Raw genomic sequence first — 230,686 nt, 5'->3', positions numbered from 1 at the left:
TACGACACTGACCGCCTATATCCGCGGCGTCGGCCAGGCTGACCCCACCTGGGGCTTCGACCCGGCCGTGGGCATCTATCTCGACGACGTCTACATGGCGCGCCCGCAGGGCACGGTGCTCGACGTGTTCGACACCAACCGCATCGAAGTACTGCGTGGTCCGCAGGGCAGTCTGTACGGCAAGAACACCATCGGCGGCGCCATCAAGTACGTATCCAACCCGCTGCCCACCAAGACGGAGGGCTCGGTCGAGGGCACCGTGGGCACGCACGGCGAGAAGGACATCAAGGGCAGTGTGGGCAGCGCCACGTCCGACGGCGTGTGGCGTGGCCGCATCGCCTATGCCAGTGAGCACAACGATGGCTTCGGCAAGGACCTGCTCAGCGACAGCCGCAATGGGAACAAGAACAGCAATGCGGCGCGCGCGTCGCTGGGCTTCTTTCCCACCTCCGACTTCAATGCCCAGCTGTCGGTGGATGGCCTGCGCGACAACTCCAATCCGCGCGGCGCAAAGATGCTTACCGTCAACAAGTTCGATCCCACTTATGCGCCGCTGGCTAGCGACTTCAATACGCGCAGTGGCATGGAACAGCTCAACCACACCACGCTGTGGGGCACGGCGCTGACGCTGAACTGGATCGTCAGCCAGGAGTGGACGCTGAAATCCATCACCGCGTATCGCGGCTCGTCCACCGACAGCAATATCGATTTCGACACGCTCCCGGAGAAGATCGCCGACGTCAACGCGGTCTACAAGGACCATCAGTTCACCCAGGAACTGCAGGCCAACTACGACAACGGCGGCGCCATCCACGGCGTGTTCGGCTTGTTCTACTTCGATGGCACGGCCAAGGGCGAGATCCACAACATCTTCCTTGGCTCGCCGCCGTTCTACCCGCGCTTCTCCCAGTACGGCAGCACGGGCGGCAACATCGGCACCAAGAGCTACGCCGGCTACGGCGACTTCACCTGGGACATCAGCCCGCAATGGAGCCTGGATGTCGGCCTGCGCTATACCAGCGAGAAGAAGTCGGCCGTCATCCAGAACTACAGCTACTCGGACCAGACCTTCACCACGCCGATCGCGACGCTGGCCGACTTCAGCGGGTCGCATACCTCGCACAACGTGTCACCCAAGGTGTCGCTGGACTATGCCGTCACCGATCAGGTGAAGCTGTACGCCAGCTACAGCCAGGGCTTCCACTCGGGCGGCTACAACATCCGCGCGAACTGCTCGGCGATTCCGCAGTCGTGCCGGCCGATCGCGGACGAGAAGGTGTCGTCTTACGAGATTGGCAGCAAGATGTCGTTCTTCGACGACACGCTGATGATGAACACCGCGCTGTTCCACAACATCTACTCGGACATCCAGCTGTCCGTGTTCAGCTCGTACACCTTGCCCAACGGCGCGCAGGGCTTCTTCGGTGACTTCACCAATGCGGGCAAGGGGCATATCGACGGTTGGGAAGAGGAGTTCGCCTGGACGCCGGTGGAGAACTGGACCTTCAGCGGCAACTGGGCCTACCTGCATACCAAGTACACCGACTACGAAAGCGGCGGCGTCAACATTGCCGACAAGCAGCGCTTCACCAACGCCCCGAAGTGGTCGGGCGGCCTGAACCTGGAGCACACCATTCCGCTGGACAACGGCGGCAGCGTCAGCGGTCGCATCAACTACACCTACCAGACCAGCGTATACCCGGAGACGACGCTGTCGCCGCTGATCATGCAGCCGTCGTACGGGCTGTGGAATGCGGGCATCGTGTGGCGCATCGACCAGCCGTGGACACTCAGTCTGCAAGGCACCAACCTGGCCAACAAGTCCTATCGCACCACCGGCTATAACATCGCCGCACTCGGTATCGTCACGGGTTTCTATGGTGCGCCGCGCATGGTCACGCTCACCGCCAAGTACACGTTCTGATCCACTGCCAAGGAGACGCGCATGCGACGCCTGACCGGCCTGATGTGTAGTTTGTTTCTGCTGTCCGGCGTCGCCTGCGCGGATGATGCGCCGCCATTGCCCAAGCTGAAGCTCGATCCGACGAGGGTGGCGGTCGCTGGTCTGTCGTCCGGTGCGTACATGGCCACGCAGGTGCAGATGGCGTACCCGGAACTCTTCCCGTCGGCGGCACTGGTGGCCGGCGGACCGTTCGGTTGCGCGGCGGGGCGGCTGGATCAGGCGCTCAGTACCTGCATGAAGGGCGTGCCTGCGCCCGATGCGGTGGCGCTCGCGGCAAAGGCAAAGCAGCGGGCGGCCTCCGGCGAGATCGGCGCGTTGAAGGACCTCGCGCACGGGCAGGTCTACCTGCTGCATGGCAAGGACGACGCCGTGGTGGCGCCCCCGGTGGCCGAGTCGGCTGCACGCTTCTATGAGCAACTGCGCGACACGGCGCCCGCGTTGAAGGGCTTGAAGGTTACCGACGATGGTGGACGCGTGTTTGCGCACAACCTGCCGATCGTCGCGACTGGCGATGACTGCGACAAGTCAGTCTCGCCGTACCTCGGGCATTGCGGGTTCGATGCAGCGGGGGAGATCTTCCACCAGATGTTCGGCAAGCCCCCGCGCGATGCCTCCGCACCGAAGGGCGAGCTGCGCCGCTTCAGCCAAGATGCGTATCGCCCCGATGGTGCGGACGCCTTCCTCGCTTCCGCGGGCTATGTCTATCTTCCGCCGGACTGCGTCGCCGGCAAGCGCTGCGGCCTGCTGGTCGCGTTCCACGGCTGCAAGCAGAACGCCGATGCGGTGGGCGATGCCTTCGTCACCGATGGCGGGTTCAACCGCTGGGCCGACGCCTACGACGTGGTCGTCCTGTATCCTCAGACCCGCGCGAGCACCGCGCCCATGAATCCGCAGGCATGCTGGGACTGGTGGGGGTATTCGGGGAACGACTACGACAGCCGCCAGGGCGTGCAGGTGCGCTGGGTGGTGGGGGCTGTGCGGGCGTTGGGGTTGCCGCACTGACGGCTGCTCGCTTGCGGCGAGTTAAAAAGGGTGGTGAGTTGTTTCAACCGGTCGCCTGCATGCGTCCTCTCCGTCATCCCGGCGAAAGCCGGGATCCATTGCCTTTGGGGCGTAGCGGAGCAACGTCGCTGGATCCCGGCCTTCGCCGGGATGACGAGCGTGGAGCGTGCGGCGGTGATGGGGCGCAGCCGCGATCAGCGGGAAAGCAGCCATGCTGACCGCCGGCACCATCACCGCCGCCGCACTCGTCTGGCTGGGCCTGCTGTTCGGCGTGGCCGTGCTCGGCGAACGCCGGCCACGTTTGTTCGAGCGCCGCTGGGCTATCGTCTATGCATTGTCGCTAGCCATCCACTGCACCTCGTGGACGTTCTACGGCACGGTCACGCAGGCCAGTCGTTCGGGCTGGTGGCTGCCACCCACCTTCGTGGGTGCGATCCTCATGTACGTCTTCGCCATTGCTGTGTTGCGACGGCTGGTGGAGCTGGCGCGTGACTACAACGCAGGCTCGATCGCCGACCTGATCGCCGTGCGGTTGGGGCGCCATGCCGGGCTGGCGGCACTGGTGACGGTCGTGGTGCTGATTGGCATCGTTCCCTATATCGCGCTGCAGCTGAAGGCCGTGGCGATGAGCTACGGCATGCTCAGTCGCGGCCAACTCGACGAGGCTGATCCATGGCAGGACAGTGCCCTCTACGTGGCCTTGTTGATGGCCTTGTTCGCGATGCTGTTCGGCACGCGGCGGGCGTCGGCCATGGCGCACAATCGCGGGCTCGTGCTCGCCATGGCTTTTGAATCGCTGTTCAAGCTCGGCGCCATGCTGGCGCTGGGTACACTGCTGCTGTCGCCGACCAGTCGCCAGTTGATGGCCAGCGCCACCACGCAGCACGACAGCCATGGCTTTCCTGCGCTGATCCTTCTGGGCGCGCTGGCCATGTTCACCTTGCCGCACCAGTTCCACGCGGGCGTGGTGGAGTGCCGCGACAGTTCGCATCTGCGTACGGCACGCTGGCTGTTTCCGCTGTACATGCTGCTGATCGCACTGCCGCTGTTGCCGTTGGCGCGGTTGGGCGATGCGTGGCTGGGGCCGGGGGGCGTACCGTCGGATCTCTACGTGCTGGCGCTGCCGCTGGCACGCGGCCAGCATGGGCTTGCGTTGCTGGCCTTTCTTGGTGGCCTCAGCGCGGCGACCAGCATGGTGGTGGTCGCGACGCTGGCGCTGAGCCTGATGATCGTCAATCACTTCATTGCCCCGCTGCGCGTGCGCGCAGGGTGGGGACGCGATGAGCGGGGCGACCTGCGTGGCGAAGTGATCAACCAGCGGCGCGCCGCCATCCTGGCGGTGATCCTGCTCGCCTGGGGTTACAGCCGCATCCTGGCGCGCAACGACGCACTGGCGGATATCGGTGCCATCTCCTTCTCCGCGCTGGCCGGACTCGCGCCGGCCCTGCTTGCGGCGGTGTACCGGCCGCAGCTGGGGCCGCGTGCGGTGACAGCGGGGCTTGGGGTGGGCACGCTGGTGTGGCTCTACGCTTTGTTGCCGACCATGCAGCCGCATGGGCCGGCGTGGTGGCACACGGGGCCGCTCGGCATCGCCTGGCTCGCACCCGACGGGTTGCTCGGGCTAGACGACTGGAGCCGTCTGGCGCGTGCCGTGGTGGTTGGGTTGATCGCCAACGTGGTCGTGATGTCCCTCGTGGCCGGGTCGCGCTTTGGCCATGCGCCGCGTAGCGCTCATGTTGGCGACATCGGCCTGGCGGAACTCCGCGCGCTGGCTTCGCGCTTTCTGCCAGCCGAGCGCGTCGGGCATCTGTTCGGCGATGCGTTGCCACAGGGCATTGCGGGCCATGCGCGTGTCGCGGCCGTGGAGCACGAATTGGCGGCGGTGATCGGTGCGGCATCCGCGCGCCTGCTGCTCGAAGTCGTACGGCAACAGCGCCGGGAGGAACTGGATACCGTTGCCGCCATCGTCGGCGAAGCAGCCCAGGACTTGCGTTTCAACCAGCGCGTGCTCGAAGCGGCGTTGGAAAACATGAGCCAGGGCATCTGCGTGGTGGATGCGGAGCTACGCCTGGTCGCATGGAACCGGCGATACGCCAGTCTGTTCGGTTATCCCCCAGAGCTTCTGCGGGTCGGGCGGCCGGTCGCGGATCTGACGCGTTACAACATCGAACGAGGGATGATCGGCGTCATGGCGACGGAAGACGACGTGCAGCGTCGCCTGACGCACATGCGCGCAGGCACGCGCCATCTTTCCGAGCGTCGCTTCCCGGACGGCACCATCGTGGAGATCCGTGGCAACCCGATGCCGGGTGGCGGTTTCGTCGCGACCTTCACCGACGTCACGGCCTTCCGCCAGGCGGAGCGCGCGCTCAAGGCATCGAATGAAACGCTGGAGCAGCGTGTCGACGAACGCACGCGCGCGCTGGCCGATGCCACGGACGAAGCGCAGCGCGCCAACGAGGCGAAGAGCCGATTCCTCGCGGCGGTCAGCCATGACCTGATGCAGCCACTGCACGCCGCGCAACTGTTTGCGCATGCTTTGGCGGAGCGCGGCACCGACATGGCGACGGTGCGTCATCTGCACGGCGCGTTGTCGTCCACCGAGGGTTTGCTTGCCGGCCTGCTGGACATGGCGCGACTGGAGGCAGGGCGGTTGCAGCCCCAGATGCGCGACTTCGCGCTGGCCGACGTGTTCGACCCGCTGGCGGCGGAGTTTCGCGCCATGGCCGGCGACAAGGGCGTGCGCTTCGACGTGGTGCCCACCCGTTGCTGGGTTCATTCCGATCCGCAGCTGCTGCGTCGCGTGCTCCAGAACTTCCTCTCGAACGCGTTGCGTTACGCGGAACGCGGACGCGTCGTGCTTGGTGTGCGCCGTCACGGCGAACGCCTGTTGTTGCAGGTGTGGGACAACGGGCCGGGCGTCGAACCCGGCGAGCAACAGTGGATCTTCGAGGAGTTCCGGCGTGGCAGCACCGTCGGCGGGCAAGGCCTGGGATTGGGCTTATCGATCGCGCAACGCATGGCGCTGCTGCTCGATCACCCCATCAGCCTCAGGTCATGGCCAGGGCAAGGCAGTGTGTTCGCCCTGTCGGTGCCGGCGGCACACCCTTCGCCGCAGCCCGCGTCGTCGGCGGTCGTGCCCCCATCGTTGCTGGCGGGGCGGGCACTCGTGCTCGACAACGAGCCGGCTGCGCTCTCGGCGCTGAGCGTGTTGCTGGGCAGTTGGGGATGGCAGGTGCACGCCGCGCGCACACTGGAACAGGCACGCGCGGCACCGTGGGCGCCGGACTTGCATATCTTCGACTATCACCTGGATGGCGGCCGCACGGGACTCGATGTCCTGCGTGAATTGGGGCGCGAGGCGAGCGACGTGCCTACCGTCATCCTGACGGCCGATCGCGATGGCGAGTTGCGGCAACGCCTGCTCGATCGAGGAATTGGCGTGCTTTACAAGCCGCTCAAGCCGCTGGCATTGCGGCAGGTGTTGCAGCGTGTTGCCGTGGCGCGGCGATAGCCCAACGTTGGCCGCTCTTTTGTAGGAGCGCACTTGTGCGCGACCGCAGCGCCATATTGTTTCCGCTTCGTCAGTTTGTCGCGCACAGGGTGCGCTCCCACCGTGTGCGCTCTGCCTCCATTGGGCTTCGCAGTCTCTTGTGGGAGCCCACCCTGTGGGCGACATGGGGGTTACGGCGCTCCTGTTGCGCCGCGGTCGCGCACAAGTGCGCTCCTACAGGGGAGCGGTGCGGCAGTGCATGTTCAGACCCGCGCCGAATCGGCGAGGTCCAGCGAACGCAGCAGCACGCCCGCCTGCGTGCGGTTGCGCACGCCCAGCTTCTCGAAGATGGCGGTGACATGCGCTTTCACCGTCCGCTCCTGAATCGTCAGCCGGTCGGCAATCTGCTTGTTGAGCAGTCCTTCGCCCAGCAAGGCGAGCACGCGATATTGCTGTTCGGTGAGGCGGGCGAGGCGCGAGGCGAGGTCGACGTCGGCTGGATCGGCCGGTAGCGCCGCCACGGCCTGGGCGAGTGCCGGCGGCAGCCAGCGCCCGCAGTCCAGCACGCTGCGAATGGCTTCGGCAATCTCGGTGGGGCTGGCGCTTTTGGGAATGAAACCCGATGCGCCGTGATCCAGCACGCGGCGCACGGTGCGTGCCTCGTCGTGCGCCGACACCACGAGCACCGCGACGCTGGGAAATTGGCCGCGCAGCGTGGCCAGGCCAGAGAGCCCCTGACTTCCGGGCATATGCAGGTCCAGTAGCACGAGGTCGATATCCGGATCGCCGGCGAGGGCATCGAGCACCCCATGCAGATCGGCAGCTTCGATCACGTGGCAACCATCCACACTTTCTCGCGCGGCTTGCCGCAATGCAGCGCGGAACAGCGGGTGGTCGTCGGCGATCAGCAGGGTGGTCATGTCGCTGACGTTAGCCAAGGCGGGCGCCTACGTCGAGATCAGAAAGTCATGTCGTCACAGCAAGGCGACTGGTGGCGTGCTGGACTTTCGTACGATGGCAGACGCGCACCTGCTTGTTATGGTGGTGGTTATGACCAAACGCCTTTCCCGATGGACCTTGCTGATCGTGCCGCTGCTGGCGTCGTGCGTGGCCCCGGGGGCAACCAAGGAGTCCCGCATGCAGACCCCTGACTTTGTGCGCGGCGAGGTGCGTGTCACCGAGCACCAGCAGGGTGATGACCTGCTCAGCGCAGGGCTGGGGCTGGCGGGCCTGGCGGGCGCGCCGTCGCCGATCGCGCATCCACAGCAACCGACGCCCGCTGAATTGCGGCGGCGGGCGATTCAGGCGAGCTGGAAAGGTATCGCCGACCTTGGGCCGCTGGGTGGTTACGGGAGCGTGTATGGCGCCGTGCCGGATGTTCCGGGACGCGAGTACCAGGCATTTGCCTGGATTCCCGGCGCGCATGCGCCGCACCGCGTGCTGCTGCAGGCGCCGGACCACTTCGATCGTTCGCGCCGCTGCCTGGTAGTGACGGCATCGTCGGGTTCGCGCGGCATCTATGGCGCCATCTCACTGGCGGGTGCGTGGGGTTTGCCACGCGGTTGCGCCGTGGCCTATACGGACAAGGGCACGGGCGGCGGTTACTTCGACCCGGCAGACGATACCGGCGTCGCGCTCGATGGCACGCGCGCCCGGCGCGGCAGTGCAACGCTGGAGTTCGAACCGCCCAAGGCATCCGCCCAGGGCGGCATCGGCATCAAACACCTGCATTCCGGGGACAACCCCGAGGCCGACTGGGGCCGGCACGTGCTGCAGGCGGCGCAGTTCGGGCTGGCCATGCTCGACCGCGCGTTTCCCGACCAGGCACCTTTCACTGCACAGAACACGCGCATCATCGCCACGGGCCTGTCCAACGGCGGTGGGGCGGTGCTGCAGGCGGCAGGGCTGGATGACGGGCATCTGCTCGCCGGCGTGGTGGCGCTGGAGCCCAGCGTGCGGGTGCCGGGAGAAGGGCGTGCGTTGTTCGATTACGCCAGCGACGCATCGATCTGGCTGCCGTGCGCGCTCGCCGATGCGCGGTTCGACGGCACGCCGATGGCGCGCACGCCAAAGGGCGAGGTGCCACCCGCATGGGCGCAGCGGTGTCATCAATTGCACGAGCACCGTCTGGTAAGTGCCGCGCATGTGGCCGGGCAGGCGGCGCAGGCCTATGAGCACTTGCGGGCTGGCGGCTGGACGGACGACGCCATGGCCACGGCGGCCTCCACCACGGCACTGGATGTGTGGCGCGTGGTCACGGCGGGGTATGCCTCTGCCTATATGCGCCGTGGCCCGGACGATATGCCTTGCGGCTTCCACTACGGTGGGCTAGGCGCCCATGGCGCGCCGGGGCCGGTGGATGCCGCCACCCGGGCGAGCTGGTGGGCCGATGCGTCCGGCATTCCGCCAGGTAATGGCGTGGGCTTGTTCGGTGGTAGCGATCACACGGCCGATCCGACGCTGCCGGGCGCGCTTTGCCTGCGTGCGCTGTGGGAGGACACCGACGCCAGCACTCAGCCCCTGCGCGACGGCGTGGCGGCAACCACGGTGAAGATGCCGCGCCCCAGCCTTCCGCTGTGGGTGGTGCATGGCGCCAGCGACGGTTTGCTGCCCACCTCGTTCACGTCCGAGCCGTACGTGGCCTGGCTGCGGGCCGGCGGCGGCCACCCGCTGTACTGGAAGGTGCCGTATGCCCAGCATTTCGACGCCTTCCTGGCCATCCCCGGCTTCGGTGACCGGCACGTACCGTTGCTGCCCTATGGTTATGCGGCGCTGGATCGGCTGTGGGCACATATATATGAGGGCGCCCCGTGGCCAGCCCTGGTGCCGACACCTTCACCGAAGCCACGGGGGGCGGAAGCCCTGACGCGGGATGCACTGGACCTGCCGGCCGCCTGGACACCAGGCCCGGGCTGAGCCGATACCCGCAAGGGGGATCGGACTGTCACGCCGGCTGGAGTATCCTTGCCGGCCCGCAGGGCGCGTGTGGTTGCGCGCTGCTTTTGAGAACCAAGGATTCCCGATGACCATCAACGTCACCCTGAACACCAACCGCGGCCCCATCCATCTGCGCCTGCACGACGACAAGACCCCGGTGACGGTGGCCAGCTTCGTCAACCTGGCCCGTCGCGGTTACTACGATGGCCTTTCGTTCCATCGCGTCATCGCCGACTTCATGATCCAGGGCGGCTGCCCGGAAGGCAGCGGTCGTGGCGGCCCGGGCTACCGCTTCGAGGATGAGTTCAACCCCTCGCTGCGCCATGACAAGCCGGGCGTGCTCTCCATGGCCAATGCCGGCCCGCGCACCAACGGCAGCCAGTTCTTCATCACCCATGGCGCCACGCCGTGGCTCGACGGCAAGCACAGCGTGTTCGGCGAAGTGCTGGGCGCGGAAGACCAGGCCGTGGTCGACGCCATCCGCCAGGGCGACGTGATCGAGAAGGTCGTTGTGGAAGGCGATGTCGATGCGCTGCTGGCCGCCCAGGCCGACCGCGTCAAGGAATGGAACACCGTTCTGGACGAGCGCGGCTGAGGCCATTCGTGTCCATCGCGTGAAGAAGCCGCCGTCAGCGATGACGGCGGTTTTTTTTTCGGGCTTCTCTGTCATGGCTAAGTGACTATGGGAGGCCTAGAATCGGGCGGCTCCACACGGCGCGTGGTGCGCATCGCGCGATGCGCGCTTTTTCCCTTTCCATGGAGGTACGGCCATGTCTTTCCTCAACGATCTACTCGGCGCCGCGCAGGGCAATCAGGGCGGCGGTTCCAATCTGGTGGCCATTGCCGGCCAGCTCATCGACAAGGCAGGTGGTGTGCAGGGGCTGGTGTCCATGCTGCAGCAGCATGGGCTGGGCGATGCGGTGCAGTCGTGGGTCGGCACGGGCGCCAACCAGCAGATTTCCGGCGAACAGCTGGGGCAGGCGCTGCAGAACGGCGGCCTCGGCTCGGTGCTGCAGGAAGCCGCTGGCAAGATGGGCGTCGACCAGGGCCAGTTGCTCGGCCAGCTTTCGCAGATGCTGCCGCATGCGGTGGACCACCTGACTCCCGACGGCCAGGTGCCGGCGCAGGGGCAGGGCGGGTTCGACCTGGGTTCGCTCGCCTCGCTGGCGGGCAAGCTGCTCGGCGGCAACAACGCCGCCTGAGGGCGGCAAAAGCCCGGCGGTGCGCAAGGCACCGCCGGGATGTGGGCGTCAGGATGCGGCGTCGCGCCGGAACAGTGCGTGATAGATCACCAGCAGCACGACCGCGCCGATGATCGAGCCGATGAAGTGCATGAAACCGGCTTCCGGCCACCATCCCAGCTTTTCGCCGACGAAGGTGGAAATGAACGAACCGGCAATGCCGAGGATGGCGGTGATGATCCACCCCATGGCTTCTTTGCCCGGGGTGACCGCCTTGGCGATGATGCCTACGACCAGACCGACAATGATTACCCATAACCAATGCATACGCGTATGTCCTTGGTGAGCGTTGGAAAGGCCTCCTGTTCAAAACGGCTGGCCTGCATCCCGCGGGCCGCTGCCATCCGCCGGCCCCCTCCGGGGGCGGGGTAGTCTGGCACGCCCATGATGCCCCCAGCCGGGTGTCAGCGCACGCCCAGGATGCTGTGTTCGACCATCCGATAGTCCCCGCGGCGGCGGATGACGCGCCGCCACATGCTAAAATCGCCGGGTTTGCTGTCTTTCCCCACCCAAGAGGAAGTCATGCCCCAGCTCGCCCAGCGTGTCGGTCGCGCCAAGCCCAGCGCGATCATGGTCATTGCCGAAAAGGCCAAGCAGCTCAAGGCTGCCGGTCGCGACATCATCAGCTTCTCCATCGGCGTCCCCAATTTCTTTCCTGGCGAGCATGTGTATGCCGCCGCACGCGAAGCGCTCCAGCACGATTCCGGCCAGTACGGCAGCAACCGCGGTGCTGACGCGCTGCTCGATGCCTTCCTGGTGCATATCGAAAAGCTGGGCTTCAAGGGTTATGGCCGCACCAACCTTTCCATTGGCATCGGCGCCAAGCAGGTGCTGTACAACCTGGGCGAAGCGCTGCTGAACGAGGGCGACGAAATCGCCTTTGCCGCGCCGTTCTGGACCACCTACCGCGATATCGCGGACATCCTCGGCGCCAAGGCCAACATCCTGCATTGCGGCCCCGAGCAGAACTACAAGCTCACACCGGCGCAGTTGGATGCGGCGCTGGCGCGCAAGCCCAAGGTGTTTCTGTTCAACAACCCATCCAACCCCACGGGCATGGTCTATACGCGCGATGAAATCGCCGCGTTGGCCGACGTGCTGGCGAAGTATCCGGACACCTGGATCATCACCGACGACATCTACAACTCGATGGTGTTCGACGGGCTGGGCTATCACAACTTCGTGCACGTGAAGCCGGAGCTGAAGGATCGCCTGATCTTCGTCGACTCGGTGTCCAAGACCTATGGCATGCCGGGTTGGCGCGTGGGCCTCATCGCGGGCCCCGAGAACGTGGCCAAGGCCATCACCACGCTCAACTCCAACCACATCACCAGCGTGCCGGAAGTGGTGACGGCCGCCGCCGTGGCCGCGTTCTCCGGTCCGCAGGACGTGCCGCAGGCCAAGTGCAAGGAATTTGCCGGCAAGCGTGACGTGGTCGTCAACGCGCTGCGTGCGATTCCCGGCGTGGTCTGCCCGACCCCGCAGGGCGCGTTCTATGCGTTCCCCGATATCTCCGTGGCCTTCGGCAAGAGCCACAACGGCACGCGCATCGAGAACGACGTGGATTTCTGTGCCGCGCTGCTGGAAGCCAAGGGCGTGGCCTGCGTGCCGGGCTCGGCCTTCGGCGAGCCGCGCGCCATGCGCATTTCCTATACCTGCCCGACCGCACAATTGCAGCCCGGGCTGGAACGTATCCAGGCGTTCTTTGCTGAACTGACCTGATGGTTCTCTCCCATGCCGCGCGACAACTTCCAAACGTTTGTCATTCCCGCGAAAGCGGGAATCCAGTGCCTTTGCTTTCAGCGTTTTAAAGTCGCTGGAATCCCGCTTTCGCGGGAATGACGAGCAAAAGCTGGACGCTTTGGTTTTGACGTCAGGCATGGGGTTTGTTTTGTACGACTAGCCAAGTTGAAGGAGTTTCTCCGATGAAAGCACCCGTTCGTGTTGCCGTTACCGGCGCTGCCGGCCAGATCGGTTACGCCCTGCTGTTCCGCATCGCCGCAGGCGACATGCTGGGTCCGGACCAGCCGGTGATCCTGCACCTGCTGGAAATCACCCCGGCGCTGCCCGCGCTGCAGGGCGTGGTGATGGAACTCAACGACTGCGCGTTCCCGACGCTGGCTGGTGTGGTCGCCACCGACGACCTCAACGTCGCCTTCAAGGACGTGGATTACGCGCTGCTCGTCGGTGCGCGTCCGCGCGGCCCGGGCATGGAGCGCAAGGACCTGCTGGAAGCCAACGGCGCCATCTTCGGCCCGCAGGGCAAGGCCCTGAACGATCACGCCAAGCGTGACGTGCGCGTGCTGGTGGTCGGCAACCCGGCCAACACCAATGCCCTGATCGCCCAGCAGAACGCCCCGGACCTGGACCCGAAGTGCTTCACCGCGATGGTGCGTCTGGACCACAACCGCGCGCTGTCGCAGCTGGCCGAGAAGACCGGCAAGCACAGCACCGACATCAAGAAGATGACCATCTGGGGCAACCACAGCTCCACCCAGTACCCGGACCTGTACCACGCCACCGTGGACGGCAAGCCGGCGCTGTCGCTGGTCGACCAGGCCTGGTACGAGAGCGATTTCATCCCGACCGTGCAGCAGCGCGGCGCCGCCATCATCAAGGCGCGTGGCGCTTCGTCCGCCGCATCGGCGGCCTCGGCAGCCGTCGACCACATGCGCACCTGGGCGCAGGGCACCGCGGAAGGTGACTGGGCCTCGATGGGCATCCCGTCCGATGGTTCGTACGGCATCGAGCCGGGCGTGATCTACGGCTACCCGGTGACCGTGAAGGATGGCAAGTACGCCATCGTGCAGGGCCTGGACATCAATGATTTCTCGCGTGCCCGCATGGACGCCACCAACAAGGAACTGCGCGAAGAGCGCGCCGGCGTCGAGCACCTGTTCGCCAAGAAGTAAGCGAACGGCGTTCGTTGCCACGACAAGGGCGGCCATGGGCCGCCCTTGTCGCGTGTGGCGCCCTCAATGCGTGCGCGGCGTGGCCTGCAACGCGGCGAGGATGCTCCTGACGTAAGCGATCAGGGCCTCATCCGCCCATGAGCTGTCGGTGAGGTCGGGCTCTTTCGCATGCGCCTCGCGGATACGTTCGTGCGTGCCTGGGTCGTCGCCCGCGTAGCTGCGGAACAGCATGCCCCAGCGTTCGCCGAGTGCGCGGGCCTGCGGTTGGTCCGGTCGCACGCCATCGGCCATGGCCTTGCGCAAGGCCACCAGCAGGGGCGGCCATGCGTTGAACGTCGCGCCGTAGTGCTGGCGCATGAAAGCGAATTCATCGGGCTTCAGGTAACGCTGGTAAATCGCCAGCCGGCCCTCCACGAAGGCCTGTTCGACGAAACCCCGCACGGCTTGGGTGACACCCATGGCATCCCAGGAACCCGGCTCGTTGTCATGCATGTTGTTGAGGCGCACCAGAAAATCCGGGTTGCCTCCGGTGTCGCGGTACAGCGTGCGCATCCAGCGCAGCGCCAGGATCTGCGCCTCGGGTGCCTCCGGCGAAACGCCACGATCCAGCGCGGCTTGCACGGCGCTGACCATGGCACCCCATTCGGCGCGGGTGTCGGCGTCATGCAGCAGCGGCAGTTGCTTGATTTCTTCGGCGGAAAAGTAGTTCTCGTACATGGTCATCAGCTCCAGGGTGTCCAGCCATTCGGCCAGATCAGGGGGCTGTCCGGTCGCCAGCTGCGCACGCAGCTGGATGAGCTTGCCGCGTAGCCGCTCGGCGCGCGCCATTTCGCGATCGAGCTGCACCAGCTGGCGGTCGATCAGTTCGGCCAGCGGCAACTCCGGCCCGGACAGGGCTTCTCCGATGTCGGCCAGCGACAGGCCCAGCTGGCGCAGGGCCTGGATACGATGCAGGCGCTCGATATTGGCCCGGTCGTACAGCCGGTAGCCGGCAGCGGAGCGCAACGAAGGCACCAGCAGGCCGATGGCGTCGTAGTGGTGGAGCGTGCGGACGGTGAGTCCGCTGCGCCGGGCAAGTTCGCCAACCGTCAGTTCCATTTGGGTGTCCTCGTTGCGTGCAGGGACTCTGGGGGCTCACGTTACGTGAGGGTCAAGCCTCTCCGTCAGACGGTGCTTCATGGTTAAATCAGCCGATCCTCGACTGGAATCCGGACATGAAGCAACTCCTTGCGATCACCACCTCCTGCGTCCTGCTCGCCGCCTGCGGAAGCTACGGCCTGCGCGACACCACGCCCAAGATGAGCAGCCGCACCAACAAGGACATTCCGACCTATCTGGAATGCGTGCGCGCGAAGTGGGCGGAGACCGGCGAGGCGAGCGCCTCGCACAAGGATCAGTCGGGCACGGTGTCCGGCAGCGACAAGGCCGGCGCGCATGAGCTGATCGAGGTGACGGCTGACGGCACCGGCGCACAGGCCGTGATGTACGAAACGCAGAACATCAAGAAGGATTACAACCCCGCCTACCGCGACGCGGCGGTATCCTGCCTGTGATGTAACGGCGAGCGGCATCGCCGCACTGGTGATGCCGCTCGCAGGCGACTCGACCAAGGTCGCAAAGCCCGTTTGGCGTGGCTGATCTAGGCTAGCTGGATCAGCCGTTGAAACGAGGGTGATCGCGATGCGCTACGAGGAGTTCTATCAACGCTCGATAGAGCAGCCGGAAGCCTTCTGGGCCGAGCAGGCGCAACGCATCCACTGGCATACGCCGCCCGAACGCATCCTCGACGTATCCAACCCGCCGTTCCGCCGCTGGTTCGTCGGTGGTACCACCAACCTCTGCTACAACGCCATCGACCGGCACCTGGATGCGCGTGGCGGCCAGCTGGCGCTAGTGGCGATTTCCAGCGAGACCGGCATTACGCGTGAACTGACCTACCGCGATCTTTATCGCGAGGTGAATACGTTCGCGGCGGTGCTTGCTTCGCTGGGCGTGGGCAAGGGTGACCGTGTGGTGATCTACCTGCCCAACATCGCCGAGGCCGTGTTCGCGATGCTTGCCTGCGCGCGCATCGGGGCCATTCATTCGGTGGTGTTCGGCGGTTTCGCGGCGCACAACCTGGCATTGCGCATCGACGACGCGCAACCGAAGCTGTTGATCGCGGCCGATGCCGGCATGCGCGGTGGCAAAGTCATTCCCTACAAGCCGCTGGTGGACGCGGCACTGGAAGAGGCGAAGCACCCGCCATCGCAGGTGCTCATGGTCGACCGCGGGCTCGATCCCCAGATGACGCGCGTTGCGGGCCGCGACCTCGACTACAACAGTTTGCGCGCCTCCTACGAAGGTGCCGAAGTGCCGGTGGTGTGGCTGGAGTCGAATGAACCCAGCTACCTGCTCTACACCTCGGGCACCACAGGCAAGCCCAAGGGCATCCAGCGCGACGTCGGTGGCTACGCCGTTGCCATGGCGATGTCGATCGCGACGATCTTCGACGTCGCGCCGGGGCAGGTGATGTTCTCCACTTCCGATGTCGGCTGGGCCGTGGGTCATTCGTACAATGTGTACGGCCCATTGATCGGTGGCGCCACGTCGCTGCTGTACGAAGGCCTGCCGACCCATCCCGGCCCCGGCATCTGGTGGCAGCTGTGCGAACGCTACGGGGTACGCACGATGTTTTCGTCGCCCACCGGCATCCGCGTGCTGAAGAAGCAGGACGCAGGCTGGCTGAAGAAATACGACCTGTCCCGGCTCAAATGGCTGTTCCTTGCCGGCGAACCCTTGGACGAACCTACCGCGCACTGGATCACCGACGGGCTCGGGGTTCCCGTGATCGACAACTACTGGCAAACCGAAACCGGCTGGCCGGCGATTACGCTGATGCCGGGGCTGGACCTGAAGCCGGTGAAGTTCGGTTCGCCCGGGCTGCCTGCGCCGGGCTATCGCATGAAGGTGATCGACGAGGTCACGGGAGAAGAACTGCCGCCGCATGAGAAGGGCGTGCTGGTGTTCGTGCCGCCACTGCCGCCGGGCTGCCTCACCACGGTGTGGGGCGACGACGAGCGCTACGTCACGAGCTACTTCAGCCACTTCAACGAACTGCTTTACAGCTCGCTGGATTGGGCGATCCGCGACGAGAACGGCTACACCAACATCCTCGGACGCACCGACGATGTGATCAATGTGGCAGGGCATCGACTGGGCACGCGCGAGATCGAGGAATCCGTGGCAACGCATCCGGCCTGTGCAGAAGCCGCCGTCGTCGGCATGCAGGACGAACTGAAAGGGCAGGTGCCGGTGGTGTTCGCCACGTTGAGGCAGGGCGTGACCGAGGATCCCGCGAATGTGGCGAAGGCCATGCAGCAGCGCGTATCCGACCAGTTGGGCAAGGTGGCGAAGCCGGCGCGGGTTTATGTGGTCAATGCGTTGCCCAAGACACGCTCGGGCAAGTTGCTGCGGCGGTCGTTGCAGGCCTTGGTGCAGCACGCTGATCCGGGTGATCTTTCGACTTTGGATGATCCGGGGGCGCTGGATGAGGTGCGCAGGGCGTTGGAGAGGGGGCCGGAGCAGGGTGAGTAGGTCTGGGCGCCGTCTATCTGCCGCTCTCGTGCGGAATTAGCCGCTCCCCGCGGGGATAGGTTGGGGGCGCGCAATCTAGCCTCATGACTTCCTAAGCACCATCATCCCGGCGTAGGCCGGAGGCGCTTCACAACAGCCGAAGGCTGGTCATCCAGTTTCGGCCACGTTGGGTCTTCGCCTCAGACTTTCCCGGGATCTGGCCGCTTGCGCAGCGGGCGTTTCGACCTTCTGCCGAAGGCCGAGTCACTTTTCTTTTGCTGGCCCAAAAGAAAAGTAACCCAAAGAAAATGGCCTGAAGAGCCAGAGCTGGCAGCATTTCGTGGGGATAAGCCCGAACGCGTGAGGCAGGTTGTTGCTTGGCAACCTCCGCCTCTACACAGCGGGTACTTCCAAGCGCTTCGCAACGCGCCCTGGCGATGAGGACTTAAAGCGGGGCCTCGCTTCGCTTCGGCGCCGATGGAATACGCACGGTCGCCCCGCTTTTCTGTGGGAGCGCACCCTGTGCGCGACAACCTAACGGAGCGGTGACTACGAGACGCCGCTGTCGCGCACAGGGTGCGCTCCCACAAGGGTCCCGCCACCTTGAGATGCTCCGCTGACGGCTCGGGTTCTCGCTTTGGCTTTTGGCTCTTGATCTCCCGGGTCCCCTGATGACGCGGCGAGCGGGTGGAGATCAGGCCCCGTAGGGGTGCCAGGGAGGGATCGTCGGCACTTTTCGTCGGGGCAGGAGCCCCGTCGAAAAGCCCGGAACCCGCCTGCGAACCTTCCGGGCTGAAGGCCCGGAAGGCGCGTCATCCGGGGGCCCTTCTCTTTGGTTACTTTCTGACGTGAAGCTAATCCCTGTGGGACTTGGGCAAGCAAGGGAAAGTGACCGGCCTCCGGCAGGAGGTCGGAAGCCCGCGGCAGGCGAGCCAGGTCGTCATCACGCACCGATCGAGCGAAAGGTCACTGGACGACCAGCCTTCGTCCTTTGAAAAGCACCTTGCATGAGTAGGCCCCTGCAGCCAGCACCACCTACTTTCATCACATGCTCCGTTCGAAACCATTCATGCTGCCGCGCAACAGGCCTTGAACGCGTACTGCGGTAAAATCCCGCCTTTATAAGCGGAGGTTTCATGGCCCAGATCGAATCCCCCGGCGCACGGTTCCGCGCCGCCGTCGCCGCCGAAAGTCCCCTCCAGGTGATGGGCGCCATCACCGCCTATGCTGGCCTGATGGCCAAGCGCGTGGGTTACAAGGCGCTGTACCTGTCCGGTGGCGGTGTTGCGGCCAACTCCCTGGGTATCCCGGACCTGGGCATTTCGACCATGGAGGACGTGCTCACCGACGCACGCCGCATCGTCGATGCCACGCAGATGCCGCTGCTGGTGGACATTGATACGGGTTGGGGCGGCGCGTTCAACATCGCGCGCACGATCCGTTCGTTCATCAACGTCGGCGTCGCCGCCGTGCACATTGAGGACCAGGTCGGCCAGAAGCGTTGCGGCCACCGCCCGGGCAAGGAAGTGGTGCCCAAGGAGGAGATGGTCGACCGCGTGAAGGCTGCCGTGGATGCGCGTACCGATGCCGGTTTCGTGATCATGGCGCGCACCGACGCCGCCGCCGCGGAAGGCATTGATGCCGCCATCGATCGCGCCTGCGCCTATGTCGAGGCGGGTGCGGACATGATCTTCCCCGAGGCGATGAAGTCGCTGGACGACTACCGCCGCTTCAAGGCCGCTGTGAAGGTGCCGATCCTGGCCAACCTCACCGAGTTCGGTTCCACGCCGTTCTTCACCACCGACGAGCTGCGTGAAGCCAACGTGGACATCGCGCTGTACTGCTGCGGCGCCTACCGCGCCATGAACAAGGCCGCGCTGAACTTCTACGAGACGGTGCGACGCGAAGGTACGCAGAAGAACATCATCGACACGCTGCAGACCCGCGCCGACCTGTACGACTTCCTTGGCTACAACGCCTACGAAGACAAGCTCGACGCGCTGTTCGCCAGCCAGAAGAAGGCCTGACCAGCCACCCCATTCGTCGGCCACGGCACGCCTGCCGTGGCCGGCAGAGTCGCATGCATTGAGGAGACGTATCCGATGAGCGAGCAAACCCTTCCCAAGCCCAAGAAATCCGTCGCGCTGTCCGGCGTGGCCGCAGGCAACACCGCGCTTTGCACGGTGGGGCGCAGCGGCAACGACCTGCATTACCGCGGTTATGACATCCACGACCTGGCCGCCAAGGGTTGCTTCGAGGAAGTGGCTTACCTGCTGGTGCACGGCGTACTGCCGAACTGGGCGGAACTGAACGCCTACCGCGCCAAGCTCAAGCGCCTGCGCGGCCTGCCGGCGCCGGTGAAGAGCGCGCTGGAACTGCTGCCGGCCGCCACGCACCCGATGGACGTGATGCGCACGGGTTGTTCGGTGCTGGGCACCGTGCTGCCGGAGAAGGATGACCACAACGTCACCGGCGCCCGCGATATCGCCGACCGCCTGATGGCCAGCTTCGGCTCCATGCTGCTGTACTGGTTCCACTACAGCCACAACGGCAAGCGCATCGAAACGGAGACGGACGATGAGTCCATCGCCGGGCACTTCCTGCACCTGCTCCACGGCAAGAAGCCGAGCGAACTGCACGCGCACTCGCTGGACAAGTCGCTGATCCTTTACGCCGAGCACGAGTTCAACGCGTCCACCTTCACGGCCCGTGTCATCGCCGGTACCGGTTCGGACATGTACTCGGCCATCACCGGCGCCATTGGCGCACTGCGTGGTCCCAAGCACGGCGGTGCGAACGAAGTGGCGATGGAAATCATCGCGCGCTATCGCAACGCGGCTGAGGCGGAGGCGGACATCCGCGCCCGCGTCGAGCGCAAGGAAATCATCATCGGCTTCGGTCACCCGGTCTACACCGTGTCCGATCCGCGCAACGAGATCATCAAGGAAGTCTCGCGCAAGCTCTGCACGGAGGGCGGCAATCCGACCCTGTTCGACGTGTCGGAGAAGATCGAGAAGCTGATGTGGGAGCAGAAGAAGATGTTCCCCAACCTCGACTGGTTCTCGGCCAGCGCCTACCACATGATGGGCGTGCCGACGGCCATGTTCACCCCGCTGTTCGTGATCGCCCGTACCTCTGGCTGGAGCGCGCATGTGATCGAACAGCGCGAGGACGGCAAGATCATCCGCCCTAGCGCCAACTACACGGGCCCGGAAGACCAGGCCTACGTGCCGATCGAGAAGCGCTGATCGCCACGCGCCGCGTCAAAAAAAGGGAGCCGAAAGGCTCCCTTTTCTTTCAGGTTTCGTTGAGGTTCATGTGTCTGTACGGGATTGCTATCGTTTCGTATGCACCGGTGTATCAGCTTTGATACATCGCCGCGAAAACGAAGCCCGGGTGCATCAATGTCCCGCAACGCATTGAACTTCCGTCGCTAGTTGCACAGCTTCCAGGCCGGCATGCGCGGACGCCACCAGCCGTGGTGTAACGGCGATGCATCACTTCTTACATTACTTCGCCCTTACAGGGCCCCATCCGCGTGTCATGAATCCTTGAAAACGCCGATATGACGCCGGTCGCGTGAGCGGGCGAGACGCGGTCCCCGATGGCATGCAAGTTGCGAATAAGCCGTGCTGGACTCGCAACACCAGCCTCACAGGGGGTCACCGCATCGTTCCAGGAGTAATGACTATGCGTAAGACTCTAATTGCGACCGCAATCGTGCTGGGCATGGGATTGGCTCTCCCCGCACTTGCGGATAATGACCATAACCACGGAAGCAGTGATTCCAACAACAGTTACAGCACGTATGCGACTGGTCAGTACGGCTCCGCAGCGAGTAGCGGTGGCAATGCTGATTCCTTCAACTCAAGTTCGGCGGTAGCCAACAGCGTCCTCACCGGCACTGTTTCCAACCTTAGTGTTTCTGGCATCGGCAACTGGAGCACGAACAACGGCGACGCCAATGGCGGACGCGGCGGCAGTGGCGGCGATGGCCGCGGCGGCAAGGCTATCGGCGGCAACGGCGGTGACGGCGGCTCCGGTGGCGACGCCCATTCGCGTAGCGGTCACGCCGGTGGTTCCGGCAGTTCATCGGGTGATTCGGGCGCTTTCGGTGCTTCGCTGGCCGGTGGCGGCAGTGGCGGCGGCGGCAATGATGGCGGCGACGCCAATGCCAGCAACCACAGTCACTCGCATGCCGGCGGTGGCAGTGGCACGGCCGGCGGTGGCAGCTCGACCGGCGGCACTGGCGGTGCCGGAGGTGCAGGCGGCGCAGGTGGTGCAGGCACTTCGGGTGCCTCGTCACCGAGCAGCTATAGCGGTGCATCGACCTCAACCGGCGGCACCAGCGGTTCGTCGGATGCAACGGCGGGCATGGGTGGTGCAGGCGGTGCGGGCAGCGGCGGCACGGGTGGCGCAGGTGCTGGCGGTGCCGGCGGCAACGGCGGCAACGGCGGTACGGCGTACTCAACCACGGGTGCCTTCGACATGTCGAACCAGATGAACGGTTCGGCAGCAGCGGCGGCTGGTGTCTCGATCCTCGCGCAGAACAGTGGCGCGGCATCGTTGATCCAGCAGAGCGTCAATGTCCAGGCCAACCTGAACTTTGCGCATTGAGTGAGACGGTATCCGGCATGGTGGAGCCAACGCTCCGCCATGTCCGGCTGCACCTGCAAAGGCCTTGAGGACGGGGCGCGCAAAAAGCGCGTCCGCGTCCGATACGCAGGCCGAGGGAGATAGTGCCGTGCGGATTCTCAATGGGATGACCGGCGCAATCGCGCTATGTGTGATGGTGGTGCCTACGGTGCTGAGCGCTCAAAACGCGCAGACACCGGCGACCTATCTGCTCAATGGTGCGCAATCGCCCATCGCGGTCTACGCCGCGGCCGTCGACGTGACGAAGGGCGAGGCCGTCAGTGCGCCCGGCCTGGGTTCGGGCGTCGACAACGCCACACTCGCGGGCATGAGTGGCGGAACGCTAATTGCCCAGAACACCAGCCTCAATGGCACGGTGACCAACGACAGCGCCGACCATGTCATTTCCGGCGCTAACGTCATCAATGGCGGGGCCTTCAACGGCGAGGTGGGTATTCCGGTAGTGATCCAGAACTCCGGCAGCAACGTGCTCATCCAGAACGCGACCGTCATCAGTGTCGAGTTCAAACCGTGAAAATTCCCGCAGCGCTACTGATGATGTTGGTGGCGCTGCCATCCGGGAGCCCTGCCTCCACGGTGGGTGTCATCAGCGGCAGCGGCAACTACAGCATTCATCTGACGAGCCTCAAGGAGGCTCGTTACAAGACCACGATCCATCAGAAGTACGACTTCAGCTGCGGCTCCGCGGCGGTCGCCACGCTGCTTACCTACCAGTACGGCTACCCGGTGGACGAACAGGTGGCTTTCGAGCAGATGTATACCCACGGCGACCGGGCCAAGATCAACAAAGAAGGCTTCTCGCTGCTCGACATCAAGCGTTTCCTGGATGCCAACGGTTTTGATGCCGATGGGTTCCGCGTGCCGCTCGACAAGCTCGCGCAGGAAAAGCTCCCGGCGATCGTGCTGATCGACGAGAAGGGCTATCACCACTTCGTGGTCATCAAGGGCATTCGCAACGATCGCGTGCTGGTGGGCGATCCGGCGCGGGGTACGAGGGTGATCGCGCAAAGCCGGTTCATGGCCATGTGGACGAGCGGGCTCGTGTTCGTCATCCACAACCGCCGCAACCTGGCGGTGTTCAACAGCCCCAATGACTGGAAGGTCGCACCGTCGGCGCCGATCGACACAGCCGTCGATCGCAACAGTCTCTTCAACATGGTGATGCCCAAGAAAGGGCCGGACGATCTTTGAGGATATGGCGATGAGAGCCGCGCTCCGCATCATTTGCATCGGTTCGATGTTCTGCCTTGGCGCCACCTATGCCATGGGCGCAAGGGCGGAGGACGGCGCACCCCAGGCCGGCGGCTGGGTTCCTGTCAGTCAGGACGTGCTGGACGGCATACGCGGTGGATTCGAGGTGGGCAATGGGTTGCTGGCGTCGTTCGGCATCAACCGCGCTGTCTATGTCAACGGCAATCTCGTCACCCAGACCAGTTTCAACGTGCCGGACATCGGGCGCATGACGGCCGCACAGGCCTCGGCCATGCAGACGGCGCTCAACTCCATGTCGCTCACGCAGATCGGGCCCAACAATACGTTCGACCCATCGTCGCTCGGGCAGGTCAGCGCCGGCACGCTGATCCAGAACACGCTGGACAATCAGAAGATCCAGACCATTACCACGCTGAACACGTCGGTCAATTCGCTCAACGTCTTCCGCTCGGCGAATTTCCAGGACGCGCTGCAGCAGGCACAACTTCAGTCATTGGTGCACTGAGATGGAACGCGCACCGCCACGAAATATCCGGGATGGCGAAGGCGCCGCGGGCGACCCCGCGGCGCCTTCGTCTGTGTGACACCAAGCCAGGAGTACTTTGGAGGGGGAGCACGATGCGACAGACAACGTGGCGGTATCTCTTGACGTCAGGGTGTGCTGGACTGGCGATGCTTGGCGCGCCCGTATCGGCGCAACAATCCTCAACGCCGCCGGTGCCTTTGCCTGCGGCAGCGCCGTCGCCAGCGAACGCAACGGCGAACGACGTTCCAGCCAGCGACCTGCGCAAGCAGGTGGCGGAGCAGGGTGAGCGCATCGATGCCATGCGCAGCCAGATCAGTGCGCAGATCGAAGAACTCGATGCCATGAAGCGCGCGCTGGCGCAGCAGGAGGCCGACTACCAGGCCCTGCGTCATGCCGTGGGCATGGACGTGCTCGACAAGCAGCGCGCCGGCAACATCGCCGCAGGCGGCGCCATGGCATCGGCCTTGCCGATGCCAGCGGCGGATGCCGTCGCGGCGAGTGCCCCTTCGACCGATCAGGCGCAGCAGCCGGTGGGGCAGGCGCCCAGGCAGGACACGCGCCCGCCCGAGGTGGCGCCCATCTTCCAGCAACCCGGTGTGCTTACCCCCAGGGGCAAGGTGATCATCGAGCCGGCCTACCAGTTCGGCTATTCCTCGCTCGATCGTGTCGCACTGGTCGGCTACACGGTGATCCCGGCCATTCTGATCGGCCTGATCGATGCCCGTCAGGTGAAGAACACCACGCAGATCGGCTGGCTGACGACGCGCTACGGCATTACCAACCGCATGGAGGTGGAGGTACGCGTGCCCTACGTGTATGCGCATCAGGACACCATCAGCCGCGAGATCTTCACCGGCACCGCCACCGACAACGCCTTCGGCTCCAGTGGCCATGGCTTGGGCGATATCGAAGCGACCCTTCGTTACCAGCTCAACGTTGGCGGTCCGGACAAGGCTTTCTATGTCGGCTGGTTGCGCGTCAAATCGCGCACCGGCAAGGATCCGTTCGAGGTCACCACTGATTGCGTCCATCGCTGCGTGGAAAACGTGATCAACGAAGTGGATCTTTCCGCCACCGGCACCGGACTGCCGCTGCAGCAGCCGACGGGAACGGGCTTCTGGTCCATCCAGCCCGGCGTGACGTGGCTGTATCCCACCGATCCGGTGGTGTTCTTCGGCAACCTGAGTTACCTGTACAACGTGCCGCGCAACAACGTGAGCCGCAACATCCTGTTGGGCGGCACGGAATATCTGGGCAAGGTGAAGGTGGGCAATATTGCCGACGTCAGCATCGGCATGGGCCTGTCGCTCAACGAGAAAGCGTCGATGAGCATCGGCTACGACCAGAGCTTCGTCGGCCTGACCAAGCAGAACGGTCAGACCGTGCCGGGTTCGGTGAAAACCGTGCTCGGCACGCTGCTGATCGGTGGCTCATGGCGCTTCAGCGACAAGCGGACGCTCAACTTCACGCTGGGTGTGGGCGTCACGCGCGACACGCCTGATGTCACGGTGACTGTGCGCATGCCGATGATGTTCTAGGGCGTCGGGCACGTGCGCGTGCCCGGCGTGCTCAGAGCCCTTCCTGTTGCATCGCCGCCTTCACGCCGGCGTCGTCGCTCATCCGCTGGTGGAAGCGGGCCAGACGGTCCAGGCCGGACAGGTCCACGCCCTTGCCCATGGCCCAGCGCAGCACGACGAACAGGTACGGGTCGGCAAACGAGCGCGTGCCGGTCAGCCAGTCGCGGCCTTCCAGTTGCGCGTCGAGGCGCTCGTAGTAGCCCCGCAGGCGGGCAATGGCCTTGGCGCGAAGCTGTTCCTGGGCGCCTTCGCCGTCGATGTAGCGCTCGGGGCGAAACACGAGCCTGAACAGCGGGTGCAGGTCCGAATTGAGGAAGGCCAGCCAGCGGTTCACTTCGGCACGGCCTCGTGCGCCGTCGCCGCCAAGGCCCGCCAGCGGAAATTTGTCGGCGAGGTAGTTGAGGATCGCCACGTTCTCCGTCAGCACCCAGCCATCAGGCTCCTGCAGGGCAGGGACCACGCCCGACGGGTTGATGTGCAGGTAGTCTGGCGAGCCCAGCTCCTCGCGTGCGACGCGATGGGCTTCGTAGGGCTGGCCAATCCATTCAAGGACGATATGGTCGGCGAGCGAGCAGGCGCCCGGCAGGTAGTACAGCTTCATGCGGAGTTTCCCCGGTTGGCGTTATCCCTAAAGTGTCGCGCGCCGGCCGCGTCGCCCTCAAGCGGATGCCTGGGCGCGAAGGCGGCGACGCTGCATCAGCCATCCCCCCAGGCACACGCCGACGACCAGCAGGACATCGAGTACATAGGCCGTCCACGCATGCGTTTCGAACCAGGGGGCCAGCCAGCGGTCGTGCGCGATCATGCGCGCGGCGGTCCAGGCGATGGCGCCCGCGCCGATGGTGACGATCACCGGGAAGCGTTCGATCAGGCGCAGGATCAGCGACGAGCCCCACACCACCAGCGGGACGCTGATCGCCAGGCCGATGATCACCAGCGCCATATGGCCCTTGGCGGCGCCCGCGATGGCCAGCACGTTGTCCAGGCCCATCAGTGCGTCGGCGACGATGATCGTGCGCATCGCCGTCCAGAAGCTGCCGGCCGCGCCGATGGCGTGCGTGGGCTTGTCATCGGGTTGCAGCAGCTTCCAGGCGATCGGCACCAGCAGCAGGCCGCCCACCAGCATCAGGCCCGGCAGCTCGAGCAGGAACACGACCATGCCGGTGAGCACCAGGCGCACCGCGACGGCGCCCACGGTGCCCCAGAGCACGGCCTTCTTCTGGATCTGGCGGGGCAGGTTGCGTGCCGCCAGTGCAATCACGATGGCGTTGTCGCCCGCGAGCACGAGATCGAGCAGCACGATGGCCATCAGGCCGGAGAGGAATTCGGTAACGGCAAGTTCCATGAGCGTGTCTCTGCGCGTAAGACAAATGCAGCAACGACGGACACGCGCGGCCCGTTGTTACTGCAAAAGTCTCGTTCGCGGCAGAGCCGCTGCAGTGACCGGGGTGCGGTTGCACCCGTGATGACGACCACCGCAAGAGCACGGATGAAGCCTGTGCCCGGAACTACTCCCTTTTGGGATCAGTATCCCACTATTGTCGATGCCGCCGTGCATACCAGTCAAGCCAAACCCCTTAAGGAAAAGGTTTTCTCCCGCTAAAATAGGCAGACCACGTCAGCCCGGCGTTCGTCCCCAGGGTTCTTGATATCTATGAATACCGCTTACCGCCAATCCCTCCCCGGCACGTCGCTGGATTATTTCGATGTGCGCGCCGCCGTGGAGGCGATCCAGCCGGGCGCCTATGACGCGCTGCCCTATACCTCGCGCGTGCTCGCCGAGAACCTGGTGCGCCGTTGCGATCCGGCGATCCTCTCCGAGTCGCTGAAGCAGATCATCGAGCGCAAGCGCGAGCGCGACTTCCCGTGGTTCCCGGCGCGCGTGGTGTGCCATGACATCCTCGGCCAGACAGCGCTGGTGGACCTTGCCGGCCTGCGCGACGCCATCGCCGAGCGCGGCGGCGACCCGGCGAAAGTGAACCCGGTGGTGCCGGTGCAGCTGATCGTCGATCACTCGCTGGCCGTGGAGTGCGGCGGTTTCGATCCGAATGCGTTCGCGAAGAACCGCGCCATCGAGGATCGCCGCAACGAAGACCGTTTCCACTTCATCAACTGGACCAAGAAGGCGTTCGAGAACGTCGACGTGATCCCGCCGGGCAACGGCATCATGCACCAGATCAACCTGGAGAAGATGTCGCCGGTGATCCAGGTCCAGGACGGTGTCGCCTATCCGGACACCTGCGTGGGCACCGACAGCCATACGCCGCACGTCGATGCGCTCGGCGTCATCGCCATTGGCGTGGGCGGCCTGGAAGCAGAGAACGTGATGCTCGGCCGCGCGTCGTGGATGCGCCTGCCCGACATCGTGGGCGTGGAGCTCACCGGCAAGCGCCAGCCCGGCATCACCGCCACCGACATCGTGCTCGCACTCACCGAATTCCTGCGCAAGGAGAAGGTGGTCGGCGCGTATCTGGAATTCCGCGGTGAAGGCGCGGCCAGCCTCACGCTGGGCGATCGCGCGACCATCTCCAACATGGCGCCCGAATATGGCGCCACTGCCGCGATGTTCTTCATCGACGGCCAGACCATCGATTACCTGCGCCTCACCGGCCGCAGCGACGAGCAGGTCAAGCTGGTGGAAACCTATGCCAAGGCTGCGGGCCTGTGGGCCGACACGCTTGCCGCAGCCCAGTACGAACGCACGCTGACGTTCGACCTGTCCTCCGTGGTGCGGAACATGGCCGGACCTTCCAACCCGCACAAGCGCCTGCCGACGTCTGATCTGGCTGCACGCGGCATTGCCGGTGAGTGGACGGAGCAACCGGGCCAGATGCCCGATGGCGCGGTGATCATCGCTGCCATCACCAGCTGCACCAACACCAGCAACCCGCGCAACGTCATCGCCGCCGCCTTGCTTGCACGCAATGCCAATGCGCGCGGCCTCACGCGCAAACCGTGGGTGAAGAGCTCGCTCGCGCCCGGGTCCAAGGCGGTGGAGTTGTACCTGAAGGAAGCGAACCTGCTGCCGGATCTGGAGAAGCTCGGCTTTGGCATCGTCGCGTTTGCCTGCACCACCTGCAACGGTATGTCCGGCGCGCTTGATCCGGCGATCCAGCAGGAGATCATCGATCGCGACCTGTACGCCACCGCCGTGCTGTCGGGCAACCGCAACTTCGACGGCCGCATCCATCCGTATGCCAAGCAGGCCTTCCTGGCCTCGCCGCCTCTGGTTGTCGCCTATGCCATTGCAGGCACCATTCGCTTCGATATCGAGAAGGATGTGCTCGGCATCGATGCCAACGGCCAGCCGGTGACGCTCAAGGACATCTGGCCGAGCGACGAAGAGATCGACGCCATTGTTTCCTCCAGCGTGAAGCCTGAGCAGTTCCGCAAGGTCTACGAGCCGATGTTCGCGCGCACGGGTCACACCGGCACAAGTGCTGCGCCGCTGTACGACTGGCGTCCGCAGAGCACCTATATCCGCCGACCGCCGTACTGGGAAGGCGCGCTTGCCGGTGAGCGCACGCTCAAGGGCATGCGCCCGCTGGCGGTGCTCGGCGACAACATCACCACGGATCACCTGTCGCCGTCGAACGCGATCCTGCTCGACAGCGCCGCTGGCGAGTACCTCGCCAAGATGGGCTTGCCGGAAGAGGACTTCAATTCGTATGCGACCCACCGCGGCGATCACCTGACCGCGCAGCGCGCCACCTTCGCCAACCCCACGCTGATCAACGAAATGGCGGTGGTCGATGGTGAGGTGAAGAAGGGCTCGCTGGCCCGCGTAGAGCCGGAAGGCAAGGTCATGCGCATGTGGGAAGCGATCGAGACCTACATGGATCGCAAGCAGCCCTTGATCGTGATCGCCGGCGCCGACTACGGCCAGGGCTCGTCGCGTGACTGGGCAGCCAAGGGTGTGCGTCTTGCCGGCGTGGAAGCGATCGCGGCCGAAGGCTTCGAGCGCATCCACCGCACCAACCTGATCGGCATGGGCGTGCTGCCGCTGGAGTTCAAGCCCGGCACCAACCGCAAGACGCTAGGCATCGACGGCACCGAGACCTTCGACGTGATCGGTGCGCGCACGCCGCGCGCGGATCTCACGCTGGTCATCCACCGCAAGAATGGCGAGCGCGTCGAGGTACCGGTGACGTGCCGCCTGGATACGGCGGAGGAAGTGTCGATCTACGAGGCGGGTGGTGTGCTGCAGCGTTTTGCGCAGGACTTCATCGAGGCTTCGCAGGCAGCTTGATCTCTGTTGACCTCAGTCTTTCTCGTCATTCCCGCGAAGGCGGGAATCCAGCGACTTTCAAAGCGCTCGAAAGCAAAGTCACTGGATTCCCGCCTTCGCGGGAATGACGGGCAAAAGCCTGACTTCTTGACGTTTTCTACAGGACCAACACCACCATGGCACACGCCCCCCAGATCCGCATCCCCGCCACCTACCTGCGCGGCGGCACCAGCAAGGGTGTGTTCTTCCGCCTGCAGGATCTGCCCGAGACAGCGCAGGTGCCGGGTGCGGCGCGCGATGCGTTGCTCCTGCGCGTGATCGGCAGCCCCGATCCCTACGCCAAGCAGATCGATGGCATGGGTGGCGCCACCTCCAGCACCAGCAAGACGGTGATCGTGTCCAAGAGCAGCCGGCCAGATCACGACGTGGATTACCTGTTCGGCCAGGTGGCCATCGACAAGGCCTTCGTGGACTGGAGCGGCAACTGCGGCAACCTGTCGGCGGCGGTCGGTCCGTTCGCCATCACCGGCGGTCTGGTTGATTCTGCGCGCGTGCCGCACGACGGCATGGCCACCGTGCGCATCTGGCAGGCCAATATCGGCAAGACCATCATTGCCCACGTGCCGATGACTGACGGCGCGGTGCAGGAAACCGGCGATTTCGAGCTGGATGGCGTGACGTTCCCCGCGGCCGAAGTGCAACTGGAGTTCCTGGACCCAGCCGCTGAGGAAGACGGCGCGGGCGGCGCCATGTTCCCCACCGGCAACCTGGTCGACGATCTGGACGTGCCGGGCGTCGGCACGCTGACGGCGACCATGATCAACGCCGGCATTCCGACGATCTTCGTCGAGGCCGCGGCGATCGGCTACACCGGCACGGAGCTGCAGGACGCCATCAACAGTGACGCCAAGGCACTGGCCATGTTCGAGACCATCCGCGCGCACGGCGCACTGCGCATGGGCCTGATCAACTCGCTCGACGAGATCGCCACGCGCCAGCACACGCCCAAGGTGGCCTTCGTCGCCAGGCCGGCCGATTACGTCGCATCCAGCGGCAAGCCCGTGAAGGCGGCTGACGTCGACCTGCTCGTGCGCGCCATGTCCATGGGCAAGCTGCATCACGCCATGATGGGTACGGCAGCCGTGGCCATCGGTACCGCGGCGGCGATCCCGGGCACCCTGGTGAATCTTGCGGCCGGTGGCGGCGAGCGCCAGGCAGTGCGCTTTGGCCATCCGTCGGGGACGCTGCGGGTGGGCGCCGAGGCGACGCTGGTTGACGGCACGTGGACCGTCACCAAGGCCATCATGAGCCGAAGCGCACGCGTGCTGATGGAAGGCTGGGTGCGTATCCCTGCGGCGTGAGCCCGGGGAAGGGCGCTGACGGCCATCGGCAGGGTTGGCTGGCGTCCACAAGGTTTTGCGTCAAACGACGGGGTTGAACCATCCCGACACCACGGCGGCTCCCCCGTGCCGCCCGGAGACGAGCCTTATGAGTGCGCATGACATCCGCTCTGCCAGGCGTCCGGACCCCGATCAGCCCATGGTGGACGTGGCCGATTACGTCCTCGACTACGCGATCAACTCCAGCGAGGCCTACGACACCGCGCGCTACGTGCTGCTGGACTCCCTGGCCACGGCGATGATGGCCATGAAATTCCCCGAATGCGTCAAGCACCTCGGGCCGGTCGTGCCGGGCGCCAGCCTGCCAGGCGGCGCCCGGGTACCGGGCACCAGCCACGAGCTGGACCCCGTGCAGGCCGCGTTCGCCATCGGCACGCAGATCCGCTGGCTGGACTTCAACGACACCTGGCTGGCCGCCGAGTGGGGGCACCCGTCGGACAACCTGGGCGCCATCCTGGCCGTGGCCGACTACCTGGGCCGCAAGTCAGAGCGCGAGGGCGGCAAGCCCATGACGGTACGCGACGTGCTGACCTGGGCCATCAAGGCTTATGAGATCCAGGGTTGCTACGCCCTGAAGAACAGCTTCAACCGGGTGGGGCAGGATCACGTGATCCTGGTCCGGCTGGCCTCCACGGCCGTGGCCACGGCCATGCTGGGCGGCACCAGGGAGCAGATCATCACCGCCGTCTCCCATAGCTGGATCGACAACGGCGCCCTGCGCGCCTACCGCCACGCCCCGAACACCGGGCCACGCAAGAGCTGGGCCGCCGGCGACGCCTGCCGCCGCGCCGTGATCCACGCCATCAATGCGGTCTACCGGGGCGTTGTCGGCTACCCATCGGCCCTGAGCGCCACGACCTGGGGTTATTACGATGTCGCCTTCAAGGGCGAGACATTCCAGTTCGAGCGCCCGTTTGGCAGCTACGTGATGGAGAACGTGCTGTTCAAGATCAGTTACCCGGCCGAATTCCATGCCCAGACGGCGGTGGAGTGCGCCATGAAGTTGCACGGGGCCGTGGCCGGCGAGCTCGACCAGATCGAGAAGGTGGTGATCGAGACCCAGGAAGCGGGCATGCGCATCATCGACAAGACGGGCCCACTGGCCAACTACGCCGACCGGGACCACTGCATCCAGTACATGGTGGCCGTGCCCCTGATCTTCGGCCGTCTCACCGCCGATGATTACAACGACAACATCGCCGCCGACCCGCGCATCGACGCCCTGCGGGAAAAAACGGCGGTCAGCGAGAACCCACGGTTCACCCGGGACTACTTCGACCCCGGCAAGCGCTACATCGGCAACTCGGTCCAGGTGTTCTTCAAGGACGGCAGCCACACTGATAAGGTGTCCATCGACTACCCGATCGGCCACCGCAGGCGCCGGGCCGAGGGTATCCCAGTCCTGCTTAGCAAGTTCGAGGGCGCGCTGAGGGGACATTTGCCGGCCCATCAGGTCAAGGCGATCCTGAACGTCACGGCGGCCCCGGCCCGCCTGGACGCCATGCCGATCTCGGAATTCCTTGCCTTCTTCACGCTGTAAAGACGGCGTGAGCAGAAAATGAACGGGCGTTTGGGGTCGATTTGCAATTGTTTAACTTTTGCTAAACTACTCCGCGCCCGTTTCGGGTAAAACCTGCATCACTTAGGTTCGAAGTCAGGTTCGAGATTCAGAGGATTGAGAATCGAGGCCTGATGCTTTTCCCGTCTGGGGTGAACGGACGCGTACACCAATAAACGAGGAGACACCTGATGAAACGTAAGGGCTTGTACATCCTGATTGCCCTCGCCCTGGGCGGCGTAGGCGCCGTTCACGCGCAGGACAATACCGCCGCTGGCAGCTCCGCTCCGACCACAACGCCGACCTACGACGATCGCTGGTACATCGCACCGACCGTCGGTGGCTACTACAACGATACCGACCGCAACACCAACAGCCGCCAGTTCTATTACGGCATCGGCTTCGGTCGTTTCTTCTCGCCCAACTTTTCGCTGGACTTCTTCGGTGACCGCACCAAGCGCACCGTTGACAATGCGGCCGGTGGCGGTCGCTGGTCCAACAACGTGTACGGTGTAGCCGCGCGCTACTACTTCCTCGACTGGACTGCATGGCGCCCGTACCTGTTGGGCGGCGTGATGGGCAGCCAGCACCTCAACAACTTCGATCACGGCTTCGATCCGGCCGCCGAAGTGGGCGTGGGTGTGTCCAAGACCATCACCGACAGCTCCGACGTCCGCGTCGAAGGTGGCTACCGTTACGACTGGGACGACAAGAGCCAGCCCAACAAGAGCGGTTACGGCGACTGGTTCCTGGGCTTCAGCATCGTGTCGCGCATCGGTGCGCCGCCGGCCGCGCCGGCCGCGCCAGTTGCACCGCCGCCGCCGGACTGCTCCAAGCAGTTCCGCAATGGCGTGAACCTGTGCGACAACAAGTGCCCGGATCTGCCGGAAGGCACGATCGTCGGTCCGGATGGCTGCCCGCAGAAGGTCGTGATCGACCTGCGTGGCGTCAACTTCAAGTTCGACCGTCCGAAGAAGGGCGAGAAGGACATCTCGAAGGCGCTGGCCGAACCGACGAAGGATTCGCTGGCCGTGCTCGACCAGGCCATCGATACCCTGCAGCGTTATCCGAACGTGCGCGCGACTGTCGCCGGTTACACCGACTCGGTCGGCAAGGACGCGTACAACCAGAGCCTGTCGGAGCGTCGCGCGAAGATCGTCTACGACTATCTGACCGCACACGGCATTGCCGCCACGCGCCTGGATGGTCCGATCGGTCATGGCAAGAACGATCCGATCGACAGCAACGACACGGATGCAGGTCGCGCCCGCAACCGTCGTACGGAGTTGCAGGTTCAGCAGTAATCCGACAACTCTCGGAAAGTCAGAAAAGCCCGGTGAAAACCGGGCTTTTCTTTTTTTGCAACACCACGTCTTGGAGTAACGCATTGTTTGGTGGTGACAGATTGTCGCAGTTGATGACGCTGTCGATGCGAGCTCAATGATTGTCTGAACCGGTGTTCACCAACTGCGTCTATTTACGCGTGCGATGCACTTAACGGTTTTGCTACACTTCGCGCCGCTTGTGATCTTGTGACACTTATCTTTGATCGGGACGCAAAGCACGGGACAGGAGAAAGTCCCGTAGTGGAAGTCAGTTTTGACGCGCGTTTTCCGTCTGGGGTGGAACGGACGCGAATACCAATAAAACGAGGAGACACCAGATGAATCGTAAGGGCTTGTATTTCGTGATCGCCCTGGCCCTGGGCGGCGTGGGTGCCGCTCACGCGCAGGACAGTGCCACGCAGAGCTACGACGGCCGTTGGTACATCGCGCCGACCGTTGGCGGCTACTACAACGACACCGACCGCAACACCAACAGCCGTCAGGTCTACTACGGCCTGGGCTTCGGTCGCTTCATTAACTCGTACACCTCGCTCGATCTGTTCTTCGATCGCACCAAGCGCACGGTCGACAACGCCGTTGGCGGTGGTCGCTGGTCGAACAACAACGTCGGCGTTGCCGCTCGCTTCTACTACGGTGACTGGAACGCATGGCGTCCGTACGCCCTCGTCGGCGTGATGGGCAGCTACCACTCCAACCCGGCCGACAAGGCCTGGTCGCCGGCCGCCGAGCTCGGCGCTGGTATCTCCAAGACCATCACCGACAGCACCGACTTCCGTGCGGAAGCCGGCTACCGTTACGACTGGGACGACAAGAGCCAGACCTCGAAGAACGGTTACGGCGACTGGTTCCTGGGCTTCAGCATCGTGTCGCGCTTCGGCACCCCGGCTGCTGCCCCGGCCCCGGCTCCGGTGGCTCCGGTCGCTCCGGACTGCTCCAAGCAGTTCCGCAACGGCGTGAACCTGTGCGACAACAAGTGCCCGGATCTGCCGGAAGGCACGATCGTCGGTCCGGACGGCTGCCCGCAGAAGGTCGTGATCGACCTGCGCGGCGTCAACTTCAAGTTCGACCGCCCGAAGAAGGGCGAGACGGACATCAAGAAGGCGCTGGCTGAGCCGACCGCTGACTCGGTCGCCATCCTCGACCAGGCTGTGGACACCCTGCAGCGTTACCCGCAGGTCAAGGTCACGGTTGCCGGCTACACCGACTCGGTCGGTAAGGACGCCTACAACCAGGATCTGTCCGAGCGTCGCGCTGCGATCGTCTACAAGTACCTGACCGCGCACGGCGTCACCGCCGACCGTCTGGTTGGTCCGTTCGGTCACGGCAAGAACGACCCGATCGGTTCCAACGACACGGACGCTGGCCGCGCCCAGAACCGTCGCACGGAACTGCAGGTCCAGCAGTAATCGGATCTGTCTAGGTAGTACTGAAAAGCCCGGCGCAAGCCGGGCTTTTCTTTTGCGAGTAAGCACCGGCCGGATCGCCTACCATGCGCGGTGCCGTTCTCCGTTGTTCGAGTCTTTCCATGCGTCCATCCCGCCCCTCATCGCGAACCTCCACGCCATCGGCGCCGCGCCACGGTTTGGCACGCGTGCTCAGCAAGCTTGGCGTGTGCTCGCGCAGCCAGGCGGAGAAGGCGATACGCGAGGGAAGGGTGCAGGTAGATGGCAGGGTGGTGCTCGATCCGGAACGGCCTGCCGATTCGGAGCGACAGCGCATTCTGCTCGACGGCGAACCGGTAGCGGCGAGCAAGCGCGTCTATATCGCGCTCAACAAGCCCCGCGGCATTGTGGTCAGCGCAGCCGATGAGCGCGGCCGCGATACGGTCTACGACTTGTTGAAGGACGCGGGTCTGCCGTGGCTCGGCCCGGTGGGGAGGCTCGACAAGGCGAGCGAGGGGCTGTTGCTGCTGAGCAATGACAGCGTGTGGGCCGCGCGCCTTACCGAGCCGAAGCATCACGTGGACAAGACGTATCACGTGCAGGTCGACGACATTCCCGATCAGGCGCTGCTTGATCGGTTGGTGGAAGGCGTCGTGGAAGAAGGTGAGCGCTTGGCCGCGCGTCGCGCCACCTTGCTCAGGCATGGCGAGAAGAACGCGTGGCTGGAGATCGTGCTCGACGAGGGGCGCAACCGGCATATACGGCGGCTACTGGCCGCGCATGGCATCGAGGTGTTGCGCCTGCTGCGGGTGGCCATCGGGTCGTTGGTGCTGGGGGAGTTGCCCAAGGGGCAATGGCGGCACCTGTCGCCGGATGAGGTCCGGTTGCTGGGTGGCGACGAAACGCGCTGACGTTTCTTTTGACCTCAACCTGCGGGTGATCGCTTTTCTGTGGGAGCGCACTTGTGCGCGACCGCCTTGCGGAGCGTGGACCCCATGGCGTTGCGGTCGCGCACAAGTGCGCTCCTACAAGAGGCGCATGGACCTGCCGCGTGGGCAGGTCCATGCGGTTTCGATCAGATCACGCCGAGCTTCTTGCCGACCTTGGTGAAGGCGGTAATCGCCTGGTCGAGATGCTCGCGCGTATGCGCGGCGCTCATCTGCGTGCGGATGCGCGCCTGGCCCTGCGGCACCACGGGGTAGAAGAAGCCGGTGACGTAGATGCCTTCGTCGAGCAGCTCGGACGCCATGGCCTGCGCCTTCTTGGCGTCGTAGATCATGACCGGCACGATGGGGTGCACGCCCGGCTTGATGTCGAAGCCAGCCTTGGTCATCTGCTCGCGGAAGTAGCGTGTGTTTTCCTTCACCTGGTCACGCAGCTCACCCGCGGCGGACAGCATGTCGAACACCTTGATGCCCGCGGCGACCACGTGCGGCGGCAGCGAGTTGGAGAACAGGTAAGGGCGCGAGCGCTGGCGCAGCATCTCGATCACTTCCTTGTGGCCGGTGGTGAAGCCACCCAGCGCGCCGCCCAGCGCCTTGCCCAGCGTGCCGGTGATGATGTCGATCTTGTTGAGCACGCCGTTGACTTCAGCGGAGCCACGGCCGGTGTCGCCAAGGAAGCCGGTGCAATGGCATTCGTCGATGTGCACCAGCGCGTTGTACTTCTCGGCCAGCGCGGTGATCTTGTCCAGCGGCGCGATGAAGCCGTCCATCGAGAACGCGCCGTCGGTGGTGATCAGCTTGGTGCGTGCGCCGGCGGCGTCAGCGGCCTGCAGCTGCTTTTCCAGGTCGGCCATGTCGCAGTTGGCGTAGCGGAAGCGCTTGGCCTTGCACAGGCGGATGCCGTCGATGATGGACGCGTGGTTGAGCGCGTCGGAGATGATCGCATCCTCTTCGCCCAGCAGCGGCTCGAACAAACCGCCGTTGGCATCGAAGCAGGCAGCGTAGAGGATGGTGTCCTCGGTGCCGAAGAAGTCGGCGATCTTCTTCTCCAGTTCCTTGTGCAGGTCCTGGGTGCCGCAGATAAAGCGTACCGAGGCCATGCCGAAGCCGTGGGTATCCAGCGCGTCTTTCGCAGCCTGGATCACGTCCGGATGATCGGCCAGTCCAAGGTAGTTGTTGGCGCAGAAGTTCAGCACTTCCTTGCCGCTGTCGAGGCGGATCTTCGCCGACTGCGGTGAGGTGATGATGCGCTCGGCCTTGAACAGGCCCTGCTCGCGGATCGATTCGAGTTCGCTGGCGTAGCGCGACTGGCCGGGGTAGCTCATGGGGGTGTCCCGTGGGGTCAAAAGGCTATTTTGACCCCTTGGGGGCTGGGTGGGAAGGAATGGGCGGCCCCATTCCCCCAGGCTTAGGCCAAGCCCCACGGCCGTCATTCCGGCGCAGGCCGGAATGACGGCTTTGGTGGTGTTTCGCCGGGTTGATGTTTCGGCTTTGCTTTGGTTTCACCTCAGCCTCGCCTCGGCATCACCCCTGATGCAACCCAAACTCCACCCGCGTCGTCTTGCCCTTGTCGTCGATGTCCTTGGTATCCAGCTTCGGATCCTTGATGGAGACACGCTTGTCGTCCAGCTTGCCCTTCAGCCAGGCCTGCACGGCGGCAGCGCGTCGCTGTGCCAGGTCGCGCATGGCGGCCTCGTCGACGGTACACGTTGGTTTCCATCAGGCTGCGCATATCGTCCGGTTCGAGCGACTTCTTGAGGCCGATGAAATTCTTCGGCTTGCCCTTGAAGTCATCGTCCTTGTACGCGCGCTTTAGGTACTTCTCGTACTCGTCGGGCGTGATGTTGACCGCCGCCAGCGCGGCATCGGACGTGTCGGCGTTCTTGCCACCCTGGTCCAGTACCTTCTGCTTGCGCACCATGTTCTCCACGGTGACCTTGCGCAGTCCATCCTGATCCTTCGACGGATCGACGCGACCGATGATGTCGAGGTTCAGCGAGGTCTTCTGGTTGAGCATGGCGACGATCTTGCCCAGTCGCTCCTGCGCACTCTTGTCGAGCACGGCCGAGCCCGGATCGAACTCCACGTAGCCCAGATCCTCATGGTTGCCGCCACCGAAGGCCGCGCCCAGCAGGCGGAAGGGCGCCGTGGCGGCCTTGGCGATGAGATTGCCGAGCGCGTGCCAGATCAGGCTGCCCATGCTGAACTGCGGATCGTCCAGCGAACCCGACACCGGCACGTTCACGTCGATATTGCCCTGCGTGTCCTTGAGCAGGGCTACGGCCAGCTTCACCGGCAAGTGCTTGACGCCCGGGCTTTCGTCGCGTTCGCCGAAGGTCAGCTGCGTGATGAAGATGTGGTTGTCGGCATTGAGCTTGCGCTGGTCCAGCATGTAATGGACGTCCACCGTCAGCTTGCCCGCAGTGATGGGGTAGCCCGTGTACTTGGTGGAGTACGCGCTCATGCCGGTCAGCTCCACCTCGTTCGCCTTGCCCTTGATGTCGAGGAAGGCCACGGGCTGGAGCGGATTGATGGTGCCGTCGATATCGATCGGCGAGTCGTCGTTCAGTGCCGCCTGCACCGCGAGATCGGCCGGCGGGTCACCGGGCTTGGTGCCAAAGGCCCCGATCTTGCCGGTGACCTTGGTCATGTTGGCGGTGTAGTTGGGCTTGATGAAATTGTCGGTGTAGTTGAGCTGGCCGTTGACCAGGGTGATGCCACCGATGCGGATATCGGCGGGCGGCGTCTCCGGCGCGGAACTGGCGGGCGCAGGGGCCGCGGCGACTTGCGCCTTGGCCGGCGAAGGTGCCGCCGGTGGCGGGGTGGGAGCGGAGGCGGCTTGCGCCGGCTTTGCCGCTCCTACCGGCTGCTCGTTCTCGGCACGCGTCACCGACACGGGGGCCGCCTCGGGATTGGCCACCACCTCGGAGAGGTTCAGCGTGCCGTTCGAGTTGACGATCATGCGCGCATAGAACGCGCTGAGCACCAGGCTGCCGACGTGCATGCGCGGCGCGCCGTACCCGTAGGCGACATCCAGGCTGGATCCGCTCAGCGTGCGCCAACGCAGGAAGTCGTCACCCGTGAGCTTGTCCTGGATGCGCACCTGCTCCAGCGCGGCATTGCCCTTGTAGGTCATCTTGGGCTCGGCACTGCGCCCGTCGTAATGCAGCTTGCCGCTGCTGCTCACGCGCGCGCTGGAAATGGTCACGTTCAGCGGCACGCTGATGTACGGCTGGAAGGTCGAGACGTCCAGGCGCTTGGTGTCGAGCTGGATGTCGGCCAGCGTCGGCAGCGGCTGCACCTTGCCGTTGGCGGTGAAAAGACCCTTGTCGATGCTGCCCGAGAGCTTCATCTCGCGCGGCTCGTTGAGCTTGTCGCTCAGGTTGTCCATGCCGCCACTGAGCGAATCGATCTTGATCTTCACCGGCTTGTCGCCGGCCGCCAGGTCGGTGAACACGACGGCGGCGTTGTCGAACGCCAGGTGCTCGATGCTCCAGTGCCACGGCGGGCTGTTGTCCGCCGCCTTTTTCTTGGGCGCGTTCTTGGCGGCGAACAGGTCCACCAGGCTGATGTACTTATTGCTGTTGCGCTGCACGTCCAGCGCCAGGCCGGTGGCTTTGACGGTGCCGAGCTGTGCCTGCTGCGTGGCCAGGTCGATCTGCTTGATCTCCGACTCCAGCGTCTTCCACGCCACCGGCGAACCGTGACCCTTGAACTGCGGCTCCATCGCAAAATCGGTAACGGTGGTGTGCGCATCGGACAGGTGCACATTGAACGGCTTGCCCCAATCCACCTGGAGCTGGCCTGTGGCATCCAGCTTGCCGCTGGTCAGGCGGGCCGCCAGCCCCTGGTAGGTAGCCGCCTGCAGCGGCGCCATGTCGACCTGCTTGGTGCCCAGCGCGGCAACGAGCTTGTCCTTGGCGAGGTCCACCGTGCCCTTCATCGACAGCTCGCCGCCGAAGAACTGCGCTGCCACATCCAGCTTGGCTGGCGGGGCAGGCAGCATGCTCAGTCCCTGGATGCCGCCATGCAGCTTGTCCAGGTCGATCTTGCCGGTGGCATTGCCGTAGTGGATGGCGCTGTTGGCCAGCGTGATCGAGGCGATGCGCAGGTCGGTCGGCTGGGCCTTGGTGTCGGCGGCGGGGGGCTGGGCCGGAGGCGCCGTCAGCGTGTCGAAATTGCTGTGGCCATCCGCCGTCGAGGTGACATAGAGCTGCGCCTGGTCGAGCGTCAGTGCGCCCAGCGCATAACGTGATTGCAGCGGCTGCACGTCGGCGAGATCGGCATTGCCCTTGCCAAGGCTCAGGATGGCCTGGCCATCGCTGCTGTTGAGGGCAAAGTCGTCCAGCTCCACCTTGCCGGTGAGTTGCAGCTGCGGCGTCGGCTTGGCCTGGACGAAGTGCAGGGTGAGGTCGCCACTGACGAAGCCCTTGGGTATGGCCACCGGCAGCTTCGTGGGCACGTAGCTCATGTAGCGCGCAAGATCGAGCCGGTCGAGCCTGAAGTCGACGGTCGATTCACGACTGTCCGCGAACGGCTTGGTGTGGCCGTCGATGCGCAGCGGGCTGCCGTCCACCTTCATCGACAGCAACGGCTGCACGAACACGTCGGTGTCGCTGGGCAGGTTGGCGATGAAGGGGATGCCCAGCTCCAGGTTTTCCACCCGGTGCTGGGATCTCAGCGCTTCGTCATCGAACTGGATGTCGCCGTTGTGCACGCTGATGTTGGAAAGCGAGAAGCGCGTGGGCGGCGCATTCGGATCCGAGGGCGTCGCGTTGATGCGGTCGATGATGTCGCTGAAGTTGAAGCGCTGGTCACCCGTGCGCACGATGCGGATGCGCGGGTGTTGCACGGTCAGTTCATCGAGCACGGGCTTCAGGCGAAACACCGAACCCCACGAAGCGTTGATCACCGTCTGGTCGATGTCTACGAAAGGTGATTTGCCGTCATGGTCGGCGATGTGCAACTGGTCCAGCTGCAGCCGCAGCGTGTACGGATTGAGGTGCACGGCGCCCAGGGTGACGGGGCGTTGCAGCGCGGCGCTGGCGTGCTTCTCGATCTGGCTACGGATGATGCCCGGCGCGGCGAAGAAGCCCAGCAGGCCGAACACGGCCACCACGATGGCAAAGATCAAGGCGATCTTGCGCGTGCGGTGTGACTTGTAAATGGTGAGGGCGCGGTCGCGTCCCGCGGCCAGACGTGGATTGCTGAAAAGGCCTGCCATCACGATGCTCCCATGACATCGCGCCGACCGTGCATGGCCATCGGGCCACACACCTTCACAATCCCAGCGATTCTGTCGGCCGCCCTGAGCCGGAGTGTACTAGGGCGGCCGAGATTTCAGGATGGATTTCCTAAGCAGACATCCCAGGTGTGACAGGATCCGCTCAGGTCCAGGAGCAGACCACCTTGCCGCACTTGCCGGCATCCATCAGGTCGAAACCCTTCTGGAAGTCGTCAATGTGGATCTGGTGGGTCAGCACCTTCTGCAGCGGGAAGCCCGTGAGCACCATCTGGGTCATCTTGTACCAGGTCTCGTACATGCGACGGCCGTAGATGCCCTGCAGGGTGAGGCCCTTGAAGATCACCTTGTCCCAGTCGATGCCCGCGCCCTTGGGCAGGATGCCGAGTAGGGCGATCTTGCCGCCGTGGTACATGCAGTCGAGCATATCGTTGAAGGCGCGCGGGTTGCCGCTCATCTCCAGGCCCACGTCGAAGCCTTCCATGTGAAGGTCCTTCATCACGTCCTTCAGCGACTGGTTGGCCACGTTCACCACGCGGGTGGCGCCCATGTCCGCCGCCAGCTTCAGGCGGTAGTCGTTGATGTCGGTGACCACCACGTTGCGGGCGCCCACGTGCTTGGCGATGCCGGCTGCGATGATGCCGATGGGGCCGGCGCCGGTGATCAGCACGTCTTCACCGATCAGGTCGAACTCCAGCGCGCAGTGCGCGGCGTTGCCGTAGGGGTCGAAGAAGGCGGCCAGCTCGGAGGGGATCTGGTCCGGGATCGGCCACAGGTTCGAGGCCGGCATGGTCATGTATTCAGCGAATGCGCCGTTGCGGTTCACGCCGATGCCGATGGTGTTCGGGCACAGGTGCTGGCGGCCGGCACGGCAGTTGCGGCAATGGCCGCACACGATGTGGCCTTCGGCCGAGACGCGGTCACCGACCTTGTAGCCGGTCACGCCGGGGCCGATCTCCATGATGCGGCCGACGAATTCGTGGCCGATGGTCAGGCCGGGCTTGATGGTGCGCTGGGACCAGTCGTCCCACTTATAGATGTGCAGATCGGTACCGCAGATCGCGGTTTTTTCCATCTTGATCAGCACCTCGTTGGGGCCGACCTCGGGAACAGGTACTTCTTCCATCCAGATGCCCTGTTCGGGATTGCGCTTGACCAGGGCTTTCATCATCTGAGGCATGGGATTTCCGTGGGGCAGGGCGGGGAAAAGCGACATTATAGAAGGCGGGTGGGGCGGCGGCTTCGTGCAGTGCAGCGTTGCCGATCCGGGCCCTTGCTTTTACTGTCGTAATTTTGTGCGGCACTGAACGGAGCGGGCGAATGCGTTTGAACACGATGGGCCGGGCGGTCGGGACGGCGGGGCGAGCACAGTGGTGGCGTTGCGCGGCTTCTTCATGGGTGTTGATGGCGGGCCTTGGGGTTTTGCCGTTGGCCTGGGCAGGTCCGGGGACGGACCCGGGCGCCAAGGCGCCGCTCCAGTTCCGCATGACCGAGGGCAGCATCGAGAATGCATTTTTCCAGCAGGGCGATGTCGCCGCCCATCTGCTGCTGAGTTCCGGCGACAAGCCGCGCATCCTGGTGGCCTTTCCGGCCGGGGACAGCGGCGCTGGCATCTGGTTTGAACCCACCGTGGCGCGCGTACGCTGGACCCTTGGGCCGGTCACGGGCCAGACCCGCACGGTGGATGGCCACCCCTTGAACGGTATCGTTGCCCAGGCCACGGTCACCGGCGACACCCTGGTGATCAAGGATGCCGTGCTGGGCAGCATTCGCGTGCTGCGCGACTACCAGCTTGGCCAGGGTTACGCGGCGCAGGTGGCCGCCACCCCGGGCATCGTCGCCGCGCCCGAGCTGACGGAGCGTTCCGTGCGCTGGCAACGGCAGCGGCTGGATGGCGCGCCGGGCTACGCCATCGCACTGAGCACGAACGATGGGCGCTTCGTGCGCGAGGACGGGCACATCGTGCTGCACCCGGATCATGCGGGCGAGGCCGTGCACCTGCGCATCGAGGCCGGCACCGGCGAGACGCCGCTGACCCCGTTCACCGACCTGCTCAACGACCAAGCACTGCCTGACGAGCGCAGCCACGACGCGCTGCAGTTCCTCAGCTACCGCGAGAAATTCCTTGCCGGCTCGTGGCGCTTCGATACCTATTTCGGGCGCGACACGCTGATGTCGCTGCGCCTGTTGATGCCGGTACTGCAGCCGGCGGCCGTCGACGCCGGCATCGGCTCGGTGCTGGCGCGTCTTTCGTCCGATGGGCAGGTCGCGCACGAGGAAGGCATCGGCGAATTCGCCGTGCTGCAACACCTGAAGGAACAGGGCAAGCCCTCGGTCGATCCCATCTACGACTATGTGATGGTGGACGACGACTACATGCTGCCCGCCGTCGCCGCAGCGTGGCTGCTGGACGACCCGCGCGGCCGGGCGAATGCCGGCGCTTTCCTGGCGAGCAAGCGGGGCGATCAACGGCAGGGCGACGCACTGGTGCGCAACCTATTGTTCGTTGCCCATAGCAGTGAAGCCTTCGCGAAGCAGCCGGTGTATTCGAACCTCGTCTCGCTCAAGCCTGACGCCAAGGTGGGGCAGTGGCGCGACAGCAATGAAGGCATCGGGCGCGGCCGTTATCCCTATGACGTCAACGCGGTGTGGATGCCCGCCGCACTGCGCGCGATCGGCCAATTCCTCGATGCGGGCCTGCTCGACGACTACACCACGCCGGCGCAGCGTGAGCAATTGCGCACCGCTGCGCGCAGCGCGGGTGATTGGGAACAGCACGCCAGCGCCTTGTTCACCGTGCACCTGCCCAAGGATCGCGCCGCCCAGCAGGTGCGTGATTACGCTAAAGAAATCGGCGTGGCCGACGCCCCGGCGTTGAAAGCCTTGGGCGATTCCGCGCTGGAGTTTCCCGCCATCTCGCTGGATGCGCAGGGCCAGCCGGTTCCCGTGCTGCATTCGGACGAAGGGTTCCGCCTGCTGTTCGGCAAGCCGGACGCGGCTGTGCTGGATCGCAATGTCGGCAACCTGATGCGGCCGTTCCCGGCGGGCCTGATGACCGACGTCGGCATGGTGGTCGCCAATCCGGCTTATGCCGGTCACGATGTGTGGTCGCGCTTCGGCAACAACGCCTACCACGGCACCGTGGTGTGGGCATGGCAACAAGCCATCCTGGCTGCCGGCCTGAAGCGACAGCTGGCGCGCGACGATTTGCCAGCGAGCACCCGCACGCATCTGGAAACGGCCCAGGCCGAACTGTGGCGGGGCATCTGTGCCGCCGGCTCGATGCGCACGTCGGAACTGTGGTCCTGGTCGTACGCCAACGGTCACTACCGCATCGAACCGTTCGGCGCGGAAGGCGCCCACGAGGACGAATCCAACGCGGCGCAACTGTGGAGCACCGTGTTCCTGGCGTTGCCGCCGCCGGCCGGGCAGTCCTGCCGATGAGCATGGCCGATGCCCGTCGCGCGGGCGCCGCTTCCGCCGATGCCGCCCGGTGCACTGCAGCGTTACGGACCAGGTCGTTTCGTTCTACAGTCGCAAGTTATTGCGATTTTGCGGGTGTCACGAATGCGCTTGAAGACGATGGGACTGGCGATGGCCATGCTGCTGGCTCCGGCCGTGCAGGCTGACGAAGGCATGTGGATGCCCTCGCAGCTGCCGGCCATCGGCAAGCAGCTGCGAGCGGCCGGCTTCCAGGGCAACCCCGCGGATCTCGCCGACCTGACCCGCGCCCCGCTCAATGCGGTGGTGAAGGTGGGCGGTGCCACGGGTTCCTTCGTGAGCGACGAGGGCCTGGTGCTGACCAATCACCACGTGGCATTCGGCGTCATCCAGTACAACAGCAACGCGCAGCGCGACCTGATCCAGAACGGGTTCGTCTCGCACGAGCGCAGCGAAGAACTACCGGCGAACCCGGATTTCCGCCTGCGCGTCACCACCGGCTTCGACAAGATCACCGAGCAGGTGCTGGCGGCGGCCAGGGGCAAAACGGGGCGCGCTTACTTCGATGCCGTGGACGCCATCAGTAAGACGCTGGTGGCCGAATGCGAGCGCGAGCCCGGCATGCGTTGCAGCGTGGTCAACATGTTCTATGGCCGCGACTTCTACCTGGTAAAGCAGCTGGAGCTGCGCGATGTGCGCCTGGTCTACGCACCGCCGCGCGCCATCGGCAACTACGGGGACGAGGTGGACAACTTCGTGTGGCCGCGCCATGCGGGCGACTTCACCCTGCTGCGTGCCTACGTGGGGCCGGACGGCAAACCTGCCGACTACGCCAAAGACAACGTGCCCTACCACCCGCCCGCGCATCTGCAGCTCGCACGCGAGGGAGTGCGCGAAGGGGATTTCGTGATGCTGGCCGGTTACCCGGGCATCACCTACCGGCACCGCACGGCGGCCGAGTTCGCCGATCAGGTGCAGTGGCGCCTGCCAGCCACGGTGCAGGTGATGCAGCAGTTGCAGCACATCATCGAAGACACCGGGCGCGACGACCGGCAGGCGGCGATCCGCTACGCCTCCCAGCTGCAGTCGTTGAAGAACAACATCAAGCGTTTCCAGGGCGAGCTGGATGGCCTCAAGCGCAGCGACGCCGTCGCCGTGCGACGCAGTGACGAGGACGCCATGATGGCGTGGCTGGCCGCGCAGCCGCAGGCCGGCACGCTGCGTCCGCAGATCGACCAGGTCAACCAGCTCATCGCCTCCGTCAATGCAACGCGCGAGCGCGACCTGCTGCTGACCCTGATGTCATCGCAAACCCAGCTGATGCGCTCGGCCATCCTGCTGCAACGATTGGCCCACGAGCGTGACCGCCCCGACGCGCAGCGCGAGGCGGGTTATCAGATGCGCGACGAAGACCTGATCGCCGGCACGCTGCGCCAGGTGCAGCGTCGCTACGACCCGCTGATTGAAAAGCGCCTGCTCATCGCCTTGCTCACGCGCTACCAGAAGCTGCCCGATGCGCAGCGCCTGCAGGCATTCGATACCGCCTTTGGCCGCACGCCCGAGTCGCTGGCGCAAAAACTCGACCAGGTATATGGCGCCACCCACCTGGGTGACGAGGCGCAGCGCCTGGCGTGGCTGAAGGCCGAGCCGGCCGCGCTCGGGCAGTCAAACGATGCGCTGCTGTCGCTGGCCGCACAATTGCTGCCCGCGTTGTTGCGCATGGAGGACGAGCGCAAAGCGCGCGAGGGTGATCTGCTGCGCCTGCGTCCGGCCTACATGGACGCGCTCATTGCGTATCGCGAAAAGCAGGGGCGCGCGGTGTATCCCGACGCCAACGCCACGCTGCGCGTGAGTTACGGCAAGGTCACGCCGCTCAAGGCGCGCGACGGCGTGCAGTATGAGCCGCTCACCACCACCGCGGGCATCGTCGAAAAGAACACGGGCGTGGCGCCGTTCGACGCGCCCAGGCCCTTGCTCGACGCCATCGCCAAGGGCGATTACGAGGGCTACGCCGATGCGAAGAGCGGTGCCATGCCCGTGGATTTCCTGAGCAACCTCGACACCACCGGCGGCAACTCCGGCTCCCCCGTGCTCAATGCCCGGGGCGAGCTGGTGGGCCTGAACTTCGACAGCAACTGGGAAGCGGTCAGCGCCAGCTGGATGTTCGACCCGCGTTACAAGCGCGCCATCCATGTCGATATGCGCTACATGCGCTGGCTGATGGACAAGGTCTACCCGGCACCGCCGTTGTTGAAGGAAATGGGCGTGCCGGCGCGCTGAGCGACGCGCCGCCCCTTTTGTAGGAGCGCACTTGTGCGCGACCGCGGCACACCGAGACTCCGCGGTCGCGCACAAGTGCGCTCCTACAAGTCATGCCTTGCCTGGGTTCACACCCGTTTCATCGCCCCCGGCGCGAAGTAACCGCCTCATGTCGCTTCGGGGGCGTTATGAATCACCAGAACGAAGGCTGCTGCGCGGACGCTTCGCGCCGGAGGCTGCTGGGCTCGACGCTGGGTGTGGCGGCCTTTTCGGCGGTGGGTGGCGTGTCATGGCTGCTGCCCGGAATCGCCCAGGCCGCTGCCCTGACCAAGGCGCAGCGCGACGCGATGACCCCGGACCAGGTCATCGCCATGCTCAAGGAGGGCAACGAGCGCTTCCGCGCCGGCAAGATGCAGGGGCACGACTACCTGGCGCAGAAACGGGCCAGCGCGGGCGGGCAATATCCCGCGGCGGTCATCCTGGGCTGCATCGACTCGCGTGCGCCCACCGAGATCATCCTCGACACAGGTATTGGCGAAACGTTCACCGCGCGCGTCGCCGGCAATATCTCCAATGACGACTTGCTGGGCAGCCTGGAGTTCGCCTGCGCCGTCGCGGGCTCCAAGCTCGTGCTGGTGATGGGGCACACCGCCTGTGGCGCCATCAAGGGAGCCATCGATGGCGCCAAGCTGGGCAACCTCACCGGCCTGCTCGACAAGATCAAGCCCGCCGTGGACGCCACGCAGTTCAGCGGTGAGCGCACGAGCAAGAACGACGCCTTCGTGGATGCCGTGGCGGCGACCAACGTGCGCCGCACCGTCGAGGAGATACGCCACCGCAGCGACGTGCTGGCCGGGCTGGAGAAGGACGGCAAGCTCAAGATCGTCGGGTCGATGTACTACTTGGTGGGCGGCAAGGTGGAGTTCTACGCCTGACGCATGGCGGCTCCCCTGTGGGAGCGCACCCTGTGCGCGACTTTTTCAGGGCGACGCGGATCGCCTCGCCGCAGTCGCGCACAGGGTGCGCTCCCACCGTGCGGTGGTGTTCCCCGCTAAAATGGGCGGATGCCGATCGATCAGCGCCCACTCGCCGTGTTCCTGATGGGCCCGACCGCGTCGGGCAAGACCGCGCTCGCCTGCGCGCTGAGCGACCGGTTTCCCGTCGAACTGGTGAGCGTGGATTCGGCCCTCGTCTATCGCGGGCTGGACATCGGCTCGGCCAAGCCCGACGCGGCGACGCTGGCGCGTTACCCGCATCGGCTGATCGATATCCGCGATCCCACCGAACCGTATTCGGCGGCGGATTTCCGCGGAGATGCCGTCGCCGCCATGCAGGACATCACGGCCAGGGGCAGGATCCCGCTGCTCGTCGGCGGCACGGGGCTGTATTTCCGTGCGCTGCAGCAGGGGCTTTCCCAGTTGCCGCAGGCCGACCCCGCCGTCCGCGAACGTCTCACCGCGCAAGCGTTGCTCGAAGGCTGGCCCGCGTTGCACGAGCGGCTGCAGCAGCTGGATCCGTCCGCGGCGGAGCGCATCGGCCCCAACGACGCCCAGCGCATCCAGCGTGCGCTGGAAGTGATCGAGCTCACCGGGCGCCCCTTGTCGGAGCAGCAACGCGGCGGCCATGGCGAGCGCTTTCCGTGGCGCGTGCTCAAGCTGGCGCTGGTGCCGGGCGACCGCGCGCCGCTGCACGCCAGGATCGCGCAGCGCTTCGACGCCATGCTGGGGGACGGTTTCCTGGACGAGGTGCGTGCGCTGCGCGCGCGCGGCGACCTGCATGCCGATCTTCCCGCCATCCGGGCCGTGGGCTACCGCCAGGCCTGGGAACATCTGGATGGCCAAACGAGCGCCGCAGAGTTTCGCGATCGCGGCATTTTCGCGACCCGGCAGCTGGCAAAGCGGCAGATGACCTGGTTGCGCAGCGAGCTGGACGCGCGGGTGATGGACCCGGAAAGGCCGGATATCACGCGTATCGGGGAGGATGCGATGGCGCTGTTCGTGGGACGTCGCGAATAGTGTTCCGTGCAGTTTTATAAACGTCTTCTTCACACCTGATGAAAGCGTGCATTTGCTCTTTCATCAACGATTTAAAAGTGGTTAATATTCTTCGGCCTTGGACCGGGGCGCGTCATGCGTCTTTTATCCCGGTCCGTCCGATGCGAGGGGAGAACAAGAAATGTCCAAAGGGCAATCGTTGCAAGATCCATTTCTCAATGCACTGCGCCGCGAGCGCGTTCCGGTCGCCATCTACCTGGTCAATGGCATCAAGCTGCAAGGCACGATCGAATCGTTCGATCAGTTCGTCGTCCTGCTGCGCAACCAGGTGAGCCAGATGGTCTACAAGCACGCCATCTCCACCGTGGTTCCCAGCCGCAACGTCCGCGTCGGCAATGGCCACGAGGGGCACGAAGGTTCGGGTACGGCCGAGCCGGAAGCTTGATTCACCAGGGTGGTCGACCCATCTGAGTAGGGAAGGCGCCCGGGGCCCGCACTTAGCGGGCAGCGGCGTATCCACATACACTTTCCTCTCCGAGTCGCGCCGTGGGCCCCTGCGGGCCCACGGCGCAGCGTCTCCATACAGGTCTTTCCGCCCTCGTGTTTGATCGTCAAAAGAAAGGCGAACGCGCCCTCCTGGTCCTGCCGCATTCCCGTGGCATGGGCGATGTGGAGCGCCGCGCCGAAGAATTCGCCGAACTGGTCCGTTCGGCCGGTGCCGAGATCCTCGGCAACATCCCCGCGCGCGTTGACGTGCCCAATCCCCGCTACTACATCGGCACCGGCAAGGCCGACGAGGTGGCCGAGGCCGCCCGTGCACTGGGCGCGGACCTGGTCCTGATCGACCACCTGCTGTCACCGGTGCAGGAGCGCAACCTCGAAAAACACCTTGGCATCCGCGTGGTGGACCGCGCGGGCCTGATCCTGGACATCTTCGCCCAGCGGGCCCGTTCCCACGAAGGCAAGCTCGAGGTGGAGCTGGCCCAGCTCAAGCACCTCGCGACGCGGCTGGTACGGGGCTGGACCCACCTTGACGCCCAGCGCGGCGGTGCCATCGGCAACCGCGGTCCCGGTGAAACCCAGCTGGAAACCGACCGCCGACTGTTGGCCGAGCGCGTGAAAATGCTCACCAAGCGCCTGGAGAAGGTGCAAACCCAGCGCGGGCAGCAGCGCCGCGCCCGCCTGCGCAACACGGTGCCCAGGGTCGCCTTGGTCGGCTACACCAATGCGGGCAAGTCGACCTTGTTCAACGTGCTGACCGAGGGTGAAGTGTTCGCTGCGAACCTGCTGTTCGCCACGCTGGACCCGACCGTGCGCAAGCTGGACGGGCTTTCCTGCGGCCCGGCGGTGCTGGCCGATACGGTGGGTTTCATCCGCGAACTGCCGCATGACCTGGTCGCGGCGTTCCGCGGCACGCTGGCCGAAGCGCGCGATGCCGACCTGCTGCTGCATGTGAGCGACGCGTCCGACGAGGAGCGCGAACGCCTTGCCCAGGTGGTCGACAACGTGCTGGAGGAAATCGACGCGGGCGATCTGCCGCAGTTGCGCGTGATGAACAAGATCGACCTGGCGGGCACCGAGCCGCGCATCGATCGGGACGCCGATGGCCGTCCCACCACGGTGTGGCTGTCGGCGGCCACCGGGCAGGGCCTGGATCTGCTGCGGCAGGCGCTGGGCGAACTGCTCGGCGGCGACCGCGTGCAATCCGAGTTGCGCCTGCCGCATTCGGCCGGACGCCTGCATGCCCGCCTCAAGGCGGCCGGCGCCATCGTCGGCGAAGTGGTGGACGAGGAGGGCTGGCGCCTGACCATCGACGCGCCGCGCAGCGTCATCGCCCCGCTGAGTGGTGGCGGGGCAGTCGAGGCGGCACTGCTGAAAGACCTGCTGGGTACGGTGGAAGAGCCGGAAACCCTGTAGGGGCGCCCGTGGGCGTGACCGCCTTGCCCTGGCCCGAACACTTCCACTGAACGACCGCGCCCCGGGGCGGTCCTGCCGGCGGAAGCTGTCTGGCGAGTGGGGAAACGTCGCCCGGGTCTGGTAGAATGGACGGCGTTTGTGCGGCCATCAGGGCCTGGACGGCACACTGCCACGACAAGCACCCGAGACCATGTCCAAACCCGTTCAACGTGTTTTCCGGCCAATGCAGCCGGCCTCCCAGCGGCCTCAAGGAGACTGACCATGGCCTGGAACGAACCCGGCAACAACGGGCAGCGTGATCCGTGGAACAGGAATCGCCAGCCCGGCAACAAACCGGGGCTGGAGGACATGCTCAAGCAGCTGCGCAATCGCCTGGGCAGGCTCGGCGGCGGCGCCGGCGGCGTCTTCACCATCCTGCTGGCCTTCGTGATCGTGTGGGTCGGCATGAGCAGCTTCACCATTGTCGATGCCCGCCAGGCCGGCGTGGTGCTGCGCTTCGGCAAGTACGCACGCACCCTGCAGCCGGGCTTCCACCTCAAGGCGCCCAGCCCCATCGAGACCGTCACCAAGGTGGGCACCACGGAAATCCGTTCGGTGTCTGACAAGGTGCGCATGCTGACCAGCGACGAGAACATCATCTCGGTCGACTTCAACGTGCAGTATCAGGTCTCCGATGCTCGCAAGTTCCTGTTCTCGCTGAGCGGCCCGCCGGAAGACACGCTGCGCCAGGCCGCCGAGGCCGCCGTGCGCACGGTGGTGGGCGCCAATGTGATGGACAACATCCTCACCAGCCAGGGCACCGAGGCCGTGGCTGCCGCGCCTGCACCGGCAAGCAGTGCGGCCGCGGCTTCCTCCGCGCCCGCCGTGGCGGCCGCTGCACCCGCCGCCCTTCCGGCGTCCGCCAAGGCGCAGACCCGCGACACGCTGCAGCAGCAGACGCGCGAGATCCTGCAGGCCACGCTGGACGAGTACGACGCCGGCCTGCTGGTCACTGACGTGAGCTTCCAGAACGTGGCGCCGCCGCAGGAAGTGAAGGACGCCTTCGACGACGTCAACGCCGCGCGCGAAGACAAGCAGGGTACCGAGAACAACGCCCGCGCCTACGCCAGCCAGGTAGTGCCGGTGGCCCGTGGCGACGCCTCGCGCATCGCCGCCGAGGCACAGGGTTACGCCGCCGCGCGCGTGGCCACCGCCACCGGCGACGCCTCGCGCTTCAGCCTCATCCTCAAGGAATACAAGGCCGCGCCGGATGTCACGCGCCGCCGCCTGTGGCTGGAAACCGTCGAGGACGTGATGTCCAACAATCCCAAGGTGCTGGATGGTTCCGGCGGCCGCAACATGATCTATCTCCCGCTGGACCGTGCCACCGGCAAGGAAGTGCAGGGCGTGGGTTCGGTCATGCAATCTGCGGGTAGCGACAGCAGCCTCGGCGGCGGCAAGGAGAAACAGCCATGAAGTTCGGCTCCGCCATCATCGCCGTGCTGCTCGTGCTGCTCGGGTTCAACAGCCTGTTCGTCGTGCGTGAAGGCCAGACCGCGCTCGTGCTGCAGTTCGGCCGCATCGTGCGCACCGGCGACCAGCCCGGCCTGCACGCCAAGATCCCGTTCATCCAGCAGGTGATGACGTTCGACAACCGCATCCTCACCCTGGAAGCGCAGCCCGAGCGTTACTTCACTTCGGAAAAGAAGAGCGTCAACGTCGACTTCTACGTGAAGTGGCGCATTGCCGACAACGCCGCCTACTACCGCGCCACCGCCGGCGACGAGCTGCAGGCGGCCAACCGCCTCACGCCCATCGTGAAGGACGCGCTGCGCTTCGAGTTCAACGGCCGCACCCTGCAGGAACTGGTGGCTGCCGGCCGCAAGGACGTCACCGAGCGCGTGCGCAAGCAGACCGATGCCGCCGCCCGCAAGAACCTGGGCATCGCGGTGATCGACGTGCGCATCAAGCGCATCGACCTGCCGGACGAAGTGAGCGAGTCGGTCTACAAGCGCATGCGCGCCGAACGTGCGCAGCTGGCCAACGAACTGCGTTACACCGGCCAGCAGGCCGCCGAGACGATCAAGGCCGACGCCGATCGCCAGGCGCAGGTGATCAAGGCGGAGGCCGAGCGTGAAGCGGCCAAGGTGAAGGGCGAGGGCGATGCCCAGGCTGCAGCGATCTACGCGCAGGCTTATGGGCAGGATCCGGAGTTCTTCGCGTTTTATCGAAGCCTGAACGCGTACCGTACGTCGTTCAAGGACGGCAAGGGCGTGCTGGTGCTCAAGCCGGATTCGGAGTTCCTGAAATATTTCAACGACGGCGCGTCGTCCCGTCACTGATGGGATGACGAGTGATGTCCAATGAGTTGGCCGGCGCGTTGTGCCTGGTGCTGGTGATCGAAGGGCTGGTGTTGTTCGCCGTGCCGCGCGGGTGGCAAGCCACCATGCGCCAGGCCGCCAACATGAGTCCGCGATCCCTGCGCATATTCGGCGCGGTGGCGATTGTCATCGGGCTGGCGGCATTGCAACTGGTGCATTGAGTTAATGCGGCGGATGGGCCGCTCAACCCATCGGGATTTCCAACGAAGCCTCACCGTCGTCCCTGCGTACCCCGAAAAGGGGGCAAGGGCAGGGATCCAGCGACTTGAAAGGCGCTGGATTCCCGCCTGCGCGGGAATGACGAAGCAGAGTGTTTCAACGTGTTCGCGCCCTCCGGGGCACTCCTTCTTCAAATTGACGAGAGCAAGATCATCATGGGCAAGTCAGTAGTCATCCTTGGTGCGCAGTGGGGCGACGAAGGCAAGGGCAAGATCGTCGACCTGCTGACCGAAGAGGTCAAAGCCGTCGCACGCTTCCAGGGCGGCCACAACGCCGGCCACACGCTGGTCATCGGCGGCAAGAAGACCGTGCTGCACCTGATCCCCTCGGGCATCCTGCGTGACGACGCGCTGTGCCTGATCGGTAATGGCGTGGTGCTGTCGCCGCAGGCGCTCAAGCAGGAAATCGAAGAGCTGGAAGCGCAGGGCGTGGAAGTGCGCTCGCGCCTGAAGATCAGCCCGGCCACACCGCTGATCATGCCGTACCACATCGCCGTCGATAAGGCGCGCGAAATCGCCGCCGGCAAGAGCGCCATCGGCACCACCGGCCGCGGCATCGGCCCGGCCTATGAAGACAAGGTGGCCCGCCGCAGCGTGCGCGTGGCCGACCTGATGTACCCGCACGAGCTGCCGGAGAAGATCAAGGCCGCCGTGGAGTACCACAACTTCATCCTCACCCAGTGGCTGAAGGCCGAGCCGGTCGACTTCCAGCAGGTGCTGGACGACGCCCTGGCCTATGGCGAGTTCATCCGCCCGATGGTCGACGACGTCGCCACCATCCTGCACGACGTGCGCAAGGAAGGCGGCCACATCCTGTATGAAGGCGCGCAGGGCGCGCTGCTCGACATTGACCACGGCACCTACCCGTACGTCACCTCGTCCAACACCACGGTCGGCGGCGCGCTCGCCGGCACCGGCGTGGGCGCGGGCGACATCGACTACGTGCTGGGCATCTGCAAGGCCTACGCCACCCGCGTCGGCGGCGGTCCGTTCCCGACCGAGCTCAACGACGAGATGGGCGAGCGCCTGCGCAAGGTCGGCAACGAGTTCGGCGCCAGCACCGGCCGTCCGCGCCGCTGCGGCTGGATCGACCTAGTCGCGCTCAAGCGCGCCGTGCAGATCAACGGCATCAACGGCCTGGCCATCACCAAGCTCGACGTGCTCGACGGCCTGCCGACCATCAAGGTCTGCATCGCGTACGAGTACCGCGGCAAGCGCCGTGAACTCGCTCCGCTCGACGCCGACGGCTGGGCCGAGTGCAAGCCGGTGTACCTGGAGTTCCCGGGCTGGGAAGAGTCCACCGCGGGCATCCGCGAGTGGGACAAGCTGCCGGCCGCCGCCCGCGCTTACCTGCGCGCGGTGGAAGAGCTGTCGGGCTGCAAGCTGTCGCTCGTCGCCACCGGCGCCGACCGCGACGACACCATCGTGCTGGACCATCCGTTCGCCTGATTCGGTGCACGGAATGGTGATGCAAAGGAGCCCCGCCGCAGTGCGGGGCTTTTTTTGTGGGGCGGAGGGGGGGGGGGGGGGGGGGTCTCGCTTCGACCCGTAGAGGCGCTGGATGACCAGCCCTTCGGCTGTTGAACAACGCTTCCCGCTTTCGCGGGAATGACGAGGATGAGAGTCCCCTCCAGGGCCGTCATTCCCGCGAAGGCGGGAATCCATTGCCTTCATGGGTCGAATGGCCGGTCATCCCGCGCCTTTGCGGGAATGAAGGCCCCACACCCGCGTCATTCCCGCGAAGGCGGAAATCCATTGCCTTCATGGGTCGAATGGCCGGTCATCCCGCGCCTTTGCGGGAATGAAGGCCCCACACCCGCGTCATTCCCGCGAAGGCGGAAATCCAGCGCCTTCATGGGTCGAATGGCCGGTCATCCCGCGCCTTTGCGGGAATGAAGGCCCCTCACCCACGTCATTCCCGCGAAGGCGGGAATCCAGCACCTTCATGGGTCGAATGGCCGGTCATTCAGCGCCTTTCGGCCACGCGACACCATGACTTCCGGCCATGTGCGCCGCCTCTCCCCATGTCTCACTATGAAAGCAATGTGCGCCGAGCAGGACCGCATCGGCCCATTCAATGAGGGGATACAGCATGCGAATCCGTTTGGCTTCCGCCATTGCGCTGGCCTTGGCCGGCTTTTGTTCCGCTGGCATCGCTGCCGCGCTGGACGCGCCGGCATCCACGCAGACGCCCACGCAGCTTCCGCGCGACGTGGTTCCCACCCACTATGACGTTTCGGTGGCGCCGCATGCCTCCAGCCTCAGCTTCGACGGCAAGGTCGTCGTCGATGTGGAGGTGCTGCAACCCACCCGCAGCATCACGCTCAATGCGATCGACCTGCGCTTCGCCGCGGTGACGCTGACGCCCGCCACGGGCAAGGGCGCGCTCAAGGCCAAGGTGGTGGTGGACGACAAGGCGCAGACCGCCACGTTCACCTTCGACAAGCCGGTTCCCGCCGGCAGCTACAAGCTGGCGATGAGCTACACCGGCAAGATCGGCACGCAGGCCAACGGCCTGTTCGCCATCGACTACGACAGCAAGGCCGGCAAGAAGCGCGCGCTGTATACGCAGTTCGAGAACTCCGACGCGCGCCGCTTCATCCCCTCGTGGGACGAACCCAACTACAAGGCCACCTTCGACCTGACCGCCACCGTGCCCGCCGACCAGATGGCCGTGAGCAACATGCCGGTGGCCTCCAAGAAGGATGTCGGCCACGGCCTGAGCCAGGTGACGTTCCAGCCGTCGCCGAAGATGTCCACCTACCTGCTGTTCTTCGGCACCGGCGACTTTGATCGCGTCACCACCCAGCAGGACGGCACCGAGATCGGCGTGATCACGCAGAAGGGCCTGTCCGCGCAGGGCGCTTTCACGCTCGAATCGGGCAAGGCGGTACTGAAGGAATACAACGACTATTTCGGCGTGAAGTTCCCGCTGCCCAAACTGGACAACGTGGCTTCGCCGGGCAGCAGCCAGTTCTTCTCCGCGATGGAGAACTGGGGCGCCATCTACACCTTCGAGTACGCGTTGCTGCTCGATCCGTCGTTTTCCACGCTGCAGGACAAGCAGAACGTGTTCGGCACCGCCGCGCATGAAATGGCGCACCAGTGGTTCGGTGACCTGGTGACCATGCGCTGGTGGGACGACCTGTGGCTCAACGAAGGCTTCGCCTCGTGGATGGCCTCGCGCACCACGGCGCGCCTGCACCCGGAATGGAACACCAAACTGGGCGATACCGTCGGCGCACGCGAGTCGGCGATGGGGCGCGATGCCGTGGCGACCACACATCCGGTCGTGCAGCACGTGGAAACCGTGGAGCAGGCCAGTCAGGCGTTCGACGCGATCACGTATTCGAAGGGTGAGTCGGTCATCGGCATGCTCGAAGCCTACGTGGGCGAAGAAAACTGGCGCACTGGCGTGCGTAACTACATCAAGGCCCACGCCTACGGCAACGCCGTGTCCGACGACCTGTGGCGCGCGATGGATGAAGCTGCGCCAGGCAAGCAGATCACCACCATCGCGCACGACTTCACGCTGCAGCCGGGCATTCCGCTGATCCGCGTGGAAGCCAGTGCGTGCAGCAAGCACGCCACCACGCTCAAGCTGACGCAAGGCGAATTTACGCGCGACCGTCCCGACAAGCAGCCGCTGCGCTGGCACGTGCCCGTCATCGCACAGGCTGCCGGCGGCAAGGCCGTGAGCACCGTGGTCGACGGCGAAGCTTCGCTTGTCGTGCCGGGCTGCGGGACGCTGCTGGTGAACGCGGGGCAGAGCGGTTACTACCGCACGCTCTACGCGCCGGCGCAGTTCGCGGCCATCAGGAAGGACTTCGCCAGGATCGCGCCGATCGACCAGCTCGGCCTGATCGGCGACGCCTGGGCACTGGGTATGGCAGGCCTGCAACCGGCATCGAGCTTCCTTGACCTTGCCAAGGCCACGCCGCTCGATGCCGACCCACAGATCTGGGACGATATTGCCGGTGACCTGTCCGGCATGGACGAGTACTACGATGGCGACGCGAAGCGCCAGGCTGCCTTCCGCGCCTTCGCGGTGAAGTTGCTCGATCCGGTGTTCCAGCGCGTGGGCTGGGAAGCGAAGCCCGGTGAAAGCGTGCCAACCGCCATTTTGCGCACACACCTGATCAGCGTGCTGTCCGGCCTGAACGACACTGCCGTGGTGGCTGAGGCGCAGCGTCGATACGCCGCGCAGGCGACCGACCCCAGCGCGGTGCCCGTCGCGCTGCGCAAGACCATCCTGTCCGTCGTTGCCCATCACGCCGACGCGGCGACATGGGACAAGCTGCACGCGGAAGCCAGGGCGGAAAAGACGCCGCAGGTGAAGGATCGCCTGTACGATCTGCTCGCCGTCGCGGAAGACAAGGCACTCGCGCAACGCGCGCTTGATCTTGCACTTACCGGCGAGCCGGGTGCCACCAACAGCGCAGGCATGATCAGCGTCGTCTCCCGCGAGCATCCGGAGCTCGGCTTCGACTTCGCCCTGGCGCATCGCGAGCAGGTCGACAAGCTGGTCGACAACAGTTCGCGCAGTCGTTATTACCCGAGACTCGGCTCAGGCTCGTACAACCCGGCGATGATCGACAAGATCAACGCCTACGCGAACCAATACCTCGACCCCGGCTCGCGCCGTGACGCCGAGACGGCCGTGGCGAGCATCAAGTACCGCATCATGGTGCGCAACGAGCGCATGCCGGATGTGGATGCGTGGCTGGCGAAGAACGGCGGTTGATTCATCGTCACTTCGCTATGGATTGCCCGTAAAGAAAAGGGCCTCGCCAAGCGAGGCCCTTTTTTTGGTGCGGAGAAAACGGGCGCCGCATGCAGCGCCCGTTCGTCTTATCGGCCCAGATCGCTCAGGAACCGCTTGGTGTACTGCAGTGGCGTAGTGGAGGGCACCGAGTTACACGTCGACGATGCCGTGGTCTGGCTGCACGGGTTGTCGCGGTCCAGCGACCAGAAGTGCAGGCCGGCAAGGCCGTTGGAGACGGCGTAGCTGGTGATGGTGTCGGTATTGGCGATGCTGAAGTTCTCGTCCGACGCATCGTTCACGCCGATCATCGGGGTCAGCTCGATCTTGCTGGCCGGGATGCCGTAGGTGTGCTGCAAGTTGGCCACGGCCTGGATGGCGGACTGGCCCATGTCGCACTTGCCGTTGGACACCACGCACACCGTCGCGCCGGGGCTGCCGAAGTCCATCACCATCAGGTTGATGGTGTAGTTGGTGAGCGAAGAAGCCTTGATCGCCTTCACCACCGTGTCGCCCAGGCTGTTGAGGCCGCCGTAGCTGCCATCCGACGAGGCCAGCGTGGCCAGCGTGAACGAGAAACGCAGGTTCGGGTACAGGCCCTGGCCGTACACGGCAGCGGCAACGAGGTTGTTGATGTCCGCCTGCGACTGGCCGCCCTCGATGTCGAAGTCCACGCCCACCATCTGCGAGGACATGTAGCGCGACAGGAAGCTGGCGAAGCCCGCCGTGCTGCCGCAGGTGAAGGTGCCGGCGGCGCCGCCCGTGCCGACCACGTAGGGCAGGCTCGCGCTGGAGAGCCCGGAGATATTCGCGCTGGCAAACGTCGCGCCCGGCACGCCACCCCAGTTCTCGCTGCCGCATTCGCCGGTGGCGAAGGCGAGCGTGAGCGCGCTGAGGTTGGTGACGTAGTTCGACTTGAGGCTGCCGGTGCCGACGACTGGAATCGCCGAGCCGGTGGCCGTGGCCGTCTGCATCACGTTGGTGTTCCAGTTGAGGTTCACCGTGACGTCCTTGTACGGGCTGTAGAGCAGGTTGGCGCCCGTGCCCGGCCCGCCACCACCCGTCGGCGGCGGCGGAGGCGGTGGCGGTGTGCCGCCTCCGGAGGAAGAGCCGCCCGTGCAGGAACCGTCAGACGTCCACGGCTTGCCCGAGCCGCTGGGGCCGCTGTTGGTGGCGGGGTCGTTGCCCTGCGTCCACCAGTTGGCGGTGTAGTTGATGCCGTTCTCGCTCACCACCGCGCCGCCGTTGTAAGCGGTGCTGGAAACCCATGCCGCTGCGCACGAGCCTGACGAACCGCCTGTGCCGGTGCCGCCACCCGTGCCACTGCCACTGCCCGAGCCGCTGCTGCCGCCACATGCGCCCTGCGAGGTCCACGGTTGCCCGGAACCGGTGACACCGTTGCTGGTGGCCGGGTCATTGCCTTGCGTCCACCAGTTGGCGACGTAGTTGATGCCGTTCTCGCTGACCACGGCGCCGCCGTTGTAAGCGGTGCTCGAACTCCACGCTGCGGCACAGGCGGGCGTGCTCTGCGCGTGCGCCGTCTGCACGGGAGCCATGGTCATCAAGCTCATCGCCATCGCGCCACCTGCGGTGGTGCCTATCGCGTTGAGTGCCGTGCGTAGCCAAACAACCGACTTCTTCAAGCGCATGGAAGGATCTCCTGGTTGTGCTGCATGACTAAAGCGGAAGGTGTCCTTGGCGAACGGTTGCCATTCCTTGGCTGGCGGTCCCCTGATGTCCCGGCGTCCTTGCGTGCCATGGCCAGCCCGGGCCGTGGCGTGTCGTCTTTGTGTCCTGTCATGACAACGTTGTCGTGAATAGTCACCGCGAACTGTGATCCCGGTGGTGAAAATGACACGCGGCTGTCATGCGCTGGCAAGGCAGCTTTATTGCCGCATTGCAGCGTCTTTTGGCGCTATTTTTTACGCTTGGCAGTGTGGTTACGCCTGGACGGCGCGGCGTTGCCATGGTGCGATGCGTCTAGACCGATCCAGACGTCTGGACGTCTTCCGTGTTGGTCAGGACTTTCCTGACAACGTTGTCCAGTGAGCGGCTCACCCGGTGGAGCCTGCGAACGCATCCGGGGAGGGCGTGCCCCAGCGACGTCGCCCGGATGGAGCCAATGGCGTAATCCGGGAACACGCCGCGAAGGCGTAAAACATGCGCTCACGGAGCGAGCGAAAGCGTGGTGACGCATGGGGCCGCTTTCGCATGGTCATCCCGGATTCCCGCTGCGCTTCATCTGGGCTACGTGTCGGTGACATGCCCAAGAAAAAGGGCCCCTTGCGGGGCCCTTCGTCCTTGCATCGAGCTGGAACGGTTTACGCGACGTTCGGTTCGCTGAAGGCTTCGATTTCACCCTTGAAGGCTTCCACCGGCACGCAGCTGCAGAACACGTTCTTGTCGCCGTAGACGTTGTCCACGCGCGCCACCGGCGACCAGTACTTCTGGAACTTCAGGCTGGGCAGCGGGAAGGCAGCCAGCTCGCGCGGATAGGCGTGGGTCCACTCGGAAGCCGACACCATCACGGCGGTGTGCGGGGCGTGCTTGAGCGGGTTGTCCTCGCGATCGAGCTTGCCTTCGTCCACGGCGCGGATTTCGTCGCGGATCTGGATCATCGCGTCGATGAAGCGGTCCAGTTCGTACTGCGATTCGCTTTCGGTCGGTTCGACCATCAGCGTACCGGCCACCGGGAAGCTCAGCGTCGGGGCGTGGAAGCCGAAGTCGATCAGGCGCTTGGCCACGTCTTCCGCGCCGATGCCGGTGGCGTCCTTGAGCGGGCGCAGGTCGAGGATGCACTCATGCGCCACCAGGCCGTTGCGGCCGGTGTAGAGCGTCTCGTAGTGCGGCGCCAGGCGCTTGGCGATGTAGTTGGCGTTGAGCAGGGCCACCTGGGTGGCGCGGCGCAGGCCGGCGGCGCCCATCATGGTGATGTACATCCAGCTGATCGGCAGGATGGAGGCCGAGCCGAAGCTCGCGGCCGACACCATGCCCACGTCGCCTTCGCCGCCGAAGGTACGCGGCAGGAACGGGGCGAGATGCGACTTGACCGCGCACGGGCCCACGCCCGGGCCGCCACCGCCGTGCGGAATGCAGAAGGTCTTGTGCAGGTTGAGGTGCGAGACGTCCGAACCCCACTTGCCCGGCTTGGCCACGCCGACCAGCGCGTTCATGTTGGCGCCGTCGGTATACACCTGGCCACCGTGCTGGTGCACGATCTCGCAGATCTTGACGATGTCTTCCTCGAACACGCCGTGCGTGGACGGGTAGGTGATCATCAGTGCGGCCAGGCGGTCGCTGAACTTCTCGGCGGCGCGCTGGATGTCGGCCACGTCCACGTTGCCGTTCGCATCGCACTTGGTCACCACCACCTGCATGCCGCACATCTGCGCGGAAGCGGGGTTGGTACCGTGGGCCGATTCCGGGATCAGGCAGATATCGCGATGGCCTTCGCCGCGCGAGCGGTGGTAGGCGCGAATGGCGAGCAGGCCGGCGTATTCGCCCTGCGCGCCGGAGTTCGGCTGCAGGCTGACGGCGTCGTAGCCGGTGCACTCCACCAGCATCGCTTCCAACTCGTCGATGAGCTGCTTGTAGCCGACGGCCTGGTCGGCCGGCGCCAGCGGATGGATGTTGGCAAATTCCGGCCACGTCACCGGAATCATCTCGGCGGTGGCGTTGAGCTTCATGGTGCAGCTGCCCAGCGGGATCATGGTGCGATCCATCGCCAGATCCTTGTCCGCCAGCGAACGCATGTAGCGCAGCAGCTCGTGCTCGCTGTGGTGCGTGTTGAAGGCCGGGTGGGTCAGGAACTTGGTCTGGCGCAGCAGCTGCGGCGGCAGGGCGTCGTGCACGCTGGCATCGAGCGCATCGATGTCGGCGATCTTGGCGCCGAACACTTCAGCCAGCGCGATGACGTCGGCGCGCGTGGTGGTTTCATCGAGGCTGACGCCGACGCTGTTCGCGTCGATCGCACGCAGGTTGAAGCCGGCAGCGCGAGCCTTGGCATGCAGGGCGGCGGCATCGACGCCGGTGACGTGCAGCGTGTCGAAGAAGTGCGTGTCGGCGGCGACACCAGCCTGACGCAGTGCCACAAACAGGATCGAGGCCAGGCGATGCACGCGACGGGCAATGCGGGTCAGGCCTTCCGGGCCATGGTACACGGCATACATGCTCGCCATCACGGCCAGCAGCACCTGCGCGGTACAGATGTTGGAGGTGGCCTTCTCGCGGCGGATGTGCTGCTCGCGCGTCTGCAGCGTGAGGCGGTAGGCGGGCTTGCCTTCGGCGTCGATGGACACGCCGATCAGGCGGCCCGGCATCGAACGCTTGTAGCTGTCGCGGCAGGCCATGAAAGCAGCGTGCGGGCCGCCGAAGCCGAACGGCACGCCGAAGCGCTGGGTGTTGCCCACCACGATGTCGGCGCCCCATTCGCCCGGCGAGGCGATCAGGGTCAGGGCGAGCAGGTCGGTGGCCACGCAGACCACGCCGTGGCGCGCGTGCACGGTGTCCGCCAGCGCCTTGTAGTCGTTGATCTGGCCGAAGGTGTTGGGGTACTGCAGCAGCACGCCGTAGCTGTCCACCTTGGTGGCCTCGGCGTCGTCACCGATGTGCAGCTTGATGCCCATCGCCTCGGCGCGGGTCTTGAGCACTTCCAGCGTCTGCGGGTGCACGGCGTTGGAAACGAAGAAGGTGTCGGACTTGGACTTGGCCGAGCGCTTGGCCAGCGTCATGGCTTCGGCGGCGGCGGTGCCCTCGTCGAGCAGGGACGCGTTGGCGATCTCCATGCCGGTGAGGTCGGCGCACATGGTCTGGAAGTTGATCAGCGCCTCCATGCGGCCCTGCGAGATTTCCGCCTGGTACGGCGTATAGGCCGTGTACCACGCCGGGTTCTCCAGGATGTTGCGCAGGATGACGTTGGGGGTCAGCGTGCCGTAGTAACCCTGGCCGATGAAGCTCTTGAGCACCTGGTTCTTGTCGGCGATGGCGCGGATCTTGGCGATCGCTTCCACTTCGGTGATCGGCGCGGGCAGGGCCAGCGGGGCCGGCGACTTGATCTTGCCCGGCACGATGGCGTCGGTCATCGCTTCCAGCGAGTCATAGCCCAGCAGCGCCAGCATGGTGGCAATTTCCGCTTCGTTGGGGCCGATGTGACGCTCGATGAAGGCGTCGTGGTGCTCGAGGTCGCGCAGGGAAGGATTGGCGTTCTGACTCATTGGCAGGGGCGTCCGTAAGAAACGTGCAAGCCGCACGCGAAGCGCCCCTCTGTCCTTTTGCCTGAGAGTTTGGAAGACCGGGTTGGGAAACCCAGGCTTCGTGCCCCTTCGGCGCCGGATTCAACCGGTCTCTCCAGAGTGTTGGTGCGGGTGATGGTATGGGGCCTGAGCGATTACGGGCGTTGCGCCTTCGGCAGCGGCTCTCGCCGCTTCTCCCACCACACGCTAAACGACGATTATAAGGCGCCTTGGCCGCGATTGCCTCCCCGGCGGAGCATGGCTTCAGCCACGGCGCGGTCCGTGTCTCAGGCGTCATAAGATAGCGGGCCACCACCGAGCCCGTCATTCCCGCGAACCCCGCAAAAGGGGGCAAGAGCGGGAATCCAGCGTCTTTCAGCGCCACTACAGAACGCAAAGGCGCTGGATCCCCGCTCTTGCCCCCTTTTGCGGGGTTCGCGGGGATGACGGGCAAAACACCCGCGTATTCGACGTCCCCCGAAACCCCTCCTACGGAGTCTCCCCATGCCCAAGCCCCCATTCCGATTGAGCCGTATCGACCACGTGGTGCTGCGCGTGACTGACGTGGCCGCCATGCAGCGCTTCTATTGCGACGTGCTGGGCTGCAAGGAAGAGCGCCGGCAGGACGAGATCGGCCTGGTGCAGCTGCGCGCCGGCGACTCCCTGATCGACCTGGTGGCGCTGGACAGCAAGCTGGGCCGCCTGGGCGGCGCGGGCCCGGGCAAGGAGGGGCACAACATGGACCACCTGTGCCTGCAGGTGGAGGATTACGACGAGGCCGCCATCGTGGCCCACCTGAAAGCCCATGGCGTGCGCGTCGGCGATATCGGCTCGCGCTACGGCGCCAAGGGCGAGGGCCCGTCCATCTACCTGTACGACCCGCAGGGAAACATGATCGAGCTTAAGGGCCCGCCGCACGCCTGAGCGCCGCCAGCCGCACCGCGCCATCACCTTCACCTGGTGGTCGCAATATCTTGCCTATAGTCGCCGACCGTATGGCCCGGTAGCGCGGATGTCGCGCCGCCGGTGGTGCCCCGTCCCTGGTGAGCCGCAGTCCGGCGTCACGGGACAAACGCAGTGTCTGATGCCGCCCACGGTCCCACTGTCACGTTTGATCCAAACGGGAGAAACGAGCATGGCGACATACATTGCGCTCGCGCGCATCACCGAGCAGGGCATGCGATCGATCAAGGACACCACCAAACGGGGTGATGCGGTAAAGGCCGCGGCGGGAAAGTTCGGCGCCAAGGTCAAGGACCTGTACTGGACGCTTGGGCAGTACGACCTGGTGGCCATCATCGAGGCCCCGGATGAGTTGTCCGCGACCGCCTTCGGCCTGTCCATCAGCGCGGCCGGAAACACGCGATCCGAAACCTTGCGCGCATTCTCCGGCGAGGAGATGCAGGCGGTGCTCGTCAAGATGGGGTAGGGCAGGCCAAACCGGGTGGACCAAATCCGTTGCGATGGGTTTGGTTCCACTCATTGCGTGGCGTGTACTCAAGTTTGTCTCACCCGAGCCGAGAAACTAAGTTATAACCATCCGATCAGATGGCGTCCCACCGTCGTGTCATGGCCAAGGAACTCGCCTCTGCGACGAAGAGTTTCCGAGGACGAGAAGGATATCGAGTGCTGGACAAGCTGCTGGAAATATTTGGAAACGCTCATTTCGAGGCATACGTCGGCGGTCCTTTGGCCGGTGTTCTGCTGGGCGCCTTGTTTGTGAAGCTAAGTGTTCGCCCTGAGGCGGAGCAAACGGAAGTCTCTCCCAGGGAAGTAAGACGAGCACTCGATAAGTACAAAGATGCAGAGCCTCGTCGACAAGGAAATCACCATCGTTCCTCACAAGGGGATGGGGACGGATCCTTGTTGGTTGTACTTCTCATGGTCGCTGCCGTGTCCATTTTCCTATTTGCGGCTTTCCTGCAGACCATTGTGGATACGCTCTGCGTGTTCAATGCCACGGTAGCGGCTTTTTGCCTAACGGCTGCATTGTTGGCTTGCGTGACGGGTCGGTTCAATACGCGAGACTGGTGGCTTCAGACCATCGTGCCCATGCTGGTTTCGTTAGGATGCTTCTGGCTTATTCAGAAAGTGCAGCAGGCTATCTCGCCTGAAGTGGCTACTTACGCGCGGGGCCTTCTGGCTGGGGATGCCATCAATGTTGGCACGATCTTGCGCGCTGCATTTCTATTCATTCGTTCGCTGAGCAGCGAATACGTTCAATGGATAACATACGAGCTTTCAGCTGCTCTATTTATCACGATAGCTGGAGTAGGGGCCATGCTTCGCCTCGTCTACTACATCGCTCTCTCCAACACGAGGGAGGGAGGCGGGCATTGGGAGGTGCTCGCTCTGCGCACGCGGCGGTTTGGCGGCATCGGTAACGTCCTCGCTCTTGGATTGATGCTTGGTTTGGGTTTTCTTCTGGCAGACGGAATGGTCTACGGCTTCATGCATAGCGTTGGTTGATGACCAATGCCACTGGAGCGCTGCGAGGAGGCGAGTGCTCCCAGCAGGTCGCGGGGCCGCCGATTTGCATGTCCGAGGGAGGAGTTTTGCCCCTTACTGGCGATATGGGCGACTTACCCCTGCGGGATCCCCGTCATGTCAGGAAGGTGATGCGCGATGCCCTTGTGGCAATCGATGCAGGTCTTTTCGCCCGTGCCCAGCCAGCGTTTGTGGATCTCCGCAGCGCGTGTGGATTGCCGCGTCAGGTCCATCGATGTGTAGTTGTGGCAATTGCGGCACTCGAGCGAATCGTTGGCCTTCAGGCGTGCCCATTCATGCTCGGCCAGCTCCAGCCGGTGGTCGAGGAATTTCTCGCGCGTATCCACCGTGCCGAAGATCTTTCCCCACACTTCCTTCGATGCCTGCATCTTGCGCGCGATCTTGTCCGTCCACTTGTGCGGTACATGGCAGTCGGGACAACTGGCACGCACGCCGGAGCGATTGGTGTAGTGGATGGTCGACTTCAGTTCCTGGAAGACGTTGTCGCGCATCTCATGGCAACCCGTGCAGAACGCCTCCGTATTGGTCATCTCCAGGCCCGTGTTGAACGCGCCCCAGAACAGCACGCCGGCAACGAAACCGCCCAGCGTGAGGAAGCCAAGGCTGTAATGGACGCTGGGGCGGCGAACGGTCCGCCAAAGCATGGCGAACCCCTGCTTGAGTCGCTGCCACATGGTCAGTTCGCCTTCTTCGCGTTTTCTTCGGACAGAATGGTGTCAATGTCCTTGAAGTTGTTGGCCACCAGCGTCTTGGCGTCGGTCTGCACCACGTGGCACTGGTTGCAGAAATAACGGCGCGGCGAAATGGTGGCAAGGAACTGGTCGTTGCGATCCATGTAGTGGGTCACGCTGACCGGCGGCGCCTGGAACTTGTCCGCGTTGGCGCGCGAATGACACAGCAGGCAGCGGTTGGAGTTCTTGTCGATCTGGTAGTTGTCGATCGAGTGCGGGATGGTGGGCGGCTGCATCGGGTAGGCGCGGTTACGCTTGATGTCCGTGTTCTCCACGCGGGCCATCAGCGGCGGGGCGATTTCCCGATTGACTGCGGCGCCTCGGCGGATGCCGTCGATCTGATCGCCGGCCGAAACGGGTTCCGCCGTGCTTGCGACGGCGGGTTGCGTCGCGGCGGGCGGGGTGGCGACCTGCGGCTCGGGCGTGGATTTCCGGCCGACGGCGAAACCAATGGCAGCGGCCACGAGCACCACCAGCGCTGCGATAACGATAAGGGATTTGTCGCGCATGGAAGGCACTCCTAGACGGCCACGACCTTGACCGCGCACTTCTTGTAGTCGGTCTGCTTGGAGATCGGATCGGTCGCGTCCAGCGTCACCTTGTTGATCAGCTGGCCCGCGTCGAACCAGGGCACGAACACCAGGCCTTGTGGCGGACGGTTACGGCCACGCGTTTCCACTCGCGAGCGCATTTCGCCGCGCCGGGAGATCACCTTCACCTCGTCCCCGCGCTTGAGGCCACGCGCACGTGCGTCATCGGGGTTCATGAACACCATGGCTTCAGGGAAGGCGCGGTACAGCTCCGGCACGCGCATGGTCATCGAGCCGGAGTGCCAGTGCTCCAGTACGCGTCCGGTGGACAGCCACAGGTCGTATTCCTTGTCCGGCATCTCGGCGGGTGGTTCATACGGCAGCGCCCAGATCACCGCGCGGCCATCCGGGTTGCCATAGAACTGGAACTCCGTGCCGGCCTTCACGTAGGGGTCGGAGCCTTCGCGATAACGCCAGCGGGTTTCCTTGCCATTGACCACGGGCCAGCGCAGGCCGCGTGCCTTGTGGTAATCGTCGAACGGCGCGAGGTCATGGCCATGCCCCCGGCCGAACGTCGCGTACTCCTCGAACAGGCCCTTCTGCACGTAGAAGCCGAAGGCGGCGGTTTCGTCATTGTCGTAACCGGCCTCCATCTCGGAGGAGGGGAACTTGTCGACATTGCCGTTGCGGTACAGCACGTCGAACAGTGTCTTGCCCTTGAACTGCGGATTGGCGGCGAGGATGTCCGCCGGCCAGACTTCGTCCGTAGTGAATCGCTTGGAGAACTCCATGAGTTGCCACAGATCCGAGCGTGCCTGTCCCGGTGCCTTCACCAGCTGGTGCCAGAACTGCGTGCGGCGTTCGGCATTGCCATAGGCACCTTCCTTCTCCACCCACATGGCGGCGGGAAGGATCAGGTCCGCCGACTGCGCGGTGACCGTGGGGTAGGCATCCGACACGACGATGAAGTTGCGCGGATCGCGATAGCCCAGGTACGTCTCCTGCATCAGGTTCGCGCCGGCCTGTACGTTGTTGTTGACCTGCACCCAGTACGCATTGAGCTTGCCGTCGCGCAGCATGCGGTTTTGCTGCACGGCGTGGTAGCCGGGCTTGGGCTGGATGATGCCGTGCGGGACCTTCCAGATCTCCTCGGCGTGCTTGCGGTGCTCCGGGTTGGTCACCACCATGTCGGCCGGCAGGCGATGGCTGAACGTGCCCACCTCTCGTGCGGTACCGCAGGCGGAAGGTTGGCCGGTGAGCGAGAACGGGCTATTGCCCGGCGTGGAAATCTTGCCGGTGAGCAGGTGCAGGTTGTAGACCATGTTGTTGGCCCACACGCCGCGCGTGTGCTGGTTGAAACCCATGGTCCAGAACGACACGACCTTGGTGTTCGGGTCGGCATAGAGTTCGGCCAGCTTTTCCAGCCAGCCCTTTTCCACGCCCGTCATTTCGACGGTTTTTTCCAGCGTGTACGGCTTGACGAAGGCGGCGAACTGTTCGAAGTCGATGGGCTCGCTGGCGTTCGGGTCCTTGGCGTTCTTGGCATTCACTTCCAGCGGATTGTCCGGGCGCAGACCGTAGCCAATGTCGGTGACGCCGCGCTTGAAGGTGGTGTGCTTGTTGACGAAATCCTTGTTGACCCGGCCGGTCTGGATGATGTGGTTGGCGATGTAGTTCAGGATCACCAGGTCCGTCTGCGGCGTGAACACGATGGGGATGTCGGCCAGCTCGAAGCTGCGATGCTCGAAGGTCGACAGCACCGCCACCTTCACGTTGGGGTTGGACAGCCGCCGATCGGTGACGCGCGTCCACAGGATGGGATGCATCTCCGCCATGTTCGAACCCCACAGCACGAAGGCGTCGGTGGCTTCGATGTCGTCATAGCAACCCATCGGCTCGTCCATGCCGAAGCTGCGCATGAAGCCCATGACCGCCGAGGCCATGCAATGGCGTGCGTTCGGGTCGAGGTTGTTGCTGCGGAAGCCGCCCTTGAACAGCTTGTTGGCGGCATAGCCCTCCCACACGGTCCACTGGCCGGAACCGAACATGCCGACGTACTCGGGGCCCTTTTCCTTCAGCACGCGCTTGAACTGCTGGGCCATCACGTCGAAGGCTTCGTCCCACGAGACTTCGGTGAAGGTGCCGTCCTTGGCATAGACACCATCTTTCTTGCGCAGCAGCGGCATGGTCAGGCGGTCCGCGCCATACATGATCTTGGAAAGGAAATAGCCCTTCACGCAGTTGATGCCGCGATTGACCTCGGCCAGCTGGTCGCCGTGCGTGGCCACCACGCGGCCGTCCTTCACTGCCACGTTGACCCCGCAGCCGGTGCCGCAGAAGCGGCAGGGCGCCTTGCTCCACTTGAGCTGGGTCATGTCCCCTTCCAGCAGGACGTTCGTGGCGTTGGCGGGCAGGGCAAGGCCGGCCACGTTCGCCGCCACGGCAATGGCGGAGTTGCGGATGAAATCCCTTCGCGTCAGGGTCAGTGTCATGCGTCGGTTCCTCGGGGCGTAGCGCCCGTTTCCATCACGTCGTCCATGACGGCGCGGGGTTCCACGTGGTGGTAGATCAGCGATACGTTGATGACGCCGGGCAAGGCCTCCAGGGCATCGATGTGGTCCATCACCGCGCGCTGGCTGTCGGTTTCGCACACCATCACGCAGCGGCAGTCTCCCTGTACGGCGATGTCCAGGGCGGGGCGGTGATCGACAAAAGCCTTCAGCGCGTCGGTAGCCTCAGGACGATGCAGCACTACCAGGCTGGAGATGTGGTGTTCGTCCCTTGCGGGGGCTCCTGGGCGGGGCGCATGGACGTCAGACATGGGGCGGGCCACTCACGAACATCTGCCAGAACCACACGGCGAAACCGTAGGCGGCGATGAACATGACCGACAGCACGGGAAACAGCACGAGCAAAAGAAGGAAGGTGGTCCGTTCCTGTTTGCCTGTGACTGCGTTGTTCGATGATTCCACGCGCACCTCCTTCCCGCTGGACGGCTCGACCCAGATCTGTGCTTTAAGCTAAACCGGTGGTTCCCCTGGGTTGCTGACCTGGATCAGGCCGGCTGCCATGGTTGGCAATGGCCTACGAAGCATGCTTCGATGCAAACGCGAGCGAGTCTACGCGCGGTACTTTTCTCTTGCCATGAAAGCCGTGTGAATTTCCCTTTTGAAGGACCAGCGCATGACAAAACGGATGGGGACGCGGTTTTACCTAAGTAGTTTTCTGCTTGCTACGTGTTTGGTGTTTGCGGCGCATGCTGCCGATGTGGTGTCGTCCAATGGGGCGACGGAAGTGAAGGTGCTCACGGCAGGCAAGCCTCCGTTGACGCTGGATGCCAAAACCCTGGCTGGCATGCCTCACGAAGAGGTGACGGCGTCTGCGCACGATGAACCTGCCAGCCAGTGGCGAGGCGTGAAGCTGGAAGACGTGCTGGCCAGGGCTGGCGTGTCGCTGGACAAACCGCTGCACGGCAAGGCCCTGGCCTCCTTCGTTCGCGTCACTGCCGCCGATCAGTATCAGGTCGTGTTCGGTCTTGCCGATCTCGATGCCACGCTGGGACACACGCAGGTTCTGCTGGTCGATACGCGCGACGGCAAGCCACTGGACAAGGATGGTCCTTTCCGCCTGCTGGTGCCGGGGGACAAGCGGCCCGCGCGCTGGGTGCGCAATGTGACATCCATCGAAGTGGTGGATGGTGGAACCACGGCGCGCCCATGACCGGTCCGCACGCGGGTGGGGCGTTATCAGGTCGACTTGACCGACTCGCTATCCGCCGGAGGCTTCCGTCGACGCGGAAGACCCCAAACGGTCAGGATGGGTATAGACGTTGTGGCTGCCGGGCCGTGCAAAGCCGACCAGGGTGAGGCCTGCGCTGCGCGCGAGCTCCACGGCCAGCGCGGTGGGCGCGGAAATGGCGGCGAGCAGGCTGATGCCGGCGCTGGCGGCCTTGGTGACCATCTCGTAGCTGGCGCGGCTGGTGACCACCGCGAAGCCCGTGTCCACGTCGATGCCGGCGCGGGTGAGTGCACCGATCAGCTTGTCCAGCGCGTTGTGGCGGCCGACATCCTCGCGGACGATCACGATGTGGCCTTCCGCATCCGCCCATGCCGCCGCGTGCACCGCACCGGTGGCGTGGTTCATCGGCTGGCGGTCCTTCAATTCGCCGAGCGCCCGTTCCAGTGCGTCGTGGGACACGTGGGGCCCGGTGCCGACGGCGCTGTCGTGGCGCACGGCGTTTTCCAGGTCGCGCGTGCCGCAGATGCCGCAGCCACTGCGCCCAGGCAGCAGGCGTTCCCGCTCCTTGTCCAGATGCGCGCCCGGTGCGCTGTCGGTGACCTTGATCGCCAGCTCGATGCCCTCGAGCAGGGTGTGCGTCTCCAACTGCAACAACTGCGAGGCGTCGCCGACCAGGCGTTCGGTCAGGGAGAAACCCAGCGCGAAATCGTCCAGGTCATGGGGCGAGGCCATCATCACGGCGAAGGTCGCGCCGTTGTAGACCATGGCGACGGGTACCTCCTCGGCGACAAAGTCCTCTTCGTGTGTGGATCCGCCATGCCGCCAGCGGTCAATGGGGCGGACGGCGTAGCCGGGTGAGGTTTCTTCGCGCTCGGGCATGGTCTGGCGGTTCCTCTGGCGACAGCGGCGTCACGCCGCAACCGGAAACGGCGTGTGCCGGTCGACGCCACGCATCCTATCAATGTACGTTGAACCCTTGCATGCGACGCCTGCCGCGCCGAGCATGTCCGCACGGGTTCCCGCCCGCACGACGACCCAGGCCACGCCCCCGCATGATCGCTTACGCCGACGCCCTGCACGAACTCCTGCGACACGCCAGGCCTCTCGACGCGGTGTCCTGCCCCGTGGGCGACGCACTGGGCAAGGTGCTGGCCGGCGACGTGGTGAGCCCGATGGACCTGCCATCGTTCGACCACTCGGCGATGGATGGGTACGCCTTGCACGCCACGCAGCCATGGCAGGCGGGCTCCGAACACGCGGTGCAGGGCTCGCAGGCGGCCGGCGACGCCCACCACGCGTCGGCGGGCATGGCATGGGAGATCATGACCGGCGCGCGTCTTCCCGACGGGCTCGACACCGTGGTGCCGGTGGAGCGCACCGAGTTGCTGGAGCGCAGGAGCGATGGCTCGCCCGCACGTATCCGCCTGCTCGAAACGCTGATGCCGGCGGCCAATGTTCGCTATGCCGGAAGCGACGTGGCGAAGGGCGCGGTGGTGGTGGCTGCGGGCACGTCGATCCAGGCCAATCACCTTATGCTGTCCGCGGCGCTTGGCATCGCCACCGTGGAAGTGGTGCGCGCGCCGAAAGTGGCCATCATCTGCACCGGCAAGGAGTTGCAGTGCGATCCGTCGAAGCCATTGGGTGATGGCGAGATCTATGGCTCCAATGGCCCGTACCTGGTTGCCGCCTGTGCCTCGATGGGAGCGCAGGTGTTGTCCTGCGAAACCGTCGATGACACGGGCCCACCCTTCGTGAGCGCCATGCAGCGAGCGCGACAGGCCGGGGCCGACCTGATCGTGAGTACCGGCGCGGTATCCATGGGGCGCTACGACTTTGTGCCGGAGGCGCTGATGGAACTTGGCGCGACGGTGTTGTTCCACAAGGTGGCCATTCGCCCGGGCAAGCCGCAGCTGGCGGCCGTGCTGGGTGACGCCATGGTGTTCGCCTTGCCGGGTACGCCCATGGCCGTTGCTGTCGGGCTGCGCTTCTTCATCGCCCCGGTGTTGCGGGCCATGCGCGGGCAGGCCGCGGAACCGGCGTGGCGTGCCATCCTCGACACGCCGCAGCAGCCCAAGCCGGGCCTGCGTCATTTCCTGCGCGCCACCGTGACGCAGGACGGGGAGGGGCGGCTTCACGCGCAGGTGCTGGCGCAGCAGCAGCCGTTCCGCATCCTGCCATTTGCCCAGGCCGGTGCCTGGGTGGTGCTGCCGGAGGACGTGGGTAGCGTGGCGGCGGGGGCGCGGGTGGTAGTCGTCGGCGTGCATGCCGGGGCGCCCGCACTTGCCGGGCCGGATCCATCAGGAGTCGCACTATGAAATTGCAGATCGAAGGGCAGAGCCTGCGCGTGCGCATCGTCGAAGACGAACTGGCTGCCTTGCTGAGTGGCCAGCCGGTGGTTGCCCGCACACGTTTCACGCACACCCTGTCATGGTCATGCACGCTGCGCACCGTGGCCGGTGCGGTTGCGCGCTTCAGTGGCGCGCCGGATGCGTGGTCCATCGACGTGCCGGAGGCCTCCGTGCGCGCCCACGCCGCGACCTTGCCCACACGCGAGGGGCTTACCTTTGTGCTGGAAAGTGGCGCGGGCGAGCCGCTTGAGTTGTTGTTCGATATCGACGTGCGTGACAGCGTGCGTCACCGTCGCGCCAAATGAACACGGCCGCACACGGGCCTGGGCTACTCTCGGACCCATCGACCGACCAGTTGAAAGGAGCGACACGATGAGGCGCGGGCTGTTGCGGGGTTTGCTCGTTTTGGGTGCGGCCTGGGCATCGGCATCGCTGGCCACGCCTGCCGACGGGCACATCACGGTGGCCGCGGCGGCCGACCTGCACCAAGCGCTGGACGACGTGGTGGCGGCCTATCGCCATGAGCATCCCGACAGCAAGATCGACGTGACGTATGGTTCCTCCGGCAATCTGCTGACCCAGATCGAGCAGGGCGCCCCGTTCGAGATCTTCTTTTCCGCCGACAGCAGCTATCCCCAACAGCTGGTGGAGCATGGCAAGGCAGGCGGCACGCCGGTGCCTTATGCGCTGGGCCATCTGGTGATGTGGAGCGCGAGCATCGACATGCGCGGCGTACAAGTCGTGGACCTGGCTGAGCCCAGGTTCGGGCGCATCGCCATCGCCAATCCGCAGCATGCGCCCTACGGCAAGCGCGCCGAGCAGGCGCTGCGCGCGGCAGGCGTGTGGGACAAGCTGCAGTCGCGGCTGGTGTATGGCGACAACATCGCGCAGACCGCACAGTTCGCGCAGAGTGGCAACGCGCAGGTGGGGCTGGTGGCCGAATCGCTGGTGATCAACTCGTCGGTCAAAGGCACCTCCATGCCGGTGCCGCCATCGCTCTACGAGCCGCTGAAGCAAAGTTTTGTCATCACCCGGCGCGGCGCCAGCAATGCGCTGGCGCAGGACTTTGCGCGCTACGTGCAGGGCGAGCAGGCCAAGGCCATTCTTTCGCACTACGGATTCAACCTTCCCGATGACGGAGCGAACTGAGTCGCGTCCATGGCCCTGCTAACCCCATCGGACATCGAGGCACTCGGCCTGACCCTGCGGCTGGCGACGACAGTCACCGTGCTGCTCCTGGTGCTCGGCATGCCGTTGGCGTGGTGGCTGGCACACACGCGGTCGCGCTGGCGGCGCCCCATCGCCGCCGTGGTCGCCTTGCCGCTGGTACTGCCGCCGACCGTGCTGGGTTTTTATCTGCTGATGCTGCTGGGGCCCGATGGCGTCGTGGGGCAGGCCATGGCCGCGCTCGGGCTGGCGACCTTGCCGTTCACGTTCAAGGGGCTGGTCGTCGCCTCCATGATCTATTCGCTGCCGTTCGTGGTGCAGCCGCTGCACAACGCCTTCGAGGCCGTGGGCAACCGCCCGCTGGAGGCGGCTGCCTGCCTGCGTGCCGGGCCGCTGGATCGCTTCTTCAACGTCGCCTTGCCGCTTGCCTTGCCCGGCGTCGCCACGGCGGCGGTGCTGGGTTTTGCGCATACCGTGGGCGAGTTCGGCGTGGTGCTGATGATCGGCGGCAACATCCCGGGCCAGACGCGCGTGCTGTCCATGCGCATCTACGACCACGTGCAGGCGGGCGAGTACCACCAGGCGAACGTGCTTTCGCTGTGCCTGCTGGCGGTGTCGTTCCTGGCGCTGCTCGCCATGTCGCTGCTGCGCACACGCAGGCAGGCGCATGACTGAGTCGCACGGGCTGGCGGCCAAGCTCGCCTGGCGCCGCGGGGCGCTGGCCTTCGATGTCGACCTGGCCCTGCCGCCGCAGGGCATCACGGCCCTGTTCGGGCCCTCCGGGGCGGGCAAGACGAGTTGCCTGCGCGCCATCGCCGGCCTTGAGCCCGATGCGGTGGGCCGGGTGAGCTTTGGCCAGTCCGTGTGGCAGGACAGCTTGCATCGTGTGTTCGTGCCGACGCATCGCCGCCGTATCGGCTATGTGTTCCAGGAACCCAGCCTGTTCAGCCATCGCACCGTGGCCGGCAACCTGGATTTCGGTTATCGCCGGGCCGGGCGGCCCGCTCATCTGGATCGCGACGGCCTGATCGACCGCTTCGGTTTGCGTGCCCTGCTGGAACGCCGTGTCGGCACGCTGTCCGGTGGCGAGCGCCAGCGCGTGTCGATGGTGCGGGCGCTGTTGTCCGACCCCGCGTTGCTGCTGTTCGACGAACCCCTGTCGGCGCTGGACGGCACGGCCCGCAGCGACCTGCTGGGCTGTCTGGAATCGTTGCACGCCACGTTGCGCGTGCCGATGGTCTACGTGAGCCACAACGTGGACGAGGTGGCACGCCTGGCCGATCACCTGGTGCTGATGGAGGCCGGCCACGTGGTCGCGCAGGGCCCGTTGCAGGACACCCTGACCCGCCTGGACCTGCCGCCAGCCCTGGGCGAGGCGGTGGGGGCGGTGATCGAAGGGCAGGTGGTCGACTACGACGCGCACGACCAGCTGATTGCGTTGGAATTTGCGGGCGGACGGTTGTGGCTGCCGTATCGCCACGAAAAGGTGGGCCAGCGACTGCGTTGCCGCATCGGTGCGCGCGACGTGGTGCTGACCAATGCCGCGCATGACCACACCAGTGCGCTCAACCAACTGCCGTGCCGGATCATTGCCGTGGCCGATGCGGATCATCCCTCGCAGGTGCTCGTGCAACTGGACGTGGGCGGCTGCATGCTGCTGGCGCGCATCACGCGTCGCTCGTGGCACGCCCTGGCGTTGGCTCCGGGCAGTGCCGCATGGGCGCAGGTGAAGGCCGTTGCGCTGGGTCTTTGACGGGCGCGCTATGCTCAGCGGCGTGCGACCCTTCTTCCTTGCATGATCGGGACCATGAGCGAATTGATCAGCGTCAGTCAGGCGGAAGCCTTGATCGCCGAACATATGCCCACGTTTGGCAGTGAGCGCGTACGTTTGGACGATGCAGCAGGGCGGGTACTCCGGCAGGCCGTGCATGCCGAGCACGACCATCCCCCGTTCGACCGCGTGATGATGGACGGCATCGCCACTCACTGGTCCGATGCCTTGCCGCGCCGCCTGCGGGTGGCCGGGGCACAGATGGCCGGCATGCGGATGCAATCCTTGCCCGGCGAAGGCAGCTGCCTGGAAGTCACCACCGGCGCCATGCTGCCAGCCGGCAGCGATTGCGTGATTCCGGTCGAGCAACTGCGTCGCGACGGCGACGACGTCGTGCTGGCGGACGACTGCCATCCGTTCGCCGGTCAGTTCATCCACCGGCGCGGCTCGGACTGCGTGCAGGGAACGCTGCTGCTGTCGCCCGGCATGCGCCTGGGGCCCGCCGAAATGGCCCTGCTGGCGGCCAACGGCGTCGCCAGCGTCGAGGTGGCGGCCATGCCTTCGATCGCCATCGTGTCGACCGGCGATGAGCTGGTGGACGTCGGCGCGCCGCTGGGCGAAGGCCAGATCCGCCGCTCCAACGACACGGCGGTGCGCACCGCGCTGCGCATGGATGGTTTCGATCGGGTGGCGATGGAGCATATCGTCGACGATGAAACCGCCACGCGTGAGCGCATCGCCCATCTGCTCGAACGGCATGACGTGCTGCTGCTTTCCGGTGGCGTATCCATGGGCCAGCGCGACTACGTGCCGGCCGCGCTGGCCGCGCAGGGCGTGCGCAAGGTATTCCATCGCATCGCGCAGAAGCCGGGCAAGCCGATGTGGTTCGGCATCGGGCCGCGTGGGCAGGCGGTGTTCGCCTTGCCTGGCAACCCGGTATCGGCGCTGGTATGCGCCACGCGCTACGCGCGGCCAGCCTTGCGCCAGGCACAGGGCATGGCCAGGCCTGCGCCGGAATATGTCTGCCTCGACCAGGACGTGGATACCAACCCGACGCTGGCCAGCTTTGTGCCCGCCCGAGTGGAGAGCGACGCCATGGGCCGCCTGGTGGCCTATCCGGTACCTTCACGCACGTCGGGCGATTTTTCCTCCCTGCCGCGCACGCATGGCTTTGTGCAGCTGCCGCCGGGGCCGGGAAGGGCGACGGCAGGTGCGGCAGCCGTTTTCTACCGGTGGTGACATGAACGCGATGGATGCCCTCAACGAGACTGCCGCGCTGCCGGTCGACCAGCTGGGTCGGCCGCTGCACGACCTGCGCATCTCGGTGATGGATCGCTGCAATTTCCGTTGCCCGTACTGCATGCCCGAGTCGACCTACGGCGAGCATTTCACCTTTCTACGCAACGACGAGCGCCTGAGTTTCGACGAGATCGAGCGGCTGTGCCGGCTCGCCGCGACGCTGGGCGTGAGCAAGTTGCGCCTGACCGGTGGCGAGCCCTTGCTGCGCCCGCATCTGGCCGAGCTGGTGGCTCGTTTGCGCAGGATCGAGGGCATCACCGATCTGGCGCTCACCACCAATGGCGTGCTGCTGTCGCGGCAGGCCGGCGAGCTGCGCGACGCGGGCCTGGACCGGGTCACCGTCAGCCTGGATACGCTGGACCCCGCGCTGTTCCACCGCATGAGCGGCGGCCGCGGCGCGCTGGATGAGGTGCTCGAAGGCATCGAGGCCGCACGCGCTGCCGGTTTCCCGCACGGCGTCAAGCTCAACACCGTGGTGCAACGCGGCGTCAACGAGCACACGGTGATCGACCTGGTCGAACGCTTCCGCGGCAGTGGCATCGTCGTGCGTTTCATCGAATACATGGACGTGGGCAACCGCAACGACTGGCGCCCGGACGACGTGGTGCCTTCGGCGGAGCTGATCCAGCGCATCGGCGGGCGCTGGCCCCTGCGTGCCGTACCGCCGAAGTATGCGGGCGAAGTGGCCACGCGCTATCGCTTCGAGGACGGCGCGGGCGAGATCGGCATGATCTCGTCCATCAGCCAGCCGTTCTGCGGCGGTTGCACGCGGGCCCGCCTGTCGTCGGAGGGCATGCTCTACACCTGCCTGTTCGCGACCCGGGGCACCGATTTCCGCCACCCCCTGCGCGGTGGCGCCAGCGACGAGGCGCTGACCACGCTCCTGCGCGACGTATGGCTGCGCCGGCGCGACCGCTACAGCGAAGAGCGGGCGGAACACCACGGCAAGGCGCCCCGCAAAATCGAAATGCACTATATCGGGGGCTGATGGGCGGCCGGGGCGGGCTTGCCCGTTTTGTAGACGGTTTCTTAATTCCACCCGCCCGCATCAGGCCGATAATCCTTATAGAGCACCCCTTCGGAGTACCGCGTGACCCCCATGACTGATCAGCTTTCCCATGTCGACGACCAGCAGCAGCCGCGCATGGTTGATGTCGGCGCGAAGGCGGTGACCCGCCGCATCGCGCAGGCCCGCGCACGGGTGAGCTTTCCCGCCGACGTGGCCCGGCGCCTGCACGAGGCGGGCTACGTCACGCCCAAGGGTGCGGTGCTCACCGTGGCGCAGATTGCCGGGGTGATGGGGGCCAAGGCGACGCCGCAGCTGATCCCGCTGTGCCATCCGCTGAGCATCGACAAGTGCGACATCGGCATCCGCATGGAAGGCACCGACGCGCTGATCGAATGCACCGTGTCCTGCGCCGGGCGCACCGGCGTGGAGATGGAGGCGCTCACCGGCGCCAGCGTGGCGGCGCTGACCATCTACGACATGTGCAAGGCGATGTCGCATGACATCGTGATCAGCGAGATCCGCCTCGTTGCCAAGACCGGCGGCAAGCACGATTTCGGCGTAGGGGAGTCGGCATGAGCCACCCGCGCGCCCCGCTGTATGGTCTGCTGCTGAGCGGCGGCGCCAGCCAGCGCATGCGCCAGGACAAGGCGGCACTGCCTTATCGTGGCGAGCCTCAGCTGCTGCGTGCTTGGCGCTTGCTGGACGCGGTCACCGAGCGCGCGTTCGTGTCGGTGCGCGACAGCCAGCGCGACGATCCGCTGCGTGCCGGTCTGCCGCAGATCGTGGACACCTATGACGCGGTCGGTCCCGTGGCCGGCATCCTGTCGGCGCAGCAGCGCTATCCGGACGCGGCGTGGCTGGTACTGGCCTGTGATCTGCCCATGCTCGACCACGATACGCTCGACCGACTGATCGCCGCGCGCGATCCCGACGCCACGGCCACGGCCTTCAACAGCAGCCACGACGGCCTGCCGGAACCGCTGTGCGCCATCTGGGAGCCACGCAGCCATGCGCTGCTGCTCGAGCGCTACGAGAAGGGCAGCTACTGCCCGCGCAAGGCGCTGATCCAGTCCCACACCCGATTGTTGCCGGCGCCGGGCGCGGCGCTGGACAACGTCAACACGCCCGAGGAAAGGGAAGCGATGCAACAACGCCTGGAGTCATTGGCATGACGGTGGTGAATCTTCAGTACTACGCACAGTTGCGCGAGCAGGCCGGCAAGAGCGGCGAGCAGATCGTCACCACGGCGTCCTCGCTGCGCGATCTGTACGAGGAACTGCGCGCCGCGCACGGCTTCTCGCTGGCAGCCGACGCGTTGAAGGTGGCGGTGAACACGCAATTCAGCGCCTGGGATCGCCCGCTGCGCGACGGCGACACCATCGTCTTCATTCCACCGGTGGCCGGCGGATGAGCCGCTTCGAGCTATCCGGCGCCACGGTCGACCTGGCGGCCCAGCGCGACCTGCTTCGCCACGCGGCCAGCGGCGGCTATTGCGCGTTCGAGGGCTGGGTGCGCAACAGCAATGAAGGGCGCGAGGTCGACGGGCTTTCCTACGAGGCTTATGCGGAGCTGGCCATCGCGGAAGGCGAGCGCATCGTGGCCGAAGCCATCGCGCGCTACGGCGTCACCGACGCACGCTGCGTGCATCGCACCGGCGACCTGAAGATCGGTGACATGGCGGTGTGGGTTGGCGCCTCCGCGCCGCATCGCGACGAAGCCTTCCGAGCCTGCCGCTACATCATCGACGAGATCAAGCATCGCCTGCCGATCTGGAAGAAAGAGCACTACGTCACCGGCGAGTCGGACTGGGTGGCCTGCACGCATGTCTATCGCGAGCACGAACACGAGCACGAGCACGAAGGTCATCACGGTCATCATCACGCGCATGCGGAACCCTTCGTACCCGACTACTCGCGTCAGACGCGGTTGCAGGAAGTGGGCGAGGCCGGGCAGGCCAAGCTCGCGGCGTCACGCGTGCTGGTGATCGGTGCGGGCGGGCTGGGTTGCCCGGTGATCAGCTACCTCGCCGGTGCCGGCGTGGGCACGCTGGGCATCGTCGATGGCGACCGGTTGGACGCGAGCAACCTGCATCGGCAGACCATGTACGACGCGCGCGACGTCGGCGAGTACAAGGCCGAGCTGGCGGCACGCCGGGTGGCGGCGCTCAATCCCACGGTCCGCGTGCAACTCTGGAAGGAGCCGCTGGATGCGGGCCATGTCCTTGACGTATTCCGCCAGTTCGACCTGGTGGTGGAATGCACGGACGACATGCGCAGCCGCTATCTGAGCAGTGATGCCGGCGTGCTCACCGGCACGCCGCTGATTCTCGCCAGCATCTACCAGTACGAAGGCCAGCTGCAGTTCGTGTCGGGCCGGCCGGGCACGCCGTGCCTGCGTTGTTTGTGGCCGCAGGAACCGACGCCCGAATCCGTGGGGAGTTGCGCACTGTCCGGCGTGCTTGGCCCGGTACCCGGCGTGCTGGGCGCCATGCAGGCCACCGAGGCGCTGAAGCTGCTGCTCGGCTTGCCGCAGCCACAGGCAGGCGCGCTATCGCTGGTGAATCTGATCGACCTGAGCATCCAGCATTTGCCGATCGACGTGGCGCATGGTTGCGCCGAACACGGTGGCTGCGTGGAGGTGGCGCGACAAGCGCTGGCCAGGACCAGCGAAGAGGACGATGTCGACCTGGTGTTCGATCGACTGGAAGATGCCATCGCCGCCGGATACCTCGTGGTCGACGTACGGGAGCCGGAGGAGCTGGCCAGCGATCCGATGCCGGTCGTCGCCGCACTGCACCTGCCGTCCGCGCAGGTAAGCGGACGGGCATGCGAATTCGCGGAGGGCCGCTATCTGCTGGTTTGCGCCAGCGGTCGTCGCAGCGCTCACGCCGCGCGGCTGCTGCGTGGCGAGGGCGTGCGCAGCGTGTATTCACTGACCGGAGGACTCAACGCGCTGCGCGTGGCGGGATGAAGCGCGCAGCCAAAGGCGATGTGTGTTGGTGTAAACGCCAGAAACGAAAAAGCCCGCATCGCTGCGGGCTTCTTCTATAATTGGTGCCCAGGAGAGGACTCGAACCTCCACGGTTTTACCCGCTAGTACCTGAAACTAGTGCGTCTACCAATTCCGCCACCTGGGCAGGTGTCACGCTTCGCAAAGTGGTCTGCGTGAGCCGCGTAGATTAGGCATGTGTTGGTAGGTTGTCAACTATTCTTCACGAAAATTTTTTCCAGGCCGGATCCCACACGGCCCGGATGCCCCGATAAACCAAGCAAAAACCAAGCAAAGGCAAGGATGTGACCAAAAAGAAAGAACCGCGCAGCAGCAAGCAGGAAGCCCGACGGGGGCCGAAGCCGCCGACGTCCGGCGGCGCCCGCCCGAAGCGTTCGGCGCTCGATCCGTCGCGGCACCGCGTGGACGTGGGCGTGGTGGGCGATCCCCACGCCGAGCGCGAGGCGCAACGCTATGAGCGGCCGATCCCCAGCCGCGAGGCGATCCTCGCGCTGCTCGAACAACGCGGCGAACTATTGACCGAGGCGCGCATCGCCGAGGCGTTGTCTCTTTTCGACGAGTACGAACTCAACGCGCTGCGCAAGCGCCTGGGCGCCATGGTGCGCGACGGCCAGCTCTTGCTGGGGCGTCGCGGCGGCTATGCGCCGGCCAACAAGCTGGACCTGATCCAGGGCGTGGTGCTCGCCAACGCCGAAGGCTACGGCTTCCTGCGCCCGGATGGCGGCGGCGACGATCTCTACCTCTCGCCCCAGCAGATGCGCACCGTGCTGCACGGTGACCGCGTGCTGGCCAGCGTGGTGGGCATCGACCGCCGCGGCCGCAAGCAGGGCGCCATTGTCGAAGTGCTGCAGCGCCGTTCGCCGCGACTGGTCGGTCGCGTGGTGATCGAGAACGGCGTAACGCTGGTCGCGCCGGACGACCGCCGCGTCCACCAGGACGTGATGATCGTGCCGGGCCAGGACATGGGCGCGCGCTCCGGCCAGATCGTGGTGGCCGAGATCACCGACCCGCCGACGCCGCACCGTGGCCCGCTGGGCGCGATCCGCGCCGTGCTGGGTGAACGCCTGCAGCCGTCGCTGCTGGTCGAGATGGCCATCGCCAGCCACGACCTGCCGCACGAATGGCCCGACGCGGTGACGCGCGAGGCGGCCCAGGTGGAACCGCAGGTGACCGCCGAAGAGCGCGAGGGCAGGGTGGACCTGCGTTCGCTGCCGCTGGTGACCATCGATGGCGCCGACGCGCGCGATTTCGACGACGCCGTCTACGCCGAACCCCGGCGCGGCGGTGGCTATCGCCTCGTGGTCGCCATCGCCGACGTGTCGCACTACGTCAAGGTGGGCTCCGCGCTGGACAAGGAGGCCTTCGAGCGCAGCACCTCCACGTATTTCCCCGGCTTCGTGGTACCGATGCTGCCGGAGACGCTCTCCAACGGCATCTGCTCGCTCAATCCCAAGGTCGAGCGCCTGTGCATGGTGTGCGACATGGTGGTCGACCCGCAGGGCGAGGTGACGCGTTCGAAGTTCTACAACGCGGTCATGCGCTCGCATGCGCGCCTTACCTACGACCGCGTGTGGCAGGCCATTGGCCTCAACGATGCCGACGCGCGCCACGAACTGGCCGACGTGCTGCCGCAGATCGAGCACCTGCATGGGCTGTACAAGCTCATGGCGGAGCAGCGCAAGCGCCGTGGCGCGATCGACTTCGAAACGCCCGAGGTGAAGTTCCGCCTCGACCAGCGCGGCGAGGTGGAGGCCATGGGTGCCACCGAGCGCAACGATGCGCACAAGCTGATCGAGGAATGCATGATCGCCGCCAACGTGCAGGCGGCGCTGTTCCTGGAGAAGAAGAAGATCCCCGCGCTGTTTCGCGCGCACGAGCCGCCGCCGGTCGAAAAGTACGAGGATCTGCAGCAGTTCCTGCGCGAGTTCAAGCTGCGCATGCCGCCGGTGGAGGAAGTGACGCCGGCCGACTTCGCCGATGTCCTGCGCCTGGTGCAGGATCGCCCGGAGCGTGAGCTGATCCAGTCCGTGCTGCTGCGCGCGCAGAGCATGGCGGCCTACCAGCCCGACAATCGTGGCCACTTCGGCCTGGCGCTGGACGCCTACGCGCACTTCACCTCGCCGATCCGTCGTTACCCGGACCTGCTGGTGCATCGCGCCATCCGCTATGCGCTCACCGGCGGCAAGCCCAGCGCGTACAACTACAGCGCCAGCGAAATGGCCGCCATGGCCGTGCACTGCTCACAGCGCGAGCGCCGTGCGGAAGAAGCCGAGCGCGACGTGGACGAGCGTTTCAAGTGCGCCTGGATGTCCAAGCACGTGGGCAGCGAGTTCGACGGCACCGTCACCGGCGTCACCTCGTTCGGCCTGTTCGTGGAACTGGACGACTCGAAGGTCTCGGGCCTGGTGCACATCAGCCAGCTTTCGAACGACTACTACCACTTCGACCCGGTGCGCCACCTGTTGAAGGGCGAGCGCAGCGGCATGCAGTTCCGCCTGGGCGACCATGTGCGCATCCAGGTGCTGCGTGCGAGCCTGGAAGACCGCAAGATCGACTTCCGTCTTGTCGCGCCGCGCAAGGAAGGTGGGTTCGTGCCGCCGCGTACCGAGCGCCGCTATGACTACGCCGCCGCCGGCGAGCGCTATTCGCTGCCCAAGGCGACGCCGCGCCCCGGCGCGCGCGATAATGCCGCCCCCGCGATGTCGTTGCCGGCCTTGCCGCCCGTGAGCCGCAAGGCCGCGCCTGCCGCTCCCGGCAAGGGCGGCTTTGGCAAGGCCGCGCCAACGGCCAAGGGCAAAGCGAAACCGAAACCGAACACCGCCAAGCCCAAGGCCATCGCCAAGGCAAGCAAGGCTGGAAAGAACAAAGGCAAACGATGAGTGACAGTTGGATCGTCGGTATCAACCCCGTCGAAGGCGCCCTGAGCAACGACGCCTCGCGCGTGCGCGAAGTGCTGGTGGAGCAGGGGCAGCGCAACGCGCGCGTGCAGGAACTGGCCACGCGCGCCAAGGCATTGAACATTCCCGTGCATCATCGCCCGCGCGAGCAGCTGGATCGCGTCTCGGGCGAGGCGCGCCACCAGGGCGTGGTGGCGCGTTACGAGGCGCCGCCGATGGGCTCGGAGAACGATATCGAGCGCCTGCTCGAAGCCGCCGGCCAGAACGCACTGGTGCTGGTGCTCGACGGCGTGACAGACCCGCATAACCTCGGCGCCTGCCTGCGCAGTTCCGCGGCAGCGGGCGTGACCATGGTCATCGTGCCGAAGGACCGTGCGGTGGGCCTGACGCCGGTGGTGCGTCGCGCGTCGGCGGGTGGTGCGGATCGCGTGCCGCTCATTGCGGCCACCAACCTTGCCCGTGCCCTGCGCACGCTCAAGGACGCCGGTGTGTGGATCACCGGGCTGGCCGGCGATACGGACACCTCGGTGTATACCGTGGACATGCGTGGCCCGGTGGCGTTGGTGCTGGGCAGCGAAGGCGAGGGCATGCGCCGGCTGACGCGTGAAACCTGCGATTTCGTGGCGAAGATCCCCATGCCCGGCGTGATGGAGAGCCTGAACGTCTCCGTGGCCACGGGCATCGTGCTGTTCGAGGCATTGCGACAAAGGAGTGAGAAGCGATGACGTTCTTCTGGCATGACTGGGCCGGCTACATCGGCGTGGCGCTGGTGCTGTTGGCTTTCCTGCTGCTGCAGGCCCACAAACTGCACGGCAACGGGTTGGCGTACCAGCTGATGAACGTGCTGGGCGCGTTGGGTGTGATCCTGTCCCTGGTGTTCGGCACGGCCATGAACTGGCCGGCGTTCCTGATGCAGGTGGCGTGGATCGTCATTGGCGTCTACGGCATCGTGCATTCGAGCCGCGCGCGCCGCGACGCACGCGAGCTGGGCAGGAAGATCGCGTCCTGACACCCGGTTCAGGCAGCACCCGTAACATGGCATGACTGGTCCCGCAAAGGGACCAGTCTGCGGGGACGACCCCGTCAGCATGTCTTTTCCGCGGGGACGACCCTGCTCTTCTTCCAGAGGAGTGCGTCATGCCCTGGATCTATCTCGTACTCGCCGGCCTGCTCGAAATCGTGTGGGCGGTGGGGCTCAAATACACCGAAGGTTTCAGCCGCCTGTGGCCCAGCGTGATCACGGGGTCGGCCATGACGGCCAGCGTCGTACTGCTGGCGATGGCGGTAAAAACGCTGCCTATCGGCACTGCCTACGCGATCTGGACCGGTATCGGCGCCGTGGGTGCCGTCATTCTCGGCATCGTGCTGTTCGGCGATTCGGCCTCGCCGTTGCGGCTGGCCTGCGTGGGGCTGGTGGTGCTGGGTATGGTGGGCTTGAAGCTCACCGGTGGCGCCCACTGACGCCGCGGCCGTGAAAAACGGTGGGAGCGCACCCTGTGCGCGACTGCCTCGATGTGAGGGCAGTCGCGCACAGGGTGCGCTCCCACAGGGTAAGGCGCCGGTCAGTCCTGCTTGTTGCCGAGCTTGGTCGGTTCCGGGTTCGAGGTGAAATCGCGCTTGGCGCGCTGTGCGGTCAGCGGTTCGCCGTTCACCTGGTACCAGATGCTCTCGGCAATGTTGGTGGCATGGTCGCCGATGCGCTCGATGTTCTTCGCCATGAACAGCAGGTGCGTGCACGGCGTGATGTTGCGCGGGTCTTCCATCATGTAGGTGAGCAGCTGGCGGAAATAGCCGGTATAGGCTTCGTCCAGATCCGCATCGTCCTTCCACACCTGGTAGGCGTGCTCGGCGTCGCGGTCGCGATAGGCCATCAGCACGTCGCGCACTTCCTTGGCGGCGAGTTCGGCCAGGTAGCCCAGGCCGTTGGTCGGCGCGATGGGCGCGACCATGGAAAGGGGGATGGAGCGCTTGGCCACGTTGGCGGCGTAATCGCCGATGCGCTCGATGTCGGCCGCGATGCGCAGTGCGGCGAACACGTTGCGCAGGTCACCGGCGATAGGGGCGCGCAGGGCGAGCAGGCGCACCACGTCGTGGCTGATTTCCTGCTCGAGCAGGTCGATGGCGTCGTCGTTGCTCACCACGTGCTGCGCGGCGCGCTCGTCGCGGCGGTCGATCACGTCGATGGCTGCTTCCAGCTGGGTCACCGCGAGCTCGCCCATGCGGACGATTTCGCCGGTGAGGCGGGTCAGCTCGTCGTCGTAGCTCTTGATGATGTGTTCTTTGCTGCTGCCGCTCATGTGGATTCTCTGTTGAGTCCAATAGGGAGGGTGGGGCACCTTGGCCCCTCACCCCGTCCCCCTCTCCTGTGGAGAGAGGGAGTGGCGTTACTTTATTAGCCGAAGCGACCGGTAATGTAGTCTTCGGTCTGCTTCTTGCCGGGCTTGGTGAAGATCTGCTCGGTGCGGTCGAATTCGATCAGCTCGCCCAGGTACATGAACGCGGTGAGGTCCGAGCAACGGGCCGCCTGCTGCATGTTGTGGGTCACGATGACAATGGTGTACTCGCTCTTGAGCTCTTCCACCAGCTGCTCGATACGGCCGGTGGCGATGGGGTCCAGCGCCGAGGTCGGCTCGTCGAGCAGCAGCACCTCGGGCTTCAGCGCGATGCCGCGCGCAATGCACAGACGCTGCTGCTGACCGCCGGAGAGGCCCAGCGCGCTCTGCTTGAGCTTGTCCTTCACCTCGTCCCACAGCGCGGCGCTACGCAGCGCCTGCTCGACGCGGATCTCCATGTCGGCGCGCGAGAGCTTCTCGTGGTGGCGGATGCCATAGGCCACGTTCTCGAAGATGGTCATCGGGAACGGCACCGGCTTCTGGAACACCATGCCGACCTTGCTGCGCAGGCGGTTCATGGAGTAGCTCGAATCGAGGATGTTCTCTCCGTCCAGCACGATCTCGCCCTTGGCTTCCAGCTTCGGGTAGATCGCGTAGATGCGGTTGAAGATGCGCAGCAGGGTGGACTTGCCGCAGCCGGACGGGCCGATGATGGCCGTCACCTTCTTCTCCGGGATATCCATGTTGATGCCTTTCAGCGCATGGAACCCGTTGTAGTAGAAGTGCAGGTCGCGCACCTTCAGCTTGGTGGGCGCGATAGGGGCAGGCGTGGCCGCGGACTGCGGGTGGATGCCGGCGGCGGCGGACTCAGTCATGGGACACCTTGGAGCGGGAGAGGACCAGACGGGAAGCAAGACTCAGCAACAGCACGAACATGGTGAGCACGAACGCACCGGCCCACGCGATGGCGTGCAGGCCTTCACCCGGGTCGTTGGCGTACTGGTAGATCACCTGGGGCAGGCTGGACATCTTGTCCGACGGGTTGAAGGCCATGTAGTTGTTGCCGAACGCGGTGAACAGCAGCGGGGCGGTTTCGCCACTGATGCGCGCCAGTGCCAGCAGCACGCCGGTGATGATGCCCGAGCGTGCGGCGCGGATCAGGATCTGCGTGGTCAGCTTCCACTGCGGGATGCCCAGTGAGAGCGAGGCTTCGCGCAGCGTGGAAGGCACCAGACGCAGCATTTCATCCGAGGTGCGCACGATCACCGGCAGGGCGATCAGCGCCAGTGCCACGCCGCCGGCCCAGCCGGAGAACGTGGTGGAGCCGCTGGTGAGCGAGGTGGTGGGCAACACCACGATGGTGTAGACGAACAGGCCCAGCACGATCGACGGCGCCGACAGCAGGATGTCGTTGAGGAAGCGGATCGACTCGCCCAGCTTGGTGCCGTTGGCGTACTCGGCCAGCCAGGTGCCGGCCAGCACGCCGATGGGCGTGGCGATGAGGATGCCGATCAGGTTGACGATCAGGCTGCCGACCATCGCGTTGGCCAGGCCGCCGTCTTCGCCGTAGGCGGTGATCTTGGTGAACAGCTGCGGCTTGAGTGCGCCGATGCCCTGGCGCAGCGTTTCCCACAGGATCCATGCCAGGAAGATCAGGCCGATCAGCGTGGCCAGCACGCTGAGCGACAGCGCCACGATGTTCTTGATGCGGCGCGTGGTGTACAGCATCGAGTTGCCGGCCATCAGCGACCCTCCTTGTGGGCGAGCTGGCGCAGCATCCAGCGCGCGATCAGCAGGACGATGAAGGTCACCACGAACAGCAGGAAGGCCAGCGCCATCAGCGTGGACTTCTGCAGGCCCGCGGCCTCGCTGAACTGGTTGGCGATGGTGGAGGCGATGGACGCGCCCGGATCGAGGATCGAGGGCGACAGCTGCATCGCATTGCCGAGCACGAAGGTCACCGCCATCGTCTCGCCCAGTGCGCGGCCCAGGCCCAGGAAGATGCCGCCGATCACCGCCGAGCGGGTGTAGGGCAGCACGATGTCCCAGGACACTTCCCACGTGCTGGAGCCCAGCGCATAGGCCGACTCCTTCAGGCGGGAAGGCACCGTCTGGAACACTTCGCGCATCACCGAGGAGATGAACGGGATGATCATCACCGCCAGCACGATGCCGGCGGTGAGGATGCTGGCGCCGAACGGATAGTCGCTGCCGAACAGCTTGCCGAGGAAGGTGTGCTGGGCGACCCACGACAACTTGCCGTCATCGGGCTTGTTGCCGAGGTAGTTGGTCAGCCACGGCTTGATGTGGTCGGCGAAGAAGGGCGCGAAGATGAAAAGGCCCCACATGCCGTAGATGATCGAGGGGATGCCCGCGAGCAATTCGATGGCCGATGCCACCGGCGTGCGTAGCCAGGGCGGCGCGACCTCGGAAAGGTAGAGAGCCACGCCGAAGCTGATCGGCACGGCGATGATGAGGGCGATCAGCGAGGTCATCAGCGTGCCGTACACCGGCACGAGCGCGCCGTAGGTATCCGAGCCGGGATCCCAGGTGGAGCTGGTGAGGAAGTGCCAGCCGAAGGTGCCAAAGGCATGGCGGCCGCCCCATAGCGTGGCGCCGGCGGCGCCCAGCAGGCAGGCCAGCACCAGCAGGGCGCAGCCCATGAGCAGCCAGCTGAACAGGCGGTCGTGCCGGGCGTCGCGGTGCGCGCGCGCTTCCTGGGACACGGTGGAGGCGACGGCGCCTACATTCGCTTGCATGTGCGGAGGATTCCTCGGCATTCAGGCCAGGCGGTTGCAAGCCGCCGAGTCAATGGACGATGCGCCGGTTCCAGGCGCCTTTCAACAACAGGCCGCCCGAGGTTAGTCGGGCGGCCGTTGTCGTGCGGTCAAGCATCAGGATAGAGCCCGCCGGTTGCCGTAGCATGACCGGCGAGACGCAAAGCCTTAGTGCTTGTACTCGGTACCCCAGTAAGCCTCGATCTTCTTGACCAGGCTGTCGGGCAGGGCGACGTAGTCGAGTGCGGCGGCATCCTTCTGGCCGCTCTCGAGTGCCCACTTGAAGAACTCGAAGGCCACCTTGGTGTGGTCGGCGTTCTTCGGCTTCTTGTACATCACCACCCAGGTGGTCGCGGTGATCGGCCACGCCTGCGCACCGGAGGCGTTGGTCATGATCACGTTGAAGTCCTTGGCGCTGCCCCAGTCGGCGGTGGCGGCGGCGGCGGCGAAGGCTTCGGCGCTCGGCGCGACAACCTGGCCGGCAGCGTTCTTCAGGTTCACCCAGCTGATCTTGTTCTTCACGGCATAGGCGTACTCGACGTAGCCGATCGAACCGGTGATCTGCTTGACGTACTGCGACACGCCTTCGTTGCCCTTGCCGCCCACGCCGGTCGGCCACTCGACGGCCGTGCCGAACTTGACCTTGGACGCCCAATCCGGGCTGACCTTGGACAGGTAGTTGGTGAAGTTGAACGAGGTGCCCGAACCGTCCGAGCGATGCACGACGGTGATCTTCTTGGCCGGCAGGTTCACGCCAGCGTTCTGCGAAGCGATCTTGGGATCGTTCCACATGGTGACCTTGCCGAGGAAGATATCGGCGAGGGTGGCGCCGTCCAGCTTGATCTGGCCAGCGGTCACGCCCGGAATGTTCACCACCGGCACGATGCCGCCCACCACGACCGGGAACTGGCCCAGGCCGAACTGTGCGAGGTCTTCAGCCTTCACCGGAGCGTCGGTGGCGCCGAAGTCGATGGTGCCTTCCTTGATCTGCGCCACGCCGGCGCCCGAGCCGACGGACTGGTAGTTCAGCTTGTTGCCGGTCTTCTCGGCGTAGCCCGCGGACCACTTCGAGAGCACCGGGTAGACGAAGCTCGAGCCGGCGCCGGTGATGTCCGTGGCCTGGGCGGCCATGGCGAACAGCGAAGCGGTCGCGAACACGGCAGCCGTGCCGATGCGAGTCATAGATTTGGTTGAGATCAACACGGTAGCTCCTTAAGCGTAAGGGTCTCGGGGGATTCCCGCCCGCCGTTATTTCATGCGCGCCGTGTTGCAATGAAATGAGTTCAATGTTTCAGCGATATGACAGGCTGCAGGGTGTTGTCATATGGCACTGATAAAAAAGGGATTAAGCCGGCCCGCCCAAACTGTCGCGGAGCCGTCCCGGCCCTTTACATCGACTCAACGCCAATCTGGTCCCGCTCGAACTCTTCCAGCCGGCGCCACCGGTTGATGATGGTGCAGAACAGCTCCGCCGTGCGCTCCGCGTCATAAATGGCGGAGTGGGCCTCGCGCGTGTCGAAGGCCAGTCCAGCCGCCTGCACGGCCTTGCTCAGCACGGTCTGGCCGAAGGCCAGGCCGCTCAGCGTGGCCGTGTCGAAGCAGCTGAAGGGGTGGAACGGGTTGCGCTTGTGGCCGACGCGACGAACGGCGGCATTAAGAAAGCCCAGGTCGAACGCGGCGTTGTGGCCCACCAGGATCGCCCGCTGGCAATCCATGTCGCGCATGGCATCACGGATGGGCTTGAACACATGGTCCAGCGCCAGGCGCTCGTCCATGGCCCCGCGCAACGGGTTGTCCGGGTCGATCCCGGTAATTTCCAGGGCGCGCGGGTCGATGTTGGCGCCGGGGAAGGGGTGAACGTGGGCGGCGACGGCCGGCATGGGCTGCAGATAGCCCTCGGGCGTCATGCGCAGGATGACGGCGGCGATCTCCAGCAGGGCATCGCGCTCGGCGTCGAAGCCCCCCGTTTCAACGTCCACGATGACCGGCAGAAAGCCTCGGAAACGCTCGGCCATGCGGCCGGCCATGCTGTTGTTGAGCTTATCCATTGTTCAAGCATAGCAGCCGTGGCTATAGGCCTTGGCTGACGCGACTTGTAAGCAAGTCATTTCCGTACGTGCGCGAACGCATGTCTTTGTTCTGTCACATAACGTCCATCTAACGGTAAAGCCGAAAGCCCATCCTCCGCACCGATCGTGCTTGGACGGCCGGAGATCGAGGGATCAAAGGGGGCGGTCCAGGTGGTTCTTACCTACATGCGGAGAAAATCCATGCGTTCCAAGTTGCTCGCGGTGGCCATTGCTGCCGGTTTGGGCGTTACCAGCTTCCACGTGATGGCCGATCCGGCCCCGGCGAAGTCGTCCTCGAAGACCACCACGCAGTCGACCCAGTCCGCTGAAATCGAAGCGCTGAAGGCTCAGCTGCAGGCCCTGCAGGCCAAGGTCGTCGAGCTTGAGCAGCGCACGGACGCGCAGTCGGACATCAACGTGTCCACCGGCCAGGCCGTCGAGAACGTGCAGAAGCAGGTCGCTGCCACCGACGCGCAGGTCAAGAAGTCGTCCGACAAGCTGTCCTACAAGGGCGTGAACATCACGCTGGGCGGCTTCCTGGCTGCTGAATCGATCTACCGCTCGCACAACGAAGGCGCGGACATCGCCAGCAACTACAACGCGATTCCGTACAAGAACGTGCCGGTTGGCCACACCAGCGAATTCCGCATGACCGCGCGCCAGAGCCGCGTGTCGATGCTCGCCCAGGGTGACGTCGATCCGAACACCCACCTGGCCGGCTACATCGAGGCCGACTTCCTCGGTGGCGCCCAGACGGCCAACCAGAACGAGAGCAACTCGTTCAACCCGCGCATCCGCAACGTCTACATGACGGCTGACTGGGATACCTCGGGCCTGCACCTGCTGGCCGGCCAGAACTGGTCGCTGATCACGCTCAACAGCAAGGGCATGCTGCCCCGCACCGAGCTGACCCCGCCGCAGATCGACGCTCAGTACGTGCCGGGCTTCACCTGGGCCCGCCAGCCGCAGATCCGCCTGGTCAAGGATTGGGGCAAGGAATACTGGCTGGGTATCTCGCTGGAGAACCCGCAGACCACGTTCTATCTCAACGGCAACCAGGCCAAGGCGCCGGTTCCGGCCATCGCTGCCGGTGGCACCCTCCCGGCCACGGGTCCGTACTCCATCTACAACATCGCTGGTGGCTCGGGTTACGACTCGGTCAACACGCTGTCGCTCAACCACATTCCGGACGTGGTCGTGAAGTTCGCGGCTGACCCGGGCTACGGTCACTACGAAGTGTTCGGCCTCGGCCGTTCCTTCTACAACCGCTACAACGGCCAGAACCACGACACCTGGGGTGGCGGCGTTGGCCTTGGCGTGGTGCTGCCGCTTATCGAGAAGACCCTCGACTGGCAGTTCTCCGGCATGACCGGCAAGGGCATCGGCCGTTACGGCAGCACCCAGCTGCCCGACGCGACCTTCAGCCCGAACGGCAACCTGGCTCCGATCAAGGAGAACATGCTGCTGACCGGTCTGACCTGGCACGCCAACTCCGATGTGGACGTCTATCTGTTCGGCGGCCGTGAGTCGGAGAGCAAGAAGGACTTCACCGCCTGGAACAAGGGCACCGTGGCTCTCGGTTACGGCAACCCGGCTTACAACAACAGCGGTTGCGACATCGAAGGTTCGACCAACTGCGTGGGCAACACCAAGGACATCTGGCAGGGCACCGCCGGCTTCTGGTGGAAGTTCTACCAGGGCAAGTTCGGCAAGATGCAGTTCGGCGCGCAGTACTCGTACACCAAGCGTGAGTCGTTCGCTGGCCAGGGTCTGGTCAACGGCGTGCTCGTCAACGGTGCCGCTTCGCCGAAGGCCACCGAGAACATGTTCTTCACCTCCTTCCGTTACTACCCGTTCTAAGCGGATAGGCGGTACGGCTATCGCAAGGGAGTTCGACCCAAGGACGGAAAAACGGCGGGCTTAGCCCGCCGTTTTGCTTTTCAGCGCGCGGCGTTCTTGGTGAACGCCGCGTCGCGAACATGAATCGTTGCTGGCATTTTTCTGATGATTCGCTATTGATCTTGCGCAAACTCTTGCGACCGTCATGTGCTTTCCGATAACGTCGACACATGACTTCGCGTCTCCTCCGCTCTCGTTTCGCCATGTTCCTGGCGTGTCTGTTCGGCCTGCTTCTGCTGGTCGGCACGCCGGTGCGCACGGTGCAGACGTCGTCCGCATCGGCGGACGGCAAGGCGGTGGCGACCCTGGTCGCGGCTGACGACGTCGCCGACACGGCGGCCGATGGCCAGGACGCGTCTTCCCCGGAGGACAACAGCACGAACGGCGGTATGGACGACATCCTCCATCCGTTCGACGTTGCTTATCTGTGGGCGCCCATGCCCACGCAGGCACCCGCGTCCGTGTCCTACGACGTTGGCGTGCACGATCCCGCGCGGCTGCTGCGCCCGCCCGAAGCCGTCTGATCCGCTGCCGCTGCTGCGGTAAGCGTTCCCGTGCGCGCGTGCCTTGTCGGCATGTCGCCCCGATGGTCCCGTCAGTGATCTGACCGCCGCGTAAGCGGCGCGTCATGCGCGTCTGCGCGTGGCCTGGCCATCTGTTCCTTATTCCCCGTACGCCCCGTGTCCGGCGCGCACCGCGCCGTGGGCGTCGAACCCTCTTTTTGTCTGGAGTATGTCGCATGAAGCGTTTGATCGAAGGTTTCGAGCAGTTCCGCAACGAGGTCTTTCCGGCCCAGCGCGAGGTGTTTCGCAAGCTCGCCTCGGGCCAGAGCCCGAGCACCATGTTCATCACGTGCGCCGATTCGCGCGTGATGCCCGAGCTGATGTTTTCCGCCCAGCCTGGCGAGCTGTTCGTCTATCGCAACATCGGCAACATCGTGCCGCCGTACGCGCAGCACGTGAGCGGTGTGGTAGCAGCGATCGAGTACGCGGTGAAGGTGCTCAAGGTCAGCCATATCGTGATCTGCGGCCATTCCGACTGCGGCGCGATGAAGGCGCTGCAATATCCCGAACTGGTGCAGGACATGCCCTCGGTGGGTGCGTGGATGAAACACGCCGACGTGGCGCGCTACGTCGTCGAGCAGAACGGCCCTGGCCTGCATGGCCCGGAAAGCCTGCGCCACCTGACCGAGGAGAACGTCGTCGGCCAGCTGGAGCACCTGCGCACCTTGCCCGCCGTGGCGGCTGCCATGGCGAGCGGACAGTTGCGCATCCATGGCTGGGTGTACGACATCGCGCATGCGGAGCTGAAAGCGTTCGATGCGCAACAGGGGCGCTTCGTGCAGATCGAGCCGGGCAGGGTGGACGTACCTGAGGCGACGCCTCACGCACGCTTCTCGATGCCAGCGGCGTCGGCAGCCTGAGGATCGCCGTTGTGATGAGCAATTACTTCAAGCAGGGCCTCTTTGGGCGTGACCTGCTCGGTTCCGTGGTGGTGTTCCTGGTGGCTTTGCCCTTGTGCATGGGCATTGCCATCGCCTCGGGCATGCCGCCGGCAGCCGGCCTGATTACGGGCATCGTGGGCGGTATGGTGGTGGGCGTGTTCGCGGGTTCACCGCTGCAGGTCAGTGGCCCGGCTGCAGGTCTTGCCGTGCTGGTGTTCGAGCTGGTGCGCGAGCATGGCGTGATGGCGCTGGGCCCGGTGGTGCTGCTTGCCGGCCTGATCCAGGTCGCCGCGGGCTTGTGCCGCGTGGGCGTGTGGTTCCGCATGTGCTCGCCCGCGGTGGTGGCGGGCATGTTGTCAGGGATTGGCGTGTTGATCGTCGCCTCGCAGATGCATGTGCTGATGGATGCCTTGCCGAAAGCGCGTGGCCTGGAGAACTTCGCCGCGCTTCCCGGCGCGGTGATCGATGCGGTGCAGGGCGATGCAGGCAGCATGACGGCCTTGGCCGTGGGCCTGGGCACGATGGCCATCATGCTCGGCTGGGAAAAACGGCGTCCGGCCAAACTGCGTTTCGTACCGGGTGCGTTGCTTGCCGTGGTCGCGTTGACGGCTATCGTGCAGTTCGCCGGCTTGTCGGTGAAGACGGTGGACGTACCGTCCAACCTGCTGTCTGCCGTGTCACTGCCGAGCTTCGGCAGCCTGGCGGGGCTGCTCGAGCCTTCGCTGCTGATCGCGGCACTCACGTTTGCCTTCATCGCCAGTGCCGAGACGCTGTTGTCCGCCGCTGCCGTGGATCGCATGCACGACGGCGCCCGCACCAACTACGACCGCGAGCTCACCGCGCAGGGCGTCGGCAACGCCATCTGTGGCCTGTTCGGCGCGTTGCCGATGACCGGCGTGATCGTGCGCAGCGCCGCCAACGTGCAGGCCGGTTCGGCCACGCGCATGGCGACCATCCTGCACGGCGCGTGGCTACTGGTGTTCGCGTCGCTGCTGCCGTGGCTGATGCGCATGACGCCGGTGGCGTGCCTGGCCGGCATCCTGGTCTACACCGGCATCAAGATGGTGAACTTCAAGCAAGTGAAGTCGCTCGCGCAGTACGGCAAGGGCACCGCGTGGATCTACGTGGCCACCACGGTCGCCATCGTCGCCACCGACCTGCTGGCCGGCGTGTTGATCGGTTTCGCGTTGTCGTTGTTCCGCCTGGCGTTGCATTCCGCGCGCCTGAAGGTGGGCCTGGATCATCACGATGAACCGGGCTCGGCGTCGCTGCGGCTGGAAGGTTCCGCGACCTTCCTGCGCGTGCCCACGGTTGCACGCACGCTCGAACGCGTGCCGCCGAACACGCGCGTGCAACTGGACGTGAATCGTCTTAACCACGTCGATCAGGCGTGTCTGGAACTGCTGCGCGAATGGGGCAGGAATGCCTCGGCGCGCGGCTGCGAGCTGGTGGTGGACTGGCACCAGCTCAACCAGCGCGTGGAAGGCGTGCGGCGGGCGGCATAGCGCCGTTCGTCATCAAGGAGCCCCTTGTGCCTCCCCTCCCTCTCCTCATGAGGGGCTCCTGAGGTCCCCGGGCGGTCGCGATGGCGTAGGTACCGTCGCGTCAGCGGGCCTGGGTTGTGCTGTCGGCCACTGCATTGCCAGTGGTCGACAGCTGGGCTGTGTCCCAACCGCCGCCCAGGGCACGGATCAGATCCACGCTGGCTTGCAAGCGTCGCGTACGCACCTGTTCGGCACTGCGCTCCGCCTGCAAGGCGGCCGTCTGCGCACTCACCACGTCGAGATAATTCACCGCGCCTTCACGATAGCGATTGGTGGCGATGGTCTGCGAATCGTGCGCCGCGCTCGCGGCATCATCCTGCTGATGCGCTTCCTTGCCGAGTTGTTGCAGCAGCGTGAGATTGTCTTCCACCTGCTGGAACGCGTTCAGCACGATGCCACGGTATAAGCCCGCCGACGCGTCGAGATTCGCCTGTGCCGCCTGCACTTTGGCGTGACGCAGGCCGCCATCGAACAAGCTCATGGCCAGGTCGGGGCCCAGCGCCCAGTAGCGATTGCCGGCGCTGAGCAGGCTGCCCATGCCGGTGTCCTGGAAGCCGAAAATGCCCGACAGGCTCAGGCGCGGAAAGAACGCCGCGCGCGCCACGCCGATGTCCGCATTGGCGGCGAACACGCGGCGTTCGGCGGCAGCGATGTCGGGGCGGCGCTCCAGCAATTGCGACGGCACGCCCAACGGAATCGCGGGCACGTTCATCGGTGCGTTGTCGGCGGGCAGGGAGAAACGGGACGCCGACTGGCCGACCAGCGTGGCGATGGCGTGCTCGGTCAATGCACGCTGTGCTACCACTTCGGACACCTGCGCCTGTGCATCGGACAGCTGTGTCTTGGCGCGACTCACGTCGAGCCCCGAGGCAATGCCGCCCTCGAAGCGGCGCTCGGTCATGTCCAGACCCTGCTGGTAGGCATCCAGCGAGTCCTTGAGGATGCGCTCCTGTACGTCGTAACCGCGCAGGGTGATGTACAGATCGGCCAGCTGCGCCTCCAGGCTCAGCTTCACCGAAGCGAGGTCGGCTTGCGCTGCCGCGGCATTGGCCTTGCCGGCGGCGACTTCATTGCGCACGCGGCCCCACAGATCCAGCTCGTAGCCCAGCCCGACGCCGAAGGTATCCGCGCTGTATTCGTTGGGCTGGTTGCTGCCACGCAAGGGACGATTGTCCGACTGGCGATTGCGCGTGGCGGAAGCGCCGACACCCAGCGTGGGATACAGGTCGGAGCGCGCTTCGCCAAGCAGCGCGCGCGCCGCGTCATAGCGGGCCAGCGCGACCGCAAGGCTGGGATTGGATGCGTCGAGCTGCTTCTCCAGCGTGTCCAGTTCCGGATTGGCATAGACAGACCACCACGGTCCGCGCGAGGCCATGTCCGCCGGGTGCGCGGGCGACCACAGGCCATCCGCGGTCTGGCCCGCGTAGCTGTCGGGCACGGCTCCCACGTCCGGCGTTTTGTACGCGGGCGCCAGCGAGCACGCCGGCAGCATGGCGACCAGGGCGAGCGGCAGCCACCGGCGCAGGATGGGTAGATGGCGTGTCATCGCTTCACTCCTGCCGGGCATCGGCGCGCGCGACCTGCACGAGATCGCCCTGCGCCAGCGAATCGGACGGATGGTTGATCACGCGATCACCGGGCTGGAGGCCCTTGTCGATGCGCAGGTGGTCGCCAAGGTCCATGGCGATATGCACATCGCGCAGCGCCACCTTGTTGTCGGCGCCCACCACGGCCACCTGCGGACCCTGCGCGCGGAAAATCAGCGTCGTCGCCGGCACCGTAAGCGTCTGGCTGTTGCCCGTCATGGGGATGTGCACCTCCGCATACGCGCCGGGCAGCAGGTCACCCTTCGGGTTGTCCACTTCGAACTGAGCCAGCAACGAGCCGGTGGTCTGGCTCACCGCGCCCGAGTTGCCGATCAGGCGGCCAGTGAATTGCTCACCCGGATGATCGGGCACGTCCAACTGCACACTCATGTCCTGCTTGATGGCATCGGCATAACCCTGCGGTACCTGCACATACAGCCGCATGCGACTGGTGTCGGACACGGTGAACAGTGCGGGCGTGCTGTCGCTGTTGGCGCTGATCAGGTCGCCGATGTCGGTATTGCGCGCGGTGACCGTGCCTGCAAACGGCGCGGCGATGTGCTTGAAGGCTTCGAGCGCCGCGATGCGGTCCACATCGGCCTGGGCGGCCAGCACGTTGGCCTGCGCGGCTTCGGCTTCGCCGGCCTTTTCGTCGGCTTCCTGCTTCGACACCGAATTGGAGGTGAGCAGGTTTTTCCAGCGCTTGTCGGTCAGCACGGCAAGACGCGCGTTGGCCTGGGCGCGGGCCAGGTTTGCCTTGGCCTGCTCGAACTGCTGGTCGAGTTCCGGCGTATCGATCTCCGCCAGCGACTGGCCGGCGTTGACCTGGCTGCCGATGTCGCGGCTCCAGCTCTTGAGATAACCGCTGACGCGCGCATGGATGGGCGCGCTGATCCAGGCATCCAGATGGCCCGGCAAGGTCAGGCCATGGACGCCGCCACTGTTCTCGGGCGTAACGACCTGCACGCTGGGCGTGATCTGCGCGTCGGTCCACTTGGCCACGCGGTGATAGTCATAGGCACGCACCGACATGCCGGCGATGGTGGCGAGCACGGCCACGGCCAGGCCGATGCGCACCGCACGCCCCAGTTTGGGCGTTCGCGTAGGTGCGGCGGTGGTGGCGTCATGCGACATGGACGGGTTCTCCCAGAGCGGAATCAGATTGGGTCTGCGCCTGCTCGCGGCCATGCACGATGCTGAAGATCACCGGCACGAAGAGCAGGGTGGCGAAAGTGGCGAACAGCAGGCCGCCGATCACGGCGCGGCCCAGCGGTGAGTTCTGTTCCTGCGTCAGCGCCATCGGCAGCATGCCGATGATCATCGCCAGCGCGGTCATGCAGACCGGGCGGAAGCGCGTGAAGCCCGCTTCTAGCGCAGCCTTCACCGCATCGCCATGTTCGGCGAGGCGTTCACGGCAGAAGCTGACGACCAGGATGGAGTTGGCGGTGGCCACACCCATGCACATGATCGCGCCGGTCAATGCGGGCACCGACAGCGTGGTGTGCGAAAGGAACAGTATCCACACGATGCCGGCCAGCGCGGCGGGCAGGGCGGTAATGATCACGAACGGATCGAGCCACGACTGGAAGTTCACCACGATCAGCAGGTAGATCAGCACGATCGCGCCGATCAGTCCGAAGATCAGGCCGCTGAAGGCTTCGTTCATGGTGCCGACCTGGCCGTGCAGGCTCACCAGCGTGCCCTTGGGGCGCGTGGCGGCGAACTGGTTCAGCACCTTCTGCACGTCGCCGGCCACGGCGCCGAGGTCGCGATCCTGCACGGAGGCGTAGATGTCGAACGAGGGCATGATGTTGTAGTGCGACACCACCGCGGCGCTGGGCACGCGCGTGAAGGTGGCGAGGCCGCCGAGTACCTGGCTCGCGCCCTTGCCCGCCGGGGTGACCGGCAGGCCGGCAAGGTCGGACATGCTGTCCATCTTGTACTGCGGCGTGGCGGCAACGATGGGGTAGGACACGCCGTTCTTCGGATTGAGCCAGAACGTCGGCGCCACCTGCGAGCTGCCGGCCAGCGAGGCCACCATGGTGTTGGTGACGTCGCGCTCGGTCACGCCGAGCATGTCGGCGCGCGTGCGGTTCACCGTCACGTTGAGCTGCGGATAGCTGGTGCTCTGCTGCAGGCGCACGTCCGCGATGCCCGGGACTTCGCGCAGTCGCTTCATGATCTCGGTGGCATAGGCTTCGTTGGCCTTCAGGTCACGGCCGGCGATCGACACGTCCAGCGGCGCGGGCGCACCGAAGTTGAGGATCTGCGAGCTCATGTCCGCCGGCAGGAAGGCGAACTGCGTACCGGGGAACTCGCGCGGCAAGCGGGAGCGCAGTTCGCGCACGAAATCGGCGGTGGGGCCGTGCCCTTCCTTCAGCTCGACCTGGATGTCGCCATCCTGTGGGCCAATGGTGCCGCTGGCGTTGTAGACCATGTTCACGCCTGACAGCGGCAGGCCGATGTTGTCGATCACCGTGTCCAGCTGGTCGGGCGGAATGACCTTGCAGATGGCTGTTTCGATGCGGTCGAACTCGGCAGCGGTTTCCTCCACGCGGGTGCCCATGGGGGCGCGCACGTGCAGCGCGATGGCACCAGCGTCCACGTCGGGGAAAAAGTCGCGGCCCAGGAACGGCACCAGTGCGAACGAGGCCAGCACGAAGGCGAGGAAGCCGAGAATGAAGCGCTTGCGATGGGTGAGCGCCACGCAAAGCGTGGCGTGATAGACGTCGCGCACCTGGGCAAAGCGATGCTCGAAGCGCTGCTGGAAGCGCACCATCGCCGCCAGGAAGGTGCTGCGCTTGCGGGCAACCGGCTGATCGCCTTCGTGATGGTTGAGGTACTCGTCTTCCGGATGATCGCCGGGACCTTCTTCAATGTGGTGCGGCTTGAGCAGATACATCGCCAGCGTCGGCACCAGCGTGCGCGACAGCACGAACGAGGACACCATCGCGAAGATCACAGCCAGCGCCATCGGGCGGAACAGGAAGCCTGCGATGCCATTGAGCAGGAACATCGGCACGAACACGATGCAGATGCACAACAGGGAGATGAAGGCCGGCGTCACGATCTGTTTGGCGCCATCCATGATGGCGTCGTGCACGCTCTTGCCCTGCTCGAGGTGCCAGTTGATGTTCTCGATGGTTACCGTGGCGTCGTCCACCAGGATGCCCACCGCCAGCGCCAGACCGCCCAGCGTCATCACGTTGAGCGTCTGCCCGGTGGCCGAAAGCAGGGCGATGGCCGAGAGGATGGCCAGCGGGATCGACACCGCGATGATCACGGTGGAGCGCCAGCTGCCAAGGAAGACCAGGATCATCACCGAGGTGAGCAGCGCCGCGATCACGCCTTCGCGCGCTACGGAGGAAATGGCGCCCTTCACGAAGGTGGACTGGTCGCTCAGCAAGGTCACCTTGAGGTTGTCCGGCAGCGATTCGCGTACCAGCGGCATCAGCGACTTGATGCCCGACACCACGGCGAGCGTCGACGCATCGCCGACTTTCAGGGCTGGCATGAGTACGGCGCGCTTGCCATCCACGCGCACCACGTTGGTCTGCGGCGCAGCGCCGTCGCGCACGTGGGCCACATCGCCGAGGGTGATGGTGGCGTTGTGCACCGTCTTCACCGGCAGCTGGTTGAGCTCGTCGATGGCGTTGGGGCTGTTGTTGAGCTGCACGTGGTACTCGTAGGTGCCGATCTTGGCGGTGCCCACGGGGATGATCTGGTTCTGCGCGGCGAGCGCGTTGCTCACGTCCTGCGCGGAGAGCCCGTTGGCGGCGAGTGCGCGCGGGTCAAGATCCAGCGTGACCTGGCGGGCGGCGCCGCCGTAGGGCGTCGGCACCGCCACGCCCGGCACGGAGGTGAGCATCGGCCGCATCACGTTCAGGCCCTGGTCGAGGATCTTCGACTCGGACATGCTCTTGCTCGACAGCGCCATCTGCAGGATGGGCACGGTCGAGGCGTTGTAGTTGAGGATCAGCGGCGGCGTGATGCCCGGCGGCATCTGCTTGAGCACGGTCTGCGAGATCGACGTGACCTGCGCCGTCGCGGTGCGGATATCCACGCCGGGCTGGAAGAAGATCTTGACGATGCCCATGCCGGGCAGCGACTGCGACTCGATGTGCTCGATGTTGTTGACCGAGGTGCTGAGCTGGCGTTCGTAGTAGTAGACGACGCGGCCGGACATCTGGTCGGGCGGCAGGCCGTTGTAGGTCCACACCACGCTGATCACGGGGATGCCGATGTTCGGAAAAATGTCGGTAGGTGTGCGAAAGGCCGCCAGCGGACCGGCGATCAGGATAAGCACGGCCAGCACGATGAAGGTCAGCGGTCGTGACAGGGCGATTCGGACAAGACCTAGCATGGACGTCGATGCATGAGGGGCGGGTGGCCCGATGCCAGGCATGATCGCAACGCAATCTTGTGGGAACCTTTTGGGGGGGGCTGAAGGGGGGGGGCTGTGCGGGCGGTTAAAGGGCTGAAAGTCACTGGATCCCCGCCTTCGCGGGGATGACGGAGAGGGGGAATGAGGCTCTCGCGGCGTGTGAGTCTTCCGTGCCTTTCGCTCGTCATCCCCGCGAAGGCGGGGATCCAGTGACTTTCCGCGCTACCCCAGAAACCTGGCTCACCCCACCTGAGCCACCATCCTTATCCGCACCAGCAACCCCCGCCCCAGCGGCGATTCCAGCAACTCGATAGACGCTTCATGCAGCTCGATCGCACGCTGCACGATACTCAGGCCCAGGCCGTAGCCGCGCGTCGCGCTTTCCACTTCGCGGTGGAAGCGCTGGAACACGGCCTGCCGGCGGTCCTCGGGGATGCCCGGGCCGTTGTCGCGGATGTCGATGATCGCCTGCGTGCCCTCGCGCCGGATGGCGATGTCCACCTGGCCGTCAGCCTCGGTGTAGCGCAGCGCGTTTTCGATCAGGTTGCGGAACATGGCGGTAAGCGCCACTTCATGGCCCAACACCACGATCGTGTCGTCGTCGTGGGTGAGACTGAGCTCGATGTCCTTCTCGGCGATGAGCGGCGCCAGTTCTTCGATCACCTCGGTGGCGATGCGTATCAGGTCCATGGGGGTGCGTTGCTGTGAGGCGGCACCGGCTTCCAGGCGCGCCATGGCCAGGATCTGCTCGATGCGGCGCCCCAGCCGCGCCATGCTCTGCTGCGCGTGGCGCACGGTGAACTCGACCTCGGTGGGGTCGTCGGAGATCATCGCGCTTTCGAGGTGGATCATCGTGGCGGCGAGCGGCGTGCGCAGTTCGTGCGCCACGTCGGTGGCGAAACGGTGCTCGCGGTCCAGGGCGTCTTCCAGTCGTTCCAGCTGCTGGTTCAGCGCCACGATCAGCGGTTTGATTTCGCTGGGGGCGACTTCGGCGGGCATGGGCTGGCGGCTGCCGGGCGTGCGCCTGTCCAGCATTTGGGTCAACACGGCGACGGGGCGCAGGCCTCGCTTCACCGCCAGGCTCACCAGCAGGGCGAGCAGGGGCAGGCCGATCAGCAGCGGCAGCGTGTGTTCGATCACCAGCCCGCGCGCGATGTCACTGCGGTTGTCCGAGCGTTCGCCGATGCGGATCACCAGGTTGGCCCGGTTCTGCAGCGTGAAGGTGCGCCATTGCCGGCCTTCATGCTGAATGTCGCGGAAGCCGCGCTCTTCGCTGGTGGGCGGCGGCAAGTCGGCGAAATTGGAGGTGGCGGCGATCAGGTCGCCACGAGGGTCGTACGCCTGGAAGCCGACTTCCGGCTCGTAGTTGCGCGGATGCACGGACACCACCACGCCGTGCCCGTGTTTGTCGCCGTTCTGCGCGATGGCGGGCAGGTCGGCGTCGTGCAGCGGCAACTGGCCGTGCGCGATCAGCGTGCCGAGCGTACGGCCGGCCTGGGCCAGGCGTCCGTCCAGCAGCTCGTTCATTTCGCGAAGCTCGCGGCGGTAGCTGATCCAGCCCAGCGGGATCAGTACGGCCACCATCACCGCGATGATCAGCCAGGTGAGGCGCGTGCGCAGGCTGGCGGGATGGGCGCCGGTGGTCATGGGCGTCATTGCGGCTCGCGGGGAATCATGTAGCCGATGCCACGGACGGTGTGGATCACTTCCGGGCTCAGCTTGCGCCGCAGCCAGTGCACCTGGACCTCGATCGCGTTGCGCTCGACGATGGTGTCCAGGCCGTAGACGGAGTTCTCCAGCGTCTCGCGGCGGACGATGCGGCCGGCCCGTTCCATCAGCACGCGGAGCAGGGCGAATTCGCGACGGGTCAGCGTCACGCGCTCACCACGGAATTCGACCTCGGCCGTGGCCAGGTTCAACCGCAGGCCGCCCACCTCGACCAGGTTGTCGGCGAGGCCCTGGGTGCGCCGGGTCAGCGAGCGGATGCGGGCCGCCAGTTCGCCAAGGTGAAAGGGCTTGACCAGGTAGTCGTCGGCGCCCAGGTCCAGGCCGCGGATGCGCATTTCCAGCGCATCGCGTGCGGTCATCACCAGCACGGGCGTCTTCACGCCGGCACGCCGGGCCTCGGCGAGCACTTCCAGCCCATCCTTGCCGGGCAGGCCCAGGTCGAGCAGCACCAGGTCCACCGGGTCCCCGCGCAGCGCTTCCAGGGCTTCGCGCCCGTCGCGCAGCCAGGTCACCGCGTAGGACTGGTGTTCCAGCGCGTGCTTGATGGCACCGCCCAGTTCGGCATCGTCCTCGACCAGCAGAATATGCATGCCATGACACCCGTGTCCGACTCGGTAGGGGCGCGACACCTGCCGCGCCAGGGCAGCATGATCCGCAACCTACCTTTTGTGGATCTTTTGCCAGGGCGTGGCCGGGGTGCCTGAGGCCACCCCGCGCCGTTCCCGCAGGTCGCCCGGCGCTTCGGGTGTCACGTTGGCAAGCAAGGGCGGTGGCGTCAATCGGGGAGGCCCAAAAGAAAAACGGCAGGCCTGCTTGCCCGCCGTCTTCCTTCCTGTTTCAGCGCCCATGCATGACGCCGCCAAAAGGCGTGAATGGAGCGTGTTCAGGGCGTCTTGGCCAAGGCTGCCTTGACGATGGCATCGCGCAACTGGGCATCGTTGAGGGCAACGCCCTCCGACTGGTCGATGGCAACGGCCTTGATCGATTGCGGCTTCAACATCAGGTGACGCTGCAGCTCCCAGCTCTTCGCCTGCTGCTGGGCATGTGCGTAGTCAGCCGGGGTGTTTCCCACGAATCCGATGACGGCGTAACCGTTGAGGTCGACGGTGTAGCTTTCGACGGTGGCCTGTGCCTGACCGATGCAGGCAATTCCGATGGCAGCCACGACAGAGGTGAGGATGATGCGCTTCATGGTGAGGCCTCCTGACGGGGGGGAGTTCCGGGGGAGATGTGACCATAGGTCCATGACGCGCACCAAGCTTGAGGAACTCGCGCGAAACACTGAGGGATTTATGATGTTTTGGAGCTTTGGACGTTGGATGTATGCCACTAGTCATGGTCAAAAACCGCATATTTGACGCATGTTTGCCATGCGCGCGGCGTTTGCGTGAAACAGGGAAGACACGCCACGCATCGGAACGCGACACGTCGATGACTTGCGCATTGGCACCGGCGAAAACAGTGCTGTTGTGGTTGCAGGAGAAACGATTCGCGCGTGGCGGCGAGATGTCATCGCGATGACGAGGGAATCATGAGGTGCGGTTCGTGCAAGCCGTTTCGTGAGCAACGCACCGCTTTGATGTTGCCCATGCAGACAGTGCCTCTGCAGGCGCGAAGTCGTTGCCAACGTAACCATCACGCCATGCGCATGTGATGCTTGCGCGTGCTCAGGCCGGCGTCTTGTCCTTGTAGCGACACAGGTCGCGGATCACGCATTGCGGACAATCGGGTTTGCGCGCCTTGCACACATAGCGGCCATGCAGGATCAGCCAGTGATGCGCGTCCTGCTTGAATTCGGCAGGCACGACTTTCTCCAGCTTGTCCTCTACCGCGCGCACGTCCTTGCCGGGCGCAAGGCCGGTGCGGTTGGAAACGCGGAAGATGTGCGTGTCCACCGCGATGGTGGGATGGCCAAAGGCGGTGTTGAGCACCACGTTGGCCGTCTTGCGGCCCACGCCGGGGAGGGCTTCCAGCGCCTCGCGCGTCTGCGGCACCTCGCCGTCGTACTGGTCAACCAGGATGCGGCTCAGCGAGATGACGTTCTTGGCCTTGCCGTTGAACAGGCCGATGGTGCTGATGTACTGCTTGAGCTTCTCTTCACCCAGGTCGAGGATGGCCTGCGGCGTGTTCGCCACCGGGTAGAGCTTCTTCGTGGCCTTGTTTACGCCGACATCGGTGGCCTGCGCCGACAGCACCACCGCCACCAGCAACTCGAAGGGCGTGGTGTAGGTGAGTTCCGTGGTGGGATGCGGATCAAGCTCGCGCAAACGGGTGAACAGCTCGACGACGTCGGCTTTCTTCACGGAGTTTTCCCTTGCTGTTTGGCTTTTGCACGCGCCAGTGCGGCGAGCACCGGATTGGCCGGCGTCGCGGTAGCCGCCACTTCGGCCTTGCGGGCGGCGAGTTCAGCCTCGCGGTTGTCCTTCTCGCGCTGCAGTCGCGCCTCACGACGCTGGAAATGCGCGCGCGACGTATCGGCATGGGCAGGGTCATCCACCTGCGCCTGCGGCATGGGCTCGAGCACGATGCAATCCACCGGGCAGGCGGGCACGCACAGCTCGCAGCCGGTGCAGTCGTCGCTCATCACCGTGTGCATGACTTTGGATGCGCCCACGATGGCATCCACGGGGCAGGCCTGGATGCACTTGGTGCAGCCGATGCAGTCGGCCTCGACGATGCGCGCGAGCATGCGCGGCTTTTCCACCCCATGCTCCGGATCGAGCGGGAGCGCCGGCACGTCAAGCAGTTGCGCCAGTTTCACAATGCCCGCCGCACCACCCGGCGGGCATTGGTTGATCTTCGCCTCGCCGCGCGCGATGGCCTCCGCGTAGGGCCGGCAGCCGTGGTAACCGCATTGCTCGCATTGCGTCTGCGGAAGCAGCGCGTCGATGCGGTCGACCAGCGACGACATGGCGGGAACGCTCAGCGGACCGTGGCGCCCGGTTTCGCGCCCTGGTCGGCGTCCAGCAGGAACAGGTCGTTGCCGCCGTCGCCAGCGGACAGGATCATGCCCTCGGACAGGCCGAAGCGCATCTTGCGCGGCGCCAGGTTGGCGATGAACACCACGTTGCGGCCAACCAGCTTTTCCGGCTCGGCGTAAGCGGCGCGGATGCCCGAGAAGATCTGGCGCGTACCCAGCGGGCCGGCATCCAGTTCGAAGCGCAGCAGCTTGTCCGAACCGTCCACGAATTCGCAGGCGGTGACCTTGCCGATGCGCAGGTCGAGCTTGGCGAAATCGTCGATGCCGATGACGGCGGCGCCGTCGGTGGCGGGCGTGGTGCTGGCTTCAGTCATGGTCTTGCTCTGTTCCTTGGCTTTCTTGGGGGCGGGCTTGGCTTCGGCGGGCGCCAGGGAATCCCTGGACGCTTCCACCATGGCCTCGACCTGCTTGGGGTCGATGCGGCCGAGCAGCGGCTCGAACGCGTTGATGGTGTGGTTGTGCAGCTCCGCGCGGGCATCGTCGAAACCGGTGATCGGCGCGGCAAGGAAGCGCTCGGCAGCCTCCACCGTGGCCGGCACCACCGGCTTCAGCAGGCCGGCGAGCAGGCGGAAGGCCGCCAGCGCGAACGAGCACACCTGGTGCAGTTCATCGCGGCGGGTGTCGTCCTTGGCCATGGCCCACGGCGCCTTGGCGGCGATGTAGCCGTTGACCATGTCGGCCATGGTGACGAAGCGGCGCGCCACTTCGGCGAAGTCCTTGCTGTTGTACAGCGTGGGGACGTCGCCGTAGAGCGACAGCAGTTCGCGCCACAGCTCCTGTTCTTCCGCACTGAACGCAGGCGCCAGGCGGCCGTCGAAGAACTTGTGCACGAAACCCGCGGTGCGGCTGGCGATGTTCACCCACTTGCCGACCAGGTGGGAGTTGACGCGTTCCTCGAAGGTCTTGAGGTCCAGGTCCACGTCCACCGGCGTGTCGCTCAGCATGGTGGTGAAGTAATAGCGCAGGAATTCCGGGTGCAGGCCCGAATCAAGATAAGTGCGCGCCATGATGAAGGTGCCGCGCGACTTGGACATCTTCGCGCCGTTCACCATCAGGTAGCCGTTGACGTGCAATGCCGTGGGCACGCGGAAGTCCGCGCCGTGCAGCATCGCCGGCCAGAACAGGCCGTGGAAGTTGATGATGTCCTTGCCGATGAAGTGGTGCATCTCGGCGCGGCTGTCGACGCTGAGGAAGTCCTCGAACTTCAGGTCGGTGCGGTTGCACAGCGCCTTGAAGCTGGCGAGGTAGCCCACGGGCGCGTCCAGCCACACGTAGAAGAACTTGCCCGGCTCGTCGGGAATCGGGAAGCCGAAGTAGGGCGCATCGCGCGAGATGTCCCAATCCTTCAGGCCGCCGTCCAGCCACTCGCGCAGCTTGGCGGTCACGCCGCTGTTGGCTACCGGCTGGCCGTCGGTGAACTTGCCGGCAAACCAGTCGCGCAGCAGCGACTCGAACTTGCCCAGCTCGAAGAAGAAGTGCTCCGAATCGCGCAGCACCGGCGTGGCGCCGGACATCACAGAGTACGGGTTGATCAGGTCGGTGGGCGCGTAGGTGGCGCCACAGTTTTCGCAGTTGTCGCCGTACTGGTCGGGTGTCTTGCAGTTGGGGCAGGTGCCCTTGATGTAGCGGTCCGGCAGGAACATGTCCTTTTCCGGATCGAACAGCTGCTGGATGTTGCGGCGGGCGATGTAGCCGCCGTCGCGCAGGCGCGTATAGATCAGCGAGGCCAGCTCGCGGTTTTCTTCCGAGTGCGTGGAGTGGTAGTGGTCGAACGCCACGCCGAAGGCCGCGAAGTCGGCCTCGTGGCCCACGCGGATTCCTTCGATGTACTTCTCGGGTGACAGCCCGGCCTTTTCCGCGGCCAGCATGATCGGCGTGCCATGGGCATCGTCGGCGCACACGTAGATGGCCTCGTTGCCCTGCATCCGCTGCGCGCGTACCCAGATGTCGGCCTGGATGTAGCCCAGCAGATGACCCAGGTGAAGCGGGCCATTGGCATAGGGCAGCGCATTGGTGACGAGGAGGCGTCGGCTCATGGGGCGGCAACGGTCTTGATGGACGGGGTTGTCCATTATGGCATGCGGGGCCGCGGACTCCCCATCACGGCCGTATGGACGCCCGCGCGGCAGCAGGATGCGAGTGGCGATGTTTCCGCGCGGTCAGCGCGCGAGTGGCATCGGGCACACGGCAACGAAGACGTTTGTCGCCGGTCATGGAACATGGCTCTCTGTCGGCGTGGGGCTCGCGCGTTGCGCCAGCGGCACGGTGACGTTGGAGATACCGGCGGTCGTGCGAGACGCTCCTTGCCGCATGCCTGGCCGTGAAGACGGAAGAGGAAAGCGGCAGCACAAGGAGGTGTTGCACGTTTGTGCACGATTCAATACATTTGTGTCCGTTCTATCCTAGGTAAACCCCGTGGACGCCAGTACCGACACTTTACGCGCACCCCCAGGCCCGGCGATTCCAGCGGCCAGGCGGGCGACGCGGCTGATTTTTCTCGTGTCGGGCATCGGCATGTCCGCCTGGGCACCGATGGTGCCGTATGCCAAGGCCCGGCTTGGGCTGGACGATGCCCAGCTCGGCCTGGCCTTGCTGGCGTTTGGTGGCGGCTCGATGTTGTCCATGCCGTTCGTCGGCTGGCTGGCGCACAAGCTCGGCAACCGCACGGTCATCGTCGCCTCGGGCCTGCTGATGTGCGCAGCACTGCCGGTGCTGGCGATGGTGTCCAGCGTAGCGATGCTGGTGGCGACACTGTTTTATTTCGGCGTGATGCTGGGCGCGGTGGACGTGGCGATGAATGCCCACGCCGTGGATGTCGAACGTCTTGATGGCGGTCGATTGATGTCGGGATTCCACGGCCTGTTCAGTGTCGGTGGCCTGTCCGGCGCTGCGGTGATGAGCGGCCTGCTGGCTGCCGGCGTGCCACTCCCGCTGGCGGCGGGTGCCATCGCGGCCTTGCTGGTCGCGACGGTGCTGTGGCTGCGTGGCGATCTGCTCGATGACGCGCCGTCCGCCGACGCACCGCGCAAGGAACCGCTCGGCATGCCGCACGCGCTGGCGTGGCTGCTTGGCCTGCTGTGCTTCGTCAGCTTCCTGGCCGAAGGCGCGATGCTGGACTGGAGCGCCGTGTTCCTGCGCGACTTCCGTGGCGTGGCTCCCGCGTCGGCCGGATTTGGCTACGCCTTCTTCTCGGTGGCGATGGCCTTGGGGCGCCTCACCGGTGACCGCATCGTCGGGCGCTTCGGCCCGGCGTGGGCGGTGCGCATCGGTGCCATGCTGGCGGCGGCGGGCTTCATGCTGGTGGCGGGTGTTTCCGGTGCGGTGACGTCGCTGGCGGGTTTCGTGCTCATCGGCCTGGGCGCATCCAACATCGTGCCGGTCATGTTCAGCGCGGCGGGACGCCTACCGGGCACGCCGCCGGCGATTGCCATCGCCACGGCGACCACACTGGGTTATGCCGGCCTGCTCAGCGGCCCCGCGTTGATCGGCTTCGTGGCACATGCCAGCAGCCTGCCGGTGGCTTTTGCCGGGGTGGCGGGCCTGCTGGTGCTGGTAGGACTTTCGGCAAGGATCGTGAAGCTATGAGCAAGCAAGTCGACACGGTGATCTTCGACCTGGGCAACGTGCTGATCGGATGGGATCCGCGCCGCCTCTACCGGCAACTGATTCCCGACGAGGCGCAGATGGAATGGTTCCTGCGCGAAGTCTGCAACAGCCAATGGAACGAGCAGCAGGACGCCGGTCGCCCGTGGACGGAGGCGACCGCACTGCTGCGCGGCCAGTTTCCCGACCACGCCGACCTCATCGATGCCTACCACCTGCGCTGGGAAGAAACCCTGGTCGGCGCGATGGAGGACAGCATCGCGGTGCTGGCGGAACTTCGTGCGCGCGGTGTGCGGCTGCTCGCGTTGACCAACTGGTCGCAGGAGACGTTCCCCATTGCGCAGCGCCGCTTTCCCTTCCTGCAGTGGTTCGAAGGCATCGTTGTTTCCGGCCAGGAACGGCTGATCAAACCCGATCCACGCATTTACCAGCGCCTGCTGGAACGTTATGGCGTCGACCCTGCCGCGGCGCTCTACATCGACGACTCCGCGCGCAACGTGGCCGCCGCCGAAGCACTTGGCATGCACGGTTGGTGGTTCCGTGGCGCGGATGGGCTGCGCCGCCGGCTGATCGAACTGAATGTGCTTGAAGCATCCACTCGCGAGGCATCGCATGGCTAAGACGCCCACGGTCGACAGCAACGCCCTGCCGGAAGAGCGCCAGCAGCGCATCCTTGAACGCCTGCGCGCCGAGGGGCGCGTGGTGGCGGCGGAGCTGGCCCAGGCCTTCGAGGTTTCCGAAGACTCCATCCGCCGCGACCTGCGGGAGCTGGCCGCGCTGGGGCTATGCAAGCGCGTATATGGTGGCGCGTTGCTGCCGGCCGTCACATTGACGCCGTTGAAACAGCGCCGCCACGAGCACTCCGCGCGCAAGGAAGCCCTGGCGCGCAAGGCGGCGAGCCTGGTGCAGGCGGGGCAGACCCTGCTGATCGACGCCGGTAGCACCAACGCCGCCATTGCGGCCGCACTACCGCGCGATGCCCGGCTTACTGTCATCACGAATGCGCCGCATATCGCACAGGTTTTGCTCGATCGCGAAGGTTTCGAGGTGTTGCTCATCGGTGGTCGCATCGACACCACCATCGGTGGTGCGACCGGTGCACAGGCGGTGGACCAGGTGCGCCGGGTGCGCGCGGATCTCTGTTTCCCCGGTGCATGCGCCATCGACGCGGCACACGGATTGTGGGGATTCGACAGCGAGGAATCGCTGTTCAAGCGCGCCATGATCGAGGCCAGCGACGAAACCGTGGTCGTGGCGACCGACGACAAGCTGGGCGCGGTGGCCGCGCATCAGGTGGCTGAACTGGCGCGGGTGCAGCACCTGGTGGTGGAGCATTCGGCCGACAAGGCGACGCGTGCGGCATTCACGGCGCGTGGCGTGGCGGTGCATCGGGCCGAGGCGACGGCGGGCTGAACCTCAAAGCCCCTGTAGGAGCGCACTTGTGCGCGACTGCGGCACACATGAACCCTGCGGCCGCGCACAAGTGCGCTCCTACAAAAAGTTGGCGACGCCTTACTGCTGGCGCTGCCACTCCTGGCTGCGACCGAGCAGCGAGAAGCCGATATAGCCGCGCACGGTGAGCTTGCTGCCGTCGTCGCTGGGCTGCAGCTTCACCTTGTAGATCTTGCCGGTCTTGGGGTCGAGGATCTTGCCGCCGTCCCAGACGGTGTCGCCGTCCTTGTGCACGCCCCACATGATGTTCATGCCTTCGATCGGCTTGTCCTTCCGCTCGCCATCGCAGTTCTTGCAGATCGGGTGCGGGCCTTCGTCTGACTGCAGCACTTCCAGCACGGTGGCCTTCAGTTCGCCGCCTTCGTCGGTGATCTTCACGATGGACTTGGGCTTACCCGTCTCATCGTCGATGGTCTTCCAGGTGCCCACCGGGGTGACCTCGGCGGCGAACACGGTACCGGCGCCCAGCAACAGGCCGGCGACCACGGCGGTGCGAAGCAGTGACTTCATGGATGATCCTCCCGTACGAAAGCGTATGTTCCGGAGCCTGACCGACCTTGCGCGAAGGCGTCAAGCTGCAATGCGAAAGCGCCGCAAACGCCCGAGAGGGCCACGCTGGCATAATGGGTCATCCCCATGACAGGCCGTAGATTTCGATATGACGCAGGCGAGCGAAGCCCTGGTCCGCCACATTCTTGGCGAACTCGTTGATTCCCATACCGGTGCTCCCCTGGTCGATGCCGTGCGCGCCGTGGGCGTGGATGGCGATCGGGTGTCGGTCGACATCCAGCTCGGTTATCCGGCCAAGGGCGTGGCCGACACGCTGGCCGCCACCGCCAAACGCGCGCTGGAGGCCGACCCGGCCATCGCCACAGCGACGGTATCCGTTGGCACCCGCATCCACGCCCACAAGGTGCAGGGCACGCTGGCGCCGTTGCCGGGGGTGAAGAACATCATCGTGGTGGCCTCGGGCAAGGGCGGCGTGGGCAAGTCCACGGTCTCCGCCAACCTGGCCCTGGCACTGGCGGCCGAAGGCGCCCGGGTGGGTGTGCTCGACGCCGACATCTACGGCCCCAGCCAGCCGCGCATGCTGGGCATCAGTGGCAAGCCGCAGTCGCCGGATGGCAAGACCATCATCCCGTTGGAGGCGCACGGCCTGCAGGCCATGTCCATCGGCTTCCTGATCGAGGAAGAGACCCCGATGATCTGGCGCGGCCCGATGGTGACCCAGGCCATGATGCAGCTGCTCAACGACAGTCGCTGGGAGCAGCTCGACTACCTCATCGTCGACCTGCCGCCGGGCACCGGCGACATCCAGCTCACGCTGTCGCAGAAAGTACCGGTGTCGGGCGCGGTGATCGTCACCACGCCACAGGACATCGCGCTGCTGGACGCGCGCAAGGCGCTGAAGATGTTCGAGAAGGTCGAGGTGCCGGTACTCGGCGTGGTGGAGAACATGGCCACGCACGTGTGCTCCCACTGCGGGCACGAAGAGCACATCTTCGGTGAGGGCGGCGGCGCGCGCATGGCCGAGCAGTACCACGTGGCGTATCTCGGCTCGCTGCCGCTGGACATCCGTATCCGTGAGCAGGCGGACGGAGGCACGCCGACGGTGGTGGCGATGCCTGATTCCGATCTGGCCGCGCGTTATCGCGAGATTGCGCGGAATGCGGCGGGGCGATTGTCGCGGATGCCGCGGAACAAGTCGCTTGGGCTTGGGAAGATCATGGTGCAGGGCGCGCCCTGAGCGGGCGCGGGTAGCTCCGACCGATCTTGCAGCTTTCTTCCTCCTCTCCCTTTGGGGAGAGGGAGTAACCCAGCCTCACCGTTTCGTATCGTCATCCCGGTCCAGGCCAGGATCTAGAGCCCCGGTGTTTGGTTGTGGCGATGCGGCGATCTGGCTCGCCTGCGGCGGGCTTCCGCCCTCCTGCCGGAGGCCGGGTCACTTTCTCTTGCTTGCCCAAGAGAAAGTAACCAAAGAGAAAGGCACCCCGCTTGGCGCTGGCCGGAGAAGCCGGCCAGTCCGTGAGGGGCGGCCGGGCTTTTCGACAGGGCGTCCTGCCCTGTCGAAAAGGGATCGGCATCCCTGCCGATCCCCCTGCGGGCCTGATCGTCCACCCCTCACCGCCGCACAGGGGCCCAAAGGTCGAAAGCCAAAGCGCAGAGCGCACGGCTCGTGCCGCTACGCGGCACATCGCGGTTGTCGAATGACGGCACCTTCGCCATGGCGGGACCTACCTTGTAGGAGCGCACCCTGTGCGCGACCGCAGCGTCTGGTGGTCACCGCTCCGTCAGGCTGTCGCGCACAGGGTGCGCTCCCACAAGGTTGCGTCAATGTTCACCCCAGTCCTCTCTCGGGAGAGAGGACGAGCGATGGGTGATGTTCAACGTGAACTGCCTAGGGGCAAGGAAGAAGGTGCCGCGCAGCGGCGCCGCGCTCCGCGTTAAGCCCTCTCCGCCATGGCGCGTTGCGAAGCGCTTGGAAGTACCTGCTGTGTAGCGGCGAAGGTTGCCAAGTGGCAACGTTCCTCACCCGTTCGGGCTTATCCCCACGCAATGCTGCCAGCTCCTAAGGCCATTTTCTTTGGGTTACTTTTCTTTTGGGCCAGCAAAAGAAAAGTGACTCGGCCTTCGGCAGAAGGTCGAAACGCCCGCTGCGTAAGCGGCACCCTGGCGGGAGCGCACGAGACCGAAGGCCAAGAGCAAAGTCACTGGACCCCTGCCTCCGCAGGGGTGACGGCTAAAGAACGGCACGGTGAGGCGAGCACCCGGGCGCCGCCCCTTTGCGAAGTACGCCGGAATGACGGCTCCCCCTGAAGCCGCACGCCCAGACAGCAGCCCTCAACCAGCCACCCTGCAAAGCCCCAAGCCCCCACGCAAAGCCACCAACATCCCAGTCTCAGTCCCCCTGACTGGCGGCCCACCCTCCCTTTCAGCTATTTTCCCGGTCTTTACGCCGTCCGGCGCGACACACCAGCCCTCCGGGAGCCCGAGTGAGCATCAAATCCGACAAGTGGATCCGCCGCATGGCCGAGCAGCACGGCATGATCGAGCCGTTCGAGCCGGGGCAGATCAAGACGCGCGACAACACCAAACTGGTGTCGTACGGCACGTCGAGCTATGGCTACGACGTGCGCTGCGCGCGCGAGTTCAAGATCTTCACCAACATCAACTCCACCATCGTCGACCCGAAGTCGTTCGACCCCACGAGCTTCGTCGACGTGGAAGCGGACGTGTGCATCATTCCGCCCAATTCGTTCGCACTGGCGCGCACGGTCGAGTACTTCCGCATCCCGCGCAAGGTGCTCACCATCTGCCTGGGCAAGAGCACGTACGCGCGCTGCGGCATCATCGTCAACGTGACGCCGCTGGAGCCGGAGTGGGAGGGTCATGTGACGCTGGAGTTCTCCAACACCACGCCGCTGCCCGCAAAGATCTACGCCAACGAAGGCGTGGCGCAGATGCTGTTCCTCGAGTCGGATGAGGAATGCGAGACCAGCTACAAGGATCGCGGTGGCAAGTACCAGGGCCAGCAGGGCGTCACCTTGCCGCGTACCTGAGCCGCGGCGGGCGCCATGGCGGCGCCGGCGGCGTTCACCTGAATGGTTGCCGTCCGGGATCCATGCACGGAACCGGGGCGGCGCTACACTCCCTACGTTCACTTCGATGCATTGCAGGAGATCCCGCATGACCCGTTTTTCCACGCTGCTGACCCGCATGGGTGCAGCCATCCTGCTGGGCAGCATGCTGGTGCTGGCCGGTTGCCACCGTGGCAGCGCCAAGGATGAAGTGCGCACCTCGGACATGAAGAGCCAGTTCGATGCAGTGGTCCAGGCCTACAAGAACGGCCAGTTCATCGTGGACGGCGCCGTGCTGTCGGCGCTGGATACCGGTAGCCACTTCGCCTATCTCAAGGACACGGGGCGTCTGCCCAAGACCGTCCTGCTCGAGCCCAGCGACGACTCCAAGATCCGCAAGCAGCACCTGCAGTACATGGCCCGCCTGCAGCTCGATTACGGCTTCACCGTGTACTACGACGATGGCGGCACGCTGAAGAAGATTAGCGTGGTCGATACCAAGGCGCGCGAACTCGAGGATTACAAGGCACCGGTGAAGACCGAAGCCCCGCCGCCGCAGCAGCATATGTAAGCTGCCTGGCATGACGAAAAAGCCCGCGGTTTCCGCGGGCTTTTTTTATCGGGTGCTTGTCAGGCGAGCGATCTCCGCAAGGCCTGCAGCAGTGACGCCAGCGTCTCTTCGCCATAGGGCACGGCGGTGCCGCTGCCCCATACCGGGCCGGGCCACGCGGCGTCGCCCTCGCGCCGGCCCACTACGTGCACGTGCAACTGCCTGACGATGTTGCCCAGTGCGCCGAGGTTGAGTTTGTCGAACGGCTCGGTCGTGCGGAGCGCCTGTGATGCCCGGTTCACTTCGCGCCACAGCAGCGCCTGGTCATCCGCCGACAGGTCACAGATTTCCACCCGGTCCAGTTGGCGGGGCACCAGCACCAGCCACGGAAAGCGCGCGTCGTTCATCAGCAATACGTCGCACAGATCCAGCGAAACGACATGGCGCGTGTCGTTCTTCAGGCGCGCGTCGAGCACAAAGGCCGCATCGTTCATGCGCCGTGCGCCAAGTGCCGGTCGAAGAACGCCAGCGTGCGCTGGTACGCGAGCTTTGCACTCGCCTCGTCGTATTGCGTGCCGACATCGCGGTTGAAGGCATGGTCGGCGGGGTAGGTGAATACTTCCATCTGCGGGAGCATCTCGCGGTGCTTCTGCACCATTTCCGGCGGAATGGATTTGTCCTTCTCGCCGAAATGGAACATCACCGGCGCCTTGGGCTGCTCACCCAGGAAAGGCACATTGCGCGCGCCGTAGTAGCTCACCGAGGGCAGGCCCAGGCGTAGCGCCGCAAGCATGGCCACGGTACCGCCCCAGCAGTAGCCCACCGTGCCGATACGCCCGGCGGAGGAAATGGCTTCTGCGGCGCTGGCCACGTCTTCCACGGCGCGGTCCATGCCCAGCTCCATCACCAGCGCCTTGCCCCGCGTATAGCCGTCCTCGTTGTAGCCCAGTTCCACGCCGGTTTCGAGGTGGTCGAAGAAGCACGGCGCAATGGCGGTGTAGCCGGCATCGGCAAAGCGGTCGACGACATGCCGGACGTGGTCGTTGACGCCGAAGATCTCCTGGATCACCACGATGCCGCCCTTGGGTTTCCCCGCTGGCTGGGCCAGATACGCCCCGATGCACTGCATCCGCGTGGTGTTGAGGTTGATGGTCTGGCCCATGACGTGTTCTCCCCGGTGGCAAGACCTTAATTCTAGCCATTCAGGGAATGGGGCCAACGTGAGATATAATGGTCCGTTTTCCGCATAGTTACGGTCCCCACGCCATGTCGCAGGTCTCGCCCAAAGTCGGTTTCGTCAGCCTGGGATGCCCCAAGGCCCTGGTCGATTCCGAGCGCATCCTTACCCAGCTGAAGGTCGAGGGTTACGAGATCGTGCCCAGTTACGGCGCGGCCGATGCGGTGGTGGTGAACACCTGCGGCTTCATCGATGCCGCCGTGCAGGAATCGCTGGACGCCATTGGCGAGGCGTTGCACGAGAACGGCAAGGTGATCGTCACGGGCTGCCTGGGCAAGCGCTCGGAGCTGATCCGCGAAGCCTATCCGGATGTGCTCGCCATCACCGGCCCGCAGGACTATGCGAGCGTGATGCATGCCGTGCATTCGGCCTTGCCGCCCAAGCGCAACCCGCTGCTGGACATCATTCCGGACACGGGCATCAAGCTGACGCCGAAGCACTATGCGTACCTGAAGATTTCCGAAGGCTGCAACCACCGTTGCAGCTTCTGCATCATCCCGTCGATGCGTGGCGACCTGGTGTCGCGTCCGGTCGACGAGGTGCTGCTGGAAGCCGAGCGCCTGGTCAAGGGCGGCGTGAAGGAGCTGCTGGTGATCTCGCAGGACACCAGCGCCTACGGCGTGGACGTGAAGTACGCCGAGCGCCAGTGGCGCGACAAGAGCTACCGCACGCGCATGACCGAACTGTGCGAAGGCCTGTCCGAACTCGGCGTGTGGACGCGCCTGCACTACGTCTACCCGTACCCGCACGTGGACGAAGTGATGCCGTTGATGGCCGAGGGCAAGATCCTCCCGTACCTCGACATTCCGTTCCAGCATGCCAGCCCGCGCATCCTCAAGCTGATGAAGCGCCCGGGCAACATCGACAAGACGCTGGAGCGCATCCGCAACTGGCGCAAGGTGGTGCCGGACCTCACCATCCGCAGCACCTTCATCGTCGGTTTCCCGGGCGAGACCGATGCCGAGTTCGAGGAACTGCTCGACTTCCTGCGCGAAGCCGAACTCGACCGCGTGGGCGCGTTCGCCTACTCGCCGGTGGATGGCGCCAAGGCCAATGAGTTGCCGGGGGCGGTGTCGGAAGAGCTGAAGGAGGATCGCCTGGAGCAGTTCATGGCCGTGCAGGCGGAGATTTCCGCCGCCAAGCTGCAGCGCAAGATCGGCCGCACCATGAAGGTGCTGGTCGACGAGGCCGGCGCCGATGGCGCGGTCGCGCGTTCGGCGGCCGACGCACCGGAGATCGACGGTGTGGTGCATATCGCCAACGGCCAGCTGCTCAAGCCGGGCCAGTTCGTCGATGTGGTGATCGACGGCGCCGACGAGCACGACCTGCACGCTCGCCTGGCTGATTGATCCGCGAGCGGCGTGATGCGTTACATCGCGCCCGCCCGTGAAAGCGTCGATCCCGCCGTGTTCACGCGTTGGCCGCTGTGCGGCTGGCGCGAGTACAACGCGTGGATGCAAGGCGCGCACTGGCCGTCCATCGACGAACTCAACGCCGCGCGGCCCACGGGCCAGCGCGAACGTTTCATCGCCCAGACGCAGGAGCTGCTGGGCGATGGACTGCATTACGAACAGCGCATTGCGGAGCGTGGCGACATTGCCACACGCGAAGCGAACTGGCATGACTTGTTCAATGCGTTCGCGTGGCTGCGCTACCCGTCGCTCAAGCGCGCGCTCAACGCGCAGCAGATGGCCGGCATCGCGCTCATGGGGGCGCGGGAACGCTCGCGTGCGCAATACGCGTTGACCCACTTCGACGAGGCGGGCGTCATCGTGTCCCTGCGGGATCGTGCCCTGCTGGCGCTGTGGGATGCCCACGACTGGTACGGCCTGTTCTGGCGTGAAAGGGCTGCCTGGCTGGACGGTCGTGCGGCCATTCACGTGTTCGGCCATGCCCTGCTGGAGCACGCGCTGACGCCGGGCAAGTTGCTTGTAGGCAAGGCCTTGGTGGTCGTCGGGGCGGGCGAGCAGGGCTGCCCGGTATCCGCCTGTGTCGAAGGCATCGAGGCCGGGCTATTGCTGCGTGATCCGCTGGATCTGCGCCCCTTGCCATTGTCCGGCCTGCCGGGCTGGCATCCGGACAGCGACACGGAGGCATTCCACCACCATGCCGCGTGCTACCAGCCGCGCCGCGAAGGGCGTGAGTATCCTTTGCCGATTTTGCGCTGAGTTTTTGCCGATCTTCGCCTTGTGACAAATTGCGGCGGCCCTCCAATCGCGCTACAAGGGTTGCAGCGAAGCACTGGGGAGAGGGCATGGAGACGGCATGTCGAGTGCTTTGTCGTCGTTTGCGCGACGGATGGCTTCGGGCGATATGGGTGGCCTGCCTGCTCGTGCCCTTCAGTTCGATCCACGCCGACGAGGTCGCGCAGGAGCCGGCCCGGTCTGCCATCCGCTTCGGCATCCTTCCCATTGGCAGTGCCGCGGAATCCCGCGAGCAATGGCGTCCGTTGCTGGAAGATCTGGAGCGCAAGCTCGGCTATCCGGTCACCACGGTGTCGGTCAGCAGCTATGCGGGGCTGTCGGGGGCCATTAGCGAACAGCGCGTGGACATCGCCTTCCTGTCAGGCCGGCTCGCCATTGACGCGGTGGAACACCAGCACATGAGCGTGGTGGCCCAGTTCGTGCGCAACGACGGCGCGAAGGGCAACGTGGCGATGTTGATCGTGCGCGCCAACAGCCCCATCCACTCCGTCAAGGACCTGCTGGCGAAGCCGGGGCACTGGCGATATGCGCGCGGCGAAACACTGTCGGTGACCGGATACGTGGCGCCGGAAGCGGAGGTGTTCGCGCCCAACGGGCTCAACTCGGACACGTTCTTCGCCAGCGTGCGCGTGGGCAATCATCAGAACAACGCGCTCGCCGTGAGCAACGGCGAGGTGGACGTGGCGACCTGCAACAACCCCGACCTGGATCTGTTCCGGCACAACTTTCCCGAGGAGGCCGCACAGTTGCGCGTGATCTGGCGTTCCCAGCTGATCCCTTCGGGCGTGCTGGTCGTGCGCGACGGCTTGGCCCAGCCCTTGCGGCGACAGCTGATCGACTTCATGCACGGTTACGGACAGGCGCCGGGCGCCGCGGGCGAGCGTGAGCGGGCGAACCTGGCGCGCATTCCCGACCTGGCCGGCTTTGCCGCGGCCGACAACGCGGTGCTGCGGCCCTTCATCGACATGGAATACCGCCTGATGCGCGAGCAGGCCGAGCACGGGCGCTGGGTGAACGAGGCGGCCAGGACGGCCCGGCTCAAGCAGATAGACGCGGGCTACCAGGCGGACCTCAGGCAACTTCTGCACGAATGAAGTGTCATTCAAGCACCCGATGTTAGGGTGATGCCTTTGCCGGAGATTCCCGATGCCAGCTCTTGACCGTGCTCTTTCCGTATGCCGCGTAGCCGTGCTCGCCCTGGTGCTTGGCGCCGTGCCGCTGGTACATGCACAGGTGACCCCGCCGGGCCTGCCGCAGGCGGACAAGCAGCAGATCAAGCAGTACACGCTCAATGACGATGTGTTCGGCCGACTCGCGGCGGCGACCCGTGAAGCGCGCGCCGCCGGCATTCCGCCGCAGGCCGCGCCCGACGCCACCAAGGTGCACAGCCTGAACGACCTGGCCAATCAGGCCATGGCGGCCGATCCGCGCATTCCGGCGCTGGTCAAGAAATACGGCTTCACCCCGCGCGAATTCATGCTGGCCAACATTGCGCTGATGAACGCGATCATGGCGTTGCAGGCGCGCAACGATCAGGCGCTGTCGGGCAACCTCAACCAGACCTGGGTGAATGCGGACAACATCCGCTTTGTCGAATCCCACCAGGCGGAAGTGCAGGCTCTACTGCGCGGGCAGTGATGGTGGGGCGTGCCTGGAGCCTGTCCGCGATCTCGTTCCAGTCTCAAGTTTCCTCACCGTCATTCCCGCGGAAGCGGGAATCCAGCGCCTTTATGCTTTGAGCACAACGGGAAAAGGCACTGGATTCCCGCTTTCGCGGGAATGACGGTGAGGGAGTGCGGAGTGCCAGGGCAAGATTTTGAACAGGCCCTAAGATCGTAAACAGGCTCTCAGTAGCTCACCGCCACGATCACAAAGCGCGTGCGCCCACCGGGCAACTCGGCATCGAATTCGTCGTCGACGTGCTTCTTCAACGCCGCACGGGCCAGTGGCGAGTCGATGCTGATCCAGCCTTGCCGTGCGTCGGTTTCGTCCGGACCCACGATGCGGTAGAGCACACTTTCACCGGAATCGACGTTCTCCAGTTCGATGCTCGCTCCAAAGAACACCGTGTCGCGATTGGCCGGCGCGCCCTCCGCCACCTTGAGGGAGGGAATGCGTTTGCTCAGGTAGCGTACGCGGCGGTCGATTTCGCCGAGCTGCTTCTTGCGGTAGGTGTACTCCGCGTTTTCCGAGCGATCGCCTTCGGCCGCAGCGGCGGCCAGCGCCTTCACCACTTCCGGGCGCAGCGTATGCCAGAGATGGTCGAGTTCGGATTTCAGCTTCTCGAAGCCGTCACGGGTGATGATGGCGGTGGACGAGGGCGAAGGTGGGCGCCAGCGGCTCATGTGCGGGTGAATCCATTGCTTGGTGCGTGTGGCGGATTCTAGCCGGCTTGTCGCCAAGGTGATGACGGGCATCCATCCACTCCCGTCGTCACTTTCCAGGTGCGCCGACGTTGGTGCCACGTCAACAGGGGAAACGGCTAGTCGACGGCGGATGCGTGCGTTGTGCCGCCAGCCTGTTGCATCCGTGATGCAAGCGCCACCAGGGTAGGGTGCAACGGGTGGTTGGGCCATGCGGCGGCGAGCTTGCCGAGCAATACGGCAGCCTCGGCGCGCTGGCCAAGCCGGTCGGCCATCTGGTTGGCGGCCAGCAGCCCAACACGCGGGCAGTCGGATGACCGGGGCCACCGGGCCAGGTAACCCCGGCAAAGCTTCAGTGAGAGTCGGGTCATGCCGGCGCGGGAGGCATGTTCGGCCAGGGCTGCGGCGCTGTCGGGGGCATCCGGCAAAAAGGCCGGGTCGATGTCCACGCACTCCTGCGTCAAGGCGAGCGCACGGCGCGTATCGCCCTGCATCATCAGTGCCGCGATCCAGAGGTGGCCATGTTCGATCAGGCCATCGGTCAGCCCTTCCTTGCGCAACAGCTCGCGATACGCCTGGTGCAGCGACGCCGGCGCACTGCGCCCCTGCATGCGCTCGACCAGCATGCGGATGGCGGCACGCCGGTCGACCTTGGCCATCTCCCGTACGCGGGTAAGCAGGTGCTCGTCCTCATCCTGGCCGCTCTCGCGCGCCAGCGTTTCCGCCTCCGGCTCAAGATCGAACTGCTCATGGCGCTGGTGGATCATGGCGCCCATCAGGTGCAGGTTGAAGATGATCAGGTAGGTGTACGCAAAGGCGAACAACGGCAGCGACAGCCAGAAAGGCAGCCACGACAGGCTCGGCGACGGCAGCACCATGAGGCCGCCGATGACCACGTTGAGAATTACGGGAATGAAGTAGCCGGCGCCGAGCCGGCCGATGATGCTCTGCCAGTTCAGTGGATTGAGCGCGACCAACGGATTGCCGTCGAACGCCAGCGACATGTCGATGGCGGGCAGGGTCAGCGCGAATAGCAGGATCAGCGGCCAGAACATAGCGGGGTAGAACGTTGTGCTCGCGGCGCAGGCGATGATCACCGCCATGTGCACTACGGTGAGCCAGTGGCCTGCCGCGGGGTTCTCCTCCACTCCGACGTCGGGTGGATCGGCGAAGCCGTTCGCCGTATGCATCATGCAGGCGGCGGCATAGCGCCAGGTGGCCGTCCACAGCACGAAGGCGAACAGCACGCCGACGTAGGCGGGGATCAACACCAGGCACTGGCCCAGCGCCAGCACTGCGCAGATGGCGAGCCCGCCGCCGCGCAACGGGTAGGTGAGGCCCGCCACGAGGCGTTCGGCGAGGGGCGTATCAGCGGGGACGGTGTGGACGCGTGGCATGAAGGGCGCTCTGCCTTCCGGGGGCGGGAGGTGTTGGCACAGTGAGGGTCAGCGCTTGCCGCCGAAGATGCTGCCAAGCACGCCGCGCACGATCTGTTGGCCCAGCCGTGAACCGACAGCGCGGCTCGCGGACTTGGCCATGGCCTCGATCATGCCCTGGCGACGGCTGGTGCCGAGCAGGGCATCGCGCACGGCATCGGTCCACCCCGGCCCTTCCTGTGTGGGCGCACCGCCAGAAGCGGGTTTGCCGATGGCCTGTGGATCGGCCGCTTTGTCCGAGGCCCGTCTGGCGAGGATCTCGGCCGCCGATTCACGGTTGATCGCGGTGTCGTATTTGCCGCCCACAGGCGAGCGCTGCCGTACCGTGGCACGTTCGGCCTCGGTGATCGCGCCGATGCGGGCGGTGGGCGTGGTCACCATCACGCGTTCGACCGGGGAGGGCACGCCACCATCGCGCAGCGTCGAGGCCAGCGCTTCACCCACGCCCAGTTGGGTGATCGCTTCGCCTACGTTGATCCTGGGATTCGCCACGAAGGTTTCGGCCGCGGCCTTCACCGCCTTCTGGTCGCGTGGCGTAAACGCGCGCAAGGCATGCTGCACGCGGTTGCCGAGCTGGCCGAGGATGTTGCCGGGCACGTCGTCTGGATTCTGCGAGCAGAAATACACGCCCACGCCCTTGGAGCGGATCAGGCGCACCACCTGCTCCACACGCTGCAGCAGCGCGGGCGGGGCGTCGTCGAACAACAGGTGTGCCTCGTCGAAGAAGAACACCAGCTTGGGTTGATCCAGGTCACCGACTTCCGGCAGCTGCTCGAACAGTTCCGAGAGCAGCCACAGCAGGAAGGTGGAATACAGGCGCGGCTTGAGGATGAGCTGATCGGCGGCCAGCACATTGATCACACCGCGCCCGCTCATGTCCTGCCGCATCAAATCAGAAAGTTCCAGCGCCGGCTCGCCGAAGAATTGGTCGGCGCCGTCCGATTCCAGCTTGAGCACGGCGCGCTGGATCGCCGCGATGCTCTGCGTGCTGATCAGGCCATAGTGGGCGGAAATATCCTTGGCGTTCTCGCTGGCGAAGCCGAGCATGGCGCGCAGGTCGGCCAGGTCGAGCAGGAGCCAGCCCTGGTCGTCGGCCACCTTGAAAATCACCTCGAGCACGCCTTCCTGCGTGTCGTTGAGTTCGAGGATGCGGCCGAGCAGGGTGGGGCCCATCTCGCTGATGGTGGCGCGTACCGGGTGGCCGAGCTTGCCGTAGATGTCCCAGAAGATCACCGGGTTCGCCTGCGGCTTCCAGTCGGTGAGACCGAGCTTGGCCAGGCGTGCCTTGAGCTTGTCGCCGGGGTCGCCGGCGGGCATCGACAGGCCGGCCAGGTCGCCCTTGGCGTCGGCGAGGAAGCAGGGTACACCCAGCTTCGAGAAGCCTTCGGCCAGCACCATCAGCGACACCGATTTACCGGTACCCGTAGCGCCCGCGATCATGCCGTGGCGATTGCCGTAACGCGGATCGAGGCTGACGCCGGTGCTGTCGTTGCGGCCGATAAGAATCTCAGTCATGGCGTTCCGTCCTTAGGGTGCCCCGTGATTGTAGCCACGCGTCAGGTTCTTGCGCCTTTACCTGAGCGTGAAGGCATGCACGAGCCAAATACGGTGGTTTTTCGGTTGAGTCGGCATGGCCGCGCGCAGTAAGGTCGCCCTTTCGGCCCGACAGTGAAGTCGTTCATGGTTTTTCCTGCTTTTTCCCGTTCGTTGCGCATGCTGCCGCTGGCCGGTGCGCTGTTGTTGCTGGCCGCCTGTTCGAGCGGAGGCGGTACGAAGCCCGCCGCGACGCCCCAGGCCAGCCAGCTGTATGGGCAGCTTGACCGCGCCAGCAAGGGCTACGAGACGGCACTGGCGCAGGCACGCGCCGGCAATGCACAGGCTTCGCAGCAAACGCTGAATACGTCGCTGGATCAGCTGCAGCATGCCTCGGCGCTTTGCCCTTCGACGCCGGGCTGCGATCCCCAACGGTTTTTCGCCGTGTTCGATCGCCTGTTGCGCCTGAAGGACGGCAACTTCGATTTCGGTGACGACCTCAGTGCCATGGGCAACGACCTGCCGGAAGGCAGCGAAGCCGGCAAGACCGGCGCGGCGAGCCTGCCGGAAGCGCAGCGCAGCGTCACCCTACTGCGCGGCCAGCAGCTGTCGCAGCTGATCGCCATGAACGGTCCGGTCAAGGCCGCGCTGGAGATGTGGCTGACGCAGTGGCGTGGCAACCTGATGGACGCCTACGTCAACTACCAGTTCCTGCGTTACCAGATGTGGCCCGAGTACCAGAAGCAGGATCTGCCCGAGGCGCTGCTGTTCGGCATCATGGCCAAGGAATCGGGCGGCAAGGTGCACGCGGTCTCGCGTTCCGGCGCGGCGGGCCCGTTGCAGTTCATGTACGCCACGGGCCTGCGCTTTGGCCTGAACACCGAGGACGGTTTCGACTCGCGCTTCGATCCGGCTGAATCCGCCCGCGCCAACGCGGAGTACATGGACGAGCAGCTCAAGGCATTCAACAACAACCTCGAGGTTTCGCTGGCCGCCTACAACGGCGGCGAAGGGCGCATGCGCCGCCTGGTCGGCGACAACACCTCGGTGAGCCTGTACGACCCCACCATCTACAACCAGCTTTCGCAGGAAACACGCGACTACGTGCCCTCCGTGCTGGCGGCGGCCTGGCTGTTCCTGCACCCGGAGAGCTACAACCTGCGCTTCCCGCATGTGGATGGCGCGCCGGGCAATATCGTGCTGAAGCGGCCGGCCTCGCTGACCGAGCTGACCGTATGCCTGGGTTCCGCCGCGGGCATGCAGGACGGCTGGTTCCGCACGCTGCGCAACCTCAACCCGCGCCTCGACCCACAGGCGTCGCAGCCGGCCGGTGCGCGCATCATGGTGCCCAAGGTGCTGGAGAAGCCGTACCAGGCGCGCTGCACCGATGGCCCGTGGCCGATCCTGGCGAACGACCTGCATACGGCCGTGCTGCCCATCGTGCCGTCGTCGCCGCCCCCGCCGCCGGCATCGTCCCCGCGCAGTTCCAGCGTGTCGAAGACGCGCAGCTATGTGGTCAGGCGCGGCGACACGCTCACCAGCATCGTCAACAAGGTGGGCTGTTCGTCCGTGCAGGAGGTGTCGGAGATGAACGAGCTCAGGCATCACCAGATCAAGCCGGGGCAGACGCTCAAGCTGCCGACCTGCCGCTGATCCGCCGACACCGGCGGCACGTACCGCGAATATGAAAACGCCGCCCTGGAGGCGGCGTTTTTTTGGAATGGTCGCGTTGCCTCAGGCGAGCGCCGGGGCCTGTGCCCACTGGCGCACGGGATCGGCGCGATGGTCTTCCTTGAGTTCGCGCAGCACGCGCATCAGTCCGCGATGATGCGGCTTGATGCTCGGGTGCGGCGTGTTCTTGGTTTCGTGGTACGCCACGGCCAGCCACAGCGCGATGCCGCGCATGGCGACCTCGGCGTTGTCCGAGCGGGCGCGGGCGAAACCGATATCGGTGCCCTGGCCCCACGGCAGGTAGCGCTCTTCCGGCGGCGTGCCGTACAGGTGCGGAAAGTCGCAGCGCGATGCCGAGCCGATTTCGCGCAATGCCATGGTGCCCAGGCGTGCCCGGCTGCGCTTGGGCAAGGCGTGGATCTGGCGCTCGATCTCGCTGAGTTGTTTGCCGAGCTGGCGTCCGCGGTTCATGGCGATGAGTCGGGTGACGATGCGCATGGCTGTCCTGGGTCTGCCCTGGGAATGGCGTTCGCGCAGGGCGTCGCCGGGCGTGGAGCATAGCCGCGCCCGGCACGGGTGATGCGCCAATAAGGTCACAAAACGACGCGGCGCGTCACCTTGCGCGTCAAATATTTGACGCGCGAACGGTCAGCCCTTGAGCTGCAGGCCGAGCCGCTGGCCGACCAGCACGGGCTGCTGCGGGGCGAGCGCATCCAGTTCCGCCATGCCGTCAGGGACCAGCACGATCACGGTGGAGCCCATGTTGAAGCGAGCCATCTCGGCAAAGCGCTCCAGCGTGATGTCCTGCCCGGCGAAGGACTTGCGACGGATTGAGGGGGCGTACGGCGGAATCACCAGGCCATCCCACACGGTCGCCACGCTGGACACCAGGATGGCGCCGACCAGCACCACCACGAACGGGCCGTGTTCGCCTTCGAAGTGGCAGACCAGCCGCTCGTTGCGCGCGAACAGGCGCGGAATGGCCTCCACCGCGAACGGCGCCACGCTGAAGATGCGGCCGGGCACGTGCACGGTTTCCTTCAGCGTGCCCTTGAGGGGCATGTGGACGCGGTGATAGTCGCGGGGCGACAGGTAGATGGTGGCGAAACGGCCGTTGCGATATGGCTCGGCGCTGGCCTCGTCGCCCAGCAGTTCCGCGGCGGTGTACTCCTGGCCCTTGGCCTGGAAGATGCGCCCTTCGACGATCTTGCCCAACTGGCTGATCTTGCCGTCGGCGGGCGAGATCAGGGCCTTGGGGTCGGCATCCGCGTGGCGCGCGTCCGGCCGCAGCTTGCGGGTGAAAAACGCATTGAAGTGCTGGTAGGCCAGCGGATCAGGCTGGGCCGCCTCGGCCATGTTGACCTGATAGTTGCGCACGATGGTGCTGATCAGGAAGTTTTTCCACGGCTTGAAGGTCCAGCGCGTGGCCCAGTAGACCACCCGCGACAGGGCACGGTGGGGCAGGATGTATTGCAGGAGTACGTTGAAGGTCATCCAGCAAGTATGAACGAAGCGCGCGCCGATTACGCCCTGCGCCGCAGCGGGAGCCTTCGCGGGGCGTGCGGGGTTGCACCGGCTATACTCTGCGCCCCTTTGAGATGCTCCCAGTGCCCGCCGTGACCCACGAACTCGCTTCCATCATCGACTTCATCCGCTACGGCGCCAGCCGTTTCTCGGCGGCCGGGCTCACTTTCGGGCACAGCCACGACAACCCCATCGACGAAGCCACCCACCTGGTGCTGGCCAGCCTGCACCTGCCGCCGGACATTCCGCCGGCCTACGGCGCGGGTCGCCTTACCACCGAGGAGCGCGAGCGCGTGCTGGCCTTGATCGAGCGTCGCGTCAACGAACGCCTGCCGGTGGCCTACCTGGTCGGCGAAACCTGGTTCGCGGGCCTGAAGTTCAAGAGCGACCGCCGTGCCCTGGTGCCGCGCTCGCCGATCGCCGAGCTGATCGAGTCGGGCTTCCAGCCGTGGCTGGATCATCGCCACGTCGAGCGCGCGCTGGACCTGTGCACGGGCTCGGGTTGCATCGGCATCGCCATGGCTGAGTACAACCCGGACTGGCAGGTCGACATCGTCGACATCAGCGATGACGCCTTGTCGCTGGCACGCGAAAACATCGCGTTCCAGCACGTGGAAGGCCGCGTCGAGGCAGTCAAGTCGGATCTGTTCAATGGCCTCAAGGGCCGTCGCTACGACCTTATTGTGTCGAACCCGCCCTACGTCACCGAGGACGAATACGCCGCGCTGCCGGGCGAATACAGCCACGAGCCGAAGCTTGGCCTGACCTCGGGCGAAGATGGCCTGGACATCTGCGTGCGCATGCTCGACGAAGCCGCCGACTACCTCACTGAGGACGGCCTGCTCATCGTGGAAGTGGGCGAGAGCGAGCGTCAGCTGGTCGAGTTGCTGCCGGAAGTTCCGTTCGTGTGGATCGAGTTCAAGGTAGGCGCGATGGGCGTGTTTGCGCTGGAGCGCCGCGACCTGATCGAGCATGCCGGGGCAATCCGGGCCGCAGCCGAGGCTCGCAAGGGTCGTTGATCCCATGCAGCTGTCGACGGAGCGGCTCTGGTTCGACGGCCTGCGGGAAAGCGACGCGGTGGTGCTGTTCGCCTATCGCGCCGACCCCGAGGTGTCGCGCTACCAGGGCTGGCGTCCGGAGACGCTCGACGAGGCAAAGGGTTTCATCCGCAACCAATCCACGCTTGCTGGGCCGGCGCCGGGCGAATGGTTCCAGCGCGCCATCCGTCGCATCGACGATGGCAGCCTGATCGGCGATCTCGGTGTCTGCCTTTCCGGGGACAAACAGGCGGAATTCGGCATCACGCTGGCGCCCTCGGCGCAGGGAATGGGCTTTGCGCGCGAGGCCCTGGGCGGGTTGTTCCGTGAGCTGTTCGGACGCCTGGGCGTCCATCGCGTGCATGCCTCGGTCGACCCGCGCAATGCATCCAGCATGGCTTTGCTGGGGGCGGTCGGCATGCGTCAGGAAGCGCATTTTCGCGAAAGCCTGCGATGCCGGGGCGAGTGGGTCGACGACGCCGTTTTCGCCATGCTGGCGCGGGAGTGGTACGAAACGCACGCAAAGGGCGCAGGATTTGCTGCGTCGCGGTAAGCTGTGGGGATTACCCCGCAGACGACTCGCGACTCGTGTCCAGCAACTCCTTCGGCAAACTCTTCACCGTCACCACGTTTGGCGAGAGCCATGGCCCGGCCATTGGCTGCGTGATCGACGGCTGCCCGCCGGGCCTGCCCATTGCCCAGGAAGAGTTCCGCGCCGACCTCGATCGCCGTGCGACCGGCAAGAGCCGCCACACGTCGCAGCGTCGCGAGGCGGATGAGGTGGAGATCCTCTCCGGCGTCTACGAGGGCAAGACCACGGGCACGCCCATCGCGCTGCTGATCCGCAACACCGACCAGCGCAGCAAGGATTACGGCGACATCGCCCAGACCTTCCGTCCGGGGCATGCCGACTACACCTATTGGCAGAAATACGGCATCCGCGATCCGCGCGGCGGCGGGCGCTCGTCGGCGCGCGAAACCACCATGCGCGTGGCGGCGGCGGTGATCGCCAAGAAATGGCTGGCCGAACGCTACGGCGTGCACGTGCGCGGCTATCTCGCGCAGATCGGCGAGGTCACGCCGGGCTCGTTCGACTGGAGTGTGGTCGAGCAGAACCCGTTCTTCTGGCCGGACGCGCACGAAGTGTCCACGTTGGAGTCGTACATGGACGCGCTGCGCAAGTCGGGCGATTCCGTGGGTGCGCGCGTCAACGTGGTGGCCGATGGCGTGCCGCCGGGCTGGGGCGAGCCCATCTACGGCAAGCTCGACGGCGACCTTGCCTCCGCGCTGATGTCGATCAACGCCGTGAAGGGCGTGGAGATCGGCGACGGCTTCGGCGTCGTGGGGCAGCATGGCAGCCAGCATCGCGACGAGATGTCGATGGACGGCTTTGCGTCCAATCACGCGGGCGGCATCCTGGGCGGCATCAGCACGGGGCAGGCCGTGGTGGCTTCCATTGCGTTGAAACCGACCTCCAGCATCCTGATTCCCGGCCACACCGTGAACCAGGCCGGCGAGCCGGTGGACGTGGTGACCAAGGGCCGCCACGACCCCTGCGTCGGCATCCGCGCCACGCCCATCGCCGAGGCGATGGTCGCGCTTGTCCTGATGGATCACGCCCTCCGCCATCGCGCCCAGTGCGGCGATGTGGGAGAGGTGGCTCCCCGCATTCCCTGAATACGCTGGTCCGCTTGCGGGCTGGCATGGCACGAAGAAGTACAGCTTGATGACAGCCAAACCGAAAGTCTGGGTCGCCCGCCCCCTGTTTCCCGACGTGCTGGCCCGCCTTGCCGAGCACGTTGAGGTGGATGCCGAGGCCGTGGAGCGTCGCCATACGGCGGACGAACTCAGGCGCAAGCTGGCCGGGGTGGACGCCGCGGTGGTGGGCCTGGCCGATCGCATCGATGAGGCCGTGCTGGAGGGGCATACCCGCCTGAAGGTGGTCGCCAACCTCGGCGTGGGCTTCAACAACCTCGATCTGGACGCGTTGACGCGCCACGGCATCCTCGCCAGCAACACGCCTGATGTGCTTACCGAGAGCGTGGCGGACTTCGCCTGGGCGCTGATGCTGGCGGCGGCACGGCGCGTCGGGGCCTCAGAGCGCTGGCTGCGGGCAGGGCAGTGGCCGGGCAGCCACATGCGCTTCGACGACTGGCTGGGCCTGGACGTCCACGGCCGCACGCTGGGCATCCTGGGCATGGGACGCATCGGGCAGGGCATCGCCCGCCGCGCGGCCGGCTTCGACATGAATGTGCTGTACCACAACCGCTCGCGCCTGCCTGAGATGGTGGAGCGCGAATGCAAGGCCACGCTGGTGGACAAGGCCGAGCTGCTGCGCCGGTCCGATTTCCTTGTGCTGGTGCTGCCGTTCACGCCGGAGAACCGCCATGCCATCGGCGCGCCGGAGCTGGCCCGGATGAAGCCCTCCGCCGTGCTGGTGAACGTCGCGCGCGGCGGCATCGTGGATGACGCCGCGCTGGCAGCGGCCCTGCGCGAAGGCCGGCTGGGGGCGGCAGGGCTGGACGTGTTCGAGGGTGAGCCGCAGGTTCATCCGGAGCTGCTTATGCTCGACAACGTGGTGCTGTGCCCCCACATTGCCAGCGCCAGCGAAGAAACCCGCCGTGCCATGGCCAACCTGGCGGTGGACAATGTGCTGGCGGCGCTGGGTTTTGGCGAGATGGCGGGAAAACCGCCGACAGCCCTCAATCCGGCGGTTTTGACGCACAGGGCCGCACATAAAGCGTGATGTCATTCACGCCCATGCGTGTCGCAGGTTGTTTTAAGCGCCGCCCCGGCTAGATTTCCGCAGATGCGGAGGCCGGAGCGGTTTTCCCACTCCTCCTACCTGATAACGGGACATGAGCAAGAAGAGCAGCTACAAGGTGGCAATGGTCGGCGCAACAGGCGCCGTGGGTGAAACCCTGCTGGCCATCCTGGCCGAGCGTGAATTCCCCGTCAGCGAGCTGGTGCCGCTGGCGAGCGAGCGCTCGGCGGGAGAGAAAATCACCTTTGGCGGCAAACAGGTCACCGTTAAAAACCTGGCCGACTACGACTTCAGCGGCGTCGACATCGCGTTCTTCTCGGCCGGCGGTTCGGTCAGTCGTGAGCATGCACCGCGCGCTGCCGCGGCCGGTGCCGTGGTGATCGACAACACCTCGGAGTTCCGCTACCAGGACGACATCCCCCTGGTGGTGAGCGAGGTGAACCCGCACGCCATTGCCCACTACACCACGCGCGGCATCATCGCCAACCCGAACTGCTCCACCATGCAGATGCTGGTGGCGCTGGCGCCCATCCACCGTGCGGTGGGCATCGAGCGCATCAACGTGGCGACCTATCAGTCCGTGTCCGGCGCGGGCCGCAGCGGCATGGAGGAACTGGGCAAGCAGACCGCCGCGCTGCTCGGCTTCCAGGACGTGGAAACCAAGAAATTCCCCAAGCAGATCGCGTTCAACGTGATCCCGCACATCGACGACTTCCAGCCCAACGGCTACACCAAGGAAGAAATGAAGATGGTGTGGGAGACGCGCAAGATTTTCGAAGACCCGACCATCCAGGTGAACCCCACCGCGGTGCGCGTGCCGGTGTTCTACGGCCACTCCGAGGCCGTGCACATCGAGACGCGCGACAAGATCACCGCCGAGCAGGCGCGCGGCCTGCTGGAAAAGGCCGAGGGCGTGGTGGTGGTCGACGATCGCAAGCCGGGCGGCTACCCGACCCCGGTGAGCGAGGCCGCCGGCCAGGATCCGGTGTTCGTGGGCCGCATCCGCGAGGACATCTCGCACGAGCATGGCCTGGACATGTGGATCGTCTCGGACAACATCCGCAAGGGCGCGGCGCTCAACGCCGTTCAAATCGCTGAACTTCTCATCGAGGATTATCTGTAATGAAGCATGTGCTGACCGGGTTGGTGATGTGTGCATTGGTGTTCGCGGTACCTGCCCGGGCGGCACAGCCGTCGACCACGCCTGCGCCCCAGCCCGACGACCAGAAACAGGTCGCCCAGGCCATCGAGAAGCAGCAGGCGAACGTGAAGCAGCTGCAGGGCGATGTCGCGCGGGAGGAGGGCAAGTCCCACGACGCCGATGCCAAGCTCAAGGCCAAGGACCAGGCCATCGCCGAGCTCCAGGCCCAGCTGAAGGCCCTGAACGGCGGGGCGCAGCCGGCCGCTCATTGATGCAGGCGGCACGCCGGAGGCCGGTTGAGGGTCTTCCGGCGGTGTCGTCCCACGAGAAGAAGCGCCAGCAAGGTGCTGTAAATACTGATCAACGCTATTGTTGATTGGCTTGTATCTAACTAAAGTGACGCCTCGTCGCGAGTGCTGCGGTCTTTGAGCGCGCCGAAAAAAAACGTCACGGGGTCGTTCGGGGGAAAACACGATGAATCGTTCGTTGAAGCTGTCGATACTGCTGGCGCTTGCCCTCGGCAGCAGCCAGGCAGCGGCGCTGGAGTTGGGCCAGATCCAGGTGAAATCTGCCCTTGGGCAGCCGCTGCTGGCCGAAATTCCGATCAACCCCGATAGCGCCGCCGAGCTGCAGAACCTCACTGCGCGACTGGCTTCCTCCGAGGATGCCGCCCAGGCCGGCGTCGCCGCCGGCCCCACGGTTCCCCTGCAGTTTGCGGTGGTGGACGGTGCCAACGGCAAGAAGGTGATCCGCATCACCAGCGCGGCGCCGGTCAACGACCCGTATCTGGACCTGCTGGTTGAGGTGAACAATGCGTCGGGCAAGAGCCTGCGCGAGTTCACCATCCTGCTCGATCCGCCCGGCAGCGCCGTCAGCAGCGTGCCGGCCACCCGTGCGCCGACGCAGTCGGCCGGCAAGTCGTCCCGGCGCGCCGCCGCGACGCCACCCGTTGCGTCCAGCAGCGAATCGGCCGCCGCACCGGCACCCGCCCCGGAAGCCAAACCCAAGCCGGCGCCCGCCCCGCGCGTGGCCGCCAACGGCAGCTACACGGTGGAGCGTGGCCAGACCCTTTCGGCCATCGCACACGAGACCGCGCCCGCTGGCGTGGACATGAACCAAATGCTGCTTGCCCTGAAGGCGGGCAATCCGGACGCGTTCTACCGCGACAACATCAACGCCCTGAAGAGCGGCGCGGTGCTGCGCGTGCCGTCCAAGGAAGACGCCCTGGCAGTGGCCGCTGCTGCGGCCCTGGCCCAAGTGCGCCAGCAGAACAGCGACTGGCGCTCGGGCGCCGCCCGCACGCCGACCACCGTTGCCGATGCCGGTACGCGTGCCAACGCCTCCTCGGCGCCCGCCGCGGCGGCTGGCGCGGGCGACCACCTGGCCCTGGTGCCGGCGAAGGAAGGGTCCGACAACGCCGCCGGCCACGGTGGCAAGGGTGACAAGGCCGCCGCCGAAAAGGGCATGGTGGCACTGCACCAGGACCTGCTGCGCAGCCAGGAGGCCCTGACGTCGCTGACCAAGCAGGGCGACGAACTGAAGTCGCGCCTGAAGGATCTGGAAGACATCAACGGCAAGAACGAGCGTCTGCTGTCGCTCAAGGACAGCGAGATCGCCGAGCTCCAGCACAAGCTGGCCGACGCACGCAAGGCCACCGGTCAGCCGGTGCCCGCCGCTACGGCCGCAGCCGCAGCCGCGCCTGCCAAGGCAGCCTCGGCCAAGCCCGCCGCGGCGGAGGCCGTGGTCAAGGCCAGTGAGCAGCCCGCCGCTGCCGGCAGCGCGCCGTCCACCGCCGCCGCGCCGGCTTCGGCCAGCAGCGCCCCGGCCCATGCCAGTTCGGCACCGGTGGCGGCTGCCGCCAAGCCGGTGCCGGCCAAGCCCGCCGCCAAGCAGGCTCCGGTGGCCGAGGAAGAGCCTTGGTACATGCAGCCCTGGGCATGGGGCGCCGGTGCCGGCGTCGTCCTGCTCGGCCTGGTGGCTGCCCTGCGCGGCCGCAGTCGCAAGAGCGCGGCCCCGGCCGCGGTGGGCGCATCCTCGCTGGCCGACCGCTTCGGCACCGTCGCGCCAGGTGGTGCCGACGGCACGGACCATGACCAGGAAGAATTGCTGGATCAGCTCGCCGAACACCCGGACGACATCGGCCTGCACCTGGAGCTGGTGAGCCTTTACTACAGCCGCCGCGACGTTGACCACTTCGAGGCAGCGGCGGAAGCCATGCATGCCCACATCACCGATCCGCAGCAGCCGGAGTGGGTGGACGTGATGCACATGGGCGAAGACCTGGTGCCGGAGCATCCGCTGTTCGCCCACGCCATCCCGTCGATGCGCGCGCATGCGGAAGACGAGCACGAGGCGCTCGACCATTTCGACCTGGGCAGCTATGCCAAGGAACGGGACCACGACGACATCCCGCCCATCCCGGCTGTCCCGTCGCCGCACGCGCCGAAGGTCAGCGGTTATCACTTCGATTTCGACCTGACGCCGCGTCCGGCCCAGGCCACCGCCGGCACCCCGGCGACGGCGGGCCACGACGAGGTGGTGGAAGAGCACAACGGCCACACGCCGACCTGGCACTTCGCGGACCTGGAAGGCAGTGAGTCGGAGGACGAAACGGTGGTGCGTGCCACCCATGGTCAGCAGCATGATTTCGCGCACGAAGCCATCGATGGCGACCTGAGTCATGAGCTTGGCCACGACCTCGGCGGCCAGTTCAGCGATGACCCGGTCGACACCAAGCTCGACCTGGCACGTGCCTACCTCGACATGGGCGATCCGGACGGCGCGCAGGCCATGCTGGAAGAAGTCATGCACGAGGGCACGCAGATGCAGAAGGACGTGGCCAAGCGCCTGCTCGACAGCATCCGCTGACGCCACGGTTCCCGGTAACACCATAGACGGGCCGGCCTTTGCCGGCCCGTCTGCGTTTGGGCCTGTTAACCTTTACGCCTCTTTTGGCTTTATTCCTGGATGTCATGCGGATCGCCCTGGGTATCGAGTACGACGGCACCGAATTCTCCGGCTGGCAGCGGCTGACCCACGGAGAGACCGTACAGGGCGCGCTGGAGCGTGCGCTGTCGTTCGTTGCCGCCCACCCGGTGGAAGTGACCTGCGCCGGTCGCACCGATGCCGGTGTGCACGGGCGCTGCCAGGTGGTGCACTTCGACACCGAGGTGCAGCGCGACATGCGTAGCTGGGTGCTGGGCGCGTGCTCCAACTTGCCTGCCACGGTGGCCGTGTTGTGGGCGCAGCCGGTGGAGCCGACGTTTCACGCGCGCTTCTCCGCGCGCAGCCGACGCTATCGCTACCGCATCCTCAACCGGCAAGTGCGCGCGGCGCTGGAGGCGCGTTACGTCACCTGGGAGCGTCTGCCGCTCGACGCCGTGCGCATGCACGAGGCAGCGCAGGCGCTGGTTGGCGAACATGACTTCAGCGCATTCCGAGCGATCTCCTGCCAGGCCGCCCATGCGCGTCGCCAGGTGCTCGCCGTGAGCGTGCGCCGGGAGGACGAACAAGTGATCATCGAGATCGAGGCCAACGCCTTCCTGCATCACATGGTGCGCAACATCGTCGGATCGTTGCTGCCGATCGGCCGTGGCGAGCAGCCGGTCACGTGGATGCGTGAGCTGCTGGAAGGGCGCAATCGTGAAGTGGCAGGACCGACCGCGCCCGCATCGGGCCTGACCTTCCTCGGGCCGCGTTACGAAACGATGTGGCAACTGCCCGCCGAGGTGAGCCAATGACACGCATCAAATGCTGCGGCATGACCCGCGTCGAGGATGCAGAGCTCGCTGCGAAGCTGGGCGCGGATGCCATTGGCGTAGTGCTTACCGCACGCAGCAAGCGGCGCGTTTCCATCGAGCAGGCGCAGGCGATCGTGCAGGCGATGCCGCCGTTCGTCACCACGGTCGCGTTGTTTATGGACGATGACGCGGCGTTCGTGCGCGAGGCCGTCGATGCGATCGAGCCGGACCTGCTGCAGTTCCACGGTGCTGAAACGGATGACTGGTGTGCTCAGTTCGGGCATCGCTATCTCAAGGCCATCGCCATGGGCGAGGGCGTGGCGGCGCTGCCCAGCCTGCGCCAGTATCCCGGTGCTTCGGGCCTGCTGCTCGATGGCCACGGCCTGGGTGAGGCGGGCGGCAGTGGCAAGGCGTTCGACTGGTCGTTGATGCCCCATGATCTGACGCAGCCGCTGATTCTCGCGGGTGGCCTGACGCACGCCAACGTGGGTGATGCCGTGCGCGTCGCCCGGCCCTGGGGCGTGGATGTCGCCAGTGGCATCGAGGCATCGCCGGGCATCAAGGATCCCCTGAAACTGGCGGAGTTCATTCGCGCCGTTCGCGAAGCGGACGCGTTGCTTCAGACAAACTCTGTTGCCTCCCGGTAACGGTGTATGCCAAGCCCGCGTTTTCCACAGCGAATGTGGATGCACGCTGGAAAACGCTGTGGATAGGTCACTTATCTATCTGACGGCAAAGACATCGCGACGCGTTGATGCGTGAATGTGCAGGGTGTCGCCGTCGCGCACAGGGTGCGCTCCCACAACGACGCGATCCCTCTACTGTAGGAGCGCACTTGTGCGCGACTGGCCTCCATCGCTGCAGCACCGCTCATGTTTTCCACAGCGAATGTGGATGCATGCTGGAAAACGCTGTGGATAGATCACTTATCTATCTGACGGCAAAGACATCGCGACGCATTGATGCGTGAATGCGCAGCACGTCGCCGTCGCGCACAGGGTGCGCTCCCACAACGACGCGATCCCGACTGTAGGAGCGCACTTGTGCGCGACTGGCCTCCATCGCTGCAGCACCGCTCATGTTTTCCACAGCGAATGTGGATGCACGCTGGAAAACGCTGTGGATAGGTCACTTATCTATCTGACGGGAAAGTCATCGCGACGCGTTGATGCCTGAATGTGCAGGGTGTCGCCGTCGCGCACAGGGTGCGCTCCCACAACGACGCGATCCCTACTGTAGGAGCGCACTTGTGCGCGACCGGCCTCCATCGCTGCAGCACCTCGCATCTTTTCCACAGCGAATGTGGATGCACGCTGGAAAACGCTGTGGATAGAGAGCCTATCTGTCTGATGCGAAAGACATGGCGACGTGCTGGCGCGCGATTGCGCAATCCATGATGGTGATGCAGCGGGTGTTCGTCATCCGCGCGAACCCGGCTACTGGCGATCGGCGAAGGCCGCCTTCAACCATTCAGCGAGCGGTTCCGCCCGGACATCGGAGATTCGCGCGGGCGTGGCCAATACCCACTGGGCACGGATGGCCTGGAAGCCCCATGGAGCGATGAGCCGGCCCGAGGCCAGGTCGTCTGCGACCAGCGGCTCGGGGGCGATGGCGACGCCACGGCCAGCCACGGCCGCTTCGATCATGTGATAAAGGTGCGGATAGCCTTGCCCTGGCTTCAGCCGCTTCGCCGGCAGTTCGATGCTTTCAGCCCAGCTCGACCATGCGTCGGGCCGGGAAAGCGTATGCAGCAGGGCCTGCTCATAGAGCGCTTGCGGGCGGCTGCGCACCAGCCGGTGCGCCTTGGCGAAGTCGGGGCTGGCGACCGGGCCGACGCGCTCGTGGGCCAGCGGATACACCCGCCATCCCGGTGGCCACGGCGGTTCGCCCGCCATGACCGCGGCATCGAGGCCGGTCAGCGATTCGTCGAAGCCGGTTTCCTGTGGGCGCAGGTGCAGGTCCAGGTCCGGCAGCTCGTCCATCAGGCGTTCCAGGCGAGGAATCATCCAGCGGGCGAGCAGGCTGACCGGGCAACCCAGCACGAACGGCGCGTTCGTCGCGCCCGAGCGCACCGCGTCACAGGTGTCGCGCAACTGCGCGAAGGCGGTGGTGCTGGTGTCGCGCAGGCGCTGGCCGGCTGGGGTGAGCACCAGGCCGCGTCCCTGGCGCTGGAACAGCGCCGTGCGCAGGTCTTCCTCCAGTGCACGGATATGACGGCTGATGGCGCCGTGGGTCACGTGCAACTCGGTGGCGGCGCGGCTCACGCTGCCCAGACGGGCGGCGGCCTCGAAGGCGAGCAGGGCATTCAGCGATGGCAACGCACGGGGCATGGCACGTGTGAGTTTTCCTGACGGATGGCTTCCATCATATCGCTTTTTACCGCCAGCGCTTTGGGGTAGGTTGGGCGGTATTCTCCTGTGACTTTCCCGACGCCCCATGAGCAAGATCGATTTCAGCGCCTACCCCGACGAGCACGGGCGCTTTGGCAATTACGGCGGCACCTACGTGGCCGAAACCCTCATGGCGCCACTGGCCGAGCTGACCGAGGCCTACCTGCGCCTGCGCAAGGATCCCGACTTCATCGCCGAGCTGGACCGCGACCTGCAGTACTACGTGGGCCGCCCCAGCCCGGTGTACTACGCCGAGCACCTGAGCCGGCACGTCGGCGGCGCGCGCATCCTGCTCAAGCGCGAGGACCTGAACCATACCGGCGCGCACAAGATCAACAACACCATCGGCCAGGCGCTGGTCGCCCGCCGCATGGGCAAGCCGCGCGTCATCGCGGAGACCGGCGCGGGCCAGCATGGCGTGGCCAGTGCCACGGTGGCGGCGCGCTTCGGCCTCAAGTGCGTGGTCTACATGGGCGCGGTGGACATCGAGCGGCAGAAGATCAACGTCTACCGCATGAAGCTGCTTGGCGCCGAGGTGGTGCCGGTGACGTCGGGCTCCAAGACGCTCAAGGACGCGCTCAACGAAGCGATGCGCGACTGGGTCACCAACGTGGCCGACACCTTCTACATCATCGGCACCGTGGCCGGTCCGCATCCGTATCCGCTGATGGTGCGCGACTTCAATGCCATCGTCGGTCGCGAGGCGCGCGCGCAGGTACTGGAGCAATTCGGGCGCTTGCCGGACGTGATCACCGCCTGCGTGGGCGGTGGCTCCAACGCCATCGGTCTGTTCCATGCCTTCCTCAATGACGAGGGCGTGCGTGTGGTGGGTGCGGAGGCGGCGGGCGAGGGCATCGCCACCGGGCATCACGCGGCTTCGCTGGCGGCGGGGCGCCCGGGCGTGCTGCACGGCAACCGCACCTATGTGCTATGCGACGACAACGGGCAGATCACTGAAACACACTCCGTTTCCGCGGGCCTCGACTATCCGGGCGTGGGGCCGGAGCATGCCTTCCTGAAGGACGCCGGCCGCGCCGAATACGTCGGCGTCACCGACGACGAAGCACTGGAAGCCTTCCACCTGCTGGCGCGCACCGAAGGCATTCTTGCCGCCCTGGAATCCAGCCACGCCGTAGCGCAGGCCATCAAGCTGGCGCGCGAGTACCCGAAGGACGGACTGGTGCTGTGCAACCTGTCCGGTCGTGGTGACAAGGACGTGCACACCATTGCCGCCCGCGAAGGAGTGCAGGTATGAGCCGCATTGACCGCCGATTTGCCGCTTTGAAGGCGGCTGGCCGCACGGGCCTCATCCCGTTCGTTACGGCGGGTGATCCGTCGCCGACGCACGCGGTGGCGCTGATGCACGCGCTGGTGGATGCCGGGGCCGACGTGATCGAACTGGGCGTGCCGTTCTCCGATCCCATGGCCGATGGCCCGGTGATCCAGTACGCCAGCGAGCGCGCCATCGCGAAAGGCGTGGGCCTGGGCGAGGTGCTTGGCTGGGTCGCGCAATTCCGTCAACGCGATGCCGATACCCCGGTAGTCCTGATGGGTTACCTCAATCCGGTGGAAATCCACGGCTACGAACGCTTCGCCAGCGAGGCCGTCGAGGCCGGCGTGGATGGCGTGCTGGTGGTGGATTGCCCGCTGGAGGAATCGGCCGTGCTGGCGCCGTTGCGCCAGGCGGGCCTGCAACAGATCCTGCTGGCCGCGCCCACCACCGCACCCCACCGTATGGTGCAGTTGTGCGGGTCGGCCGAGGGTTTCCTGTACTATGTCTCGTTCGCCGGCATCACGGGCGCGGCACGATTGAGCACCAGCGACATCGCCGCCCGCGTGGCCGATATCCGGTCGAAGTCGAAAGCGCCGGTGGCCGTGGGCTTTGGCGTGCGCGACGCGCAGTCGGCGAAGGCCATTGCCGGCTTCGCGGATGCGGTGGTGATCGGCAGTGCGCTGGTGGAGCGCCTGGCTAGTGCGGAAGGTGTCGAAGACATCACCGCGCGGGCCAAGGAATTTTTGGCGCCGATCCGCGCCGCGCTGGATGCGCATTGAGGACACGCTGCGTTTATGACGCGGCGTCGCGTCATGAACGTTTGAGGTGTTGCGATGAACTGGCTCCAGAAAATCATGACCCCCCGTGCCCGCACGGAAGCCGCCGGCAACGCTGGCAAGGGCAAGGTGCCCGAAGGTGTGTGGGAGAAGTGCAATGGCTGCGGCACGGTGCTGTACCGTCCGGAGCTGGAGCGCAACCTGATGGTTTGCCCCAAGTGCGGACATCACCACGCCATCGATGCGCGTGCGCGTCTGGATGCCCTGTTGGATCCGGGTTCCGCACAGGAGCTGTGGGCCAGCATGGAGCCGAACGACCCGCTCAAGTTCCGTGATTCCAAGAAGTACCGCGACCGCGTCATCGCGGCGCAGAAATCCACCGGCGAGAAGGATGCGCTGGTGGCGATGAGCGGTCGCCTCAAGGGCCGTCCGCTCATGGCCGTGGCCTTCGATTTCTCGTTCATGGCCGGCTCGATGGGCTCGGTGGTGGGAGAGAAGTTCACCCGCGCCGCCGAACGTGCATTGGCCGACCGCAGCGCGCTGGTGTGCTTTTCGGCCTCCGGTGGCGCCCGCATGCAGGAGTCGCTGTTCTCGTTGATGCAGATGGCCAAGACCTCGGCAGCACTGGCGCGTTTGCGTGATGCTGGCGTGCCGTACATCAGCGTGCTCACGGACCCGACCACCGGTGGCGTGACGGCGAGCCTGGGCATGCTGGGTGACATCAACGTCGCCGAGCCGAAGGCGCTGATCGGCTTCGCCGGTCCGCGCGTGATCGCGCAGACCGTGCGCGAGACCCTGCCTGAAGGCTTCCAGCGTTCGGAGTTCCTGGTGGAGCACGGCGCCGTCGACCTTATCGTCGATCGCCGCGAAATGCGCGACAAGCTGGCGGACCTGCTCGGCATCCTGATGAAGGCGCCACGCGTGGCCTGATGGTTCGTGCATCGCCGATGTCCAGAAAACAGCGCCCTCGGGCGCTGTTTTTTTATGCGCGAGTTCTCCACAGCGAATGTGGATGCGCGCGGGAGAAGCCTGTGGATAGGTGCGCTACGTCGCTGACGCCAAAGGATGAGTGACGCGTTGGCGCACAAACGTGCAGCGCGAGGTGAGCTTGCGTCGCGCACAGGGTGCGCTCCCACCGCGCGATCGTCATTCCTGTGGGAGCGCACCCTGTGCGCGACTGACGTGCGAAACGGCATCACGTTTTCCACAGCGAATGTGGATGCGCGCGGGAGAATCCTAATGTGGATGCGCGCGGGAGAATCCTGTGGACAGATGCGCTATGTCGCTGACCTCAAAGGCATGGCGACGCGTTGGCGCGCAAACGTGCAGCGCGGGGCGAGCCTGCATCGCGCACAGGGTGCGCTCCCATAGGGCGATCGTGTTTGCTGTGGGAGCGCACCCTGTGCGCGACTGACGTGCGAAACGACATCACGTTTTCCACAGCGAATGTGGATGCGTGCGGGAGAAGCCTGTGGATAGGTGCGCTATGTCGCTGACGTCAAAGGCATGGCGACGCGTTGGCGTGCAAATGTGCAGCGCGAGGCGAGCCTGCATCGCGCACAGGGTGCGCTCCCACCGCGCGATCGTGTTTCCTGTGGGAGCGCACCCTGTGCGCGACTGACGTGCGAAACGGCATCACGTTTTCCACAGCTCATGTGGACGCCACCTGCATAAGCCTGTGGAAAACCACCCAAGGCCTCTTTGCCGACAACCACTTGTCACGCGGTGGTCACTATTTGATCAGTCACCGGATGTTTTCCACAGCGAATGTGGATGCGCACGGGAGAAGCCTGTGGATAGGTGGGCTATCTCACTGATGTCAAAGCGATGACGACATCGTGGCGCGCAAATGCACAGCCTCGGCGGGCCGTGAGTCGTGCAGGATGCCTTTCACCGTTGAGAAGAAGGCTCAGGCCAGCAGCGAGTGGAACGGCAACAGCCACAGAGACAGGGCACCCAGCGCGCTGCCGATGACGGTGGCGGCAATGACATCGCTCGGGTAGTGCAAACCGAGGATCACACGCGAGGCGCCCACCAGCACGGTGAAGGTGAGCAGCAGCGGCGCGAGCAGCGGATACCAGGCAAGCGCCACGACGGTGAAGCTCACCGCCTGCAGCGTGTGGCCCGAGGGAAAGCTGAATTCGTCCAGCGGCGGCACATGCGCGATCACGCCGGGGCAGGCGCGGAAGGGGCGCGGGCGCCGTGTCCAGCGCTTGAGCAGGCGATAGAGCAGCAGGGCGGCCAGGCCGGTGATGGCCATCTGCGAGGCCGCCAGCAAGCCGCGGCGGCCGTCGACCAGGGCGAGCACTGCCATCAGCGAATACCAGAACACCCCATCGCCCAGTCGGCTGATGATGCCGAAGAACACGCCAACGGCGCGGCGCGTGCCCCAGCGGTTGGCGGCGACGCACATGCGCCGATCAATGGCGAAGCGGGGGCCATGAGCACGCTCCATCAGCTCAGGCGTGTGCAGCGGTGGCATGGTGTTCATGCGCATTCTCCTGGGCCAGTTCACGCAACAGGTGTTCGAACTCTTTGATGACCGCGTCGGGCGAGAGGTTGGCGATGCTCGCGTGCGCGGCGCGCCCCATGTGCCGGATCAGGCTGGCGTTGGAGGCCAGCATCACGGCGGATTCAATGAAGTTCCTTTCGTTGCCTGCGTCGATGCGATAGCCGTTGTGGCCCGTATGCAGGTGTTCGCGCGCTGCGCCCTCTTCGTAGGCCACCACGGGCAGGCCGGAGGCGAGCGCTTCCAGGATCACATTGCCGAAGGTCTCGCTCAGGCTCGGGAACGGAAACAGATCGGCGCTGGCGTAGTGCTGGGCCAGTGCCTCGCCGCGCTGCATGCCGGCGAAGATGAAATCGGGATTGGCTTCCTGCAGCGCGGCGCGAGCCGGGCCATCGCCCACCCACACGTACTTGGCCTTGGGCACCTGCTGCTGCACGGCACGGAAGGTGCGTACGGCCAGGTCTAGGTTTTTTTCCGGCGCGATGCGGCCGACATACAGGACCACGGGCGTGTTGCCATCCACGCCCCAGGCCGTGCGCAACGCGGTGTTGCGATGGCGCGGATGGAACAGCTGCGTATCGACCGCACGGCGCAGCAGTCGCGCCGTATCCACGCCGAGCGCGGTGAGCTCGCCAGCCAGCGCGTCGGTCGGCACCAGGGTGGCTTTCGCGCGGCGGTGGAAGTTGCGCAGATAGTTGCGCACCACCGGGGTGAGGAAACCCACGCCGTAGTGGTCGGCATAGGTATCGAAGCGGGTGTGGAAGCCCGTGGCAGTGGGAATGCCCAGCCGCTTGGCCGTGCGCACGGCGGACCAGCCTAGCGGGCCTTCCGTCGCCACGTAGATCGCATCCGGTCGCAGGCGCGTCCAGCGCTCCCGCAGTGTGCTGCCTGCAGGCAGGCCGAAGCGCAGGCCTGGATAGCGGGGAAGGGAGGCGCCGCGCACCTCGAGGGTGGCGATGCCGGGCTCGTCCTGGAACGGCTGCCGCTGGCGGGGACGGATCAGGTCGACCGTGTGGCCCTGCAAGGCGAGCCCGGCGGCGAGGCTGTGCACGGTCAGTGCCACGCCGTTGATTTCGGGTGGATACGTTTCGCTGACGATGCCGATGCGCACTAGGACATACCGTTTGCTGGCCCGGCGCAGGTTCCTCCAAAGGCGTTGCGGGTGCATGGCGTATGTATGACGCCCGCGTGACGGCGGCAGCGGGAGGCTCTTCCCCTGCACGCGCCCGTGGCGTTTTCGCGGGGTACACTCCGGCTACTTGTCACCGCGGAGAAACGTCGATGAAACGCTTTCTGCTTGCTGTTGCTCTGGCCGGCCTGACGGGCGCGGCCGTGGCTGCGGATGCCCCGGGATTACCCGTGACGAAGGCGCCCGCGGGTGCCGAGGTCTATATCATCTCGCCCCGGGACGGGGCCATCGTCGGCACGGAAGTCACCGTGCAGTTTGGCCTGAAGGGCATGGGCGTGGCGCCCGCGGGCGTGAAGAAGGAAGGTACCGGCCACCACCACCTGCTGGTGGACGTGAAGGAACTGCCGGCGGCCGGGCAGCCCATCCCGAAGGACGAGCAGCACCTCCACTTCGGCAACGGCCAGACCGAAACCACGCTGAAGCTGGCGCCGGGCAAGCACACGCTGCAGTTGGAGCTGGCGGACGAAAACCACATCCCGTTCGACCCGGCGGTGGTGTCCAAGCCCGTCACCATCACGGTCAAGTAACGGGCTGAGGTTGACCCCTTGTCCTCGCCGGGGCGGGGAGAAGGATCATCGACGCTCCCAGGCATACCCGGGCGGCTGGCTGTTGTCGCCGCGCCGGGATGCCGGCGAGCCGGTCAGATCGGCTAAAATTCCGCTTTTCGTCTTTCAGGACAGCCGCGTCCCATGACCGTCCGCACTCGTTTTGCCCCCAGTCCCACCGGTTTCCTGCACATTGGCGGTGCCCGCACGGCGCTGTACTGCTGGCTGGAGGCTCGTCGCCGCGGCGGCGAGTTCGTGCTGCGCATCGAGGATACCGACCGCGAGCGCTCCACCGAGGAGGCCGTGCAGGCCATCCTGGACGGCATGAACTGGCTGGGCCTGCGTCACGACGAAGGCCCCGTCTATCAGACCGCGCGCCTGGAGCGTTACAAGCAGGTAGCCGACGAGTTGCTGAAGGCCGGCCTTGCCTATTACGCCTACGAGTCGAAGGACGAGATCGAGGCCATGCGCAACGAGGCGATGGCCAAGGGCGAGAAGCCCCGCTACAACGGCTATTACCGCGACCGCAACGAGCCGTACCGCGACGATCCGAACCGTGTCATGCGCTTCAAGAACCCGCTGGAAGGCTCGGTGGTGTTCGAGGACAAGGTGAAGGGTCGTATCGAATGGGCCAACGCCGAGCTCGACGACCTGGTGATCTTCCGTTCCGACGGCTGGCCGACCTACAACTTCGCCGTGGTGGTGGACGACATCGACATGGGCATCACCGAGGTGATCCGCGGCGATGACCACGTGAACAACACGCCGCGTCAGATCAACATCTACAAGGCGCTCGGCAAGCCGGTGCCGGAGTTCGCGCACCTGCCGATGATCCTCGGCCCCGATGGCCAGAAGCTCAGCAAGCGCCACGGCGCAGTGAGCGTCATGCAATACCGCGACGACGGCTTCCTGCCGCACGCGCTGCTCAACTACCTCGTGCGCCTGGGCTGGTCGCATGGTGACCAGGAAATCTTCTCCGAAGAAGAGATGATCCGCCTGTTCGACGTGGCCGACGTCAACAAGGCGGCCTCGCGCTTCGACGTCACCAAGCTGTCGTGGCTCAACCAGCATTACCTGAAGACGGAAGAGCCCGCGTCCATTGCGCCGGAATTCGAGTGGCACCTCGCGCAGGCGGGCATCGACTTCAGCAAGGGACCGAACCCCGCTGACGTCATCGTCGCGCTGCGCGACCGCGTGCAGACGCTGAAGGAAATGGCCGAGCGCGCGAAGATCTGGTACGGCCCGATCACCGAGTGGGATGACAAGGCTGTCGCCAAGCATCTGCAGAACGACAGCGCCGTTGCCGTGCTCGAGGCGGCGAAGGGTTTGCTGGTTGATGTCGAGTGGAAGCCGGAGCCGATCCACGGCGTGATCGAGCAGGTGGCTGCGAAGCTTGAACTGGGCATGGGCAAGATTGCGCAGCCGCTGCGCGTGGCGATGACGGGGACGCAGGTGTCGCCGTCGATTGATCACACGATTTATCTGGCGGGGCGCGAGGAAGCGCTCAAGCGTATTGATGATGCGGTGGCGCGGGCGAAGGGGTGAGGCCCGTCCTTGGTCGTTAGGTGGCGTACTCGCGGTTTTTTTCTTGCTGCTCCGGGGAGTGGGGTGGGGCGAGGGGCGCCTCAGGGTCTGGCCCTTTGGTCGTTATCCTTGCGAACGCGGGGTATCGGCGAAGCGCGTTTCATAGGGCTGGCTTTGCACGACAGAACCCATGCAGAGGGGCTCTGCCAAGCTAGCCCAAACTAGCCCCTGGACCACAAAAGAACCGTCATCCCGGCGTAGGCCGGGATCCAGTGACTTTGCGGTTGGTTGTCGCCTCGTGCGTGACCGCGATCGGGCCGCTTACGCAGCGGGCGTTTCGACCTTCTGCCGAAGGCCGAGTCACTTTTCTTTTGCTGGCCCAAAAGAAAAGTAACCCAAAGAAAATGGCCTGAAGAGCCAGAGCTGGCAGCATTCTGTGGGGATACGCCCGAACGCGTGAGGCGCGTTGTGGCGCGGCCACCTTCGCCTCTACACAGCGGATACTTCCAAGCGCTTCGCAACGCGCCGGAGCGATGAGGACTGAAAGCGGCCCCTCGCTTCGCTTTGGCGTGGTCGGGACCCGCACGGTCGCCCGCTTTTCTCTTTTCTGTGGGAGCGCACCCTGTGCGCGACAACCTAACGGAGCGGTGATCACCAGACGCCCCAGTCGCGCACAGGGTGCGCTCCCACAAGGGACTCGCCTCTTTGGATGCCCCGCTGACGGCTCGGGCTCTTGCTTCGGCTTTTGGCTTTTGGCTTTTGACCTACCGGGTCCCCGTATGACGCGGCGGGCGGATGGAGATCAGGCCCTGCAGGGGTGCCAGGTCGCGGAAACGTCCGAGGCGACGACCGACCACTACCGCTACTGGATGACCAGCCTTCGGCTGTTGTGAAGCGCCTCCGGCCCTTACCCTTTTTCGGCCTGCGCCGGGATGACGGCTGAAGAACGAAACGGTGAGGCAAGGTTGAGTCCTCACTCCCTCCTTGCCATGCAAGCGGAAGCAAGGAACCGCAGGGCCCTCAGTTCGTCCCCGTCGAACCCTGCCACCCGCCACCCAGCGCCTGAATCAATGCCGCCGTATCGCCAAGCCGCGCGGCTTGTGCCTGCACCCGCGAGATCCGCGCTTGCTGGTACGCCTGTTGCGCGTTGATCAAGGCCAGCGCATTCACGTAGCCGAGCTGCTGCTGTTTCTGCGTGAGCTCCAGCGTGCGCCCGGCAGCCTTCTCCGCATCGTCCGCGGCGGCGAGTGCGCGTGCATCGCTGTCGATGGCGTACAAGGTGTCGGCGACATTCTGGAACGCAACGAGCACGACGCCGCGATACTGTGCGGCGGCCTGCTGCAGGGCGGCTTCCGCCGCGCGTTGCTTGTGCTTGAGGGCGCCGAAGTCGAACACGGTCTGGCTGATGCTGCCGGCGAGGCTCCAGAACACGTTGTCGTCGCTGAACATGCGGGTGAACGAGGTGGAGCTGCCGCCGTAGCTGCCCGAAAGCGTGAACTGGGGCAGGCGGTTGGCCAGCGCCACGCCGACCTGGGCGCTGGCGTCGTGGACGTTTTCCTCGGCGGCGCGCACGTCGGGCCGTTGCGTCACCAGTTGCGATGGCAGGGTCTGGGGCAGCGTCACCGGAAGGGTCAGGTGCTCGAGGTCGAACTCCGGCATTCCGGCCTGATCGGGCGTGTCACCGCACAGCACCGCCAACAGGTCGCGGTTCTGTTCCAGCTGTTTTTCCAGTGCCGGCAGTGCTTGCCTGGCCTGTGCCAGCGCGCTCTCCTGCGCGGCCACATCAAGGCCGGAGGCATAGCCCAGTCGCGCCTGGTCATGCAGGATCGCGAGCGCGTGTGTCTGCGCATCGATCACGGTCCGGGTCGCTTCGATCTGCGCTCGCAGCGAGGCTTCCTGAATGGCTGCGTTGACCACGTTGGCGGCAAGGGTCAGTCGCGCGGCTTCAAGCTGGTAACGCTGGTTGTCGGCCTGGGCCTGCAAGGATTCCACCGTGCGACGGTTGAGGCCGAACACGTCCGGCGCGTAGCTGATGTTGAGTTGGGCGGTGTGCAGCGTGTAGTAGGTGGCGTTGGACGTCAGCGCGGGCGAGAGCGTGCCCACCGCATCGCGCTGGCGCGATGGCGAGTAGCTGACCTGGGCGGAAGGGAAGAAGCTCGCCCGTTGCGCGGCCACGTTCTCCTGCGCCTGCCGCAGGGCAGCGGTGGCCGCCTCGATGTCCGGGCTATGCGCCAGCGCGCGCTGGACGCGCTGGTTGAGTGCGTCGGAACCGAATACCTGCCACCAGGTTTGCGCGATCGTTTCGCTGGACGCCCATTGTTGGGAAGCGCCGCTCGCACTGCTCACGGTGGCGGCCGGGGCTTGCCGGGTGAACTGCGCCGGGGTGGGCGTGGCAGGGCGCTGATAATCGGGGCCCACCGCGCAGCCGACGCAAACCGCGAGAGCAGCGGCCAGCGCGCCCCAGCGCGGCACGTTCATGGCGGGGTTCATGCTGCCTCTCCTGCCGCCTGTCGACGGCTGCGGCGCTTGTGCGACCACTCCACCACCAGTACCTGCAGTGCCGGCGCCACGACCAGCAGCATCACCGGCCCGATCAGCATGCCGCCGACCACCACGGTGGCGAGCGGCCGCTGCACCTGGCTGCCGATGCCGGTGGACAGCGCGGCAGGCAGCAAGCCGATGCAGGCCGACAGGGCGGTCATCAGCATGGGGCGCATGCGCTGCTCGGCGGCTTGCGCCATGGCTTCCACCGGCGAGAGGCCGGCGAAGACCAGATGGTTGAAGTAGGTGATGACGAGGATGCCGTTCATCACCGATACGCCGAACAGCGACACGAAGCCGATCGCCGCGGAGATGCTGAAATCCAGTCCCGAGAGATACAGGGCGACAATGCCGCCGCCGATGGAAAAGGGAATCGCTGCCAGCGTGAGCAGGCTGTCACGCAGTGAATTGAAGAGGGCGAACAGCAGGGCCAGGATCAGGCCCACCGCGATGGGCAGCACCACCGCCAGGCGCTGCTTGGCCTGCTGCAGGTCGTTGAACTCGCCCGCCCACGAGAGGTGGTAGCCCGGCGGCAGCGTGACGTGCTCGGCGATGCGGCGCTGCGCCTCCGCCACGGTGCCGCCCAGATCGCGCCCGCGCACGCTGAACTTCACCGGCACGAAGCGCTCGTTGCGTTCGTGGTAGATGTACGAAGCGCCCGTGTCGAGGCTGATCTTGGCTACATCGCGCAACGGGACGTAGCCGGTACCCCCGTTGGGCAGGCTGTAACCCACCTGGATATTGCCAATGTCCTCGATGCTGCGCCGGAACTGGGGTGCCAGGCGCACCACCAGGTCGAACTGGCGATCACCTTCCAGCACCGTCGTTGCCGAGGTACCGCCGGCTGCCGCCTGCACCACGGTGTTGATATCGCCGGTGTTGAGGCCGTAGCGCGCAGCCTTGGCGCGGTCGATAGTGATGTTGAGGTTGGGCTGGCCCAGTACGTGGAAAACGCCGAGGTCTTGCACGCCCGGAACCTGCTGCATCTGGTGCATGACCTCGTCGGCCAGGTGCTCCAGTTCGGGCAACTCGGGGCCGACGATCTTCACCGAGTTCGCGCCTTTCACGCCGGAGAGGCCTTCCTCGATGTTGTCCTGGATGTACTGCGAGAAGTTGAATTCCACGCCGGGCAGCGCGTTCTCGAATTCGCGCTGCAGGTCGGCCACCAGCTTCTCTTTGGTGTGGCCGCTGGGCCAGTCGTCCTGCGGCTTGAGCGGGACGAACAACTCCACGTTGTAGAAGCCGGAGGCATCACTGCCGTCGTCGGGGCGTCCATGTTGCGACACTACCGTCACCACCTCCGGATGCTTGAGCAGGATGCGACGCAGTTCGTTCACCTTGTCCTGTCCCGCCTCCAGTGAGATGGTGGGTGGCATCGAGGCGCGTATCCACAGGTTGCCTTCTTCCAGTGCGGGCAGGAACTCGGTGCCGACGCGCGTCAACAGCAAGCCGGCCAACAGCAGGAAGCCCACGCCCAGGGCGACCGTGGTACGGCGACGAGCCAGCGCCCAGCGCAGCACCGGTGTGTAGACGCGGCGGATCGCGCGCACGAACACCGTCTCGGTCTCCTTCACGTGCTTGGGCAGCAACAGTGACGCCAGCACCGGCGAGATGGTGAAAGTGGCGATCAGCGCACCGGTTAGCGCGTAGGCGTAAGTGCGCGCCATCGGGTTGAAGATCTGGCCCTCCACGCCCTGCATGGTGAACAGCGGGATGAAAGCCGCCACCGTGATGGCGGAGGAGAACAGGATTGCGCGGTCCACCTGCATGGCACTGATGAAGAGCAATCGCAGGCGATCGGTCCAGCCATGGGTGGCGCCGCCGCGCATATAGGTGCCGAGGTCGCTCTGCGCGGACTCGTGAAGCAATTCGCGCTGCTCTTCGTGACTCTTCTGGAAATTGCGGAAGATGTTTTCGATCAGGATCACCGCCGAGTCGACGATGATGCCGAAGTCCACCGCGCCCAGCGACAGCAGGTTGGCGGAGTCGCCCATCAACACCAGGATGATGATGCTGAAGAACAGCGCCACGGGAATGTTGGCGCTGACGATGATGGCGCTGCGCAGGTCGCCCAGGAAGATCCATTGGATCAGGAACACCAGCAGGCAGCCGAAGATCAGGTTGTGCAGCACGGTGTGCGTGGTCACCGCCACCAACGTGGAGCGGTCGTAGAACGGCACCAGCTTCACGCCGGGCGGCAGAGTGCCGTCGCTGTTGAGCCTGGCCACTTCGTCCTTCACGCGCGCGACTACGTCGTTGGTCTGCAGCGTGCGGTTCATCACCACGATGCCGGTGACTACGTCATCCTGGGTGTCGCGTCCGGCCCGGCCCAGGCGCGGTACGGCGCCCACCTTCACCTTGGCCACGTCCTTCACCAGCACTGGCGTGCCGTTGGACTGGTTGAGCACGATGTGGCCGATGTCGTCGACATCCTTGACCAGGCCCACGCCACGGATGTTCACCGATTGCTGGCCGATGTTGATCGTGCGCCCGCCGACGTTGCTGTTGGCATTGCCGATGGCGCTGACGAGCTGGGGCAGGGTGATGCCGTAGCCCTGCAGCTTGTGCAGGTCGGCTTCGACGTCGTATTCCTTGGTGGTGCCGCCCCAGGTCACCACCTGGGCAATGCCCGGCACCGACAGCAGGCGGCGCGTGACCACCCAGTCCTGCAGGGTGCGCAACTCGGTAAGGCTCATCGAGCGCGGGCCGGCCAGCTGGTAGCGGAAGATCTCGCCGACCAGGCTGGACGCCTGGATCTGCGGTTGCACCGCATTGGGCAGGCTCACGTTCTGCTGCAACGACAGCGCGGCCTGCGTGTAGTCGAAGTAGTAGTCGGTACCGTACTTGAAAGTGACGCGCACGAACGACAAGCCGTAGAACGACGTGGAGCGGATGCTTTCCACCCCCGGCGTGGTCGCCAGGCCCACTTCCATCGGCCGCGTATAGCTGCGTTCCATTTCCTCGGCGGAAAGACCCGGCGCCTGCGCGGTGATTTCCAGGATCACCGGCGCGGGATTGGGGTAAGCCTCGATGTTGAGCTTGGCGTAGGCCACAAGCCCGGCGATGGCGAACGCCGCCAGCGACATCAGCACGATGGCGCGGCGGGTCAGCGCGAAGGCGACAAGACCACGGAACACATTCGGTCCTTATTCGTTGGGTGCTTACTGCGACTGCAGCGCCAGCGCGTTGCTGAGGAACAACGCGCCTTCCGTCGCGATGCGCTGACCGGCGGGGAGGCCGGACAACACCGGGTAGTAGCCGTCCTGCAACGGCCCCAGCTGCACCGGGTGGCGGGTGAAGCGCAGGCCGTCGGCGGTGGTGAACACCACCATTGCGCCTGTGCCTTCGCGCACCACGGCGTCGACGGGCACCGCTTCGTGTGATGCCGGCGGCGCCGTGAAGATGCGATAGGTGGCCAGCATCTGCGCACGCAGTCCCTTGGGCGGCGTGCGCAGGACCGCACGCAGCATCACGCGGTGCGTGGCGGCATCGGCGCTGTTGCCGACGTAGTCGACCGTGGCCTTGATGGGCGGCTGCGACAAGGCCGACAACGTGGCGGTCAGTGCATCGCCCACGTGGACTTGTGCTGCTTCGTCCTCGCTGACGTTGGCTACCAGCCACAGGCTGTCGCCATCGGAGATCGTAAACGGTGCCGGGCTGTTGCCCGGCTGCACGAGGTCGCCGGCAGCGATGCTGCGCGTGCTGACCTGGCCGTCGATGGGGCTGTCGATGCGCAGCTCGCCGTCCACTCGCCGCGTGGCGGCGATGCGGTCGATGTCCGCATCGTTCTTGCCGAAGATATGCAGGGCGCGTCGCGCGGCCTGGTAATTGCCTTCCGCCGTCTGCTGGTCGGATACGGCCTGCTCCAGATCCTTCGGCGCATTGGCCTGCACCTGTGCCATGCCCTTGGCACGTTCCAGCGCGGCGCTGGTCTGTACGCGGGCAGCGGCGGCGCTGACCAGGCTGGCCTCGGCCTGGGCCAGATCCGGGCTGTCGACGGAAAACAGCGGCTGGCCGCGCTTCACCGTGTCGCCGGCCCTGGCGAGCACGTCGCGCACGCGCCCGGCGTAGGGCGAGCTGACCTGGGCCAGCTGGTCCTGGTTGAAGTCGACGTAACCCACGGCATCGACGCCCGGGGTGAAATCACGCATGGTCACCGGCGACACGCGCACCTGACGAGCCTGCTGCGCGTTGATGGTGACGTCCTCCACGTCGGCGGGTGCGGCCGCTCGCTGTACCGTGTTGTTCGCGGCACTAGGGGCAGGGCGCAGCCACACGGCCAGCAGGATGGCCGCGAGGAGGCAGCCGGCGGCGATGAGTCGTCCTTGATGCTTCTTCATGAAACCTGTGACGTGTCGCACTGGGGGCAGGGAGGGCGGCAGGAGGCCGCACAGCGAGCTTCGTCGCGCCAACGACAGGCCGACAGGCCCGCGCGGGCGAAGAAAGCCCCGACACCCTAGGGCAGGCGCGTGTCCGGCGACAGTTACGGTTTGGAAAGGTTGGCCGCAGGCAGCTCGATGGTGACCCGCAGCCCCGGCGAGGTGTTTTCCAGCCTCAGCCGGCCGCGATGCAACGCGACCACCGCCGCCACGATGCTCAGGCCCAGGCCATTGCCGCGCTGGTGGCGGCTGCTGTCCACGCGGAAGAAGCGCTCGGTGGCGCGCGACAGCGCGACTTCGGGGATGCCGGGGCCATCGTCCTGCACGCTGATGCGGACCCACTCGCCAGCCACGGCGGCGGCCGTGACGACGTTGGCGCCTTCACCGGCGTACTTGAAGGCGTTGTCGAGCAGATTGGCCAGCACGCCCGCCAGCAGATGGCGGTCGGCCAGCACGCAGGGATCGTCCTCGACGGTCCATTGCAGGGTGATCGAGCGCAGTTCGGCGGCCGGCTGGTAGAGCTCGGCGATGTCCCCGAGCAGGCCGCGCAAGGGCAGCGTTTCGAAGCTGCCGCGGCGCACGCCTGATTCGGCTTCGGCAATCTGCAGCAGCTTGTCCAGCACGGTGATCAGACTATCGATTTCGTCAATGGCGTACTGGGCGTCGCGCGGCAGGCGCGTGTCCCGCTGCGGCGAGCGCAGGGCCTGCTCCAGCGCGGCGCGGACCCGCCCCAGCGGCGTGCGCAGATCGTGCGCGATGGCGTTGGAGACCTGGCGCGTGTTGTCCATCAACCGTTCGATCTCATCGAGCATGTCGTTGACGTCGCGCGCCACGATGGCGAACTCGTCGCGCGAACGTCCCACGGCGATGCGGTGGTCCAGCCGGCCGGCGGAGACTTCCGTCGTGGTGCGATGGATGGCCTTGAGCTGGCGTTGCAGTTGCGACCGCAGCAGCAACGCGCCGCCGCCGGCGAGCAGCAGCGCAAGCAGGCCGCCGATGCCGAACGCCACCACGATGAGGTGTTCCAGTGTGCGCACGTCCTGCATGTCGCGCCCCACCAGCAGCGTGCTGCCGTCGGCGAAATGATGGGTCAGCAGGCGGCTGGGCGAATGCCGGTCGAGCCGGTCCACCTCCAGCTGGTGCATGCCATCCGTGGCGACGGCGGCGCTGGGCCATGCGGTCAGGTTGCCGATGATCTTCCGGCCGTGGGGGTCCAGCAGCAGGTAGATCTCCGTATCGGTGTCCTGGTTGTCGGTGAGCAGGTCGTGGATGTCGCTGGCCAGTGCGGCCGGCCCGTGCTGTTGTCCTTCCTGCACGAGGTGCCGCGCGCGGCTGCGCAGTTGCTCGTCGATGTTGCTGCGCAGGAATCCCGCCGTGGCGACGTAGAACACCGCCGCGATCAGCGCCACCGAAAGCAGCAGCAGGACGCCGTAGCCGGCGGCCATGCGAAACACCACCGAATGGCGGAAGTCACTCAGCGACATGCGTGCCGTCGTCGCTGGCGCCGATGGTGAAGCCGACGCCGCGCACCGTGTGGATCAACGGCGGGGCGCCATCCTCGTCGAGCTTGGTGCGAAGTCGGCTCATCTGCACGTCGATCACGTTGGTTTCCGGGTCGAAATGGAACCCCCAGACGGCGGCGAGCAGCATCTTGCGCGTCACCACTTCGCCCTGGTGGCGTACCAGGTATTCGAGCAACTGGTATTCGCGCGGCTGCAGCGCTACCGGGCGACCGTTGCGGAACACGCGGCGCGTGCGCGGTTCCAGCGTCAGGTCGCCCACGTTGAACACATCCGGTTCCGGGCGTTGGCCGGCGCGGCGCGCCAGTGCCTCGACCCGGGCCAGCATTTCGTCGAGCGCAAACGGCTTGGTCAGGTAATCGTCACCGCCGCTGCGCAGGCCGCGGATGCGTTCGTCCAGGCTGCTGAGCGCGCTGAGCACGAGCACCGGCGTGCGGTCGTCACGCAGGCGCATGGCCGCAAGGATATCCAGGCCGTCCACGCCGCCGGGCAGCATGCGGTCCAGCACCACCAGGTCCCAGCGTTCGTTGCTGACGCGGGCCAGCCCGCTGGCGCCGTCATGACTGGCCTCCACCTCGTGTCCCGCCCCGGCCAGGCCCTCGCGGATCAGCTCCGAAGTGGGAATGTCGTCTTCGATCAGCAGGCAGCGCATGGCTCCGGTCCATCAGGGGCAAGAACGGCGTAGGCAGGCAGGCGCCGAGGCTTCATCATCACCCCATCGTAATCAGTCGATGGGGCCGGCGTGGAGCAGTGGTTGGACAAGGCTATGCAGGGCGTGGATCCGGACAGCCCGGACGCCTTCCTGCACATCTTCCTCAACCTCATGAGCATGGTGCCCTGGGTGACGCTGCTGTGGTGGAACCTGGGGTTCGTGGCGGTCGGTGCGCTGCTTGGCTGGTGGCGTGGCCGCACGGTGGAAGGCATCGTCTGGTCGGTCGTGCTCGGGCCCATCGGCTGGATCATCGTGCTGGTGCGGCCGCGCGGCAGGGACAAGTCCACGCCGCCGCCGTTGCCGGGGCGACGCTGAACAAGCGCTTGCGCTGGGTCGCCGCAGGCCTCATGTAAGCGACGGTGTATGATGGCCGGCAAGGAGATTCCATTGAGCCATACCGCCGACAAGCCGCACGTGCATCACCATCACCACGAGGACGCGCAGAGCTTCGTTCGTGCGGTGGAACACGCCAGCGAGGAGCGCGGCCTGCGGCTTACGCCCCTGCGCAAGGAAGTGCTGGAACTGGTCGCCGCCGCCGGCAAGCCGGTGAAGGCGTATGACCTGCTCGACCAGCTGCGCGAGCGTCATGGCAATGCGGCGCCGCCCACGGTTTACCGCGCGCTCGACTTCCTGCTCGAGCACGGTTTCATCCACAAGCTCGAATCCATCAATGCCTTCGTCTCCTGCCACCATCCGGCGGAGGCGCACCAGGTGCCGTTCCTGATCTGCGACAACTGCTCCAGTGCTCAGGAAGTGTGCGACGAGCGCGTGGCGGAGCTGATCGAGGCGCAGGCCAGGGCCTTCGGGTTCCGGCCGCAGGCACAGACGCTGGAAGTGCACGGCCTCTGCAAGAACTGCCGCAAGAGCTGATGGCCTGAATGGTTCGCCGGGCCGGGCTTGCGTTCGTGACGTTATAATGTAACATGTGGCGAACGGGCCATCCCACGGCCCGGTCTGCGCTCCGCTCCGGCCCCGATCCGATGGAAGCTCCTCAACAGAACAAGAAACGCTGGTGGTCCCTGGCCGACCGGATAGGCGCGACGGCGTCGTTCCTGTGCGCCATCCACTGCGCGGCGCTACCGTTCGTGCTGGCCCTGCTGCCTGTCCTCGGGCTCGGTTTCCTGGCCGATCATGCGTTCGAGCGCGGTTTCGTGATGTTCGCCTGCGCGCTGGCGCTGATCAGCCTGATCAGCGGCTATCGGCACCATCACCGCCCGCGGGCGTTGTTCCTGGCGCTGCCGGGGCTCGCGCTGCTGATCGTGGGTGTCACCTTCGCCGAGAGTTACTCGGTCGGGCTGCATAGCGCGATGGTCACCTGCGGTGGCCTGCTGGTGGCGGCGGGGCATTTCGTCAATCTGCGCACGCATCGCGCATTGCACGTGCACGGCCCGCAATGCGCCCACTGAGCGCCTCGGCGCCCTTCGTCGTGATTGTGTAACGGGCCCCACGGTTCCTAGCATTTGCACCCATGAGCTCTGCCCACGCGCACACCCATGAACATTACGGCCATGACCATGCCCACGGTCATGCGCACGACCACGCGCATGGCCATGACCACGCCCACGGCAGCGTGACCGGCAAGGAAAAGAAGCTGCTCTTCGCCTTCGTGCTCACCACGCTGATGATGCTGGTGGAGATGGTGGGTGGCTTCTGGTCCGGTTCGCTCGCGCTGGTGGCCGATGGCGGCCACATGCTCATCGATGCGCTGGCACTGCTGCTTGCGGTGGCCGGCGCATGGTTCGCCCGTCGCCCGGCGGATGCGCGCCGAAGCTACGGCTACGGCCGCCTCGAAGTGCTGGCCGGTTTCGTCAACTCACTCACCCAGTTCGTGCTGGTGGCCTTCATTGCCTACGAGGCGATCACCCGACTGTTCGAGCCCACGCACATCCTGTCGGGGATGATGCTGGTGGTTGCGCTCATCGGGCTCGTGGTGAACGTGCTGGTGCTGAGCACACTGCACGGGCACGCCCACGATGACGTGAATCTTGCCGGCGCCACCCTGCACGTGATCGGCGACCTGCTCGGCTCGGTGGCCGCCGTGGTGGCGGCGCTGCTGGTGCGCTGGATGGGCTGGAACTGGGCCGATCCGGTGCTTTCGCTGCTGGTGTCGCTGCTTATCCTCAACAGTGCGTGGCGCTTGTTGCGCCGTTCCTCACACATCCTGCTGGAGGGCGTGCCGGAAGGCATGAACACCGGCGATGTCGAGGCGGCCCTGCGCGTCGCGGACGAATCCATCCGCGACGTGCACCACCTGCATGTGTGGCAGCTCGCCTCCGGCTCGCGCATGGCAACGCTGCATGCGGAACTGCATGACGGCGCCAGCAGTGCGTCAGCCATCCGTGCGATCAACCAGGTGCTGGCGGAACGTTTCGGCATCCAGCACGTCACCGTGCAGATCGATTCCGAACGCTGTCCGGACGAGATGCGCGGCTGCGCGGGCCCCGGCTGCCGCTAGGGGCTTTCCGACTATTGCGCTTTGGGCCGTCGCTGATACGATGGTCGGCCGTATTCACCCCAACGAATCAAGGAGTTCCCCATGGGCAAGGGCGATCGCAGGACCCGTCGTGGCAAGACCTATCGTGGCAGCTACGGCAACAGCCGCGCTCATTCGGTGCAGCCGGCCGTGGCCGGTGGCAAGGCGACCGTGACCAAGTCGGCAGCCGCCAAGAAGGCAGCGCCGAAGAAGAAGTCGGCCTAAGCCATCCGGCTCACGAAAAAGCCCCCGTTTGACGGGGGCTTTTTTTATGCGCGCGGGAAAGGTGTCAGGCGGCCGGTGAAGGCGCCGCGCCGCTGAGGAAGGTCTTCCGCAGGGCATGGTTGCCGCCGATCCAGTAGCACAGCTCGGCCGGCTGCTTCACGTTCCAGACGGCAAGATCCGCCCGCTGCCCGACTTCCAGCGTGCCGCGGTCACTGAGACCGAGCGCACGGGCCGCGTTCACCGTGATGCCACGCAGTGCCTCTTCCGGTGTGAGACGGAACAGGGTGCACGCCATGCCCGCCGCCAGCCGCAGCGACAGCAGGGGAGACGTACCGGGGTTGCAGTCGGTGGCCACGGCCATCGCCACGCCGTGCTCGCGCAGGCTGGTCATGGGCGGCAGCTTCGTTTCGCGCAGCGCGTAGAACGCGCCGGGCAGCAGCACCGCGACGGTGCCTGCCTGCGCCATGGCGCGGATGCCGCTGTCGCTCAGGTATTCCAGATGGTCGGCGGACAGGCCGCGGTAACGGGCGACCAGCGCCGCGCCGTCGAGGTCCGACAACTGCTCGGCATGCAGCTTCACCGGCAGGCCGAGTTGCGTGGCGCGATCGAACACGCGCCGGGTTTCTTCCGGCGTGAAGCCGATGTTCTCGCAGAAGGCGTCGACGGCGTCGACAAGGCCTTCGCCGGCAAGCGCGGGCAACACCTCGTCGCACATCAGGGCGACGTAGCCGTCGCGGTCATGGCGATATTCCGGTGGCAGGGCATGCAGACCGAGGAACGTGGCGCGCACGGTGATACCCAGCGCCTTGCCCAGGCGCCGCGCCACGCGCAGCATGCGGCGCTCGGTTTCCAGATCCAGTCCGTAGCCGGATTTGATTTCCAGCGTGGTGACACCATCGGCCAGCAGCGCCTGTGCGCGCGGCAACGCCTGCGCGAACAGCTCATCCTCGCTGGCGTCGCGCGTGGCTTTCACCGTCGACACAATGCCGCCACCGGCGCGGGCGATCTCCTCGTAGGTGGCACCGTTGAGGCGCATGTCGAATTCATGCGCGCGGTTGCCGCCGAACACCAGGTGCGTGTGGCAATCGACCAGGCCAGGCGTGACGACGGCACCGCCAAGGTCTTCCACGTGGGATGCAAGCGCGTTGGCTTCTCCCTGCAGTGCATGCTGCGGACCCACCCAGGCGATGCGTCCCTCGTGCATGGCGATCGCACCATGTTCGATCAGGCCGTAGGGGGCGTCGCCGGTGAAGGTGGCGAGCGTGGCGTTGGTCAGCAGGTGATCCCAGCGTGGCGTCATGATGGTCGTTGATCGGTTGGCGAATCAGAGGGATGGGGCGGCTGGTCGGCTGGTGGCAGGGGTGTGGCCGGATCTTCCACCATCGGCGACTCTGTCCATGCAGCGTGCGCGGTTTCTTCATCGTCCGGCGATGATTCGGCGGCGCGACGCGCGAGTTCGCGCTCGTAGCCTTCAATGAGCTTGTCGGCAAGCGCGCGATACACCGGCTTGCGCGACAGCAGGGACGAGGTGGCGCGCGCCAGCAGGCAGGTGGCCATGATGGGCAGCACCATCTGCTGGTTGGCGGTGAGCTCCATGGAAATCACCGTGGCGGTGAGCGGCGCCTGGGTCACGCCGGACAGATAGGCCGCCATGGCCAGCAGCACCACCGCCGAGGGATCGACGCCCGGCAGGATGGCGCAAAGGTTGTTGCCCAGTCCCGCGCCCACCGCCAGCGCGGGCGAGAAGATGCCGCCAGGAATGCCGGCCCAGTACGAGGCGATGTTGCCGAGGAACTTCAGCACGCCGAAGCTCGTCACCGTGCCCGTGTGGCCTTCGAGAATGTCCTTGGCCTGCGCATAACCCGTGCCGTACAGGCCGGTGTGCGTGAGCTGGCTCAGCAGGACCAGTGCGAGGCCGCAGGCGGCGGCAAACACGATCGGCTGCCGCGCGCGCAGCCTGCCGACGAAGCCGCGAAAGCCGGTGTCGTGCGGCAGGATCAGCCGGGCGAACAAGCCACCGGCAAGACCGCATACGATGCCCGTGGCCAGCACGGCCCACCATGCCTTGCCCAGCGGCAGGCCGATGTCGAAGTGGCCGAAGTAGGCGTAGTTGCCCAGGATGCCCAGCGACACCAGGCCGGCAACGAACACGGCCGTGAGCAGGATGCCGCTCATGCGATGCTCGAATGAACCGCTCATTTCCTCGATGGCGAACACGATGCCCGCCAGCGGCGTGTTGAACGCGGCGGCCAGGCCAGCCGCGGCACCGGCAAGGATGAAGCGCCCCGCCGCGGCCGGTTCCGCGAAACCGAAGCGGCGACCCAGCGAGTAGAGCAGGCCCGCGCCCACGTGCACCGTCGGGCCCTCGCGACCGACCGAGGCGCCACCGAGCAGCGCGGCGAGCGTAAGCGCCATCTTGCCGATGGCGACGCGCAGGGAGAGCAGGCTTTGCCGGAAGCCTTCGTCCTCGATCTTCAGGGCGGCGATGGCCTGCGGAATGCCCGAGCCGCGCGTCGGCCTCAGCGCGCCTTCGGTGAGCCAGGCGAGCAGGGCGAACGTGACGGGTGTGATCAGGAAGGCCCAAAGCCGGTTGTGCGTCACCACGCCATGGAACACCTCGAACGCCCAGTCCGCCGCGCGTGCGAAGCCGATGGCGGCCAGGCCGACCAGCACGGCGCCACCCCAGAACAGGATGCGTCGCCGCCACTGCACCGGCGAGAACAGATCGGAGCTGGCAAGTTGCTGGAGGCGTCCTGTGACCGTCGATGCCGAACGTGCCGGTTCGTCGTCCTGCTCGCTCACGATGTCGCCTCGGACTTGCGGGTCCAGCGCGTTTCGTAAAGGTCGAAGCGACGATCCTTCAGGTTCTGCACCGCGCCGGCGTTGCGCGCGCGGGCCAGGCTTTCCAGGTGCAGGTCGGCGAACAGCACGGTTTCGATGTTGGGCGTGGAATCGGCGGCGATGCCGTCACGCGCGAACGGGAAGTCGCTGGGCGTAAGAATGCAGCTCTGGCCGTACTGGATGTCGAAGTTGTTCACGCCGGGCAGGTTGCCGACGTTGCCGGACAACACCACATAGCACTGGTTTTCGATGGCGCGCGCCTGCGAGCAGTAGCGCACGCGCAGGTAGCCCTCGCGCACGTCCGTGCAGAAGGGCACGAACAGGATCAGCGCGCCCTGGTCGGTAAGATGGCGCGCGACCTCTGGGAACTCCGAGTCGTAGCAGATCATCACGCCGATCGGGCCGCAGTCGGTCTGGATGGTGGCTGCCGTGTCGCCACCGGTGATGCTCCACACCGTGCGCTCGCTGGGCGTGGGGTGCAGCTTTTCCTGCTCGTGGATGGAGCCGTCGCGCAGGCACACGTAGCACACGTTGTGGATGTCGCCGTTGGCCTGTTCGGTGGGATGCGAGCCCGCGATGATGTTGATGTTGTAATGCACCGCCAGTCGGCTGAAGAGTTCCTTCACCTGTGGCGTGTACTGGCTGAGCTTGCGGATGGTTTCGACCGGCGAGAGCTCCTCGTTCTCGATCGACAGCAGCTGCAGCGTGATCAGCTCGGGGAAGGCGACGAAGTCGGCGTTGTAGTCCGCCGCGATATCGGTGAAGTACTCCACCTGCGTGGCGAACTCCTCATAGGAGCGGATGCGCCGCTGCTGGTATTGCACCGACGCCACGCGCACCAGGTCGGGCAACCGCTGTGTCGAGGGCACCGACGGGATGTCCGGATGATCGAGCAGGGCCGGGTTGCGCCATACCAGGTGTGCCGCGTAGCCCAGCGATTCATAGTCGGACGGCACATAGCCACGCAGCAGGCCGATCACCTCGAACTCGTTGTTGAGCTGGAAGCTGAGCGTGGGATCGCGGCGCTTGCCTTCGGACACCGCCTGCACGTAGGCCTCCGCGCTGCCGTAGCGCTGCAGGTTGCGCGCCAGCCCGGGCATGCGTCCGCCGAAGACGATGCCGCGCAGCTTCAGGTCGGTGCAGATGCGCTTGCGTGCCTGGTACAGGCGCTGGCCGATGCGCATGTTGCGGTAGTCCGGATGCACTACCACTTCCATGCCGTACAGCCAGTTGCCGTCGCGCCGATGGCGCGAGGCCATGCCGCCACCGGTGATTTGCATCCACGTATGCGGCGCAAGCGCGGTGGCTTCGTCGATGCGGAAGGTGGCGCAGTAACCCACGAGCTTTCCTTCGTACTCGACCACGAACTGGCCCTCGGGGAAATGCGTCTGCTGGGAGCGCAGCATTTCCGCCGAATGCCCCCATTCGGGGGTGTAGACGCGGGCGGTGAGATCGACCAGTGCGGGCACGTCGCCAGGCGTTGCCTGCCGCACCAGCAGTTTCGGGGAGTATTCCGGGGTTTTCTTGGCCATCAGTGCATTATGCCGCACCGATGTGAACGAGACGGCCAGGGTGAGACTTGATCAGCCTTGCCCTGGCGACCGGGTACACTCGGCGTCTGTTCCCGAGGAGCCTGGTCATGGCTGGCAGTATTCCGACCCGTTACACCGCCGATCGTCTGTGGACGCCGCAGGGCTGGACGCCGGATGCCATGCTGGCAGTGGACGACGGCGGCATGCTCGCGGGCGTCACCAGCGGCGAAGGGGAGCGCCTCGGGCGCTGGGTATTGCCCGGCATGCCCAACCTCCACTCGCACGCGTTCCAGCGCGCCATGGCCGGCCTTGCCGAGCGCAAGGGCAAGAGCGACGACAGCTTCTGGACCTGGCGCGAAACCATGTATGCGTTCGCCGCCACCGTCGGGCCAGACGAACTGCAGGCCATCGCCGCGCAGTTGTACGTGGAGATGCTCAAGAGCGGCTACACGCAGGTGTGCGAATTCCACTACCTGCATCACCAGCCGGACGGCACGCCCTACGCGCAACCGGAGGCCATGTCGCTGGCCTTGATCGAGGCCGCGCGCGAGGCCGGCATTGCGCTCACGCTGTTGCCGGTGCTCTACATGAGCGGCGGTTTCGACGGACGCCCGCTCGCGCCGCGCCAGCGCCGTTTCGGCCATGACGTGCCGTCGTACCTGCGGCTGCTGGAAACCCTCAAGGCACACGAGAGCGACAAGCTGCGCGTCGGCATCGCGCTGCACTCGTTGCGCGCCGTGCCGGAGGAAGCATTGCGGCTGGTGCTTGCCAATGACGCGACGAAGTCCTGCCCGATCCATATTCACATCGCTGAGCAGATCGGCGAGGTGCAGGATTGTCTGGCCACGCGCGGCGCGCGGCCGGTGGAGTGGTTGTTCGATCACGCGCCGGTGGATGCGCGGTGGACGCTGGTGCACGCCACGCACCTGAGCGACAAGGAAACCACACAGATTGCCCGCAGCGGCGCCGTGGCCGGCTTGTGTCCCACCACCGAGGCGAACCTTGGCGACGGCCTGTTTCCCCTGGCCGACTTCATCGACGCGAACGGAACCCTGGGCATCGGTTCTGATTCGCACATCTCCGTGTCGCCGGTAGAGGAACTGCGCTGGCTGGAATACGGCCAGCGTCTGTCGACCTGCCATCGCAATATTGCCGCCCGCCACCAGGGTGACAGCGTTGGCGAAACGCTCTGGCGCGCCGCCTTGCGCGGTGGCGCCACGGCGTCGGGCCTACCCATCGGCGAGCTGCGCGCAGCAAACCGCGCGGACCTGCTGGTGCTCGACGACCGCGCGCCCTTGCTTGCCGCGCGCGACGAACGTTCGGTGATCGACAGTTTCCTGTTCGCCGGCAATGTGCCGCTGGTGCGCGACGTGATGGTGGGCGGCGAGTGGATGGTGCGCGGGTTCGCGCATCGTGACGAAGACCGCATCGCCGCGCGCTATCGCTCCGTCATGGAGCGGCTCTCGCCGCACTGACGCGCAAGCTTCGGGTCAGCATGAACCATGGCCGCCTGTAGCCTGAATGGCGGCCATCGTTTTGGGAAACGTGCGTCAGCGCGGCGATCGGGCCGGCGTTTTCCGGAGCAAACCCACCCGAAGGAGAACGCCATGCGTCGACTCATGCTGATCGGTCTTGGCCTCGCCGTCATGTTCAGCGCGAGCCTGTCACTTACCGGCTGCGTGGTCGTTGCGCCGCGGCCGCATTACGTGGCTCGTGTCTGGGTGCCTGCCTACTACGCGCCGACGGGCGTGTACGTGTCTGGCCACTGGCGTTCGTGATGAGCCAACGCCGATCTTCTCGCTGTCTGCAGGGGTCAACGCCGGGTGGCGGTGTGCTGCCGCAGGTGCTCGATGAATGCGCGCAGTTTCGGCGGCACCTGTAACCGGCTCGGGTAGTAGAGATAGAAACCGTCGAACGGCGGTAGCCAGTCGTCGAGCACGGATGCCAGCCGGCCATCCGCCAGTGCTTCGCGCACGGAAGGCTCCACCATGTGTGCCAGCGCCAGGCCGTCGAGCGCGGCGCGTATGGCCATGGTGGGATCGTTGGTGGTGATGGGGCCGTCCACATCGATCTCGAACCACTGGCCTTTCGATGCACCGGCGGGGTGCGCGAACTCCCATCGATAGATCGCATTGCTGCTGAAGCGGAAGCGCACGCAATCGTGTGCCGCCAGGTCGCGGGGATGAGCCGGTCGGCCATGGGCGGCGAAATAGGCCGGTGAGCCGACCACCACGGCACGCTGCCGTCCGCCCAGCGGAATCGCCACCATGTCGCGCGCCAGCCGCTCGCCGAGGCGGATGCCGGCGTCGAAACCTTCCGCGATCAGGTCGGTGAGGCGGTTCTCGACCTGGATGTCGAGTTTCACCTCGGGCCAGGCCCGCATGAAGCTGGCGATGCTGGGGGCGAGCAGGTGGTCCAGCGCCATCTGCGGCACGGCGATGCGCAGCGTGCCGGCCGGGCGGTCGCCATGCTGGCGCAGCGCGTCGATGGCTTCGTCGATCTCGTTCAGGGCCGGGGAAATGCGTTCAAGGAAGGCATGGCCGGCTTCGGTGAGGCCCACGCGGCGGGTGGTCCGGTGCAGCAGGCGTGCGCCGACGTGATCCTCCAGCTGGCGCAGGGTCTGGCTCAGGGCGGAGGCGGTGACCTGCAGCTCGGCGGCGGCACGGGTGAAGCTGCCGTACCGGGCGATCAGGCGGAAGGCGCGCAGGGCGGCGGTGTGATCGAAGCTCATTGATTAGTTTTGCTTAATAAAGCATCCACAAGATGCGGATTTTTCCCCTTAATGGCAAGGCGCAGACTTCGCCCATCGGCTCCACCCACCCATCCATGCCATTCGTAAAGGGAGTTCACCATGTCGCTCGATGCCTACTACACCCTGGGACGCTCCGGCCTGCGCGTCAGCCGCCTTGCCCTGGGCACCATGACCTTCGGGGACAACTGGGGCTGGGGCGCCGCGGAGGACACCGCACGCGCCATGTTCGACCGCTATCTCCATGCCGGCGGCAACTTCTTTGATACCGCCGACCTGTATACCGAAGGCGCCAGCGAAGAGCTGCTGGGCAAGTTCGTCGCCGACAGCGGCAGCCGCGACCGCGTGGTGCTGTCCACCAAGTTCAGCTACAACGCCCAGCCCGGCAACCCCAACGCCGGCGGCAACGGTCGCAAGAACATCCTGCGTGCGGTGGAAGGCTCGCTGCGCCGCCTGCGCACCGATTACATCGACCTGTACATCCTGCACACCTGGGATCGCCTGACGCCGGCCGAGGAAGTGGTACGCACGCTTGACGACCTGGTGCGCGACGGCAAGATCCGCTACGCCGGCCTGTCGGACGTTCCCGCCTGGTACGCCTCGCGGGCGCAGACCTACGCCGAAGCGCACGCGCTGACGCCGCTGGTGAACCTGCAGCTGGAGTACTCGCTGATCGAGCGCCACATTGAGCACGAGTTCGTTCCGATGGCGGGCGAGCTGGGCATGGGCATCACCGCATGGAGCCCGATGGGCATGGGCCTGCTGTCGGGCAAGTACAAGCCGAGCGAAGCGGGTGGCGCCGGCGAAGGCCGTCTCGCCAAGATTTCCGGTACGCCGGGGTTCGACCGCTTCACCGAGCGCAACTGGGCCATCGTCGCCACGCTGGAGGAAGTGGCCGGCAAGATGGGCCGGCCGATGGCGCAAGTGGCGCTCAACTGGGTCGCCACGCAGCCGGGCATTGCCTCGGTGATCATCGGCGCGACGAAGCTGGCGCAGCTGGACGACAACCTGTCCGCGTTGTCGTTCGAGATCCCGGCCGACCTGCGCGCCCGCCTCGATGAGGTCAGCGCGCTGGAGCCGACCTTCCCGTACTGGTTCTTCGGCGATGTGCAGCAGTCGCGCATCCACGGCGGCGTGGCCGTGGGCAGCAAGCCGGCCGGCTATGCGCCGCCGGTGTATGTGCCCGCGGTGCAGCAGGCGGGATTCAAGGCGGATTGATCCCGGTCGCCATCTCCTGTGGGAGCGCACCCTGTGCGCGACTGCGGAGCGATGGCGATGCCGTTCCGTCAGGCTGTCGCGCACAGGGTGCGCTCCCACCGGGTTTGTTCCAAAAAAAACGGCGCCAGCATGCAGGCTGGCGCCGTTGTTTCTTATGACGTCTTCCGAAGCTTTACTGCGCCGTGGACGAACCCGACACCGGGTGCTGCGCCTTGAACTGCTGCCACTGCTGGCGGCGGGCCATGCGCTCGGCCTTGATCGTGGCGAGCTGGGATTGCTGCGCCGGGGTCAGGATGGCGTAGATCTGTGCGCGGATGGCGGCACGCTGCTGCACGCGGGCGGTCGTCGCTGCGCCTTCGGCCTGGGCGAGGGCGGTAGCCGCGGCCTGGTAGCCCGAGGCATTCGGCGCCATCTGCTCGAAGGCTTCACGCTGCTGGCGCAGCGCGTCGCGCTGGGTCTTGCCCTGCGAGCGGGCGGTCTGGAGGATCTGCTTGATGCTGGCCTTCTGGGCGTCGCTCAGGTTCAGCTTGCTGTACGCCTCAAACGCGCCGTGGCCGTGGCCATGGAAGCCACCATTCGGACCACCATCCTGCGCGGACGCGATGGCAAACGGAGCGAGGGCAACAGCCGAAGCGAGCACCAGAGCGAGAGAGATGTTCTTGCGCATGGGGATTACCTGTGTCGTTGGGGTTGGTCTTGCGTGATGCCTATTTGACGACAACGCCATGTGTATGTTCTTTGCGGGAAGGTAAAGAAGGGTAAAGCCAGTAGTGGCGGCCCTCCGGCCCGGTTTGAATGAACGCCTCCGCAAGAAATCGTTGCCCCGAGACATGCCCAGAATCCTCATTGTTGACGACGATCGCGCGCTGGCCGCCCTGCTGGCCGAATACCTGCAGCGCGAAGGCTTCGCCGTGGACGTGGCCCATGACGGCGACGCCGGCCTGGCCCAGCTGCACAACCCGACGACGCGGCCGGACCTGTTGATCCTCGACGTGATGATGCCGGGCCGCGACGGCCTGGAAACGCTGCGCGAACTGCGCCTCAAGCACCGACTGCCGGTGATCATGCTGTCGGCGAAGGGCGAGCCGGTCGATCGCGTGATCGGCCTGGAGCTGGGCGCGGACGACTACCTCACCAAGCCCTGCCTGCCGCGTGAACTGCTGGCGCGCGTGCGCGCCCAGTTGCGGCGCAACGCGCCGGTGAGCGCCGGCAGCCTACAGGTGGGCGTGTTGCGGCTGGAGCCATCGGAACGTCGTGCCTATGTCGGCGAGCAGGAGCTGTCGCTGACCGGCGCGGAGTTCCAGCTGCTGCTGGCGCTGGCCCAGCGCGCCGGTGAACTGGTGGACAAGGCGACGCTCACCCGCATGGCGCTGGGGCGGGAGCTGGAGCGCTTCGACCGCAGCATCGACGTGCACGTGAGCCGCCTGCGCCACAAGCTGTCGGAGGCGTCGGCGCAGGCGCCGCGCATCGAGTCCGTGCGTGGCGCGGGCTACAGCCTGGTGGTGGGTGCGGCGTGAATCCTTTCGGCAACTCTCTCTACTGGCGCGTGCTGATCAGCTTCTGCGCCGCCAATCTGCTGGCGCTCGCGCTGGGCATCTTCCTCACGCAACGCTTTATCGAATTCACCACCGCGGTGGAGATCAACTGGTCGGCCCTGGCGCAGGGTGCGGACCAGGCTTATGAAAGCGGCGGCGCCACGGCGCTGACCGAATGGTCGCTGCAGCAACGCCGCGAGGGCATCGAGGCCACGTTGTACGAGAACGGGCAGGCGTTGTCGCCGATACGCATGCCGATGTCGGTGGTGGGTTCGCTGCAGACTTGGCTGGATGAAAAGCGCGATGTGGTGCTGCAGCCGTGGCCGAACCTCTACCTGGCCGTGCAGCAGGTGCGGGGCAGCGACGGGCAGGTGAGGCAGCTGGTGGCCTTGAGCCGCACGCATTCGCGCTTGCGGCAAGGTACGCGGCAAACCATCTTCCTTGCCATCCAGGGCGGGCTCTCGCTGTTGTTCATCGGCCTGGTGGGTTGGTGGGTGGCGCGCAGCGTCGCTAAGCCGGTGGAGGCGATCAGTCGTGCCACGCGACGCATGGCGGCGGGCGAGTTGTCCGCGCGCGTGGAAGCGCCGGGACGCCGCGCACCGGAAGAGCTTCACCAGCTCGCCGGCGATTTTGACGCCATGGCCGAACGCATCGAAGCGCTCGTCGCGCACGATCGCAGCGTGCTGCAGGATCTCTCCCACGAACTGCGGTCGCCGCTGGCGCGGCTGCATTTGATCCTCGATCTTGCACAGCGCAGCGCCACGCCGGACGAGGCCGCGCGTTACTTCCTGCAGGCAGAACAGGAGATCGGCCGGCTCGACAGCATGACCGGCGAAATGCTGGCGCTGTCGCGGCTGGAGGGCGGCATCCCCGGCATGAGCCGCGAGCCGGTGGACGTGGCGTCACTGCTGCGCGAATGCGTGAGGCGCGCGGGCGTGGAGGCACAGGCGCGTGGCATCACGTTCCATCTGGCCAGTGACGCCACGGCGGTGGTGTCGGGCAACGAGCTCCTGCTGGAGCGCGCGTTCGACAACCTGATCGGCAACGCCATCAAGTTCAGTCCGGAAGGTGGGCAGGTGGAGCTGGTCACCCACGCGTCGGCTGGCAAGGTCGAGGTGTCCATTCGCGACAACGGACCGGGTGTGCCGGAGACAGAAATCAGCTCGCTGTTCCGCCCGTTGTTCCGTGGCAGCAATGCATCGCGCGCCGATGGCCACGGCCTCGGGCTGGCCATCGTGCAACGCGTGGTGAAGGCGCATGGCGGCGATATCCATGCACAGAACGGCGAAGAGGCAGGGCTGGTGATCCGCCTGCAGCTTCCGCTGGCGCCGGCCGGAACGGCCTGAATCGGCGCGGATGTCTTCGAAAACGTCCGCGCGTCTGCGACACTCGACGCTTTGAACCACGGCCCGGGTATGCGCTCCAACGCTGTCGCCGCGGTGGGACTGGCGCTGTGCGCGGCGTTGTTCTTCACCATGACCTATGTGCTCAACCGCAGCCTTGTCGCGGGCGGCGGTCATTGGGCGTGGGCGGTGATCCTGCGCTACCTCATCACCTTGCCATTGCTGGCGGTGGCGCTGCCGTGGCAGGGCGGCCTGGGCGCATTGCCGGCCGAGCTGAAGCGTTATCCACGCACCTGGTTGCGGTGGAGTGCGGTGGGTTTCGTGCTGTTTGGTCTGCCGCTGACCTGGGCGGCGAACAGCGGCCCGTCCTGGCTGGTGGCGGGCAGCTTCCAGACCACCGTGCTGGCCGGCCCGCTGCTGGCGCCCTTCATCTACCGCGACGAGCGGCGGCACCTGGCATGGCGCAGCGTGGCCATCGGCGTGTTGATCGTGGCCGGCGTGTTCGCCCTGCAGTGGGGCCATGCGCAGGGCCAGCTGCGGGCGAGTGACTGGCTGGCCATGGCGGCGGTGGTGTTCTCGGCCTTCATGTATCCGCTGGGCAATCGCATGGTGCTCCTGCACCTGGAAAAGAGCGGTTCGCGCATCGGTGCCACGCAGCGTGTATTCGGCATGACCTTGTGCAGCTGGCCGTTGTGGCTGGTGCTGGCCGTGGCCACCTGGCTGCTGGTCGGGCCGCCAGGCTGGCGCGAGATCCTGCTGGCGGGTGGCGTGGCCCTGTCGTCCGGCGTGATCGCCACCGTACTGTTCTTCCGGGCCACCGACATGGTGCGCACTGAGCCCACGGCGCTGGCCGCGGTGGAGGCGATGCAGGCCGCCGAGCTGCTGTTTGCGACGGTGATCGGCGCGGTCTTCCTTGGCGAAGCATGGCCGCACGGTTTCTCCGCGCTGGGGGCCGTGCTGATCGTGGTGGGCATCGCGTTGTTCGGCTGGGTGAGTGGGCGTTCGGCAGCGGGGCATGAAGAAGAGGTGCGGACGTTGAAGAGCGATCGCGGAGCTTGAGCGGTTGGGGGCAAAGTCGCTGGATTCCCGCCTTCGCGGGAATGACGAGTGATAGGCAACGCTCCGGTTCTTGAACGTCATTCCCGCGAAGGCGGGAATCCAGTGACTTTGCTCTCGCGTACACCTTGCGAACGGCCAACTGACGGACTGCCACCGGCAGGCCTTCCGGAACTTGCCCCCATGCATCTCCTCGGGTTAAACACCGGAGTCGGCACTCGAAAGAGTGGCCGGCTATTGGGTCATCCGGGGAGAACAGAGTGCATCGACGTAGTGCTTGGATCATGGCGGGATGGTTGCTGGGTGTAGCGGGTGCCGCGCATGCACAGACTCTCGTGACTCAGCAACCGCTGCGCTGGAACGCGGATGCGTTGGGCAATCACCGCTATCTGCTCCAGGTCGACGCGCCCGCGAAGGCCGTGCATGTGGTGATTCCCTGGCGCCGTCGCGATGCGCAACCGCAGCACGTTGCCGTCATCGTCACGGCACCTGACGGATCCACCGTGGCCAACGTGCGGCGCGGCCGCATCGACCAGGCGAGCGGCGAACTCGTGTTCCAGGCCGCGCAGGCAGGAACCTATGCGGTCTACTACCAGCCCTACGTGAGCAAGGGCCGCAGCAACTACCCGACGGTGAGCTACGCCGAGCCCAGCGACACGGCCGACGCCGCATGGGCCAGGAAGGTTGGCGACGCGACGCACTGGACGCACCTGCCGCAGGCGAAAGTACTGCGCTACGAGGCCGTCGATGATTTCGACGCCTACACCTCGATGGAGCGCACCGCGACGCCGGCCGAGCAGCAGGCCCTGCTTGCAGGGCATGGCTCGGATGCCTTGCTGCTGTTTCCCGAAACCCGCGCCAACCCGATCCGCATGTTCGACGCGCTGCCCGAGAGCTGGGCGAAGCGCGGTGCCGGCGGCACGTTGAGCGACACTGCACAGCGCGGCGAATACCTGAGTTTCCAGGTTGGCGCATGGGCGCCTCGCGTCGCCGTGAACCATGTGGACGTCCGCTTTGCCGACCTGCGCGCCGACGATGGTTCGATCATCCCGGCCAGCGCGCTGACCTGCTTCAACCTCGGTGGCATCGGTTATGACGGCAAGCCATTCACGTCGCGCGTGGACGTGGCGCAAGGGCGCGTGCAGGCCTTGTGGATGGGGCTGGATGTGCCCGCGTCGGCCAAGCCCGGTGTGTATCGTGGCGAGGTGATCGTTTCGGCCGATGGCGTCGCCGCTCAATCGATTCCCATGGCGATCACCGTGGGCGAGGGCAACGTCGTTGCCCATGGCGATGACGACCCCGTCAAGCTCACCCGCCTGCGCTGGCTCAATTCCACGCTGGCTCAGGATGATTCGGTGGTAAAGCCGTTTACGCCGATCGCCGTGAAGGATGGCACGCTTGGCATCCTCGGGCGTGAGATCCGGCTCGATGCCAGCGGCCTGCCGGCGCAGATCACCAGCCATTTCGACGAACGCATGACTGGGTTCAGCGGGCAAGGCAAGACCCTGCTTGCCGCGCCCGTGCAGCTCATCGTGGAGGATGACGGCGGTGCGCATGTGCTCAAGGGCGCGCACGTGCCGCAAATTCACTCCGATGGCCCGGGCAAGGTGCACTGGCAGGTCGGTGCCAGCGCGGGGGCGCTGCGAGGCGACGTGAATGCCAGCCTCGAAGCCGACGGCACGCTGGTCTACAGCATCGCGTTGTCTGCCGCGCAGGACGTATCGCTTCGGGACATCCGCCTGTCCATTCCGATGCAACATGATGCGGCCCGTTACCAGTTGGGTCTTGGCCGGCAGGGTGACCGGGCGCCGGACGATGTCGGCTGGAAGTGGCGCGTGCAGAACAATCAGGACGGCGCGTGGATTGGCACAGTGAATGCGGGGCTGGAGTTCCATCTGCGCGATGAGAACTACCGGCGTCCGCTCAATACGAATTTCTACCAGCAACAGCCGCTGCGCATGCCCGCATCCTGGGACAACCAGGGGCAGGGCGGGATCCGCCTGCGCAACGAGGACAAGGACTATCTGGCGGAAGCCTACAGCGGCCCCCGCCAGATGAAAGCCGGCGAAACGCTGCACTACGACATCGTCATGCGCGTCACCCCGTTCAAGACCATCGATCCGGCAAAGCATTTCGCGGAGCGCTTCTTCCACAAGTACGGCGATCTCGACGCGATCAAGGCCGACGGCGCGAACGTGGTGAACATCCACCATGCCACGCCGATCAATCCGTGGATCAACTATCCGTTCCTCGAGCCGGCGGCGATGCGCGCTTACATCGATGCCGCCCACCAGCGTGGCATGCGCGTGAAGATCTACGACACCGTGCGCGAGGTGTCCGACCGTGCGCCCGAACTGCCCATGCTCGAAAGCCTGGGGCACGAGGTGATCAGCACCGGCAAGGGCGGCGGTTTCTCGTGGCTGCAGGAGCATCTGGATGGCGATTACATCGCCGCGTGGCATGTGCCGGAGAATCGCGACGCGGCGGTGATCAATGCGGGCCAGAGCCGCTGGCACAACTACTACATCGAAGGGCTCGACTGGCTCGCCCGCAACGAGGGCATCGACGGCCTGTATCTGGATGACGTGGCCTATGACCGCACGACCATGAAGCGTGTGCGCAAAGTGCTTCAGGCCCATCGTCCCGATCCGTTGATCGACCTGCATTCGGCCAGCCAGTACAACCCGCGCGACGGCTACATCAACAGCGCCTTGCTCTACATGGAGTTGTTCCCGTACATCGACCGGCTGTGGTTCGGTGAGGAGTTCGACTATGAAAAGACCTCGCCCGCGTACTGGCTCACCGAGATCTCCGGCATTCCCTATGGCCTGATGGGCGAGATGCTGCAGAACGACGGCAACCCCTGGCGCGGCATGCTGTTCGGCATGACCAACCGCCTCGGCTGGTCGGCCGGTAGCGACCCGCGCGGTCTGTGGAAGCTGTGGGATGCGTTTGGCATCGAACAGGCCGAGATGATCGGCTGGTGGGTGCACGACACCCCGGTGAAGACGAACCGCGACGACGTGCTGGCCACCAGCTATGTGCGCAAGGGCCGCAAGACGCTTATCGCCATCGCCTCGTGGGCACCGCAGAAGGTGGAGGTGAAGCTGGCCGTGGACTGGAAGGCCCTGGGCCTGTCGCCGGCGAAGGCGACGTTCACCGCGACAGCAGTGAACGGCTTCCAGCCGCAGGCGACGTTCAAGGCGGGTGAGGCGATTCCCGTGGAGCCCGGCAAGGGCTGGTTGATCGAGGTGGAGTGAAGCCGATGCGCGCGAACTGGAAACACCGGGCGATGTGCCTGTGGGTCGTTGCGTTCGGCATGGTGTCCGCGGCGCACGCCGCCGATGGCGTAGTCATGCCACCGGTGAAACTCACCCTGGATGCCAGCGCGTTCGCGCCCGAGCAGATCAAGGTCACCGTGTACCTGCCGCCCGGCTATGCCGACTCGCAGGCGCGCTATCCGGTGCTCTACGCCAACGATGGGCAGGACATGGATGCCGTGGGCCTGCAGGACACGCTGGCGGCACTCTATGCGCAGCACGCCATCCGCCCGGTGATCGTGGTGGCGGTGGACATGCTGAAGGATCGCGCCTCCGGCTATGGCCTGTTCGATCGTGCGCGCCGGCGCAGCGTGGTCGGTGGCTCGCGCATCGGGCCCATCGGCGCCCGTGCCTACGACTACGCCGCGTGGGTGGCCGGTGAACTCGTACCCTATGTCGATGCGCACTACCGCACCCAGGCTTCGGCGCAGGGGCGCACGATGCTCGGTTGGTCGTTGGGTGCGCTCAATGCGTTCTGCATCGGCTGGGAGTATCCCGAGGTATTCGGTCAGGTCGGCGCGTTCTCGCCGTCATTCTGGCTGGCGGCGGATCGCAGCGACGCCAATGCAGTGGAAAGCACGCGGCTGGCGCAGGCCATGGTGGATCGCGCAGGGCAGCGCAAGCCGGTCCGCTTCTGGTTCGCCGTGGGCGGTCGCGAGGAAACAAACGACCGCAACCACAACGGCACCATCGACGCCGTCGAGGATCTTGAGGACCTGATCAACGGTTACACCGCACCCGACGGCATGCATCGCCGTGGCCTGCGAGACCTGGGGTATCCCGTCGACATGGATTACGCGGCGCACCCTTCGCCGTCGGACACGGCGGCCTACGACCTGTTCCCCGACGGCGAGCACAACCAGGCGACGTGGAAACGCATGCTGCCGGTGTTCCTCGGCTGGGCCTATGGCGTGGAACCGGCGGCGCCGGTCAGCCCGCCATCACCATGACCAGGGTATGGGCGACCACGCAGTTACGGCCCTGGGTCTTGGCGCGATAGAGCGCGTCATCGGCCCGCGCGATCAGGTCGTCGACGCTGTCCGCGGTGCCCAGCAGGCTGGCGACACCCATGCTGACCGTGGTCTGCAAGGTGTTGCCACGGGCATGGACCTGCAGCACCTCGATGCTGTGGCGAATGCGCTCGGCAACGGCCATGGCGTTTTCCTGCGTGGTACCCGGCAGCATAGCCACGAACTCTTCGCCACCGTAACGCCCCAGGCTGTCGGAGGGGCGTAGTTCGTCGCCGATGGTTTCGGCCACGGCACGCAGGCAGGCATCGCCGGTCTGGTGGCCAAAGCGGTCGTTGACCGACTTGAAGTGGTCCATGTCCAGGAAGATCAGCGCCAGTGGCTGGTGTTGCAGCCGGGCCAATGCCGCGGCGTCGTGCAGGCGCTTCACCAGCGCGCGCCGGTTGAGCACGCCGGTAAGTGCATCGTGGTCGGCCAGGTGGTGGGCCATGTCGCGTTCCCTGCGCGCCCGCAGGGAAAGATCGGCCAGGCCGATGGTGACCACCACGCTGCAGAAGGCCATGGTGGCCGGCATGCCGTATTCCAGCCAGCGCGGAAGGTCCAGCGCCAGCAGCACCTGGCTGAGGCGAACGACGGTGAACAGTACCTGCGGCAACCACGCCACCAGGAAGAACCGCGCCTGCCGCCCGTGCCGGCCGGTGGCAAGTATCACGGCGCCCAGTGCATACAGCTGCGAGACGATGAACCAGAAGTTGAATGCGCTGGCCAGCAGATGCATGCGCTCGGCGAACGGAAAGCAGAGCAGGGCGGCGATCACCAGGAAAGGCCAGCGCATGGCGCCCAGCAGGTTCGCCGCGCGCGGCGTGACCACGCGCAGTTCGCAGAACTCGATGATGAAGGAGAGCAGCAGCGGCGCACTGAGTGCCGTGAACAGCCACGGCACGTGCGTACCCAGCGGCACCAGCAGCCCGCTGCCGGGCAGTTCGTACAGCTCGCCCGTGGTCAGCAACTGGTTCAGCAGCTGGCAACCGGTGTAGCCGATGAAATACAGCAGCACGCGATCGCGCAGCACCAGCCACAGGCACAGCGCGGCCAGGATCATGGTGAGCTGCACGCTGGAAAACAACGTCGTGACGCGCACGTGGTTCAGGTCGTCCGCCTGGTACGTCGCCATGTCGGTGACGTCGGCGCGGATCTGCCGGGTGAAGCTGTCGGCGGCGATCTGCACGTAGACCGGCTGGCCCGCGCGCAGGTCAGGCGGCAGCTCCAGTGCCAGGTGGTGGCGCGAGAAGCGTGCCGGCCGGTCGGTCTGCGCGAACCACAGCTGCTGCGGACGATAGTCCGGCGGCGCATACACCGTGATGGGGATGTAGGTGGCCCCGGTGAAGTTGAGCACGGGGGCGCTGTCCTCGTGCCAGTCCCGGTCGAGGGTCAGCCGGTACCAGCGCCGGGTTTCCACCGCGTTGGGCGTGTGCGTGGTGGCCAGTGGCCGGAAGCCGGCGTCCAGACCGCCATGGATGACCTGGTCCGGCGTCGGGGCTGGGTCCAGCGGCGCCAGTGCCGCTGCCTGCAGGACAGGCAGGCGCGACGGCGCGGCCGCAGCCTCGGTGGCCAGCACGAAGAGCATGGCGCACAGCCATGCAACGACAACCACCGCGGATCCGCGAAATGGCATATCCCCCCCCCTTTATCCACCGGTCCCCATTACCGGTTTGCGGGGGTGTCCTCTCCTGGGACACTCCCCGTTGCTCCCTTATGTATCACGTTAGCCCTGTGATATGACTTTTTTGTCAGTCCGGGGCGGCCATGTGCTGCGACCCCGTCCTGTGGCTGAGTGACGGGTCGTACACGATCGCGGCAAGTCTTATGCTTACGGCCCCGGCGGTATCGAGGCGGCAGCATGGCAAGGCGGGAAAGCGTGGAACCGGTGTCTCGGCCAGAACATCGGCCGCCGGCTGGCGAACTTGAGCCTCCCGGTTTCACCCGCCACGGTACCCCGGCTTTCCGCCGTACCAACCTGGCCCTGTTCGCCGCGGGCCTGGCGACCTTCGGCCTGCTGTACTGCACGCAGCCGTTGATGCCGGAGTTCAGCCGGGACTACGGGGTCAGCGCCGCCACGGCGTCGCTGTCGCTGTCGCTCACCACGGGCGTGCTGGCCTTCGCCATGCTGTTTGCCGGCGGTGTCTCCGATGCCTGGGGCCGCAAGTCGGTCATGACGGCCTCGTTGCTGTCATCGGCTGTCCTCGTCCTGCTCACGGCGCTGGTGCCGGACTGGCACATGCTGCTGGTGCTGCGCGCGTTGCTGGGGCTGACGCTGAGCGGGTTGCCCGCCGTCGCCATGACCTATCTCAGCGAGGAAATGCACCCCGATTCCATCGGCCTGGGCATGGGGCTGTACATCAGCGGCAACGCCATTGGCGGCATGGGTGGACGGCTGGTGGCCGGCGTGCTCGCGGAGTTTGTCGGCTGGCGCATCGGCGTCGCCACCGTGGGCGTGATCGGCCTGCTTTCGGGGCTGGTGTTCTGGCGCATCCTGCCCCCGTCGCGCCATCACGTTCGCCACCCCCTGCACCTGGGGGCACTGATGGGGCGCTTCGCCGCCGCGTTCCGTGACGCGGGCCTGCCGTGGCTGTTTGCGGAGGGCTTCCTGCTGCTCGGCGCTTTCGTCACGGTTTACAACTACATTGGCTACCGCCTGCTCGCGCCTCCCTATGGGCTGAACCAGGCCGTGGTCGGCGCGATCTTCAGCGTTTACCTCATCGGTACCTTCAGCTCCGCATGGATGGGGCATCTCGCCGGCAAGCTGGGGCGGCGCAAGGTGTTGTGGACGGCGTTCGCGCTGATGCTGGCGGGGTTGGCGCTTACCGCCATGAAACCGCTGGCGCTGATCGTGGCCGGCATTGTGGCGGTGACGTTCGGTTTCTTCGGCGGGCACTCCATCGCCAGCAGCTGGGTGGGGCGTCGCGCGGGTAGCAACAAGGCGCAGGCGTCGTCGCTTTACCTGTTCTCGTACTACATGGGTTCCAGTATCGCGGGCGCCAGCGGTGGCCTGTTCTACGCCTCGCACGGCTGGAATGGCGTGGCGGTGTTCGTTGGCGCCTTGCTCGCGGCAGGCCTGCTGATCGCGCTGCGCCTGTATCGATTGCCGCCGCTGGTGAGCCCGTCCAGGCCGGAAACCGAGCCGCCCATTCCGCAGTGAGGGGCGTGAAAATCGATGTGCCCGATCACCTCGATGAGGATGTTCGCGGGAGCGCGTTGCACGCCCCCGCGATAGCCGGCGCTTACTGCGCCTCGGGCTTCAGCATGCCCTTCACGACGTTGTAGTCGCCGTCGTTGGCGGCGGCGGGAACATCGAGCAGATGGGTCATCAGCGGGTAGACGTCCACGTTCGGGAACGATGGCACCTGCGCGCCCTGGCGGAACGCGGGACCGTGGGCAATGAACAGCGCCTGCATCTCGGGCGCCGCATTGTCGTAGCCGTGCTCACCCTGCGTGGTGGTCTTCTTCTTCGCCACGTAGTCGCTGCTGGAGATCCGCCAGCCTACGTCGGCCAGGCACAGCAGCTGCGGCACGCGCGGGTTGCTGCCGTAGGCGAGTCGTGCCGGTACGCGCGTCTTGTCCCAGCAGGTCATGTGCTTCTGCGGCTTCTCCAGCGTGGCTTCGATCCTGGCGAAGTCGAAGCCGGGCTTGGGGTTGAAACCCGCCAGCACGCCCATGCTCACCACCTCCACGTGCTTGAGCGGAATGAGCTTGTCCACCAGAACCATTTGGTGCGTGGGGGCGTGTGCCATGCCGTGGTCGGCGACCACGATAAGGTTGATGTGGTCGAGCTGGCCGCGCTCCGTGAGCCCGCGAACGAGGCGCGCGAGCGCCGCGTCGGTATGGCGGATGGCGTCGTTGACCTGCGGCGAGTCCGGGCCGTAGCTGTGGCCGGCGTGATCCACTTCATCGAAGTACAGGGTGATGAAGGTCGGGCGCTGGTCGGCGGGTAGATCCAGCCACGCCAGCACCTGGTCGACGCGCTGATCCGCCGTCACGTTGCCGTCGTACGGCTTCCAGTCGCTGGGATGCTGGCCGTGGATATCGGCTTCGGAGCCCGGCCAGAACATGGTGGCGCTCTTCAGGCCCTGCTTCTGCACGGTTTCCCACAGCGGCGTGCCTTCGTCCCACCAGCGGCCGTTGCTCACCGCTTCGCGGTTGCCGAGCGAGAACTTGCCGAGCACCGGATCGGTCATGGTGTTGTTGACGATGCCGTGGTGATCCGGGCGCAGGCCGGTGACCAGGGTGTAGTGATTGGGGAAGGTCAGCGACGGGAAGGAGGGCTGCATGCCATCGGTCGCACGCACGCCGCCATCGGCCAGCGCCTGCAGGGTCGGGCTGAGCCCGCGTGCAAGGTAGTCGGTGCGATAGCCATCGATGGAGATCAGCAGCAGCGGGGCCGATGCGGGTTTCGCGTCAACGTGGGCCGGGGGCGCTGCGTTGGACTGGTCATGCGTGGTGGCACAACCGGCTGCAAGCACCAACAGCGAGCACAGCAGCGAGCGAAACAAGATCTTCATAGTCAATGACGTACCATCAAAACAAAGGCCGTATCATCGCCCAGGCGTATGACCATTACACGTCTTTTCTTTTACGCAGTTTTCGCCATCTGCTCCTGCTGGAGCGGCATGGTTCTGGCGCAGGCCTCACACGATGATGTGCGGGTGACCGCCGGCACGCCGGCATCGTCGACACCCGGTTCATCACCCATGCCTGCGCCTGTCCACGCGCATTCGTCCCCTGTCGAAGGCCAGCAGAAGTCTGTGGCCAAGAAGCCGGTGCAAGCCGCGCAGAAGCAACCGGCCTCGGTGGATGGCGGCTATCGCCTTGCCCACCAGGCGCATCCGCTCGACTCGTACCAGAACGCGGTGACACCGCCGCCGGCCACGGAGCGTTGATCGTTCCCTGCATGCGACTGGCGGAACGGGCCGCCGTCGCCTCAGTGCGCGATGATGCGCGAAGGCACGCCGAACAGATCGCCCTCGGCGACCCGGCCTTCCAGTGACAGCAGGAATCGTTTGGTCGGCAGTCCGCCACCGAATCCGGTAAGGCTGCCGTTCGCGCCGATGACGCGATGGCAGGGCAGCACGATGGGCAGTGGATTACGGCCATTGGCTGCACCCACCGCGCGCACAGCCAGCGGCTGTTCGATGCGCCGCGCGAGTTCGCCATAGCTGATGGTGGCGCCGTAGGGAATGCGTGACAGTTCCCACCACACCTGGGTCTGGAATGGCGTGCCAAGCGGATGCAGCGCCAGGTCGAAGTGCTGGCGCTCGCCGGCGAAGTATTCCTCCAGTTGCTGCTTCGCCCGCGCAAGAGGTTCGGCGGCACGCATCCATTCGGTGCGCGGCGAGCGCTGGTGGCGGCCGGTCGAGAACCAGATCTCGCGCAGTCCCACCTCGTCCGCCACCAGCCGCAGCACGCCGATCGGCGTCTGCAATTCGTCGTACCAGATCGTTTCGCCGGACATCACGCCACCTTTTTATTCGTTGCCTGGGCCGCGTCCGTGGCGCTGCGCCACAGATGCATGACCGAGTAGGCGCGCCATGGGCGCCACGCTTCGGCCAGCGACGTCAGCGCTTTCGTCGACAGCTCCGGGCCACCGCCAGCCGCCGCGCGACGAAGGATCAGGTCCGCGGCCGGGAACGCATCAGGATGGCTGAGCGCGCGCATCGCCATGTAGTGCGCTGTCCATTCACCGATGCCGGGCAGGGCGACCCACCGCTCGACGAATGCGTCCAGCGGTTGCTCGCTGCGGAAATCGATGCGGCCATCCTGCAGCGCCTGGGCCACGCCGCGCACGGTAGCGGCGCGTGCGGTGGTCAGCCCGATGGCGCGAAGATCCGCATCAACGAGCAGTTCGGGGCCGGGGAACAGGCGCTCCAGACCCGGTACAGGAGCCAGCACCGGTGTGCCGAACTTCTGCACGATACGCGTTGCCAACGTACGCGCAGCGGCCACGCTGACCTGCTGGCCCAGGATGGCGCGCACGGCGATCTCGAAACCATCCCAGCCGCCGGGCAGGCGCAGGCCGGGGCGCTTGCGCAGCAACGGTCGCAGCACCGGGCTTTCCTTCAGCGCATCGCCGATCGATTGCGGGCTGGCGTCCAGATCGAACATGCGTCGCAGCTTGCCCACCACGCCAAGCATCTGTGCCGGTTGCGGGCAATGCAGTTCCAGCCGCAATGCATGCTCGCGCCCCGGCCATTCGCTGAGCCGCAACCAGCCTGGCGCATCGGGCGTACCGAACACGCGCGCATAGCTGTGCTCGTCCACGGCCTCGACGCCGGGCAGCGCACGCCCGCGCAGGAACGCAAGCATCGCTTCGAAATCGTACGGCGGCCGATAACCGAGCCGCAGCGTGATCGCATCGCCTGTCGTCGCGCTGGGGTGGCGACGCAGATCGCGCGGCGCCATGCGATTGGACTGCAGGAACGCCGCGTTGAAGCGGCGCAGGCTGCGGAAACCGGAGGCGAGCGCCACCTCGGTCACCGGCATGGTGGTTTCCGTCAGCAATTGCTTCGCGAACAGCAGGCGACGCGTGGTGTGTACGCTGATCGGCGGCGCGCCCAGGCGTTCCACGAACAGTCGGCGCAGTTGGCGCGCACCAAGGCCCACGCGCGCGGCCATGTCGTCCAACGACAAATCGTCGAACACATCGCTGTCCATCAGCTTGAGCGTGCGCGCGATGACGTGGTCGCCGCGCTGCCACGCATCGTTGCCCGGCGACAGTTCCGGGCGACAGCGCAGGCAGGGACGGAAGCCCGCGGCCTCGGCCGCCGCGGCGCTGCCGTAATAGCGCACGTTTTCCGGCTTCGGCGGCGGCGCGGGGCACACCGGGCGGCAATAGATGCGGGTGCTGGTGACGGCGGTGAAGAACAAGCCGTCGAAGCGCGCATCGCGGCTCAACCGCGCCTGCTCGCAGGTGTGGGTGTCCAGTGGCAGGTCATGTCGGTCGGTCATGCCTGCAGGCTAGCACCGGGCCAGCCGCTTGACTCGCCGTTTTCGGACATCAATGGCCGGCGTGCCCGGCGGTGTTCATTTCACCGGCGCCATCAGGTGCTCATAGGGCGTTCCGGCCCACATAACATACGGCGCGCTGGTGTCCGGGTCTGGATTCTTCGGGTAGCCGTCATAGAACGCCGCGTCGGCGCCCACCACCATCACGTGCGCGCCCGTCTTGATCCAGTGATTGCCCGCCGTGGGTTTTTCCGCATAAGGATCGGTGTTGCTCGCATCGGTGCCACCTTCGAGCATGTACATCAGGCCGACCTTTCCCGCCGGTGGCGGCTTGTGCGCCATATATGCGGAAACCCATTCCCAGGCGTTCTTGTCCATGCACATCGGATCAGGGCCAGGCGTGGCGGGGTTGTCGGGCATGCAGGTGAAGCCGTTCTTGCCCTGGCGCAATGTGCGCGGTTTCCCATGGGCGTCCATGGCGACAATGGTGGCGTCCTTTGCCACGCCCGGTGGTGCGGCGCGCATGGCGCTGGCGATGAGTTCCTGGTCGGACGGGGTGCCTTTTTCAGCGGCGTTGCTGCCTGCCGCTGCCAGCAAGGCCAGCGTCAGCAGTGCAACGGGGTAGGTCGCGTTCATGGTGATCCCCCACAAGGTCGCGACGGTCAGCCCTGGATACCCTGAACCAGTCTGGGCTCGCCATGAACGGTGTTCAATTGACCAGAAGGCTTAGCGCGCGGGCGATAACCGCGTTTTGCCGCACTGCGGTTTGCGGGCGTCGCCGGGGCTGGTCACAATCGGGTTTTCCCCTGGCTGTGACGCTTCCCATGAACGCTCCCACCCGTATCGATACCACCCGCACCATCCGCGCGCCGCGCGGCGCCGAACTGACCTGTAAGAGCTGGCTCACCGAAGCGCCGTTCCGCATGCTGCAGAACAACCTTGACCCGGAAGTGGCCGAGAATCCGGCCGAACTGGTCGTCTACGGCGGCATCGGTCGTGCGGCGCGCAACTGGGAGTGTTTCGACGCCATCCTGCGCGCCTTGCGCGAACTCAACGACAACGAGACGCTGCTGGTCCAGTCGGGCAAGCCGGTCGGTGTGTTCCCGACCCACCCGGATGCACCGCGCGTGCTGCTGGCCAATTCCAACCTGGTGCCGGCGTGGGCGAACTGGGATCACTTCAACGAGCTCGATAAGAAGGGCTTGATGATGTACGGCCAGATGACGGCCGGTTCGTGGATCTACATCGGCTCGCAGGGCATCGTGCAAGGCACCTACGAGACGTTCGTGGAAATGGGTCGCCAGCACTACGGCGGCAACCTCAAGGGTAAGTGGATCCTCACCGCCGGCCTCGGCGGCATGGGTGGCGCGCAGCCGCTGGCGGCCACGCTGGCGGGCGCGTGTTCGCTCAATATCGAGTGTCAGCAGAAGAGCATCGATTTCCGCCTGAAGACGCGTTACGTCGACGAGCAGGCGGCGGATCTGGACGACGCGCTCGCCCGCATCGCGAAGTACACCGCTGCCGGCGAAGCGAAGTCGATCGCGCTGCTCGGCAATGCGGCCGACGTGCTGCCGGAACTCGTGCGCCGCGGCGTGCGTCCGGATGCGGTCACCGACCAGACCAGCGCGCATGACCCGGTCAACGGCTACCTGCCGCAGGGCTGGACGGTGGAGCAGTGGTTCGAGCGCCGCAAGAGCGATCCGGCCGGCACCGCGAAGGCGGCGAAGCAGTCGATGAAGAAGCATGTGGAAGCAATGCTCGCATTCCATGCCCAGGGCATCCCCACCTTCGACTATGGCAACAACATCCGCCAGATGGCGAAGGACGAAGGGCTGGAGAACGCGTTCGCGTTCCCCGGTTTCGTGCCGGCCTTCGTGCGTCCGCTGTTCTGCCGTGGCGTGGGCCCGTTCCGCTGGGTGGCGCTGTCGGGCGATCCGGAGGACATCTACAAGACCGACCAGAAGGTGAAGGAGCTGATCCCGGACGATCCGCACCTGCATCGCTGGCTGGACATGGCCAGGGAGCGCATCAGCTTCCAGGGTTTGCCGGCGCGCATCTGCTGGGTGGGCCTGGGCCTGCGCCACAAGCTGGGCCTGGCGTTCAACGAGATGGTGCGCAAGGGTGAGCTGAAGGCGCCAGTGGTGATCGGTCGCGACCATCTGGACTCCGGTTCGGTCGCCAGCCCGAACCGCGAAACCGAGGCGATGCGCGACGGTTCGGATGCCGTGAGCGACTGGCCGTTGCTCAACGCCATGCTCAATGTGGCCGGTGGCGCCACGTGGGTGTCGCTGCATCATGGCGGCGGCGTAGGCATGGGTTATTCGCAGCATTCGGGCGTGGTGATCGTGTGCGACGGCAGCGAAGCGGCTGACCAGCGCATCGCGCGCGTGCTGTGGAACGATCCGGGCACGGGCGTGATGCGTCACGCCGATGCCGGCTACGAGATCGCCATCGAGTGCGCGAAGGAGCAGGGCCTCAAGTTGCCCATGCTCTGACCGGACGACGGAGCCTTGCGCCTTGCGCAGGGCTCCGCGGGTCATCCTTCCATGGACAGCTCCTTGCCCCCGTTTTGCCATCGTCGGCTGCCACAGTGCCGGCGGCAAACATCTATCGGCAAGGATTCCCCATGACGTTTCCCCCAGTAGGCCGCACACTCGCAGCGGCGGCCTTCGCCCTGGCATGCGCCTGCGCATCGCCGCTGTCGCTCGCGGCGGAACAGCCTGCCGCGGCACCGGTCAACGACGCTCTTCAGCACTCGCTTGATGCGCTTGCGCAACGGGCCCGTCCGGCCACGCTGGGTATCGCCGTGGTGGATCTCTCGACCGGCGCGTCGGCGCGCGTCAACGCGGAGTACGCCTTTCCCATGATGAGCGTGTTCAAGGCACCGGTGGCTGCGGTGGTGCTTTCGCGCGTCGATGAGGGAACGTTGTCATTGCAGGAGCCGGTGGAGATCACGCGCGGGCAGGTGCAGGGCGGGTCTGCCATTCCTTCCATCGGTGCGCACTTTCGCGGCGAGCGCATGCGCTTCACCGTGGAGCAACTGCTGAAGGCGGCCGTCAGCGAAAGCGACAATACGGCGGTGAACGCCTTGATCCGCACGGTCGGCGGCCCGGCCGTGGTAACGGGGTATCTGCACGCGCACGGCATCGACGGCATGCGGGTGGATCTGGACGAGGCGGGCATCTCCCGGATCTTCAACGGCCTGCCGCCAGGTGGCGAGCAGCCAGAGCACGAAAGCGAGGCAGCGGCTGCGCAGCGTTACGAGCGCGGTTACCAGGCGTTCCTCGATGATCCACGCAATCGCACGACCCCGGATGCGGCCGTCGCCTTCCTGCACAAGCTGGTTGACCGGGAGCTGCTTTCCCCGGCCTCGACGCAGCGCCTGCTGGCGTTGATGGAGGCGCAGACCATCCCCAATCGGCTGCGCGCCGGCGTGCCCTCAGGCTTGCGTTTCGCTGACAAGACCGGCACGTCCGGATCGCTGGGCAAGCGCACGGCGGCCTACAACGACATCGGCATCATCACCTGGCCGGATGGACGCAGGGTGCTCGTTGCCGCGTTCCTGCTGGACTCGTCGATGACGGACAAGGAGCGCGGACAACTGTTCGCCGATATCGCGCGGCAGGTAACCGCCACACCGCCCTAAGCGGCTGCAGTGGTGTCGAGTCGCCCGGCCGGCGCATCATGTCGCCACGTCCAACGAGGAGGTGCGACATGCCGGTCGAGCTGAAGATGTTGGGGTGGTCGACGATACTGGGCCTGGTCTACCTGGTGTTCGCCACGCAACTGTCGCTGATGCAGCGTGGCATGACCTGGAACGCCGGCAATCGCGAAGAATCCGTGCCGCTGACCGGACTCGCCGCCAGGGCGGAGCGCGCCAGCCGGAATTTCCTGGAAACCTACGCGTTCTTCGCCGCCGCCGTGCTGGTGGTGGTGGTGGGGCAGTGCACCAGCGCCAAGACGGCGTTGGGTGCCGAACTCTATTTCTGGGCGCGCGTGGTGTATCTGCCGGTCTATGCGATCGGTATCCCTTACTTGCGCACGCTGGTCTGGGCGGTGTCGGTGGTGGGGTTGGTGATGGTGCTGTCAGGGATGTTTGCCTCCGGCTGATGCTGCCGGCGCTGCGCGTAGTAGCGGGAGCCTGGTGGCCAGGCTGGCTTCCCCGCCATCGATGTCCCATAGGGTTGATCGGGGGCAATGCCGCCTTTTTTGTGCGGCAGTCGACGTCAATAAGGTGACGTTCGTCACGATTTTGGCGCCATTTTTCTGGCGTCCCGGCCTTTTGCGATGGCCTTCATGTCATCTATTTTCGTTTATTTATCAGCTTGTTGGCGTCGTCGTGGCGTCCATCCACGCGTGGACCGTTCTCAAGCTCTCCAAGGCGTGACCACACTGAAGGCCTGGCGCGGCACGCGCCGGGCCGCCGGCAGGGTCTGGCGGCACTCCCTGATTGACCATTGGAGAACTTTGTATGAACACCAACACTGTACGCACCGGCTCGCTGACCGAACTGTCCAGCTACCCCAAGTGGGCGCGTGACATGGTTGAAGCCTGCGAACCCGCCCGCCGGAGCGTTCGCGATCATGTGATGTGGGACATGATGAGCGACGGCAGCATCGACCTTCAGACCATGCACAACTTCATGGTGGGTACCTGGTCGCTGATCGAGCGTTTCCCGTCCTTCATGGCCCTGAGCCTGCTCAAGACCCGCTACGGGAGGAGCGCCGGCGACAACATGGCACGACGTTGGCTGGTACGTAATATCCGCGTGGAGCAGAACCATGCGGAGTATTGGCTGGACTGGGCGGAGGGTGCCGGCGTGCCGCGTGAAGACGTTCTTGACGGCATGCCGCCGCGCGGTACCCAGACGGCGGCGGACTGGTGCCACGATGTCTGCGGCCGGGACAGCCTGGCCGCCGGCATTGCGGCCACCAACTACGCCATCGAAGGCGTGACTGGGGAATGGTCCCAGAAGGTCTACGACAGCGTGGCATACGCCAACAGCCTGCCGGAGGCCGGTCGCAAGGCCACCCTGCGTTGGCTTCAGCTACACGCGGCTTATGACGATACTCATCCGTGGGAGGCGCTGGAGATCGTTTGCACCCTCATGGGCAGCCAGCCCGCCCCGGAGGAAGTGGAGCACGTTCGTGAGTGCATCGAGCGTAGTTATGTAAGCCTGCACTACGGCCTGGAGCGCTGCCTCATGCAGCACACGGTGGGTGCAGTGGAGGAGCAGGCGGCGTAAGGGAAGCCCGTCGTCGACAGCGTGGCGGGACACGATGTAGGTTTATGAGGTGGTCGTGTAAAAGGACGCCATGGATTTGATCCGTAGCACCTCTCCAAGACCGCTGTCCCGGCGCTTGAGGCCACTGGCCTATGGGCTGGTGGCTGTTATCGGCCTGATTCTCATGCTCACCTGGGGAACCACCCAGGTCCAGGTCACTCTCGCCGGTTTCCTCAACGGCGAGAGTGTCTGGAGCAAGGCACAGAAGCAGGCGGTGGTTGACCTGCTCGGCTACGCCGAAACCGGCGATGCCGCCCGGCTGGCCGCCTTCCATGGGAACTATGCGCTGCTAAGGTCGGACGGCTGGGCCCGCGACGCCATCGCTTCGGGCCACTACGACCGCGCGCAGATCCACCAGGCCTTCCAGCGCGGCAAGATCCTCCCGCAGGCGGAGCCCGGGATGATCTTCATGCTGCGCTATTGCATCGGCGCGCCGCACATGCGTGAGGCGGTAGCGCTGTGGCGCCAGGCGGATGGCCCGTTGCTGCAGCTCCACGGTGTCGCGACCGAGCTGGCGGAGGCCTACGCGCGAGGACAGCCCGAGCATGCGTGGCTGCAGTGGCAGATGGACCGCATCAACGGGCTCAACCACGAGCTGGAGCCGCTGACCAACGGTTTTTCCCTTGAGGTGGCACAAGGCGCCACCTGGCTGGGACGCGTGCTGTTCGCGGCGGTATTCCTCTCCGCGTTCGTGGCGTCGTTGCTGTGGATGCGCACGGCCCGGCGCATCCTGCTGCGTATCCGCGGCACAGAGGAGCGCTACAGCGTGCTGTTCAACAGCGCCGCCGACGCCATCCTGATGATCGAGGAGGAAAGCGGCCGCATCCTGGACGCGAACCGCACGGCGTTGCAGTGGACGGGACGCGACGTGGACCACCTTGCGGGCGAGCAGCTGTCGTCGTTCTTCATCCCGCTGCTGCACCGGGCCGACGGCGCGGTGACCGGCGAGCTGCGCGGGCCGGACGACGAACTGCGCCCCGTGGAGATGCGCAGCAGCGTCACGCACTGGGGCACCCAGAGCGTGCGCCAGTCGATCATGCGCGACATCACTGAGCGCGTGAACCTGGAGCAGCAGCGGCGCATTGCATCCGAAGCGCTGGCCAGCATTGCCGAGGGCGTGATCATCGCCGAGGCCGACCGGCGCGTGACGCGGGTGAACGCGGCGCACATCCGCATGACCGGTTTCACCGTGCAGGCCCTGCAAGGCCTGAAGTTCGACGACCTGCGCTGCCTGCCCGACGGTACCTCCTTGCCCGACTCGGTTTGGGAAATCATCGAGGCCGAGGGCAACTGGGTCGGCGAAGTGCGCAGCCGCCGCATGGACGGCTCCAGCTATCCGGAACTGCTCAGCATCAGCGCCATCCGCAGTCCGGACGGCGAAGTGCAGCACTACGTCGCCGTGATCAACAACATCAGCGCGGCCAAGGCGAACGAGCAGCGCCTGCAATACATGGCGGCGCACGACACGCTGACGGGCCTGGCCAACCGCGCCGAGTTCGAGCGGCGCTGCGTGCAGGCGGTGAATGCAGCCGACCGCGACCGCGGCATGGCGGCGGTGGTCTTCATCGACCTGGATGCCTTCAAGGCCGTGAACGACAGCTACACCCACGCCATCGGTGACCAGCTGCTGGTGAAGGTGGCCGAACGCATCGCCTACGAGCTGGGCGACAAGGGGGTGGCCGGTCGCATCGGCGGCGATGAATTCACCGTGCTGTTGCCGAACCTTCACTCGCGTGAACAGGCCAGCGCGCTGGCGGGGCGCCTGCTCACCGTGCTGGCGGCGCCGTTCGGGGTGGGCGATTACGAACTGGCGCTCAGCGCCAGTATCGGCATTGCCTGCTTTCCGCTCGACGGCACCGACGTGCCCACCCTCATCACCAACGCCGACGCGGCCATGTACGCGGCGAAGACCGAGGAGCGCAACGCCTTCCGCTTCTATTCGCCGCGCATGCAGGCCGATGCACGCCGTCGTATCGCGCTGGCGTCGGAGTTGCGCAAGGCGCTGGCCGAAAACGAATTCCGGCTGGTGTACCAGCCGACGATCGAGATGCGCACCGGGCGCATCGTGGCGGTAGAGGCCCTGTTGCGCTGGTTCCACCCGCAGCGCGGCCTGATCTCGCCGGGCGAGTTCATTCCGATGGCGGAAAAACTGGGCCTGATCCGACGCATCGACCAGTGGGTGCTGCAGGCCGCCTGCGAACAGATGTACGCGTGGGACCAGGCCGGCCTGCCGCCCTTGCGGATGGCGGTGAACGTGTCCGCCAACTGGTTCGGCCAGGCCAATTTCGTGGACGAGATCCGCATGCTGTTGCAGGCACGCCGGCTGGCGCCCGAGCGTTTGATGCTGGAGATCACCGAGGGCGCGATCCTTCGCCTGGGCGAGGAGATGGAGCGCACGCTGCATGCGCTCCATGCACTGGGCGTCAGCGTGGCCATCGACGACTTCGGCACCGGCTATTCCTCGATGAGCTACCTGAAGCTGCGCGCCATCGATTACCTGAAGATCGACCAGAGCTTCGTCGCCGGCCTGCCGGACGACGGCAGCGACGGCGCCATCGTCGAGGCCATGCTGACCTTGTGCCGTCGCCTGGACATCAGCCCGATCGCCGAGGGCATCGAAACCGAAGACCAGCACCGTTTCCTGCTGCGCGCGGGATGCGTCGAAGGGCAGGGCTTCCTGTATTCGCGCCCGGTGGAGCCTGCCGTCATCGCCCAGCTGCTCAACGCCGGCCGGCGCCAGGGCAGCTCGCACCTGCGCCTGGTGCCACCCGAGGCCAGCTGACGCCCCCGGGGCGTCAGTGCAGCATCACGCTGACCACGTCGCGGTCGGGCTGGTACAGCGCGGGGAACTGCTGCTTGAGGTGAGCCACCTTGGGGGCGTCGTTGAACACGATGTACGGCTCGTCGGGGTGCCGCCTGGCGTAATCCTGGTGATAGGACTCCGCGACGTAGAAGCCCTTGAGCGGCACCACCTGCGTCACGATGGGGGCGGCGAAGGCATGGGCCGCGCCCAGCTGGGCGATGTAGGCGGTGGCGACGCGCTTCTGGTCGTCGTTGCCGTAGAAGATCACCGAGCGGTACTGCGTGCCGACATCCGGGCCCTGGCGATTGAGCTGGGTCGGGTCGGTGGCGACCGAGAAGTACACCTTGAGCAATTGGCCGTAGCTGACCTTGCTGGGGTCGTAGACGATCTTCACCGACTCGGCGTGGCCGGTGTCACCATCGCTGACACGGTCGTATTCGGCGGTGTTGGCCGCACCGCCGGAGTAGCCCGCCGACACTTTCTTCACGCCCTTGACGTGCTCAAACACGGACTGCAGACCCCAGAAACACCCACCGGCCAGCACGGCGACCTGATCGCCCTGCGCCGGGGCGGCATCGACCGCGGGGTCGGGGAGCGGCGCGTGGTCGCTGCCGGCCGTCGCCAGCGTGCAGGCGCTGACGCCCGCCATCAGCAGCAGGCCGGCGAGGGGAGAAAACCAGGTGAATCGGCGGATGCTCATGAAGGAACGCTCCATCGAAAGGAGGGACGGCACGACCCGCCTCTGCCGGCGCGGGCTCTGCTTCCTTATTCGCTGCCGGATCGCCTCCGGTTACCTCTACGGTATGACTCCTGGCGTGCGAACGCGGCGCCAAGGCGGTGTTATGGTGCGGCTCCCCATCCTGCGGACATCCCCATGTCGCATCGGCTTGATCTCGACGGCTACCTGCAGCGCATCGGCTTTACCCGCGAGCCCCGTGTGGACGTGGCCACGCTGCGCGCGCTGGCCACGGCGCATATCGCCGCCATTCCGTTCGAGAACCTCGATCCACTGCTGCGCACGCCGGTGTCGGTGGACTTGGCCGCGATCGAGCACAAGCTGGTGTACAGCCAGCGCGGCGGCTATTGCTTCGAGCAGAACGGCCTGTTCCTGGCAGTGCTGCGGGCCATCGGGTTCGACGTTTCGGGCCTGATCGCCCGCGTGCTGTGGAACAAGCCGGAGGATGCCGAAGTGGCGCAGACGCACATGCTGCTGCGCGTGGAGGTGGAAGGCGAAAGCTGGCTGGCCGACGTGGGCTTCGGCAGCATGGCCCTGGGTGGTGCGTTACGACTGGTGGTCGACGAGGCACAACCCACGTCGCTGGAACCGTTCCGGCTCATCACGGATGGCACGCAATGGCGCACGCAGGCGCTGGTCCGCGATGAGTGGCGCACGCTGTACCGTTTCCGCCTGCAGGACGCCGAACGCATCGACTATGTCGTGGCGAACCACTTCACCTCGACCTATCCGGAGTCCCATTTCCTGCATTCGCTGATCGTTGCGCGCACGCTGGCCGATCGCCGCCTCGGGCTACGCAACCGTGAGTTCGTCGTGCACGCGTTGGGGCAGGAGTCCGTGCGCCGGACCTTGCAGACCACGGAGGAGATCAAGCGCGTGCTGGAGGAGCAGTTCGGACTTCGCCTGCCGGTGTCGTCATTGCTGGATGCGACGCTCGATGCGTTGCCGATGCCAGAGACAGTGTAGGCCCTCTCGCTGTTTTGGGGCGCCACCGGGAGACGGGGCGCACGGGCTCTCCTGTGGGAGCCCACCCTGTGGGCGACAAGCCAACGGAGCGGTGATGACGCGGCGCTGCGGTCGCGCACAGGGTGCGCTCCCACAACGAGGTGGCGGGGTCTTGTCTGTCCCGCCTAGTCCAACCCATTCACATGGATGACCACATCCTCCACCTGCACCACCTGGCCTGCGTGGATCTTGCAGGTCTTGCGCAGTTCCTGTTCGCCGTCCACGTAGACCGCGCCGCTGGCCACGATGGCCTTGCCGGCGCCGCCGCTGTCGCACAGGCCCACCAGTTTCAGCAGCTGGTTGAGTTCGACGTAGTCGCGGTCGAGTTCGAAATCGAGTTCTTGCATGGTGTCAGGCATCGGTGTCGTCGAAGGCGCTTTCGGGCAGCGCGAAGAATACAAAGAACGGGGCGGGGGCTTCCTGCCAGTAGTCGACAGCGTCCTCGAGGATGTCGAGCAGCATGTCGAAGTCATCCTCGTTGCGGTCGCGCATGTCTTCCGCGTGATCGAACAGCAGGATGTAGCCGGTGGCCTTGAGCCAGGAGAGGTCACGCATGCTGTCGGCCAGCGCATCCCAGTTGCGGCCGAAATCCGACGGCAGGCGCAGCGCCTGGGTCAGCCGGTCGAACAAGGCCTCGCGGTCGGTGTAGTCGGCCAGGCTGATGCGGCATACGCGCAGGCCCTGCATGCCGGCGGCTTCGCCAAGGGGCTCCAGATCCTCGCTGGTGACGAAGAAGATGCCGCCGTCTTCGGCATCGCCGAAATCGAGATCGAATTGCGCGCTCATCGGGATACCTCGAACTGGCGGAACGTGCGGTAGTGGTCGTCGGTGTAGTAGTACAGCTGCGGCGGCGTGCCGCCGGTGATGATGCGCCGCGCGCCCCGGTAGTCGAGCCCTGGCGTGTCCACGGTGTACTCGTGGTAATAGCCCTCCGGTTGCGCCGGGAGCCGGCCTTCGCGGTTCTGGAACACCACGCCGTCCTGCCGGTGCTCGAACGGGCCGCCACTGGCGATGCGACGCAGCGTGTCCGCCGCCTCCGGCGGAAGGAACGATGGCAGCTCGCCCGTGGCCGTCGCTGCGGTACGGGCCGTCGGCGCGTTCTGCGTCGTGGTGGCGTGCGGCGCGAGGGTGTTCCCGGGCGATGGTTCGGGCGAGTGACGGCCCCACAGCAACGCTGCGATGGCCAGCACGACCAGCAAGAGCAGGGGTTTCAGTGAGCGCATGGCAGGGGGCCTCGGCAAAGTGGCGCGAGTTTAGGGCAACACTGACTAAGTATCACCGTCGTCATGATGTCTGGAAGACTCGCTGGCTGCGCCGCGTGGCGCGGGCAAGACGGGCTCGCAGCGCAGCCAGCGAGCCTTCCAGACATCACCCATGCTTGCGATTTCATGGAGTGGGCCCGTCCTGTCTGTCCATGTGCCTTACCAACAGTCCTGAGGCCTGCGAACAGATAGAACGGGTGCCGACGGTGATACGTAGTCAGTGTTGCGCTAAAGCTTCCGGTCCGCGCCGGCACGCTGGCCTCAGCCGGCGGTGTCGACGCGCTGTTGCAACGCCATGGCAGCCGCGGGATTGCGCTCCTTGGCGCTGCTGATGAAGTAGATGAAGACATCGCGTGACGCCTGCGGCTCCCGGGGCGTTGCCGAATGCGGCAGTTCCGGCAGGTCCTGTCCGTTGGCCCAGGCGTGCGCGCGGGTGCTCCAGGCATCCAGGTCGGCGGTGGCATAGCCGGACTCGAGATGCGACTCGCTGCGCATCAACCGCGCATAGGCGAAGTCGCCCGTCAGGTCGGCCAGCGAAGGGTATTGCGGCGAGTCGGTGAACACGGTGGGGATGCGATACGAGCGTGCAAGCTCCACGTAGCGTTCGTCGAGGAAGCTGCGATGGCGCACTTCCAGCACGTGGCGCATGGGCTGGCCGTTGAGTTCGCGGGGCAACAGGTCGAGGAAGGCGGCCAGGTCGCCCGCGTCGAACGCACGCGAGGGGGTGAACTGCCACAGCACGGGGCCCAGCCGGTCGCCGAATTCCGCGAGGCCGCCGTACACGAAGCCATCGATGCCGCGACCGGCATCGGCCAGCCGCTTGCCCTCGGTGACGTAGCGCGGCGCCTTCAGCGAGAAGATAAATCCGTCCGGCGTTTCAGATGCCCATTTCGCGTACGTCGCCGGTTTCTGCGCACCGTAGTAGGTGCCATTGATCTCGATGGCGCGTAGATGCCGGCTCGCGAATTCCAGCTCGCGCCGCTGCACCAGTCCCGCCGGATAGAAGTTGTTGCGCCACGGCGCGAAGTTCCAGCCACCGATGCCGGTACGGATGCGCGAAGCAGGACCCTGGGCGGGAGCGGGAGAGAACAGGTCGCTGGGCATGGCGGAGAAGCTCGCAAGGGTGAGTGATGATGCCATGGCAAAGGTGAAGGAGAGCGGTCGGCCCTGACGGTCTTTTTGTGGGAGCGCACCTTGTGCGCGACGCTCGGTCGACGTCATGCGTCGTTGCGGGAACCGTCGCGCACAGGGTGCCATCCCGCAACCCCATGCGAGGGGCTGGTCAGTCCAGCGGGAGATGATTGGGGTACGGGCCGCGCGCGGCCATGAACGCCGTGGGCGTCATGCCGGCGAACTCGCGGAACTCGTGCACCAGGTGCGCCTGGTCGCCATAGCCGCCATCGGCGGCCACGCTGCTCCAGTCCACCTTGGCCGAGCAGTACACCGCGTCCACCACGCCACGAAAGCGCATGAGTCGCGCATATCGTTTGGGGCCCATGCCCACTTGCCGACGGAACAGGCGGCCAAAGCGGTATTCGGACCAGCCGATATCGCGCACCAGTGCGCCGATGCGCGCCACCTGAGGACGTGCGCCGATCTCTCTGAGTGCATACAGCACTTCGGACGCCAGCCGGGGCGTGTGCATATGGTCGAGCAGCCATCGCTCCAGCAGGGCCAGTCGTTCCCTGGGGCGCGGCGTGTCCAGCAGGCGTTCGCGCAGGGCGTGCGCGCTGCTGCCGAAGATATCCTCCAGCCCGATGTCCTGGTTCACCAGCACTTCGTGATGCTCGCCGGTGAGGGCATGGGCGCCGCCGGGGCGGAATACCGCGCCCATCACGCGCACCTGCTCGGCGGTATCGATGATCTGGCTGCGCAGGCAGGGGCCGCCGATGACCGAGGCGGCGGAGCGCACACAGCGCCGCTCCGCGTCGTCGCTGTAAACGCGGGTCTCGCTTTCGTGGAGGTTGATGATCAGCGCGGCCCCCGGCACCGGCAGCACGCGCTCATAGTGATGGGCAGCCGGCGGCATGTCCCAATCCCACAGGCGGGCGATCAGGGCGTCGAGCGGTGGTGCGGGTACGACGGCAAGGTGTCCCATCGGCTGTCTCCGGCGACCCGTCCAGTCTAGGCCGATGGAAGGCGCGTGTCAGGTTTTCTGGCCCGGGATCACCGTGGTGGGCGGCTGGGGTGCGGTGGCGGGATCGTGCTGCATGGTTCGTACCACCATGTCCTGCGGCGTGGTGAGCGGCAGGCCGGCCTTGCGCAGCCGGTCGATGATCTCGAACAGCAGGTCGCTCTTCACCGTGCCCGCCTCGCGCGGGTTGCCCACGTAGGCGGTACACACGAACATCATCGAACCCGCATCGACGCTGTCCAGCGTCACGCTGGGCGAAGGCGTGTTCAGTGTGACGGGATGGTTGCGCAGGATATCGAAGATGATCTGGCGCACCTTGCCCGCATCGCTGCTCAGCGGCATCGGCAGGCGGATCTGCACGCGGCCCTGCGCGTTGGCGAGGGTCACGTTGCGCACGTTCTGGGTGATCAACTGAGAGTTCGGCACGATCACGGTGGAGCGGTCGCTCTGCTGGATCTCGGTGGCGCGCACGTTGATGCGCTTGATGTCGCCCTCCACACCGCTGATGCTCACCCAGTCGCCGACCTTCACCGGCCGCTCGGCCAGCAGGATCAGGCCGGAAATGAAGTTCTGCACGATGGCCTGCAGGCCGAAGCCGATGCCGACCGACAGCGCACTGGCCACCCAGGCGATGCTTTGCACATCCACCTTGAGCGCGCCCAGTACCAGCACGAACACGAGGATGCCGCCGACGTAGCCGAGCAGGGTGACGATGGACATCTGCATGCCCACGTCCAGCGAGGTCTTGGGCAGCAGCTGCTGGCTGAGCCAGCGCTTGGACAGGCGCACGATGATGCCGCCCACCACCAGCATCAGCACGGCATTGAAGATGCTGGTCGGATTGATGGTCAGCGTACCCACCGACAGTCCGCTGAAGATGCGCGTGCCGCGATCCATCAACTCGTTGGGGCCGGCGCCATAGGGCGCCAGGATCAGCGGAATGGCGAGCAGCAGCAGGAACGCGCGACCGACGCCGGACAGCACGGTTGCCGCCTGCTCCAGACGTGCCGGCGCGATGCCGAAGTTGTCCTGCATACGCTGGCCCGCGCGCGATTCCGGCGACAGCAGCGATTCACACAGATCGTTGATCAGGTGCATGAAGACGTAGAGCGCGGCGATGAGGAAGCCCGCGCGTATCATCTGCCGGGCCACGTAGAAGCCCAGCGCGATGTAGCCGGTCAGCACGGACAGCAGGGTGATCAGCATGCCCAGGAAGGCACACAGCACCAGCAGCCCGACCCATAGCGGGCGCTCGGCGGGCTTGCCGCCGCTGGCGAGCATCGCGCGGCGGGCGCGACTCATCAGCATGAGCGCATAGGCCACCAGGCCGCCGATCAGGGTGGCGGCCAGCGCGTTGGCCGCCATGGTGGTGGCCAGGCTCGCGCCGATGTCATTGGTGACGCGCTCGATGATGCCCAGCAGCAGTGCGCTGTAGGCCATGAGTGACGGGAAGGGCCGCAGGCGTTTGGCCAGATCGTCCGAGATGGGCGGCAGGCGCCATGACGGGTGCCTGACCATCAGCAGGGCACGACCCAGGCCGGCCATGGTTGCCACGTAGAACATCAGGTTGACCAACGGACGCACCAGCTCGTCCAGCTCGGCGTCGAACGCGCCGTTCCAGTTCACCGCGAGGTAGATCAGCCACGCGCCGATGCCGTAGACCAGCATGGTGGCGATGGTCACCAGTAGGGCCATGGCGCTGCGCCGCAAGTGACCCGACGGCAGGTAGTGCGCGGCCATCTCCAGCAACTGGTGTTCCAGAAGCCGGCGTCCGCCCGCGATCAGCGCGATGGCGGCCAGCAGGCAGGTGATGAACGGCAGGCGGTTGGCTGGCTGCCATGCCTGCGCGATGGCGCCCTTCGCCGCGTGCCAGAGCACGCCGAAGTTGGCGCGGTCGTCCGGCAGGGCCTGGGCAAGCCGGCTCCAGAATACGGTGCTCAGCGGCGAGGCCGTGCGCTGGCTGATCTGCGCATTGAACAGATCGCGCCGCAGCGCGCCGATTTCCGCCAGCAATTGCTGGCTGTCGCGGCTGAGCAGTTTCGATTGCGTGATCTGGCCGTTGAGGTCGGTCTGGTCCTTCAGCAGCTGCTTGCGCTGGCTCGCCACCTCGGGCGCTTCCGGCGGCGCGCCTTTCTCCGGCGCGGGGCCCAGCACGTCGAGCTTGGCCTTCAGCGCATCCGCCTGTGGCGCAAGGCTGGTGGTGAGCTGGTCGGCCTGCTGCTGCACGCTCTGCGCGCTGGTGCGTGCGGCGGTGAGGATGTCGTCGGTGAGCTTGGTCTTGTCGGTGAGCGTCTGCTTGATCTTGTCCAGCTGCGTGCTCAGCTGGTCCGGCGTGGCGAGTGGTGCCTGCTGGATCTGCGCACTGCCTTGCGCATCCTGCGCTGACACGGGAGACGCGCCGGCGATGGCGAGGAGGAGGATCAGCAGGAAGCGGGACAAGATAGGCATGCGGCGCATGATCCGGGCCCGCCCCTGAACCGGTCAATGAATAAATGTCTCGGAAGGCAACTCTTGACGGTTCGTTGATTCCCGGGCATTCACGCTGTCGTGATGACTCCGACCGACATGACGCATGCAGCACCCGTCTGGAATGGCGACGTGGCGAAGGCGCGCGTGCTGCAGACCGAACTGGCGGCACGGGTGCGGCTGGAGGACGACTATCCGCCGCTGCGGCGCGTGGCCGGCGTGGACGTGGGGTTCGAAGACGGCGGCACCGTGACGCGCGCGGCAGCGGTGCTGCTTGACGCGCGAACGCTGGCGCCGCTGGCCGAGGTGGTCGCGCGGCAGCCGACGCGGATGCCGTATATCCCGGGTCTGCTTTCCTTCCGCGAGCTCCCGGCGCTGTTGCAGGCTCTCTCTGAATTGCCGGAGTCGCCTGACCTGGTGTTCGTCGACGGCCAGGGCATCGCGCATCCGCGACGGCTGGGCATCGCGGCACACCTTGGCGTGGTCACCGGCCTGCCGACCATCGGCGTGGCGAAGTCGATCCTGGTGGGCACGCATGAGGACGTCGGGCCGCATCGCGGTGATCGCCAGCCGCTTGAACACAAGGGCGAGGTGATCGGTTGCGTATTGCGCAGCAAGGATCGCGTCCGGCCGTTGATTGTCTCGCCGGGTCACCGCGTGAGCATGGCGACCGCGCCTGAACTGGTGCTGGCCTTCAATACGACCTACCGCTTGCCCGAGCCGACGCGGCTGGCCGACCGGTTGGCCTCGCGTCGCGGCAGCGTGCGACGCTGATGCGTTGACTCAGGCCGCGGGCACCAGGCGATAGCCGAACGCCGCCGCAAGGCGGGCGACGGCAGCAACGGCGGCCTCGTTCTTCGCCGTCGATGCCGCCGAAGCGCCCAGCCGCCAGCGCGAACGCTGATGCGCCACCGGGCGTGAACTGGCCAGCCCATGCTGTTCCAGCTCGCGCAGGAAGCGGTACACCGTGCCGAGGCTGGTGCGTGGTTCGATCCGTTGCGCCAGGCACAGCAGCGCCACGGCATCGGGTTCGTCGCTGGCGTCGTGCAGGGCCCGCCAGATCGCCAGGCGCGGCGGCGTGGCGCGCATGCCCACCCGCGCCAGCAGCTGCTGGATGCCGGCCGGCGCGGAGGGCAGGGGCTCAGGCATCCTTCTTGCCCTTGATGATCTCGTCGGCGGCACGCTTGATGATGTCGACGATGCGCTTCACTTCCTCGGTGTTCCACGGGCCACCGTGCATGAACAGGGCGCGCTTGAGGTTGTGCATGGCTTCGCGCAGTGCCATCGGCGCGGCGGCGCGGGCGAACATCCTGGCCGTCTGCTCCATGCGCGACATCACCGCGTCCACGGCCTCCTTGTTCTCGGCGAGGAACGCCTTGCCCGCTTCGGTGATGGTGTAGAGCTTCTTGCCATCGTCGCTCTGCACGCTGGCGTGGCCCAGTTCCTCCAGCAGGGTGAGGGTGGGGTAGACCGCGCCGGGGCTGGGCGCGTACGCGCCGTCGAACATCTCCTCGATGGTGCGGATAAGCTCGTAACCGTGGCGCGGCTGCTCGGCGATCAGGGCCAGCAGGATGAGCTTGAGGTCGCCGTGGCCGAACACGCGCCCACCCCGGAAACGACCGCCCATGCCACCCCAGCCGCCTTCGCCCTCGTCATCGCCGAACCCCCGGCGCCCCCGGCCCCGGCCGATGCCCATGGCCTCACGGGCCCAGGCCTCGCGGCCGTCGCAGCCGTGGTGGTGATGGTGGCGGCCAAACAGATGATGAAATCCCATGACAGACTCCGATATATCGTAAGTAACAGTCTTAAGATATATCGTAACTTTTGGGGAATACAAGGGGCGTTGGGGAGGTTGTGGCTCGACTGTCCACGAGGCGCTGGATTCCGGCCTGCGCCGGAATGACGGTCAAAACGGTTCCGGAGTGGGATAAGCACGGCGTCTCTCGCACGTTGGATCAGGCGTCTTTCGGATGCCACAACGGAGTCGCGAGCTGTAAGCCTCGGATTACCCTCATGACCGTCATTCCGGCGCAGGCCGGAATCCAGCGCCTCGGTACCGGGTCATGGCGAAGCACTCCTTCGCCATGACAGAACAAACCTTGAAACACCCCCACCATGCCTTCACCCACGATGTATCCCCAGGCACCACCCCAAGGACGACCCCATGCTGTTCCGCTGGTTCGAATCGCTGATCGACGCGTTCAAGGAGCCCGTCGACGGCATGCCGCCGCAGTCGGTGTGGCGGTTCTACGTGTTCTATCTGCGCCAGGTCTGGCCGGTGTTCGCCGCCGCGTTGGTGGTGGGCTTCGGCGTGGCGCTGGTGGAAGTGTCGCTGTTCGGCTTCATCGGCAGCATCGTGGACATGGCCAAAGGCGCCCCGGTCAGGGATTTCTTCCGCCTGCACGGCAACCAACTGCTGTGGATGGGCTTCGTGGCGTTGATCGCGCGCCCGGTGCTGATCGGCCTGCACGACCTGCTGGTGAACCAGGCCATCGTGCCCAACCTGACCAACCGCATCCGCTGGCAGAACCATCGCTACGTGATCCGCCAGAGCCTGGGCTTTTTCCAGAATGATTACGCGGGCCGCATCGCCAACCGCATCATGCAGACCTCCGGCGCGCTGCGCGAATCGGCGGTGCAGATCGTCGACGCCATCTGGTACGTGGCGATCTACACCGGCAGCGCCATCGTCATGTTCGCCAAGGCGGACTACTGGCTGGCCGTGCCCTTGATCGTGTGGCTGGTGGCGTACGTGGCCACGCTGCGCTACTTCGTGCCGCGCACCAAGGAGCGCTCCTGGCGGCAGTCCGAGGCGCGCTCGCGCCTGATGGGGCGCATCGTGGACGGCTACAGCAACATCCTCACGCTCAAGCTGTTTGCGCACACCCAACGCGAGGAGCAATACGTTGCCGATGCGATGGGCGAGCAGATCAAGCGCATGCGCGCCATGACGCGGCTGACCACGGCGATGGACGCCACCATCACCACGCTCAACGGCTTCCTTATCGTCGGCACCTCGGCGCTGGCGTTGTGGCTGTGGAGCCAGGGCAAGGTGACGGTGGGCGCCATCGCGCTAAGCACGGGCCTGGTCATCCGCATCAACAACATGTCCGGCTGGATCATGTGGGTGATCAACGGCATCTTCGAGAACATGGGCACCGTGCAGGACGGCATCGAGACGATTTCAAAGCCACGCACCGTGCAGGACCGCGACGGCGCGATGCCGCTGGAGGTCACCGAGGGCGGCGTGCGCTTCGAGGACATCCACTTCCACTACGGCAAGAAGGGCGGGGTGATCTCCGGGCTCAACCTGACCGTGCGCGGCGGAGAGAAGATCGGCGTGGTCGGCCCCTCGGGCGCGGGCAAGTCCACGCTGGTGAACGTGCTGCTCAGGCTGTACGACCTGGAGGGCGGGCGCATCCTCATCGATGGACAGGACATCGCGCAGGTGGCGCAGGAAAGCCTGCGTGCGCAGATTGGCGTGGTCACGCAGGACACCTCGCTGCTGCACCGCTCCATCCGCGACAACCTGTTGTATGGACGTCCGGACGCCAGCGAGGCGCAGGTGGTCGACGCGGTGCGCAAGGCGCGCGCGGAGGAATTCATTCCGCAGTTGGTCGACGGCGAAGGCCGCGCCGGCTACGACGCCCATGTCGGCGAGCGTGGCGTCAAGCTCAGTGGTGGCCAGCGTCAGCGCATCGCGATTGCGCGCGTGTTGCTGAAGGACGCGCCCATCCTCGTCCTCGACGAGGCCACCTCCGCGCTGGATTCGGATGCCGAGGCGGCCATCCAGGACAGCCTGGAAGTGCTGATGCGCGGCAAGACAGTGATCGCCATCGCGCACCGTCTCTCCACCATTGCACGCATGGATCGCCTGGTGGTGATGGACAAGGGTCAGATCGTGGAAACCGGTACGCATGCCGAGTTGATTGCGCGCGGCGGTTTGTATGCGCGCCTGTGGCAGCGACAGACGGGGGGCTTCGTGGCGGCGGAGGATACGGCCGAGGACAGCGCGCTGGCGTGAGGGCCTCGCGCTGGCGTGAGCGCCTGTTTGCGACCGGCGCTTTATTTCGCCATGACGAACGTTCATCCCTCACCGTCATCCCCGCGAAAGCGGGGATCCAGCGACTTTGGCACTTTGCGGCACTCGCTTAAAGGCACTGGATCCCCGCTTTCGCGGGGATGACGGTGAGGGAAGCGGGGATGACGGTGAGGGGAGTGGGGATGGCGGTGAGGGAAGTGGGCGCTTGAGCAGGATTCGGAATAGGTTCTGACAGGCGCGCATCGCAGCATGGTCGAACGCCGTCGCAATGCCTTCTGCTACGCACACCAACACTCGCCCGGGATTTTGAGGTTTATTTGCTCCGTCTTTCACGGTGGCCGCGGCAGCATGGCCGCTTCCCATGGGCGGAGCCGCGAGATGCCAACTGAACGAGCCTTGGCGCGCATCCGCAAGGACGTGCACGACGAAAAGCCGGCCGGTAACGACGTGCCCGCGAATCGGGTACGTCAGACCAAGCACAAGGCATCCGCGAAGAAGGCGGGGCGGACAGGCGCTGTTTCGCGTATAGCAGGCGCGACGCGAGCGGCGCGCACGCGGGCCATGCGGGCCCGCGCGCGCTAGCGGTCGAACACCAGCAGGGTGGATGTCGCGGAGCCGTAGAGCCTGCCTTCCGCATCGAGCAGGCTCGCTTCGGCGAACGCCACGCGGCGGCCGATGGAGCGCAGGCGCCCTTCCGCGCGGATGCGGCCGCTGTCGCGCGTCATCGCCTTGTGGAAGGCGACTTTCAGTTCCAGTGATGTATACGCCTGCTGCGCAGTGAGCCGCGAATGCACGGCGCAGCCGCAGGCGGAGTCGAGCAGGGTGGCGAAGTAGCCGCCGTGCACCACGCCCATGGGGTTGTAGGCATGTGGGCCTGGCATGCCTTCGAACACGGCGAAGCCGTCGCCGACCTCGACCAGGTCGAAGTCCAGCGAGTCGCCGATGCCGGGGCGCTTGCCGGAGGCGATGAAGGCGCGCAGCTGGTCCAGCCCGTCCAGCCCATGGCCGATCTCGGTGATCATGCTCATGGGGCCTGTTCCAGTCCCAGGCGCTGCTTCAGCAACTGGCGCGAGTCGGCGAGGATGGCGTCCGAGCGCTTCGCATCGGTTTCCACGCGGGCAAGCGATAGCGCGCCCACCAGTTCGGACACCGTCGAGCGGGCGAGTGCCTGCGGTTCGGCGCGTCCCATCGCGGTGAAGGTTTCCGCCAGCGCATCGGCGAGGCGGCGCGCACCGCTGGCGAACAGCGCGCGTGTTTCCTCGGGCAGCCGGGGCAGATCCGACGCCAGTGCGGCCATGGGGCAGCCGGCGCCGCGCGCGTCGCGATGCTTCCTGGACAGATAGAAGTCGATGTAGGCCGCCAGGCCGTGGGCGGGATCGCGGCCGTCCAGTTCGTGCCTCAGGCGCGCGGCCGATTCCTCGAACATCCGCTCGATGGCCGCGGCCACCAGCTCATCCTTCGACTTGAAGTGGGCATAGAAGCCGCCGTGGGTGAGGCCGGCCTCGGCCATGACGCTGGCCACGCCGATGCGCTCAGGCCCCTCCTGGCGGATGGCCTTGGCGGCCACGTCCAGCACCTTGGCCCGGGTTTTCTGTTTGTGTTCGGCGTCGTAGCGCATGGTCGTTCCGTGCTGCTTGTATGACATGAATCATACTATTGACAGCCGGCATCGCAAGTGATGGGTACCTGCGACACCGGCGATCAGCCGGCACGGTGTGTGCGAGCGTTATTCCTGCGACGGCGGTTCGATTGCCGTTGGCTCGGCCTCGGCCGGCATGGGCGCCGGCTCGACGATGCGTGGCGGCTCCGGGCGGGAATGGCGCGGAAACGTCATGCTGGGCAGTACGTCGTCGCGCCGGATCAGGCCGTGGTACAGCGCGGCACCCATGTGTCCCAGCACGGTGAGAAACAGCAGGTACGCCAGGTACCGATGCGCTTCGCGCAACCAGGCAAAGGTTTCGCCGTTGGCCGCAAGCAGCGGCGGCAGGTGCAGCGAGCCGCCGAGCGAGATCGGATAGCCGCCCGCCGACAACATCGCCCAGCCCACCAGCGGCAGGGTGAGCATCAAGGCATAAAGCACCCAGTGCGAGGCATGTGCAACGAATTGCATCAGCAGCGGCATGTCGGCGGGCAAGGGCGGTGGCGGAAAGCGCAGGCGCACGGCGAGGCGGATCAGCGCCAGCACGAAGATGGCCGCGCCCAGCGGCTTGTGGATGGCCAGCAGCCAGGTGTGTTTGCCGGACACGGTCGACACCATGCCCACGCCGATGAACAGCATGGCCAGCACGAGCACGGCCATGATCCAGTGCAGCGCCCGCGCGAGCGGGTGGAACGCGTTGGTGGTGTTCATCACGGATGCTCCGAAGGCGACGTGGCGTGCGCGGCGCCGGGCACATGCGCTTCCTCGCTGGTGCGGCGCAGATACGAATCCGCATAGGCGGAAGATCGCGCCGGCAGCAGCGGGTCGTCGGAGATCTCGATGCCCGAGGGCAGGATGGTGGGGTCGTAGTTCACGTCGCGGCACGGGCCGCTGTCCTGCGGCTGTTCGCTTTCGATCACCAGCGTGCCGGCGTCGATGACGTGACGGTCCGCCGGCCACACCTTCGTCGCATCGTTGGTCGGGTCGCCGGGCGCGCCCAGCGTCACGCGCAGATGCCAGCGTTGCGGCCCCTGCGCCAGCCGCTGTTGCAGGTCGTGCGCGAGGTAATCCGGGTCGCCGGCCTGCGGGCCGGTGCCCGCATCGTCGCTGGCTTCCGGCGTGACCTTCCAGCGCACGGGATGGCGCTTGCCCATGGCGTCGACGAAGTAGAACGCGTTGAGCGCTTCATAGGTTTCGGTGACGTAGCTGGCCGACGGTTTGGCCGTCTTCACCCAGGCGAGGAACGCGCCGGTTTCCGGATGGGCGGCGAAGAACGCCCCCGCGCGTTTCGGATCGGGCTTGCCGGTCGCCGGATCAGGGCGCGTCGCCACCAGTTGCTCGTAGAACGCCTGCGGCGTCGCCACCGGGAACACCGGCATGCTGTTCATGCCGGTGCGCCACTGCTCACCGTTTGGCAGGGAAAAGCGCAGGGCGAAGCTGCGGATGGGAACGCTGCTGTCAGGCGCATAAGGATTGCCGCCGGGCAGGGCGAAGCGGCCAACAAACGGCGTGCGCCCCGACGCGAACACGCTCGCTTTGGAATAGGCCGCTGCCGCGCCGTTGCTTTCGAAGTAGCCGGCCACGCACACGCCCTTCGCATGGTTGCGTCGAAAGCCGGGATGGATGCCCCCCGCCTGCAAGGCATCCACGATGCGATGCGAGGTCACGCGTTGCGGCGTGATCCAGCCGGCGACATAGGCAAAGGCGGCGGCGAGCGCCGTGACGGCGAGGCCGATCACCGCCCACCTCCAGGGCTGGCGTGACGGCGGCGGTCGGGACGGATCGGTCATGCGGCGCTCCTGGAACGACAGGGGGGATGTCCTGACTTCGTCGGATGGCGGCCGCGGGTTACCTCTGCCGCTCACCGGAGGCCGCCGGGATATCCTGGCCCGGCGTCTGGCGGCTTATTGTCGGTCCGGCCTCGTGCAGTGCCGCGTGAAGAAAAAAGGCCGGCATGGTGCCGGCCTTTTTTCACCCGCCGTGTGCGCCTGCCGGGGTGACAGGTCACCTCACGCGGTTATTGCGCGGCGTGCTGGTTCCATGCGGCCACCTTGGCGCGGGTCTGCTCGAGCATGCCGTCCAGCGCGTGGCGGTCATACACGTGGCCCCGCATGATCACCGTGTCGATATCCCGCGTGGCGTCGATGTCCTTGAGGGGATCGTGCTTCAGCAGCACCAGGTCGGCCGCATGGCCGGTGGCCACGGCGCCGTAGCGGTCCAGCTTGCCGAACCATGCCGGGCCGGCACGCGTCGCGGACGACAGCGCCTGTGCCGGCGTCAGGCCGCTCTTCACGAACAGGCTCAGTTCTTCGTGCAGGCCGATGCCCGGATAGTCGAAGGAATTGAGGAAACCCGCGTCCGTGCCCGCCATGATGGTGACGCCCGCCTGCTGCAGCATCGGCAGCACGGCGGCCAGCTTCCCGTAGTGCTCGTGACGGGCCGCAATCTGCTCCGGCGTCGCCTTGGCGGCACGCTCGATGCGCCAGTCGTAGGTCTTGCGCAGCTTGGGGCCGATGTAGGCGAGGTAGGGATCGTTCGCGTGGTTGTCCGTATCCAGGAAGTCCAGCACGCGACCACCGTTGAGCGTGGGCGTCACGAAGACGCCCTTGCCGCGGAACAACTGGTACGCCTTCATCGCCGTCGCCTTGTCGAAGCCGGCATCCAGGCGCTTGTTGGCTTCGGCACGCGTGATGCGCCCGGCGGCGAAGTCCGCGGCGATGGCCGCTTCGTCCTTTACGCCCGCCTTGTAGGCATAGTCGATGTGTTCGATCGAGCTGATGCCGGCATCCACGGCCTGTTCCACCGTCAACGCCATCGGGATGTGGCCAGACGAGCGCATGCCGAAGCTGTGCGCTTCGGACACGGCGTAGAGGAATAGCTGCGGATCCAGCGTGCTGTCGGTGATCTTGACGAAGTCGACCTTGTCCTTCTTCAGCTTCACGAACGCGGCGTCGACGTCCGCCTTGCTGCCGACTTCGATGGTGCCTTTCCAGACCGGGTGGATGCCTTCGATCTTCGCACCGGAGCTGAAGAGCTGCGGACCGAACAGCGTGCCGTCGGCAATCTCCCCGCGCCAGGCCAGCACCTGCTCGGGCAGGTCGCCGGAGCAGTCGCGGATGGTGGTGATGCCATGCGCGACGTACAGCGGCAGCAAGGCCTTGTTCTCGTCGATCAGGTCCGGGCCGCCGCCGAAATGCACGTGCATGTCCCACAGGCCGGGAATCAGGTAGCGGTGGCCGCCGTCGACGGTAAGGCTGGCCTTCCATGCCTTGGCGATGTCGCTGTCGTTGCCTACGGCAACAATGTCATTGCCGCGCAGCACTACGGCCTGGTCTTCGATGGTCCTGGCGTGCTCGACGTCGACGACGTTGGCATGGCGGATGATCACGTCGCCCGCCGACGGGGCGGCGAAGGCCGGGGCGGCCAGGGCCATCGCCGAAGCGATGGCGACGGAAAGAAGCTTCTTCACGCGTGGTGTTCCTCGTGGCGGGAAAGCGGGCGTTGCCCGGTGCGTCGATCGATGTTAGAAGTCGGTCCTGTCATTTAGAAGCCAAATATTTGAATGACTACCAGTGCAAAACCAAATAGGGCGCTGTTCGACCTGGACCTGCTGCGCGCCATCGTCACGGTGGCTGACTGCGGCAGCTTCACCACGGCCTCCGCGCGCCTCCATTCCACCCAGTCGACGGTGAGCCAGAAGATCCGCCGGCTGGAGGACATGGCTGGCCACCCGCTGCTGGTGCGCGGCAACCGCGACGTGCGCCCTACCGACCAGGGCGAGAAACTGCTTGCCTACGCGCGGCGCATGCTGGCGCTCAACGACGAGATGCTGGACGCGCTGGCGGGCACCGCCGCGGCGGTGACGGTACGGCTGGGCGTGCCGGAGGACTTCGTCGTCGGCCGCACGCCGGCCTTGCTCGCCTCGTTCAATCGCAGGCATCCCCATGTGAAGCTGGAAGTGACCACCGGGCTGAGCCGGGATCTCGCTCATGGCTACGATCACGGCGAACTGGACCTGGTCATCGTCAAGCAGCGCCGCAACAGCCGCGAAGCGGTAGCGCGCTGGCGCGAAAAGCTCGTGTGGATCGACAGCGTGAAGAACCCTGCCGTCGGTCAGGAGCCGCTGCCGCTGGTGGCCTTTCCGCCGCGCGGCCTGTATCGCGAGGAAATGGTCAAGGCGGTAGAGGGGCAGGGCAGGACGTGGCGCATCAGCTTCACCAGTTCCAGCCTGTTCGGCGTACAGTCCGCCGTGGCCGGTGGTCTGGGTGTCAGCCTGATTCCGGCGCGTGCCGTGACGGCCGAACACGTGGTGCTGACGCGCAGACAGGGCCTGCCACCCATCGAAACGATGGACATCGCCCTGCTGCACCGGCCAACGGCCGATCCTGTGGTCAAGGCACTCGCAACGGAACTGGGCCGGATGCTGGAGCGGTATCGCGGTTAGCCCACACGCCGCGCCTGACGACAGTACGGTCAGCGGGTACACCGGCCACGGCCGCCGCGCTGTTGGGGGCATCCACGATCACGAACGTCGCCTCGTGGCCCACGGCAAGGCCGTAGTCCTGCAGGCCCATCACGCGGGCACCGGCATGCGTGACCATGTCGAGCGCCACGTGCAAGGCATCATCGGTATGGAAGCCGGAGCGGTAACCGATCAGCATGGCCCGCTGCAGCAGGTCGCCATTGCCGTAGGGCCACCACGCATCGCGAATGTTGTCGTTGCCGGCGAACACGTGGACACCGGCATCGCGAAGGCGCATCACCGGAGGAAACGGCCGGTCGCCCGGCGCATTGGTCATGATGGCCACGCCCGCATCGGCCAGTGCGGCGGCCGTGCGGTCCACCATGTCGAGCGGGACTTCGCCCAGTGCGTAGGCGTGACTCACCGCGACGCTGCCGTGCATGCCAAGGGCCTGCGTGCGCCCGGCGATGGCGAGCAGTTGCCGGATGCCTTGTTCGCCCGGTTCGTGCAGGTGGATATCGACCTTCACGCCGTGGCGTTCCGCGATGCCGAATACCACGTCAAGGTGCGCCTTGGCGTCGCCATCGAGCGTGGTCGGGTCGATGCCGCCGATGACCTGCGCGCCCGCCGACATCGCCGCGTCCAGCACGTCCGCGGTACCCGGGCAGCTGATGATGCCGGCCTGCGGGAAGGCGACCAGTTCGATATCCACGATACCCTGCCAGCGCTCGCGCGCTTCCAGCACGGCGTGCAGGTGGGAGAGGCCCGTGGTGGCATCGACGTCGACATGGCAGCGCATCGCTGTCGTGCCGAACGAGGCCGCCTGTGCAATAAGCGCCTCCGCGCGCTCCCGCACGGGCCGTGCCGAAGCGAGCTGTATCTTCTCGATGGCCAGTCGTGCACGCAGCGACGTCACCGGGACGTGCGGGTGCCACTGGTCACCGACAAAGCTTTTGTCGAGATGGATATGGCCGTCGACCAGGCCGGGCAGGACGAGCCGGCCTTCGAGGTCGATCCGCTCACGCGCAAGCGAGCTATCGCAGCTGGGCGCGATGGCGGCGAAGCGCCCGTCGCGGACGGCAAGCGAAACGCGTTGGCCGTGCATATCCACGGCGTTGTCGAACAGGCGATCAAACATGTCATGACCCGGGGAGAGCGAGCCACGCGAAGGATGAGGCGCTGCGGGAATACCCGCGAGGCGTGGCAAGGTGTTGGCGATGCCGGTTACCGTAGCGCCGGATCCTGCTATTTGCCAATGAAATACCACAATGCCATGTATTCATATCATGAATACATGGCATGGGCCGCGCGCGCTGGCCCGTCGTGTTTCGTGGGCGAACGCGGCTTGGGGTCAATGCCTGGATGAAGGAATGGCCGTCTGGCAGCCCTGCGTGCATCCGAAATAAGCGACACCCTGGGGATAGTCGATGGTGAGCCTGAAACGGCCGAGTACATTGCCGCCCACAGCGCCTTCGGGCGGCTTGTCCATGAGCGGGTCCATCAAGTTGTGGAAGTCGTCGTCGTTGCGCTCGGTGAACCACACCGGGCCGACCGACCAGCCCGCGATGTCCAGCGAGGGCACTTCGATCATGCGGGTCGGTTGGCCAGCGAACAGCTCGTCGCCGTTTTCCACCGCTCGCCACCCGGGATGTGCGGCATGCCAGCGTTCCAGCTGGCTGTGGGTGATGTAGCTGGTCACGCCAAAGCCGTTGACGGTGGGGGTGCCGGTGGCCTGCTTTCCCGATTCGGAGGGAAAGGCGGTCGCGCCGGTGTCCAGCAGCATGTCGAGCGGCTGGCCATCCACGCGGATTACCACGCGTGGAAACGCGCGGGCCCGCTTGCCTTCGGCATCCTTCTGGAAACCCAGTGTGTAGGCGTGATCGTCCACGACCGGCGTCCAGTGCTTGCCCTGGAGTATCAATTGCTTCGCGGGGTAGTCGAAGGTCCAGATGCGGCCGTTGAGATAGTTGGACCCGAGCATCCCGTCCATGGCGCTGATGGGGTGCTTGTCTTCATAGGTCATGACGCCGGTGCAGGTGGCGTTGGTGGGTGCAGGAATGCCAAGGCCCGGCTTGTAGACGGGAGCAGGCGCGGTGGTGATGTCCTTGCCCTGCAGCGTGCAATGGCCGGCCGCCAGTTTCAGCCGGGACGCCGCCTGCGTGTTGAGCAGGTACATGCCGTCGACACCACCGCCGCCTGTATCCACCAGCAACTTGAGTCGTTCCCCCGATGCGGTTTCCGGCGTGACGAAGAAATGCCCGGCCTCGAAAACGGTGGGAACCACCTGCGCATGCACAGGCGCAATGGCGATTCCGGCGGCAGCGATCAAACTCCATGCAGGTGTCATGACAACGCTCCTTCATTGCACCCGCATAGACTCCATGACAGGCGCGGCGGGATACAAGGTGCCGGTAGTCATCAAGTCGCCACCCTGAAGGGTGCGTGCCCTGTCATGGCGATCCTGGACGGGGCCCTTGGCCCGGCGTGTTTCAGCCGTCGCGGCGGCGCGTGGTTTCGCTGGTGCGCAGCTGGTCCACCACGGCATCGATGTCCGCCCGTGTCGTGCCTCGCCCGAGGCTGAAGCGGACAGCGCCCATGCCGGTGCGTTCACTCACGCCCATGGCCGCGAGCACCGGCGACAACTCGACCACGCCCGCATGGCAGGCCGAACCGGTGGAAGCGGCGACGCCTTCGAGCCCGGCTAGTACCTCGGCCCCGATACGGTCCACGAAACCGACGTTGAGCGTATTGGGCAGGCGGTCCGTGGGATGGCCGTGGAGCACCACGCGCTCGCCGTACACATCCTGCAATGCATGCCAGAAGTGATCGCGCAGCGCGCGGATGCGCGTCACCGGCGCGAGGTCGCCGGCCAGGGCGCAGGCCTCGCCCAGGGCCGCGGCAAGCAGCGCGCTCTCGGTGCCCGCGCGCCGGCCCTGTTCGTGTCCGGCACCATGGATCAACGGTTCCAACAGCGTGCCGCGCCGGACGTACAGCGCGCCAATGCCCTTGGGTGCGTACAGCTTGTGGCCTGCCAGGCTGAGGAGATCGACGCCGAGCGGGTCGACCTGCGTCGCTACCTTGCCTGCCGACTGCGCGGCATCGGTGTGGAAGCGCACGCCGTGCTCGCGTGCGATCGCGCCAAGGGCTTCGATGGGTTGCAGCGTCCCCGTCTCGTTGTTCGCATGCATGATGCTGATGAGCACGGTGCGCGGCGTGATGGCGCGGCGCACCGCATCGGGATCGACCCGGCCCATCGCGTCCACCGGCAGCATGGTCACCGAAGCCCCCAGTTTCTGCAGGAACGCCAGCGGCTTCAGTACGGATGGATGTTCCGTCACCTGCGTGATGATGTGGTCGCCGCAGTCGCGCAGTGCGAAAAAACTGCCCTTGAGGGCAAGATTGTTCGCCTCGCTACCGCCGCTGGTGAACACGATCTCGTCGGGCTGCGCACCGAGCAGCGAGGCCACCTGGCGGCGCGCATGCTCCAGTGCATCCTTCGCCGGCCGGCTGGCCCAGTGCCCGCTCGAGGGGTTGCCGAAGGCGTCGTGGAGATACGGTTGCATGACGGCCTGCACCACCGGATCAATCGGCGTGCTGGCGTTGTAATCGAGGTAGATGGAGGTCATCCCGGAACACCTGCACGTGAGGGTGGTGACGTCCGCCCGTTGGTTGGCGCAGCGGATGCCGCATGATGAAACGGTGACTACGGCCCGGGCAATGACGCCACGGCTGGAGGCGCCGACCCAGGCCGCCGGCCCCTCATCACAACGGCCACCACGGCACCGGAGACGAAGGTGAGGGCGCCGATGGACTGGATGGCCGTGGCAAAGCCGAAGCGGTCCGCGATCAATCCGGCCGACAACGCGCCAATGGCGTACCCCAGGTCGCGCCAGAAGCGATACACGCTGAGCGAGCGGGCGCGCCATGCCGGCGCCGATGCGTCGGACACCGCCGCGATCAGGCTGGGATACACCATGGCCGTGCCCACGCCGAGCAGCACACTGGCCACCAGCCACCACGCGAAATGGCCGGTGGCGGCGGTGAGGAAAAGGCCGGCCGCCTGCACCCACATGCCAGCGACGATGAGTCCCTTGCGCCCCCAGCGATCGCTCAGCGGGCCGGTCACCACCTGGCCCACGCCCCATACCACCGGGTACACCGCCTTGAGGATGCCGATGCGCTCCACGCCCATGCCGAGCGAGGTGAAGAACAAGGGGAAGATGCCCCAGCTCATGCCGTCGTTGAGGTTGTTCACCAGCCCTGCCTGCGACGCGGCGAACAGATCGCGGTTGCGGTACGTGGTGAGCGCAAAGACTTCACGGAAGCTGAGCGACGCCGCGGAGTCGTTCGCGTCCCGTGTCTCGGTGCGGACGTGTTCGCGCGTGTCGCGTACGGCAAGCATGGACAACAGGGTACCCAGCACGGCGTAGCCGATGCCCAGGTAGATCGGCACCGGTCGCAGGCCATGGCGGCTGGCCAGATAGCCCGTCAGGAAGGCCGTGGCACCCACGGCGACATAGCCGGCGAATTCGTTGAGCCCCACTGCGAGCCCGCGACTCTTCGGGCCTACCAGGTCGACCTTCATGATCACCGTCATCGACCAGGCGAAACCCTGGCTCAGGCCGAGTAGCACGTTGGCCGCGACGATCCACTCCCAACTCGGGGCCGTGATGATGATGAAGGGCACGGGCAAGCCCAGCAGCCAGCCGATCACCAGCACGCGCTTGCGCCCCCAGGTATCCGCGAGGTGGCCGGAAACGAGATTGGCGAGCGCCTTGACCACGCCGAAGCTGACGATGAACGAGGTGATCAGCGTGGTCGACGCAATGTGGAACGTCTCCGCGCCGATCAGCGGCACCACGGTGCGCTCGATGCCCACCATGCCGCCGACAAAGGCGTTGATCAGCACCAGCCATGCGAACTGGCGCCAGTTCTCCTTCAGGCCCAGCCTGACGGTGGCGTGGTGCTCGCCTGGCGCGTGGGTCGGGTCAGTCATGGGGCGTTGCCAGCTGGGCCATTCGCCGTCGTTTCCGGGCGGATGCTTACTTGAAGAAGGTTGAGTTGAAGATCACGCCCAGAGTGTTCTGCGCCGCCTCGTCGGGCAATTCCTTCGGAATGGTTTCGTTGAAGAAACGCATGCCGTCGACCAGCGCCATGGTACCGAAGGCGAGATCCTTGGGCGGGGCGGGCGGCTTGGTGCCGCGCATCTGATAGAAACGCTCGATGACCTCGGCGATGTCGTCGCGCTTTTCGACGCAGTAGGCGTTGAGCCGGGCGCGGAATTTCGCGTCACGCAAGGCCAGCAGGCGCGCCTCGGCCCACAGGATGAAGTTTTTCTCGTCGCGGTACACGCGCAGGTAGTACTGCGTGATCCGTTGCTCGACGGCTTCCAGGGAAATCGGCGCCTCGAGGATCTCGTGCAGATCCTCGCGCACGCACTGGTGGTCCTGGCTCAGCAGCTCGATGAACAGCTCGGCCTTGCTCTTGAAGTTCGAATAGAACGCGCCGCGCGTGTAGCCGGCCTGCGCCGTGATGTCTTCCACGCTGGCGGCGGCAAAGCCTTTCTTGGCGATGACGGATGCCGCCGCCTCCAGCAGACGCTGGTGGGTCTGGTCGCGGCTTTCTTCGCGGGTCAGTCGTTTACGGGCCATGCGGCATCGTACCACGTAGGCCACAAGTCATCATCTGGATCTATATTTGTATTCAGATACAACTGTGTATTAGAGTTCGTAATCGTATGCAGCGCCCGCTGGCCGGGACGCTGCATTCGCCCCCATCCCCATCAGGAACGGCTCGTGATTCATCCAGACTCCCCGGCGCGAGGTTCCGCGCGCAGGCCCGTGGCGTGGCTGGGCATGGCGGCGGCACTCGCGCTGCTGGCCGGTTGCGGTCACCAGGCCCAAGACCCCGAGGCAGCCCGCCCCGTCATCGCCTTGCCGGCCCCGGCGGCGGACGGCGTCAGCGTCCTGCGCTTTCCCGGCGAGATCCACGCGCGCTACGAAATGCCCTTGTCCTTCCGCGTGCCCGGGCAACTGGCGTCGCGCGACGCGCGCCTGGGCGACAGCGTGAAAAAGGGGCAGGTGCTGGCGCGTCTTGATGATGCCGACGCCGCGAAGAACGAAGCCGCCGCCCGTGCCGCGCTGGAAGCGGCCGAGCATCGGCTGGTTTTCGCCACCCAGCAGCGCGATCGCGACGAAGCGCAGGCCAAGGCCAACCTGATCAGCCAGCTCCAACTGGAGCAGACGCGCGATGCCTATGCGTCCGCGCTGGCATCGCAGGTACAGGCACGGCAGCAATACGAGCTGGCGCAGAACCAGCACCGCTACAACGCCCTCGTGGCCGATCGCGACGGCGCCATCACGAGCGAGCAGGCGGAGGTGGGGCAGGTGCTGGCCGCGGGGCAGGCCGTGTTCGGCTTTGCCTGGTCGGGCGAGCGCGATGTGTTCGTCGACGTGCCCGAGTCGCGCATCGGCGAGATCGGGCCGGGGCAGGCCGCCAGCGTCAGCCTGCCTTCGGTGGCCGGCAAACCGCTGGTTGCGCATGTGCGGGATGTGGCGCCGGCGGCCGATCCGGCCAGTCGCACCTATCGCGTCAAGCTCGCTCTGGACGCGCCCAGCGCGCAGGTCCGCCTGGGCATGATCGCCGACGTGGCGCTGCAGGCCTCGTCCAGCGCAGACGCGTCGGTGCGGCTGCCGGCCACCGCCTTGTTCCATCAGGGCGAGCAGCCGGCGGTATGGGTGGTTCGCCCGGCGGACATGACGCTGGAGCTTCGCCCCGTCACCGTGTTGCGATACGGCGAGCGCGACGTCTTGCTTGGCTCCGGCATCAAGCCGGGTGAGCGCGTGGTGATGCAGGGCGTGCACACGGTCAGTGCCGGCGAGAAGGTGGCACCGATGGAGCCGCCGCATCCCGAGGATCGCCCGCTGTGAGCGCGCAGTCTCCCCACGAGGAAGGCCGCTTCAATCTCTCGGCCTGGGCGCTGCGACACCAGTCGCTGGTGTTCTTCATCATGGTGATGGTCGCGCTGTTCGGCATGCTTTCGTACAGCCGGCTGTCTCAGTCGGAGGATCCACCGTTCACCTTCAAGGTGATGGTGGTGCAGACCTACTGGCCGGGCGCCGACGCGAAGCAGGTGCAGGAGCAGGTCACCGACCGCATCTCGCGCAAGCTGCAGGAGACGCCATCCATCGATTTCCTGCGCAGCTACTCGCGCCCCGGCGAGTCGCTGATCTTCTTCAACATCAAGGATTCCGCGCCGGCGTCCAGCGTGCCCGATACCTGGTACCAGGTGCGCAAGAAAGTGGGCGATATCGCCGCGCAATTGCCGCCGGGCGTGCAGGGGCCGTTCTTTAACGACGAGTTCGGCGACGTCTATACCAACATCTATGCGCTGGAGGGCGATGGTTTTTCGCCCGCGCAGCTGCATGACTACGCGGACCAGTTGCGTGCGGAGCTGCTGCGTGTGCCGGGCGTGGGCAAGGTGGATTTCCTGGGCGACCAGAACCAGCGCATCACCATCGAGATAGCCAACGCGAAACTGTCCCAACTGGGTATCACGCCGCAGCAGATCGCACAGGCCATCAACGAACAGAACGCGGTGGCCTCGGCCGGCATCATCACCACCGCCGATGACCGCGTATACGTGCGACCCAGTGGGCAGTTCAACGACGTCGCCGCGCTGGAAAACACCTTGCTGCGCATCAACGGCCGCAGCTTCCGCCTGGGCGACATGGCCACCGTGCGGCGTGGCTACGATGATCCGCCGAGCCAGCAGATGCGCTTCATGTCGCAGCAGGTGCTGGGCATCGGCATCACCATGCAGCCGGGCGGCGATGTGATCCATCTGGGCCAGGCGCTGGACAAGGCCACGGTGGACCTGCAGAAGCGCCTGCCTGCCGGCCTCAAGCTCAACGAAGTCACCAGCATGCCGCACGCGGTGTCGCATTCAGTGGACGACTTCCTTGAGTCCGTCGCCGAAGCGGTGGCCATCGTGTTGCTGGTCAGCCTGCTCAGCCTGGGCTTTCGCACCGGCATGGTGGTGGTGATCTCCATTCCGTTCGTGCTCGCCGCCACGGCGCTGTGCATGGAATTGTTCGGCATTGGCCTGCACAAGGTGTCGCTCGGCACGCTGGTGCTGGCGCTGGGCCTGCTGGTGGACGACGCGATCATCGCGGTGGAGATGATGTCCGTGAAGCTGGAGCAGGGCTGGAGCCGCCTGCGCGCGGCCGCGTTCGCCTATACCAGCACGGCATTTCCCATGCTCACCGGCACGCTGGTGACGGTGTCGGGCTTCCTGCCCATTGCGCTGGCCAAGTCCGGCACGGGCGAGTACACGCGCTCGATCTTCGAGGTATCCGCCATCGCCTTGCTGGTGTCCTGGCTGGCGGCGGTGATCGTGATTCCGCTGCTGGGCTATCACATGCTGCCCGAGCACCATGCACGGGCGAAGCCCGGCGACGAATGGTGGGCGCGTTTCCTGCCGGCGCGCTGGCGCGATGCGCGCCGCGCGAAGGCGCTGGCCGTCCCGGCGCACGGCGGTGACATCGACATCTACGGCACGGCGTTCTACCAGCGCTTTCGCCGCATGCTGGATGCCTGCCTAAGGCACCGCGTGCTGGTGCTGGTGGTGACCGTGGCTTTGTTCGTGGTGTCGATGGCGGGCTTCGGGCTGGTGCCCAAGCAGTTCTTCCCCAGCTCCGACCGCCCCGAACTGCTGGTGGACCTGCGCCTGCCCGAAGGCGCTTCGTTCGATGCCACGCTGGTGCAGGTCAAGCGCATGGAAAACGTGCTGAAGCAGCGCAAGGAAGTCGCCAACTACGTGAGTTTCGTGGGCAGCGGCGCGCCGCGCTTCTACCTGCCGCTGGACCAGCAGCTGGCCCAGCCCAACTTCGCGCAGTTCGTGGTGACCGCCAGGGACGTGCAGCAGCGCGAAGCCCTGGCGGGCTATCTCGACGGCGTGCTGGCGCATGATTTCAGCGCCGTGCGCACCCGCGTCAGTCGGCTGGAGAACGGACCGCCGGTAGGCTTTCCCGTGCAGTTCCGCATCAACGGCGATGACATCGCCACGGTGCGCGGCATTGCCGAAAAGGTGGCTGGCGTGGTGCGCGCCGACCCGCGCACGCGCAACGTGCAGTTCGACTGGGACGAGCCGGCCGAACGCTCGGTGCGCTTCGAGATCGACCAGGCAAAGGCGCGGCAGCTGGGCATCAGTTCGCAGGATGTCGCCAACTTCCTGGCGCTGTCCCTGTCGGGCACCACCGTCACGCAGTACCGCGAGCGCGACAAGCTGATCGCGGTGGACCTGCGTGCCCCGAAGAACGAGCGCGTGCATCCCGACCAGATCGAACAGCTCGCGCTGCCCACGCCCAACGGCCAGGCCATTCCGCTGGCGCAGCTTGGCCATGTGCGCTACGGGCTGGAATATGGCGTGATCTGGGAACGTGACCGCCAGCCGTCGATTACCGTGCAGGCCGACACGCGCAACGGCGCACAGGGCCTGGACGTGACCAACGCCATCGACGCGAAGCTGGGTGAACTGCGCAGCCACCTGCCGGTGGGTTATCGCATCGAAGTGGGTGGCTCGGTGGAGCAGAACGCCAAGGCGCAGGGCTCCATCAACGCGCAAATGCCGCTGCTGGTGATCGCAGTGCTCACCTTGCTGATGATCCAGCTGCAAAGCATCGGCCGCACCTTCATGGTGGTGCTCACCGCGCCGCTGGGCCTGATCGGCGTGATCGTGTCGCTGCTGATGTTCCGCCAGCCGTTCGGCTTCGTCGCCCTGCTGGGCACCATCGCCATGTTCGGCATCATCATGCGCAACTCGGTGATCCTGGTGGACCAGATCGAGCAGGACATCCGCGAGGGTCATCCACGCTGGGAGGCGATCGTGGGCGCCACGGTGCGACGGTTCCGCCCCATCACGCTCACCGCCGCGGCGGCGGTGCTCGCGCTGATTCCGCTGTTGCGCAGCAACTTCTTCGGCCCCATGGCCACCGCATTGATGGGCGGCATCACCGTCGCCACCGTGCTTACCTTGTTCTATCTGCCGGCGCTGTACGCCGCGTGGTATCGCGTGCGTGCCGACGAAGCGCCGAAGGAGATTGCCCCATGAAGCGTTTCCCCCGTCACCTGCTGGCGCTTGCCGTGGCCGCCGCGCTGGCCGGTTGTTCGTTCGCGCCGCCGGCCAAGCCACCCAAGGCGCCGGAACCCGCCAGCTACACCGTGGCACCGGCGCCTGTCGCCAGTGCCGAAGCCGGCGGCGTGTCGCAGCGCTTCACCGCTGGCGTCCCGGCCGTGCCCGTGTGGTGGCATGCCTATGGCTCGGCAGAACTGGACGCGATGGTCGACGAAGGCCTGCGCAACAGCCCGTCGCTGGAGGCGACGCGGCACACGCTGGAATCGGTGCGTCAGCAATATCGCGCCGAAGTGGGCAACGCCTTGTGGCCTTCGCTGGATGCCGGTGGCCAGGTGAGTCGCCAGCGCGCGCTGGGCCTGCCCAATATCGGCCGGCCGACCAACATCTACAACGTCTTCGCGGGGCAGTTGCAGCTGGGTTACGACTTCGACCTGTTCGGCGTCTCGCGTAACGAGGTGAAGCAGGCCGCGGCGCAGGTGGACGCACAGTCGTACCAGTTCGATGCGGCAAGGCGTGCGCTTGCCGCCAATATCGTGATCAGCGCCGTGCGTGCGTCGTCGCTGGCGGAGCAGGTGAGTGCCACGGAGCGGTTGTCCACGCTGGCGCGCGAGCAGGTGGACCTTGCCGACAAGGCTTACCGGCTCGGCGCCGCCGCGCATGAAGACGTGCTGGGGGCACAGCGCAACGCTGCATCCATCGATGCCGGTTTGCCCGGCCTGCGCGCGCAGGCCCTGCGCGAACGCCACGCGCTTGCCGTGCTGATGGGGCGCACGCCGGATCAGTCGCCGGCCGTGCTGACGCTGGCCAGCCTGAGCCTGCCGGCCGACGTGCCGGTAGTCGTGCCGTCCGAGTTGCTGAGCCAGCGGCCGGATGTGCTGGCGGCGGAGGCGAACGTGCGCGCGACGTCCGCGCAGGTCGGCGTGGCCACCGGCAACATGTTTCCGCATCTTTCGCTGAGCGCGTCGCTGGGCACGGGGGCGTTTGATCGCGCCAGGCTTTTCACGGGGGCAGGGACCATCTGGGGCGCCACCGCCGGCCTTACCCAGCCGATCTTCCACGGCGGCGCGTTGCGTGCGCAGCGCAAGGCGGCCATCGCGAACTACGAGGCGGCGATCGCGCAGTACCAGCAGACCGTGCTGGGCGCGTTCCAGAACGTTGCCGATACGCTCACCGCACTCGACCAGGACGCGCTTGCGCTCAAGGCCGCGGAAGGCGGCGAGACCTCGGCGCGGCAGTCCAACGACGATGCGCAGCAGCGCTATCGGCTGGGTTCTGTGTCCTACCCGGTCACGGTGGCCAGCGAGCAACGCTGGCAGAACGCGCGCGTGCAGGCCATCCAGGCGACCGCGGCGCGCCTGATCGATACCGCGGCGCTGTACCAGGCGATGGGTACGCCGAGCGATGAAACCGTCGGCGGGCGAGGCGATGGCGTTCCGTCGCGGGACGGGCAGGGCGCCCGTTGACCTTGCCCCAGGCCCGGATCACCGGGTCTGGTCGCATTTTGTTACGACTCTCGCACCGGCAAGGGTGTGGCTTCCGGCATTGGCGCGGAGCGCACCCGGCTGCCAAGGTGCCGGCAAAGGACACATGAGGCTGCAGGGAAGCGATCCGCGCGCGGGTCCGCTTGCGTGGTTGCCCATTTAGCCGATGGGACAGTCAGTTAGCCGCAAGCAAACCGAGGCGTCGGGCCTGTTCCAGGCATGACCTCCGTCAGGGTTGACTAACTTTACTCACCAGTTCGAAAATGAGAATGATCATTCACTCTCGTTTTTGCACCGTCCCCTCCCCACGGGACTGAGGCTACCGCTATGTCTCTCGTACGCAGGTTTTTGCGCCCATGGTTGGCGAGTGTCCTGGTTCCGGCCGCGATGGCGCTGGCGGCCTGCAGCGGCAAGACCCAGGCGCCGCACGGCGGCGCCGCCGAGGTCACCGTGGTCACGCTCAAGCCGCGGCCAGTCACGGTCACCCGCGAGCTGCCGGGACGCACCAACGCCTTCCTGATGGCGGAGGTCCGGCCGCAGGTGAACGGCATCATCAAGCAGCGCCTGTTCGAAGAGGGCGCGATGGTGAAGGCCGGCCAGCCGCTCTATCAGTTGGAGGACGCCCAGTACCGCGCCGACAACAACAACGCCAAGGCCACCCTCGCGAAGGCCAGGGCCGCGCTGTATTCGGCACAGCTCAACGCCAGGCGCACCAGCGACCTGGCGCGCATCGATGCGGCGAGCAAGCAGGACGACGAGAACGCCACCGCCGCGTGGCGACAGGCCGAGGCCGACGTGGCCGCGGCGCAGGCGTCGGTGGAAAGCACCGGCGTGACGCTGGCCTTTGCGCGCATCGTGTCGCCGATCACCGGTCGCATCGGCAAATCCAGCGTGACGCCGGGCGCACTGGTGACGGCCAACCAGGCCGATCCCATGGCGCGCGTGCAGCAACTCGACCCGGTGTACGTGGACGTGACCCAGTCCAGCAGCGAGCTGCTGGCGTTGCGCAAGCAGATCGCCACCGGCGCCCTGAAGGAAACCGACGGCACGCCGGTGAAGATCCTGCTGGAAGACGGCACGCCCTACGCGCACCAAGGCAAGCTCCAGTTTTCCGATGTCAGTGTGGACCCGACCACCGGCAGCTTTGCGTTGCGCGTGATCGTGCCCAATCCCGAACATGTGCTGCTGCCGGGCATGTACGTGCGCGCCGTGCTGGACAAGGGCAGCAACCCGCAGGCGCTGCTGGTGCCGCAGCCGGGCATCGCACGCGACCCCAAGGGCGGCGCGACGGCCATGGTGGTGGACAAGGACGGCAAGGCCGCGCTGCGCGACGTACAGGTGAGCCGCACCATCGGCGACCAGTGGCTGGTCGAAAGCGGCCTGGCGGCCGGCGACAAGGTGATCGTGGAAGGGCTGCAGATGATCCAGCCCGGCATGGCTGTGCACGCCACCGAAGCGGGTGCGCCCGCTTCTGCCGCTGCTGCGGCCGGGGCGGCGCAGGCGTCGGTGGCCAAATAAGGATCTCGACTCATGGCCCGGTTTTTCATCGATCGCCCCATCTTCGCGTGGGTCATCGCCATCATCGTCATGCTGGCCGGTGCGTTGTCGCTGCTGCGCCTGCCGGTATCGCAATACCCGGTGATCGCGCCGCCGCAGGTGACCATCAACGCCAACTATCCCGGTGCGTCCGCACAGGCGGCGGAAGACTCGGTGACGCAGGTCATCGAGCAGAACATGAAGGGCCTGGATGGCCTGATCTACATGTCCGCCACCAGCGACTCCAGTGGCTCGGTGCAGGTGACGCTCACCTTCCAGAACGGCACCAACCCCGACATCGCCCAGGTGCAGGTGCAGAACAAGCTGCAGCTGGCCACGCCGCTGCTGCCGCAGATCGTGCAGCAGCAGGGCATCAACGTGGTGAAGTCGAGCTCGGGCTTCCTGATGGTGGTGGGCTTCGTGTCCGAGGACGGACGCCTGGATGGCGATGACATCTCCGACTTCGTCACCGCCAGCGTGGTCGATCCGCTCAGCCGCGTGGAAGGCGTGGGCAATATCGAGGTGTTCGGCTCCAAGTACGCCATGCGCATCTGGCTGGATCCGAACAAGCTCGATACCTACAAGCTGACGCCTGCCGAGGTGGTGGCGGCGCTGCGTGCACAGAACCAGCAGGTGGCCGTGGGGCAGATCGGCGGCAACCCGGCAGTGAAGGGCCAGAAGCTCAATGCCACGGTGATCGCGCAGCAACGCCTGCAGACGCCCGAGCAGTTTCGCAACATCGTGGTCCGCAGCAATACGGACGGCTCGGTGCTGACCCTGGGCGACGTGGCGCGTGTGGAGCTTGGCCTGCAGGAGTACGGCTTCACCAGCAAGTACAACGGCAAGCCGGCCACTGGCATTGCCGTCTCGCTCACCTCCGGCGCCAACGCGCTGGCCACGGCCGAGCGCGTGACGGCGGCCCTCAAGCAGATGGAGCCCTCGTTCCCGCGCGGGGTGAAGTCGGTGGTTGCGTTCGACACCACACCGTTCGTGAAGGTGTCGATCAAGGGCGTGATCAAGACGCTGCTGGAAGCCATCGTGCTGGTGTTCCTGGTGATGTATCTGTTCCTGCAGAACTTCCGGGCCACGCTGATTCCCACCATCGCGGTGCCGGTGGTGTTGCTGGGCACGTTCGGCGTGCTGGCGGCCATGGGCTACTCCATCAACATGCTGACCATGTTCGCCATGGTGCTGGCCATTGGCCTGCTGGTGGACGACGCCATCGTGGTGGTGGAGAACGTCGAGCGCGTGATGAGCGAAGAGGGGCTCTCGCCCCTGGAAGCCACGCGCAAGTCGATGTCGCAGATCACCGGCGCACTGGTGGGCATCGCCCTGGTGCTGTCGGCGGTGTTCGTGCCGATGGCCTTCCTCAGCGGCTCCACCGGTGTGATTTATCGCCAGTTCTCGGTGACCATCGTGTCGTCGATGGCCTTGTCGGTGCTGGTGGCCATTGTGTTGACACCGGCGCTGTGCGCCACCCTGCTCAAGCCCATCGCGAAGGGCCATCACGCATCCGATCGTGGCTTCTTTGGCTGGTTCAATCGCAAGTTCGACCAGGGCACGCAGAAGTACGAGCGCAGTGTCGGCGGCATCCTCGCGCGGGGCCGGCGCTTCCTGCTGGTGTTCGTGGTGATGAGCGCCGCCATGGTGGTGGTGTTCCTGCGCCTGCCCACCTCGTTCCTGCCGATGGAAGACCAGGGCTTTGTCTTCGCCATGGTGCAGGCGCCCGTGGGCGCCACCACCGAGAGCACGGGGCAGGTGATGGGCCGCGTGGAGAAGCAATTCATGGACGATCCGGCGGTGGATTCGGTGTTCTCCGTGCAGGGCTTCAGTTTTGCCGGCGGCGGCCAGAACACGGGCATGGCGTTCGTGCAGTTGAAGGACTGGAGCCTGCGCCACGGCCACGACCTGAGCCTGGATGCCGTCACCGGACGCGCCATGGGCGCCTTCAGCCAGATCAAGCAGGCGATGGTGTTTGCCTTTGCGCCGCCGGCCGTGCCGGAACTGGGCAACTCGGCCGGCTTCGACTTCTACCTGAAGGACAACGCCGGGCTCGGCCACGCGGCGCTGGTCGAGGCGCGCAATCAGTTCGTGCAGGCGGCGGCGCAGAACAAGCTGCTCGCCAACGTGCGCGCCAACGGCCAGGACGATACGCCGCAATTCCGCATCGACGTGGATTACCGCAAGGCAGCGGCGCAGGGGCTGGCCATCGGCGACATCAACGACACCCTGACGATGGCCTGGGGTGGTCAGTACATCGACGACTTCATGGACCGCGGCCGCGTGAAGCGCGTGTTCGTGCAGGCCGACGCGCCGTTCCGCATGGCGCCGGAAGACTTCGAGAAGTGGTCTGTGCGCAACGCCAGCGGCGCGATGGTGCCGTTCCGTGCCTTTGCCAGCACGCGCTGGGACTTCGGCTCGCCGCGCCTGGAGCGCTACAACGGCGCGTCGGCCATGGAGATCAACGGCGAGGCCGCGCCGGGCGTGAGCTCGGGCGTGGCCATGGCCGAGGTCGAGAAGCTGGTGGCGGCGCTGCCGCACGGCATCGGCATGGAATGGACCGGCCAGTCGTACCAGGAACGCGAAGCCGGTGCGCAGGCGCCGCTGCTGTACACCTTGTCGGTGCTGGTGGTGTTCCTGTGCCTGGCGGCGCTGTACGAGAGCTGGTCCATTCCCACCGCCGTGCTGCTGGTGGCGCCGCTGGGCATTCTCGGCACGGTGACGGCGGCGTATTTCCGTGGCCTGGACCGCGATGTGTACTTCCAGGTGGCGATGCTCACCACGGTGGGCCTGTCGAGCAAGAACGCAATCCTGATCGTGGAGTTCGCCAAGGAGAACCTGGAGAAGGGCATGGCGCTGATTGCCGCCACGCTGCTGGCGGTGCGCACGCGCCTGCGTCCGATCCTGATGACGTCGCTGGCGTTCGGACTGGGCGTGCTGCCGCTGGCGCTGGCCGCCGGTGCGGGCTCGGGTGCGCAGCGCGCGATCGGCACCGGCGTGCTGGGCGGCATGATCGCCGGTACCGCGCTGGGCATTTTCTTCGTGCCGCTGTTCTTCGTGACGGTGCAGCGCGTGTTCGTCAGGAAGAAAGCGCCAGCCAACACGGCACAGGCGATGGGGGAGATGACCCATGACTAAGCCCATCCTCACCGCGTGCTGTGCGGCGATCGCCCTGGTCATCGGCGGTTGCGTGAACATGGCGCCGAAACTGCCGGCCGCGCAGGCGGATATCCCCGCCGTCTGGCCTCTGCCGGAGGCAGCCGCCGGCGTGCCGGGGCGTGCGTCGGATATCGGTTGGCGCCAGTTCTTCACCGATCCGAAGCTGGCGCACCTGATCGAGCTGTCACTGGACAACAACCGCGACCTGCGCGTGGCGATACTGAACGTGGAGAAGGCGCGTGCGCAGTACCGCATCCAGCGTGCCGACCGCGTGCCGTCGATCAACGTGGTTGGCCAGTCCACCCGCACAGGTGGCAGCGGCCAGGCAGTCAGTGATCAGGCAAGTGTGGAGCTGGGCACGGCCAACTTCGAACTGGACCTGTTCGGCCGCGTGCACTCGCTGAGCACGGCCGCGCTGGAACGGTACCTTGCGCAGGACGAATCACGGCGCAGCGCGCAACTGAGCCTGATCGCCGAGGTGGCCAATGCGTACCTCACGCTGGCGGCGGATCAGGAGTCGCTGAAAGTGGCCCAGGCCACGCGCGACAACCAGGAGGCGTCGTTCCATCTGACACAGCAGCGACATGCGTTGGGCGCCGCATCCCAGCTGGACCTGAGCCAGGCGCAGACCACCGTGGAAAGCGCGCGTGCTGATATGGCCCGCTACGCCGGTCAGGTGGCGCAGGACACCAATGCCTTGCGCCTGCTGGTGGGCGCGCCACTGGATGAATCGCTGCTGCCCGATGGCCTGAATGGCGGCGTCACCATGCTGGGTGCCTTGCCGGCGGGACTGCCTTCCGACGTGCTGCTGCGCCGGCCCGACATCCTGCAGACGGAACACCTGCTGCGTGCGGCCAATGCGGATGTCGGCGCGGCGCGGGCGGCATTCTTCCCCTCCATCCAGCTCACCGGCAGCGCGGGCACGGCGAGCACCGGTCTCTCTGGCCTCTTCAAAGGCGGTAGCGGTGCCTGGACGTTCATGCCGCAGATTACCGTGCCGATTTTCCAGGGCGGCCGGCTCACGGCACAGCTCGCGGGCGCCAAGGCCGACCAGCAGATCGCGCTGGCGCAGTACGAGAAAGCCATCCAGACCGGCTTTCGCGAAGTCGCCGATGCGCTGGTGCTGACCGGCACGCTGGCCGACCAGCGCCAGGCACAGGAGGCACTGGAGAGCGCGGCAGCGCGGGCGGATGAACTGTCCAGGGCGCGTTATCGCGCGGGGCGGGACAGCTACCTGGAGTCGCTGGTGACGCAGCGTGCGCTGTACAGCGCGCAGCAACAACTGATCGCGACGCGGCTGGCCGAGCAGACCAACCGGGTCACTTTGTATAAAGTGCTCGGAGGCGGCTGGAACGAACGCGCACCATGAGCAAGCAGGGGAAAACCGACGAAAAGCCACTGAGCGAACGCGCCAGGGAGCAGCGTGAGCGCATCCTGGCGGCCGCGCAGGATTGCTTTGTCCGATACGGCTTCCATGCGGCGAGCATGGCCAACATCGCCGAGGCGGCGAAGATGAGCGCGGGCCTCATCTACCGTTATTTTCCCAACAAGAGTGCGATCGTGCTGGCCATCATCGAGCGCCAGACCGAGATGGAGCTGGAGGACATGCGCGCCTTCGACTCCTCGATGGACCTGACCGAGATGCTGGTGGAAACCTTCGGCACCTGGACCCGGCCCACGCCCGACATGCGCATCATGAATGCCGCGCTGTTCCTGGAGGCGAGTGCAGAGGCCACCCGCGACGAGGCGGTGGCCACGGCCATGCACCAGGTCGATCAGCTCTATTTCGGCGAGCTGCAGGCGATTTTGACGCGGCCGGCGGCGGAGGGCGGCTTCGGCATGCCGGCCGAACTGGCCCGGCAGCGTGCGCTGGTGCTTACCTGTCTGGTGGAAGGCCTGGCCGTGCGCGCCGCGCGCGACCCGGCGCTGGATCCGCAGTGGTTGCGCTCGGCATTGGGTGAGGCGATGCAGCACTTGCTGGCGCCGCGCTGATCGATCGCCCGGCCGGGTTCCATCACAGGCCGGAACGCCGGTCGGCATCCGTCGCGCCTGCCAGGTCCTGTTGGAACGGGGCGGCCTCGATGCGATCCCGTCCCCGTTCTTTCGCCCGATAGAGCAGGCTGTCGGCGGACCTCAGGAGCGAGTCCAGCGAGGGGGCATCGTCGGGACAGGTGACGGTGACGCCAAAGCTCGCCGTCATGGAAAAGCGCCTGCCGTCGGCGGTAAGGATGGTTTCCCGATGCAGTCGCTCCATCAGGCGCCGTGCGGCGGTGGTGGACTGGTCGGGGTGCTTGATTCTGGCGATGGCGGCGAACTCCTCGCCACCGGTTCTGGCCACGAGATCCTCGGTTCGCCATGTTTCGCCGCACAGTTCGGCGAGCTTCTTCAGTGCCAGATCGCCGGCTTCATGGCCGTATGTATCGTTGATGCGCTTGAAGTGATCCACATCGAAGGCGGTGAATGCCAGCCAATCCCCGGCGGCGCGCGATTCGGACAGCATCTGGAGGGCGCGGGCGTGGAATGCGCGGCGGTTGAGCAGGCCGGTGAGGAAATCGGTTTCCGCCGCATGGCGAAGTTCACCGATGAGGCGTTCGCGTTCGCGCTCCAGCTCCAGGCGGCGCTGATTGTTGTCACTCAGTACGCCAAGCGCGGTGAACAGATCCCTAATTTCTCCCCGGTAGCGGGCATTGTCCGGACGCGTCGGCGCATGGTTGGTCGCCAGCTCCAGTGCGATGCGGCGTGCAGCGACGAAGGGCAATACGATCTTCCGGTGGAACTGCCGCGTCACCAGCCACAGAAAGCTCGTCAGCAGCACAAACGCCGCGGCGATGACGATCAGGCGCAGGCGTTGCCTGCCTTCATCGGCCTGCAGCGTCGCCGAGCCCAGGCGGAGTGCTTCGTCCCGCAGGGTCGCGATGGGGGCCAGATAGGCGATGTAGCGTTGCCTGAACTGATCCGCGGCGGTGTGCTGTCCACCTTCCTGATTTTGCTTCACCACGGCTTGGGCATAGTCCAGTCCATCGCGCATGTAGGTGCTGTCCACATGACGAACCAGCGCGTCGGACATCGATGCGCGCTCCTGCACGACCGTCGTGCTCAGCCAGTCGAGCAGGCGGATCTCGCCGGTGGTCTGTTCGATGTGGCGCAGCTCGTCCGGCGAAAGCCTGCGGTGGTCGGCCAACGCCAGGGAGACCTGTGCGCCGAGCTGTCCGGCCTGGTCGCGCAGCAGCGCCGCGAACGACGCGGCATAGATATAGCGGACCGTATCCGGGTCGTGCTGCACCGAGCGGGACACGTTGTTGCCCGCGAACGTCGCAAGCTGCGAGCTGGTACCCGTCAGGTGGGCCATGGCGTCATTCATGCCATCGACGGATCGCAGCGGTGGCGCCGTGGCAAGGATCGCATCGATCCGCGCGCGGGCATCGGCCAACGTGGAGCGGGCTGCGTCGAAGCTGGCGATCAGGTTGTCGCATGAACGACAGGCCGGCGCGCGCATGGATCGACCGAGCCCATCCATGCGTGCATTCAGCGCACGGCGGGCGACATCGATCCGGGCATGATCGTCGGGCTGTGCATCCGCCGACTGCGTCATCCACTGCGACGTGGCCATGCGCTCGATGGAGAGCTGCTCCATCGCGGTGAGCGCGGCGCGGAACCGGTCGAAATCCTGCGCCGAGGCCTCGGCCTCCCGATAGGCAGACCATTGGTGGAACAGTCCCCATGCCGCGAACGGCAGGATGGCGGCATACACCGCCAGCACCAGCCACCTGAAATGGCGGTTGATGGAAGCCTGCCTGGACCACGCGAGCGTCATGGATCACTTCCTTCCAACGAATATCGCAACAGCCTGATCGGACAGCACCGGAACACCTGCATGGCCCGGGCGATCAGAAGTGCAGGGTGGCGGATGCCAGCGCCAGGTCACCGCGAAAATGCCGCTTGGCATCGAACTCGTGGTAGTAGCGTGCTGCAAGGATGAGGCCGTAGCCGCCGAGCTTGCTGCTGTAGTTCAGTGCGGGGCCGGCGCCGCTGACGCGTCCCTTCAGTGAGCCAAAGAGGGCGCCCGCACCGGAGTCAGCCGTCACCTGGCGATAGGTGTACCCCGACAGGCCCAGCTCGAAGTGCGGCGTCAGCCGCTGCCCCACGCTAAGTTCCAGATGCAGTTCGTTGCCGCTGAGGTAGCGCGTGGTGGTGTTGGGCGAGTTGATGCCGTAGCCAAGGGCGGCGGACACTTCCGTGCGGTGATTTCCCGGCGCATACGTCAGCGCCCAGGTGAAATCGCCCGCCCAGCGGTTATGTCCGGTGGAGGGCGTGAAACCCTTCTGGTAATCGCCGGTAGGAGCCCACACGGTGAGTGCCAGCGCATGGCTGAAGGCAGGGCCAAGTCGCCAGCCAAGACGCGCGCCCAGGCTGGTGTCGCTGAGCCCCGTGCCGCTTACAGAACGCTGCACCAGTCTCCGCGGGCCTTGCACCTCGCCGCTCAACCTGACGTAGGCGTAAGGCGCGCCCACTGAGAGCGCAAGCTGGCCACCGAGCACCTTCCGTTGGGGCGCGTAGAGCAGCAGGGCAGTCAGGCTGTCCGAGCGCTTATCGAGTTCCTTGACGACCACGCCTCCCTGGACCGTGCCGCTGACCGAGCCGCTGTACTGGACGCCCACCACCGTGACGTACCAGCCGGGCGCCGGGCTCAGGCCTGCATCCAGCGACTGGCTGCCAAGCAGGTACATGCCGCCGGCACCCTCCGTGGCTTGAACGCACGGCGCCATCGCGGCCAGCAGGCAAACGCAGAGGATGCCGCCGGCGCGGGTGCCAGCACGGCGACCTTTGCGAAGCGCCTGGCCATCAGTCATCCCCGTATCCCGGCGCGACTACTTTCGGTTCGGTGAGGGTTGTCACGCTATGCGGGGACATGGTTTGCATGCACGAAGCATTGAGCGCGGCCTGCATGAGCGAATGACGCTCATGCATCGAATCGGATGAGGCATGCATCGGCACGCCAGATATGACTTGCCACCCGACCGTGAAGGGATGCCGTTTGGGGGAGACATAAAACGATCCTTCGGCTTGCATGTCGGCACCGCGTGGTGAACGTCTACTTGGGAAGCAGCAGCGTGGTTGCAAAACGGAACCCCCAGCCTTTGGCGCCGTTCTCGGGGCTTTCGGCCCAGTAGCGAATGCCGCCCGTGAAGCTCACCGGCAGCTTTCCGAAACGGGTGAGCTTGGCGGCGGTGATGTTGACGGGCACGCTCCATTGGGTGTGCTTCCAGTCGTAGCTGGATTCGGCGTTGATGCCAAAGGTCCAGGCCGTGGGCGTGGTGTAGCTGAGGAAGGGCTGCACGAAGGTGCTGCTGATGTCCGGATGCGAAGGGTCATGTCCGCGACCCACTGAAGCGAATGACCAGATGTGATTGGCGAGAAAGCCATAAGTCCAGCCATGACTCTGCTTGAGCACGACGGCCGTGGGGCCCGCGCCCCACTTCTTTGAGCCAAGCAGGTCATCCGTTGCCGTCGGGATAAGGAACGCGGGGCCCACGCCCCAGATGATGCCGTTGCCCGAGGGCTGCTTCGGCGAAAAGAACAGGCTCTGCGTGATGTCGCCGAGTCCAAACTGATGGCCGCTGCCCGGCGCGATGTCCGACTGCGAGGTCACCGGAAGGATGGTGCGCGAAATCATGGTCCAGTCCGAACCGACGCTCACCGGTATCACCGGCTGAAGGTTCAGGTAGGTGCGATGGCCATCATCGGCCGGGCCCATCTTCTGATCGTAGTTGAACTGGAAAGGCACGCTGATCATGGCGGCCACCGGATTGCTGAGCTTTTTGGCGAGTTCCGCGTTGTCGCCACCCAGATCCTGCGCGCATACCGCGGTCACGGACACGAGCCATAGCGGAAAAGCCAGATATCTCACGAGCGTTCGCATGCGTTGTCACCCGGTGTGCCGCGGTGGGGGACGAGTACCTGGCCCCCGTGGTATGCGGACGAGGT

The 230,686-nt window shown here is 65.8% G+C and carries 192 protein-coding genes, 1 tRNA gene and 1 riboswitch (1 of these 194 running past the window's edge); of the genes, 113 read left to right on the top strand and 80 right to left on the bottom strand.

Annotation, left to right across the window (positions count from 1 at the left end):
* From HY57_RS15875 to HY57_RS15865, 3 genes are all read left to right on the top strand, one after another.
* A protein-coding gene (locus HY57_RS15875) for a TonB-dependent receptor (protein ID WP_019464112.1) crosses the window boundary here: on the top strand, positions 1 to 1,924 show its 3' portion. The gene continues 293 nt to the left of window position 1, outside the view; the window shows 1,924 of its 2,217 coding nt (coding positions 294-2,217); its start codon lies beyond the left edge, outside the window; its stop codon occupies positions 1,922 to 1,924.
* Between the two features lie 21 nt (positions 1,925 to 1,945).
* Positions 1,946 to 2,965, top strand: coding sequence for an extracellular catalytic domain type 2 short-chain-length polyhydroxyalkanoate depolymerase (locus tag HY57_RS15870; RefSeq protein ID WP_019464111.1), 1,020 nt, complete (start codon positions 1,946 to 1,948; stop codon positions 2,963 to 2,965).
* Between the two features lie 211 nt (positions 2,966 to 3,176).
* Positions 3,177 to 6,479, top strand: coding sequence for a hybrid sensor histidine kinase/response regulator (locus HY57_RS15865; RefSeq protein WP_019464110.1), 3,303 nt, complete (start codon positions 3,177 to 3,179; stop codon positions 6,477 to 6,479).
* A gap of 242 nt (positions 6,480 to 6,721) precedes the next feature.
* Here the strand turns inward: HY57_RS15865 and HY57_RS15860 are convergent, their stop codons facing one another.
* Positions 6,722 to 7,378 (bottom strand): response regulator, encoded by a 657-nt coding sequence (locus tag HY57_RS15860; protein ID WP_019464109.1) that lies wholly within the window; start codon positions 7,376 to 7,378, stop codon positions 6,722 to 6,724.
* A 130-nt stretch (positions 7,379 to 7,508) separates the two neighbouring features.
* On the opposite strand from HY57_RS15860, the gene HY57_RS15855 reads away from it, so the two are divergent.
* From HY57_RS15855 to HY57_RS15845, 3 genes are all read left to right on the top strand, one after another.
* On the top strand, positions 7,509 to 9,374 hold the full coding sequence (locus tag HY57_RS15855) for a 3-hydroxybutyrate oligomer hydrolase family protein (protein WP_100218142.1): 1,866 nt from the start codon (positions 7,509 to 7,511) through the stop codon (positions 9,372 to 9,374).
* A 106-nt stretch (positions 9,375 to 9,480) separates the two neighbouring features.
* Complete coding sequence (locus HY57_RS15850) at positions 9,481 to 9,990, top strand: peptidylprolyl isomerase (protein WP_019464107.1); 510 nt, start codon at positions 9,481 to 9,483, stop codon at positions 9,988 to 9,990.
* A gap of 175 nt (positions 9,991 to 10,165) precedes the next feature.
* The gene (locus tag HY57_RS15845; RefSeq protein ID WP_019464106.1) at positions 10,166 to 10,597 is read left to right on the top strand and encodes a YidB family protein; all 432 of its coding nucleotides are present in this window, start codon (positions 10,166 to 10,168) and stop codon (positions 10,595 to 10,597) included.
* Positions 10,598 to 10,645: 48 nt separating this feature from the next.
* Here the strand turns inward: HY57_RS15845 and HY57_RS15840 are convergent, their stop codons facing one another.
* Complete coding sequence (locus HY57_RS15840) at positions 10,646 to 10,903, bottom strand: GlsB/YeaQ/YmgE family stress response membrane protein (RefSeq protein ID WP_019464105.1); 258 nt, start codon at positions 10,901 to 10,903, stop codon at positions 10,646 to 10,648.
* Between the two features lie 255 nt (positions 10,904 to 11,158).
* On the opposite strand from HY57_RS15840, the gene HY57_RS15835 reads away from it, so the two are divergent.
* Together HY57_RS15835 and HY57_RS15830 are read left to right on the top strand one after the other, a co-directional pair.
* Positions 11,159 to 12,358 (top strand): pyridoxal phosphate-dependent aminotransferase, encoded by a 1,200-nt coding sequence (locus HY57_RS15835; RefSeq protein WP_019464104.1) that lies wholly within the window; start codon positions 11,159 to 11,161, stop codon positions 12,356 to 12,358.
* 203 nt (positions 12,359 to 12,561) lie between these two features.
* Entirely contained in the window at positions 12,562 to 13,548 is a 987-nt protein-coding gene (locus HY57_RS15830) for a malate dehydrogenase (RefSeq protein ID WP_019464103.1), read from the top strand.
* Positions 13,549 to 13,611: 63 nt separating this feature from the next.
* Here HY57_RS15830 and HY57_RS15825 read toward each other — a convergent pair whose 3' ends face one another.
* Positions 13,612 to 14,646 carry a MerR family transcriptional regulator gene (locus tag HY57_RS15825; RefSeq protein ID WP_019464102.1) on the bottom strand — a complete coding sequence of 345 codons (1,035 nt, stop codon included), beginning with the start codon at positions 14,644 to 14,646 and terminating at the stop codon, positions 13,612 to 13,614.
* 116 nt (positions 14,647 to 14,762) lie between these two features.
* Here HY57_RS15825 and HY57_RS15820 point away from each other — a divergent pair, with 116 nt between their 5' ends.
* The 9 genes from HY57_RS15820 to HY57_RS15780 all read left to right on the top strand — a co-directional run bounded on the left by HY57_RS15820 (position 14,763) and on the right by HY57_RS15780 (position 25,035).
* Positions 14,763 to 15,101 (top strand): hypothetical protein, encoded by a 339-nt coding sequence (locus HY57_RS15820; protein WP_019464101.1) that lies wholly within the window; start codon positions 14,763 to 14,765, stop codon positions 15,099 to 15,101.
* 127 nt (positions 15,102 to 15,228) lie between these two features.
* Complete coding sequence (gene prpE, locus HY57_RS15815; protein WP_026033732.1) at positions 15,229 to 17,124, top strand: propionate--CoA ligase; 1,896 nt, start codon at positions 15,229 to 15,231, stop codon at positions 17,122 to 17,124.
* Positions 17,125 to 18,239: 1,115 nt separating this feature from the next.
* On the top strand, positions 18,240 to 19,130 hold the full coding sequence (gene prpB / locus HY57_RS15810) for a methylisocitrate lyase (protein WP_019464149.1): 891 nt from the start codon (positions 18,240 to 18,242) through the stop codon (positions 19,128 to 19,130).
* Between the two features lie 75 nt (positions 19,131 to 19,205).
* Positions 19,206 to 20,351, top strand: coding sequence for a bifunctional 2-methylcitrate synthase/citrate synthase (prpC, locus tag HY57_RS15805; RefSeq protein WP_019464148.1), 1,146 nt, complete (start codon positions 19,206 to 19,208; stop codon positions 20,349 to 20,351).
* 442 nt (positions 20,352 to 20,793) lie between these two features.
* Positions 20,794 to 21,720 carry a hypothetical protein gene (locus tag HY57_RS21680; protein ID WP_026033742.1) on the top strand — a complete coding sequence of 309 codons (927 nt, stop codon included), beginning with the start codon at positions 20,794 to 20,796 and terminating at the stop codon, positions 21,718 to 21,720.
* A 145-nt stretch (positions 21,721 to 21,865) separates the two neighbouring features.
* On the top strand, positions 21,866 to 22,273 hold the full coding sequence (locus HY57_RS22160) for a hypothetical protein (RefSeq protein ID WP_019464146.1): 408 nt from the start codon (positions 21,866 to 21,868) through the stop codon (positions 22,271 to 22,273).
* Positions 22,270 to 22,950, top strand: a complete 681-nt coding sequence (locus HY57_RS15790) for a C39 family peptidase (RefSeq protein ID WP_235186576.1) — start codon at positions 22,270 to 22,272, stop codon at positions 22,948 to 22,950. Before HY57_RS22160 ends, HY57_RS15790 begins: the two co-directional genes overlap by 4 nt.
* Positions 22,951 to 22,960: 10 nt before the next feature.
* Positions 22,961 to 23,476: a hypothetical protein gene (locus HY57_RS15785; RefSeq protein WP_019464144.1), complete on the top strand. Its 516-nt coding sequence runs from the start codon at positions 22,961 to 22,963 to the stop codon at positions 23,474 to 23,476.
* 167 nt (positions 23,477 to 23,643) lie between these two features.
* On the top strand, positions 23,644 to 25,035 hold the full coding sequence (locus HY57_RS15780) for a coiled-coil domain-containing protein (RefSeq protein WP_019464143.1): 1,392 nt from the start codon (positions 23,644 to 23,646) through the stop codon (positions 25,033 to 25,035).
* 31 nt (positions 25,036 to 25,066) lie between these two features.
* Here the strand turns inward: HY57_RS15780 and HY57_RS15775 are convergent, their stop codons facing one another.
* Both HY57_RS15775 and HY57_RS15770 read right to left on the bottom strand, forming a co-directional pair.
* Positions 25,067 to 25,675: a glutathione S-transferase family protein gene (locus tag HY57_RS15775; RefSeq protein ID WP_019464142.1), complete on the bottom strand. Its 609-nt coding sequence runs from the start codon at positions 25,673 to 25,675 to the stop codon at positions 25,067 to 25,069.
* 57 nt (positions 25,676 to 25,732) lie between these two features.
* On the bottom strand, positions 25,733 to 26,419 hold the full coding sequence (locus tag HY57_RS15770; protein ID WP_019464141.1) for a TerC family protein: 687 nt from the start codon (positions 26,417 to 26,419) through the stop codon (positions 25,733 to 25,735).
* Between the two features lie 309 nt (positions 26,420 to 26,728).
* Here HY57_RS15770 and acnD point away from each other — a divergent pair, with 309 nt between their 5' ends.
* From acnD to HY57_RS15740, 6 genes are all read left to right on the top strand, one after another.
* Positions 26,729 to 29,323, top strand: coding sequence for a Fe/S-dependent 2-methylisocitrate dehydratase AcnD (gene acnD, locus HY57_RS15765; RefSeq protein ID WP_019464140.1), 2,595 nt, complete (start codon positions 26,729 to 26,731; stop codon positions 29,321 to 29,323).
* 155 nt (positions 29,324 to 29,478) lie between these two features.
* Complete coding sequence (prpF, locus tag HY57_RS15760) at positions 29,479 to 30,663, top strand: 2-methylaconitate cis-trans isomerase PrpF (protein ID WP_019464139.1); 1,185 nt, start codon at positions 29,479 to 29,481, stop codon at positions 30,661 to 30,663.
* A 127-nt stretch (positions 30,664 to 30,790) separates the two neighbouring features.
* Entirely contained in the window at positions 30,791 to 32,242 is a 1,452-nt protein-coding gene (locus tag HY57_RS15755; protein WP_019464138.1) for a bifunctional 2-methylcitrate dehydratase/aconitate hydratase, read from the top strand.
* A 209-nt stretch (positions 32,243 to 32,451) separates the two neighbouring features.
* On the top strand, positions 32,452 to 33,564 hold the full coding sequence (locus HY57_RS15750) for an OmpA family protein (protein ID WP_019464137.1): 1,113 nt from the start codon (positions 32,452 to 32,454) through the stop codon (positions 33,562 to 33,564).
* Positions 33,565 to 33,923: 359 nt separating this feature from the next.
* Positions 33,924 to 35,012, top strand: a complete 1,089-nt coding sequence (locus HY57_RS15745; RefSeq protein ID WP_019464136.1) for an OmpA family protein — start codon at positions 33,924 to 33,926, stop codon at positions 35,010 to 35,012.
* Positions 35,013 to 35,131: 119 nt separating this feature from the next.
* A complete protein-coding gene (locus HY57_RS15740) occupies positions 35,132 to 35,899 on the top strand; it encodes a pseudouridine synthase (RefSeq protein ID WP_050997866.1) in 768 nt (255 codons plus the stop codon).
* 164 nt (positions 35,900 to 36,063) lie between these two features.
* On the opposite strand, the gene kbl is transcribed toward HY57_RS15740, so the two are convergent.
* From kbl to tdh, 3 genes are all read right to left on the bottom strand, one after another.
* Entirely contained in the window at positions 36,064 to 37,257 is a 1,194-nt protein-coding gene (gene kbl / locus HY57_RS15735; protein WP_019464134.1) for a glycine C-acetyltransferase, read from the bottom strand.
* Between the two features lie 182 nt (positions 37,258 to 37,439).
* The gene (locus HY57_RS15730; RefSeq protein WP_235186575.1) at positions 37,440 to 41,156 is read right to left on the bottom strand and encodes a DUF748 domain-containing protein; all 3,717 of its coding nucleotides are present in this window, start codon (positions 41,154 to 41,156) and stop codon (positions 37,440 to 37,442) included.
* 163 nt (positions 41,157 to 41,319) lie between these two features.
* Complete coding sequence (gene tdh, locus HY57_RS15725) at positions 41,320 to 42,354, bottom strand: L-threonine 3-dehydrogenase (protein ID WP_026033720.1); 1,035 nt, start codon at positions 42,352 to 42,354, stop codon at positions 41,320 to 41,322.
* A gap of 305 nt (positions 42,355 to 42,659) precedes the next feature.
* Between tdh and HY57_RS15720 the strand changes: the two genes are divergently transcribed.
* From HY57_RS15720 to HY57_RS15670, 11 genes are all read left to right on the top strand, one after another.
* Entirely contained in the window at positions 42,660 to 44,618 is a 1,959-nt protein-coding gene (locus HY57_RS15720) for a hypothetical protein (protein WP_200873885.1), read from the top strand.
* A 114-nt stretch (positions 44,619 to 44,732) separates the two neighbouring features.
* Positions 44,733 to 46,895 carry a S46 family peptidase gene (locus HY57_RS15715; RefSeq protein WP_430536783.1) on the top strand — a complete coding sequence of 721 codons (2,163 nt, stop codon included), beginning with the start codon at positions 44,733 to 44,735 and terminating at the stop codon, positions 46,893 to 46,895.
* A 167-nt stretch (positions 46,896 to 47,062) separates the two neighbouring features.
* Positions 47,063 to 47,809, top strand: a complete 747-nt coding sequence (locus tag HY57_RS15710; protein WP_019464045.1) for a carbonic anhydrase family protein — start codon at positions 47,063 to 47,065, stop codon at positions 47,807 to 47,809.
* 129 nt (positions 47,810 to 47,938) lie between these two features.
* A complete protein-coding gene (miaA, locus tag HY57_RS15705; RefSeq protein WP_019464044.1) occupies positions 47,939 to 48,889 on the top strand; it encodes a tRNA (adenosine(37)-N6)-dimethylallyltransferase MiaA in 951 nt (316 codons plus the stop codon).
* A 160-nt stretch (positions 48,890 to 49,049) separates the two neighbouring features.
* Positions 49,050 to 49,313, top strand: a complete 264-nt coding sequence (hfq, locus tag HY57_RS15700; RefSeq protein WP_019464043.1) for an RNA chaperone Hfq — start codon at positions 49,050 to 49,052, stop codon at positions 49,311 to 49,313.
* 155 nt (positions 49,314 to 49,468) lie between these two features.
* Positions 49,469 to 50,785 (top strand): ribosome rescue GTPase HflX, encoded by a 1,317-nt coding sequence (hflX, locus tag HY57_RS15695; protein ID WP_026033718.1) that lies wholly within the window; start codon positions 49,469 to 49,471, stop codon positions 50,783 to 50,785.
* A 261-nt stretch (positions 50,786 to 51,046) separates the two neighbouring features.
* Positions 51,047 to 52,240 (top strand): FtsH protease activity modulator HflK, encoded by a 1,194-nt coding sequence (hflK, locus tag HY57_RS15690; protein ID WP_019464041.1) that lies wholly within the window; start codon positions 51,047 to 51,049, stop codon positions 52,238 to 52,240.
* Positions 52,237 to 53,106 (top strand): protease modulator HflC, encoded by an 870-nt coding sequence (gene hflC / locus HY57_RS15685; protein WP_019464040.1) that lies wholly within the window; start codon positions 52,237 to 52,239, stop codon positions 53,104 to 53,106. The genes hflK and hflC overlap by 4 nt, the downstream gene beginning before the upstream one ends.
* A gap of 14 nt (positions 53,107 to 53,120) precedes the next feature.
* Positions 53,121 to 53,306, top strand: a complete 186-nt coding sequence (locus HY57_RS15680; protein WP_019464039.1) for a DUF2065 domain-containing protein — start codon at positions 53,121 to 53,123, stop codon at positions 53,304 to 53,306.
* Positions 53,307 to 53,519: 213 nt separating this feature from the next.
* Positions 53,520 to 54,812, top strand: a complete 1,293-nt coding sequence (locus tag HY57_RS15675) for an adenylosuccinate synthase (protein WP_019464038.1) — start codon at positions 53,520 to 53,522, stop codon at positions 54,810 to 54,812.
* A gap of 643 nt (positions 54,813 to 55,455) precedes the next feature.
* Positions 55,456 to 58,107, top strand: coding sequence for a M1 family metallopeptidase (locus HY57_RS15670; RefSeq protein ID WP_019464958.1), 2,652 nt, complete (start codon positions 55,456 to 55,458; stop codon positions 58,105 to 58,107).
* A gap of 107 nt (positions 58,108 to 58,214) precedes the next feature.
* Here HY57_RS15670 and HY57_RS15665 read toward each other — a convergent pair whose 3' ends face one another.
* Together HY57_RS15665 and gcvP are read right to left on the bottom strand one after the other, a co-directional pair.
* A complete protein-coding gene (locus HY57_RS15665; RefSeq protein WP_019464959.1) occupies positions 58,215 to 59,774 on the bottom strand; it encodes a carbohydrate-binding protein in 1,560 nt (519 codons plus the stop codon).
* 672 nt (positions 59,775 to 60,446) lie between these two features.
* Positions 60,447 to 63,338, bottom strand: a complete 2,892-nt coding sequence (gcvP, locus tag HY57_RS15660) for an aminomethyl-transferring glycine dehydrogenase (RefSeq protein WP_019464960.1) — start codon at positions 63,336 to 63,338, stop codon at positions 60,447 to 60,449.
* Between the two features lie 39 nt (positions 63,339 to 63,377).
* A riboswitch (glycine riboswitch) is annotated at positions 63,378 to 63,485 on the bottom strand.
* A 375-nt stretch (positions 63,486 to 63,860) separates the two neighbouring features.
* Here gcvP and HY57_RS15655 point away from each other — a divergent pair.
* The 3 genes from HY57_RS15655 to HY57_RS15645 all read left to right on the top strand — a co-directional run bounded on the left by HY57_RS15655 (position 63,861) and on the right by HY57_RS15645 (position 65,825).
* Positions 63,861 to 64,280: a VOC family protein gene (locus tag HY57_RS15655; RefSeq protein WP_019464961.1), complete on the top strand. Its 420-nt coding sequence runs from the start codon at positions 63,861 to 63,863 to the stop codon at positions 64,278 to 64,280.
* A 211-nt stretch (positions 64,281 to 64,491) separates the two neighbouring features.
* Complete coding sequence (locus HY57_RS15650) at positions 64,492 to 64,785, top strand: GYD domain-containing protein (protein ID WP_019464962.1); 294 nt, start codon at positions 64,492 to 64,494, stop codon at positions 64,783 to 64,785.
* A 197-nt stretch (positions 64,786 to 64,982) separates the two neighbouring features.
* Positions 64,983 to 65,825, top strand: coding sequence for a hypothetical protein (locus HY57_RS15645; protein WP_144240841.1), 843 nt, complete (start codon positions 64,983 to 64,985; stop codon positions 65,823 to 65,825).
* 113 nt (positions 65,826 to 65,938) lie between these two features.
* Here HY57_RS15645 and HY57_RS15640 read toward each other — a convergent pair whose 3' ends face one another.
* The 5 genes from HY57_RS15640 to HY57_RS15620 are packed head-to-tail and all read right to left on the bottom strand — an operon-like array spanning position 65,939 to position 70,097.
* Positions 65,939 to 66,508 carry a cytochrome c3 family protein gene (locus HY57_RS15640; protein WP_026033869.1) on the bottom strand — a complete coding sequence of 190 codons (570 nt, stop codon included), beginning with the start codon at positions 66,506 to 66,508 and terminating at the stop codon, positions 65,939 to 65,941.
* A 32-nt stretch (positions 66,509 to 66,540) separates the two neighbouring features.
* Complete coding sequence (locus HY57_RS15635) at positions 66,541 to 67,104, bottom strand: nitrate reductase cytochrome c-type subunit (protein ID WP_019464965.1); 564 nt, start codon at positions 67,102 to 67,104, stop codon at positions 66,541 to 66,543.
* Positions 67,105 to 67,115: 11 nt separating this feature from the next.
* On the bottom strand, positions 67,116 to 69,617 hold the full coding sequence (gene napA / locus HY57_RS15630) for a periplasmic nitrate reductase subunit alpha (protein ID WP_019464966.1): 2,502 nt from the start codon (positions 69,615 to 69,617) through the stop codon (positions 67,116 to 67,118).
* Positions 69,614 to 69,946 (bottom strand): chaperone NapD, encoded by a 333-nt coding sequence (locus HY57_RS15625; RefSeq protein WP_081500628.1) that lies wholly within the window; start codon positions 69,944 to 69,946, stop codon positions 69,614 to 69,616. The genes napA and HY57_RS15625 overlap by 4 nt, the downstream gene beginning before the upstream one ends.
* On the bottom strand, positions 69,939 to 70,097 hold the full coding sequence (locus HY57_RS15620; protein WP_019464968.1) for a hypothetical protein: 159 nt from the start codon (positions 70,095 to 70,097) through the stop codon (positions 69,939 to 69,941). The genes HY57_RS15625 and HY57_RS15620 overlap by 8 nt, the downstream gene beginning before the upstream one ends.
* A gap of 211 nt (positions 70,098 to 70,308) precedes the next feature.
* On the opposite strand from HY57_RS15620, the gene HY57_RS15615 reads away from it, so the two are divergent.
* Positions 70,309 to 70,845, top strand: a complete 537-nt coding sequence (locus HY57_RS15615; protein WP_081870092.1) for a molybdopterin-dependent oxidoreductase — start codon at positions 70,309 to 70,311, stop codon at positions 70,843 to 70,845.
* A gap of 48 nt (positions 70,846 to 70,893) precedes the next feature.
* Here HY57_RS15615 and fdhD read toward each other — a convergent pair whose 3' ends face one another.
* The gene (fdhD, locus tag HY57_RS15610; RefSeq protein WP_019464970.1) at positions 70,894 to 71,742 is read right to left on the bottom strand and encodes a formate dehydrogenase accessory sulfurtransferase FdhD; all 849 of its coding nucleotides are present in this window, start codon (positions 71,740 to 71,742) and stop codon (positions 70,894 to 70,896) included.
* 173 nt (positions 71,743 to 71,915) lie between these two features.
* Between fdhD and HY57_RS15605 the strand changes: the two genes are divergently transcribed.
* The 11 genes from HY57_RS15605 (at position 71,916) to HY57_RS15555 (ending at position 81,427) form a co-directional block, all read left to right on the top strand.
* Positions 71,916 to 73,178, top strand: coding sequence for a molybdopterin molybdotransferase MoeA (locus HY57_RS15605; RefSeq protein ID WP_019464971.1), 1,263 nt, complete (start codon positions 71,916 to 71,918; stop codon positions 73,176 to 73,178).
* Positions 73,175 to 73,516 carry a hypothetical protein gene (locus tag HY57_RS15600; protein WP_019464972.1) on the top strand — a complete coding sequence of 114 codons (342 nt, stop codon included), beginning with the start codon at positions 73,175 to 73,177 and terminating at the stop codon, positions 73,514 to 73,516. The genes HY57_RS15605 and HY57_RS15600 overlap by 4 nt, the downstream gene beginning before the upstream one ends.
* A gap of 67 nt (positions 73,517 to 73,583) precedes the next feature.
* Complete coding sequence (gene modA, locus HY57_RS15595; protein ID WP_019464973.1) at positions 73,584 to 74,360, top strand: molybdate ABC transporter substrate-binding protein; 777 nt, start codon at positions 73,584 to 73,586, stop codon at positions 74,358 to 74,360.
* Positions 74,361 to 74,369: 9 nt separating this feature from the next.
* Complete coding sequence (gene modB, locus HY57_RS15590; protein WP_019464974.1) at positions 74,370 to 75,053, top strand: molybdate ABC transporter permease subunit; 684 nt, start codon at positions 74,370 to 74,372, stop codon at positions 75,051 to 75,053.
* Entirely contained in the window at positions 75,046 to 76,131 is a 1,086-nt protein-coding gene (modC, locus tag HY57_RS15585) for a molybdenum ABC transporter ATP-binding protein (RefSeq protein ID WP_019464975.1), read from the top strand. The genes modB and modC overlap by 8 nt, the downstream gene beginning before the upstream one ends.
* 54 nt (positions 76,132 to 76,185) lie before the next feature.
* Positions 76,186 to 77,388 carry a molybdopterin molybdotransferase MoeA gene (locus tag HY57_RS15580; protein ID WP_019464976.1) on the top strand — a complete coding sequence of 401 codons (1,203 nt, stop codon included), beginning with the start codon at positions 76,186 to 76,188 and terminating at the stop codon, positions 77,386 to 77,388.
* A 10-nt stretch (positions 77,389 to 77,398) separates the two neighbouring features.
* A complete protein-coding gene (gene moaA / locus HY57_RS15575; RefSeq protein ID WP_019464977.1) occupies positions 77,399 to 78,436 on the top strand; it encodes a GTP 3',8-cyclase MoaA in 1,038 nt (345 codons plus the stop codon).
* Positions 78,437 to 78,547: 111 nt separating this feature from the next.
* Positions 78,548 to 79,033: a cyclic pyranopterin monophosphate synthase MoaC gene (moaC, locus tag HY57_RS15570; protein ID WP_019464978.1), complete on the top strand. Its 486-nt coding sequence runs from the start codon at positions 78,548 to 78,550 to the stop codon at positions 79,031 to 79,033.
* Positions 79,030 to 79,629 (top strand): NTP transferase domain-containing protein, encoded by a 600-nt coding sequence (locus HY57_RS15565; RefSeq protein ID WP_019464979.1) that lies wholly within the window; start codon positions 79,030 to 79,032, stop codon positions 79,627 to 79,629. The genes moaC and HY57_RS15565 overlap by 4 nt, the downstream gene beginning before the upstream one ends.
* Entirely contained in the window at positions 79,626 to 79,868 is a 243-nt protein-coding gene (locus HY57_RS15560) for a MoaD/ThiS family protein (protein ID WP_019464980.1), read from the top strand. The genes HY57_RS15565 and HY57_RS15560 overlap by 4 nt, the downstream gene beginning before the upstream one ends.
* Positions 79,865 to 81,427 carry a ThiF family adenylyltransferase gene (locus HY57_RS15555; RefSeq protein ID WP_019464981.1) on the top strand — a complete coding sequence of 521 codons (1,563 nt, stop codon included), beginning with the start codon at positions 79,865 to 79,867 and terminating at the stop codon, positions 81,425 to 81,427. The genes HY57_RS15560 and HY57_RS15555 overlap by 4 nt, the downstream gene beginning before the upstream one ends.
* Before the next feature lie 81 nt (positions 81,428 to 81,508).
* On the opposite strand, the gene HY57_RS15550 is transcribed toward HY57_RS15555, so the two are convergent.
* Positions 81,509 to 81,593 (bottom strand) — tRNA-Leu (locus HY57_RS15550).
* Between the two features lie 157 nt (positions 81,594 to 81,750).
* On the opposite strand from HY57_RS15550, the gene rnr reads away from it, so the two are divergent.
* The 4 genes from rnr to sugE all read left to right on the top strand — a co-directional run bounded on the left by rnr (position 81,751) and on the right by sugE (position 85,824).
* Positions 81,751 to 84,345, top strand: a complete 2,595-nt coding sequence (gene rnr, locus HY57_RS15545) for a ribonuclease R (RefSeq protein WP_019464982.1) — start codon at positions 81,751 to 81,753, stop codon at positions 84,343 to 84,345.
* A complete protein-coding gene (rlmB, locus tag HY57_RS15540) occupies positions 84,342 to 85,088 on the top strand; it encodes a 23S rRNA (guanosine(2251)-2'-O)-methyltransferase RlmB (protein ID WP_019464983.1) in 747 nt (248 codons plus the stop codon). Before rnr ends, rlmB begins: the two co-directional genes overlap by 4 nt.
* Positions 85,085 to 85,372 carry a CBU_0592 family membrane protein gene (locus tag HY57_RS15535; protein WP_019464984.1) on the top strand — a complete coding sequence of 96 codons (288 nt, stop codon included), beginning with the start codon at positions 85,085 to 85,087 and terminating at the stop codon, positions 85,370 to 85,372. The genes rlmB and HY57_RS15535 overlap by 4 nt, the downstream gene beginning before the upstream one ends.
* Positions 85,373 to 85,500: 128 nt before the next feature.
* Positions 85,501 to 85,824 (top strand): quaternary ammonium compound efflux SMR transporter SugE, encoded by a 324-nt coding sequence (sugE, locus tag HY57_RS15530; protein ID WP_019464985.1) that lies wholly within the window; start codon positions 85,501 to 85,503, stop codon positions 85,822 to 85,824.
* A gap of 101 nt (positions 85,825 to 85,925) precedes the next feature.
* On the opposite strand, the gene phoU is transcribed toward sugE, so the two are convergent.
* From phoU to rnt, 6 genes are all read right to left on the bottom strand, one after another.
* Positions 85,926 to 86,660 (bottom strand): phosphate signaling complex protein PhoU, encoded by a 735-nt coding sequence (gene phoU / locus HY57_RS15525; RefSeq protein WP_019464986.1) that lies wholly within the window; start codon positions 86,658 to 86,660, stop codon positions 85,926 to 85,928.
* Positions 86,661 to 86,755: 95 nt separating this feature from the next.
* Positions 86,756 to 87,571: a phosphate ABC transporter ATP-binding protein PstB gene (pstB, locus tag HY57_RS15520; RefSeq protein ID WP_019464987.1), complete on the bottom strand. Its 816-nt coding sequence runs from the start codon at positions 87,569 to 87,571 to the stop codon at positions 86,756 to 86,758.
* Positions 87,564 to 88,439 carry a phosphate ABC transporter permease PstA gene (gene pstA, locus HY57_RS15515; RefSeq protein ID WP_019464988.1) on the bottom strand — a complete coding sequence of 292 codons (876 nt, stop codon included), beginning with the start codon at positions 88,437 to 88,439 and terminating at the stop codon, positions 87,564 to 87,566. The genes pstB and pstA overlap by 8 nt, the downstream gene beginning before the upstream one ends.
* The gene (gene pstC / locus HY57_RS15510) at positions 88,439 to 89,455 is read right to left on the bottom strand and encodes a phosphate ABC transporter permease subunit PstC (RefSeq protein ID WP_019464989.1); all 1,017 of its coding nucleotides are present in this window, start codon (positions 89,453 to 89,455) and stop codon (positions 88,439 to 88,441) included. Before pstC ends, pstA begins: the two co-directional genes overlap by 1 nt.
* A gap of 186 nt (positions 89,456 to 89,641) precedes the next feature.
* Positions 89,642 to 90,655, bottom strand: a complete 1,014-nt coding sequence (pstS, locus tag HY57_RS15505) for a phosphate ABC transporter substrate-binding protein PstS (RefSeq protein ID WP_019464990.1) — start codon at positions 90,653 to 90,655, stop codon at positions 89,642 to 89,644.
* A gap of 206 nt (positions 90,656 to 90,861) precedes the next feature.
* Positions 90,862 to 91,521: a ribonuclease T gene (gene rnt / locus HY57_RS15500; RefSeq protein ID WP_019464991.1), complete on the bottom strand. Its 660-nt coding sequence runs from the start codon at positions 91,519 to 91,521 to the stop codon at positions 90,862 to 90,864.
* A gap of 222 nt (positions 91,522 to 91,743) precedes the next feature.
* Here rnt and HY57_RS22155 point away from each other — a divergent pair, with 222 nt between their 5' ends.
* From HY57_RS22155 to HY57_RS15480, 4 genes are all read left to right on the top strand, one after another.
* Positions 91,744 to 93,402: a hypothetical protein gene (locus HY57_RS22155; protein ID WP_019464992.1), complete on the top strand. Its 1,659-nt coding sequence runs from the start codon at positions 91,744 to 91,746 to the stop codon at positions 93,400 to 93,402.
* Between the two features lie 242 nt (positions 93,403 to 93,644).
* Positions 93,645 to 93,965 carry a hypothetical protein gene (locus HY57_RS15490; protein ID WP_019463669.1) on the top strand — a complete coding sequence of 107 codons (321 nt, stop codon included), beginning with the start codon at positions 93,645 to 93,647 and terminating at the stop codon, positions 93,963 to 93,965.
* A gap of 215 nt (positions 93,966 to 94,180) precedes the next feature.
* Positions 94,181 to 94,864, top strand: coding sequence for a carbonic anhydrase (locus tag HY57_RS15485; protein WP_019463668.1), 684 nt, complete (start codon positions 94,181 to 94,183; stop codon positions 94,862 to 94,864).
* Positions 94,865 to 94,878: 14 nt separating this feature from the next.
* Complete coding sequence (locus HY57_RS15480; RefSeq protein ID WP_019463667.1) at positions 94,879 to 96,390, top strand: SulP family inorganic anion transporter; 1,512 nt, start codon at positions 94,879 to 94,881, stop codon at positions 96,388 to 96,390.
* A gap of 100 nt (positions 96,391 to 96,490) precedes the next feature.
* Here HY57_RS15480 and HY57_RS15475 read toward each other — a convergent pair whose 3' ends face one another.
* The 9 genes from HY57_RS15475 to metG all read right to left on the bottom strand — a co-directional run bounded on the left by HY57_RS15475 (position 96,491) and on the right by metG (position 109,143).
* Entirely contained in the window at positions 96,491 to 97,975 is a 1,485-nt protein-coding gene (locus HY57_RS15475; protein WP_019463666.1) for an efflux transporter outer membrane subunit, read from the bottom strand.
* Between the two features lie 4 nt (positions 97,976 to 97,979).
* Positions 97,980 to 99,149, bottom strand: a complete 1,170-nt coding sequence (locus HY57_RS15470; protein ID WP_019463665.1) for an efflux RND transporter periplasmic adaptor subunit — start codon at positions 99,147 to 99,149, stop codon at positions 97,980 to 97,982.
* On the bottom strand, positions 99,139 to 102,378 hold the full coding sequence (locus HY57_RS15465; RefSeq protein ID WP_019463664.1) for an efflux RND transporter permease subunit: 3,240 nt from the start codon (positions 102,376 to 102,378) through the stop codon (positions 99,139 to 99,141). Before HY57_RS15465 ends, HY57_RS15470 begins: the two co-directional genes overlap by 11 nt.
* 261 nt (positions 102,379 to 102,639) lie before the next feature.
* Positions 102,640 to 104,055 carry a sensor histidine kinase gene (locus tag HY57_RS15460; protein WP_019463774.1) on the bottom strand — a complete coding sequence of 472 codons (1,416 nt, stop codon included), beginning with the start codon at positions 104,053 to 104,055 and terminating at the stop codon, positions 102,640 to 102,642.
* On the bottom strand, positions 104,052 to 104,717 hold the full coding sequence (locus HY57_RS15455) for a response regulator (protein ID WP_019463775.1): 666 nt from the start codon (positions 104,715 to 104,717) through the stop codon (positions 104,052 to 104,054). Before HY57_RS15455 ends, HY57_RS15460 begins: the two co-directional genes overlap by 4 nt.
* A gap of 293 nt (positions 104,718 to 105,010) precedes the next feature.
* Positions 105,011 to 105,319, bottom strand: a complete 309-nt coding sequence (locus HY57_RS15450) for a hypothetical protein (protein ID WP_019463776.1) — start codon at positions 105,317 to 105,319, stop codon at positions 105,011 to 105,013.
* Positions 105,320 to 105,794: 475 nt separating this feature from the next.
* Entirely contained in the window at positions 105,795 to 106,430 is a 636-nt protein-coding gene (nth, locus tag HY57_RS15445) for an endonuclease III (RefSeq protein WP_019463777.1), read from the bottom strand.
* A complete protein-coding gene (gene rsxB, locus HY57_RS15440) occupies positions 106,427 to 107,038 on the bottom strand; it encodes an electron transport complex subunit RsxB (protein WP_019463778.1) in 612 nt (203 codons plus the stop codon). The genes nth and rsxB overlap by 4 nt, the downstream gene beginning before the upstream one ends.
* An 11-nt stretch (positions 107,039 to 107,049) precedes the next feature.
* A complete protein-coding gene (metG, locus tag HY57_RS15435) occupies positions 107,050 to 109,143 on the bottom strand; it encodes a methionine--tRNA ligase (RefSeq protein WP_019463779.1) in 2,094 nt (697 codons plus the stop codon).
* A 478-nt stretch (positions 109,144 to 109,621) separates the two neighbouring features.
* Here metG and HY57_RS15430 point away from each other — a divergent pair, with 478 nt between their 5' ends.
* Genes HY57_RS15430 through HY57_RS15420 form a run of 3 tightly spaced genes read left to right on the top strand, consistent with a single transcriptional unit; the run spans position 109,622 to position 112,123 of the window.
* Positions 109,622 to 110,692 (top strand): MFS transporter, encoded by a 1,071-nt coding sequence (locus tag HY57_RS15430; protein WP_081500569.1) that lies wholly within the window; start codon positions 109,622 to 109,624, stop codon positions 110,690 to 110,692.
* Positions 110,689 to 111,330, top strand: a complete 642-nt coding sequence (locus HY57_RS15425; protein WP_019463781.1) for an HAD family hydrolase — start codon at positions 110,689 to 110,691, stop codon at positions 111,328 to 111,330. Before HY57_RS15430 ends, HY57_RS15425 begins: the two co-directional genes overlap by 4 nt.
* Positions 111,323 to 112,123, top strand: coding sequence for a DeoR/GlpR family DNA-binding transcription regulator (locus HY57_RS15420; RefSeq protein WP_019463782.1), 801 nt, complete (start codon positions 111,323 to 111,325; stop codon positions 112,121 to 112,123). Before HY57_RS15425 ends, HY57_RS15420 begins: the two co-directional genes overlap by 8 nt.
* Positions 112,124 to 112,222: 99 nt before the next feature.
* On the opposite strand, the gene HY57_RS15415 is transcribed toward HY57_RS15420, so the two are convergent.
* On the bottom strand, positions 112,223 to 112,672 hold the full coding sequence (locus tag HY57_RS15415) for a DUF2147 domain-containing protein (RefSeq protein WP_019463783.1): 450 nt from the start codon (positions 112,670 to 112,672) through the stop codon (positions 112,223 to 112,225).
* A 148-nt stretch (positions 112,673 to 112,820) separates the two neighbouring features.
* Here HY57_RS15415 and apbC point away from each other — a divergent pair, with 148 nt between their 5' ends.
* The 3 genes from apbC (at position 112,821) to HY57_RS15400 (ending at position 116,311) form a co-directional block, all read left to right on the top strand.
* Complete coding sequence (apbC, locus tag HY57_RS15410; protein ID WP_019463784.1) at positions 112,821 to 113,909, top strand: iron-sulfur cluster carrier protein ApbC; 1,089 nt, start codon at positions 112,821 to 112,823, stop codon at positions 113,907 to 113,909.
* Between the two features lie 1,246 nt (positions 113,910 to 115,155).
* Complete coding sequence (dcd, locus tag HY57_RS15405; protein ID WP_019464169.1) at positions 115,156 to 115,722, top strand: dCTP deaminase; 567 nt, start codon at positions 115,156 to 115,158, stop codon at positions 115,720 to 115,722.
* Between the two features lie 127 nt (positions 115,723 to 115,849).
* Positions 115,850 to 116,311, top strand: a complete 462-nt coding sequence (locus tag HY57_RS15400; protein WP_019464170.1) for a hypothetical protein — start codon at positions 115,850 to 115,852, stop codon at positions 116,309 to 116,311.
* 59 nt (positions 116,312 to 116,370) lie between these two features.
* On the opposite strand, the gene HY57_RS15395 is transcribed toward HY57_RS15400, so the two are convergent.
* Positions 116,371 to 116,784, bottom strand: a complete 414-nt coding sequence (locus HY57_RS15395; RefSeq protein ID WP_019464171.1) for an HIT domain-containing protein — start codon at positions 116,782 to 116,784, stop codon at positions 116,371 to 116,373.
* The gene (locus tag HY57_RS15390) at positions 116,781 to 117,452 is read right to left on the bottom strand and encodes a dienelactone hydrolase family protein (RefSeq protein ID WP_019464172.1); all 672 of its coding nucleotides are present in this window, start codon (positions 117,450 to 117,452) and stop codon (positions 116,781 to 116,783) included. The genes HY57_RS15395 and HY57_RS15390 overlap by 4 nt, the downstream gene beginning before the upstream one ends.
* Positions 117,453 to 117,556: 104 nt before the next feature.
* Between HY57_RS15390 and rimO the strand changes: the two genes are divergently transcribed.
* From rimO to HY57_RS15370, 4 genes are all read left to right on the top strand, one after another.
* Positions 117,557 to 118,876 (top strand): 30S ribosomal protein S12 methylthiotransferase RimO, encoded by a 1,320-nt coding sequence (rimO, locus tag HY57_RS15385; protein ID WP_026033746.1) that lies wholly within the window; start codon positions 117,557 to 117,559, stop codon positions 118,874 to 118,876.
* A 15-nt stretch (positions 118,877 to 118,891) separates the two neighbouring features.
* A complete protein-coding gene (locus HY57_RS15380) occupies positions 118,892 to 119,695 on the top strand; it encodes a DUF3025 domain-containing protein (RefSeq protein ID WP_019464174.1) in 804 nt (267 codons plus the stop codon).
* 149 nt (positions 119,696 to 119,844) lie between these two features.
* A complete protein-coding gene (gene phnD, locus HY57_RS15375; protein WP_019464175.1) occupies positions 119,845 to 120,825 on the top strand; it encodes a phosphate/phosphite/phosphonate ABC transporter substrate-binding protein in 981 nt (326 codons plus the stop codon).
* Positions 120,826 to 120,877: 52 nt separating this feature from the next.
* Entirely contained in the window at positions 120,878 to 121,369 is a 492-nt protein-coding gene (locus tag HY57_RS15370; protein WP_144240840.1) for a hypothetical protein, read from the top strand.
* A 209-nt stretch (positions 121,370 to 121,578) separates the two neighbouring features.
* On the opposite strand, the gene greB is transcribed toward HY57_RS15370, so the two are convergent.
* The 3 genes from greB to HY57_RS15355 all read right to left on the bottom strand — a co-directional run bounded on the left by greB (position 121,579) and on the right by HY57_RS15355 (position 125,045).
* A complete protein-coding gene (gene greB, locus HY57_RS15365) occupies positions 121,579 to 122,076 on the bottom strand; it encodes a transcription elongation factor GreB (RefSeq protein ID WP_019464177.1) in 498 nt (165 codons plus the stop codon).
* A 137-nt stretch (positions 122,077 to 122,213) separates the two neighbouring features.
* Positions 122,214 to 123,491, bottom strand: a complete 1,278-nt coding sequence (locus tag HY57_RS15360; RefSeq protein ID WP_019464178.1) for a hypothetical protein — start codon at positions 123,489 to 123,491, stop codon at positions 122,214 to 122,216.
* Between the two features lie 48 nt (positions 123,492 to 123,539).
* Positions 123,540 to 125,045 carry a helicase HerA-like domain-containing protein gene (locus HY57_RS15355; RefSeq protein WP_019464179.1) on the bottom strand — a complete coding sequence of 502 codons (1,506 nt, stop codon included), beginning with the start codon at positions 125,043 to 125,045 and terminating at the stop codon, positions 123,540 to 123,542.
* A 165-nt stretch (positions 125,046 to 125,210) separates the two neighbouring features.
* On the opposite strand from HY57_RS15355, the gene HY57_RS15350 reads away from it, so the two are divergent.
* Positions 125,211 to 126,716: a transglycosylase SLT domain-containing protein gene (locus HY57_RS15350; protein WP_019464180.1), complete on the top strand. Its 1,506-nt coding sequence runs from the start codon at positions 125,211 to 125,213 to the stop codon at positions 126,714 to 126,716.
* Between the two features lie 81 nt (positions 126,717 to 126,797).
* Here the strand turns inward: HY57_RS15350 and HY57_RS15345 are convergent, their stop codons facing one another.
* Positions 126,798 to 127,232, bottom strand: coding sequence for a hypothetical protein (locus HY57_RS15345; protein ID WP_019464181.1), 435 nt, complete (start codon positions 127,230 to 127,232; stop codon positions 126,798 to 126,800).
* A 150-nt stretch (positions 127,233 to 127,382) separates the two neighbouring features.
* Positions 127,383 to 128,228 (bottom strand): archaetidylserine decarboxylase, encoded by an 846-nt coding sequence (gene asd, locus HY57_RS15340; protein ID WP_019464182.1) that lies wholly within the window; start codon positions 128,226 to 128,228, stop codon positions 127,383 to 127,385.
* Positions 128,229 to 128,332: 104 nt separating this feature from the next.
* Between asd and prmB the strand changes: the two genes are divergently transcribed.
* The 9 genes from prmB to HY57_RS15295 all read left to right on the top strand — a co-directional run bounded on the left by prmB (position 128,333) and on the right by HY57_RS15295 (position 137,587).
* Complete coding sequence (gene prmB, locus HY57_RS15335) at positions 128,333 to 129,277, top strand: 50S ribosomal protein L3 N(5)-glutamine methyltransferase (protein WP_192813436.1); 945 nt, start codon at positions 128,333 to 128,335, stop codon at positions 129,275 to 129,277.
* Positions 129,231 to 129,848 (top strand): GNAT family N-acetyltransferase, encoded by a 618-nt coding sequence (locus HY57_RS15330; protein WP_318024217.1) that lies wholly within the window; start codon positions 129,231 to 129,233, stop codon positions 129,846 to 129,848. Before prmB ends, HY57_RS15330 begins: the two co-directional genes overlap by 47 nt.
* A gap of 35 nt (positions 129,849 to 129,883) precedes the next feature.
* Positions 129,884 to 130,972 (top strand): chorismate synthase, encoded by a 1,089-nt coding sequence (aroC, locus tag HY57_RS15325; RefSeq protein ID WP_019464185.1) that lies wholly within the window; start codon positions 129,884 to 129,886, stop codon positions 130,970 to 130,972.
* Between the two features lie 49 nt (positions 130,973 to 131,021).
* Positions 131,022 to 132,041 carry a 2-hydroxyacid dehydrogenase gene (locus tag HY57_RS15320; RefSeq protein ID WP_019464186.1) on the top strand — a complete coding sequence of 340 codons (1,020 nt, stop codon included), beginning with the start codon at positions 131,022 to 131,024 and terminating at the stop codon, positions 132,039 to 132,041.
* Positions 132,042 to 132,153: 112 nt separating this feature from the next.
* Positions 132,154 to 133,182, top strand: a complete 1,029-nt coding sequence (locus HY57_RS15315; RefSeq protein WP_019464187.1) for an aspartate-semialdehyde dehydrogenase — start codon at positions 132,154 to 132,156, stop codon at positions 133,180 to 133,182.
* Positions 133,182 to 133,472, top strand: a complete 291-nt coding sequence (locus HY57_RS15310) for a hypothetical protein (protein WP_019464188.1) — start codon at positions 133,182 to 133,184, stop codon at positions 133,470 to 133,472. The genes HY57_RS15315 and HY57_RS15310 overlap by 1 nt, the downstream gene beginning before the upstream one ends.
* Positions 133,473 to 133,674: 202 nt before the next feature.
* The gene (locus HY57_RS15305; RefSeq protein WP_038579930.1) at positions 133,675 to 136,068 is read left to right on the top strand and encodes a FimV/HubP family polar landmark protein; all 2,394 of its coding nucleotides are present in this window, start codon (positions 133,675 to 133,677) and stop codon (positions 136,066 to 136,068) included.
* Between the two features lie 104 nt (positions 136,069 to 136,172).
* A complete protein-coding gene (truA, locus tag HY57_RS15300; protein ID WP_019463836.1) occupies positions 136,173 to 136,940 on the top strand; it encodes a tRNA pseudouridine(38-40) synthase TruA in 768 nt (255 codons plus the stop codon).
* Positions 136,937 to 137,587, top strand: coding sequence for a phosphoribosylanthranilate isomerase (locus HY57_RS15295; RefSeq protein WP_019463835.1), 651 nt, complete (start codon positions 136,937 to 136,939; stop codon positions 137,585 to 137,587). Before truA ends, HY57_RS15295 begins: the two co-directional genes overlap by 4 nt.
* 789 nt (positions 137,588 to 138,376) lie before the next feature.
* On the opposite strand, the gene HY57_RS15290 is transcribed toward HY57_RS15295, so the two are convergent.
* Positions 138,377 to 139,270, bottom strand: coding sequence for a LysR family transcriptional regulator (locus tag HY57_RS15290; RefSeq protein ID WP_019463834.1), 894 nt, complete (start codon positions 139,268 to 139,270; stop codon positions 138,377 to 138,379).
* A gap of 106 nt (positions 139,271 to 139,376) precedes the next feature.
* On the opposite strand from HY57_RS15290, the gene trpB reads away from it, so the two are divergent.
* Genes trpB through accD form a run of 3 tightly spaced genes read left to right on the top strand, consistent with a single transcriptional unit; the run spans position 139,377 to position 142,309 of the window.
* Positions 139,377 to 140,585 carry a tryptophan synthase subunit beta gene (gene trpB / locus HY57_RS15285; protein WP_019463833.1) on the top strand — a complete coding sequence of 403 codons (1,209 nt, stop codon included), beginning with the start codon at positions 139,377 to 139,379 and terminating at the stop codon, positions 140,583 to 140,585.
* Complete coding sequence (gene trpA / locus HY57_RS15280) at positions 140,582 to 141,382, top strand: tryptophan synthase subunit alpha (protein ID WP_019463832.1); 801 nt, start codon at positions 140,582 to 140,584, stop codon at positions 141,380 to 141,382. The genes trpB and trpA overlap by 4 nt, the downstream gene beginning before the upstream one ends.
* Before the next feature lie 54 nt (positions 141,383 to 141,436).
* The gene (gene accD / locus HY57_RS15275; RefSeq protein ID WP_019463831.1) at positions 141,437 to 142,309 is read left to right on the top strand and encodes an acetyl-CoA carboxylase, carboxyltransferase subunit beta; all 873 of its coding nucleotides are present in this window, start codon (positions 141,437 to 141,439) and stop codon (positions 142,307 to 142,309) included.
* Between the two features lie 979 nt (positions 142,310 to 143,288).
* On the opposite strand, the gene HY57_RS15270 is transcribed toward accD, so the two are convergent.
* Together HY57_RS15270 and HY57_RS15265 are read right to left on the bottom strand one after the other, a co-directional pair.
* On the bottom strand, positions 143,289 to 143,870 hold the full coding sequence (locus HY57_RS15270) for a phosphatase PAP2 family protein (protein WP_019463830.1): 582 nt from the start codon (positions 143,868 to 143,870) through the stop codon (positions 143,289 to 143,291).
* Positions 143,839 to 144,999 (bottom strand): glycosyltransferase family 4 protein, encoded by a 1,161-nt coding sequence (locus HY57_RS15265; RefSeq protein ID WP_019463829.1) that lies wholly within the window; start codon positions 144,997 to 144,999, stop codon positions 143,839 to 143,841. The genes HY57_RS15270 and HY57_RS15265 overlap by 32 nt, the downstream gene beginning before the upstream one ends.
* Before the next feature lie 170 nt (positions 145,000 to 145,169).
* On the opposite strand from HY57_RS15265, the gene HY57_RS15260 reads away from it, so the two are divergent.
* Together HY57_RS15260 and gltX are read left to right on the top strand one after the other, a co-directional pair.
* Positions 145,170 to 145,604: a DUF4399 domain-containing protein gene (locus tag HY57_RS15260; protein ID WP_019463828.1), complete on the top strand. Its 435-nt coding sequence runs from the start codon at positions 145,170 to 145,172 to the stop codon at positions 145,602 to 145,604.
* 162 nt (positions 145,605 to 145,766) lie between these two features.
* Positions 145,767 to 147,167, top strand: coding sequence for a glutamate--tRNA ligase (gene gltX, locus HY57_RS15255; protein WP_019463827.1), 1,401 nt, complete (start codon positions 145,767 to 145,769; stop codon positions 147,165 to 147,167).
* 999 nt (positions 147,168 to 148,166) lie between these two features.
* On the opposite strand, the gene HY57_RS15250 is transcribed toward gltX, so the two are convergent.
* The 5 genes from HY57_RS15250 to HY57_RS15230 form a co-directional block, all read right to left on the bottom strand.
* Positions 148,167 to 149,636 carry an efflux transporter outer membrane subunit gene (locus tag HY57_RS15250; RefSeq protein ID WP_019465644.1) on the bottom strand — a complete coding sequence of 490 codons (1,470 nt, stop codon included), beginning with the start codon at positions 149,634 to 149,636 and terminating at the stop codon, positions 148,167 to 148,169.
* Positions 149,633 to 152,824: an efflux RND transporter permease subunit gene (locus HY57_RS15245; protein ID WP_019465643.1), complete on the bottom strand. Its 3,192-nt coding sequence runs from the start codon at positions 152,822 to 152,824 to the stop codon at positions 149,633 to 149,635. The genes HY57_RS15250 and HY57_RS15245 overlap by 4 nt, the downstream gene beginning before the upstream one ends.
* Before the next feature lie 24 nt (positions 152,825 to 152,848).
* The gene (locus tag HY57_RS15240) at positions 152,849 to 154,027 is read right to left on the bottom strand and encodes an efflux RND transporter periplasmic adaptor subunit (protein WP_019465642.1); all 1,179 of its coding nucleotides are present in this window, start codon (positions 154,025 to 154,027) and stop codon (positions 152,849 to 152,851) included.
* 143 nt (positions 154,028 to 154,170) lie between these two features.
* A complete protein-coding gene (locus tag HY57_RS15235; RefSeq protein ID WP_019465641.1) occupies positions 154,171 to 155,550 on the bottom strand; it encodes a sensor histidine kinase in 1,380 nt (459 codons plus the stop codon).
* Positions 155,537 to 156,238, bottom strand: coding sequence for a response regulator transcription factor (locus HY57_RS15230; RefSeq protein WP_019465640.1), 702 nt, complete (start codon positions 156,236 to 156,238; stop codon positions 155,537 to 155,539). Before HY57_RS15230 ends, HY57_RS15235 begins: the two co-directional genes overlap by 14 nt.
* A gap of 102 nt (positions 156,239 to 156,340) precedes the next feature.
* On the opposite strand from HY57_RS15230, the gene HY57_RS15225 reads away from it, so the two are divergent.
* The 5 genes from HY57_RS15225 (at position 156,341) to HY57_RS21320 (ending at position 158,996) form a co-directional block, all read left to right on the top strand.
* Positions 156,341 to 156,613, top strand: a complete 273-nt coding sequence (locus HY57_RS15225) for a hypothetical protein (RefSeq protein ID WP_235186573.1) — start codon at positions 156,341 to 156,343, stop codon at positions 156,611 to 156,613.
* A gap of 48 nt (positions 156,614 to 156,661) precedes the next feature.
* Positions 156,662 to 157,168 (top strand): transcriptional repressor, encoded by a 507-nt coding sequence (locus HY57_RS15220; RefSeq protein ID WP_019465638.1) that lies wholly within the window; start codon positions 156,662 to 156,664, stop codon positions 157,166 to 157,168.
* Between the two features lie 110 nt (positions 157,169 to 157,278).
* On the top strand, positions 157,279 to 157,704 hold the full coding sequence (locus HY57_RS15215) for a MerC domain-containing protein (protein ID WP_019465637.1): 426 nt from the start codon (positions 157,279 to 157,281) through the stop codon (positions 157,702 to 157,704).
* Between the two features lie 62 nt (positions 157,705 to 157,766).
* On the top strand, positions 157,767 to 158,753 hold the full coding sequence (locus HY57_RS15210; protein WP_019465636.1) for a cation diffusion facilitator family transporter: 987 nt from the start codon (positions 157,767 to 157,769) through the stop codon (positions 158,751 to 158,753).
* 81 nt (positions 158,754 to 158,834) lie between these two features.
* Positions 158,835 to 158,996, top strand: a complete 162-nt coding sequence (locus HY57_RS21320) for a 30S ribosomal protein THX (RefSeq protein WP_019465635.1) — start codon at positions 158,835 to 158,837, stop codon at positions 158,994 to 158,996.
* A 64-nt stretch (positions 158,997 to 159,060) separates the two neighbouring features.
* On the opposite strand, the gene hutI is transcribed toward HY57_RS21320, so the two are convergent.
* From hutI to HY57_RS15195, 3 genes are read right to left on the bottom strand one after another with little or no spacing between them, the layout of a single operon-like run.
* Complete coding sequence (gene hutI / locus HY57_RS15205; RefSeq protein WP_019465634.1) at positions 159,061 to 160,296, bottom strand: imidazolonepropionase; 1,236 nt, start codon at positions 160,294 to 160,296, stop codon at positions 159,061 to 159,063.
* The gene (locus HY57_RS15200) at positions 160,293 to 161,798 is read right to left on the bottom strand and encodes a chloride channel protein (RefSeq protein ID WP_019465633.1); all 1,506 of its coding nucleotides are present in this window, start codon (positions 161,796 to 161,798) and stop codon (positions 160,293 to 160,295) included. The genes hutI and HY57_RS15200 overlap by 4 nt, the downstream gene beginning before the upstream one ends.
* Entirely contained in the window at positions 161,795 to 163,369 is a 1,575-nt protein-coding gene (locus tag HY57_RS15195) for a bifunctional GNAT family N-acetyltransferase/carbon-nitrogen hydrolase family protein (protein ID WP_019465632.1), read from the bottom strand. Before HY57_RS15195 ends, HY57_RS15200 begins: the two co-directional genes overlap by 4 nt.
* A 107-nt stretch (positions 163,370 to 163,476) precedes the next feature.
* Here HY57_RS15195 and HY57_RS15190 point away from each other — a divergent pair, with 107 nt between their 5' ends.
* Both HY57_RS15190 and HY57_RS21855 read left to right on the top strand, forming a co-directional pair.
* The gene (locus HY57_RS15190; RefSeq protein WP_019465631.1) at positions 163,477 to 164,844 is read left to right on the top strand and encodes a formimidoylglutamate deiminase; all 1,368 of its coding nucleotides are present in this window, start codon (positions 163,477 to 163,479) and stop codon (positions 164,842 to 164,844) included.
* A gap of 132 nt (positions 164,845 to 164,976) precedes the next feature.
* Positions 164,977 to 165,147 carry a hypothetical protein gene (locus HY57_RS21855; RefSeq protein WP_019465630.1) on the top strand — a complete coding sequence of 57 codons (171 nt, stop codon included), beginning with the start codon at positions 164,977 to 164,979 and terminating at the stop codon, positions 165,145 to 165,147.
* Positions 165,148 to 165,182: 35 nt separating this feature from the next.
* On the opposite strand, the gene HY57_RS15185 is transcribed toward HY57_RS21855, so the two are convergent.
* Positions 165,183 to 166,100 carry a LysR family transcriptional regulator gene (locus HY57_RS15185; protein WP_019465629.1) on the bottom strand — a complete coding sequence of 306 codons (918 nt, stop codon included), beginning with the start codon at positions 166,098 to 166,100 and terminating at the stop codon, positions 165,183 to 165,185.
* A 120-nt stretch (positions 166,101 to 166,220) separates the two neighbouring features.
* Between HY57_RS15185 and HY57_RS15180 the strand changes: the two genes are divergently transcribed.
* Positions 166,221 to 167,336, top strand: a complete 1,116-nt coding sequence (locus HY57_RS15180) for an aldo/keto reductase (protein ID WP_019465628.1) — start codon at positions 166,221 to 166,223, stop codon at positions 167,334 to 167,336.
* A 172-nt stretch (positions 167,337 to 167,508) separates the two neighbouring features.
* On the opposite strand, the gene HY57_RS15175 is transcribed toward HY57_RS15180, so the two are convergent.
* The gene (locus HY57_RS15175; RefSeq protein WP_019465627.1) at positions 167,509 to 168,003 is read right to left on the bottom strand and encodes a Spy/CpxP family protein refolding chaperone; all 495 of its coding nucleotides are present in this window, start codon (positions 168,001 to 168,003) and stop codon (positions 167,509 to 167,511) included.
* A gap of 163 nt (positions 168,004 to 168,166) precedes the next feature.
* Here HY57_RS15175 and HY57_RS15170 point away from each other — a divergent pair, with 163 nt between their 5' ends.
* From HY57_RS15170 to HY57_RS15150, 5 genes are all read left to right on the top strand, one after another.
* Complete coding sequence (locus tag HY57_RS15170) at positions 168,167 to 168,853, top strand: response regulator transcription factor (protein WP_019465626.1); 687 nt, start codon at positions 168,167 to 168,169, stop codon at positions 168,851 to 168,853.
* On the top strand, positions 168,850 to 170,217 hold the full coding sequence (locus HY57_RS15165; RefSeq protein WP_019465625.1) for a sensor histidine kinase: 1,368 nt from the start codon (positions 168,850 to 168,852) through the stop codon (positions 170,215 to 170,217). Before HY57_RS15170 ends, HY57_RS15165 begins: the two co-directional genes overlap by 4 nt.
* 69 nt (positions 170,218 to 170,286) lie before the next feature.
* Positions 170,287 to 171,273 carry a multidrug resistance efflux transporter family protein gene (locus HY57_RS15160; RefSeq protein WP_019465624.1) on the top strand — a complete coding sequence of 329 codons (987 nt, stop codon included), beginning with the start codon at positions 170,287 to 170,289 and terminating at the stop codon, positions 171,271 to 171,273.
* Between the two features lie 332 nt (positions 171,274 to 171,605).
* On the top strand, positions 171,606 to 174,530 hold the full coding sequence (locus HY57_RS15155) for a glycoside hydrolase domain-containing protein (RefSeq protein ID WP_050997922.1): 2,925 nt from the start codon (positions 171,606 to 171,608) through the stop codon (positions 174,528 to 174,530).
* A 5-nt stretch (positions 174,531 to 174,535) separates the two neighbouring features.
* Positions 174,536 to 175,540 carry an alpha/beta hydrolase gene (locus HY57_RS15150; RefSeq protein WP_100218223.1) on the top strand — a complete coding sequence of 335 codons (1,005 nt, stop codon included), beginning with the start codon at positions 174,536 to 174,538 and terminating at the stop codon, positions 175,538 to 175,540.
* Here the strand turns inward: HY57_RS15150 and HY57_RS15145 are convergent.
* The gene (locus HY57_RS15145; RefSeq protein ID WP_019465621.1) at positions 175,521 to 177,233 is read right to left on the bottom strand and encodes a GGDEF domain-containing protein; all 1,713 of its coding nucleotides are present in this window, start codon (positions 177,231 to 177,233) and stop codon (positions 175,521 to 175,523) included. The two genes, HY57_RS15150 and HY57_RS15145, sit on opposite strands and share 20 nt — an antisense overlap.
* 225 nt (positions 177,234 to 177,458) lie before the next feature.
* Between HY57_RS15145 and HY57_RS15140 the strand changes: the two genes are divergently transcribed.
* Positions 177,459 to 178,757, top strand: coding sequence for an MFS transporter (locus tag HY57_RS15140; RefSeq protein ID WP_081500663.1), 1,299 nt, complete (start codon positions 177,459 to 177,461; stop codon positions 178,755 to 178,757).
* Positions 178,758 to 178,839: 82 nt separating this feature from the next.
* Here the strand turns inward: HY57_RS15140 and HY57_RS15135 are convergent, their stop codons facing one another.
* The gene (locus HY57_RS15135; protein ID WP_019465619.1) at positions 178,840 to 180,117 is read right to left on the bottom strand and encodes an ectonucleotide pyrophosphatase/phosphodiesterase; all 1,278 of its coding nucleotides are present in this window, start codon (positions 180,115 to 180,117) and stop codon (positions 178,840 to 178,842) included.
* A gap of 189 nt (positions 180,118 to 180,306) precedes the next feature.
* Between HY57_RS15135 and HY57_RS15130 the strand changes: the two genes are divergently transcribed.
* On the top strand, positions 180,307 to 180,495 hold the full coding sequence (locus HY57_RS15130; protein WP_144240839.1) for a hypothetical protein: 189 nt from the start codon (positions 180,307 to 180,309) through the stop codon (positions 180,493 to 180,495).
* Between the two features lie 41 nt (positions 180,496 to 180,536).
* Here HY57_RS15130 and HY57_RS15125 read toward each other — a convergent pair whose 3' ends face one another.
* From HY57_RS15125 to HY57_RS15115, 3 genes are all read right to left on the bottom strand, one after another.
* Entirely contained in the window at positions 180,537 to 181,067 is a 531-nt protein-coding gene (locus HY57_RS15125) for a methylated-DNA--[protein]-cysteine S-methyltransferase (RefSeq protein ID WP_019465617.1), read from the bottom strand.
* Entirely contained in the window at positions 181,067 to 182,560 is a 1,494-nt protein-coding gene (locus HY57_RS15120; protein WP_019465616.1) for a DNA-3-methyladenine glycosylase 2 family protein, read from the bottom strand. The genes HY57_RS15125 and HY57_RS15120 overlap by 1 nt, the downstream gene beginning before the upstream one ends.
* A 75-nt stretch (positions 182,561 to 182,635) precedes the next feature.
* Entirely contained in the window at positions 182,636 to 183,193 is a 558-nt protein-coding gene (locus tag HY57_RS15115) for a hypothetical protein (protein WP_019465615.1), read from the bottom strand.
* Positions 183,194 to 183,381: 188 nt separating this feature from the next.
* On the opposite strand from HY57_RS15115, the gene hutU reads away from it, so the two are divergent.
* From hutU to HY57_RS15090, 5 genes are all read left to right on the top strand, one after another.
* Positions 183,382 to 185,052 carry a urocanate hydratase gene (gene hutU / locus HY57_RS15110; protein WP_019465614.1) on the top strand — a complete coding sequence of 557 codons (1,671 nt, stop codon included), beginning with the start codon at positions 183,382 to 183,384 and terminating at the stop codon, positions 185,050 to 185,052.
* Positions 185,053 to 185,183: 131 nt separating this feature from the next.
* A complete protein-coding gene (gene bla / locus HY57_RS15105) occupies positions 185,184 to 186,203 on the top strand; it encodes a class A beta-lactamase (protein ID WP_019465613.1) in 1,020 nt (339 codons plus the stop codon).
* 68 nt (positions 186,204 to 186,271) lie between these two features.
* On the top strand, positions 186,272 to 186,667 hold the full coding sequence (locus HY57_RS15100; protein ID WP_019465612.1) for an MAPEG family protein: 396 nt from the start codon (positions 186,272 to 186,274) through the stop codon (positions 186,665 to 186,667).
* Between the two features lie 361 nt (positions 186,668 to 187,028).
* On the top strand, positions 187,029 to 187,802 hold the full coding sequence (locus tag HY57_RS15095) for a TenA family transcriptional regulator (RefSeq protein ID WP_019465611.1): 774 nt from the start codon (positions 187,029 to 187,031) through the stop codon (positions 187,800 to 187,802).
* Between the two features lie 70 nt (positions 187,803 to 187,872).
* Entirely contained in the window at positions 187,873 to 190,623 is a 2,751-nt protein-coding gene (locus HY57_RS15090; protein ID WP_038579911.1) for a putative bifunctional diguanylate cyclase/phosphodiesterase, read from the top strand.
* A gap of 13 nt (positions 190,624 to 190,636) precedes the next feature.
* On the opposite strand, the gene msrA is transcribed toward HY57_RS15090, so the two are convergent.
* Positions 190,637 to 191,344: a peptide-methionine (S)-S-oxide reductase MsrA gene (msrA, locus tag HY57_RS15085; RefSeq protein WP_038581180.1), complete on the bottom strand. Its 708-nt coding sequence runs from the start codon at positions 191,342 to 191,344 to the stop codon at positions 190,637 to 190,639.
* A gap of 174 nt (positions 191,345 to 191,518) precedes the next feature.
* Here msrA and HY57_RS15080 point away from each other — a divergent pair, with 174 nt between their 5' ends.
* On the top strand, positions 191,519 to 192,346 hold the full coding sequence (locus HY57_RS15080; protein WP_019465608.1) for an arylamine N-acetyltransferase family protein: 828 nt from the start codon (positions 191,519 to 191,521) through the stop codon (positions 192,344 to 192,346).
* 164 nt (positions 192,347 to 192,510) lie between these two features.
* Here the strand turns inward: HY57_RS15080 and HY57_RS15075 are convergent, their stop codons facing one another.
* The 6 genes from HY57_RS15075 to HY57_RS15050 all read right to left on the bottom strand — a co-directional run bounded on the left by HY57_RS15075 (position 192,511) and on the right by HY57_RS15050 (position 198,229).
* Positions 192,511 to 192,732 (bottom strand): RNA-binding S4 domain-containing protein, encoded by a 222-nt coding sequence (locus HY57_RS15075; RefSeq protein ID WP_026033985.1) that lies wholly within the window; start codon positions 192,730 to 192,732, stop codon positions 192,511 to 192,513.
* A gap of 4 nt (positions 192,733 to 192,736) precedes the next feature.
* Entirely contained in the window at positions 192,737 to 193,171 is a 435-nt protein-coding gene (locus tag HY57_RS15070) for a barstar family protein (RefSeq protein ID WP_019465606.1), read from the bottom strand.
* On the bottom strand, positions 193,168 to 193,608 hold the full coding sequence (locus tag HY57_RS15065) for a ribonuclease domain-containing protein (protein WP_019465605.1): 441 nt from the start codon (positions 193,606 to 193,608) through the stop codon (positions 193,168 to 193,170). The genes HY57_RS15070 and HY57_RS15065 overlap by 4 nt, the downstream gene beginning before the upstream one ends.
* 300 nt (positions 193,609 to 193,908) lie before the next feature.
* Complete coding sequence (locus HY57_RS15060; protein WP_430536787.1) at positions 193,909 to 194,787, bottom strand: DUF72 domain-containing protein; 879 nt, start codon at positions 194,785 to 194,787, stop codon at positions 193,909 to 193,911.
* 142 nt (positions 194,788 to 194,929) lie between these two features.
* On the bottom strand, positions 194,930 to 195,745 hold the full coding sequence (locus HY57_RS15055; protein WP_019465603.1) for a helix-turn-helix domain-containing protein: 816 nt from the start codon (positions 195,743 to 195,745) through the stop codon (positions 194,930 to 194,932).
* 48 nt (positions 195,746 to 195,793) lie between these two features.
* On the bottom strand, positions 195,794 to 198,229 hold the full coding sequence (locus HY57_RS15050) for a DUF3772 domain-containing protein (protein ID WP_019465602.1): 2,436 nt from the start codon (positions 198,227 to 198,229) through the stop codon (positions 195,794 to 195,796).
* A gap of 102 nt (positions 198,230 to 198,331) precedes the next feature.
* Between HY57_RS15050 and nfi the strand changes: the two genes are divergently transcribed.
* A complete protein-coding gene (gene nfi / locus HY57_RS15045; protein ID WP_026033984.1) occupies positions 198,332 to 199,021 on the top strand; it encodes a deoxyribonuclease V in 690 nt (229 codons plus the stop codon).
* A 9-nt stretch (positions 199,022 to 199,030) separates the two neighbouring features.
* Here nfi and HY57_RS15040 read toward each other — a convergent pair whose 3' ends face one another.
* Positions 199,031 to 199,396: a Fur family transcriptional regulator gene (locus HY57_RS15040; protein WP_019465600.1), complete on the bottom strand. Its 366-nt coding sequence runs from the start codon at positions 199,394 to 199,396 to the stop codon at positions 199,031 to 199,033.
* Positions 199,389 to 200,021, bottom strand: coding sequence for a PadR family transcriptional regulator (locus HY57_RS15035; RefSeq protein ID WP_019465599.1), 633 nt, complete (start codon positions 200,019 to 200,021; stop codon positions 199,389 to 199,391). Before HY57_RS15035 ends, HY57_RS15040 begins: the two co-directional genes overlap by 8 nt.
* A gap of 393 nt (positions 200,022 to 200,414) precedes the next feature.
* Here HY57_RS15035 and HY57_RS15030 point away from each other — a divergent pair, with 393 nt between their 5' ends.
* A complete protein-coding gene (locus tag HY57_RS15030; RefSeq protein ID WP_026033983.1) occupies positions 200,415 to 202,271 on the top strand; it encodes an ABC transporter ATP-binding protein in 1,857 nt (618 codons plus the stop codon).
* A gap of 596 nt (positions 202,272 to 202,867) precedes the next feature.
* Here HY57_RS15030 and HY57_RS15025 read toward each other — a convergent pair.
* From HY57_RS15025 to HY57_RS15005, 5 genes are all read right to left on the bottom strand, one after another.
* Positions 202,868 to 203,317, bottom strand: a complete 450-nt coding sequence (locus HY57_RS15025) for a PaaI family thioesterase (RefSeq protein WP_019466717.1) — start codon at positions 203,315 to 203,317, stop codon at positions 202,868 to 202,870.
* Positions 203,314 to 203,907 carry a TetR/AcrR family transcriptional regulator gene (locus tag HY57_RS15020; RefSeq protein WP_019466716.1) on the bottom strand — a complete coding sequence of 198 codons (594 nt, stop codon included), beginning with the start codon at positions 203,905 to 203,907 and terminating at the stop codon, positions 203,314 to 203,316. Before HY57_RS15020 ends, HY57_RS15025 begins: the two co-directional genes overlap by 4 nt.
* A 108-nt stretch (positions 203,908 to 204,015) precedes the next feature.
* Positions 204,016 to 204,639, bottom strand: coding sequence for a cytochrome b (locus tag HY57_RS15015; protein ID WP_019466715.1), 624 nt, complete (start codon positions 204,637 to 204,639; stop codon positions 204,016 to 204,018).
* On the bottom strand, positions 204,639 to 205,718 hold the full coding sequence (locus HY57_RS15010) for a catalase family peroxidase (RefSeq protein ID WP_026034173.1): 1,080 nt from the start codon (positions 205,716 to 205,718) through the stop codon (positions 204,639 to 204,641). The genes HY57_RS15015 and HY57_RS15010 overlap by 1 nt, the downstream gene beginning before the upstream one ends.
* A gap of 227 nt (positions 205,719 to 205,945) precedes the next feature.
* Positions 205,946 to 207,361, bottom strand: coding sequence for an amidohydrolase family protein (locus HY57_RS15005; protein ID WP_050997967.1), 1,416 nt, complete (start codon positions 207,359 to 207,361; stop codon positions 205,946 to 205,948).
* 129 nt (positions 207,362 to 207,490) lie between these two features.
* On the opposite strand from HY57_RS15005, the gene HY57_RS15000 reads away from it, so the two are divergent.
* Positions 207,491 to 208,372: a LysR family transcriptional regulator gene (locus HY57_RS15000; protein ID WP_019466712.1), complete on the top strand. Its 882-nt coding sequence runs from the start codon at positions 207,491 to 207,493 to the stop codon at positions 208,370 to 208,372.
* Here the strand turns inward: HY57_RS15000 and HY57_RS14995 are convergent.
* From HY57_RS14995 to HY57_RS14975, 5 genes are all read right to left on the bottom strand, one after another.
* The gene (locus tag HY57_RS14995) at positions 208,320 to 209,528 is read right to left on the bottom strand and encodes an amidohydrolase family protein (RefSeq protein WP_019466711.1); all 1,209 of its coding nucleotides are present in this window, start codon (positions 209,526 to 209,528) and stop codon (positions 208,320 to 208,322) included. The two genes, HY57_RS15000 and HY57_RS14995, sit on opposite strands and share 53 nt — an antisense overlap.
* A gap of 213 nt (positions 209,529 to 209,741) precedes the next feature.
* A complete protein-coding gene (locus HY57_RS14990; RefSeq protein WP_019466710.1) occupies positions 209,742 to 210,737 on the bottom strand; it encodes a hypothetical protein in 996 nt (331 codons plus the stop codon).
* Between the two features lie 142 nt (positions 210,738 to 210,879).
* A complete protein-coding gene (locus HY57_RS14985) occupies positions 210,880 to 212,016 on the bottom strand; it encodes a cysteine desulfurase family protein (protein ID WP_019466709.1) in 1,137 nt (378 codons plus the stop codon).
* Positions 212,017 to 212,093: 77 nt separating this feature from the next.
* Positions 212,094 to 213,386 (bottom strand): MFS transporter, encoded by a 1,293-nt coding sequence (locus HY57_RS14980; RefSeq protein WP_019466708.1) that lies wholly within the window; start codon positions 213,384 to 213,386, stop codon positions 212,094 to 212,096.
* A 46-nt stretch (positions 213,387 to 213,432) separates the two neighbouring features.
* Positions 213,433 to 214,041 carry a TetR/AcrR family transcriptional regulator gene (locus HY57_RS14975; protein ID WP_019466707.1) on the bottom strand — a complete coding sequence of 203 codons (609 nt, stop codon included), beginning with the start codon at positions 214,039 to 214,041 and terminating at the stop codon, positions 213,433 to 213,435.
* A 144-nt stretch (positions 214,042 to 214,185) separates the two neighbouring features.
* Here HY57_RS14975 and HY57_RS14970 point away from each other — a divergent pair, with 144 nt between their 5' ends.
* The 7 genes from HY57_RS14970 to HY57_RS14940 all read left to right on the top strand — a co-directional run bounded on the left by HY57_RS14970 (position 214,186) and on the right by HY57_RS14940 (position 226,693).
* Positions 214,186 to 215,319 (top strand): efflux RND transporter periplasmic adaptor subunit, encoded by a 1,134-nt coding sequence (locus HY57_RS14970; RefSeq protein WP_200873884.1) that lies wholly within the window; start codon positions 214,186 to 214,188, stop codon positions 215,317 to 215,319.
* A complete protein-coding gene (locus HY57_RS14965; RefSeq protein ID WP_019466705.1) occupies positions 215,316 to 218,501 on the top strand; it encodes an efflux RND transporter permease subunit in 3,186 nt (1,061 codons plus the stop codon). The genes HY57_RS14970 and HY57_RS14965 overlap by 4 nt, the downstream gene beginning before the upstream one ends.
* Positions 218,498 to 219,988 carry an efflux transporter outer membrane subunit gene (locus tag HY57_RS14960; RefSeq protein WP_019466704.1) on the top strand — a complete coding sequence of 497 codons (1,491 nt, stop codon included), beginning with the start codon at positions 218,498 to 218,500 and terminating at the stop codon, positions 219,986 to 219,988. Before HY57_RS14965 ends, HY57_RS14960 begins: the two co-directional genes overlap by 4 nt.
* A gap of 345 nt (positions 219,989 to 220,333) precedes the next feature.
* On the top strand, positions 220,334 to 221,524 hold the full coding sequence (locus HY57_RS14955) for an efflux RND transporter periplasmic adaptor subunit (RefSeq protein WP_026034171.1): 1,191 nt from the start codon (positions 220,334 to 220,336) through the stop codon (positions 221,522 to 221,524).
* A 12-nt stretch (positions 221,525 to 221,536) separates the two neighbouring features.
* On the top strand, positions 221,537 to 224,680 hold the full coding sequence (locus HY57_RS14950; protein WP_019466702.1) for an efflux RND transporter permease subunit: 3,144 nt from the start codon (positions 221,537 to 221,539) through the stop codon (positions 224,678 to 224,680).
* Positions 224,673 to 226,070 carry an efflux transporter outer membrane subunit gene (locus HY57_RS14945; protein ID WP_019466701.1) on the top strand — a complete coding sequence of 466 codons (1,398 nt, stop codon included), beginning with the start codon at positions 224,673 to 224,675 and terminating at the stop codon, positions 226,068 to 226,070. The genes HY57_RS14950 and HY57_RS14945 overlap by 8 nt, the downstream gene beginning before the upstream one ends.
* Positions 226,067 to 226,693: a TetR/AcrR family transcriptional regulator gene (locus tag HY57_RS14940; protein ID WP_019466700.1), complete on the top strand. Its 627-nt coding sequence runs from the start codon at positions 226,067 to 226,069 to the stop codon at positions 226,691 to 226,693. Before HY57_RS14945 ends, HY57_RS14940 begins: the two co-directional genes overlap by 4 nt.
* A gap of 22 nt (positions 226,694 to 226,715) precedes the next feature.
* Here HY57_RS14940 and HY57_RS14935 read toward each other — a convergent pair whose 3' ends face one another.
* From HY57_RS14935 to HY57_RS14925, 3 genes are all read right to left on the bottom strand, one after another.
* Positions 226,716 to 228,515: a GGDEF domain-containing protein gene (locus HY57_RS14935; protein WP_019466699.1), complete on the bottom strand. Its 1,800-nt coding sequence runs from the start codon at positions 228,513 to 228,515 to the stop codon at positions 226,716 to 226,718.
* Positions 228,516 to 228,588: 73 nt separating this feature from the next.
* A complete protein-coding gene (locus HY57_RS14930) occupies positions 228,589 to 229,551 on the bottom strand; it encodes a SphA family protein (protein WP_019466698.1) in 963 nt (320 codons plus the stop codon).
* A 242-nt stretch (positions 229,552 to 229,793) separates the two neighbouring features.
* Entirely contained in the window at positions 229,794 to 230,621 is an 828-nt protein-coding gene (locus tag HY57_RS14925; protein WP_026034169.1) for a hypothetical protein, read from the bottom strand.
* Positions 230,622 to 230,686: the final 65 nt, after the last annotated feature.

Source organism: Dyella japonica A8, assembly GCF_000725385.1.
GTDB lineage: Bacteria > Pseudomonadota > Gammaproteobacteria > Xanthomonadales > Rhodanobacteraceae > Dyella > Dyella japonica_C.
This window is presented reverse-complemented; position numbering and strand designations above follow the sequence as displayed.

Bases quoted from the DNA above. Each gene is read 5' to 3' on its own strand.
- HY57_RS15870 (WP_019464111.1), top strand. From the start codon at position 1,946: ATGCGACGCCTGACCGGCCTGATGTGTAGTTTGTTTCTGCTGTCCGGC.
- HY57_RS15865 (WP_019464110.1), top strand. From the start codon at position 3,177: ATGCTGACCGCCGGCACCATCACCGCCGCCGCACTCGTCTGGCTGGGC.
- HY57_RS15860 (WP_019464109.1), bottom strand. From the start codon at position 7,378: ATGACCACCCTGCTGATCGCCGACGACCACCCGCTGTTCCGCGCTGCA.
- HY57_RS15855 (WP_100218142.1), top strand. From the start codon at position 7,509: ATGACCAAACGCCTTTCCCGATGGACCTTGCTGATCGTGCCGCTGCTG.
- HY57_RS15850 (WP_019464107.1), top strand. From the start codon at position 9,481: ATGACCATCAACGTCACCCTGAACACCAACCGCGGCCCCATCCATCTG.
- HY57_RS15845 (WP_019464106.1), top strand. From the start codon at position 10,166: ATGTCTTTCCTCAACGATCTACTCGGCGCCGCGCAGGGCAATCAGGGC.
- HY57_RS15840 (WP_019464105.1), bottom strand. From the start codon at position 10,903: ATGCATTGGTTATGGGTAATCATTGTCGGTCTGGTCGTAGGCATCATC.
- HY57_RS15835 (WP_019464104.1), top strand. From the start codon at position 11,159: ATGCCCCAGCTCGCCCAGCGTGTCGGTCGCGCCAAGCCCAGCGCGATC.
- HY57_RS15830 (WP_019464103.1), top strand. From the start codon at position 12,562: ATGAAAGCACCCGTTCGTGTTGCCGTTACCGGCGCTGCCGGCCAGATC.
- HY57_RS15825 (WP_019464102.1), bottom strand. From the start codon at position 14,646: ATGGAACTGACGGTTGGCGAACTTGCCCGGCGCAGCGGACTCACCGTC.
- HY57_RS15820 (WP_019464101.1), top strand. From the start codon at position 14,763: ATGAAGCAACTCCTTGCGATCACCACCTCCTGCGTCCTGCTCGCCGCC.
- prpE (WP_026033732.1), top strand. From the start codon at position 15,229: ATGCGCTACGAGGAGTTCTATCAACGCTCGATAGAGCAGCCGGAAGCC.
- prpB (WP_019464149.1), top strand. From the start codon at position 18,240: ATGGCCCAGATCGAATCCCCCGGCGCACGGTTCCGCGCCGCCGTCGCC.
- prpC (WP_019464148.1), top strand. From the start codon at position 19,206: ATGAGCGAGCAAACCCTTCCCAAGCCCAAGAAATCCGTCGCGCTGTCC.
- HY57_RS21680 (WP_026033742.1), top strand. From the start codon at position 20,794: ATGCGTAAGACTCTAATTGCGACCGCAATCGTGCTGGGCATGGGATTG.
- HY57_RS22160 (WP_019464146.1), top strand. From the start codon at position 21,866: ATGACCGGCGCAATCGCGCTATGTGTGATGGTGGTGCCTACGGTGCTG.
- HY57_RS15785 (WP_019464144.1), top strand. From the start codon at position 22,961: ATGAGAGCCGCGCTCCGCATCATTTGCATCGGTTCGATGTTCTGCCTT.
- HY57_RS15780 (WP_019464143.1), top strand. From the start codon at position 23,644: ATGCTTGGCGCGCCCGTATCGGCGCAACAATCCTCAACGCCGCCGGTG.
- HY57_RS15775 (WP_019464142.1), bottom strand. From the start codon at position 25,675: ATGAAGCTGTACTACCTGCCGGGCGCCTGCTCGCTCGCCGACCATATC.
- HY57_RS15770 (WP_019464141.1), bottom strand. From the start codon at position 26,419: ATGGAACTTGCCGTTACCGAATTCCTCTCCGGCCTGATGGCCATCGTG.
- acnD (WP_019464140.1), top strand. From the start codon at position 26,729: ATGAATACCGCTTACCGCCAATCCCTCCCCGGCACGTCGCTGGATTAT.
- prpF (WP_019464139.1), top strand. From the start codon at position 29,479: ATGGCACACGCCCCCCAGATCCGCATCCCCGCCACCTACCTGCGCGGC.
- HY57_RS15755 (WP_019464138.1), top strand. From the start codon at position 30,791: ATGAGTGCGCATGACATCCGCTCTGCCAGGCGTCCGGACCCCGATCAG.
- HY57_RS15750 (WP_019464137.1), top strand. From the start codon at position 32,452: ATGAAACGTAAGGGCTTGTACATCCTGATTGCCCTCGCCCTGGGCGGC.
- HY57_RS15745 (WP_019464136.1), top strand. From the start codon at position 33,924: ATGAATCGTAAGGGCTTGTATTTCGTGATCGCCCTGGCCCTGGGCGGC.
- HY57_RS15740 (WP_050997866.1), top strand. From the start codon at position 35,132: ATGCGTCCATCCCGCCCCTCATCGCGAACCTCCACGCCATCGGCGCCG.
- kbl (WP_019464134.1), bottom strand. From the start codon at position 37,257: ATGAGCTACCCCGGCCAGTCGCGCTACGCCAGCGAACTCGAATCGATC.
- HY57_RS15730 (WP_235186575.1), bottom strand. From the start codon at position 41,156: ATGGCAGGCCTTTTCAGCAATCCACGTCTGGCCGCGGGACGCGACCGC.
- tdh (WP_026033720.1), bottom strand. From the start codon at position 42,354: ATGCCTCAGATGATGAAAGCCCTGGTCAAGCGCAATCCCGAACAGGGC.
- HY57_RS15720 (WP_200873885.1), top strand. From the start codon at position 42,660: ATGACCGAGGGCAGCATCGAGAATGCATTTTTCCAGCAGGGCGATGTC.
- HY57_RS15710 (WP_019464045.1), top strand. From the start codon at position 47,063: ATGAATCACCAGAACGAAGGCTGCTGCGCGGACGCTTCGCGCCGGAGG.
- miaA (WP_019464044.1), top strand. From the start codon at position 47,939: ATGCCGATCGATCAGCGCCCACTCGCCGTGTTCCTGATGGGCCCGACC.
- hfq (WP_019464043.1), top strand. From the start codon at position 49,050: ATGTCCAAAGGGCAATCGTTGCAAGATCCATTTCTCAATGCACTGCGC.
- hflK (WP_019464041.1), top strand. From the start codon at position 51,047: ATGGCCTGGAACGAACCCGGCAACAACGGGCAGCGTGATCCGTGGAAC.
- hflC (WP_019464040.1), top strand. From the start codon at position 52,237: ATGAAGTTCGGCTCCGCCATCATCGCCGTGCTGCTCGTGCTGCTCGGG.
- HY57_RS15680 (WP_019464039.1), top strand. From the start codon at position 53,121: ATGTCCAATGAGTTGGCCGGCGCGTTGTGCCTGGTGCTGGTGATCGAA.
- HY57_RS15675 (WP_019464038.1), top strand. From the start codon at position 53,520: ATGGGCAAGTCAGTAGTCATCCTTGGTGCGCAGTGGGGCGACGAAGGC.
- HY57_RS15670 (WP_019464958.1), top strand. From the start codon at position 55,456: ATGCGAATCCGTTTGGCTTCCGCCATTGCGCTGGCCTTGGCCGGCTTT.
- HY57_RS15665 (WP_019464959.1), bottom strand. From the start codon at position 59,774: ATGCGCTTGAAGAAGTCGGTTGTTTGGCTACGCACGGCACTCAACGCG.
- gcvP (WP_019464960.1), bottom strand. From the start codon at position 63,338: ATGAGTCAGAACGCCAATCCTTCCCTGCGCGACCTCGAGCACCACGAC.
- HY57_RS15655 (WP_019464961.1), top strand. From the start codon at position 63,861: ATGCCCAAGCCCCCATTCCGATTGAGCCGTATCGACCACGTGGTGCTG.
- HY57_RS15650 (WP_019464962.1), top strand. From the start codon at position 64,492: ATGGCGACATACATTGCGCTCGCGCGCATCACCGAGCAGGGCATGCGA.
- HY57_RS15640 (WP_026033869.1), bottom strand. From the start codon at position 66,508: ATGCTTTGGCGGACCGTTCGCCGCCCCAGCGTCCATTACAGCCTTGGC.
- HY57_RS15635 (WP_019464965.1), bottom strand. From the start codon at position 67,104: ATGCGCGACAAATCCCTTATCGTTATCGCAGCGCTGGTGGTGCTCGTG.
- napA (WP_019464966.1), bottom strand. From the start codon at position 69,617: ATGACACTGACCCTGACGCGAAGGGATTTCATCCGCAACTCCGCCATT.
- HY57_RS15625 (WP_081500628.1), bottom strand. From the start codon at position 69,946: ATGTCTGACGTCCATGCGCCCCGCCCAGGAGCCCCCGCAAGGGACGAA.
- HY57_RS15615 (WP_081870092.1), top strand. From the start codon at position 70,309: ATGACAAAACGGATGGGGACGCGGTTTTACCTAAGTAGTTTTCTGCTT.
- fdhD (WP_019464970.1), bottom strand. From the start codon at position 71,742: ATGCCCGAGCGCGAAGAAACCTCACCCGGCTACGCCGTCCGCCCCATT.
- HY57_RS15605 (WP_019464971.1), top strand. From the start codon at position 71,916: ATGATCGCTTACGCCGACGCCCTGCACGAACTCCTGCGACACGCCAGG.
- HY57_RS15600 (WP_019464972.1), top strand. From the start codon at position 73,175: ATGAAATTGCAGATCGAAGGGCAGAGCCTGCGCGTGCGCATCGTCGAA.
- modA (WP_019464973.1), top strand. From the start codon at position 73,584: ATGAGGCGCGGGCTGTTGCGGGGTTTGCTCGTTTTGGGTGCGGCCTGG.
- modB (WP_019464974.1), top strand. From the start codon at position 74,370: ATGGCCCTGCTAACCCCATCGGACATCGAGGCACTCGGCCTGACCCTG.
- modC (WP_019464975.1), top strand. From the start codon at position 75,046: ATGACTGAGTCGCACGGGCTGGCGGCCAAGCTCGCCTGGCGCCGCGGG.
- HY57_RS15580 (WP_019464976.1), top strand. From the start codon at position 76,186: ATGAGCGAATTGATCAGCGTCAGTCAGGCGGAAGCCTTGATCGCCGAA.
- moaA (WP_019464977.1), top strand. From the start codon at position 77,399: ATGGATGCCCTCAACGAGACTGCCGCGCTGCCGGTCGACCAGCTGGGT.
- moaC (WP_019464978.1), top strand. From the start codon at position 78,548: ATGACTGATCAGCTTTCCCATGTCGACGACCAGCAGCAGCCGCGCATG.
- HY57_RS15565 (WP_019464979.1), top strand. From the start codon at position 79,030: ATGAGCCACCCGCGCGCCCCGCTGTATGGTCTGCTGCTGAGCGGCGGC.
- HY57_RS15560 (WP_019464980.1), top strand. From the start codon at position 79,626: ATGACGGTGGTGAATCTTCAGTACTACGCACAGTTGCGCGAGCAGGCC.
- HY57_RS15555 (WP_019464981.1), top strand. From the start codon at position 79,865: ATGAGCCGCTTCGAGCTATCCGGCGCCACGGTCGACCTGGCGGCCCAG.
- rlmB (WP_019464983.1), top strand. From the start codon at position 84,342: ATGAGTGACAGTTGGATCGTCGGTATCAACCCCGTCGAAGGCGCCCTG.
- HY57_RS15535 (WP_019464984.1), top strand. From the start codon at position 85,085: ATGACGTTCTTCTGGCATGACTGGGCCGGCTACATCGGCGTGGCGCTG.
- sugE (WP_019464985.1), top strand. From the start codon at position 85,501: ATGCCCTGGATCTATCTCGTACTCGCCGGCCTGCTCGAAATCGTGTGG.
- phoU (WP_019464986.1), bottom strand. From the start codon at position 86,660: ATGAGCGGCAGCAGCAAAGAACACATCATCAAGAGCTACGACGACGAG.
- pstB (WP_019464987.1), bottom strand. From the start codon at position 87,571: ATGACTGAGTCCGCCGCCGCCGGCATCCACCCGCAGTCCGCGGCCACG.
- pstA (WP_019464988.1), bottom strand. From the start codon at position 88,439: ATGGCCGGCAACTCGATGCTGTACACCACGCGCCGCATCAAGAACATC.
- pstC (WP_019464989.1), bottom strand. From the start codon at position 89,455: ATGCAAGCGAATGTAGGCGCCGTCGCCTCCACCGTGTCCCAGGAAGCG.
- pstS (WP_019464990.1), bottom strand. From the start codon at position 90,655: ATGACTCGCATCGGCACGGCTGCCGTGTTCGCGACCGCTTCGCTGTTC.
- rnt (WP_019464991.1), bottom strand. From the start codon at position 91,521: ATGGATAAGCTCAACAACAGCATGGCCGGCCGCATGGCCGAGCGTTTC.
- HY57_RS22155 (WP_019464992.1), top strand. From the start codon at position 91,744: ATGCGTTCCAAGTTGCTCGCGGTGGCCATTGCTGCCGGTTTGGGCGTT.
- HY57_RS15490 (WP_019463669.1), top strand. From the start codon at position 93,645: ATGTTCCTGGCGTGTCTGTTCGGCCTGCTTCTGCTGGTCGGCACGCCG.
- HY57_RS15485 (WP_019463668.1), top strand. From the start codon at position 94,181: ATGAAGCGTTTGATCGAAGGTTTCGAGCAGTTCCGCAACGAGGTCTTT.
- HY57_RS15480 (WP_019463667.1), top strand. From the start codon at position 94,879: ATGAGCAATTACTTCAAGCAGGGCCTCTTTGGGCGTGACCTGCTCGGT.
- HY57_RS15475 (WP_019463666.1), bottom strand. From the start codon at position 97,975: ATGACACGCCATCTACCCATCCTGCGCCGGTGGCTGCCGCTCGCCCTG.
- HY57_RS15470 (WP_019463665.1), bottom strand. From the start codon at position 99,149: ATGTCGCATGACGCCACCACCGCCGCACCTACGCGAACGCCCAAACTG.
- HY57_RS15465 (WP_019463664.1), bottom strand. From the start codon at position 102,378: ATGCTAGGTCTTGTCCGAATCGCCCTGTCACGACCGCTGACCTTCATC.
- HY57_RS15460 (WP_019463774.1), bottom strand. From the start codon at position 104,055: ATGACGCCCATGACCACCGGCGCCCATCCCGCCAGCCTGCGCACGCGC.
- HY57_RS15455 (WP_019463775.1), bottom strand. From the start codon at position 104,717: ATGCATATTCTGCTGGTCGAGGACGATGCCGAACTGGGCGGTGCCATC.
- HY57_RS15450 (WP_019463776.1), bottom strand. From the start codon at position 105,319: ATGAAGCGCATCATCCTCACCTCTGTCGTGGCTGCCATCGGAATTGCC.
- rsxB (WP_019463778.1), bottom strand. From the start codon at position 107,038: ATGTCGTCGCTGGTCGACCGCATCGACGCGCTGCTTCCGCAGACGCAA.
- metG (WP_019463779.1), bottom strand. From the start codon at position 109,143: ATGAGCCGACGCCTCCTCGTCACCAATGCGCTGCCCTATGCCAATGGC.
- HY57_RS15430 (WP_081500569.1), top strand. From the start codon at position 109,622: ATGTCCGCCTGGGCACCGATGGTGCCGTATGCCAAGGCCCGGCTTGGG.
- HY57_RS15425 (WP_019463781.1), top strand. From the start codon at position 110,689: ATGAGCAAGCAAGTCGACACGGTGATCTTCGACCTGGGCAACGTGCTG.
- HY57_RS15420 (WP_019463782.1), top strand. From the start codon at position 111,323: ATGGCTAAGACGCCCACGGTCGACAGCAACGCCCTGCCGGAAGAGCGC.
- HY57_RS15415 (WP_019463783.1), bottom strand. From the start codon at position 112,672: ATGAAGTCACTGCTTCGCACCGCCGTGGTCGCCGGCCTGTTGCTGGGC.
- apbC (WP_019463784.1), top strand. From the start codon at position 112,821: ATGACGCAGGCGAGCGAAGCCCTGGTCCGCCACATTCTTGGCGAACTC.
- HY57_RS15400 (WP_019464170.1), top strand. From the start codon at position 115,850: ATGACCCGTTTTTCCACGCTGCTGACCCGCATGGGTGCAGCCATCCTG.
- HY57_RS15395 (WP_019464171.1), bottom strand. From the start codon at position 116,784: ATGAACGATGCGGCCTTTGTGCTCGACGCGCGCCTGAAGAACGACACG.
- HY57_RS15390 (WP_019464172.1), bottom strand. From the start codon at position 117,452: ATGGGCCAGACCATCAACCTCAACACCACGCGGATGCAGTGCATCGGG.
- rimO (WP_026033746.1), top strand. From the start codon at position 117,557: ATGTCGCAGGTCTCGCCCAAAGTCGGTTTCGTCAGCCTGGGATGCCCC.
- HY57_RS15380 (WP_019464174.1), top strand. From the start codon at position 118,892: ATGCGTTACATCGCGCCCGCCCGTGAAAGCGTCGATCCCGCCGTGTTC.
- HY57_RS15370 (WP_144240840.1), top strand. From the start codon at position 120,878: ATGCCAGCTCTTGACCGTGCTCTTTCCGTATGCCGCGTAGCCGTGCTC.
- greB (WP_019464177.1), bottom strand. From the start codon at position 122,076: ATGAGCCGCTGGCGCCCACCTTCGCCCTCGTCCACCGCCATCATCACC.
- HY57_RS15360 (WP_019464178.1), bottom strand. From the start codon at position 123,491: ATGCCACGCGTCCACACCGTCCCCGCTGATACGCCCCTCGCCGAACGC.
- HY57_RS15355 (WP_019464179.1), bottom strand. From the start codon at position 125,045: ATGACTGAGATTCTTATCGGCCGCAACGACAGCACCGGCGTCAGCCTC.
- HY57_RS15350 (WP_019464180.1), top strand. From the start codon at position 125,211: ATGGTTTTTCCTGCTTTTTCCCGTTCGTTGCGCATGCTGCCGCTGGCC.
- HY57_RS15345 (WP_019464181.1), bottom strand. From the start codon at position 127,232: ATGCGCATCGTCACCCGACTCATCGCCATGAACCGCGGACGCCAGCTC.
- asd (WP_019464182.1), bottom strand. From the start codon at position 128,228: ATGACCTTCAACGTACTCCTGCAATACATCCTGCCCCACCGTGCCCTG.
- prmB (WP_192813436.1), top strand. From the start codon at position 128,333: ATGCTCCCAGTGCCCGCCGTGACCCACGAACTCGCTTCCATCATCGAC.
- HY57_RS15330 (WP_318024217.1), top strand. From the start codon at position 129,231: ATGCCGGGGCAATCCGGGCCGCAGCCGAGGCTCGCAAGGGTCGTTGAT.
- HY57_RS15320 (WP_019464186.1), top strand. From the start codon at position 131,022: ATGACAGCCAAACCGAAAGTCTGGGTCGCCCGCCCCCTGTTTCCCGAC.
- HY57_RS15315 (WP_019464187.1), top strand. From the start codon at position 132,154: ATGAGCAAGAAGAGCAGCTACAAGGTGGCAATGGTCGGCGCAACAGGC.
- HY57_RS15310 (WP_019464188.1), top strand. From the start codon at position 133,182: ATGAAGCATGTGCTGACCGGGTTGGTGATGTGTGCATTGGTGTTCGCG.
- HY57_RS15305 (WP_038579930.1), top strand. From the start codon at position 133,675: ATGAATCGTTCGTTGAAGCTGTCGATACTGCTGGCGCTTGCCCTCGGC.
- truA (WP_019463836.1), top strand. From the start codon at position 136,173: ATGCGGATCGCCCTGGGTATCGAGTACGACGGCACCGAATTCTCCGGC.
- HY57_RS15295 (WP_019463835.1), top strand. From the start codon at position 136,937: ATGACACGCATCAAATGCTGCGGCATGACCCGCGTCGAGGATGCAGAG.
- HY57_RS15290 (WP_019463834.1), bottom strand. From the start codon at position 139,270: ATGCCCCGTGCGTTGCCATCGCTGAATGCCCTGCTCGCCTTCGAGGCC.
- trpB (WP_019463833.1), top strand. From the start codon at position 139,377: ATGAGCAAGATCGATTTCAGCGCCTACCCCGACGAGCACGGGCGCTTT.
- trpA (WP_019463832.1), top strand. From the start codon at position 140,582: ATGAGCCGCATTGACCGCCGATTTGCCGCTTTGAAGGCGGCTGGCCGC.
- accD (WP_019463831.1), top strand. From the start codon at position 141,437: ATGAACTGGCTCCAGAAAATCATGACCCCCCGTGCCCGCACGGAAGCC.
- HY57_RS15270 (WP_019463830.1), bottom strand. From the start codon at position 143,870: ATGAACACCATGCCACCGCTGCACACGCCTGAGCTGATGGAGCGTGCT.
- HY57_RS15260 (WP_019463828.1), top strand. From the start codon at position 145,170: ATGAAACGCTTTCTGCTTGCTGTTGCTCTGGCCGGCCTGACGGGCGCG.
- gltX (WP_019463827.1), top strand. From the start codon at position 145,767: ATGACCGTCCGCACTCGTTTTGCCCCCAGTCCCACCGGTTTCCTGCAC.
- HY57_RS15250 (WP_019465644.1), bottom strand. From the start codon at position 149,636: ATGAACCCCGCCATGAACGTGCCGCGCTGGGGCGCGCTGGCCGCTGCT.
- HY57_RS15240 (WP_019465642.1), bottom strand. From the start codon at position 154,027: ATGAAGAAGCATCAAGGACGACTCATCGCCGCCGGCTGCCTCCTCGCG.
- HY57_RS15235 (WP_019465641.1), bottom strand. From the start codon at position 155,550: ATGTCGCTGAGTGACTTCCGCCATTCGGTGGTGTTTCGCATGGCCGCC.
- HY57_RS15230 (WP_019465640.1), bottom strand. From the start codon at position 156,238: ATGCGCTGCCTGCTGATCGAAGACGACATTCCCACTTCGGAGCTGATC.
- HY57_RS15220 (WP_019465638.1), top strand. From the start codon at position 156,662: ATGATGGCCGGCAAGGAGATTCCATTGAGCCATACCGCCGACAAGCCG.
- HY57_RS15215 (WP_019465637.1), top strand. From the start codon at position 157,279: ATGGAAGCTCCTCAACAGAACAAGAAACGCTGGTGGTCCCTGGCCGAC.
- HY57_RS15210 (WP_019465636.1), top strand. From the start codon at position 157,767: ATGAGCTCTGCCCACGCGCACACCCATGAACATTACGGCCATGACCAT.
- HY57_RS21320 (WP_019465635.1), top strand. From the start codon at position 158,835: ATGGGCAAGGGCGATCGCAGGACCCGTCGTGGCAAGACCTATCGTGGC.
- hutI (WP_019465634.1), bottom strand. From the start codon at position 160,296: ATGACGCCACGCTGGGATCACCTGCTGACCAACGCCACGCTCGCCACC.
- HY57_RS15195 (WP_019465632.1), bottom strand. From the start codon at position 163,369: ATGGCCAAGAAAACCCCGGAATACTCCCCGAAACTGCTGGTGCGGCAG.
- HY57_RS15190 (WP_019465631.1), top strand. From the start codon at position 163,477: ATGGCTGGCAGTATTCCGACCCGTTACACCGCCGATCGTCTGTGGACG.
- HY57_RS21855 (WP_019465630.1), top strand. From the start codon at position 164,977: ATGCGTCGACTCATGCTGATCGGTCTTGGCCTCGCCGTCATGTTCAGC.
- HY57_RS15185 (WP_019465629.1), bottom strand. From the start codon at position 166,100: ATGAGCTTCGATCACACCGCCGCCCTGCGCGCCTTCCGCCTGATCGCC.
- HY57_RS15180 (WP_019465628.1), top strand. From the start codon at position 166,221: ATGTCGCTCGATGCCTACTACACCCTGGGACGCTCCGGCCTGCGCGTC.
- HY57_RS15175 (WP_019465627.1), bottom strand. From the start codon at position 168,003: ATGCGCAAGAACATCTCTCTCGCTCTGGTGCTCGCTTCGGCTGTTGCC.
- HY57_RS15170 (WP_019465626.1), top strand. From the start codon at position 168,167: ATGCCCAGAATCCTCATTGTTGACGACGATCGCGCGCTGGCCGCCCTG.
- HY57_RS15160 (WP_019465624.1), top strand. From the start codon at position 170,287: ATGCGCTCCAACGCTGTCGCCGCGGTGGGACTGGCGCTGTGCGCGGCG.
- HY57_RS15150 (WP_100218223.1), top strand. From the start codon at position 174,536: ATGCGCGCGAACTGGAAACACCGGGCGATGTGCCTGTGGGTCGTTGCG.
- HY57_RS15145 (WP_019465621.1), bottom strand. From the start codon at position 177,233: ATGCCATTTCGCGGATCCGCGGTGGTTGTCGTTGCATGGCTGTGCGCC.
- HY57_RS15140 (WP_081500663.1), top strand. From the start codon at position 177,459: ATGGCAAGGCGGGAAAGCGTGGAACCGGTGTCTCGGCCAGAACATCGG.
- HY57_RS15135 (WP_019465619.1), bottom strand. From the start codon at position 180,117: ATGAAGATCTTGTTTCGCTCGCTGCTGTGCTCGCTGTTGGTGCTTGCA.
- HY57_RS15130 (WP_144240839.1), top strand. From the start codon at position 180,307: ATGCCTGCGCCTGTCCACGCGCATTCGTCCCCTGTCGAAGGCCAGCAG.
- HY57_RS15125 (WP_019465617.1), bottom strand. From the start codon at position 181,067: ATGTCCGGCGAAACGATCTGGTACGACGAATTGCAGACGCCGATCGGC.
- HY57_RS15120 (WP_019465616.1), bottom strand. From the start codon at position 182,560: ATGACCGACCGACATGACCTGCCACTGGACACCCACACCTGCGAGCAG.
- HY57_RS15115 (WP_019465615.1), bottom strand. From the start codon at position 183,193: ATGAACGCGACCTACCCCGTTGCACTGCTGACGCTGGCCTTGCTGGCA.
- hutU (WP_019465614.1), top strand. From the start codon at position 183,382: ATGAACGCTCCCACCCGTATCGATACCACCCGCACCATCCGCGCGCCG.
- bla (WP_019465613.1), top strand. From the start codon at position 185,184: ATGACGTTTCCCCCAGTAGGCCGCACACTCGCAGCGGCGGCCTTCGCC.
- HY57_RS15100 (WP_019465612.1), top strand. From the start codon at position 186,272: ATGCCGGTCGAGCTGAAGATGTTGGGGTGGTCGACGATACTGGGCCTG.
- HY57_RS15095 (WP_019465611.1), top strand. From the start codon at position 187,029: ATGAACACCAACACTGTACGCACCGGCTCGCTGACCGAACTGTCCAGC.
- HY57_RS15090 (WP_038579911.1), top strand. From the start codon at position 187,873: ATGGATTTGATCCGTAGCACCTCTCCAAGACCGCTGTCCCGGCGCTTG.
- msrA (WP_038581180.1), bottom strand. From the start codon at position 191,344: ATGAGCATCCGCCGATTCACCTGGTTTTCTCCCCTCGCCGGCCTGCTG.
- HY57_RS15080 (WP_019465608.1), top strand. From the start codon at position 191,519: ATGTCGCATCGGCTTGATCTCGACGGCTACCTGCAGCGCATCGGCTTT.
- HY57_RS15075 (WP_026033985.1), bottom strand. From the start codon at position 192,732: ATGCAAGAACTCGATTTCGAACTCGACCGCGACTACGTCGAACTCAAC.
- HY57_RS15070 (WP_019465606.1), bottom strand. From the start codon at position 193,171: ATGAGCGCGCAATTCGATCTCGATTTCGGCGATGCCGAAGACGGCGGC.
- HY57_RS15065 (WP_019465605.1), bottom strand. From the start codon at position 193,608: ATGCGCTCACTGAAACCCCTGCTCTTGCTGGTCGTGCTGGCCATCGCA.
- HY57_RS15060 (WP_430536787.1), bottom strand. From the start codon at position 194,787: ATGGCATCATCACTCACCCTTGCGAGCTTCTCCGCCATGCCCAGCGAC.
- HY57_RS15055 (WP_019465603.1), bottom strand. From the start codon at position 195,745: ATGGGACACCTTGCCGTCGTACCCGCACCACCGCTCGACGCCCTGATC.
- HY57_RS15050 (WP_019465602.1), bottom strand. From the start codon at position 198,229: ATGCCTATCTTGTCCCGCTTCCTGCTGATCCTCCTCCTCGCCATCGCC.
- nfi (WP_026033984.1), top strand. From the start codon at position 198,332: ATGACTCCGACCGACATGACGCATGCAGCACCCGTCTGGAATGGCGAC.
- HY57_RS15040 (WP_019465600.1), bottom strand. From the start codon at position 199,396: ATGCCTGAGCCCCTGCCCTCCGCGCCGGCCGGCATCCAGCAGCTGCTG.
- HY57_RS15035 (WP_019465599.1), bottom strand. From the start codon at position 200,021: ATGGGATTTCATCATCTGTTTGGCCGCCACCATCACCACCACGGCTGC.
- HY57_RS15025 (WP_019466717.1), bottom strand. From the start codon at position 203,317: ATGAGCATGATCACCGAGATCGGCCATGGGCTGGACGGGCTGGACCAG.
- HY57_RS15020 (WP_019466716.1), bottom strand. From the start codon at position 203,907: ATGCGCTACGACGCCGAACACAAACAGAAAACCCGGGCCAAGGTGCTG.
- HY57_RS15015 (WP_019466715.1), bottom strand. From the start codon at position 204,639: ATGAACACCACCAACGCGTTCCACCCGCTCGCGCGGGCGCTGCACTGG.
- HY57_RS15010 (WP_026034173.1), bottom strand. From the start codon at position 205,718: ATGACCGATCCGTCCCGACCGCCGCCGTCACGCCAGCCCTGGAGGTGG.
- HY57_RS15005 (WP_050997967.1), bottom strand. From the start codon at position 207,361: ATGGCCCTGGCCGCCCCGGCCTTCGCCGCCCCGTCGGCGGGCGACGTG.
- HY57_RS15000 (WP_019466712.1), top strand. From the start codon at position 207,491: ATGACTACCAGTGCAAAACCAAATAGGGCGCTGTTCGACCTGGACCTG.
- HY57_RS14995 (WP_019466711.1), bottom strand. From the start codon at position 209,528: ATGTTTGATCGCCTGTTCGACAACGCCGTGGATATGCACGGCCAACGC.
- HY57_RS14990 (WP_019466710.1), bottom strand. From the start codon at position 210,737: ATGACACCTGCATGGAGTTTGATCGCTGCCGCCGGAATCGCCATTGCG.
- HY57_RS14985 (WP_019466709.1), bottom strand. From the start codon at position 212,016: ATGACCTCCATCTACCTCGATTACAACGCCAGCACGCCGATTGATCCG.
- HY57_RS14980 (WP_019466708.1), bottom strand. From the start codon at position 213,386: ATGACTGACCCGACCCACGCGCCAGGCGAGCACCACGCCACCGTCAGG.
- HY57_RS14975 (WP_019466707.1), bottom strand. From the start codon at position 214,041: ATGGCCCGTAAACGACTGACCCGCGAAGAAAGCCGCGACCAGACCCAC.
- HY57_RS14960 (WP_019466704.1), top strand. From the start codon at position 218,498: ATGAAGCGTTTCCCCCGTCACCTGCTGGCGCTTGCCGTGGCCGCCGCG.
- HY57_RS14955 (WP_026034171.1), top strand. From the start codon at position 220,334: ATGTCTCTCGTACGCAGGTTTTTGCGCCCATGGTTGGCGAGTGTCCTG.
- HY57_RS14950 (WP_019466702.1), top strand. From the start codon at position 221,537: ATGGCCCGGTTTTTCATCGATCGCCCCATCTTCGCGTGGGTCATCGCC.
- HY57_RS14945 (WP_019466701.1), top strand. From the start codon at position 224,673: ATGACTAAGCCCATCCTCACCGCGTGCTGTGCGGCGATCGCCCTGGTC.
- HY57_RS14940 (WP_019466700.1), top strand. From the start codon at position 226,067: ATGAGCAAGCAGGGGAAAACCGACGAAAAGCCACTGAGCGAACGCGCC.
- HY57_RS14935 (WP_019466699.1), bottom strand. From the start codon at position 228,515: ATGACGCTCGCGTGGTCCAGGCAGGCTTCCATCAACCGCCATTTCAGG.
- HY57_RS14930 (WP_019466698.1), bottom strand. From the start codon at position 229,551: ATGACTGATGGCCAGGCGCTTCGCAAAGGTCGCCGTGCTGGCACCCGC.
- HY57_RS14925 (WP_026034169.1), bottom strand. From the start codon at position 230,621: ATGCGAACGCTCGTGAGATATCTGGCTTTTCCGCTATGGCTCGTGTCC.